Genomic DNA, 219,236 nt, shown 5'->3' on the forward strand with positions numbered 1-219,236 from the left:
CAATGTGATTCCCGAAACCGCGCTGCTGAAGCTCTCGGTACGCGCGCTCGATGCAGGCGTGCGCGCGCTGCTGCAGGAACGCATCACCGCGCTCGTCCACGCGCAGGCGCTGGCCTACGGCTGCACCGCCGAGATCGGCTATGAACTCGGCTATCCCGTGCTGGTGAATCACGCAGGCCCCACGGCCTTCGCCACCGAGGTCGCCGTGCAGATGCTCGGCGCACAGCGCGTCGAACCGGCTGCGAAGCCGTTGATGGGCAGCGAGGACTTCGCCTTCATGCTCGAAGCGTGCCCGGGCACGTATGCGTGGATCGGCAATGGCGTCGGGTCGAAGGGCGGCTGCATGGTTCACAACCCGGGCTACGACTTCAACGACGACATCCTCGCGACCGGCGCGAGCTACTGGGTGCGCCTGGCCGAAGCCTGGCTCGCCGACTGACTTTCGGTCCGACACCGCGGAACTCACGATGAATACGTCCACACTGGCCAGCGCCACTTCCTCATCCATTGCTCCGGCTTCCGCCAGCCGGGCGGCGCGCACGCGCCTCGTTGCGGCGGCGGCTGTCGGCAACGCGCTCGAGTTCTACGACTTCACGGTCTATGCGTTCTTCGCGCTCGTCATCGGCAAGCTGTTCTTTCCGGTGCACGATCCAGTCGGCCAGTTGCTGCTCGCCGTGGCGAGCTTCGGCGTGGGTTTCTTCACGCGTCCCGTCGGCGGCTTGCTGATCGGCATGTACGCGGATCGCGCCGGACGCAAGAAAGCGATGCTGCTGACACTCGGCCTGATGGCGCTCGGCACCGCGATGATCGCGGTCGCGCCGACCTTCGCGCAAGCCGGCCTCGCCGCGCCGATCATTCTCGTGCTGGCGCGGCTGATCCAGGGATTTTCGGCGGGCGGGGAAGTGGGAGCGTCCACCACGTTGCTGCTCGAACAGGCGCCCGCCAACCGTCGCGGCTTCTATGCGTCCTGGCAGTTCGCCAGCCAGGGTTTGTCGGCGCTTGCGGGCGCGTTGACCGGCGTGGCGCTTACCGCGTCGCTGACTCAGGCGCAACTCGAAAGCTGGGGTTGGCGCGTGCCGTTCATCATCGGCACGGCGATCGTGCCGGTCGGCTGGTGGCTGCGCCGCACGATGGAAGAAGCGCCCCGCGATACCCTTGAAGCCGCGCCGAAGGCGGCGAAGCTCCCGCTCGTGACGGTGTTGCGCGAACATCGCCGCGCCGTGCTCAATGGCCTGGGCCTGACGATCGGCGGCACCGCGGCGCACTTCATCATCGTGTTCTACCTGTCCATCTACGGCGTGAAGACGCTCGGGCTACCGGGCTGGACGTCGATGTTGTCAGGCTGCGTGTCGGGCGCGATCCTCTTCGTCGTGGCGCCGATCGGCGGCTATCTGTCGGACCGCATCGGCCGCAACCGGCTTGCTCAAGTTACCCGCATCGCATTGATGATCGCGATCTGGCCGGCCTTCGTGCTGCTCAACAAAGTGCCGACCACCGGCACCTTGCTCACCGTGGTGACGGTGCTGTCCATCGTGCATTCGCTCAACGTCGGCCCGACCGGCGCGATGCTCGGCGAACTCTTCCCGCGTTCCGTGCGCGCGACGGGCGCGGCCATTGTCTACAGCCTCGGCGTCGCAATCTTTGGCGGCTTTGCGCAGTTCTTCGTCACTTCGCTGATCATCATCACGAAGAACGTGATGGCGCCTGCCTGGTATGTAATGGGCTGCGGCGTGCTGTCCGTGATCGCGGTGGCCTGCATGCGCGAGCGTTCGCAGGAGACGCTCGACTGAGCCTGAATCGTCGCGCCGCAATCCGGACCGGACAGGCGAACGAGGTGTATAACTCGACCTGTCCGGCGCACGAAAGCTTCCTCGCGCTGGACCCCAGGCCAACAAGAAAAGGGGACATCCATGCGCAAGCTGCGTTCGCAAAGCTGGTTCGGCGGTAGCGACAAGGACGCGTTCATCCATCGTTCATGGATGAAGAACCAGGGCATTCCTCACGACGAATTCGACGGCCGTCCGGTGATCGGCATCTGCAACACGTGGTCGGAACTGACGCCCTGCAACGCGCATTTCCGTGAGCTGGCCGACTACGTGAAGCGCGGTGTGCGGGAGGCGGGCGGCCTGCCGCTGGAGTTTCCGGTGATGTCGCTCGGCGAATCCAATCTGCGGCCCACGGCCATGCTGTTCCGCAACCTGGCGTCGATGGATGTCGAGGAATCGATCCGCGGCAATCCCATCGATGGCGTCATTCTGCTGGTCGGCTGCGACAAGACCACGCCCGCGCTGCTGATGGGCGCTGCGTCGTGCAATCTGCCTGCGCTCGCCGTGTCGGGCGGACCGATGCTCAACGGACGCTTTCGCGGCGGCACGATCGGCTCCGGCACGGGCGTGTGGCAGATGTCGGAGGAAGTGCGCGCGGGCCGGATGACGCAGGAAGAATTCGTCGACGCCGAATCGTGCATGAACCGCTCGCGCGGCCATTGCATGACGATGGGCACGGCATCGACGATGGCCTCGATGGTCGAATCGCTCGGCATGGGCCTGCCGCACAACGCGGCGATTCCCGCCGTCGACGCTCGCCGGCAAGTGCTGGCTCACATGGCGGGGCGGTGCATCGTGGACATGGTGAGGGACGATCTCACGATGGACCGGATCCTCACGCGCGAGGCTTTCGAGAACGCCATTCGCACTAATGCGGCCATCGGCGGTTCGACGAATGCGGTCGTGCATCTGATCGCGCTGGCGAAGCGCATCGGCGTTGCATTGACGCTCGAAGACTGGGAGCTCGGCAGCGAGGTGCCATGTCTCGTGAACCTCCAGCCATCGGGCGAATTCCTGATGGAAGATTTCTACTACGCGGGCGGACTGCCGGCGGTGCTGCGTCAGATGGGTGAGCAGGGACTGCTGCATCGCGACGCGCTCACGGTGAACGGGCGCACGATCTGGGACAACGTAAGCGACGCGCCGAACTACGATGAGAAGGTCATCACCACCTTCGCAAAGCCGTTCAAGCCGCATGCGGGCATCGCGGTGCTGAAGGGCAATCTTGCACCGAACGGCGCGGTGATCAAGCCATCGGCGGCAACGCAGTCGCTGTTGAAGCATCGCGGGCGCGCGGTGGTGTTCGAGAACGTCGAGGAACTGCACGCGAAGGTGGACGACGACGCACTCGACATCGACGAGCACTGCATCATGGTGCTGAAGGGCGCGGGGCCGAAGGGCTATCCGGGCTTTGCGGAAGTCGGCAACATGCCGCTGCCGCGCAAGGTGCTGCAGAAGGGCATCACGGACATGGTCCGCATCTCGGACGGCCGCATGAGCGGCACGGCCTACGGCGCGGTGGTGTTGCACGTGTCGCCCGAGGCCGCGGCGGGCGGGCCGCTGGCGCTGGTGCAAACCGGCGACATGATCGAACTCGACGTGCCGGCGCGGCGTCTGCATCTCGATGTATCGGACGAGGAGCTGGCAAGACGCCGCGCCGCATGGCAAGCGCCCGAATTGCCGCGACGCGGCTATTACCGTCTCTACGTCGAACATGTGTTGCAGGCGGATCAGGGCGCGGACCTGGACTTTCTCGTCGGTTCGAGCGGCGCGCCGGTGCCGCGCGACTCGCATTGAGCGGAGCGCGATCCATGTCCACGCAACTTGCGCCTCCGCCCGGCATGTGGCCGGTGCTCTACGCCTATTTCGATGCATCCAACCAGCTCGACATACGTGCCACGCGCATGCAGATCGACGCGACGCTTGCCGCCGGCGCGCCGGCCATCGTGACGCTCGGACTGGCGACCGAAGTGAATCGGCTGTCGGATGAAGAGAAGCGCTTGATGATCGATGTGTGCGCTGCGCACATCGCCGGCCGCGTGCCGCTCGCGGTGACGATTTCCGGCGACAGCGTCGCTGCGCAAGCCGCGCTCGCCGATCATGCGCTCGAACGCGGCGCGTCCTGGCTGATTCTCCAGCCGCCTTCGAAGCGCGGCGAGCCCGAGTCGTTCTACTACGACTTCTTCGCGGCCGTGCTCGAACGCACGGGCGCGCAGGCGGGCATCCAGAACGCGCCGGAATACCTCGGCGTGGGTCTGTCGCCGCAAGCGCTCGCGCAACTGGCCGGCGAGCGGCCCGGCTTCCGTCTGCTCAAGGGCGAAGGGCCGGCCGTGACGATACGCGCGACCATCGAGCATCTGCATGCACTCGGCCAGACGCTGTCCGTGTTCAATGGCCGGGGCGGACAGGAACTCATCGACAATCTGCGCGCTGGTTGCGATGGCCTGATCGTGGCGCCGGATGCGTTCGATCATCAGGTCGCGGTTCACACCGCGTTTGTCGAAGGCCGCGAGCAGGAAGCCGAAGCACGCCATGCAGAAGTGCTGCCCGAGATCGTCTTCGTGATGCAGTCCCTGGAAACACTCACCTGTTACGGCAAGCGCATCGCCGCGTGGCGCATGGGCTTCGACGTGGCCTTCGATCGCGGCGCACAGCCCACGCCGTTCGGCATCGAATGCGCGCGGCGTTTCGCGCAACGTCTCGGGCCGACGTCACGCGCCGTCAGGCTTTGAATCAACTCAGCCCGGTGACGTCGGACGCCGCGTGAAGCGCTGTTCGGTCACCGTGGCGCCCCATTGTGTGCCTTCGGCCTCTTCCGCAAGCGTGAAGCCGAACGACTCGTACAGATGGCGCGCGGCGTCGAGACTCTTGAAGGTCCAGAGGAAGGTTTCGTCGTAGTGAGCATCGACGAAGGCCATCGCGCGCGCCATGAGTTCCCGGCCCATGCCGCTACCCCGCAAGCTGCCGTCGATGATGAACCAGCGCAGATGCGCGACGCGCTTCTTCGGATCGCCGTCGATGGCGAGCGAGCCGAGCGTGCGCTCGCCTTCCATCACGAGCCACAAGGCCTGGCCCGGTGCCGGCAAACCTTCGGCGAACGCGGCGAGTTCCGTGGCGACCCTGCGCTCGAAGAACACGCCGAAGCCCGCATGATGCGCATAGAAGCGCGCGTGCAGGCTCGCGATATCGCCGATGCAGCCGGGCCGATAGCCATCGACGATACGTGCGTTGCTCACAGGCGGCGCGGCGGTGCGCGTGCGCTCGTGACCTTGCGCGAGCGCGTCTGCATAGAGCGCGAGGGAGCGCACCAGCGTCTGCTGATCTTCGGGTACGAGACGCCGCAACGCATCGGAGACCTGGTCGGTGGCGAACTTGTCGATCTTGCGGCGCAGTTTCTGCCCCGCCGCGGTGAGGTAGAGCTCGGACGAGCGGGCGTCGTCGCTCGATGTCTGCCGCGTCACCAGTTCCGCCGCTTCGAGCCGCGCGATCTGGCGGCTCGCATTCGACTTGTCGAGACGGAGAATGCTGGCGATATCGCGCGCCTGGATGCCTGGTTTCGCGCCGATCTCGATGATCGCGTGTACCGCCGAAGGCGCGAGTCCGCTGTCGGCGAGCGTATGCCGCATGAAGCCCAGTTCGCGTACGAGCTTGCGTGAGAATTCGCGCAGTTCGAGAATGGTCTGGGCGCGCGGCTGAAGGGGTGTATCGATGATGTCCATGCTTGCTCCGTCAATCACGCGACTGTTTTTCCTGGCTCGATATTAGTTGCGATGTGCAACTTTCGCAAGCCATCGGTGTTTCGGCGTGGTTCCCGAAAACGCTCACCTTCAATCGTCTGTGAATTACACGCCCGGAAGAGAGCGCAAGAATCGGCGTGCGTCCCTGCCGTGCAGACGCGATGCTGGTCAGACCTGATTCAGGAGCACGTCGATGATGAAGTGCCTTACGCTGTCTCTCTGCCTGTGCGTCGCACTGCACGACGTGGCGCATGCAACGCAGGCATCGGCGCCTGTCGCGGCTTCGGCAGCCGAGCCCAGGACGCTCAAGGAACGCCTCGGCGACAAGGCCAGCGACGAGCAGCGTGTGGACAATTGCCATGTTCCGCCGGAGCGTCGGGGAACGAAGGTTCGCCCCGACACGTGCGCGCACTGAAGCGCACGCGATTGTGATACCGTTGCCGTGCGTGTACTAAATCGTACAAATAAGGAGAGCCCGCTGTGTCATCTCAATCGACTTCTTCCGTATTGCGTGTTGGCGTTCTCGGCGGCGCGAACATTGCGCGTCAGTTCACGCGCGACGTCCGTCCGAGCCAGACCGTGCGCGTCGTTGCCGTCGCGAGCCGCAGCGATGCAACTGCGCAGGCGTTCGCCGAAGCCAACCAGATCGATGCCTGGTTCGGCAGCTATGACGCCATGCTCGCCAGCCCCGACATCGACGCCATCTATCTTCCCTTGCCGAACAGCCTGCATGCCGAATGGGCGATCAAGGCCGCGAATCACGGCAAGCACATCCTGTGCGAAAAGCCGCTCGCGCTGGATCGCGATGAAGCTGCGCGCATGTTTGACGCCGCCGACCGCAACGGCGTGATGCTGCTCGAAGCGTTCCCGTTCTATTTCCAGCCGCAGACGGCCGCGATGATGTCGCTGATCGGCGGGGGCGCGGTCGGCGAGGTGCGCGCCATCCAGGCGTGCTTCGGTTTCACGGTGGGCAATCCGGGCGCGAACATCCGCATGAAGGCCGAACTCGGCGGCGGCGCGCTGCTCGACGCGGGCAGCTATCCGCTGAGCCTGATTCGACTCGTCATGGGCAGCGCGCCGAGCCGTGTCGATGCCGTGGCGACGTGGGCCGACAGCAACGTCGATATCAGTCTCATGGCGACGCTCGTCTATGAAGACGGCCGGCGTGCGCAGGTGTCGTGTTCGATGGATGCCGCGAATCATCGCTATGCAACCATCATCGGCACGCAGGGCACCATCGATACCGAGTACCTGAATCACACGAGCAACGCGGCGTCCGGCGATGCATATGGCTATCTGCCGAGCCAGTTGCGCGTGCGGCGCGGCATTCCGAACTCGGTGCCGTTCGACGCGGTGCCTGCGGCAACGGGAAGCGGCTTCCTGTTCGCCGCCGAGAGCTTCGCGCGCATGGTCGCGACGCACGACACCGCCGCCATCGACTACTACGCGCAAGTCAGTCTCGACAATGCGGCGACGCTCGCGGCGATCATCGCCAGTGCGCGCAGCGGCAAGACCGTCACGCTTTAGGCGTCACTGCTGGCAGCCCCGGTCAGACCCACCACGAGATCAAGAAACGCGCGGGTCTTGGCCGGCGGATGATGCCGCGACGGATGATACGCATAGAGCGGAAAACGCTCGTCGGGCCAGTCGGGAAACAGGTCGATCAGCTTGCCGTTCTCCATCAGGTGTTCATGCCCGAGCGCGAGAATCTGCGCGATGCCATAGCCCGACAGCAGCGTGTTCAGCATCGTGCCGGGATCGTTGACGGTCAGGCGTCCGCGCGTCTCGACCGTCAGGCGCTTCTTCTTGCGATGAAACTCCCACACGAAGGGCCGTCCCGTTTCAGGATCGCGGAACTCGATGCAGGTGTGCGCGTCATCGGCGAGTGCTTGCGGCGTCGCGGGCTTGCCGCGACGCTTCAGGTAGGACGGCGCGGCCACCGTGTGGACCGGTGTATCCAGCAGCTTGCGCCCGATCAGGCTCGAATCGCGTGGCGCGCCAAACCGGATGGCGAGGTCGAAGCCGTCCGCGATCATGTCGCCGAGCCGGTCGCTCGTGATGAGCTCCAGTTCGAGATCGGGATGCGCTTTCAGGAACGCATCGAGCTTCGGTCCTAGCAGGAGCCGCGAGAAGATCGGATCCACATTCACGCGCAGGCGTCCGCGCACCGAGGTCGCGCTGCCCGATGCCATGGCCGCGGCTTCTTCCAGACCAAGCAGATGCGGCATGACGTGTTCGAAGAAGTGCCGGCCGTCGTCGGTGAGTGCGACGCTGCGCGTGGTGCGGTCGAACAGCCGGATCTTGAGGCGCGCTTCCAGCCGCGCAATGGCACGGCTCACGCCGGGCTGCGACATGCCGAGGCGGTCGCCCGCCGCCGCGAAGGTGCCCGCATCGACGATCGCCGCGAATACGCTGATGCCGTTCAGCATGCGTTCATTGAAACTGGCCATTCATGCCTCCGCGTCATTGACCTCGTGACATTCATGTTATCGCGAAGGCGGGAGATTGCGCGCAGAATGGGTCCGGTTCAATGGTGAAGGCCAAAGCAAGGGAGCAAGCACATGGCACGCATATTCATCACAGGATCGACGGACGGACTCGGCGCCATGGCGGCGCGACTGCTGCTCGACGAAGGACATCGCGTCGTGCTGCACGCACGCAATGCGGCACGCGCCGCTGACGCACATGCCGCCATGCCGGACACCCAAGCAATCGTGACCGGCGATCTTGCGGGCATTGCCGCCATGCGCGACGTCGCCGCGCAGGTCAACGCACTCGGACACTTCGATGCGGTGATCCATAACGCGGGCATCGGCTACCGCGAACCGCGTCGCGTCGAAACCGAGGACGGCCTGCCGCAGGTCTTTGCGATCAATGTGCTCGCGCCTTACGTGCTGACGGCGCTGATCGAAAAGCCCGCGCGGCTCGTGTACCTCAGTTCGGGCATGCACCACGGGTCACGCGCGAACCTCGACGACCTCACCTGGACGCAGCGGCCCTGACGCGGCGCGCAGGCTTATGCCGAAAGCAAGTTCATGGACGTGCTGCTGGCGTGCGCGGTGGCGCGTCACTGGCCGGGCGTGTTGTCGAATGCGCTCGAACCGGGCTGGGTGCCGACGAAGATGGGCGGCGCATCCGCCCCGGACGACCTGGATCTGGCGCATCGCACGCAGGCCTGGCTCGCAGTCAGCGACGATGAAGCCGCGCGCGTGACGGGCCGCTACTTCTTCCACATGCGGGAACGGGACTGCGATCCAGCCGCGCGCAACGAAGCGTTGCAGGGTGCGCTTATCGAACAGTGCGAGCGTCTGTCCGGCGTGAAAATCGAGCGCCAAGCATAAAAAAAACGGGCCCTGCGAGGTTGCAAGGGCCCGTCCAATCACTCCAACACAATCCGCATCAGGCGTGGCGTGCCTTGGCGACCTTTTCCACGTTCATCGAGTCGGCGCGCAGGCGCTCGTACTCCTGTTCGCTCATCGGCACGGCGTCCTTCTTGCCGAGATCGTTCAGGCGGATGCGATACGTCTCACGTGCCGAGTATGCTGCAATCGCGGCGATGATCGTCACGCCGAACGCAATCGCGCCGACCGTCAGCGGGATGTTGTTCGATCCCGGCGGCGCCACCGCCGCGAACAGCGCGGGCAGCAGGGCCGTGATGGTCGTGCCGATGTTCTGTGCAATCGCCATCGCCGAAACACGCGAGCGGGTCGGGAACAGTTCCGGGTAGAAGCTCGGGAAGATCGCGTTATAGCCTTGATACACGACGCCCCACATCAGCAGCGACATCAGGAACGCGAGCGGCACGTTGTGAATGCTGATCGCGTAGAGATAGCCGAACGACAGCAGGCCCGAGACCAGGGAGCCGCCGATCATCATCGGGCGTCGGCCGATCTTGTCCGACAGGTTGCCGACGAACGGAATCACCAGTACCGCAACGATGTTGCCGACCACCGGAATCCACAGATATACGCTCTTGTGGAAGCCGATGCCATACGAAGACTGCACCGCATAGGCCGCACCGAAGATCGTCGCGACGACGGGAATCACGTTCATCAGCGCCATGCAGACCACGCGGACCATGTCGGGCGTGCTGTTGGCGAACGCTTCCTTGATCGGCGACTTGGGCAGGTCGCCGTGCGCGCCTTCGGACGTGAAGGCCGGCGTTTCATGCACTTCCTTCCGGATGATGTAGCCGGCCACCAGCACGAATGCGGACAGCAGGAACGGCACGCGCCAGCCCCACGAATTGAACATGTCTTCCGGCATGAACGTGGCGAGCGGCAGGAACACGGCGGCCGCGAGAATCTGGCCGGCCTGCACGCCCTGCAGCGTAAAGCTCGCGTAGTAACCACGGCGTCCGAACGGCGCGTGTTCGAGAATCATCGAGCTGGCGCCGGAGATCTCACCCGCCACCGCAAAACCCTGGACCAGGCGCAGGACCACAAGCAGCGCGGGCGCGAACATGCCGATCTGGTGATAGGTCGGCAGGAGGCCGACGGCCATCGTCGAGAAGCCCATCAGGAACATGCAGATCAGCAGGACGTTCTTGCGGCCGTGCGTGTCGCCGAGATGGCCGAGCACGAATGCGCCGATCGGACGCGCCACGTAGCCCACGCCGTACGTTGCCAGCGACGCGATGATCGCCACTTTCGGATTGCCCGACGGGAAGAACAACTGCGGGAAAATCAGCGCGGCCGCTTGCGCGTAGATGAAAAAGTCGTAGTACTCGAGCGCCGAACCGATCCAGCCGCTCGCCGTCGCTTTTTTCGCCTGGCGGCCGCCGTGCGCGTCTTCCATAGGGCTAGCCATAGAAATGTCTCCGAAATAGGTTTATGGAGTTGAGCCTGGGAAACTGGCCGAGCGGCGGAGAGTCGAGTCTGAAAACACGCGTCGCTCTGAAAGTGATTGGAGAATAAGAGCGCAACCCCTTTCAATCAACATTCTGTGATAGATTTTGCGCGATTATCGTACGCGTGTGTGCGTTAATCGAACGCTTTTGGGGTTAGCACTAGCCAATGCGTTGCTTTAGCGGCCGAAACAGCCGCTGTTCCATAACTAAACAAGAATGTCTGCATGACTAAACCTGCACTCGACAAGCGCGACTGGATTGCGGGCCTGGAGAAGGGCCTGGCGATCCTCGAAGCCTTCGACGATCAGCACGCGCGCATGACGCCCACGCAGGCCGCCGTGCGCACCGGCCTCACGCGCACGGCCGCGCGCCGCTATCTGCTGACGCTCGCGCATCTCGGCTATGTGCAGACGGACGGCAAGCTCTTCAGTCTCACGCCGCGCGTGTTGCGCATGGGCTGGTCCTACTTCGAGTCGGCGCGTCTGCCGCGCATCGTGCAGCCTTATCTGCAACAGCTGAGTGCGCTGATCCACGAATCGGTCTACGTGAGCGTGCTCGATGAGTGGGACCTCGTCATCATCGCGCGCAACGGCTCCACGCGCGTGATGACCACCGGCTTCGTGCTCGGCGCGCGAGTGCCGGCTGCGTTGATGTCGGGCGGCATCGCGATGCTTGCGTATCGCGATGAAGCGGCCGTGCGCCAATGGCTGGACGACACCGAGTTCAAGCCCTTCACGCCGCTCACGATCACCGACAAGGAGCAGCTCTACGAGAAGATCCGCCATTCGCGCGTCGAGGGTTATGTCGAGATTGAGCAGCAATTGCAGATGGGTGTGCGCGGCGTCGCCGTGCCGATGAAGAACCGTCATGGCGAAGTGGTTGCCGCGCTTTCGGCCAACATGCCAATCGGAAAGGAAACGCGCGAAGCGGCGCTCGCTCGCGTGCTGCAGCCGTTGCAGGAAACGGCGTTGTCGATGTTGAACGTGATCTGAGTTTCAGCCGACCGGCCAGGACGCAAAGGTGAGGGTATTCGGGATCGGGCGCCTTCGTTCGAACAAAGCCCCTTGTTTGAAGGCTTTCCGACACTCGCAAACCGGCCAAAGGTGAGCGTTTTCGGGAATAAGGCAGAGCCCTCATTCTTCGCTCATTCACCATCCCTACACTCGGTCTCATGGTTGCAACAGCGAAAGCGCGCAACTCCATCCGAACATCGAACGAGGAAAAGGGGAACCGAGATGAGCCCGAACGTCAAAGCAAAACCTGTCGCCCATACGCACCTTGGCGGGCGTACCGCATTGCTGCTCAAGCTGTCGGTCGTGAGCGTGGTCACTGCGCTTTCACTTGGCGTCGGCTCCGCGCCGGTCTATGCGCAGACTGTGCCGCTGGACAGCGACACCGCCATCCACGTGCAGCCGGTCAACATGCGCACGCTGCATGACCAGTTGAATCTCACGCCCGATCAGGAAGTGCAATGGCAAGCCGCGCTCGATGCAATGCGTGAAAGTCACGCCGCCGAGCGCATGAACGCAGACCAGATGCAGTTGCGCATGCAGGCGTTGCTGAAGCAGCCGATCCTCGATCTTTCCGCGCTGCACGCGCTCGACCAGAAGGCGGCGCAGCAGGACGCGCCGTTGTCCGGGCAATCGGCGAAGGCCTGGCTGACCTTCTACGGTTCGCTGAACAACCAGCAGAAACAGACCTTCAGCGATGCGATGCGTCCGCAGTTCGAGAACATCGCGCATCATCCGGCGCGTCCTTACGATCCGCGAACCGGCCTCTGATGCGGCGGTGCGCTGTACACGCAGCGCAAAAAAACGGGCCGGCGCGCAAGGCAGCCGGCCCGGTCGCATCGCGTCAGTGGCAGGCAGCCGCGATGTGACGCACTCTCTCATGCATGCGGCATGCCAATCATCGCGACGAGGGCGTGAGCCTTGCGTGACAAGGCTCACGTCTTGAGACAGGAGAACATGCTGTCTCATGTAGCCCAACGCACTCGCCAAGCCTGTGCGGCCTCAGCCAACAGTCGTCACTCAATGCGCGGCCGCCATCGACGGATCCGCCTGGCCTTCGCCGGTGCGGATCGCGATCACGGCAAGCAGCGCGGCCGCGAGCGGCACGGCGAGCACGAGATAGAAGCCGCCCGGACCGCCGAGGTTGAGGAACATGCCGCCGACCGCCGAGCCGACGATCGCCCCCACGCGTCCCATGCCGATGGCCCAGCCCGTGGCGGTGGCGCGCAGTGTCGTCGGATAGGCGCTGACCACCAGATAGTTCAGCGCGATCTGCTGTCCGCCGATGCCGAGCCCCGCCGCGCCCGCGAGCGTGAACACCCATCCCCACGACGTACCCGCATAGGCCAGGCCGAGCGCAATGGCAATGCCCAACGCCAGCAGCGCGATCAACAGGCGTCGCGTGCTGATTTTCGGCAGCGCGATGGACAGCGGAATCGCGCAGACGATGAACACCGCGTTCACCACGACCGTGCCGAAGGGCGCCTGTGCGGCGGGCAGGCCGGCGGCCTTCAGCACCGTGGGCAGCCACGAAAGGAACATGAACCACGCGATCCAGTTGAAGAAGTACACGGCCCAGATCGCCACAGTGTTGCGCGCATTGCCTTCGCGGAACAGCGCGCCGACGCTCGCCCGCGCGGCAGCTTCATGCACGGCGAAGCGCGCGTCCGGCGCAAGCGGTTGCGAAACGATGCGCGCCAGCACCGCGCGGACGGCGCGATGATCGTCGCGCGAACGCGTCACGAGAAAGTGCAGCGACTCGGGCAGCACGAACCAGAGCAGCGCGAGCAGCACGAGCGGCGCCGCGCCGCCCGCGACGAACACGCCTTGCCAGCCGATCACGGGCAGCATGCGCGCGGCAAGCAGGCCGCCGAGCATGGCGCCGGCGGGCAGTCCGAGCAGCACGCCGGTCATGATCGCGCCGCGATGCCGCGCGGGCCCGTATTCGGCGGCGAGCGCGAGCAGCACCGGCGTGCAGCCGCCCATGCCGAGGCCGGCGATGAAGCGCAGCGCGAGAATCTGCGTGGTATCACTCGCGAAAGCGGTCGCGAGCGAAGCAAGGCTGAACAGCGCGACGCCGCCGAGCAGCGCGGGACGCCGTCCCACGCGGTCACCGAGCAGCCCGAGCGTCATGGCGCCGAGGGTCATGCCGAGCGTGCCCGCGATGAGAATCGGCGCGAGATCGCCGGGCGCGAGTCCGAATGCCGCGACGATCGCCGGGCCCGTATAGGCGATGGCCTGGGTATCGAAGCCGTCGAACAAGGTGGTCATGAAGCACAGCAGGAAGATCGTCCACTGGAAGGGACGAACGCGTTCGCGGTCGATCAGCGACGCGATATCGAGAGGCGGTCTCATGAAGTCTCCGTTGTGATTGGCATGCCGGAGAGTAAGAGCAGGGTGCGCCGCCCGTCCAATACCGATGAGGACTGAGGTCATACCGCCGAGGTATCGCGCTCATCTTCCGCTCATTCTGCGTTCCTACGATGCGAAGCAAAGGCGGTGCGTTCTCTCCAGTCATCACGTACGGCCTTTCCTTCAGGAACTTTGATCGAGGAGTTGAGCCATGCGTCACTATCCATCGGACAGCCCGCGTGCCGCGGCGCGCATCGTCGTGATGTCGCTGATCGCGGACGGGCATATCAGCGGCAAGGAAGTCGAAGCGCTCGAACGGCGCGGTTTTTACAGACGGCTCGGCTTGCATGCGGGCGAACTGCATGAAGTCGTGCGAGAGGTATGCGAGGACCTCACGCGGTCCTCTTATCTGACGTGGGACGAAGCGTGCCGGGTCGATGCGGGCGTCGTCGAAGAGCTTGCGAAAGAAGTGCGCGACGAGCGCATCCGACGCGAGGTGCTGGCGCTGTGCCAGACAGCGGTGGTCGCGGATGGCCACATCACGTGGACCGAGGCGGTCGTGCTCGACGCCGTGAAGCGCGCGTGGCTCATGCACTGAGCCAGGTCATCGCAAGGAGGTGACATCATGCAGCAACATATCCTGGTAGCCGTGGGCCCGAGTCTCAGCCATGCCGCGCTCGCGCTCGGCATCGCGCGCGCCCGCGAAAGCAATGCACGCCTGACGGTGCTTCATGTCGTGGACCGTTTGCCGTTCTGGGCGCTCTCGTCGGTGCAGCACGACTTCGGCGCGTCGATGACCTGCATCGAGCAACAGGTGCGCGAAGTCGAGAAGCGCACGTTGCAGGCCATACTCGCATCGAGCGTAAACGGCGTGTGCGTCACGATCGACCTGCCGAACGGCGCGACGGTCGCACGCACGATCGCGCAGGCAGCGCGCGAGTTCGACACGGACCTGATCGTCATCGGCCGCAGCCGGTCCGGCGCATGGCGCTTCTGGCAAGAGCGCATGGCCGACGCGGTGAGCCGTCACAGCAATCGCCGCGTGCTGATCGCGACGAACCGCGAGCCTGCCGACGCGGAGGCTGCAACAAAAGCGACACCATTGCGCTTTACCATCACCGGTTCGACGCAGCGCACACCTGCCTAATCGTACCGATCGAGAGGAAGCTCGCCATGCCGGATCGCATCGTCAAACCGTCCCGACGCACCTTGCTGAAGGGTCTTGTCTCCGGCACCGGACTTGCGCTCAGCGGCGCCGGTCTGGCCGACGCGCTGGCGCAAGGCGTGGCGCCTGCCGTCGTCACCTCGGACAAGTTGCGTCCGCAACTACCCGGCGGGGTGATGAGCGGCGATGTCACCGCAACGAGCGGCATCGTCTGGAGCCGCACGGACCGGCCGGCGCGCATGATCGTCGAGTACTCGACGAGCGAGAACTTCAGCACCTTCCAGCGGCGCATCGGGCCCGCGGCGCTGGAGGGCAGCGACTTCACCGCGCGCGTCGACCTGACCGGCCTGCCGCCGGGCGCGGATATGTTCTATCGCGTGCGCTTCCAGGATCTCGTCGATGGCAAGACCATCAGCGAAGCGGCGACGGGCCGCCTGCGCACTGCGTCGCTGGATGCGACGAAACCGGTCTGCTTCGTTTTCTCCGGCGATGAAGCCGGGCAGGGCTGGGGCATCAACGAAGGCTTCGGCGGCTACCGCATCTACGAAGCGATGCGCCGTGAAGCGCCGGACTTCTTCATCCATCAGGGCGACCAGATCTACTCGGACAGCGTGATCGAAGCCGAAGTCAAACTGCCGGACGGCTCGCTGTGGACCAACCTCGTGACCGAAGGCAAGTCGCACGTGGCGCAGACCCTCGACGACTATCGCGCGGCGTTCGCCTACAACCAGCTCGACCGCAACAAGCGCCGTTTCGCCGCTGAAGTCCCATTCCTCGTGCAATGGGACGATCACGAAGTGCGCAATAACTGGTATCCGGGACAGCAGATCGGCGCGGCGGAAAAGCGCTATCAGACGCGCGCCATCAACCTGCTCGAAGCGCGCGCGAAGCAGGCGATGTTCGAATACAACCCGTATCGCATCAACCAGCTGGATCCTGAGCAGGTGTATCGCGGCTTCCAGTTTGGTCCGCTGCTGGACGTCTTCATGCTCGACGAGCGCTCGTATCGCGGCGCCAATTCGCCGAACCGGCAGCCGCGGCTGGATGCGGACGCCGCGTTTCTCGGCTCGCAGCAGACGGCGTGGCTGAAGGCCTCGTTGCAGGCTTCGCGCGCGACGTGGAAGGTGATTGCGAGCGACATGCCCATCTCGCTCGTCGTGCCGGATGCGAATCCGGATGTGCCGAAGGGCACCTACGAAGCATGGGCCAACGCCGACAACGGCGCACCGCTCGGACGCGAACTGGAGCTGGCGGAGATCCTGCGTTTCATCAAGCAGGAGAACATTGAGAACGTCGTCTGGATCACGGCCGATGTGCACTATGCACAGGCGACGCACTACGATCCGTCGCGCGCGAAGTTCACCGACTTCAAGCCGTTCTGGGAATTCGTCGGCGGGCCGATCAACGCGGGCACCTTCGGTCCGAACGAGCTCGACACGACCTTCGGGCCCGAACTGCGCTATGTGAGCGTGCCGAAGGACAATCCGCAGAACCGCTCACCCGCGGCGCTGCAACAGTTCTACGGCCGCGCGAAGATCGACCCGGTGAGCCGCGCGCTGACCGTCTCGCTGCACGACCTGAACGGCAAGTCGCTCTATGAGGTGAAGCTGGACGTCGAAGCCTGAAAATTGGCCTGCCGGTTCCGGCGTCGTCCATGCATGGACGACGCCGACGCGCCTTCGCGACAATGCGCACAACATTGAACGGAGACGCCCACGCCATGACCCCTCACGCCTTGTTCAGCGCGAACCTGCTGATTGCCTGGTCGGCGTATTTCGTCGGCACCGCGAGCCCCGGGCCGAGCAATCTCGCGATCATGTCGATCGCAAGCCAGTCCGGCCGCCGCGCCGCCTTTGCCTTCGCGGCAGGCGTGATGTCCGGCTCGTGCTTCTGGGCGATGCTCGCGGCGCTCGGACTGTCCGCGGCGCTCACCGCGTATTCGGGCTTTCTCACGGCTGTGAAGATCTGCGGCGGACTGTACTTGTTGTGGCTCGCGTTCAAGTCCGGACGCGCGGCGCTGCGTCCGCCGGTGCGGTCCTCCACCGCGCCCGCGCGCGACCTCGCCGCCCGTGCGCTCTACACGCGCGGCGCGCTGCTGCATCTCACCAATCCGAAGGCGATTCTCGTGTGGATGTCGGTGGCGGCGCTCGGCTCGTCGGCGGGCGAGGGGCCCGGTCACATGCTCGTGGTGGTGGCGGGCTGCCTGTGTATCGGCGCGAGCGTGTTCGGCGGCTATGCCGCGCTGTTCTCGATGCCGTCCGCACGACGCATCTATCAGCGCATGCAGCGCGGCCTCGACGGCTGCCTCGCGCTCGTGTTCGGCGCGGCTGGCATCCGTCTTCTGACCTCGCGTTCCTGACTTGCGGCGCATTGCGTACATGGCGTCGCCGATGGCGCATATGCAACGCCCGATGCAATTCTTTCGTCAATTGTTTTGCGCTCGGCTCCGCAGGCGACTACGCTCAAGCTAAACGCCAGACGGATCCCGAGCCCGATGCCGACCGACGATTCACCCCGCAGCACCCCTTCCATCGAATCCCGCAGCAAGGCACTAGGCGCCGATGTCTTGCGCACCGTGCGCGACGCCTTCGTGTCGCTGGGACGTGAACTCGCCGCCTTTCGCCCGACGTCCGCGCGCGCACTCTTCGCGACCCAGGCCATGCTCTCGGTCGCGCTGGCCGTCGCACTGGCCTACGCGTTCCATCTGACCAACATCTGGTGGGCCGCCATCAGCGGCTTCGCGGTCATGCAGTCGAAATTCTCCGCCTGCGCGCAGCGCGGCGTGCATCGCGTGGTCGGAACCGTGGCCGGGGCCATCATCGGCGCGCTTGCCGGTCCGCTGATCGGCGACGTCCCGTGGATCTTCGTGCCGCTGCTCGGCGTGATCGCGGGCGTCTCGGTGTATCGCGCGCTTGCGTCCGATGCGGGCTATGCGTGGGTGCTGGGCGCCGTGACGTCGATGATGGTGACCTTCGAGGCGCATCGGCTCGTGTCCGCGTCGGCGACGGCTTCGTTCGCGTTGTTGCGTGTCGCCGAAGTGGTGGTGGGGACGTGCGCGTGCGTGGCGGTGTCGGCGCTGTTTCACGCGGGCCTGCAACACTTCCGCCGCACGCGCGGCGCGGCGCCGGTGCCGCGTGCGCAGGCTGCGTCCACGGTGGATCGCGTCGATGGCGCGAGCACGCAGGCCATCACCGTGATGCCTTCGGACGCGGCGCAGGCGGTGCAGGCCGTGTCGGCTTCACACGTTGCGCGCGCCGCGCAGGTGGCCCGCGAGATGCGCAGAAGGCTTGCGTGGCAGAGCGCATGGGCGGTCATGATCCTGGCCGCGCTGGCTTATGCGTGGAACCTGCCGGGCTTCGCACAGGCGATGGTGACCGCCGTCGCCGTGCTGATCCTGCCGGCCTCGGCGCTCGGCAAGCCGACGCGCAAGCCCGTTGCGGAGCGCATGATCCAGCGCTTCATCGGCTGCCTGCTGGCGGGGGCCGTGAGTCTCGCACTGCTGCCCTTGCTCGGCGATTCACCTTTGTTCTGCATGATCGCGCTGTGCGCGGGCGTGTGGATCGGCTGTCACGTGCAGACCGGAGCGCAGGGCGCGAGCTATGTCGGCCGGCAGTTCAGCATCGCCTTCATCATGGTGTTCGTGCAGGATCACCACTGGTCGTCCGACCCGACGCCCGCCGCGCTGCGGCTCGCGGGCATTCTCGGCGGAATCGTGGTGCTGTCCGCCGTGATGGCGGCCAGTGCCGTCTGGTGGGAGAAACGAACCGTGCGCACGGCGATGCGGTGACAGCATGCCGTCCGCATCGCCACGTTCAGTCCATCACGCTTCTTCTGCCCAGGCCAGATTCTCGCGCGCCATCAACGCGCTGGACGCCGCCGGTCCGAACGTGCCCGCCGTATAGCCGCGCGGACGGTCGCCGAGTTCCTTCCAGCCGTTGAGGATCGGCTCGACCCACGTCCAGGCCGCTTCCAGTTCGTCGCGGCGCATGAAATGCGTGAGCCTGCCGCGAATCACGTCGATCAGCAGCCGCTCGTACGCCTCCGCGCGCCGCTGCGTCATGGCCTGCTGCAAGTCCAGATTGAGCGTCACCGGCTGCATGTGCATGCCGCTGCCGGGTTCCTTCGCCATCATCTGCAACTGGATGGATTCCTCCGGCTGCAGCGTGATGGTGAGACGGTTGCCGTAGTGACGCGGGCCGTCGGGGATGATCGAGAACGGCAGGTCGGCGAAATCGATGACGATCTCCGAGCGGCGATTCTGCATCCGCTTGCCCGTGCGCAGGAAGAACGGCACGTTGGCCCAGCGCCAGTTGTTGATATGCGCGCGAACGGCGACGAAGGTTTCGGCGCGGCTGTCGGCGGGCACGTTGGCTTCTTCCAGATAACCCTTCACCGCCTCGCCGCCCACGGCGCCGGCCGTGTACTGGCCGCGCACGGTGTCGCGCGCGATGTCGGCGACACTCATCGGCCGCAGCGACTTCAGCACCTTGAGCTTTTCGTCGCGCACGGCGTCCGGATCGAGCGAAACGGGCGGCTCCATCGCGACGATGCACAGCAGTTGCAGCAAGTGGTTCTGCACCATGTCGCGCAATGCGCCGGTATGGTCGTAGAAGCCCGCGCGGCTGCCCACGCCCACCGTCTCCGACACCGTGATCTGCACGCTCTTGATGTACGGCGCCTGCCACAGCGGGCCGAAGATCGCGTTGCCGAAGCGCAGCACCATCAGGTTCTGCACCGTCTCCTTGCCGAGATAGTGATCGATCCGGTAGATCTGCTCTTCCTTGAAGTGCTTGCCGACTGCGTCGTTGATGGCTTGCGCCGACGCCAGGTCGTGGCCGAGCGGCTTCTCCAGCACGACCCGGGCGTGGTCGTCGAGGATGCCGGCGCTGTCGAGGTTGTCGCAGATGGTCACGAACAGCTCGGGCGAGGTCGACAGGTAGAAGACCCGCTGCGAGCCCGGGCGCGCGGCCTGGCCGAGACGCTGGAAGTCGGACGGATTTTCCACGTCGACACGCACGTAGTCGAACAGCGCGAGAAATTTGTCCCACGATTGCGCGTCGAACACCTTGTCTTCGATGAACGGCCGCGCCTGCGCCTCCATGAAGTTCTTCAGATAGTCTTCGCGCGTCCAGTCCTTGCGGCCGATCGCGAGAATGCGCGTGTCGGCGGGCAGGTTGCAGTGCGAGTGCGCCATGTACAGCGCGGGCAGCAGCTTGCGCGCCGCCAGGTCTCCGCCGCCGCCGAAGATGATCATGTCGAGCGGGCGTTCGTTCGAGGGAGAAGTCGGTTGGGTCATGGTGCGTGAGCCGTGAAGGGGTCTGAGAAAGCCAAAGGCGCGGCGATCGGTCAGGATCGGACGAGACAGCTATGTTGCATGTTTTGCCGGTTTTTTGCACGGCAGCGTGCCTGACGGCCGTTCGATTCGACGCCGTCGCGCCCGCGTCCGGCCGGTCGCGCCGGGCGTTTAGCCGTTGTAGCTCAACGCGGGATCCGCGCGCAGCGTGGCGACGGCGAGATCGAGGAACGCCCGCACCTTCTGCGCGACATGGCGGCCTTCGCGATGCACGAGATGAACGGGAATGGCGGGCGGCTCGAAGTCCGGGAGCACAACGGCGAGCCGGCCTTCCTGCACATATTGCGCGACCTGATATGACAGCAGCCGCGCGATGCCGAAGTCCGCGAGCGCGGCGCCGATGGCCGAGTCGTTGGTGGTCGTGGTCAGGCGCGGATGCGCGCGCACGGGCACCTGCCGCTCACCGTCGTAGAGGCGCCATTCGGGCGGCGTCGATGCTCCGGTGGACGAGATGATGACGTGCGTGGCGAGATCGTCGGGATGACGGGGCGTACCGTGTTCCGCGAGATACGCGGGCGACGCGCACAGCACGCGCCGCACGTTGCCGACCCGGATCGCCTGCAATGACGAGTCCGGCAGTTCCGCGATGCGCACCGCGACGTCGATGCCTTCGTCCACCAGGTTCACGACGCGGTCGACGAACCAGCAGTTGGCATCGGCTTCGGGATAGCGGCGCAGATAGTCGATCACGATCGGCGTGACGTGCAGGCGGCCAAACATGACCGGCGCGGTGATCGTGAGCACGCCGCGCGGCGACGTGTGCGTGCCGGTGGCGGACAGTTCGGCGGTCTCGATTTCGCCGAGTATGCGGCGGCAGTCTTCGAAGAAGCCGCTGCCGGCGTCGGTGAGGCGCACGACGCGCGTGGTGCGCGTGAGCAGGCGCACGCCGAGGTGTTCCTCGAGTTCGGTCACGACCCGGCTCACGACCGACGGCGACACCTCGAGCTTGCGTGCCGCCGACGCGAAGCCGCCGGTTTCGACCACCGTGACGAAGGTCGACATTGCCTGGATTCGGTCCATGGGAGAAGCGTTGCATGCCGGCTGAAAGGATGCCGTGCATTCTCGGGGATATGTGCGCGGGGCACAATCCACCGTCGCTGTCTCGGGGGCCTTTCCTGCCCTCACAAGTCGAGTTCGAGCGCAGCGTCCGAATCCGCTGCCGGCACGGCGCAGCAGATCAGGGCTTCGTCGTCGCCGACGTGAAACGCCGGTTCGTTCTCGTACGTCACCGCGCCTTTCGCGATGCGCGTCCGGCACGTGCCGCAGGTGCCACCGCGGCAGTTGAATTCCGGCGCGAGGCCGCTCGCTTCCGCGAGATCCAGCAGCGAACCGCCGTCCGGCTGCCATTGCGCCGCCGTGCCGGACTTCACGAACTGCACCGTCACCGGTTCGGCGGCGGCGGGACGCAGCGGCTTCACGTCCGCACCGCGATCCGCCGTGCGCCGCAACGCCGACGGACCAAAGGCTTCTGCGTGGATGCGCGTGTCGGCGACATTGAGCGCGCGCAGGCCGTCGTAGAGCGTTTGCATGAACGCGCCCGGGCCGCACAGGTAGAAGTCGTAGTCGTTGAACGGCAGGCGGCTCGTCAGCAGATCGAGATCAATCCGCCCCGACGCGTCGTAGTCGCGCCCGAGCACGGCGTCCCGCGTGTCGCTCAGCACGCGGATCAGGTTCACCGCGCCGCCCGAGCTTTGCACGAGCGCGTCGATTTCCTGCGCGAACGCGCGGCTGGCAAGCGCATGCGCCGACACGATCATCCAGGTTGGGCGTATGCGGCGCTTGCGCAGCCCTTCGTAGACAATGTGCCGCAGCATCGCGAGCATCGGCGTGATGCCGACGCCCGCTGCCATCAACACGGCTGGCCGCTTCTCCAACGCGTCGATGGTGAAATCGCCGGCCGGCGCGCGCGCCTCGATCGTGCTGCCGGTTCGCAACGTGTCGTGCAGCCAGGTCGAGACGCGGCCGTCGCGCTTCACGCTGATGCGGTACACGCCGTCCGACGGCGCCACCGAGAGCGTGTAGGTGCGGATCGACGGTTTCGTGTCGCCCGGCAACGTGACGCGGATCGGCAGATGCTGACCCGCGCGGTGCGGCACGAGCCCCGCGCCGTCGGCCGGTTCGAGATGGAACGAGCGGATCGAATCGCTCTCGTCGACGATCCGGCTCACGCGAAACGCGCGCCATGCATTCGCGAGCGCGGCGGCCTTCAGGCGTTCCGATACCTGCGTCCAGTCGCCGGTCATCAGTGCATTGGGCGACGCGCCGTCGTCGCGCGCCGTCCCGTGCAACGGCAGCGCATCTTCGCGGTACACGATGCGGTGCGGCTTGAAGCGCCACAGCCGCTCCGCGCCCTGGAAGGCGGCGATTTCCGGTGAATCGAGCAGCACGTGAGCCTCGCCCGAGAGTTGCAGCAGCGTGCCGTGTTCGAAATCCGCGAACACGAGGCCGGCGCGGCCGTTCTCGAGAATGTTGCCGAGCGTGTTGAAGAACAGGTTGCCGGCGAAGTCGGGAATGGTGAGAAAGCCGTCGTCGGAGATGCGCACGAAGCCCGGCTTGCCGCCCCGATGCGACACGTCCACTTGCCGGTGCCCGTCATCGCGATCGAAGTACGACGCGACGTAGAACGAATCGGCGCCCGTGATCATGGCTTTGGCGCGCGGCGTCAGCGCGTCGAGTTCGACCGGCGCGACTGTGCCGGGCGTGCCCGGCTCGCGCACGAACTCGAAGTCGCGCAACTGGATGTATTGCGGGCAGTTGCCGTAGCTCTGCTCCACGGCGACGTCGAAGCGCGCCTGCGCGCCGTCGCGATGGATCACGCCGTTCATGCGGTTGCGGCGGCGCGTGTGCAGTTCGATGCCGAGCAAACCGATGGACGCGCCGTCCGCCATGCCGGTTTCGGCGGGATCGCGAGGATCGCGTGCGTGGCCGATGCGCAGCGTGTGTGCGTCGGGGGTCTGCATGAAACCGGGATGCCCGGCGATCAGCGTGGCCCACGGATCGCCGCGGCTGTCGACCGCGCCGACGACCACGAACGGCAGTTGCGCAAAGAATTGGCGATGCTGGTCCGGCATGTGGTCGCGCACGACGCGCCGGCCCATGCTGTCCATCCGCTCATGCACGCCCGCGGCCTTCTGCAGCGCGATTTCGCCGCGATGCCAGGGTGCGGGCGCGAGTTGGGGAACAGGATTGAGGACCGCTGGGCTGGACATGATGGGTTGCCTCCACACGCCGGTGAGGCGGCGTCGCCGCCTCGGATGACTTTACGCCGCGAGCCCCGCGGCTGTCTTTTTGAAGGGAACGAAACCGGGCAGCGCCTCGACGCGGCGCAACCAGGCGTTGACGTTCGCGTAACCCGACAGATCGACGTTGCCTTCGGGCGCGCTCGCGATATAGCTGTACAGCGCGACATCGGCGATGGTTGGATGCGCGCTGCCGATGTCCGCGATCCAGTCACGCGAGGCCAGTTGGGCATCGATGACGCCGAGGATCGAATGAGCGCGCGCGATGACTTCTTCCGTGTTGAATCTGGCGCCGAAGACGGTGACGAGACGCGCGGCGGCGGGCCCGAAGGCAATCTGCCCCGCTGCAACCGACAGCCAGCGCTGGACGGCGGCTTCCTTGGCGGGATCGTGCGGCAGCCAGTTCGTATCGACCGACTTGCGGGCGAGATACACGAGGATGGCGTTCGAATCGGCGATGACGTGCTTGCCGTCGACCAGAACAGGAACTTGGCCGAAGACATTCAGCTTGAGGAAGTCCGGCGTCTTGTGGGCGCCTTTGGCGAGATCGACGAATTCTTCGTCATGCTCGATCGCCAGCAGATTGAGCATGAGTTGCGCACGGTGCGCATGTCCGGACAGCGGAAAGGTGTAGAGCTTCACGGCAAGATCCCCTGGTTGATTGTCGGCCGCGTTGTGGGTGCGGCCGGTGAATCAAGTATGGGTTCTTGCCTTCAAGGGGAGAATGGGACGGAAATTCAAATCACTCTTCTCGAAACGAGAATGGTGACGGGTAAAACGCTTCAAGACTCACCGCGCGGCAATGTTAGTTCGAAGCTGGCACGTTTGCCTTGTTGCCCGCGAGCGGCGAGCCGTAGCCGCCGCTGTTGGCATTGTTCGGCAGGCCGTTGACGAGTTGCGCGCGGGGATCGGACGGATTGAGGTTGAGTTCGCCGGCCTGCGCATTGCCGTGGGATGGATATTGGCTGCCGAGCGGCGCATTCGGCATGAGCTTCGTGCTGTTCTGCGGCGCGTACATGTCGGTTTCCGGGCTCGGATGAAGCTGTGCGAGCGCGGCGGGCGCCGCCAGGATTGCGGCAAGTGCGAAGGTGAGGGACGTGCAACGCGGAATACTCACTTTCATGACAGGCTCCTGTGAGGATGGGCCATACAGATACCCAGTGTAGTCCTCCGGACGCAGGCATTTCCGCATCACCCTACCGCCGACCAGTCCAGCCTTTGTTCCTTATTTCTTCTTGTGTTTCTTGAGCTTGGCCTTGCGCTGCGGTTGCTCGTCGATGATGCGCACGCGATGCTTGTCCTTCATCTTCTTCCACTGCTTGCACTCGTCCTTCGTGCGCATGCAACCGATGCAGAAGCCGGTCTTGTCATCGAACTTGCAGATGTCGATACAGGGTGATTCGACTGCCATGATGTCCTTGTTCGTCGTTATGCAAAATGCGAGAGGCGACAGCAAGACCGTCGCATGTTCATTTGCGGGAAGCACGACGCGCTCCCGCATGTCCTCACCGTTGCAATGAATGAAGTAAAATCCGGCTCCCGCATCGTCTCACCTCAGGCGCGCGCAGGCGCGTCGAGCGGCACGCGCCTTGCTTAATGCGAAGCAGGCGGACAGCGACGTCGGCCGTGCCCCTTAGCCCTCTCCAGAAGCGAGCCGACTCCATGCCTCAAGCTCCCGGCCCGCGCCGGCCTCCCGCCAAGATCCTGCCGCCCGAGGCGCCGGGCGTGCGCGCGCTGGCCTCGCTGATTACCGGAGTCGTCGTGATCTGCGCGCTGTACTTCGGGCGCGCGGTGATGATCCCGATCATTCTCGCCATCCTGCTGAGCTTCCTGCTCGCTCCGTTCGTCGATTTCCTGCGCCGCCTGCGCTTCGGCCAGGTGCCTTCGGTGATCGTCGCGGTGGTGGTCGCGCTGTCGGTGCTGACGGCCGTGGGCGCGTTGATCGGCGCCCAGGTGGCGCAACTCGCCGGCGATCTGCCGAAATACCAGGTTGCCGTCGAGCGCAAGGTCGATGCCGTCCAGCGCGTCACGGTAGGCCGCGCCGACGAGTTCCTGGGCCGCGCGTCACGCGCCTTGAAGCGGATCTCGCCGGCCCGTGAGCAGGAGCAGAAGAACGAGGACAACCCGGCGTCGTCGCCCATCGACCAGCCGATGCCCGTCGAAGTCCACGAGCCGACGCCGACTCCGCTCGAACTCGCGCAGCGCTTTCTCTCGCCGGTCATCAGTCCGCTGGAAACCACCGGCATCGTGCTGGTGGTCGCGGTGTTCATCCTGTTGCAGCGTGAGGATCTGCGCGACCGCCTGATCCGCCTGTTCGGCTCGCGCGACCTGCATCGCGCCACCACCGCCATGGACGAGGCCGCGCGGCGCCTGTCGCGCTATTTCCTCGCGCAGCTCGGCATCAACATGGGCGTGGGCATTGTGATTTCCATCGGGCTTGCGATCATCGGCGTGCCGGGCGCGCTGCTGTTCGGCGTGATGACCGCGCTGTTGCGCTTCGTGCCGTATGTCGGGACGTGGATCGCGGCGATCGTCGCCGTGGTCTTCGCGGCGGCCGTCGGGCCCGGCTGGGCGATGCTCGTCTGGACCATCGTGCTGTTTGGCGTGACGGACATCGTCGCGGGGCAGGTGGTCGAGCCGCTGCTATACGGGCACAGCACCGGTCTGTCGCCGTTCGCGGTGATCGTCGCGGCGATTTTCTGGAGCTGGATCTGGGGGCCGATTGGCCTCGTGCTCTCGACGCCGCTCACGCTCTGTCTCGTGATTCTCGGCCGTCACGTGGACCGGCTGGAGTTCCTCGACGTGCTGTTCGGCGACCGGCCCGCGCTCACGCCCGCCGAGAACTTTTATCAGCGCCTGCTCGCGAACGATCCCGACGAAGCGCTGGTCCAGGCCGAAACGCTGCTGAAGGAGCGTTCGCTGATCGCGTATTACGACGAAGTCGCGCTCGAAGGCCTGCGCTACGCGCACAACGACGTACTGCGCGGCGTGGTGACGGCGGACCAGTTGCGGCGGATCAACGAATCGGCGCTCGACATCATCGAAGGTCTGGAAGACGCCGCCGATACAGCCGTGACCGCGATTCCGAAGGAAGACCTGCCCGCGAGCTTCGAATCCCCTGACGAGAGGCCCGCGCTCCGGCCAGAAATGCCGCCCGCGCGTTTCGATCCGGAGAAGGAAGGGCACACGGCGTCGGTGCTGTGCATCGCCGGGCGCAGCGAACTCGACGATCTCGCCGCGACCATCGCCGTGCAGCTGTTCCGCAAGCACGGCCTGTATGCCGATCTCGCCGGCTACGAGCGCTTCTCGCGCGGCCGTTTCGGCGAAGTGGACCTGTCGGGCGTGATGATCATCTGCGTCGTGTCGTTCGACGCAGCCGAATCGCCGCCATATCTGCGCAACCTGCTGCGCCGGCTGCATCAGCGCGCGCCGGTGGCGGAGCTGATTGTCGGACTGGTGTTTCCGGATCGCGAGCTGCAGGGCGAAGTGCTGGTACGGACGAGTTCGGCGGCGGTTTCTTTCCGGGAACTGGTGGAGGCGTGCGTGGCCGCCGCGCGCCGTCAGACCACCGATGGCGCGCCGTGGGCCGGCCTGCGCGGCGCCGATGGCGAAGCCGCGCTCAACGGCCCGCCCGCGCCCAGCGACGCCCGCGAGGATGTGCCCGAACTGCGCAACGCTTGATGCCGCAGCTCAGCGGTTGCCGTCGAAAAGATCGTTGAGCATGGTGTCGAAGGCGGCCTGCGCGTCCTCGAGTTCCTGAAGCGCGGCGTCGAAGGTTTGCAGCGCCATCTGTGACGGACGGCCGTCGCCTTCGGGCGGAAACTGGGTTTGCAGCGCCAAGAAGGCGGATTGCACCTGGCGCGTGGCGTTGACGATACGTTCCATCGCTCGCGCTTCTTCCGCGCGATTGTTCTCTGCGGTCATCGGAGACACTCCTCGTGGGTCCTGCTTCGGCAATGCTCCGATAGTACCAAGCCATGCGGGTTTCGCGTTCCCGCCACGGCTGCGGTCCGCTTAGACGCGCGCGACGGTGAAGAGCCGCACGGCTTCGTCGAGCACCACGGCGCGCTCCGCGAGCCGTTGCGCCGTGGCCGCCGCCTGTTCGACGAGCGCCGCGTTCTGCTGGGTCGAATCGTCGAGATGGGCGACGGCCTGATTCACCTGCGCAATGCCGTCCGCCTGCTCGCCGCTGGCCTTCGCGACTTCCATGATGATCGTCGACACGCGGTTCACGGCCTCGTCGATGGCGCGCATCTGGCTCGTCGTGCGCGTGACGAGGCTCGTGCCTTCCGCGATCTGCGCGACGCTCGTCGCCACCACGCCCTCGATTTCCTTCGCCGACGCCGCGCAGCGCTGCGCGAGATTGCGCACCTCGGTTGCGACGACCGCGAACGAGCGGCCCGCCTCGCCCGCGCGCGCTGCCTCGACGGCCGCGTTCAGCGCGAGGATATTGGTCTGGAAGGCGATGCCGTCGATCACGTCGGTGATGTCCGCGATGCGCCGCGACGCCGCCGTGATGCCTGCCATCGTCTGCTCGACCTGGCTCGCGATGCGTCCGCCGTCGTCGGCTGCGGCCTGCGCTTCGCGGACGAGTTCCAGCGCGCGCACGGTGGCGTCGGCGTTGCCCTGCACGGTCGTGGTGAGCTGGTCCATCGTCGCGGCGGTCTGTTCGAGCGAGGCCGCCTGCATCTCCGTGCGGCGCGACAGATCCGTGTTGCCGCTCGAAATTTCGTTGGCGGCGTCGAGCATGCCGCCAATCTGCCCGCGCACGTCGAACACGATGGCCGCCAGGTTTGCCTTCAACTGGCCGAGCGCGCGCTGGACGTCGCCGAGATCGTCGTGGCGGGCATCGGGCATGTCGACGGTCAGATCACCGGCGGCCATGCGCGCGGCAAAGCCGGACATCGTGCGCACGGGCGCATCCACCTGTCGCGACAAGGCGAGCCAGCCCGCCAAGCCGACCACCGCGCCCGCGCCGAGCGCGTACCAGAAGGGCAGCGGCGGCGCGCCGTGCCAGCCGGCCAGCGCGGCAAGCAGCATCGCGACGGGCATGGCCGCGAAGCCCAGTCCCAGGCGCGCGCGGACCGGCAGGTTCGCGAGCGCCGCGAGCTGTCCCGCGAAGCCTTTTCTCACGAGCGCGCCACGCACCAGCCGGTGCGACGCATCGCCGGTCTTCAGTTGCGCGTACAGCGTGGCGGCTTCGCGCACTTCGTCGCGCGTTGGCTTCACGCGCACCGACAAATAGCCGACCACCGTGCCGTGCTCCATGACCGGCGTGACGTTCGCGCGCACCCAGTAGTGATCGCCGTCCTTGCGGCGATTCTTCACCAGCGCGGTCCAGGACCGTCCGGCGCGGATGGTCGCCCAAAGATCGGCGAACGCTTCGCGCGGCATGTCGGGATGGCGGATCAGATTGTGCGGCTCGCCAATCAGCTCTTCGCGCGAAAAGCCGGAGACGGAAACGAAGGCGGGATTGCAGTACTGGATGTTGCCGGAGAGATCGGTGGCGGAGACGAGCATCTCCGAGGCGGGAAATTCGAACTCTTGCTGGGTAATGGGCTGATTGTTGCGCATGATGTCCTTGCTTCGTTCTCGATGCGCGCCGTTTGTCGGGAGCGGCGCGCCGTGACTTACAAGGACATAACGGCTATATCCCCACGATCTTGAGGGGAATCCGAGCAAAACGCTCAAGTGCAGCGGGCTTTATGCCGATAACGCGCGCCCGCCGCGACGCGCTTTTTATTGCGCGCTCCAACCGCCATCGATCTGCAGCGCCGAGCCGCGCATCTCGCTGGCGGCATCGGAACAGAGGAATACGGCCATGTCGCCGATCTGCTGTGCCGTCACGAATTGCGCCGACGGCTGCTTGTCGCCGAGCAGCTTGGTGCGGGCGGCATCGGCGGAGAGCGACTCGCGGGCGGCGAGATCGTCGATCTGTTTCTGCACCAGCGGCGTCAGCACGAAACCCGGGCAGATGGCGTTGACCGTCACGCCGCTGCGCGCGTTTTCGAGCGCGGCCACCTTGGTCAGGCCGAGAATGCCGTGCTTCGCAGCCACGTAGGCCGACTTGCCCGCCGAGCCCACCAGCCCGTGCACCGACGCAATGTTGATCACGCGGCCCCAGTTGCGCGACCGCATCTGCGGCAGCGCGACGCGCATCGTATGGAACGCCGAACTCAAATTGATCGCGATGATGGCGTCCCAGCGGTCCACCGGAAACTCGTCGATGGTCGCCACGTGCTGGATGCCCGCGTTGTTCACGAGGATGTCGAGGCCGCCGAACGTGTCGTTCGCGAAGGCGATCATCGCTTCGATCTCGTCCGGCTTGGTCATGTCCGCCGGGTGATGCACGGCTTTCGCGCCGGCTGCCTCGATCTGCTTGAGCGCGCCTTCGACATCGCCGAAGCCGTTGAGCACGAGGTTCGCGCCCGCGCGGGCCAGCGCCGTCGCGATGCCGAGACCGATGCCGCTCGTCGAGCCGGTGACCAGCGCCGTCTTGCCGGCGAGCGAAGTGTTCGATGCGGTTTGAGTCATACGCGGTGAATTTCCTTCGGTTGAATGTGGACTTCCGCGGAAGTGTGCGGCGTCGTGTGCGCGACGTGAATTGGGGTTGCCGTGGGTAAGGCGGCGGCAACCCGGCGCATCAGACGAGGCCGGTCAGGTAGTAGACCGTGATGACGAAGAACACGGCGAGCGTCTTGATGATCGTCACCGCGAAGATATCGCGATACGACTCGCGGTGCGTCAGTCCGGTCACCGCCAGCAGTGTGATGACCGCGCCGTTATGCGGCAGGGTGTCCATGCCGCCGGACGCCATCGCCACCACGCGGTGCAGCACTTCGAGCGGAATGTGCGCGGCCTGCGCGCCGGCGATGAACGTATCGGACATCGCGGCCAGCGCGATGCTCATGCCGCCCGACGCGGAACCTGTGATGCCCGCGAGCGCGCTCACCGAAATCGCTGCGTTGACGAGCGGGTTCGGGATGCTCTTGAGCGCATCGGACACGACCAGAAAGCCCGGCAACGCCGCGATCACGCCGCCGAAGCCGTATTCGGAGGCCGTGTTCATCGCGGCGAGCAGCGCGCCCGCGACCGCCGCGCGCGTGCCCACGGCGAAACGCTCTTTCACCCGACCGAACGCGGTCAGCAGCACGAGCACGATGCCGAGCAGCAGCGCGCCTTCGACGGCCCAGATCGCGACGACGGTCTTGACCGCCGTCGTGACGGGCGCGTGGATGCCGGGCAGCACCTCAGGCGCGACCGTGTAGCTTGCGCCGTACCACGTGGGAATCCACTTGGTCAGCGCGAAGTTGGCCACGCCGACGAGGATCAGCGGCGCGATGGCCAGCATCGGATTGGGCAGCGAGGTCGACTCGACGCGTTCCGGTTCATTCACGAGCGACGTGCCGTAGCCTTCGCCCTTGGCCATCGCCGAGCGACGGCGCCATTCGAGGAACGTCAGGCCCACCACGATGATGAACACCGAGCCGATCACGCCGAGCCAGGGCGCGGCCCAGCCGGTCGTCTTGAAGAAGGTGGTCGGGATGATGTTCTGGATCTGCGGCGTGCCGGGCAGCGAGTCCATTGTGAAGGAGAAGGCGCCGAGCGCGATGGCGCCGGGCATCAGGCGCTTCGGGATATTGCTCTGGCGATACATCTCCGCCGCGAACGGATAGACCGCGAACACGACGACGAACAGCGACACGCCGCCATAGGTGAGCAGCGCGCACACAGCGACGATCACCGCATTGACGCGCGACTTGCCGATATAGCGGATCGCCGCGGCGACGATCGACTCGGAGAAGCCCGACAGTTCGATCACCTTGCCGAACACGGCGCCGAGCAGGAACACGGGGAAGTAGAGCTTGACGAAGCCGACCATCTTCTCCATGAAGATGCCGGAGAACACGGGTGCGACGGCGGCGGGATCGGTGAGCAGGACGGCCGCGAGCGCGGCGATCGGGGCGAACAGGATGACGCTGTAGCCGCGATAGGCGGCGAGCATCAGGAACGCCAGGGCGGCGAGCACGATGAGGAACGACATTGAGTCTCCGTGAATGGTTTGTTCTTGAACGTCCCGTGCGCCTTTTCTGGAAGCGCCGGAGGCCGTTTCGGCGCGGGTGACGCGCCGCGCGGGCAATTGCAGCTTTCGTGCCAGATCATGCGCAGCAAGGCGGGACGCGCTTCCGGCGAGCATGCTGGCGCACTATTTCAGGACGATGTCTCCGATTCGGGACGAATCGAAAGCTGCAATTTTCCATTCGAGGCAGCTTCATTCGTTCGAAACTAGTGTCAATGCGGATTGCACGTCAGTCTCCGAATTGAGATAGTCAGTCTCGAAAACGAGATGAGGAGACATGCACGGCATGCGCAACGACTGGATCAACGTCCCTGCGGACTATAGCGCCGTGATGCGTCGCGCGATGGAATCGCTGTTCAAGACCTTCGAGAATCTGAGCGAAGGCACCTTCATCGTCGATGCGGACGCACGCGTCGTGTGGATCAACAAGCGCTATGCGGCGCGCTTCGGCTTCGAGGATCCGCTGGACGCCATCGGTCTCGACTGCGAAAGCGTGATCCCCAACAGCCTGATGCGCGAAGTCGTTGCGACCGGCAAGCCGATCCTGCTCGATGTGCTGGAAACCGATCGTGAGCCGCTCGTCGTCACCCGTCTGCCGCTCAAGGACGAGGCGGGCACGACCATCGGCGGGATTGGCTTTGCGTTGTTCGACGAAATGAAGGCGCTCACGCCGCTCTTCGCGCACTATGCACGCGTGCAGCAGGAACTGATCGCCACGCGGCAGTCGCTCGCGCAGGCGCGGCGGGCGAAGTACACGTTTTCGAGTTTCGTCGGCACGAGTCCGGCGAGCCTCGAAGTCAAGCGGCAGGCGCGGCGCGCGGCACTGGTCGATTCGCCTGTGTTGTTGCTAGGCGAAACCGGCACCGGCAAGGAACTGCTCGCACACGCGATTCACGGCGCCTCGACGCGCGCCGGCAAGCCGCTCGTCACGGTGAACGTCGCGGCGATTCCGGACACGCTGCTCGAAGTGGAGTTCTTCGGCGCGGCCGCCGGCGCCTACACGGGCGCGGAGCGGCGCGGACGCATCGGCAAGTTCGAACTGGCCGACGGCGGCACGCTCTTTCTCGACGAAATCGGCGACATGCCGCTGCCGCTCCAGGGCAAGCTCCTGCGCGTGCTGCAGGACAAGGAGTTCGAGCCGCTCGGCTCGAACCGCATCGTGCGGGCAGATGTTCGTATCATCGCGGCGACCTCGGCGGATTTGCCCGCGCTCGTCGCGGCGGGGCGCTTTCGCGCGGACCTGTTCTATCGTCTGAATGTATTGACCATCCACGCACCTCCATTGCGCGAACGGCTCGACGATATCGAGGCGCTCGCCTACGCCATTCTCGAAGACCTTTCGGCGGATACGCGTCCGGGGCATGTCGGCCACTTCGTGCTGCACAAGGACGGCTTGCGGCTGCTCGAGGCGTATCCGTGGCCTGGCAACGTGCGCGAACTCCGCAATACGCTTGAGCGCGCGCTGATGCTGTCGGAGTCGCAGCACATTGACGCGCGCACGCTGAGTACGTTCATCGATGCCAATCGCGTGGTGCTCGCGGCGCAGTCAGAACCCGCCGTGACGGACAATCCCGAACCGCCGCTGCTGTCCCACGCGGACGCGATGGCGGACTTCGAGCGCCGCTATCTGTCAGATGCGCTGCGCGCGAGCGGTGGACGCGTGGCGGATGCGGCGGAGCGGATCGGCATCGGGCGCGCAACGCTCTACAAGAAGATCGCGGCGCTGGGGATTGCTGTCTGAGGCTTGCCGCGCACAACTACAGGGGCGCGAAAGCTCCGCGTGGCATACTCGCGAAATCGAAAATAACGACCAAGAATCAAAGGGGTAAGGGATGAAGATCGGCACGGCAATCGGCCTTTCAGTCATGCTCGCAGGCAGTGCGTGGGCGCTCGCCGGATGCAGCAGCGCGCCGCCGCTGTTCTCCGCCGATGGACGTCCCACGCAGCAGATCCAGTGCCCCGGATACGGCGGCTGGCGCAACTGCACCGACAACGCGAAGGCGCTCTGTCCGAGCGGTTACGATGTCCTCGATCAATCCACCGACAACAATCAGAACACGCTGCTCGTCGCCTGCAAGGCGGGCCAGTAAGCCTTCAGGGTTCAGTCGTGCTGCGTCTCGCGCAGCATCGTGGTGTCGTAGCCGAGCGCCTGCGTCCGCGTCATCAGCAGCCGGCGCAGTTCCGCCGATGGCTTCGCATCGCGCGTGAGAATCCACAGATAGCGTCCGCTCGGCTCGCCGACGATCGACCAGGAATAGTCGTCGGCGTGATCGAGGATCCAGTAGTCGCCGACATAGAACGGCCCGAAGAACGACACCTTCAGCTTGGTGCCGTTCGAGCCCGGCACGACCTTCGCCCGTCCTTCGGCGGAACGATAGGGGCCATCAAGCCCGCCTTGTCGACAGCCGTTGATGACCGACACGAGGCCATCTTCGCGCCGCGCATAGTTCGCCGTGACCGCTTCGCAGTTACGTTCGAAGCGGTTCTCATAGCGGGCGAACTCGTGCCAATGACCCAGATAGCGATCGAGATCGACCGCTTTCGACGGCTCCGGAACGTGTCCGTTGCCCTTCTTGCGCGCGCCGTTCGATGCGCACGCGGCCAGCGCGCCTATACCGCCGATCAGCACGAGCGCCGCAGCGCCCCAAGCCAAGGCTTTCTTCATTGTCATGTCGCTTCAACGCGTTAAAAGTGTTCGAAAAACAGGGATGCAGCAAGCTTCGTTCCGAATCGCGATGCTCCCGAAGATCCTCACCTTTCACGCGATTCAAACCGCTTGATGAGGTCCCGTGCGCCTCCCGCAGAGCATGAATACGCCTGAATGTGCGGGAAAATGGCGGTTTCGGGGAGCTCGGACGATCGCGGCGGCTCACCTTTCGCGACGTCCCGAATTCCCTCACCTCAAGCCGGATGGATCGCTCGGCGCACGTCGACTCGTCCTTTTGCCCGATTGCATATCGTCACGACGAACGGCGAAGCCCGGGTCTCCGCGCTCAATTTAATGCGTTCTGAAACAGAGACTTGCATTGCGTACTTAAACATGGGAATCAGCTTGATCGAATATTTCGATATCCGTACGGATAAAGCTGGAGTGAGTCGCCTTGGCACCACGCCACTCACCGTTGCCGCACTCCCGCAACGTCTCACCTTTTTGACTCGCGGTATCCTCTCGCACCTTCCCGGACACGCTCGTCACCGCCTTGCTCACGCCGCTCTTCACCATCATCTTGCCCGTCTTCGGTCTGATCTTTGCCGGCTACGCGTGCCGCAAACTTAACAAGCTGGGGCCGTCGGCCGCTTCGGAACTCAATCGCTTCGTCGTCTATCTCGCGCTGCCCGCGCTACTCTTCGACATCATGGCAAGAACGCCATGGGCCTCGCTCGACCAGCCCGCGTTCATCGCCGCGTTCGGCATCGGCTCGGCGGTCATCTTCATCGCGACACTCGTCGTCCGCCTGCTTCAGGCGCGGCCGCTCGCGGACGCGAGCATCGACGGACTCAACGCGGCGTATCCGAACAGCGGCTTCATCGGGCTGCCGCTCTGTCTGCTTGCATTCGGCGACGCGAGTCTTGCACCTGCCGTCATCGGGATGATCATGACGGTGTGCGTGTTGTTCGCCATCGCGATCGTGCTGATAGAACTGGGGCTCCAGCGCGAAAAGCATCCATGGGCGACGCTCGTCAATGTCGCGAAGTCGCTCGCGAAGAATCCCTTGCTGATCGCGCCGCTGGCGGGCGCGGTGATGAGTGGCGCCGGCGTGCATGTGCCGCAGGGCGTCGAGGCATTGCTGAAACTGCTCGGCAATGCGGCCAGTCCGGGTGCGCTCGTGGCGCTCGGCCTGTTTCTCGGCGCGAAGACCGGCGCGCACGACAAGCGGACCATCGGCGCGCTCGTCATGCTCAAGCTGATCGCGCAGCCGTTGCTGACGTGGTGGCTGGCGTTTCATGTGTTCGAGCTGCCGCCGCTGTGGGCGAAGACCGCCGTGATCCTGAGCGCGCTGCCGACCGGCACGGGGCCGTTCATGCTGGCTGAGTTCTATCGGCGGGAGGGCGGCGTGACGTCGAACACGATTCTCGTCTCGACCGTCTGCTCGCTCGTCACCGTGACCGCCTGTCTGACGATGCTGCTTTAAGCCCATGCCGCAGCGGGGGCAAAAAAACGCCCGGCGCGGGTGCGTCGGGCGGAACCACCTTCTGTTCGATGGTGGAGGAGGGAGGGCTCAGACTGGCTTCCTCTGAATATGCGGCGCGAACGATCAGCGCGTGGTGTGGCCGTTGTCCGCATCGGCGCGCAGTTGCTGCGCATGGCGTTCCTGATACGGCCGCAGTTGCGGATAACTCAGGGCGTTGACGGCGTCCAGATCGCCGGCGCTGCGTGCGCTCGCCAGTTCCGCTTTGACTTCCGCGCGCGTCTTGCCACCGTATGCCGATTGCGCGAAGGCCGGAGCCGTCGCGAGCAGCGCAGACAACAGCACACCGCCGATCAACGTAGTTTTGGCGTTCCTCATGTCAACTCTCCTGATTCCGTTCCTGCGCCGGGTGACGCTTGAGGAAAAGTCTAGAAGGAAACCTATTGGACAAAAATACCGATTGAGCCAACACATTGTTGTCGAATGCGATTGAATGGCTGGCCCATGATTGTTGCGACATCAGTAACGATAAACCGGTCGCTTACGCATTTGTATGCAGAAGCTTCACAGATCGGGCTGAATCGGCGGTCAAAGCGCAACCTGACGCAAACTTGATTCGACCTATCAAATGATCCCGGTTTTTGTCACATTGATTGCTTCGCGGGCGGCCTTTGCAGCAGCAGACGCCACGCGAGCAACATTCTTGCAGCGCGGCTAGATCATCAGCCCGCCCCGTGCTGCGACGTCCTCTCCAGCCGAAGAGCGGTCTAATTCGCGCAATCGAATCCGCAGTTGATTCGTTTGCGCGAGGCGCTTTGTTTCGTTTGCGTATCAAAACTAAACGCGCCGTAGGCTTGCGTTCAACTTATCCACAGTTTCTGTGGATAAAGATGGGGATAGAGGGGCGCGAACCGCGTCGCAGTGCGGTCCGAACTGGATTGCTCAATTCTTCGCAAAAATAGGCGCACGACGAAATCCAGGCGTTTTCAGCTTTCATGCGATCCGCCTATCATGAGGCTCGCGCGCGTCATCTTCGACCGCGCATGCGGACCGCTGAATGGGTCCGTGCCACCTACCTTTGGATCCTTTGACGGGGAGATCTCATGGCCTTGAAGATCGCGGTGATCGTAGGAAGCCTGCGGCGCGAGTCGTTCAACAAGCAGCTCGCGCACGCACTCGTATCACTTGCACCGGACGATTTCTCATTCGAGTTTCTCGATATCGGCAGCCTGCCGCTGTACAGCCAGGACTACGACAGCGATTACCCCGAGCCCGCGCGCGCGTTCAAGCAGAGGATTGCGGAAGCCGACGGGCTGTTGATCGTCACGCCCGAATACAACCGCTCGATGCCCGGCGTGCTGAAGAATGCGCTCGACTGGGGCTCGCGGCCGTGGGGCCACAGCGTGTGGGGCGGCAAGCCGGGCGCGATCATCGGGACCTCGGTGGGGGCGATCGGCACGGCGATCGCGCAGTCGCATCTGCGCGGCGTGTGCGCCTACCTCGACATCGCGCTGATGAACCAGCCGGAGATGTACATCAAGCACGATGACAAGCGCATCGATGCCAGCGGAAAAATCCTCGCGGACGACACGCGCCAGTATCTGCAAAGCTTCGTGGACAAGTATGTCGCGTGGGTGCGCGAGCGCGCGGCGGCTTGATGGCGGACGCGCGCCGACCGTTCGGCGGATAAAAAAATCGGCCCGCTTGCGCGGGCCGATTGTCTTTTCGCAGGAACGGGATTCAAACGTGATGGTGTCCCGTCACACGATCCCAGCCATGACGCACTGCGGCCTTGAAGCGCTCCCACGTGTGGCCTTCCGGATGCCGGCTTTCCCAGTCGCGCTGCATCTCATATTCCATCTGATCGTCCCACGCGCGGCTGCGGAAACGATCGTCGTTGCCGAGCATCGCGCCATAGCGGTATGCGCCCTGATAGTCCTCGTACGGCTCGCCGGTCGCCATGTATTTCGCGTCGTAGTCCGCGCGGAAATCCTCCTCATATTCCATGTACTCGTTCGGCACGCTCGGAGGCACTGCCGATCCGCCCGGACCGACCGGGCCGGCGGCCTGCGTTCCAGCCGAGGCGATGACCGGATCCGGCGACGATCCCACCGCGCGCGCCGCGCCGGCTTGATACGGCGCGGCCGGTTCGTCGAGCGGGCTCAACGGCTCGACCGAGCGCCATTCGGATCCTGTGTCGGTGCGCACGCCAGGCAACGGCTCGCGCGAAGTTGCCGGCGGAACGGCGCCGGTCGTGCTCAGCGGATCGCGACCAGCGAGGGCATCGCGTTCGGACAGCGAGTCACTTCCCAGTCCACCGGTCGTCCCGGTCAGCGGCTCAGTGGCGCTGCGCATCGACTGGCTCTGTGTCTGCGACGACACCTGACGTCCCAGCAACGGATCGTCTGCGGGATCGCTGACGTAATCGCGTGGCGCCACTGCGGCGGCGTCGCGACGCGTCAGCGGGTCGCCCAAAGGATCCGCGAGCGGATCCAGCAGCGGTTCCGCGGCCTGATCCGAAGCATCCGTGCGCGGGTAGGCGCGCGCGCCCGACCAAGTCATGCTCGGATCATTCACCGGCTCGCGTCCCGGCACGGCGCTGCCACGTCCCAGACCGAGTTCGTCGAGCACCGAGTGATCGCGCTCGTCTTCAGCGCGTAGTGGCGCATCCGTCCCGCCGTGTTCGAGCGTAGTCCAGCTTGCGGCGCGTTCGTCGATGTCGATTGCACCCTGATCCGTCAGCGTCGCCCGCGCGATGTCGGCCTGCTCGACGCTGGGCGTATCCACTGCCACCAGCACCGCGCCGCGTCGCACGGCTTCCGAGTAATGCGCCACCTCGGGCGGCTGATCGCGGCCGCCGAACAGCATGCTGAAAAAGCGCTCGATGCTCGCAAGCATGCCGGGTTGCTCGTGGGTTTCGGCGTCGGGCAAGTCGGAGGGCGCGGCGGCGTCGTCGCGTTTCGGATTGGCCTGGAGTTCGATGTCGGCGCGCGCAAAGCCGGCGGTCATGAGGGCCGAGCGTGCATCCTCGGCTTGCGCGTAGGTGTCGAAAACTCCGATAACGGTGTGTCGCATGTGCGCCTCCTGAGGATGGGCGAAAGGTCGTACCGGCGGAAGAGTGCCGCCGCACATGGAGACGATCACGCAACTCGCGTGCCGGATGCCTGCGCATTGAGAACCGCCCGGCGAGCGCCTGGCAGCGGGCGCGGCTTTTACAATGTCGTGTGCAAAAAGTCGACTTTGGAGACGTGCTTCAACGATCGACGGACCGCACATCCCACTCGCCGGCAGAGGAAAGATCCACGCCCTGCGTGCGGGCGCGGATCGCGCGCAGCAGCGAATCCAGCAAGGCGATGTCGAAGGGCTTCGACAGCACGCGCGCGCCCACCTGCCGCGCGCGGTCCAGTTCCTCGGCGTAGCCGGTGACGAGAATCACCGGAAGCTGCGGTTCGAAACGTTGCAACCGTTCCGCCAGGTCGATGCCATTCATCTGCCCCGGCATGTGGATGTCGGACAGCACGACGTCGAAGGGAAAATCAGCGGGCGTCTGCGTGCGCGCGGCGTCGAGCACGGTCACGGCGGTATCGGCGTTGAAGACGTAGGTGACCTGGTGGCCCATCATCGTCAGCAGCGCCTCGGTGCCGGCCGCGACCTCCTCGTTGTCCTCGACCAGCAGCACGCGCAAACCCTCCGCTTCCGCCGCGACCGCCGCCTGTCCCGGAACCGGCCCGCCCTGCGCGGCCGCCGCGGCGCGCGGCAGGAACAGGCGCACGGACGTGCCCGCGCCGATCGCGCTGTCGATCGTCGCCAAACCGCCCGCGCGTTCGCAAAACGCAAAGACCTGCGGCAGCCCGAGCCCCGTGCCCATGCCCTTCGGCTTGGTGGTGAAGAGCGGCTCGAACGCGCGCCCGAGCACCTCGGCGCTCATGCCGACGCCGGTGTCGTCCAGCGCCAGCCGCGTGAAGTCGCCGGTGATCGGAAAGCCGTCTTCGTGGCGGAACTGCACGTTGTCCGCGCGCACGGTGAAGGTGCCGCCGTTCGGCATGGCATCGCGCGCATTCACCGCGACGTTGATCAGCGCCAGCTCCAGCTCGGCCGGATCGACACGGACAGGCCAGACGTCCGGCGCGACATCGACGTTCAACGCCACCTTCGCGCCGAGCGAGGCGCGCAGCAGCTCGCGCACCGACGGCACCCATTTGCCGAGCGTGATCGTCTCGCTGCGCAACGGCTGCTTGCGTGCGACGCCGAGCAACTGCCGCGTCAGCGACTGGCCGCTCTTCAGCGCCCGTTCCATGGCCGTGAGTTCGCGGTCGAGCCCGGGTGCGCCGCGCCGCCGCGCGATCTGCACATTGGTCGAGACGATCATCAGCAGATTATTGAAGTCGTGCGCCACGCTGCCGACGAGATTGCCGAGCGCTTCCATCTTGCGCGCCTGACGGTAGGCGGATTCGATCGAGCGGCGCATCGACGCTTCCGCCTGCCAGCGTTCCCACGCTTCCTCCTCGATGGCGAGTCGTCGCAGCGATTGCGCGATCACGCCCCACAGGACGATGCAGGGCGCGAAGATCGACAGCGCGAGCACGCTGAGATGGCTGTACCAGTCGGACCAGATGGTCGCGACGGGAAAGCCGCTCGACACATACAGCGGATAGTTGCCGATCCGGCGGAACGCGACGATTTTCAGCTGGTTGTCGAGTCCCGACACCATCCGCACGACGCCGCTGCGGAGTCCCGCGCGATAGGCATCGCGCAGCGGCGAGGCGGGCGCGAGCGACATGCGGTCGGGCGGACGCGGCGGATACCACGCGAGCACTTCGCCGTCCGTGCGCGCGAGGCCGAGCGACACACTCGGATTCTCGCCGATCAGCTCGCGATAAAAATCGGAGAAATAGGCCGGACGCAGCGCGATCGACACCATGCCGTCGAACTTGCCCGCCGGCGTGGTGCGCGCAACGGCCGTATTGAAGACCTGTTCGCCCGCAACGCGTCCCGTCATCACGCGGGAAATCTGCGCGAGCTGCTGCCCCGCACGCACGCCGGTGAAGTCGTCGCGGGTCGCGACGGAGATGTCGGGCGTGGGAAACGTGCGGCTGGTCGCGAGCAGGGCGCCGTCGGCCCCGAACACCGACGCCGCGGCCACTTGCGGATACGCCCCGGCGATCCCTTTCAAGCGCTGATGCAGGACGGCGCCATCGCGGCGGATGGCGCCGGCGTCGAGGTCGTCGAGCAGATCGACGATGCGCGCATTGAGCGTGACATTGAGGTCGAATACCTTGAGCGCGTGCTCCTCGGCGACGCGGGCGGTGCGGGTGACGAGTTCGGAAGCGTTGGCGACGCGCTCGTGATAGCTGGTCCACGCGATGACCGCGACATAGACGCACGGCAGCACGATGGCGGCGACCAGCAGCGCGTACAGCGTCATGCGCTGCGCGGCGAAGTTGCGCTCAGGAATCGCCGGCAGCGGCGATTCGTCCTGCCGCGTGTCGGCGGCAGGTCCGGCGTCGGACTCGTCACGTTGCAACGTCATTTTTGGCAGCGAGTTGGAAACTTTACCCGGGCAAGAGGCGCCCAGGTGTCGTGCAAGCGGGCAGAACGGCCGTCACACCGTCGTTTCGACGGCCCAACCACAAGAAGCATGCACGAAACATGCCGCGGGTGCCCCGCACTTGTACAAGTCAGAAGCCGACAGCCATGAATCGGCCGGCAACTTAGCGAGATTATGGGCAGCGCAAACGTACACAAAAGTCACAACTTCACGTCATTACGAACGTATGAGATGAATCATCTCATACAAGTTCAACTTGTACCGATATAATCCTCGCCGCGCTATCCACCGAGTTGCTTTGACATTCTGATAGTCAGACAATGCAATCCTCCGACGTATTCGCCATCAGAGCGTCTCGGAGAACAAGCAGCCTCGCGGCGCGTACGGGGGAAACAACGGGCTCGAAAGGCGGAAGCCGCCGAGCCACGCGACCAGACGAGGGACAAAAGGCCACGGTCCGTCCACCAGCCGGATCATGCAGGGGGCAGGCAACATGACGCCGTTCGAGACCCACACCGCCGCGCGCCCCATGCACATGGCCGCTGCGCCGCGCACGCCTGCCGGCTGGCGCGCTTACGCCCATATGCGGCGCGCCTGGCTCATCGCCGACGACCTCTCCCGCCGACAGCGTTCCTCCGGCCGCCGCGCCAGGGCCTGCGCATCTGTCAATCCATGAAGTGCCTTCTTAAAGATCGCTCGCTGGATGCCGTAATGAAATGCGAGTGCATGCCGTGTCGGACGACATGAATGTCCTCAGCCCGAAACCGCCTAACCACGCCGCCGCCCATGCCGTTGCCGATTGTCATTGCCGATGATTCCCTGCTCGCGCGCAAGGTGTTGACGCGCGCGCTGCCGCCGGACTGGGACGTCGAGATTTCCTACGCCACCAATGGGCGGGAGGCGCTCGAGCACTATCGGGCGGGCCGCGCCTCGGTGATGTTCCTGGACCTGACGATGCCCGACATGACCGGCTATCAGGTGCTCGACGCCCTGCAGCACGAGGATCTGAATACCTTTGTGATCGTCGTCTCCGCCGATGTGCAGCCGCTCGCCCAGGAGCGGGTTCGCGCGCTCGGCGCGATCGCATTCCTGCCGAAGCCGGTGACGCCCGAGGCATTGCGTCCCGTTTTGAAGGAGTACGGCATCCATGGTTGATACCGCCCCGAACGAAGCCCTGAGCGAAGCCCTGAACGAAGATCAGCGCGATGCGCTCCAGGAAGTCGCCAACATGGCGATGGGCCAGGCCGCGACGCGCCTCTCGAAGCTGCTCGGAACGTTCATCGAACTTTCCGTGCCGCGCGTGCGCGTGGTGAGCGTGGCCGACGCGTCCGCCGCGCTGAGCGAGATGACCGGCATCACGGATACGGTCACGGCGGTGCGCCAGGGCTTTCGTTCCGACATCAAGGGCGAGGCCATCGTGCTCTGCAAGAGCGCCAGCGTCGAGCAGCTGTGCGCGCTCGTCGACGATCCCTACACGCAGTCCACCTACGAAGCGACCACCCGCACCGAACTCGTCTTCGATGTGGCGACCGTGCTGATGGGCGCGTGCGTGTCGTGCATTCTCGACCAGCTGGGGCGTTCGCCCATCTTTTCGCCGCCGGGAATGCTCGGCGAAGACATCGGGCTCGACGAAGTGTTCCAGCCCGCGATGCTCGCGTGGAAAACGGCGCTGCTGCTCGAAGTGAATTTCGCGCTGGAAGATCAAAGCTTCCGCGCTCATCTCGTGATGCTGATGGCCGAAGACGCCATCGCGCACATGAACGAAGCGCTCGACGCGCTTCTCTCAAGTCTCTGAACGAGCCAGGATCCGGGCATGAACGAACTGAGACACGTGCTGAGTGAACTGGTGATCGAGCGCGTGGGTTTCGGCATCTTCGTGCTGGACCGCGATCTCAACGTGCTGATGTGGAACCGCTTCATGGCGGATCACAGCGGCAAGACCGCCGAGCAGGTGATCGGCAAGTCCATCTTCCTGAGCTTTCCGGAACTGCCGCGCGTGTGGTTCACGCGCAAGGTGGAAAGCGTGTTCCAGCTGGGCAGTTTCACGTTCAGTTCGTGGGAGCAGCGGCCGTATCTCTTCAAGTTCGATCACGACCGGCCCATCACGGGCGGCGTCGACTACATGCAGCAGGACTGCACCTTCATGCCGCTCACGCACGAGCGCGAGGTGCGCGCGGTCTGCGTGACGATTTCCGACGCCACGCACGCGAGCATGATGCAGCGCGCCCGCGACGAAGCCGTGGCGAAGCTGCAGGAGTTCGCCGACCGCGACGGCCTCACGGGCATCGCGAACCGGCGCTATTTCGAACTGCGCCTGGGCGATGAATTCCAGCGCTGGCAACGCTACGGCGGCGAGCTGTCGATGCTGCTGTTCGACCTCGATCACTTCAAGCGTATCAACGACGACCTGGGCCATCTGGTCGGCGATACCGTGCTGCGCGTGATGGCGGAGCGCGTCGCCCGGAGCGTGCGCGTGCAGGACGTGTTCGGGCGTTTCGGCGGCGAGGAATTCGCGCTGCTGCTGCCGTGCACGAACTTCGAGGACGCGATGATCGTTGCCGAGAAGGTGCGCCGCGCAATCGGCGAAACGCCCGTGGACGTGCAGGGCGCGTGCGTGCCGGTCACGGCGAGCGTCGGGGCGGCGCGTGCCCGCGCGGGCGTGACGTCGTCCTACGAGGCGCTGATCAACGAGGCCGACGCGGCGCTCTACACGGCCAAACGGGAAGGGCGCAATCGGGCGGTCGGGTTCGCCTGACGCCCTGCCGCGCGCGCCGCGCCGGCCGCCCGGCGCGGCCCGGGCGCAACCGTCGAAACTGTTGATATACTCTGAGCCGCTTTCCGGCGCAGTCGCAGCCGGTTCGCGCCGGCCTTCCTTTCCGATCAGCCCCCGGTATCACACAAGCGCCAGGTTGTTCCGCGCGCATCGGGCTGTTTCCGAAGCCGGCGCCCGATCCCTAAATTTGCCCGTGGGGGCGCCACAGCGGAGTCCGTCTTGGCCGTTTCCAACATCGTCGCTGAAGAACCCGCGCCCGACGCCGCCAAGGCATCGTCGGGCAGCTCGTTCTATCTGGCGATGCGCATCCTTCCCGCCCGTCAGCGGGACGCGATGTACCAGATCTACGCCTTCTGCCGCGCGGTCGACGACATCGCCGACGAAGGCACCCTGCCGCGCCGCGAGCGCGCGATTGCGCTCGACCGCTGGCGCGAAGACATCGACGCCTGCTATGCGGGCGCGCCGAAACAGTCGCTGCAGGCGCTCACGCAGCACATCCAGGCTTTCCAGCTGTCCCGCGACGACTTCCAGGCCGTCATCGACGGCATGGCGATGGACGCCGCCGGCGACATCGTCGCGCCCGACGAAGCCACGCTCGACCTCTATTGCGACCGTGTCGCGAGCGCCGTGGGGCGTCTGTCGGTGAGGATCTTCGGGATGCACGAGGACGCCGGCCGGCGCCTCGCGCACCATCTCGGGCGGGCGCTGCAACTGACCAACATCCTGCGAGACATCGACGAAGACGCGGACATCGGCCGCGTGTACCTGCCGCGCGAACTGCTCGCGCGCGAAGGCATTTCCACGAGCGACGCGGCGAGCATCGTCGCCGACGCCCGTCTGCCGCGCGTCTGCGCCGTCCTCGCCGAGCGCGCCAGGAGCCACTACGCCCAGTCCGACGCGATCATGGCCGCCTCGCCGCGCGCCCAGGTGCGCGCGCCGCGCATCATGTCGGCCGCGTATCGCACGGTGCTTGACGCCAACCTGAAACGCGGCTTCGACCTGCCGCGCAATCGCGTGCGCACGCCGCGTTCGCGCCTGCTGTGGATCGTGGCGCGCAATCTGATCTGATGTCCCGGCGGGTCCACGTCATCGGTGCGGGCGTGGCCGGTCTCGCGGCGGCGGTCCAGGCGCAGCGGCGCGGCGCACGCGTCGTGCTGCACGAGGCCGAGGCGTTTGCCGGCGGTCGTTGCCGCTCGTTCTTCGATGCCAAACTCGGTGCAACGCTCGATAACGGCAATCATCTTTTGCTATCCGGCAATCAATCGACGATGGCGTATCTGCGGGCGATCGGCGCGACGGATGCGCTGACCGGGCCGGCGCACGCGGACTATTCGTTCCGGGATACCGCAAGCGGCGACGCCTGGTCCATCCGCATGTCGCCGGGGCGGCTGCCGCGCTGGATCTTCGACGCCCACGCGCGCGTGCCCGGCACCCAGCCCGCTGATTATCTGTCGCTGCTGCCGCTGTTCTTCCTGCGTCCGGGGCGCACCGTCGAGGACGCACTGCGCAGGAAGGATCGCGCGTGGGATCTGCTGGCGCGGCCGCTGCTGCGCGCCATGATGAACGCCGATCCCTCCGAGGCCAGCGCCGAAACGGCAGCCGGCCTGCTGCGCGAGACCGTCGCGGCCGGTGGCCACGCGTGCCGCCCGCTGGTGGCGAAGAGCGGCTTGTCGCACGCGTTCGTCGACCCGGCTCTGCGGCTCCTGCAGTATGGCGGCGCCGATATCCGGCTGGGCGTGCGGGTGGCGGGCATCGGGGTAACAGGCACGGATTCGAATGAGCGTGTAAGCTCGCTGGCTTTCGAGCGTGCGCCGGGAAGCCTGAACGGCGCGGCGGAGCCGCTGGCGCTCGCGCCGGAAGACGGCGTCGTGCTCGCGGTGCCGCCCGCCGCAGCGCGCCGGCTCGTACCGGGCCTGAGCGCGCCGGACGCGTCGCGGGCCATCGTCACCGTGCATTTCGCGACTGATGCGCCACACGGCTTCGAGCCGCTGACGTGTCTGGTCAACGGCCAGTCGGACTGGCTGTTCGTCGCCGATGGCCGCGCGACGGTGACGTTCGCGAGCGCGGACCGCTGGCTCGCGACGCCGCACGAGGAACTGGCGCGGACCGCGTGGCAGGAAGCTGCCCGGGCGATGCGCCTGCCGGCCGCACTCATGCCGCCCTGGCAGGTCGTCGCGGAGGCGCACGCGACCTTTGCCGCGGTGCCCGCGCAGGAAGGCTTGCGGGCCGCGACGCGCACCCGCTGGCCCAATTTCACACTCGCGGGCGACTGGACGGCGACCGGCCTGCCCGCGACGATTGAAGGCGCGATCCGCTCCGGCCAGAAGGCCGCGGATGCGCTGCTGAACCCATCGATGGAACGCAGATGAACGACTTGTCCCTGTCGGCCGTGGGCGCGCAGGCTTCGAAATCGACACTCGATACCGCGATCAACCAGGCCACCGACGCGCTGCTCGCGGGGCAGCATCCTGACGGCTACTGGCTCTACGAACTCGAAGCGGACGCGACGATTCCCGCCGAATACGTGCTGCTCGTGCATTACCTCGGCGAGACCGCGGACCTGACGCTCGAAGCGAAGATCGGCCGCTATCTGCGCCGCATCCAGCGCGAAGACGGCGGCTGGCCGCTGTTCGACGGCGGCAGGATGGACGTCTCCGCCACGGTGAAGGCGTATTTCGCGCTGAAGATGATCGGCGATTCGCCGGACGCCGACCACATGCAGCGCGCACGCGGCGCGATCCTCGCCGCCGGCGGCGCCGAGAAGGTCAACGTGTTCACGCGCATCCTGCTGGCGCTGTTCGGCGTGGTGTCGTGGCGCGCGGTGCCGATGATGCCCGTCGAGATCATGCGCCTGCCGATGTGGTTCCCGTTCCATCTGTCGAAGGTGTCCTACTGGGCGCGCACGGTGATCGTGCCCATGCTCGTGCTCAACGCCAAGCGTCCGCGGGCGCGCAATCCGCGCGGCGTGCGCATCGACGAGGTGTTTGCGAATCCGCCGGTCAATACCGGCATGCCGGCGCGCGCGGGGCATCAGAAGCGCGGCTGGTTCGCGTTCTTCCGCGTGGTGGATTCGCTGCTGCGCGTCGCCGATCCGCTGCTGCCCAAGGGCGGGCGCGAGCGCGCCATCGATGAAGCGGTGCGTTTCGTCGATGAACGGCTGAACGGCGAGGACGGTCTCGGCGCGATTTTCCCGGCGATGGCCAACTCGGTGATGATGTACGACGTGCTCGGCTATCCGCCCGAGCATCCGAACCGCGCGATTGCCCGCAAGTCGCTGGACAAGCTGCTGATCGTCGATCCCGCCGACGACGGCGAAGCGTATTGCCAGCCGTGCCTGTCGCCGGTGTGGGATACGTCGCTGGCGGCGCACGCGCTGCTCGAAACCGGCATGCCGAAGGCGCGCGCGGCGGTGAAGCGCGGTCTCGACTGGCTGGTGCCGCTGCAGATCCTCGACGTGCGCGGCGACTGGATTTCGCGTCGCGCCCATGTGCGGCCGGGCGGCTGGGCGTTCCAGTTCGCCAATCCGCACTATCCGGATGTCGACGATACCGCGGTGGTCGCGATGGCGATGGAGCGCGCCGATCGCGAAAACGGCACGGCCATGTACGGCGAGGCGATTGCCCGGGCGCGCGAATGGGTCGTCGGCATGCAGAGCAGCGATGGCGGCTGGGGCGCGTTCGAGCCGGAGAACACCCAGTTCTACCTGAACAACATTCCGTTCTCGGATCACGGCGCGCTGCTGGATCCGCCGACCGTCGATGTCTCGGCGCGCTGTCTGTCGATGCTCGCGCAGCTCGGCGAAACCGCGCTGAACAGCGAGCCTGCGCGCCGTGCGTTCGAGTACATCGTCAATGACCAGGAACGCGACGGCAGCTGGTACGGACGCTGGGGCATGAATTACATCTACGGCACCTGGTCGGCGATGTGCGCGCTCAACGCCGCCGGCGTCGCGCCGACGGACCCGCGCATGAAGCGCGCGGCGGACTGGCTGATCGGCATCCAGAACGCGGATGGCGGCTGGGGCGAGGACGGCGAGAGCTACAAGCTCGACTATTACGCCTACGAGCCGGCGATCAGCACCGCGTCGCAGACGGCCTGGGCGCTGCTCGGGCTGATGGCGGCTGGGCTGGTGGAGCATCCGGCGGTCGCGCGCGGCGTCGACTATCTGATGCGCACGCAGCAGGCGCACGGCCTGTGGGACGAGACGCGCTTCACCGCGACCGGCTTTCCGCGCGTGTTTTATTTGCGCTACCACGGCTATCGCAAGTTCTTTCCGCTGTGGGCGCTGGCGCGCTACCGCAATCTGACGCGCGAAGGTCTCACGCGCGTCGTGGCGGCGATGTGAGCGCAGACGCGGGTCGTGCTTCTGCCGGCAAGCCCGTCGTGGCCGTGACCGGCATGGCGTTCGAGGCGAAGATCGTGCGCGGGCAGGGCGTGGACGTCGTGTTCGCGGCGCGCAGCGACTGGCTCGAACGCGCGCTGTCCGAGGCCATCGCGCGCGGCTGTTCCGGCATCATCAGCTTCGGCACCGCGGGCGGTCTGGCGCCGGATCTCGCGCCGGGCGCGTTGATCATTGCGGATAGCGTCTGCGGGCCGCTTGGTGAAGTGCCGACCGATGCCGCCTGGTCCGCGCGCATCGTCGCGGCGCTGGCGGGAACACCCGTGGAGCGTCTGACGCGGCGCGGCCCCATGGCCGGCGTTGCCGCGCCGGTGACGGGCGAAGCCGAAAAACAGGCGCTGCATCGCGCGACAGGCGCACTGGCCGTCGATATGGAATCGCACGTGGCCGGCAGCATGGCCCAGGCGCGGGGTCTGCCGTTCGCCGTGTGCCGCGCGATCGTCGATCCGGCATGGCGCAGCCTGCCGCCCGCCGCCATGGCTGGCCTGCGGGACGACGGAACCACGGCCATCGGTCCGATCCTGCGTGAATTGCTGCGCCAGCCGTCGCAACTGGGCGGCTTGCTGCGCCTCGCCGGCGACGCCCGCGATGCCCGCAACACCCTCGTTCAGGCTCGCCGTGCGCTCGTAACGGCGCGGGCGCTCGCCTGCAACTGAAGCTTCCTTTATTTCTTGCTTTCTGCGGGTTAACACCTATCTCGATATAATCAGGGAAAACCCTAATCACCCGCGCGCGTAGATTTCGGTCGAGATCGCGGCGCAAGTAGCAGAAAGTGAGGTATCAAATGAATTTTCATACTCGCAAGTGGGTCAAGCCGGAAGACCTGAACCCCAATGGCACGTTGTTCGGCGGCAGCTTGCTGCGCTGGATCGACGAAGAAGCCGCCATCTACGCGATTTCACAGCTGAACAATCAGCGCGTCGTGACCAAGTTCATGTCGGAGATCAACTTCGTCAGCTCGGCGCGGCAGGGCGACATCATCGAACTGGGTATCGCGGCGACGCATTTCGGCCGCACGTCGATCACGCTGCGCGCCGAAGTGCGCAACAAGATCACCCGCAAGAGCATCCTGACGGTCGAGAAGATGGTGTTCGTGAACCTGAACCAGCAGGGCGAGCCCGCGCCGCACGGCCGCACGAAAATCCGCTATGCCGATGAACTGTTCGAAGCCTATCGGCGCGATCAGGGCCCGGTCGAAGCGCCCGCCATGTCGGGAGATGATCTGTTCGAAGCGCAGGCCGAGGAAGCGGCACACTGAATGAAATGGGCGCCGTCGAACGGCGCCCATTTTCGTTTGGAGTGACTTACTTGGCGGGCTGTGCCGCTGGATCGTCGTACTGCGGCAGGCCTTGCCCCTTGCTCGAACTGGGCGACGGCGCGCCCTGCGGCGCATTTTCCGCAGGCGCGGGCGACTTGCCGCCGACGCCGCCCGCCGGCGCCCCGGCCGCTCCGGCCGCGCCCGGATCGTCATACGTCGGCAAGCCTTGCTCCTGGCTGCTGCCGCCGCTCTGTCCCGGCGGCGCACTGGCGCCTTCCGGCGCGCTCGCGCCTTCGTCGCCGTAGTCAGGCAGCGTCGACGCGCCGCCGCCAGTCAGCAGGTACTGGCGGCGCTGCGTGTAGGCATCGCGGACAAAAGCGTATTTGTCGAGCGCGGCCGCCGAGAGCAGGTCGGTCGCACCGATCAGATCGGCCCGCGCGCTGACGAAATTCACGCCGTACAGCGGCCAGCGGATGTCGGCATCGGTATAGCTGATCGGATTCACGCGCCAGTCGACCAGCCAGGTGGTCGAGTCGCGGAACGAACTCGGGCCGAGCAGCGGCAGCACGAGATACGGACCCGACGGCACGCCGTAGTGCCCGAGCGTCAGGCCGAAATCCTGGTGATGCTTCGGCAGGCCCGCCGGCGATGCAATATCGATCAGCCCGCCGATCCCGAACACCGAGTTCATCGCAATGCGCATCAGATCTTCCGTGGCATCGGTGATCTTCAGCTGCAGCAGGTTATTGGCGAAGTTGGAGAAGTCGCCGAGATTCGAGAAGAAGTTGCTGACGGCGGTGCGGAACGGGCTCGGCGTGTAATCCACGTAGAACTGCGCGACGGGCTTCGCCACGTAGGTGTCGAGCGTGTCGTTGAACGTGAAGATCTTGCGGTTCATCGGCTCGAGCGGATCGCGCGGATTGCGGTCCGGGCCGGTTGCGCAGCCGCTGGTGGCGAGCATGCCCGCGATTGCCAGTCCCATTCCCAGGTTGCGCACTGCGCGAGGGGTCAACGCCGTCGATCCCGACTTCATTCTTCAATTCCTCTTAGGTTGTCATGCCGTTGAGCCGCGCGCAGCCTGGCCCGGTCCGCGGCGCGTATGCGGCGCGGTTTGCCCATCAGGACCGGCTGGAAGACCACGGCGCCGACCAGCGTGCAAAACAGCGACAGCGCCAGCAGCCGCCCCATGCTGGAGGTGCCCGGATGATGCGAGAACCACAGGCTGCCGAATGCGGTTGCGGTGGTGGCCGCGCTGAACATCACGGCGTGCGTGAGACTCGATTGCAGCAGGCGCGTCTGGCCGGAGCGCCACGCCATCACGAAGTAGATCTTGAACGCGACGCCCACGCCCAGCATGAGCGGCAACGCGATGATGTTCGCAAAGTTGAGCGGCATCCTGAAGACAACGCACAGCTCCAGCGTCACGATCGCGGAAACGAGCAACGGTACCAAAGTTCTCAGAACGTCGCCAAAACGGCGAAGTGCGATCCACAGCAGCACCGTGATCGCGGCCAGCGAGTACAGCGCCGCCTGCTGGAACGACTTGATGATGGTCTCCGCCGAATGGCGCACCGAAATCGGCCCGCCGATCGCGTCCGGCTCGGCCTTCTGGACAGCATCGGCGAAGCGGGCGAGCAGCGCGTCGTCGTTCGGATCGGCGCCGGGAGGAATCTTCGGCGAGACGTCGACGAGCGCCTGTCCCTGCGGCGTCACCCAGGTCTCGACCATCTGCGGGGGCAGGCTCGCGCGAGTGATTTCGCTGGGCGTCAGCAGCGAACGCAGTTGCGCGAGCGCGATGCGCAACGGGTCGGCCAGTGCGTGGTCGGCGCGGTCGCGGGTAGCGGCATCAGCCTGGGCAAGCTGCGCGAGCGTCTGCGACAGCTGCTTCGCTTCCTTGTCGCCGGGGCCGGGATGCTCGTCGGCCGCGAGCGACAACTGGCTCGACACGCGCTTCAGCGCCGCGACCCTGATCTCGTCCGTCGCCGGGGCGGCCGTGGGCTGATCGAGCGCGGGCAACAGCTGGTCGGCGGCAGCCTTGATGAGCGCGAGCTTTTGCGGCTGGTCGCCGGGGATCAGCGACGACAGCGTGGTCGCGCGTCCGACTTCCGGCAGCTTGTCCAGCTTCGCGGCAATACGGTCGGCATCGGCAAGCGAGGGCGCCAGCACCGCGACATCGTTGACCGCGCCTTCGGGCGAATCCTTGAGCGAAAGCAGCGTTGCCATCGACTCGGTGTGCGGATCCTTCAGATGCAGCGGATTGAAGTCGAAGCGCAGGTTGAACAGCAGCGGCAGCGCGCCGATCACCACGACCAGCGTGCCGATCAGCACCGGCTTGCGATGCTTGTCGAGAAATTCATCGACGGGTGCGAGCACCGGAAAGCCCGGCGAGTGCGCCTCGCCCGGCGGCGCGAACACCTTGATCAGCGCGGGCAGCAGCGTCATGTTGGTGAGGTACGCGACGAACATGCCGACGCCCGCGATCAGGCCCAGTTCCGACACGCCGCGATAGGCGGTCGGCAGGAACGAGAAGAAGCTTGCGGCGGTCGCGGTGGCGGCGAGCGTCAGCGGCACGGCCACATGGCGTGCGGTTTCCGCGAGCGAGACGTCGAGCCGCTTGTGCTTGTAGCGCTCCTCGCGGTATTTCACGCCGAACTGGATGCCGAAATCCACGCCCAGCCCGACGAACAGCACCATGAACGCCACCGAGATCATGTTCAGCGCGTGGACCATCATGAGACCGAGCGCGGCCGTGATCGCCAGGCCGACGAACAGCGTGATGAACACCGCGAGAATCATGCGTTTCGAGCGCAGCGCGACCCACAGGATCATCAGCACGACCAGAAAGGTCAGCACGCCGTTGAGCGCGGCGCCGTCCTGCACGGATGCGAATTCCTCGTCGGCGAGCGGCTGCGCGCCGGTCAGATGCAGGCTGGCGCCATACTTTTTGTCGAGGCCAAGTTCGGCGGCTTTCGCGCGGATCTCGTCCGATGTGCCCGCCGCCGCCTTCAGCGCGTTGAAGTCCAGGTCGGGCAGGACGGTGATGAAGGCACGTCCCGGCGCATCCTTGTTCGACGAACCCGAATCCGCCAGTTGGCGCCAAGAGAACGCGGCCGGTTGATTGGCCAGCACGTGTGTCAGCACGGTGTTGGCATGGCCGAGCAGGCCGGCCATCTGGCCGAGATTGACCTGGCCAAGCGTCAGCGGCAGGTTGAGCGTGGTGTTGAGCGTCTGCGCGAGACCGGTGAGCGTCGGGTCGTGGGCAAGCGTGTTGATGAGCGGACGCGCCGAGACGAGCTGCTTCGTCACTTGCTCGACCTTGTCGACGGGCAGGTAGAGCAGGCCTTCGTGCTCGAAGAACGAGCCGCCCGAAGGCTGCGACACCGACTTGAAGCGCTCCGGTTCCTTGGCGAGGGCGGCGGCGAGCTGGTTCGCGGCGGCGTCGGCGAACTCCTGCGCGGGCGCTTCCACCACGATAAGCAAGGTGGCTCCGCGCTGCGGAAAGGCCTGGTCGATGGCCTTGCTGCGCGCCGCCCACTCGGGTTCGGTCTCGATCAGCTGGCTGACGTCGGTGCTGATCTTGAAATGATGAACGACGTAGATCGTGCTCAACACGCCGAGCAGGAGCGAAACGGCGATAATCCAGGCCGGGCGGCGGATGGCGAGGGTGACGAAACGAGTAATGTTGGACGTCAGCATGAAGACGCTACCTGTGTGTCCTGTTATTTTTGCGCATTGCTGCTACGCGCGAAGTGCATGATGCCGATCGCCGGAAAGCGCATCGCCCCGATCAAACGACGCGGTGTGCCGCGCAAGTATAGCGGGCGCTTCAGCACTGTCCGCGCTTGAACTGTCGCGGCGCTGCGGTGTCGATATACTTGCTGCACCAGCCGGCGGCAGCCTTGTGCAACGTCCAGGGCCGTAGAGCCCACGCCAACAAACCAGATCAGAGAACGGGTGCCATGAAACGCTATCTGTCCATTTGCTTCGCTTTCCTCCTTGCCTCGGTGGCCTTCACGGGCGAGGCAGCCGCACAAACGAGTCCCGATGCCGTCGTCAGGAACGCGGTGGAGGGCACGGTCGACGCGATGAAGGCCGACCCGCAGGCGCGCGGCGGCGACATGGCGAAGATCACGCAGCTCGTCCAGACCCGCTTCCTGCCCGCCACCGACTTCCAGCGCACGACGCGCATCGCGGTGGGCAAGGCCTGGGCCAGCGCCACGCCCGAGCAACAGAAGCAGCTGTATGACCAGTTCCAGACGCTGCTGGTCCACACCTACGCGGCGTCCCTGTCGCAACTGCGCGACCAGGAAGTGAAATTCAAGTTCGACTCGCCCAACATCGATGCCAATACCAAGGACACGGTGGTCGAATCGCACGTCATCTCCACGGGCGGCGACAACCCGGTGCGCTACCGTCTGCAGAAGACCCCGCAGGGCTGGAAAATCTATGACATCGACATGATGGGCGCGTGGCTCATCCAGGTCTATCAGCAACAATTCGCGGGGCAGTTGCAGAAGGGCGGCGTCGATGCCCTGATCAAGTTCCTCGCCGAGCACAACGCCCGTTCGGCGGGCTGACGCGCTAGCGTCGGCGGTGCTCTACCGCGAACTTGATCAGCTCGGCCTGGCCGTCTATATCCAGTTTGCGCTTCAAATTCAGCCGGTGCGTTTCTACCGTGCGCACCGACAGCCCGTGCTGTTGCGCGATCTGCTTGCTCGAGAGGCCTTGCGCCAGCGCGTCGAGAATCTCGAGTTCGCGCGGCGTCAGGCGTTCGAGCGGGGTTTGCATTGAACGTGCCTGGATCATGCGCGCCGCCACGCCGGCGCTGAAGAAGGTCCGGCCGGCGAGCACCGCGTCGATGGCCTGGATGATTTCCGTCGCCGGCGAATCCTTCAGCACATAGCCGCTCGCGCCCGCGCGCACTGCCTGCATGACGTACTCCACGTTGTCGTGCATCGACAACATCAGCACGCGAATGTCCGGAAAGCGCTCGTGGAAGCGCGCCGCCAGCTCGATCCCGCTCATGCCCGCCATGCCCACGTCCATCAGCACGAGATCGGGCGGATTCGCCTCGTCGGCGGCGAGGGCCAGTGCATCCGGGCCATTGCCCGCTTCGCCGATCACCCGCAGATGCGGTACGGAATCGAGGCGCGCGCGCAGGCCGTCGCGCACCAGCGGATGATCGTCGACGAGAATCAGGCGGGCGGGTTCAGCGCTCATCGGCGTGTCCTTGGAGATTGGGTGCGGCGAGCGGCAGCGGCACGCTCGCGACGATGACCGTACGGCCCAGTTGCGAGTCGATGCGCAGCGCACCGCCCAGTGTATCGAGCCGCTCGCGCATGTTGCGCAGGCCGAGGCCGCGCATGGGATCGGACAGCACGGCGGGCACGTCGAAGCCGACGCCGTTGTCCGTGATGTCGAGCGTCACCGCGTGCCTCGCGACGGCAAGCGTCAATTGCGCGCGCGACGCCTTGGCGTGCCGCGTGATGTTGTTGAGCGCTTCTTGTGCGATCCGGAACAGCACGGTGTTGACAGTGTCCGGCAGGCTTTCGCCCGTGCCGGTCGAGTCGAAAAGCACTTCGATGCCGTCCTGACCGTTCGATTCGCGCGCGAGTTGTTCGAGCGCGGCGGCGAGGCCGAGGTCGTCGAGCATCGCGGGGCGCAGCGCGTGGGAGATGCGCCGCACTTCGCGCAGCGTCCCGGCGAGCCGCCCGAGACCGGTCGAGAGCGCGGCTTCCGCGGTGGGTTCGCGCGCCGCGCTGCGTTCGAAGCGGGCCAGCGCCGATTCGAGCAGCAGCTTCACCGATACCAGCATCTGGCTGATGCCGTCGTGCAATTCGCGCGAGAGGCGCGCGCGTTCCTGTTCCTGCGATTCCACCACTTGCCGCGCGAGGCGCCTGAGCTTGGCGTCGGCGCTGCGGTGCTCGCTGATGTTGAGCACGGCGGCGCAGATCGCGATGACGGCGAGCGCGGCCAGCGCAATGACGCCGATCCACGTCAGCGTGCGCGCGATATTCGAGGCGGCGCGGTCGTCGATGCGCGCGAGCGTCGTTTCCACGTCTTCGAGATAGATGCCGGTGCCGATCATCCAGCCCCAGCGTTCGAGCGGCACGACATAGCCGAGCTTGGGCGCGAGCAATCCCGTCGATGGCCTGCGCCACAGGTAGCGCACATAGCCTCCGCCTTGCGACGCCTGGCGGACGAGTTCCTGAATGGTCAGTGCGCCGTTGGGATCGCGCATCAGCCATAGATCGCGGCCGACGAGATCGGGCTGGCGCGGATGCATCAGTGACAGGCCGTGCATCGTGTAGACGAAGAAATAGCCGTCCTGGCCGAAGTCGAGCCGTTGCAGCGCGTCGAGTGCGAGGCGGCGGCGTTCTTCGTCGCTGCGCGGGTCGCCGGGGGGCGGGTCATAGAACGGCGCGATCGTGCTCTTCGCGATCTCGACGTAATGCCGCAGCTCGATTTCCTTGCTCGAGACGTACGCGGCCTGCGTGGTGGCGTGCTGAACCTGCGCGAGCGACTGCGCCTGCTGCCGCACGCCGTAGGTGATGCCGCCGATCGCGAGCGCGAACGGCACGATGGCGAGCAGGAAGATTTTGACCTTGAGATTCATTGCAACAGGGTTTTCCGCTACGTGAAGGCACGCAGCGCGCGTACGTAGTCATGCGCTTGTAAGCGTTCCGGCGAAAGCGAATACTACCGCCCAATGCGTCATCGTGGCGCATGGCACGACCACGGAGCCTGGCTCCCAAGGTCATACAAACAAGGAGACGCCATGAATCGGGCTTCAGGATTCCTGGTCTGGATTGCGCTCGCGCTGCTGGGCGCGTTCGCATTCGGCACCATCGCGCTCGCGCACGGCGAACGCATCAGCGCACTGTGGATCGTCATCGCGGCGGTCTGTGTCTATCTCATCGCTTACCGGCTGTATTCGCGTTTCATTGCGGGCAAGGTGCTGCAACTCGACGGCCTGCGCATGACGCCCGCCGTTCGTCACAACGACGGCCTCGATTACGTTCCCACCAACAAATACGTGCTGTTCGGACATCACTTCGCGGCCATCGCGGGTGCGGGTCCGCTGGTCGGTCCGGTGCTGGCCGCGCAGATGGGCTACACGCCCGGCATGCTGTGGATTCTGGCCGGCGTCGTGTTCGCGGGCGCGGTGCAGGACTTCGTGATCCTGTTCATCTCGACGCGCCGCGACGGACGCTCGCTCGGCGATCTCATCAAGATGGAACTCGGCACCGTGCCGGGCGTGATCGCGCTGTTCGGCACGTTCCTCATCATGGTGATCATTCTCGCGGTGCTTGCGCTGATCGTCGTGAAGGCGCTGACGAATTCGCCGTGGGGCACCTTTACCGTTGCGGCGACGATTCCCATCGCGATTTTCATGGGCCTGTACACGCGCTATATCCGTCCGGGACGGATCGGCGAAGTGTCCATCGTCGGCTTCGTGCTGCTGATGCTCGCGATCACGTTCGGCGGACACGTCGCTGCTTCGCCGGCCATCGCGCCGTGGTTCACGTTCACCGGCACGCAGCTCGTGTGGATCCTGGTCGGCTATGGCTTTATCGCTTCCGTCCTGCCGGTGTGGCTGCTGCTCGCGCCGCGCGACTATCTCTCGACCTTCCTCAAGATCGGCACCATCGTGGGCCTCGCGATCGGCATCCTGATCGTCGCGCCCGAACTGAAGATGCCGGCGTTCACAAAGTTCGTCGACGGCAGCGGTCCGGTGTGGTCGGGCAATCTGTTCCCGTTCCTCTTCATCACGATCGCATGCGGCGCCGTATCGGGTTTTCATGCGCTGATCTCGTCGGGCACGACGCCCAAGATGATCGACAACGAAATCAACATGCGCTTCATCGGCTATGGCGCGATGCTGATGGAATCGTTCGTCGCCATCATGGCGCTGGTCGCCGCCTGCGTGATCGAGCCGGGCATCTACTTCGCGATGAACAGCCCGGCCGCGCTGCTGGGCAGCACGCCGGAAGCGGTCGCGCAGACGGTATCGGGATGGGGCTTCATGCTGACGCCGGACATGCTGACCTCGACGGCGAAGGCGGTGGGCGAGACCACCATCGTCGCGCGGGCCGGCGGCGCGCCGACGCTCGCGGTCGGCATGGCGCACATTCTTCACCAGGTGATCGGCGGCGAGGCGATGATGGCGTTCTGGTATCACTTCGCCATCCTGTTCGAGGCGCTGTTCATCCTGACGGCCGTCGATGCGGGCACCCGTGCCGGCCGCTTCATGCTGCAAGACCTGCTCGGCACGTTCCATCCGGCGCTGCGCCGCACGGAATCGCTGCCGGCCAACCTGATCGCGACGGCGCTGTGCGTGGCCGCCTGGGGTTACTTCCTGTATCAGGGCGTGGTCGATCCGTTCGGCGGCATCAATACGTTGTGGCCGTTGTTCGGCATCTCGAACCAGATGCTCGCGGGTATCGCGTTGATCCTCGGCACTGTTGTGCTGTTCAAGATGAAGCGCGAGCGTTATGCATGGGTGACGCTCGTGCCGGCCGCATGGCTGCTGATCTGCACGCTGACCGCGGGCTGGCAGAAGATCTTCGATGCCAATCCGAAGATCGGTTTCCTCGCTCACGCCGGCAAGCTGCGCGACGCCTACGACGCGGGTAAGGTGATGGCGCCGGCCAAGTCGCTGCCGGAGATGCAGCGGATCATCTTCAATGACTATGTCGATGCGGCGCTTGCGGGCCTGTTCATCTTCGTGGTGTTGAGCATCGCGGTGTACGGCGTGATGGCGGTGCTGCGTGCGCGTCGCGAAGCCCGTCCGACGGTGCGCGAAACGCCGTTCGAGCCGATGCCTTCGGGTGCGGGCGCGGCAGTGCGCTCGGGACATTGAGGACGCGGTGATGTTCGACGATCTTCGACAAGCGGGACGGTATCTCGGCCAGGCAATGCGCCTGATGGTCGGGATGCCGGACTACGATGCCTACGTCACGCACATGCAGGCGACGCATCCTGACCAGGCGGTGATGTCGTATGCGGAGTTTTTTCGCGAGCGGCAGGAAGCGAGGTACGGGACGGGGGCGGGGAAGTGTTGTTGAGGTGAGGGGCTGCTTCGGTGTTGAAGAGAACGCGACGGTGATGAGCCGTCGCGTTTTTGTTTTGCGTCTCTCGCACAATTTATGACGCGCTTGCCACCATAAACGACGAAACAGTTCTCTTAGACTTTGTTCGGAATGGTTCTAATCGGAGTCTTGGAGGAGCAGTTGCAAAGTCTGAGTTTGAACAGCGTAAAACCAGCGAGCCTTGGGCGAGCAAGGACTCTCTCGCCGCTTGAGGAGTTGCGGGGAAGTGTTCTGTTTCATATCGACCCATTCAAACCCGTGAGCCTCGAAGACTGGAACGCGCTCAAAACCAGAAAGCGAAAGAAACGAAAAAAGGCGGATGACTCATCGTCATCCGCCTTCCACTCTGACGAGTACGCAGCCGCCTTAATTCGCCACAGCCGCCGTTTTCGCGCCCTTGTTCTTCTGCATGCGTCCGATCTCTTCCAGCTTGATCTCCACATGCTTCGAGAACACGTATTCAGCCGGGCGCTGCTTGTCGAACGGCAGGTCCTTCGCGAACGCGCCCGTCGTACGCGGACCTCGCAGCGCGATCTTCGCCGCCTTGAGCGGATGCGCCACCGTGTCCATCACGGCCGTCGCTTCGAAGCCGCAGTGGACCATGCAGTCCGCGCACTTCTCGTACTTGCCCGTGCCGTACTTGTCCCAGTCGGTGGTTTCCATCAGCTCCTTGAAGGTCTTCACGTAGCCTTCGCCGACCAGATAGCACGGCTTCTGCCAGCCAAACACCGTGCGCGCCGGGTTGCCCCACGGCGTGCATTCATACGTCTGATTGCCCGCGAGGAAGTCGAGGAACAGCGTCGACTGGCTGAACGACCAGTTCTTGCCGTTGTTGCCGCGCTTGAAAATTTCGCGGAACAGCGTCTTGGTCCTGTCGCGGTTCAGGAAGTGCTGCTGGTCCGGCGCGCGTTCATACGCGTAGCCCGGCGACACCGTGATCCCGTCCACGCCGATCGGGCCCAGCGTGTCGAAGAACTTCGCCACACGTTCCGGCTCGGCGTCGTTGAACAGCGTGCAGTTGATGTTCACGCGGAAGCCACGGCGCTTCGCTTCCTTGATGGCCGCGACCGCCTTGTCATACGTGCCCGGCTGCGACACCGAGTGATCGTGCGCCTCGCGGTCGCCGTCCAGGTGGACGGACCAGACGAAATACGGGCTCGGCTCGTAGTCGTCCATCTTCTTTTCCATCAGCAGCGCGTTCGTGCAGAGATACACGAACTTCTTGCGCGCCATGATGCCCTTGACGATCTGCGGCATTTCCTTGTGCAGCAGCGGCTCGCCGCCTGCAATGGAAACGACCGGCGCGCCGCACTCGTCGACCGCGCCGAGACACTCTTCCAGCGACAGGCGCTGGTTCAGGATCGGATCCGGATAGTCGATCTTGCCGCAGCCGTTACAGGCGAGATTGCAGCGGAACAGCGGTTCGAGCATCAGCGCGAGCGGATAGCGCTTGTTGCGGCTCAAGTGCTGCTTGAAAATGTAGGCGCCGACACGCGCCTTCTGAAGCATGGGAATAGACAATTGCCTGCTCTCCTTATTCTTCGCGAATGGCCGTGGCCGCGACGGCGGCGAGCGGTTGCATGAGCTTCGCGGGGAGTTTGAATTCGACCTTTTCCTCGCGGCCGTTCATCGTCGTGACTTCGACGGGTCCGAACGCGCGCAGGGCATCGATCACATGTTTGACCATTTCTTCAGGCGCCGATGCGCCCGCGGTGATGCCGACTGTCTGCACGTCGGCGAACCATTCCGGCCTGATCTCCGAACCGTCCGCCACGAGGTAGCTCGGCACGCCGCTTTCGGCGCCGATTTCCCGCAGACGGTTCGAATTGGAACTATTGGTGGCGCCCACAACGAGCAACACGTCCACCTGATCCGATAGCTCGCGCACCGCGGCCTGCCGGTTTTGCGTCGCGTAACAGATATCGCGCGTATCCGGCCCGACGATATCCGTAAAACGGCGCTGCAGCGCGTCGATGATGCCGCGCGTGTCGTCCACTGACAGCGTGGTTTGCGTGACGTACGCCACCGGGGTATCGATGTCGAGCGTCAGCTTCTCGACTTCCGCCTCGCTCTGCACCAGCACCACCTTGCCCGGAATCTGGCCGATGGTGCCTTCCACTTCCGGATGTCCGGCGTGGCCGATCAGGATCAGCGTGCGGCCCTGCGAGACATATTGCCGCCCCTGCACGTGAACCTTGGTGACGAGCGGGCAGGTGGCGTCGAGCACGTCGAGACCGCGTGCGTCGGCATCTTTCTCGACGCTGCGCGCCACGCCGTGCGCGCTGAAGATGGCTACCGCGCCGTGAGGCACTTCGTCCAGTTCCTCGACGAAGCGTGCACCCTTGCTGCGCAGATTGTCGACCACATGACGATTGTGAACGATCTCATGACGCACATAGACGGGTGCGCCATGCCGTTCGAGGGCCCGATCGACGATCTCGATCGCACGGACCACGCCCGCACAAAAGCCGCGGGGTTGAGCAAGGATGATACGCATATTCGAACGAACTCCGACTGACGCGGGTTTCGGGGTTGGCCGGCGGCGAGCTCGCATGATTCCGGCGCGCTTTTCCAGCAATTCAGGTTGCGTGACGACTGTTTAACCCGACACTTGACAAACGGCGCAATAACCAAAACAGCAGACCGGAAAAAAAGACATGTTGGGGATGGGTCTGCGCGCCTAAGTTGACCGCGTATTCTAACGCGTTCCCTTTTCGGGCGCTCACTGCCTGCCATGGCCGACGGCGCGCCGCGGCGCACGCAAATACGGCGCTTTTCAGAACCCAGTAGACTGTCGGTCGCTTTCGGTCAGGCGCGGCCGTGCCGGGTGGCGTTTTAAAGCGCATCCACGCGCCGGCCTGCCCCTCGTGCCGGTCGCGCAACGCCCGCGTCGTCCCGTCAGGAGCCGGTTGAAACCGCTCCGCCTTGCTTTTCCCGTTCTTACCCCAGCTAAACACCTGAAACATGCTACTGATTGCCTGGCTGTCCCTCCTGATCTGGCTCGTGCTGCTGTTCGCGCGCGGCGGGTTCTGGCGCGCCGAGCCCGCGCCGGCGTTGTCCGGTACGACCATTCACGCCGTCGGCAGCGCGGAGATCGCGCGGCGCGGCGCGTGGCCGGCGCTCGTCGCGGTGGTGCCGGCGCGCAACGAAGCCGATGTCATCGGCCGCGCGGTCGGCTCGCTGCTCAAGCAGGACTATGCGGGCGCGTTCCACGTGATCGTCGTCGATGACCACAGCACCGACGACACCGCGGGCGTCGCCCTCGCCGCCGCCCGCGATCTCGGGCTCGAAGACCGCCTGACCGTGCTGACCGCGCAGCCGCTGCCGCCGGGCTGGTCGGGCAAGGTGTGGGCGCAGTCGCAGGGCATCGGCGCGATTGATTCGCTCGGGCTGCCCGCCGAATATCTGCTCCTCACCGACGCCGACATCCACCATCCCGCCGATGCCGCCACGCAACTCGTCGCGCGCACGATTCTCGAAGACCGCGATCTGGTGTCGCTGATGGTCCGCCTGCGCTGCGATTCGCTGTGGGAAAAGGCGCTGATTCCGGCCTTCGTGTTCTTCTTTGCGAAGCTTTATCCGTTTGCCTGGGTGAACGACGTGCGCAAGGCCACTTCCGGTGCTGCGGGCGGCTGCATGCTGGTGCGGCGTTCGGCGCTGGCCGAGGCGGGCGGGATCGAATCGATCCGTCAGGAACTGATCGACGATTGCAGTCTCGCCGAGCGCATCAAGCATCGCTTCGGCCGCAACGCCGCGCGTCCGATCCGTCTCGATCTGGCCCAGACCAGCGAATCGCTGCGTCCCTACGACAGCTGGCGCGACGTCTGGAACATGATCGCGCGCACGGCGTTCACGCAGTTGCGTTACTCGCCGTTGCTGCTGATCGGCACGGTGATTGGCATGGTGGTCATCTATCTGGCGCCGCCGCTGCTGTCCCTGGCGATGGGCGCGCGCGCCTGGCCCGCGTGCGTGGCCTGGGCGCTGATGTGCATCGCCTACGGGCCGATGTTGCGTTACTACCGCAGGTCGCTGCTGTGGGCGCCGCTGCTGCCGCTGGTCGCGCTGTTCTATGTCAGCGCGACGATCGGCTCGGCCGTGCGTTACTGGAGCGGGAAGGGCGGGCAGTGGAAGGCGCGGGTGCAGGCGCCGACGCAGGAAGGTTTGTAAATCCCGTATACCGGGCGGCTTCGCGACGAAGCCGCCTTACTTCTTCGTCAGCATGGCGTACAGCTCGACGACCATATTAGGCGAAAACGTGAACGGCACCCAGCCGTGTCCGCCGTGACGCAGGACCAGCAGGCGGTCGCCGTTGGCGTATTTCTGCGTCGCCATGACCGGGTTCTTGGTCGCGGCGAAGCGCCAGCCCGGCGCAATCCCGGCGGGCTGTTCAGGCGTCATCGAGGCGCGCACGTTCGAGAGCTCTTCGATCAGTTCCGATACCCCTTCCGGCCCCAGCTTGACCGTTTTGCCCGCAATCGTCATTTCGATGGCGTCGCGATCCGGCCGCGACACGACGAGCCTCGGCGCTTCGTTCAGCGCGGGCGGTTCAGCGGGTGCGGAGGCGTCGCGGTTCAGCGCGGGCGGTTCGGCGGGAGCGCTGTCGGCGGCTTCGCGGGGTTCGACGGCAGAAGCGGTAACTGAGGCAGAAGCAGAAGCGGAGGCGGTCTGAAGGAGCGTGTCGAGGCTCGACTCCAGCGCGCCGAGCTGGTCGTGTAGGTTCATGCGAATGGTGTCTTTGACTTGCGAGCTTGCGGCGAGGCACCGATTCTACCCGCTCGTCTTTGGCGAGGCCGATGCAGGTTGTAACCAATTGCTCCGAACGTGCGGATAACGCGACACTTTCCGCCGCCACAAAAAACAGGACCGGCGACCCTTTCGGGAGGCCGGTCCAGCGGAAGCGCATCCGCATGACGCGGATACGCCGGCACTGCCTTGATACTGCCTTACTTCGCGCTGGCCGCCTGCTCCAGCGCGGCGTTGAGCGTCTTGCTCGGACGCATGACGGCGGCAAGCTTCTGCTCGTCCGGCTGGTAGTAGCCGCCGATATCCGCTTCCTTGCCCTGCACCGCGTTCAGTTCGTCGATGATCTTCTGCTCGTTGTCAGCAAGCGTCTTCGCGAGCGGCGCAAAGCGTTGAGCCAGTTCGCGATCTTCCGACTGCGATGCCAGTTCCTGCGCCCAGTACATCGCGAGATAGAACTGGCTGCCGCGGTTATCCAACTGGCCGGTTTTCGGCGACGGGCTCTTGTTGTTGTCGAGCAGCTTGCCGGTGGCGGCATCCAGCGCCTTCGCGACGAGCTTCGCACGCGCGTTGTCGTTCTTGATGCCGAGTTCTTCGAGCGACACCGCCAGCGCCAGGAATTCGCCCAGCGAATCCCAGCGCAGGTGGTTTTCCTGCACGAGCTGCTGCACGTGCTTCGGCGCCGAGCCGCCCGCGCCCGTTTCATACAGGCCGCCGCCGGCCATCAGCGGGACGATGGACAGCATCTTCGCGCTGGTGCCGAGTTCCATGATCGGGAACAGGTCGGTGAGGTAGTCGCGCAGGATGTTGCCGGTCACCGAGATGGTGTCCATGCCGCGGATCACGCGTTCGAGCGTGTAACGCATCGCACGCACTTGCGACATGATGTGGATCTCGAGGCCCGTCAGGTCATAGTCCTTGAGGTAGGTCTCGACCTTCTTGATGAGTTCGTTCTCGTGCGGACGATACGGGTCGAGCCAGAACACGGCCGGCATGCCCGAGTTTTTCGCGCGCGTGACGGCGAGCTTGATCCAGTCGCGGATCGGCGCGTCCTTCACGAGGCACATGCGCCAGATGTCGCCCTGTTCCACTTGCTGCGTGAGCGCTTCGATGACTTCGTTCGTCGCGTTGTCGACGATGCGCGCGGTGCCGTCCTGCGGAATCTCGAAGGTCTTGTCGTGCGAGCCGTACTCTTCGGCCTTCTGCGCCATCAGGCCGACGTTCGGCACCGTGCCCATGGTCTTCGGGTCGAACGCGCCGTTGGTCTTGCAGAAGTTGATGATTTCCTGATAGATGCGGGCGAAGGTGCTTTCCGGAATCAGGCACTTCGTGTCTTGCGGACGGCCATCGGCGCCCCACATCTTGCCGCCGGCGCGGATCATCGCGGGCATCGATGCGTCGACGATCACGTCGTTCGGCGCGTGCAGGTTCGAGATGCCCTTGGCCGAATCCACCATGGCCAGCGCCGGACGATGCTCGTGGCACGCGTGCATGTCGCGGATGACTTCGTCGCGCTGCGATTCCGGCAGCGTCTCGATCTTCGAATACAGATCCACGAGACCGTTGTTGACGTTGATGCCGAGTTCCTCGAACAGCTTGGCGTGCTTGGCGAACGCGTCCTTGTAGAACACCTTCACGGCGTGACCGAAGACGATCGGGTGCGACACCTTCATCATGGTCGCCTTTACGTGCAGCGACAGCATCACGCCGGTCTTGCGCGCGTCTTCCATCTGGTCTTCATAGAACTCGACCAGCGCCTTCTTGCTCATGAACATGCTGTCGACGATCTCGCCGTCCTGCAGCTTGACCTTCGGCTTGAGGACGATGGTCTCGCCGCCCTTCGTGACGAGTTCCATGCGGACTTCGCGGGCCTTGTCGTTCGTGATCGACTTTTCGCCGTGATAGAAGTCGCCATGCTTCATGTGCGCGACGTGCGTGCGCGAAGCCATGCTCCACTCGCCCATGCTGTGCGGGTGCTTTTTCGCATAGTTCTTGACGGCGAGCGGCGCGCGGCGGTCCGAATTGCCTTCGCGCAGCACCGGGTTCACCGCCGAGCCGAGACACTTGGAATAGCGCTGGCGAATGGCCTTTTCCTCGTCGTTCTTCGGCTCTTCCGGAAAGTTGGGCAGCTTGTAGCCCTTCGACTGGAGTTCCTTGATCGCGCTCGTCAGCTGATGCTGCGAGGCGCTGATGTTCGGCAGCTTGATGATGTTGGTGTCGTCGAGCTGGGTCAGGCGGCCGAGCTCGGCGAGGTTGTCGGGGACTTTCTGCTCATCGGTCAGGAATTCGGGGAATTCGCCGAGAATGCGGGCCGCGACCGAAATGTCGCTGGTCTCGACATTGACGCCGGCCGGCGCCACGAAAGTACGGATGATCGGCAGAAAGGCGCTGGTTGCGAGCAGCGGAGCTTCGTCGGTCAGGGTATAGATGATGGTGGGTTGCTGATTACTCATCGCTTGTCTCGACATCCGAAAACGGGTTGGAAAAAACCGCCGGCCTGAATGACCCCTCCGGCAACAAACCGCTATTCTGCCTGAAATTGCGTGGCTCGCGTGTGAAAGCAGCCCCGTGAAAACCGCAAAAACAGGCGTTTTTCTTGCTTTATCAACAACTTAACATTTTTCAAGTCTTATAGAAGACCTGCAATGTTTGCCGCCAGCGCCGCGTGCCGGGCCGTTTCACGAAATGATGCGATGCTTCACACCGTGAGATATCCGTTCGTGCGAAACCAGTCGAGCGCGTCCTTCAGTCCCTCGCGGTACGGCCGCGCGCGATAGCCGAGTTCGCTTTCGGCGCGCGCCGAGGTGAAGTACATCTTGTTCTTCGACATACGTAGTGCGTCGACGGTCACCATCGGTTCCTTGCCGCTGAACTTGGCGAACAGTTCCGCGCCGATCGCGACGGGATACAGCGGCCCGCGCGGCAGTTTGATGGTTGGCGGCTTGCGGCCGACGAAACCCGCGATATCCGTGAGCATCTGCTGCAGGGGCAGGTTCTCGCCGCCCAATATGTAGCGCTCGCCGATCCGCCCGCGTTCCAGCGCCAGGAAATGGCCGTTGGCGACGTCATCGACGTGGACGAGATTGAGGCCCGTGTCGACGAAAGCCGGAATCTTGCCCGTCGCCGCTTCCACGATGATGCGCCCGGTCGGCGTGGGACGCACGTCGCGCGGTCCGATCGGCGTGGACGGATTGACGATCACGGCCGGCAACGCGTTCTGCGCGACCATGCGTTCGACCGCGCGTTCCGCCAGCACCTTGCTGCGCTTGTAGGCGCCGATGGTGCTCTGCGGGTTCGAAGGCATGGTTTCGTCGGCGATGGCGCCCGAACTCGTCACCTTGAGCGTCGCGACGCTGCTCGTATAGACGATGCGCTCCACGCCTTCCGCCAGTGCGGCGCGCATTGTGGCCTCGGTGCCTTCGAGATTGGCGCGTTCGATCTCGCTTGGGTCCGGCGCCCAGATGCGGTAATCGGCCGCGACGTGGAACAGGAAGCGCACGTCCTTGAGCGCGGCGCGCATCGAGGCCTCGTCGCGCATGTCGCCGACCACGATTTCCGCGTTCAGCGACTCGACGTTCTTGCGCGGGCTGGTCTTGCGCACGAGCACGCGCACGTCGAAGCCGCGTTCGATGGCGAGCCGCGCAACCGCGGACCCGACGAACCCCGAAGCGCCGGTGACAAGCACGCGGGAGCCGGAAAAATCAGTCATTCTTACCTCGTTGAAAATGCGCCTGCGGCGGTGTTTTGTAACATCTGCCGCGCCGGACAGCAGGCCTTTCGAGCCGCGGAGCCCGATGTGACAAGGCCTTGCGCGGCATGCTATGGTCCGTGCCTGCTACCGGCGCGAGCGTCGCGCAAAACTCGAACATAACCGGTGAACGATGCCTCAAGCCACTCGGAACCTCTCTTCCTGGATCTATTTCGCGATCGGGATCACGCTCGCCGTGGTGTTTGCCATCGACGTGCTGACGCCGATGCGCGTCGCAATCTGGGTGTTCTACATGCTGCCGGTCGTGATGTGCGTCTGGGTGGACCGGCCGTCGGTGCCGATCGTCACCGCGGTGGCTTCCTCGGCGCTGATGATCGCGGGATATGTATTTTCCGTCGCCGATCCAAGCGCCAGCCACGACGTGCTGCAACTCAACCGCGCGATGGGCATTCTCGTGCTGCTCGTGCTTGCGGCGGTGGCGCACCTGTATATCAAATCGCGGCTCGCGGTACAACGCACCGCCTGGCTGCAACAGGGCATCGTGCAGCTCGGCCTGCAATTGCGCGGCGAGCAGTCTCCCGCTTCGATCGGCGTGAGCATCCTGCGTTCGATTGTCCCGTACGTGGATGCGAAGGTCGGCGTGGTCTATGCGCTCGACGGCGACGCGCTGGTGCGGGTCGCAGGCTGGGCGCTGCCGGAAGACGATAGCGCGCCGCGCCGCATTGCGCGCGGCGAGGGGCTGGTCGGCCAGGCGATCATCGAAGGGCGTCCGCTCGAATTGCGCGACGCGTCGTCTCACTATCTGAAAGCCGGCTCGGCGCTGGGCTCGGCGGCGGCGACGCGCGTCGTGATCGCGCCGCTGTTCGCCGACGGCGAGGCGGCGGGCGCGCTGGAACTCGGTTTCGTCGGCAATGAGGGCCGTTTTGACGATGCCCGCGCGCTCCTCGATATGGCGTCGGAGCCGATCGGCATGGCGCTGCGCTCATCGCGCTATCGTGCGCGCCTGGTCGAACTGCTGGAGGAAACGCAGCGCCAGAGCGAGGAATTGCAGGTGCAGCAGGAAGAACTGCGCGTGTCGAACGAGGAACTGGAAGAACGCGGCCGTGCGTTGCAGGATTCGCAGGCGCGGCTCGAACAGCAGCAGGCCGAGCTCGAACAGACCAACGTGCAGCTCGAAGAACATACGCAACATCTGGAGCGGCAGAAGGCGGAACTGTTGCAGGCCCAGCAGGAACTGACGGCCAGCGCACTGGAAATGGAGCGCGCGAGCCAGTACAAGTCGGAATTCCTCGCCAACATGTCGCACGAATTGCGCACGCCGCTCAACAGCTCGCTGATCCTCGCCAAGCTCCTGCAGGACAACAAGCAGGGCAATCTGTCGGACGAACAGGTGCGCTACGCGGCGACCATCCACTCGTCGAACAGCGACCTGCTCGCATTGATCAACGACATTCTGGATTTGTCGAAGGTCGAAGCCGGGCAGATGGACGTGCAGTTCGCGCCCGCCGCCGTCGATTCCATCCTGGATGCGCTCAAGCAATCCTTCATGCCGGTGGCCGGCAGCAAGGGACTGGAGTTTCTCACCGAGCGTGGCGCGGGCGTGCCGGATTACTTCGTCACCGACAGCCAGCGGCTGTTGCAGGTCTTGCGCAATCTGCTGTCGAACGCGTTCAAGTTCACCGAGCGCGGCAGCGTCACGGTCGCGGTGCAGCGTTCGGGCGACAACGCGCTGCGCTTCGAGGTGCGCGACACCGGCATCGGCATTGCGCGCGACAAGCAGGACCTGATCTTCCAGGCGTTCCAGCAGGCCGACGGCACCACGAGCCGCAGATATGGCGGCAGCGGCCTGGGGTTGTCGATCTCGCGGGAGTTCTCGCGTCTGCTGGGCGGTTCCGTAGCGGTATCGAGCGAACTAAGCCGCGGCAGTGTGTTCTCCGTCACCCTGCCGATGACCGCGCGCGAAGGCACCGTCACGGCGAAGCTGGAAACGGCAGGTCCGCTGGGCGAGCCGGAAGCGGCGCTGAATGCGCCGGTTGTCCCCGCGCCCATGCCGGTGTCCATTCCGGCGCCCAATCCGGTGCAACCCGTCGCCACGTTCCCGGAAGCCGTGGGCATCGCCGACGACCGCGCGCTGCGGCGCCATCCCGACCGCGTGATCCTGGTCATCGAAGACGATCAGCCGTTCGCGCACATCCTCTACGATCTGGCGCACGAACTCGAATTCGACTGCGTGCACGCCGCCACCGCGACGCAAGGCGTGGAACTCGCGCGCTCGCTGCAGCCGAACGGCATCCTGCTCGACATCGGCTTGCCGGACCAGTCCGGCCTGACGGTGCTCGAATGGCTCAAGCACGATCCGCTCACGCGCCATATCCCGATTCACATCGTGTCCGCGACGGATCACGCCGATGTCGCGCTGCATCTCGGCGCCATCGGCTACACGCTCAAGCCGAGTGCGCGCGACGATCTCGCCAACGCCATCCGCAAGCTGGAGGCGCGTTCGTCGCAGGGTGTGCGCCGCGTGCTCGTGATCGAGGACGATCCGGCGCTGCGCCAGAGCATCCACGCGCTGCTTGCGAGCGAAACGGTGGCGATCGTCGAAGCAGGCTCGATTGCCGAGGCGCTCGATGAAATGCAGCGCGGCGTGTTCGACTGCATCGTCATGGATCTCGCGCTGCCCGACGGCTCCGGCTATGAACTGCTGGAACGCGTGTCCACGACAGGCGGGGTCGCGGCGCCGCCGGTCATCGTCTACACCGGGCGGCTGCTGTCGCAGGAAGAAGAACAGCGCCTGCGCCGCTATTCGAAATCGATCATCATCAAGGGCGCAAAGTCGCCGGAGCGTCTGCTCGACGAAGTCACGCTGTTCCTGCACAGTGTCGAGAGCGCGCTGCCGCCCGAGCAGCAACGCATGCTGCGCGCGGCGCGCCAGCGCGACGACGTGTTCGAAGGCCGTACCATCCTGCTGGCCGAAGACGACGTGCGCAACATCTTCGCGCTGTCGCGTGTGATCGAGCCGCTGGGCGCGACGCTCGAAATCGCCCGCAACGGCCGCGAGGCGCTCGAGGCGCTGGCGCGCCGCAATGACATCGACCTCGTGCTGATGGACATCATGATGCCGGAGATGGACGGCCTCACCGCGATGACCGAAATCCGCAAGCGCTCGGAGCACGCACGCCTGCCGATCATCGCGCTGACCGCGAAGGCCATGCAGAGCGATCGCCAGAAATGTCTCGAGGCGGGTGCGGACGATTACATATCGAAGCCCATCGACGTGGATAAGCTCGTGTCGTTGTGCCGCGTGTGGTTGCGCCAGCGATGACCGGACCAACCTCTGCAATGAACGACGCCAGGAACGAGGAAGAAGCGACGTTCGACATCGAACTGAAGCTGATTCTGGAAGCGATCTACTTGCGCTATCAGCACGACTTCCGGCATTACTCGGTGAGTTCGCTGAGGCGCCGGCTCGCGCAGGCCGTGCATGATTTCAACGTGCCGACGCTGTCGCATCTGCAGGAGCGCATCCTGCGCGACCCGGCGCTGTTCGCGCGGCTGTTCCAGTACCTGACGGTGCAGGTGAGCGAGATGTTCCGCGACCCGCAATACTTCCGCGCGATCCGCGAGCAGGTCGTGCCAATTTTGCAGACGTATCCGTCCATCAAGGTCTGGGTGGCGGGGTGCAGCAGCGGCGAGGAACTGTGGTCGCTCGCGGTGCTGTTCGCGGAAGAGAAGATCGCCGAGCGCACCGTGTTCTACGCCACCGACATCAACGCCGAGGCGCTGCGCCAGGCGGAAAGCGGCATCTATCCGCTGGAGCGCATGGCGGGCTTCAGCCAGAACTATCTGGCGGCGGGCGGCAAGCGGTCGCTCTCCGACTACTATCACGCGGCTTACGGCGCGGCGAAGTTCTCGCAGGCGCTCAAGTCGCGCGTGGTGTTCGCGGATCACAGTCTCGCCACCGACAGCGTGTTCCTCGAAGCGCATCTGGTGTCGTGCCGCAATGTGCTGATCTACTTCGATCGCGCGCTGCAGGACCGCGCGCTCGGCCTGTTCAGCGACTCGCTCGTGCGGCGCGGGTTTCTCGGTCTCGGCAGCAAGGAGAGCCTGCGCTTTTCGACCCATGCCGATCGTTTCGCGGACTTCAATCCGCGCGAACGGCTCTACCAGAAGGTGTGACGATGTTCGACGCGCAGCGCATCGAAGCGGTCGTGATCGGCGCCTCGGCGGGCGGCGTCGAGGCCTTGAGCCAGTTGTTGCCTGCCTTGCCGGAGACGTTCGCGGCGCCGGTGCTGGTGGTCGTGCATGTGCGTCAGGGACAGCCGAGCCTGTTGCCCGGACTGTTCGCGTCGCGCTGTGCGCTCGAGATCGCGGAGCCGTTCGACAAGGACGAGATCGCACCGGGCCGCGTGTATTTCGCGCCGCCGGGCTATCACATGCTGGTTGAGGCGGAAGGCGGCGCGGCGCCGTCGATCGCCTTGTCGGTGGATCCGCCGGTGCGCTTTTCGCGGCCGTCCGTGGACGTGCTGTTCGAATCGGCGGCGCATGCCTGGCGTGAGCGGCTGCTCGGCATCGTGCTGTCGGGCGCGAACGACGACGGCGCACGCGGTGCGCGCGCCATCCGCGCGGCGGGCGGCGTGTGCTGGGCGCAGGACCCGGTGACGGCCACCGCGCCCGCGATGCCGCAGGCGGCGATCGCCGAGGGCGATGTGAGCGACGTGCTGACGCTGGACCAGATGGCGCTGCGGCTCGCGCAGTGCACGGGCAAGGCGCCGGGAGCGCGTCAATGAGCACATTGATGAATGCGCCAACGAGCGCAGCCAACGACACAGGCAAGGCAAGGAGTCACCCGATGACGCAACCCATCCACGTGCTGATCGTCGACGACATCCGCAACAACATCACGGCGCTCGAGGCATCCCTCGCGCGGCCGGATCTTTCGGTGCTGAAGGCCGAGTCCGGCCCGGCGGCGCTCGAACTGTTGCTGAAGCACGAAGTCGCGCTCGCGATCCTCGACGTCAATATGCCCGGCATGGATGGCTTCGAGCTTGCCGAACTGATGCGCGGCAGCCCGCGCACCGCGCACGTGCCGATCATCTTCCTCACGGCCACGGCGCAGGAAGCGAACCGCACGTTCCGTGGCTACGAAGCGGGCGCGGTGGACTTCCTCTACAAGCCGTTCGACTCGCGCATCCTGAACTCGAAGGTGGATGTGTTCATCCAGATGGAACGGCAGAAGCAGCAGCTGGCGACGCAGCTCGCCACCGTGCAGCAACTGCTCGACGCCAACGAGATGCTGATGGCCGTGCTCGGTCATGACTTGCGCACGCCGCTGTCGGCGGTGATTGCCTCGGCGGAATATCTCGCGCGTTTCGTGCAGGACGAGAATGTCGCCAACATCGGCACGCGCATCAAATCGAGCGGCATGCGCATGGTGCGCATGGTCGATCAGCTGCTGAACCTCGCGCGCCTGCGCGGCGGGCGCGTGACCTTGCAGCCGCGCGCGGTCGAACTCAACACGCTGGCGAAGAACATCGTCGATGAATACGAGGCGCGCGTGGGCAAGGGGCGCATCTTCGTGCTGCGCCAGGGCGACACGCTGCTGCAGGGCGACGGCGATCTCCTCTCGCAAGTGTTCTCGAACCTGATCGGCAATGCGCTCCAGCACGGTCTCGAAGGCTCGGCCATCCAGGTGCGCCTGGACGGCTCCGCCGACAGCGTGAGCATCACCGTACAGAACGCCGGTGCGATCCCCGCCGACGTCCTGCCGACCATCTTCGCGCCGTACCGTTCGGGCCGGCGGCAGAGTGAATCGAGCGGGCTGGGACTCGGGCTCTACATCACGCGAGAGATTGCGGAGATGCACGGCGGCGAGGTGCGCGTGCGTTCGACCAATGACACCGGCACCGTGTTCGAAGTGACCTTGCCGCGCGTGCCGCGTCCGCGCACGGGCGAGAGCCCTGATGTCGCGCAGCCGTTCCGCCTGAGCTGAGCGCCGCTGGTCGGCCGGCCGCGACGCGCGCCGCCGCGCGTGTCTACAATGCGGCCTATGACCAGCAAACAAGGGACAGCGCGATGACCGTTCCAGACCTGGATACGAGAATCGAAACCTATTACGTGCATGTGCGAGGCGTCGTGCAGGGTGTCGGCTTTCGTCATCACACAGTGCGCCGCGCGCATGCGCTCGGCGTGCGCGGCTGGGTTGCCAATCTGGAGGACGGCTCGGTGGAGGCAGTGGTGCAGGGCGCGGCAAATCAGGTCGACCTGATGCTCGAGTGGCTGCGGCGCGGACCGCCGCATGCCCGCGTCACCGAATTCCACAGCGAAGAGCGTCACGTCGAGAAGCGTTACGAACGCTTCGAACAGCACTGAACGCCGCGCTTTCACGCCTCCCGACTGACGTCTCTTAACGCGCCACCAGCAAACTTTCCGCGAACTGCCATTCCTCGTCGAGCCACTGATGCGTGCATTCGAAGCCCGCGTCGGCGGCGATCGGCGCGACTTCGTCGGCCGCGTACTTGTGGCTGCTTTCCGTCCAGATCGTCTCGCCCTCGCGGAACCCGACGCGCAGATCCGCGCCGCGCACCTGCACCGTGAGCGCGCGCTTGGCACGCAGATGCATTTCGATGCTGCGTGCGTCGGGATTGAAGCGCGCGACGTGCTCGAAGGCATCGATCGGGAAATCGCCGTCCAATTCGCGATTGATGCGCGCCAGCATGTTCAGGTTGAACGCGGCGGTGACACCGATGGGATCGTCATAGGCGGAGATCAGGACCGGCAGCGGTTTGATGAGATCGGTGCCGAGCAGGAGCGCGTCGCCGGGCTGGAGCATGCCGCGGATCGAGCACAGGAAGCGCGTCGCCGCGAGCCGCGCGAAATTGCCGATCGTGCTGCCGAGGAACAGCACGAGCAGGCGCTCGCCGTCCTTGCGTTTCGCGCTGACTTCGGAGAGGCCGGCGAGGTAATCGCGCTCGTGTCCGACGATCGACACCCGTTCGATGTCGCCCAGTTCGCGCCGGCACAACTGCAGGGCGGTGCGCGAAATTTCAATCGGATGGTAAGCGGTGGGCTGTTTCTTACACAGCGCTTCGAGGATGCGGCGCGTCTTGCGGCCGCTGCCGCTGCCCAGTTCCGCGACCTGGATGTCGCCCGGCATGGCCGCGACGATGTCGGTGGCGTGGTCTTTCAGCACGCGTTCCTCGGCGCGCGTCACGCCGTATTCGGGCAAGGCGGTGATGACTTCGAAGAGCGCCGAGCCCACTTCGTCATACAGATACATCGACGGCAGTTCTTTCTGCGGCCGCTTGCTGAGACCGGTGTGGACCGCCTCGGCGAAGGCATTGGGAAAACGGGGCGACAGGGCGGGTTGAGTCATGACGTCTCCATTCATGCGGCGTTTTTGTGAGCGCCGTCGCGGGCATCGGCGACGGTGGCGCGGCGTGGGAGTGCGGACGATGCCGCGGATGCTGTGACGTGAACGGGAACGAGCCGGCAGGCTGCCGGTTCGCCAAGGATGACCGGTCGTCGTGACCGGCCGAAGACACATCGGACCGTGTGTGAACCGTCAGAGACACGGCTCGCGCGGCGAGGTTCAAGCCAATTCGAGACACCTTGAGCGTGCGGGACGAGCAACACGCGAAGCAAGAAGCGGGCACGCTGCCGCGCATTTCCGGAGAAGCGTTGGACGGGTAGCAGGTTCCGGCCCGTTTAGAATGCGCCTTTCTCGTCATTCCCGCAGCAATGGCGGGCTTACAACCTTCGGCGCACGGCGCTTCTCTCGATGAATCAGCATGACCTGGGGCGCGGCATCGCGCTCTCCGTGAGCGCGTCGGCGCTGTTCGCGCTCATGTCCGGTTATACAAAGTGGCTCACGCCGCTCGACGGACTCGATATCTTCGCCTGGCGCATCGTCTGGACGCTGCCGGGTGCGTTGGCGCTCGTTGTCCTGCGCCGGCGCTGGCCGCAATTTCGCGCGCTTGCCGCGAAGCTCGTGCGCATGCCGCGATTACTGGCCGCCTTCGTGGTGGCGGCCGCCCTGCTCGGCGTGCAACTGTGGATCTTTCTTTGGGCGCCACTGCACGGGCGCGCGCTCGAGGTGTCGCTTGGCTACTTCCTGCTTCCCCTCGCGATGGTGCTGCTCGGCCGCTTCCATTACGGCGAGCGGCTCGACGCGTTCCAGTGGGCGGGCGTCGCGGCGGCAGCGGTTGGCGTGGCGCACGAGCTTGCCATGACGCATGCGTTCGCCTGGCCGACGCTCGTGGTCATGCTGGGCTATCCGCCTTACTTCATGATCCGGCGCCGGCTCGATGTCGACCCGCTCGTCTCGTTCGCGATGGAGATTCTGTTCATCGCCCCCGTCGCGGTCGTCATGCTGTGCGTGCGTGGTTCGTTCGGCGTGGTTGCGGGCGCGCCGCACCTGTGGCTGCTGCTGCTTCCCGGACTCGGCGCGCTGAGCACGCTGGCGCTGGCTTCGTACCTGCGCGCGAGCCGGCATTTGCCGCTGGCGCTGTTCGGCATTCTTGGTTACGTGGAGCCCGTGCTGCTGGTGGGCGTCGCGGTGCTGTTGCTGGGCGAGCCGTTCTCGGCGGCGCAACTCGGCACTTATATCCCGATCTGGCTCGCGGTCGTGCTGACGGGCATCCACAGCGCGCGGCTGCTGATGCGCGAACGCACGATGCGGCGGATGCTGCCGGTGAGCGAACACCATGCGGGCGTCGAACACGAGACGGTGGCGGAGGAGATCGAGCGCACGGATTGATCAGCGCGTAACGGTGTCTGGCGTATGGATGGCGACGTACAGATCGCGTCGCAGTCCCAGTGCCGACAGCAACTCGACCAGAACGAAGAGCGGTCCGATCAGGAGGCCGACGACGTCATCGACGAAAGCGGGCTTGCGATGTTCGAAGCGCAGATGCCCGACGAACTGCAAGGCCCAGCCCGTCACGAACATGCCGACGCCGATCACCAGCCAGAGCGTCGTGCTCTGCATCGCGACCCAGTGTCCGAACCACGCGCTCGCCGCCGACACCATGCCCATGCCGAAGCCGAGCGGCAGATCGAGCCTGAGATAAAAGAGTGTGGCAAGCGCGAAGAGGATGACGGCGGGCGTCAAGGGAAAGGCGCCGGAGAAGACAGGCCATGCGGGCCGGCTCAGCAATGCGGCGATAGCCAGAACGATGAGCGGAATGCCGATGACATGCGTCGCGACATTGCGCGTGTCGCGATGATAAGCCGCGTACTGCGACAGATGCTCGGTCAGTGTGCGCATGACGGTCGTCTCCCGATGCGGTGAGTTGCCATCATGATAGGCCGCTATGGAGCAAATTTTTGAACCTGCGCTTGCCTCAAGCAAAAAAGCGAGCCCGCAGGCTCGCTTGGATTGAACGCACCGGATGCATGCTCAAGCAGTTATCCGGTGCGCGATGCGCTAATGACGCGGACCTCCCTTACTTCTTTGCCGCGTCGATCTTTGCATCGGCGGCCGCCTTGTTTGCGTCGCTTTGTGCCTCGACTTTTTGCTTGTCGGCCTTTGCCTGAGCTACATCGGCATCCTTGGCGGCGTCCTGTTTCTTCTTGTCTGCCTTGGACTGTGCGGAATGCTTCTTCTTGTTCGCCTTGGCTTGCGCCTTGGCGGCGTCGCCGCGCGCACCGGATGCCTGCTCCGGCGTGGTCGCCTGCGCTACCTTCGCGGCTTCCTTGTTGGCATCGGCTTGTGCCGATGCCTTGTCTTCATTCGCCGATGCCTGAGCCTTCGCGGCATCGTGCTGTGCGTCCGCCTTCTTCTGGTTGGCCGTTGCCTGAGCTTCGGCTTTTTGTTGGTTTGCCTTGAGTTGTGCCTTGCCTGCGTCGGTGGTGGCCGTCTGAGCGAAAACGGTGGTCACGAGCATGGCGGATGCGAGAGCAGCGACGAGTTTCTTCATGGTTTGACACTCCCTGATTCTTTTATGGTGAGCGCGTGGCGTAGTACGCCGCGCTGTCGGACATAACGCCGTGTTGATCGATGGAGTTGACTCGTTTCTCGTGACAAACGGTAACCAGTGGATAGCAAGTGAAACGGCGCCGGTAAGCGCGATTCGCGTGGTCGGCCATTGCGGCTTCGCTTTACCGGACCCATGGCAGAAACTGTTATCCAGGCGGCAAATTCAATTCCATTTGTAACTTCCGATGCTGGTTGGTGATCCATAAGAAGTTGAATGCGCCAAGCAATTTTCCAAGCAAATTTGCTGGAGAAATGCTTGCCGCCCAACTTGTAATTTTTGAAATGCGCGGTTACCAACTGCATCAGTTATTTCTTAGCTGACTGCTTAAGATGACTCCCATCAACCCGGCTAAACGGGAAATGGAGAAGCTCATGAAACGCGCAGCAATTGTGTTCCTGATGATCGGCAGTCTGACGATGGCGGGCCAGGCCTCGGCACATGGACGCGGCGGCTATGGCGGTCATCACGGCGGCGGCGGAAATGGCGGGGCGATCGTCGGTGCATTGATTGGCGGCGCGGTGCTGGGCGCGCTGGTGTCGTCAGTGGCGAACGCGCAACCGGCCTATGCACAACCGGTCTATCAACAGCCCGCGTACGCACAACCGGCCTATGCGCAACCCGTATATGCGCAACCGGCGCAGCCCGCTGGCTACTGCTATGACAACTATCGCGGCGGCTATGTGCCGTGCGGTTATTGAGGCAAGCGTCGGTGCGCCGCTCGCGGTAGTCGGGAAGCACGATTCGCTTGAGGGGAAATTCGCGTCTTCTTTTTCCGAACGATGGAGGACAGCTATCCGCCCGGCGAATTGAACTTCACTTGTGACGGCGCCCGCGCTGACGGGGGGTGGAGGCAATCGGGCTAGCTGGCGGAGTGGGCGAGACGGATCACCAGGGATGCGCGGCACGTCGCTTGCGCTAATGCGAATACGGCTGCAGAGGCAAGAACATCGTCGCAGCCGACACGCAAACTCTGGAGATCCGAAATGAATGCGACTGCGAAGAAGCTGGTGATATCGGCGTTGGTGCTGGGCCTGTCGGGCGGTGCCTATGCTCAGGGAGGCGGAGGTGGCGGCGGTGCGGGCGGCGGCGCCGGCGGAGGGGCGGGTGGCGGTGCTGCTGCGGGCGGTTCGGCGGGCGCGGGTGGCAACGGTTCGGCGGGCGCCGGCTCGGGCGCAGCGGGCAAGGGCGGCGGCGTGGGCATGGGCGGCACCGGCATGGGCGGTTCGTCCGACGGCACGACCGGCACGGGCACGGGCGCCAAGAGCGGCATGGGCAATGACGCGACCAATGGCATGGGCCAGGATCAGGGAACCGTGCAGCGCAGCGCCCCGAACAACGGCAACATGAATTCGGGCGGCATGAAGTCGAACGGCAGCGGCACGCAGAAGGCCTATTGATGGACCGATGAACACGCCCCGATGGGTGCGATCGCCGCGACGTCGACAGGACGTACTTGCGGCATCCGCCTGGCGGCGTTGCTTGAAGCAGGAAGATTGAAGAAAGCGTGAAGCGCCAATGGGGCGCTTTTTTATTTTCCGGCCGCGGATGCCGGTTCGGCCGCTGCGGCCGGCTCGAACGTCCTGGCGCGCAGGCTGACCTTTTCGGCATAGGCGCGCGATCCGCCGTAGCTCTTCAGCGCCGCATCGACATCGCCCTGTGCGGAAGTCATGTAGCCGTGCAGGATCGCCGAACCTGCCTCAATGTTGTCTTCCGGATCGGTCAGGTCGATGTTGCGCACCAGCGACTTGTGGGCCGAGGGCACCACTTGCATGAGCCCGGTTGCGTGGTTCGGTCCGCGGGCGGTTTCCTTGAAACGCGATTCGATGGAAATGATCGCGAGCAACAAGGCGGGCGGAAGCGAATACTTCGATGCCGATGTCATCACCGCCGAGGCGATGGTCTGCGCCTTCTCACGCGCCACGCCGAACTTCTGTGTCAGATATTCCGAAATCTTGTGACTTGCCTGCTCTGACTTCGGGTCCTGCTGAACGGCGGAATCGCCGGCTGCCGGGACAGTCTGCTGCGCGAAGGCAGCGGACGCGCAACTCAGCGCGATGGCGAAGGCCGCAGAGAGGACAAGTTTTCGACGCATCGGATCGGGGAAGTCATGACGGAGCCGCATTATAGCCACATAAAAATTCCTTGTGGATCATGGACTTGTCTTTAATCTGAAGTTTCGTTGCGGGAATCGGAACGATTTACGTCCGCCCGGCTCGCTTGGCGGCCGGGGCCGAGATGCCCTCGCCGGCGTCGGTGGAGAGCCGCAGGAACATCGGCAGGGACGCGAGCACCACCAGCGCGATCACGACAAAACCGCACGCCAGTTGCCAGCGTTCGGTCTGGACGCTGCCCGAAGCCAGCATGGTCGCCTGGATCGTGCCGGACGCCACCGTGACGCCGAGCGCCTTCATCAACTGCTGTGCGGTTCCCTGGAACGACGTGGCGGCGGCCAGGCGCGGTTTTGGCACGTCGGCGAAGGCGAGCGCGCCCATCGTCGCAAAACTGAGCGAGCGGCCGAGGCCGCCGAGCAGCAGGAGCAGGAAGATCGCAGCGGCGGGCCAGGCCTGCGACATCGTCGAACAGGCGAGCAGCACGGCCGCGAAACAGACGCTGCCCGCGCACAGCACCGTGCGCACCGAGAAATGCCGCAGCGCGAGCGCGGTCATCGGGCGCATGCAGAACGAGCCAAGGGCGCTCGCGAAGGTCACGAGGCCGCTGGCCGTCGCGCTGTAGCCGAAGCCGGTCTGCAAGGTCAGCGGGACGAGAAACGGCAGCGCGCCGGCGCCCGCGCGGAACAGGCTGCCGGCGACCGTCGCGGCATGGAAGGTGGGAATGGACAGCAGCGAGAAGTCGATGGCCGGATTCGCCGTCCGGCGGCAATGCAGCACCGTCACGCGAAACAGCAGCAGGCCCGCTGCCATGCAGATCCAGGGCACGCCGTCCGGCAGGACGCCGCGCCCAGCGCTTTCGATCCCGATCATGAACAGACTCAGCGATGCGCCCGACAGCAGCATGCCGCGCAGGTCGGGCGGCGTGCGGCTTTCGGGCGGCGAAGGCGGCAGCAGCTTCCACGTCAGCAACATGCCCGCGATGCCCACCGGCACGTTCACCCAGAAGATGCTGCGCCAGCTGAGGGCATCGGTGAGAAAGCCGCCGAGCGGCGGGCCGAGCAACGGGCCGACGAGCGCGGGCATCGTGAGCCAGGTGGTGGCCTGGAGCAGTTCTTCGCGCTTGACGCCGCGAAACAGGATCAGCCGCCCGACCGGCACCATCATCGCGCCGCCGAGCCCCTGCACGACGCGGGCGGCCAGCAATTGCGGCAGGTTCATCGCGGCCGCGCAGGCTATCGATGCCAGCGTGAACGTCGCGATGGCCCACATGAACACGCGCCGCGCGCCGAAGCGGTCGGCGACCCAGCCGCTGGCGGGAATGAACACCGTCAGCGCGACGAGATAGGCGGTGATGGCGCTGCTGAGATGGACGGGATCGACATGAAGGTCGCGGGCCATGGTCGGCAGCGCCGTCGCGACGATGGTGCCGTCCATGTTCTGCATGAACAGCGCGCTCGCGACCACGGCGGCGGTCAAACGGAAGTTGCGTTCGTTCACGATGCCGCATCCGGAAGAGCGCCGAAGGCGTGTTGCAAGCTTTGCTGACTGACGTCCGTTCGATTCGATAAGGAAAAGGGTCGCATGCCGCACAGTCTAGCGCGATCAGCGCACGGCCGTTTCCGGCCGCCGGGCGTCCTTAATCCGCGATACGCGCCACGCCGGCCACCATCTCCATGAAATGCGGCAAGCCGGGCGTGACGCGGGAAGCGTCCTTCGCTTCGTCGTCCCAGCGACGCAGCGCGAGCGCATCCTGCGCATAGGGTCGGGCGAGGAAGGCGTGCGCGGCTTCATCGTCGAAAACGCCGCCCTGCAATTGCAGGCTGCGTACCGAATCGGCGGAGAGCCGCGCATGATAGGACGCATCAATGGCGCACAGGCAGCGCTTCGCATCGACGTGCAGCCGGATCGGTTCGAGCACGGCATCCGGAAACAGCGGCCGCAGGAAGGGCAGCGCGTAATACTGATGCAGATCGTCGATGCCGCGTTCCGTCGGCGTCTCGCCCTGCTGATTCAGCAGATGGCCGAGGTCATGCAGCAAGGCGGCCACGATCAGTTCGCGGCTCGCGCCGGCCTGTTCGGCGAGCGTCGCGCTTTGCAGGGCGTGCTGTAGTTGCGTGACCGGTTCGCCGCTATAGGCCATGGAACCGTGTGTGTCGAAGAGATGCTGGATGTCGTCAAGCGTAAGTGCCATGGTTGAGCTGAGCGTTGCCGGATCAAACCCGACATCATCGCGTTGCTTCATGACACGACGATGGCGCGCGCTGCAATGCGACAAGGAGCCCGTCCGATGCCGCTCTCGTTTCGCCGCCGTCCCGAACTCGCCGGCCTCAACTTGCGTTCGCGGCGTGAAGTGCGGCGCATCGCGTGGCACTTCGCACAACGGCACTGGACGCTGCATGCGCCGGCCTTCGTGTGGATCCTTTTCGTGCTGATGCACGTGCGCTATCACCTCGTGCCGGAGCGCCGCGAGTATCTTGCGATCACGCTCGTGCTCTTCGTCGTGGCAGTGGTGAACATCCGCCTGCACATCGCGCATTACCTGAAGGCTGCGCGTGCGGTTTTCGACCGCATCGGCAGCGCTTTTCCTGTGAAGTGAAGCGGCGTGCTGCGCTGCCGCATCAACGGCGGGCCCGTGTTAGGATGCTCGGCGACCCGTACCCACCGAACGCACTATGGCCACGCTATACGAAACGCTCGGCGTGAACGAGCAAGCCACCGACGAAGAGATCAAACGCGCGTATCGCAAGGCCGCCATGCGCTGCCATCCGGATCGCAACGTGGGCAACGAAGTCCAAGCCCACGCGCAGTTTCACGAGATCAAGGAAGCCTACGCAATCCTGTCCGATCGCGCCCAGCGCGAGGTGTACGACCGTACGTTCGCGGAAGAGATGCGTCGCTGGGAAGAGCGTGTGCGCCAGGAAGAAGCGGAACGCGCGGCACGCGAAGCCAAGGAACGCGAGGCGCGGGAAGCGCTGTATGCGGAACGCGTGTCGCTGGCGATGCGCTTTGCATCGCTTGGACATAATCGCGATGTTGTATTCGGTGTCCTGCTCGGCGCGCAATGCGATGAACCGGCGGCGCGGCAGATCGCGGACAGTGTGATCGCCCTGCATGAGTCACGTCTGCAGAGCAACGCAGAAATGCTTGAAAAAGAAGAAGCCGGGAAGAACGAAGAGAAAGAGGCGAGTGCCGCTGGCCCGATGAACCCGCTCGGCGCAATGTGGTTCCAGTTCCTGAACAACATGCGCCTTTGAAAGTCATCGCTTATGCCGCCAGCATTTCGCCGCGCATGTTGCGTTGCCGGGGTGCGGCGGGATACACGCACCAGTGTCCGTCGTCGTGACGGAAGAAGAACAACGCTCTCGACGCCTTTCCGTTCAACGCTTCCACACACACATAACGCCGGCCGTCGGAACGGGTGCGGCTGAACTGCCTGACTCGCACCGGCATGCTTCCGGGCGCCAGCCACTTGTCCACCTGGTAACGAAGGGACTGCTCGTTCGCGCATTTCATTTCAGTCTCCAGCACGCGGCCTTCATGATCCGGATTACGGCGTGACGTACGCCGGTCTGAACCACTCGGAAACCCTTGCCGCAACGCATCACGTTCCTCACAAAGCGCTTTAACTCTACGCCCCTCGCCCTTGAGCGGAGCCGTTTTTGCGAAATAGCAACAGAGAGCTTCAAGCGCCTCGCCCCCGTTCGAGCACAAGCATCCTTACCGCCGATGGACCTATGCTCATGCAACGCGATGCCCGGATATGTACGCGAACGGTCATATGAAATGGCCGATGCGTACGCTAGCCGTCATAGGAGATGAAGCGAGCCGCATGCCCGAGCCAGGGGCCATCCGCAATCAGAGCGGACGCGCGAAGCTCAGTTCGTGACCGTCGGGATCGGTGAGATGGAAGTAGCGTTCGTGCCAGGGCGCATCGCGCGGTTCGAACTGCGGTTCGATGCCGTTTGCCTTGGCCCGCCGATAGAACGCGTCCACGTCGGACACATGGATGATGACGCGGCCCCAGAAGCGGATGGGCGCGTGGGTTTCGCTGGTGAGATTGAGGTACGAGCTGCCGAGCGCGAACGAGCTGAACGTCGCGTCGCCACCGCCGTACAGCAGGCGCAGGCCGAGCGCTTCATAGAAGCGCACGGCGCGCGCCATGTCGCCGGTGGCGAGCGTGATCGCGCTCAGGCTTTCGACGCATGCATCGTCGTCTTGATGCCGGGGTGTCGGCGAGTGCGAGTCAGTCATGCGTGATGGTTCATCCCGAGTGTGGATGGTGCGAGACGAGCGGCAGCACCGAAAGATCCGGATGCGTGCCGTCGATGATGCTCTTGCCGATGTGCCGCGCTTCATCGACGGCATCGGGCGCGCTGCGGTAGGCATCGTCGCCGTCGGCATGAAAATGGACCGCTTCTCCAGGCACCTCGGCATGCGCGCCGGGCCGGCACACATGGCCAATATAAACGAAGCGGTCCGCTGCAAGAGGCGGCGCATGTTCGGGCGTCGGCTTCAGTTGAGCCAGCACGTGGATCTCGAAGCCCTCGTACTGGAACACCTGCCATTGAGCGGGATCGTCAGGCATGATCGCCTCCTTGGTGTGGTTCGCTCGTCGATCCACGTTACTCCTGTTGTTGCGGCGAATCCATCGGGCATTGCCATCGCGAAGGCGTCATCCGCCTCGCGCGTTTTTCAGCGGGATGCGGATCGGCCCGCCGATGCTGTTGAACAGCAGGTCGCCATCGGGAAGATATTCGACCACGCCATACGCGCCGTTGCCGAGGTTGCCTTGCCCGAGCGAGACGCGATGCACCGTCTCACCCGTTTTCCAGTCCATGCCGGTGATCTCCCAGCCGCGCTGCGGGTAATAGCCGTTCACGAAGACCATGCCGGATCCCGTGCTGATGCTCGGCACCATGCTGACGGAGACGACATCGCCACGCGCCCAGACGCTGCGCCAGCGATGCGCCCGCGGATCCCACTCGAAGCGTTCGACGCCTGACGCCGGCGGCAGGACCGGACCGAGCGCGAGCACGTCGACGAGCCTGTCCTTGTCGCGCTTCCGTGCGGCATTGTTTGCGACGAACGCGCCGTAGCCGCTCACCGCCACCGAGCGTCTCGACTGGATGACATCGGGAAGCTTCGCGAGTCCCGCCGTGACCGGAATCTGACCGGCAATGCGCGCGGAGGGCGTGCCGGGAATCTGCTTCCATCCGGTGGGAATCGCGTCGCGCCAGAAGGCGACGAGGTTCATGCGGGCGGCGCCGTCGGTGATGACGACCAGCCGGTCCGCATCCTGACCGTTGCCCATCAGGGTGGGCGTCGAGCCGGTTCCCTGGCTGTTTTCGTAGGGCGCTTTCCAGGCGCCGTCGGCTTCGTCTTCGGACAGCTTCGAGCCGGTCCACACGAGCTTGTGCAGCATGCGGCTGGAGGCAACATAGATGCCGCCGTGCGCGTCGATGCAGAACGAGTTGCTCACGACCTCGTCCGGTGCGAAGCGCACGGTGTACGCCTGGCCTTCGAGCGAACGGTCCAGCACGCTGAGCGTGTTGGCCGACGCCACGACGAACTTGCCGTCGTACGTCATGCCCATGCCGACGAGAAACGACCGGCCGATCATCGGCGTCATGTCGATGGTCTTGAGCAGCCTGATGCCTGCTTCGGGATGCTTGTCGTCGAGCAGCCCGAACTTGCTGATCTTGCCGTTCGTGCTGTTGAAGTAGACGTGGTTGTCGCGATCGACGAGCGAGTACGCGCCGTTCACCGCACGCGTCCAGTCGACGCCATAGGCCTCGGACACCGCCTTGCGAATCTGCTCGACCGAAGTGAACGGCTGGTCGAGTACTTTGGCGTGCGTGGCGGCGGAGATGAGCCGGGTGTGCTGCGCCGGCATGCGCGCCACTTCACGCAGGCGTCCGCCGGAGATGTCGATATAACTGACGCCTTCGCTCGATACGCCCCACATATATCCCGGCGATGTCGAGGCGAGCGTCATCACGTTCACCGGACCCGCCACGACGCGCGGGAACTTGCGCGGATCGACGCTGAACAAGCCGCGCCTGACCGGCCAGGGAAACGCGTCGCTCTGGGCGGAATCGAAATGCGTGATGGCGAGGCGGGGCGCCGCGAGATACGGATTGACGGGCGGCTGCCCCGCGGACTGAGCGGCGGCGAACCCGGCGACGCACAGCAGCGACGCCGCCAGCGCGCGGCTGGACTTGCTGAACAGGATTGACTTCATCGTTGAAGAGTGAGGCGGCGCGGGGGGCCGTGACTGAAGGTGGTGCGGCGTGAGACCTGCGTGACTGTCCGCTGGCCGGTGGCGGAAAACAATCGGCCGGTTCCTATAAAGCAGGTGTTTCCGTTCAAAAAGCTGAAGCAGGTGCGATCGTCGTCAAATTGACACTGTGCGCGTGCCTGACGGATACTTTTTTCGCTCCGGGTCTGCACGATTTTTCACGGTCGGTTCAAGCGGACCGGGGCGCTTCGGGCGCAGGAAGCGACGCATCCGTTCCCCATTCGTCAGCCGTTTCGTTGCCCATCCTCGGGAGGGCGTCTTGAAGCCAGGCACGACCGGATCCAACGTACGCATGCACGCCATGCCGCGCCTCACCGCCCTCGCCGGCGACGTGACCGCGGGCACCGTCTCCACGCTCGTCATGCTGTGCTACGCGATGAGTCTCGGCACGCTGATCTTCAGCGCCGATCTCGCGCGTTACGCCGAACTCGGCGTTCCCACCGCGCTGGTCAGCTGCATCGTCACGGCGTTCGTCATCGCGCTCACCAGTTCGATGCGCATGAACATCGGCGGGCCGGACAGCAATGCCACCGCGTTTCTCGTCGGCGTGGCGGCGGGCGTCGCGAGCAGCGTGCGCGCGAACGGCGGCTCGCCCACGGTGATCCTGCTGACCGTGCTGGTCGCCATCGCGCTGTGCTCGCTCGTCACGGGCCTGATCCTCTTCGCCATCGGCTCCTCCAAGAAAAGCCGCTCGCTGCAATTCCTGCCCTATCCGGTGATGGGCGGCTTTCTCGCTGGCACCGGTTATCTGCTGATCGCGGGCGCGTTTCGCGTGCTGACCGGACTCACGCTCGACTGGCATACGCTGCCCATGCTCGCCCGCCTGTCATGGCTCGCGTGGGTCCCGGCGCTGTTCGTCGGCGCGCTTGCCACGCTGCTCGCGCGTCGCTGGCGCCATGCGGCCGCGATGCCGATCACGCTCGCCATCGGCATCGCGCTTTTTTACGGGCTGCTGCACGTCGCGGGCATCTCGCCCGAGGAGGCGCGCGGCATGGGCCTGCTGCTTCAACATGTGCCGGTGCATGCGCTGCACATACCGGAACTGCATCTGCCGTCGACGCTCGCGCACGGCGAGATCGACTGGCATGCGATCGTCGCGCATCTGCCGGAGACGCTGATCGTTACGTCGGTATCGGCGATCACGATCATCATGAACTCCACTGCGATGGGCGCAGCGACCGGACAGGACATCGACCTCAACCGCGAGATGCGCGCCGCCGGACTCGCGAACATCGCGAGCGGTCTGTTCGGCGGCATGGTCGGTTATCAGTCGTACAACCGCTCCATGCTCAACGCGCGCGCCGGCGCGACGAGCCGCGTCGCCGGCGTGTTCGCGGCGCTCGCCTGCCTGTTCGTGCTGATTGCATCGCCCGATCTCGTGTCGCTGTTTCCAGTGCCGGTGCTCGTCGGCATGCAGCTGTACATGGGACTGCGCCTGATGATGGACTGGCTCGTCGGCGCGTATCGCAGACTCACCTGGCACGAGTATCTGCTCGTGCCGCTGATCCTCGGCGTGATCGCGTTCTATGGCGTGATCGCGGGCGTCGTGGCGGGCGTGGTGGTCGCGTGCGTGACCTTCGCGCTGCTCTATGGGCGGGCCGGCTGCGTGCGCATGGAGTTCGACGGCCGCACGCGGACTTCCAACGTCGAACGCAGCATCGAGGAAACGCGGCTGCTGATGGACCGCGGCGACGAAATCTGCGGTGTCTGCCTGCAAGGCTTTCTTTTCTTCGGCTCGGCGCATTCGATGTTGCAGCGCATCCGCGAGCGAATCCGCGGGCATAAGCCGCGGCCGGTCCGCTATGTCGTGCTCGACTTCGCGTGGACCAACGGCATGGACGCATCGGTATCGCTGGCGTTCGTGAAGCTGCGCCAGGCGTGTGTCGCGATCGGCGCAGACCTCGTGCTCACGGCGTTGCCGGACGGCTCGCGCGCGCTGCTGGCGCGCACCGGGGCGCTGGCGCTCGGCATCCGCGAATTCGCGTCGCTCGACGCGGGGCTCGAATGGATCGAGGCGCAACAGCTCGCCGCCTCGACGCAGCGCGCGGCGGCTGGCGCGGCATCGTCCGACTTCCGCACGCTGCTCGCGCCGCACTTCACCGAACGCGCTTTGGCGCAACTGGCCGCGCGGTTGGACCTGCGCGAGATCGACGCGGGCGAGGCGCTGTTCCGGCGCGGCGACGCGGGCGATGCGCTCTATATCGTCGAGGCGGGACGCGTGACGGTATCGCTTCCGCTGGCGGGCGGACGGTCGGTACGGCTGCGCTCGTTCGGGCCGGGGACCATCATCGGCGAAATGGCGGTGTACACGCATGCGCCGCGCAGCGCGGACGTGGTCGCCGACGAACCCGCCCGCTTGAGGCGCATGACGCTCGCGGCGCTGAGTGCGCTGGAGCAGGACGACGCGCTGACGGCACAGGAGTGGCATCGCTTCGTCGTGAAGATGATGGCGCTGCGGCTGGCGGTGGCGGACGAGGCGCTGCGGGCGGCGTCGTGAATGTGCGGCGGGCTTGATCGGCGCGCTTGCTCGACCGGCGGATGACCGGTATGTTGAACGCGGCCGCTCAACCTCGAGACCCCGACCATGATCCGCAGATTCCGCGCACCGCTGGCGCTGCTGCTGGCGCTCTCCGCTACGGGGCTGCATGCGCAGACGGCGCGGCAGACCATCGCGATTCCTGACTGCACGCTGATCGACGACAACGCCGCCTACAACGATGCCGCCACCAACCGCGATCAGGCCGCGCGCCTCGCGATGGTCAGCAGCGCATTGCGCGACGACCTGAATCAGCGCGGCCTGTTCCAGGTTGCCGACAACGCCGGCGCGCGCGACCTGATTGCGTCGCTGCAAGGCGCGCAGGACATGAGCGCCTGCAATGGCTGCGAACTGCGCGTGGCGAAGCAGCTCGGCACCACGCGCGCGGGCGTGTGCTGGGTGCAGAAGATCAGCAATCTGATCCTCAACATCAACTTGCGTGTTGAAGACGCCGCCAGCGGCAAGACGGTGTTCCAGCGGTCGGTGGACATGCGCGGCAACACGGACCTTTCATGGCAACGCGCAGCAAAGGCGCTCGCCGATCTGGTCGCCGCCGATCCCGCCGCCACGCGCTGACGCCGCACCCGACACACTCATACCGCCGGGCGTGCGGAATTCGGGAGTTTCTCCCGGCCCCGGGCGTTGCCAGTGCTGCGTCGATTGGGCTAAGTTGGCCTGAGCAGCCCGACCACACATCGTGCCGGCCAGAATTGCAACCGCTGGAGACAAACATGCAAGTCAGAATCAAGGCGGCGCGTCTTGCCTGCGCGTCGGTGCTCGCGCCGTCGCTGGCCCTCGTGGCCGGCTTCGCGCAGGCCGCCGCGCCGACCGCCTACGTGACGACCGAAAACGCCGGTGTAGGCGTCATCGATCTGGACAAGCTTTCGCTCGACAAGACCTGGGACGTGGGCAAGGACGGGCCGCGCGGCCTGTCGCTGAACAAGGACGGCACGCGTCTCTACGTGGCCAACAAGGCGACCAGCGATCTCTCGGAGATCGATACTTCGACCGGCAAGGTCGTGCGCCGCGTGAAGATCGGCAAGAATCCGGAGTTCGTGCGCGTGTTCGGCGGCCATGCCTACGTCACCTACGAGCCCGGCGAAAACGGCGGCCCGCCGAAGCCCGGCGAGCCCGAGAAAGACGATGACGACGCCAACTCGCCGCCGGCCGAGATCGCTATCGTCGATCTGAAGAGCATGAAGGTCACGCACTCGGTGAAGAGCGGGCATGAGACGGAAGGCGTCGAATTCTCTCCGGACGGCAAGCTGATCCTCGTCACCAACGAAGGCGACGATACGGTGTCGGTGTATCGCGTCGGCACGGGCAAGCCGGTGCGCACCGTCAAGCTTCCGAAAGGCTCGCGCCCGCGCGGCATCAAGGCGACGCCGGACGGCAAGGGCTATGTCGTCACGCTGGAGAACGCGAACAAGTTCGTCGTGCTCGATGGCGGCAGCCTGAAGGTCATGAAGACCGTCGACACGAAGACGGGCCCGTATGGCGTGTCGTTCGATCCGTCGGGCAAGCGCTTGCTCGTTGCCGCGTCACGCGACAAGACCTTGCAGGTGTTCGACGGCGCCACCTACGAGCACGTGCAGGACGTGCCGGTCGGCCAGCGCTGCTGGCACTTCAGCTTCACCCCGGACGGCTCGAAGCTGCTGCTCGCCTGCGGACGCTCGAACGCGGTCTATGTGCTCGACGGCGCCGACTACAAGGAGATCAAGCAGATCGGCGACTTGCCGCTGGCGTGGGGCATCGTCACGTATCCGCCGAGCGCGGGATCGATCGTCGGACGCTGAACGCCTCGCACGCAAGCAAGACGAAAACGGCCGCGTTCGAGCGGCCGTGGCCATTATTTCCACGCGTAGCGCATCCCCACCCAGACGCCGCGCGGCGCACCGACACCCAGGAACTGCTCGTTCACGGTGTCGCCGCCGTTGAAGGTGTGATTCGGCCCGTTGAAGAAGTTCTCGCCAAGAATCGCGAAGTTCGCGTAACGCTTGTTCAGCAGGTTCTTGACGGTCGCATACACCTGCAACTGCTTGGTGACGTTGTAGGTGGTGTCGAGATCGATCAGGAAATAGCCCGCCACGCTGCCGTTCGTATCCTGGTTGTTCTCGTCGCCACGCGCGAAGATGTTGCTGCGATAAGTAAGATTCGTGCCGATGTTCCAGCGCGCGAACGGGTTGTAGTCGACGCGCATCTTCACGGTGTTGGCGGGAATGCCCGGGATGCGGTCGCCGGAATGCACGGTGATGTTGCCGTCGTCGTCGGCGCTCGAATTGGACGCGCTGCTTTCCGTCCAGGTCGAGCGATAGGTCGCGTTCACATAGGCGTAGCTCGCCGCCACGCCGACCGGCCCCCATTGCGTGCGGCCCGCGAGTTCGAAGCCCTGGCGGCGCGTCTTGCCCACGTTCTGGAAGTAGCCGAGCGTGCTGGCCGCACCCTGGCTGCTGACGAACTGGATGTCGTCGGACAGCGTCGTGCTGTAGGCCGCCGCGCTCCACGTCGTGTGGTTGCCGAGCCGGCCGCGCGCGCCGATCTCGAAGGTGCGCGAGATGACCGGTTTCAAATCCGGGTCGGCGATGAAATCGTTGGGCAGCGAGCAGGGAGCGGCCGGGTCCGCGCACGCGAGTTCGATGGCGGTCGGCGAGCGCATGCCTTCGTTGTACGTGGCATAGGCGGTGAAGGCCGGCGTCGGATTCCAGTTGAAGCCCACGGCCGGGTTGAAGCGCGAGAACGTGTGGCGGCCGTCGAGCAGCGGCTGCACGCCGCTTTCATCGCCGATGGTCGCCTTCGACCAGTTATAGCGGCCCGCGAGCGTCATCGACCATTGCTCGGTGAAGGAGAAGGTGTTCTCGAAGTAGATGCCCCAGTTCTCGTTGCGCGTCTTGGCGTCGGTGGTCGGCACGAAGGAGCCGGTGCCGATGGTCGCGCGGTTGTCGGTGAACTCGGCCGCCTGTTCGGCCTGCGAGAAGTGCGAATTGGCGAAGTCGCCCGCCGCGCCGAGAATCAACTGGTTGTCATGGCCGAACAGCTTGTTCAGCAGCGTGAGTTGCAGGCTCGCGCCATAGCTGTCCGTCACGATCACGGACTGGTCGTTGAAGGCCTGGGTGAGTTCGTCGGCGTCGTCGCCGTCCGGGTCGAAGTCGTCGTTGACGTTCGAGCTCACGTTCTTGTTGCGATAGTGCCGGTAGTACACGTTGCCGCTGATCTGGATATTCGGCGTGATGTAGTGTTCGGCGTTGATCGTGATATAGCCGACCTGGTTCTCGTTGGTGTCCGGGAACGTGTAGGCCTGGCGGAAGTTGTCCATGAACGAACGCGGGATGGTCTGCGAGCCGTTCAGCGTGTTGTCGGCGCCGCCCATCGAGACGGAGATCGTGGTATCCGCGTCCGTATAGCGGATCTTGCCGAAAGCCTGGCGCAGCTTGCTCGAATTGTGATCGGCCCAGCCGTTGTCGTTCGTGATGTTGGCGGTGAAGTAGTAGTCGAGATGATCGCCGATCACGCCGCCCTGCTCGATCTGCGCATACTTGCGCCCGAACGAGCCAAAGCCGGCATCCACGTTGCCGCCCGGATTGCTGCGGCCGTTCTTGGTCTGCACCGCAATGGCGCCGCCCAGCGTGTTGAGGCCGAAGGTCGGGTTCGAACCGGGGATGATCTGCATCGTCTGGATGGCGGCCTGCGGAATCAGGTCCCAGTTGACGACATCGCCGAACGGTTCGTTGATGCGCACGCCGTCCATGAAGACGGACAATCCCTGCGGCGTCCCGAGCAATGGCGAAGCGGTGAAGCCGCGGTAGTTGATGTCGGACTGGGAGGGATTGCCTTGCGCATCGTTGATATCGACGCTCACGACGTTCTTCTGCAGATAGTCCGTGGTGGTTTGCGAGTGCTGCGCTTCGATTTCCGAGCCGCGGATGGTCTGGACGTTCGCGGGCACTTTTTCGAGCGGCGTGCCGACGCCGACGAGCGGCGTCGTGCCGACCACCACCACGTTGGGCAACTGCACGGTCGGCGGCGCGCTTGCAGCCTCGACGGGCGCTTCGGCCGTGTCGGGGGCGGGCGGCGTCTGCGCCCATGCGGCCACCGTGATGCTGGCGAATGCGCTGCCGAACACGAGCCGCAGTCCTGCTCGGGGTTTGAACGGATGCGCGGGCGCGCGTCTGCGCGGCATGCTCTTCATCGTCATCTCCACTTGTCGTTATCGGATCTACGCGAAACCACGCGATGTCACGCGAAAGGAAGCTTCCCTTAATGAAAGCGTCGCATAAGAACACGCGCGTGGACCGGGAGCTTTTCCCGATCGCGCAGGGAAGGGTTCCCAATCGCGTCGCGCAGGACCCGACCCACTCGGCCGCCGTGCGTAGAATGGATTCCGTGATGCCGACCGAATCCCTTCCTTCGCCCGCAACAGACGCCGACCAGCGTGCGCTGCCTTCGTCGCGCTCCTCCGTACGGCGCGATCTCGCGCTGGTGCTCGCGCTGACCTTCATGGCCGGCGCGCTGTTCGCCCACTTCGACTTCAGCGAATACGCCTACCGCCTGACGCGCGGCGCCGAGCGCTTCCAGCTCGACGAACTCCCGTCGACGCTCGTCGTGCTGGCCATCGGGTGTGCGTGGTTCGCGTGGCGGCGTTATCGCGAGGCGCAGTCGGAAGTGCGGCTGCGGCGCGCGCTGGAGGAAGAGGCGGAACATCTGCTGGCCGAGAACCGCCGGCTGGCGAATCAGGCGCTCGCCGCGCAGGAAACCGAGCGCCGTCACCTTGCGCGTGAACTGCATGACGAGCTGGGCCAGTACCTCAATGCCATGTCGCTCGATGCGGGGCGCATCCGCGATCTCTCGGCCGGACGTGAAGTGGAGATACACCGGCTGGCGCAGTCGCTGATGCAGAACGCGACGCACGTGTATCGCGAAATCGGCGGGATGATTCGCAAGCTGCGGCCCATCGGGCTCGATGAATTCGGCTTGCCCACGGCGCTCGAACATTGCGTCGATGGCTGGCGCGAGCGTCTGCCGGAAGCCCGCTTCACGCTGGCCGTGGACGGCGATTTCGACAACCTGAGCGATGCGCTCAACATCACGCTGTACCGGCTGGTACAGGAAGGCTTGACGAACGTGTCGAAGTTCGCGCGTGGCGCGCGGGTCGAGATCTACCTGGCGCGCGCGCCGGAAGAGATCGTCGTGACGATGGCCGACGACGGCCCCGGCGTCGATCTCGCGAAGCCGCGCAAGGGGCTGGGCCTGATCGGCATGCGCGAGCGCGTCGAGGCGCTCGGCGGCGCGTTTCAGATCGCGAGCGAGCCCGGCTCAGGCTTTCTGTTCTGCGCGCGCGTGCCGGCTCAGGCGGGGCTGCCGTTGCCCGTGACCGGCGCGAACGAAGCGAGCGAAGCCAGCGACGCTTCCGCCGACGAAGCGAAATCGGCGAAGTGAAGCCCCAGCCGGTTGGCGATCTGCGCGAGCTGCACGCCGTTGTCCACGCCGAACTTCTGCCGGATCACCGATTGATGATTCGCCACCGTCTTCTGGCTCAGCCCGAGCTTCTCCGCGATGCTCGTCAGCGTATAGCCCTGCACGAGCAGACGCAGCACCTCGAATTCGCGCGCCGATAACTGGCGTCCCGGCGGCCCTTCCTGGATCGTGGCGCGCAAGGCCAGCGCCTGCGAGATGTCCGGGCTGAGATAGCATACGCGCCGCGCCACCGAGCGCACCGCTTCGACGAGCACGTCGGGCGCGCTGGCCTTGGTCACATAGCCGCGCGCGCCGGCATCGAGTGCGCGGCGCACGAAGATCGCTTCCTCGTGCACGCTGAAGATCAGCACATGCGCGTGCGGTTCGCGCGCCAGCATGCGGCGCATCGCCTCGATGCCGCTCGCGCCGGGCAGCGCGAGATCCATCACGACGACATCCGGCTGCAACGCGCAGAACTTCTGGTAAGCCTCGGCGGCGTTCGCGGCCTCGCCCGCGACGTTCACATCGGGGCTCAGTTCGAGCAGACGCTTGTAACCTTCGCGGACGACGGCATGGTCGTCCACCAGCAGCACGGAGATATCGGCAGTCATGGCGTGTCTTCTCCTTCTTCTGAACCACTTGCGCGGGCTTGCGCCGCGATGCGCCGGGAATTCGCATCGTTGCGGAAGACGATGGGTTGCTCCTGCGGTTCCTGCCTGTTTGATGCTGCGCGCACGACTTCGATGACGCGCTCGTGATGCGGAGACTTGTCGCAGACCGGGTCCGCGTTCGCGGGGTCTTGCGTGAGCAGGTAGGCCTGACAGCGGCAGCCGCCCATGTCGATGGACTTCTCGTCGCAACTGCGGCACGGCTCCTTCATCCAGCCGAAGCCGCGAAAACGGTTGAAGGCGTCGCTCTCGTACCAGATGTCCTTGAGCGGCGTCTCGGTCACGTTCGGGAACGTGAGGCCCGGCAGCGAGCGCGCCGTGTGGCACGGCAGCGCCGCGCCGTCGGGCGCAATGCCAAGGAACACCGAGCCCCAGCCGTTCATGCAGCGTTTCGGGCGGCGCTCGTAGTAATCGGGCACGACGAAGAAGATCTTGCATCGGTCGCCGATCTCCCGCCGATAACGCTCCACCACTGCTTCGGCTTCGTCGAGTTGTTCCTTGGTCGGCATGAGTTGCGCGCGGTTCGCGTGCGCCCAGCCGTAGTACTGCGTGTTCGCCAGTTCGAGATATTCGGCGCCCATGGCAAGCGCCATGTCGATGATGCGGCCGATGTGCGGCAGGTTATAGCGATGCAGCACGCAGTTGAGCACCATCGGAAAGCCATGCGCCTTGATGAGGGTCGCGACGCGCTTCTTGTAGTCGAAGGTCTTGGTGCTGGAGAGAAAGTCGTTAAGTTCCTGCGACGAGTCCTGGAACGACAGCTGGATGTGATCGAGCCCGGCCTCCTGCAACGCGCCGATGCGCTTCTCCGTCAGCCCGATGCCCGACGTGATGAGGTTCGTATAGAACCCCAGCTTGCGCGCCTCGGCGACGAGTGTTTCGAGATCGTCGCGCAGCAGCGGCTCGCCGCCGGAGAAGCCGAGTTGCGCCGCGCCCAGCGCGCGCGCCTGGCGCAGCACGTCGAGCCATTGGGCGGTGTCGAGTTCGCGCGTGTGGTCGGCGTAGTTCACCGGGTTGTAGCAAAACACGCAATGGAGCGGACAGCGATAGGTCAGCTCGGCGAGCAGCCACAAGGGCGGCGCGATGGGCGTGCCTTCGTGCTCGGGCCGGGCGATCGGTTCGGACAGGTCGGTCATGACGCTACTCCAGCCAGCCTCGCGCGCGCGCGCCGGCGATGAACGCACGCACGTCGTCGCCGAGGTTGCTGGCGTTGAACGCTGCCTCCAGGTCCGCGACGAGCGCGGGAATGTCGCGCGTGCCGTCGCAGCGCAGAAGGATCTGCGCCGCGCTTTGATTGAGCTTCACCATGCCTTCGGGATAAAGCAGCACGTGCGCGTCCTGCGCCGGTTCCCACTGCAGGCGGAACAGGCGTTTTAGTTGCGGACGCAATGAATCGTCCGGCGCTTCGACGGCTTCCTGCCTGCGTTGCGTTGGGCTGTCGCTCATTGCGGAAAGGCCTTTTCGATGGAATCGAGCATGGTCCAAAGGATGTCGAGCTTGAACTGCAGGATGTCGAGCGCGCGCTGCTGTTCGCGGCGCGTCGTGAAATGCGCGAGCGTGACTTCGAGCCCGTGCTCGACGTCGCGCTGCGCAAGCGACACGCGCGAACGGAAGTACGCGAGCCCGTCGGGTTCGATCCAGGTGTAATGCGCGGGCCAGGTCGCGAGGCGGTCCTTGTGGATCTGCGGCGCGAACATCTCGGTCAGCGACGAGCACGCGGATTCCTGCCACGGCGCACGCCGCGCAAAGCTCACATAGGCATCGACGGCGAAGCGCACGCCCGGCGTCACGAGTTTGAGCGACCATAAATCGTCGCGCGAGAGGCCGACCGCATCGCCAAGCCGCGCCCACGCCTCGATGCCGCCGGGCTGGTCTTCGTAACCGTCGTGATCGAGAATGCGCAGCACCCAGCGGCGCCGCGTGTCGCGGTCGGGGCAATTCGACATCACTGCCGCATCCTTCAGCGGAATGTTGATCTGATAGTAGAAGCGGTTCGCGACCCAGCCGCGTATCTGTTCCTTCGAACAGCCGCCGCCGTTCATCTTTACGTTGAACGGATGATGGATGTGATATGCCGTGCCCTTCGCGCGGAGTTGCGCCTCGAACTCCTCGCGCGTCCACGCGGGTCCGTCTTCGGTCACTTTCGTGAAGACGGGGCCGGTGGTCGGGTTCAGCATCGGATCGAACATCAGGCGGTCTCCAGTGCGTGCAGAGGTCATAACTCGAAGCTCATGCCGTCGTGCGCGACTTCGATGCCGTGCTCCGACAACATGCGCCGTTCAGGCCCGTCCTCGATGAGGATCGGGTTCGTGTTGTTGATGTGGATCAGCACCTTGCGCACGCCGGGGCGGTCGATCGAATCGAGCACCTCGATCATGCCGCCCGCGTCGCTCTGCGACAGATGGCCCATGTCGCGGCCGGTCTTCTTCGTGAGGCCGAGGCGGATCATCTCGTCGTCGGTCCAGACGGTGCCGTCCACGAGCAGCAGGTCGGCCGTGCGCATTGCATCGAGCACGTGCGGCTCCAGCGCGCCCAGTCCCGGTGCATAGAAAGCGCGCTTGCCGGTGGCGTTGTTCGTGAACATCAGGCCGATGTTGTCGCCGGTTTCAGGTGCATCGCGATGCGGCGAATAGGGCGGCGCCTTGCTGGAAAGCGGCAATGCGTCGATGCTCACGCGCGGCAGTTCGGGCACCGCGAGCGCAGCGCCGTCGAGCGCGATACGCCGGTGCTCGACGCCGCAGTAGTGCGAGAGGATCGAGGTCACCGGAAAGCCTGTCGAGAGGTCTTGCCACACGGCGTCGGTGGTGTAGAGCGGCAGCGGCGTGCCGCGTTCGCGCAGCATCAGCAGGCCGGTGACGTGATCGATCTGCGCGTCCATCGTGATGACCGCCGCGATGCCCGTATCGCGCACGCGCCGAGCCGGTTGCAGTTCCGGATTCGCGGCGATCTGAGCCAGGATGTCCGGAGAAGCGTTGACGAGCAGCCAGTCTTCGCCGTTGTCCGTCACGGCAATCGAGGACTGCGTGCGCGCGCGGGCGGCGATCGTGCCGCGCCGGACGCCGTCGCAATTGCGGCAATTGCAGTTCCATTGCGGGAACCCGCCTCCCGCCGATGAGCCGAGCACGCGGATTTTCACGGCCACATCCTCCGCAGGAGTCCGTCGCGGTCAATCAACTGATGTTTCATCGCGCCGAGAAAATGCAGGATGACCAGTGCGGCCATGATCCACGCGAGATAGCCATGAATGCCGAAGAAGATCTCGCGCATGTGTTTGTCGTCGGAACCCCATTGCGGCAGGGCGAGACCCCAGAACTTCGTGCCGAACTTGTTGAACGACGAGCCGAGGTAACCGGAGAGCGGCATTGCCACCATGCCAACATATAAAAGAGCCTGCGTAATGCTCGCGGCGGCGCGTTGCCACGTTCGCATCGGCGGCAGAGGCGGCCGGCCGTAGGCCAGGCGTACCAGGATGCGGATCAGCACCAGCAGGAAAACCGTGATTCCGAGCGATTTGTGGAAGTTGACGAGGTCCGACTTGAACGGCAGCCCGCGAGGCAGGCCCACCATATAGAAGCCGATGCAAAGCATGGCGATGATCGCGATGGCGATCAGCCAATGCAGCGCGATGATCGGGCGTGCGTAACGCTCGCTGGCTGCGTCGAGGCGGCCGTTGCGCGTTGCGGAGGTCCGCGCGGTGCTCATGAAGTCTCTCCCGTGAAATTGGATTTCGTTCTACAGGATACAAGTTTCATTTTTTCCCGCTGGCCAAGAATTGGCGATCAGCAATTCCCCCCGGCCATCCACGGCAAGGTCGCCCGCGTAGCGTCGCGGCAACACATGACCGGAACATGTCGAAAAGGGTGCCTTTGCGGGAGTCGCTTCCCGGGCGAGCATGCGGGTGAAGAGTCGCCAGAAGACCTCGAAGCCATGGCCGCCTTCGGTAAAGGTCGGTGGAATGACAGCGGGCGCGTGCGCGAGAAGCACCGTGCCGCGCCGCATGCCGTAGCACGGATGCGCGCCGAACTTCCCGCCGATGCATACCGTCCCCGCGATCAGGCGCGAGGCGGCGAAGTCGCCGGCATCGCCGCTGACGAGCACGGTGCCGCGTCGCATGCGGTCGGCGAGACGCGCGCCTGCGTTGCCGTGGATCACAAGCGTGCCGCCCGTCATGCCTTCCATGTCGCCGGGCAGCGCGGCAGCGGCGCAATCGCCGGCGTTGCCCTGCACGGTCAAGCGTCCGCCTTGCATTTCGCACCCGGTAAAGAGGCCGGCATCGCCGGCAATCTGCAAAGTGCCGCCCGACATCTTCAGGCCCGCGTAATCGCCGGCATGGCCGTGTATTGTGAGCGCGCCCTCGCTCATGTTTGCACCGAGACGGTCCAGCCAGGGCGCGTCGCCTTCTATCAGCAGAGAAGGCAGGTCGGCATGCTCGTGCCGGATGTCGAACAGATCGCCGAGCGCGCAGCGTTCGCCTGCGCCCTGCAACACGATGCGGGGCAAGTCAGCAGGTGCGGTGGCGGCGAGCGTCGCGGGCAGTAAATTCGACGCATCCACGCGAAAGCCCGGCGCAGTTTTGACGCGCAGCGTGATGGCGCTCATGCCCGGCTCCCGTCGATGCCGCGCGCCAGCTCGTGCAGCTTGAAGTGATATGGCCCGAGCTTGCCGCCGTAGTTGCCCGCGGAGACGCGCAGTACGCCGCCCGCGCGGCCGATGCGCGTCGCGGCCGCGATGCCCGCGGTCATGGCGGCGCCGACGTCCGCATCGGTGAAGCCGTCGATCACGATCTCCAGCACGCAGCCGACATCGGGCGTCAGTTCGCTCTTGGCCGAGAGGCCGACGAGCGTCGGACAAAAGGCATCGTTGGTGGACGCCGTGGCGCCCGCATATCTCGATCCGATCTTCGAACCCGAGCGCACGACGCCGCCCGGAAACGGCGTGATGATGTTCGGCAGCGCGTGCATGGCGGCGACGGCGGCTTCCGCGGCATGCAGCGCGCTGTCCATGTCGCGGGCGAGAAACAGCAGGTTGCCGCCGCCGACCGCCTTGACGGTCGCGGTGAATTCCTCGCAGACGAATTCGCCGTCCATCACCGGCACGCGCCAGTAGCGTGTGCCGTCGAGCACCTTGGAGATCTGCCAGCCGTCGCCGAAGAAGCGCAGCGCGGCGCCGAGCGGCGCGTTGTCGGAGAGCGGCGCGCGGCTCGTTGCGGGATCGATGCCGCCATACACCGCCGTGGTCGGACACGTCAGCACGCATTGGCCGACGCGCCGCGCAATCTGCTTCGCCAGTTCCTTCGTTGAGATCGCGAAGATCAGCACGGCCACGCCGGGTCGGCCGTCGGGCGTTTCGTCGCCTGACAGATCACGCTCGATGCCCGCCTCGCAGCCGCAGTCGATCACGGAAGTCGCAAAGCCTGTCAACGAGTTCGCCGCGTGGCGGGCCCAGACGGGCGTATGGGCAGTGATGACGAGGCGTGTGGCCTTCATCGGGAAGGCTTCGGCGAAGGTGTCGTCGATCTGCGTGTCGTTGATCTGCATGCGCTAGCCTCCGCCCGCCGAGAGGCACGCGACCGGCAGCAGCCGGCCGCCGTTGCAGCATGCGCAGATTTCGTCGTCGCCGATGGCGATGTTCTCGAAGCGCGTGGCGAGATGCGCCTGCGCATAGGCGCGCACGCGCTTTTCGATCGAGCGGTCGTAGTGGGGGCTGACGTAGTGAATGCCGCCGGTGGGTGTCGCGAGCAGCGTGCCGTCGCGCGCGATCAGTTCGCCGTCCTTGAACACGTACGCGGGCGAGGTGAACATGCGCTCGCGGTCGGCGTCGTCGCGATACACGGCGATGTCCGCCGCCGCGCCCGCGCCGAGATGCCCGCGATCCGTCAGGCCGAGCAGCTTCGCGGGGCCCGCGCGCGTGATGATCGCGATGTCGTACAGCGAGAACTCGCGCGTGATGTCGGCGAGGGCGCTGGCTGTTTTGGCATCGGCGTGCAATGTGTCGAGCTGGGCATCGCGGAAGGACTTGTCCATCAGCAGGCGAATCAGGTGCGGATAGCTCGTGAACGGGCCGCCGTTCGGATGATCGGTGGTCATCGAGACGCGCCAGGGATCGTCCACGAGCAGGAAGATTTCCAGTCCGATGATCCATTGCAGTGCGTTCACGAAGCTTTGCTCGCGATACTTGAACGGCACGATGCCGCAACCTGCGTCGCATTCGATATCGCCGAGGATCCATTTGCGCGGCCGGGCCATCGGCGTGTTCTTGAACTGCATCATCGTGTCGCCGGACGCGGTGACGGTCTGGCCGAAGATGACCTGACCGACGTCGATGGTCACATTGGGTCGTGCATTGACGGCTTCGGCAATGGCCCGCGCGCCCGACGAGAACTTGCGCGGCCCTTCGGCGCCGTAGCTGTGGAACTGGATGTGAGTCAGGTGGATGGGCAGGCCTTCGGCGGCGTCCATCGTCTTGATGGTCGATTCCACGTTGCCGGGCACGCCGAGATTGCTCGTGTGGACATGCAGCGGATGCGGCACGCGCAGCTCGTTCAGCGCGCGGGTCAGCGTGCGCAGCACGTCGCGGGGCGTGATGCCGTAGTGCACGTGCTTTTCGTCGACATCGAGCGAGCGCTGATTGAACTTGAACGCCGAGATGCCGCCCGGATTGACGACTTTCACGCCGAGCGCCTTGTTCGCATGCAGCGTCCAGCCGACGTAATCGCGCAGATGTTCGAAGTCGTCCTGCGCGGCGAGCATCTGGAGGAAGAGTTCGTCGTTGCCCATCATCACGTAGGCGCCGTGATCGATGATGGGGGTGTCGCCCATTTCCAGATGCGCGTGGCGGGCGTTCGACGCGATCATGGCCGGCTCGAAGGCGGCGGTGTAGCCCATTTCCGCATAGCGATAGCCGGTGGCGAGCGTGCCGGGCGTGCAGGTGCCGCATGAGGGCAGGCGCAGATAGCGGCCTTCGTCGGGACGTTCGGGGACGGCGCGCGGGTCGTCGCGATGATCTTCGGGCAGGAGCAGACGCGAGAGATTGGTCTTGCCGCCGCCGATATGCGAATGCAGGTCGATGCCGCCGGCCATGACGATCATGCCGCGCGCGTCGAAGTCGCGTTCCCGGGCGATGGTTTCTCCGTTTGCTTCGCTGACGATGCGGCCGTTGCGGATGAGGATGTCGCGTGTCTGGCCGTCGATGCCGTTGACGGGATCGTAGAGCGTGCCGCCGCGGAGTCGTGTGAGGCTCATGGGTGGGTCCTCGCCTGCGTGAGGCGTGCGGCGATGGCAGCGACGCTGGGCAGTTCGCTATCGCGCGCGGCGGTGAGGCGGGCAACCACGGAGGTATCGATGCGGAACAGATGTCCGCCGCTGTCGATGCCTGGCGTCGCGACGGGGATGAACACCGTAGCCCCTTTGCGTGGCGGCAGCCGGGTCGCGGGATGACCGAGCACGATGACGGGCAGATTGTCGTCGAGGGCGGCGGGAAGCGGTTCGGGGGTGAAGCTGGAGACCCAGAGCACGGCGTCGATTTCGCCTCGGCTCAGCAGGGTGTGTGTGCGATAGCGGTATGGATCGTGATCGAGCGGCATGCCGTAGGCGACGCGGGTGCGCAGCGGAAAGCCCGAGAGCCAGGTGGTGGTTTGATTGACGGAGAGGGCGCCGTCGTCGCCGGAGAGGGCGAGTGCGCCGGCGCGGGTGGTGCGGTTGAAGGCCTTGACGATGCGTTGCAGCGCTTCGATGGCGAGCGCGGCGTGCGGTGCGGGCAGCGCGGCGGGTTCGAAGATGAAGGCCGTGTAGTGCGCGGCGTGGATGCGTTCGGTCAGCGTGGCGAGTTCGGCGTGTGGGATGGGCCGACTGGATTCGAGGTGTGCGGACCAGAGCGCGAGGAGATCGAAGGGATCGTGGCCTGGGAGGATCGACTCGGTGTGCGGGGTGTGGGCGGCTTGATCGGCGTTGCATCCGATGAATACGATGGGGACGTCGCGATTGGGCTCGGCGATGCGGTCGTAGAAGCGTGGATAGCGTTGCGATGGCTGGCAGGCGAACACGACGATCAGATCGGCGCGCGAGCGAATTTCGGAGAGCGTGGTGAAGAAGGCGCCGCGATCCTGGAGTGCGCGGGTGGTGTCGGCGAGGGTATCGCCGTGGAGATGATCGAGGATGGCGCCGCAACGGGCGGCTAGTTCATAGAGGGCGCGGGTGCCGGCGATATCCGTTGTGAGTCCGCCGAATAGCGGACGATGGGCTTTCGACAGGATCTCGGTGGCTTGCTTGAGCGCTGCTTCGGGATCGGTGGGTTGACCGTTGATCTCGGAGGAGCGGGGTGGATCCTGCGGAGCGATATGGGCAAGCGCTTTTTCGAGTCGCGGGCAATGGACGGCGAGGGACTCGGGGGTGAGGTCGTCGCATAGCAATGGGCAGAACGGACACGTCCAAAGGGGCTCTTCGCCGATGGCCTCGGCGGGTCGGCTTTCGGGTTCGGGTGTTGGAGGCATGGTTGAGCCCTTGAGCAAGCTCTATGCCGGTTTGACGGCTTGTTCCCGCTCTTGTGCTCCTATGGACTTCCCGCATCACGTCGGTCTATTGGCACTGCCCCTACCCGGGGCGGGGGTCTTCGCTCTCGTCCTTCGCGTGGGTTGCTTTTGTTTGCCAGCGCTTCTATGGACTTCCTGTGTTCGCGTCGGTCTGCTAGCACTGCCCCTCCCCGGGGCGGGGGTAACTTTCTTTGCCGCTGCAAAGAAAGTCACCAAAGAAAGCAGCTTTCTTACCGCCCAAGGAACACCAGCGGCACGACACAGAATTGCCTCACTGGCCCGGCAGTAGAGAGTGCCCTCATAGGCCACACCGGGCGTGGATCGCGGACCCACTGTGACAAACTGCCGTTCAACGAACTGGTGCAGCACCTGAAAGCGCCGGCCCAGCGCTACGCGCTGCCGAAGGATATGCAAGGGAAACCAACGTTGGGCTGATGCAGTGAGATGGATGCGTCAGCAAGCCGGCACGCGCAGACCCGATTAACCCGTCGGCGGCGCGTAGCGCTGCGCCGGAGCATGCAGGCGCTGCACCAGTTTGTCCTGTGGTGCGATGTCACAGTGGGTCCGCGATCCACGCCCGGTGTGGCCTATGAGGGCACTCTCTACTGCCGGGCCAGAAACGTGGTTCTGTGTCGTGCCGTTAAATGACGCTGGGCGGGAAGAAAAGCTGCTTTCTTTGGTGACTTTCTTTGCAGCAGCAAAGAAAGTTACCCCTGCCCCGGGGAGGGGCAGTGCTAATAGACCGACGCGAAAGCGGGAAGTCCATGTAAGCGCAGGCGAACGACAAACCAGCCTAGGCGCCCCAAAACCTACGGGTATTCCATGAGAGCAAGGCGAACGCCACGAACAGCGAAACGAAAAATCCCTGCTCCAGGAAGCAACACACTGTCACGAACAAGACCAGCGCTGGGACAGCGCTTTCCAAACGATTACATCGAAACCGAAGCCCACCATCAACTGGCACAAAAATTGAGACACGACTCCGACCAAGCCCTCCGTCCCATATCGATCCGCTAAAACGAAAGCGACCCATCATGGAGCGAAGACGCCACGAGCCACCCTGAAGCCCCGCATTGCGCGGCGAGCGCAAGATCGTCCCGCTGGCGAACCCCGCCAGCACCGATCACAACACGCTCCCCGGCAAGCGCGCGCACGGCGCTGAACGTATCGAGATCCACCCCGGCCTCCGCGCCCACGTGATCGAGCGTCATCACGATTACCCGCCCCGGCCACCACGTGCTCTCGACACCCTCAGCACCGAGCGCCCCAAGCGCTCGCCCACCGCGATAGTCGAGCGACAGGACCGGCTCAAACCCGTACGCCGACGCTTCAGCGATCGCGCCCACGTCGAGCAGCGTCTCCGTGCCGAACACCGGCACGAGCGCCGCCCGCGAGGACGCCCGCGAAAGCCTCGCGATCCGCTCGACGCTCGCACGCATCGGCGCACACGCCGTGAAGCCGGCATCGAGCCAGATCTCGACTTCGCCGCCCAGCGCGTCGCAAAGTGCGGCCAGCACCGCTTCATGCGCGCCGCGCTGCATGATCGCGCCGAGATCGGCGACATACAGCGTCGCAGCGCCCGTAACCGCTAGCAACGCACGAGCAATCGCCACCGGTTCGCTCGTCGCGCACAAGGAGGACTGAATCGGCCGGTAACGCGAACGCTCGCCGCGCACCGCACGCACCACCTGACCGTCGAGCAGATCGAGAACGGGTATCACCTGCATGGATGGCTTTCCTTTGATCAAGATCTTCGTGTTCGAGTATCTCACCGGCGGCGGCATCGATCCGGACGCGGCATGCGCCGCCAGCCTCGCCGATCTCTCCGCACTCATCGTCGAAGGCCGCGTCATGCGCGATGCCCTCGCCGCCGATCTCCACGCGCTCCCTGGCATCGCGGTGACCGTCGCAGGCTCACGGTTCGAATCCGGCGCCGACGCCGCCCGCCACGTCCGCGCCCAGCCCGGCGAGCCGCTCACGCAATTCGTCGCCCGCATGGCCCGCGAGCACGACTATGCCTGCATCGTCGCGCCCGAATGCGACGGCCTGCTGCTCAAGCTCCATGACGCAGTCGGACAGGCCCGCTGGCTCGGCTGCGCCAAGGAAGCCATCCGCACCGCCTCCAGCAAGAGCGCCACCGCCGCCTGGCTCGCCGCGCGCGGCATGCCCGTCACGCCCGCGCTCGAAGCCGACGCCGCCGAGTCCGCCTCCGGACGCCGCTGGGTCGTCAAGCCCGACGACGGCGCCGGCGGCCTCGACACCCGCGTCTACGACGATCTCGCCGCCGCCCGCGCCGAATACGAAGCCCGCGCCGCAGCAGGGCGCAATCCTGTGTTGCAGGAATGGATCGACGGCGAGCCGCTCAGCCTCTCCATGATCTGCCGCGACCGGCTCGCGCGGCTCGTCAGCATCAACCGGCAACGCATCGGCCTGTCCGAACCGGCAAGCCCCGAACGGCGCGAAGGCATCGTGCAGTTCGACGGCGTCGATGTCGATCGCATCGACCGCCACGGTCCCCAGGGACGCGCGCTCGAACGGCTCGCGCTGCGCGTGGCCGAAGCGCTTCCCGGCCTGCGCGGCTTCGTCGGCATCGACGTGGTGTGGCATCCGGAACGCGGTCCGGTTGTCATCGAGGTCAATCCGCGGCCGACCGTCGCCTACGCGGAACTGAGCCGGCGCGGCGGCAGGAATCTCGCGGCGGAACTGCTGGCCGCGCATCGCGTGCCCGGCTTCGATGGCGAAGCCCACGCACTGCGTGCAGTCGGAGCCGCGTCATGAGGGCATCGGCATCCGGCGACGCACTCGTATTCGGCTGGGACGTGGGCGGCGCGCACGTCAAGGTGTCGCTGGCCAACCGCAAAGGCGAACTCGTCGATGTCGCCCAATGGGCCTGCCCGCTGTGGCAGGGCCTCGCGCACCTGGAACGCGTCATCGACGGCGTGTTCGAACGCTGGCCCGCCGCCGGCGAAGCCTCCGCCCGCCACGCAGTCACGATGACCGGCGAAATGGTCGATCTGTTCGCCGACCGCGCCGAAGGCGTGCGCACGCTCAGCCGCACCCTGGCGCAACGGCTCGGACCGCGCACGCTGTTCTTCGCGGGCGGCGCCGAGCACGACGGATGGCTCGCGCGTTCGGCCTGTGCGGAAGGCTGGCGCAAGGTGGCATCGGCGAACTGGCTCGCGACCGCGCGCTGGGCCGCCACCCGCATGCGCGATGCCGTGCTGATCGATATCGGCAGCACGACCACCGACATCATTCCGATCATCGGCGGCGAAGTGCGGGCGCGCGGCACGAACGACGCCGCGCGCCTCGTCAGCGGCGAACTGGTGTATCAGGGCGTGGTGCGCACGCCCTTGTGCGGGGTGGCGCAGCGCATCGCGTTTCGCGGCGAGACGAGCGGCGTGATGAACGAATGGTTCGCGACGACCGCCGACGTCTATCGCCTCACCGGCGAACTCTGGGCCGCGCACGACCAGCATCCGAGCGCCGACAACGGACCGAAGACCGAGGCGGCCAGCCGCGCGCGCATCGCACGGATGATCGGCCGCGATGCCTCGGAAGCATCCGATGCCGAATGGAAACGCTTCGCGCAGACCTGGCGGCACGAGCAATTGCGCACGCTGGCCGCCGGTCTCGCGCAGGTCGTGGCACGCGATGCGTCACTGTCGACGGCGCCCGTCATCGGCGCGGGTTGCGGGCGCTTTCTCGCGGCGGCGCTGGCGCGGCAGGAAGCACGCGGCTACGTGGATTTTGCGCGGCTCGCGGGCGTCGACGATGACGACGCAACGCGCGCCGAATGGGTCGCGACCTGTGCGCCGAGCGTGGCGGTGGCGTTGCTCGCCGCGCTGGCGACGACGCCCATCGAAAGCGCCCGGAACAACCAAACACAGCCGTCGCACGATGCGTCGTCGCGTGCGGCGTGATAGTTTGCGAAACATAGCGGGTTGAAGAAGCGGTATCGAACCGGGTGCGTGGCCCGGCGGCATCATCGAATGAGGACAGAAACCTATGTGGGTGGTGAAGATCGGGGGAAGCCTCAGTCACGACCCGGCGCTGCGCGAATGGCTGACGCGGCTATGGGAAGTGGGCGGCGGGCGCGTCGTGATCGTGCCGGGCGGCGGCGATTTCGCGGACGCGGTGCGGCAATATCAGAGCGAATGGCAGTTCGACGATCTCGCCGCCCACAACATGAGCCTGCTGGCGATGGCGCAGTACGCGATCCTGATGCAGGGCGTCGTGCCTGAACTCGTGCTGGCGTCGAACGAAAACCGCATCCGGCGCGCGCTGCGCGATGGACGCGTGGCCGTCTGGGTGCCCACCGACCTGATGCGCACGACGCCCGACAAGATGACCAACTGGGACGTGACGTCCGACAGTCTCGCCGCGTGGCTCTCCACTTCGCTGAACGCGGAGCGCCTGATGATCGTCAAGTCGTGCGAGGTGGAGGCGAACGCATCGCTGGAGGCGCTCGCCGCCGATGGCATCGTGGACCGGCGCTTTCCCGCTTATGTGCGCGATGCGAATTATGTGGTCGAGATTATGGGAAAAGATGATCTCGCCGTCATGCGCGACCGCTTGCTGAACGTGACGGTGTAAGTAGCGGACGCCGAAACGTTGTCAAACGGAAGCGGCCACGGTTTCGCCGTGCAGCGCGCGCGCCCAGCGCTCGACCCTGCGCGGATCGAGCTTGCCGGACCGTCCGTCGCGCTCGTCGCACAGCGCGCCGCGAAAGCCCGCGATATCCGGCGCAAGCAGGCGAATGGTGTGCAGGTCGCGCCAGCCGAGCGAACCCGCCACGGCGCTCATCGTGCCGCGCGCACGGGCATCGGCGATACAGGCGGCAAGCGTCTGCACATCGACGCAATCGAACAGCGTGCGGCCATTCTTGCCCGCCGTGTCGAAGACGATGCCGACAAACCCAAGCTGCGCCGCGAGCGCCGCCAGTGCGCGATCCACCCCTTCATCCGACAGCAGCACCGGCACCACCGCCGCCGGCAGGCTCGCGAGATGCCGCAGGCAGCGCTCCGCGCCCGCGCCAGGGGAGATGCCCACCTTCACGTAATCGACGCCCGCCGCCGCGACCTCGAGCACGCGTCCGGTGATGTCGTCGAGCGCGTGATTGGGCCAGTCGCCGATGGTCGCGCTGATCGGCCGCACCGGATACCGCGCCCGCAACGCAATGACGATCCGCGCGATATCGCCCGTCGCGACGCCGCCCAGCGCGCCCGCATGCGGTTCCTTCAGGTCGATCAGTTCGGCGCCGGCCTGCGCGGCATCGAAGGCTTCATCCGCCGAGCGGACGCTCGCGAGCAATGCGGTCATCGTTTGAACACTCCAGTGGGAAGACAGATCAGTCCGGCGTCTTCGCGCGATGCGCATCGACGGCGAGCAACAGCCAGTGCCATGCTTCGCGCTCGGCGTCGCCAGCCGTCTTGTCGATGGCAATGCGCAGATACGCAAGCTCGCTGTTCACCTTGTCGGCCGGCAGCATGAACAGCCGGCTCACCAGTATCGCGCCCTCGACGACCGCAGCCTGTGCACGATTGAAGCCCGGAAACGGTGCATGCGTCACGCGATGCACGCACGCCATGCGCAGCGTTGGACGCGTGTCGTCGTCATCGATCGCGGCGAGGCGCAACTCGGTATGGGCAAGCGTCGTCGCGAGCCGTACGCTCGGCACCGTGTCCGCGGGCACTGTCGGCCAGTCGCGCTTGCGGCCCGTCACGCAGCCGGCAAACACGCGCACGTCGTTCGTCAGGTTGAGCACCGCGCTCTGCGTCGCGATGACGTTGTCGAGCGTAGTGGAAGGACGAAACGGCGCGAGGATCGCAAAGCCTTCTTCGAAGCGCACGCCCATCGGCGCAATGTGGGGCCGGCCATCGCGGTCTGCGGTCGTGACGACGGTTTCGTAAATCATGACGGGCGGCGCGGAGAGTCGGGACCGCACGAAGGAACCGCATCGCTTCGACGCGGCCTCGTGCGGATGCTTCCACCTTTAGCGGGTGGCGATGTACATCGTAATTTCAAAGCCAAAACGCATATCGGTGAAGCTGGGCGTAGTCCATTGCATGAGCGTTCCTCCAGTTGGGTGAGTGAATGCCTCGGATACCGCTTCAATGAAGTGCCAGTGCGGACGAATCCGCCCGACGGCCGGGAGGTGGCCGGCTTTGGCACGTTGCAAGCGTCATGCCAGTGAGTCGACGCGGGCGCACGGTCGATCCATTCGGCGAACGCGCACATCGACTGTGACAGAACCAGAACAAAGTGTTCCATCGCCCGTTCAGGAGCGCATCAGGGCTAACACCCAATAAGGCATCGCTTAAGGTCCTGCAAGCAAATCGTGAATTCCTTTCGCTGCGGCCAATGCTTACTCTGCATTCACAGCAGGGCAGTCATCAGGCGCACGTCCCTCTCATCTCACTGTCGAGGAAACGGAATGAACGACTTCAGCAAGGCCGCCGTCGAGGCGGCGCGCAATCCGTCCGATCCGCGCTCGCGCTATGCGGCCGGCGTCATGAAGTATCGCGAGATGGGCTACTGGCAGCCCGACTACATGCCGAAGGACACCGACGTGATCGCGCTGTTCCGCATCACACCGCAAGCGGGCGTCGAACCGGAGGAAGCGGCGGCGGCGGTGGCGGGGGAATCGTCGACGGCGACCTGGACCGTCGTCTGGACCGACCGCCTCACCGCGTGCGACATGTACCGCGCCAAGGCCTATCGCGTCGAACCCGTGCCCAGCATGCGCGCCGATGAACCGCAGTACTTCGCGTACATCGCCTATGACCTCGATCTGTTCGAGGAAGGCTCGGTGGCGAACCTGACCGCATCGATCATCGGCAACGTGTTCGGCTTCAAGCCCCTCAAGGCGCTGCGTCTCGAAGACATGCGCATCCCGGTGGCGTATCTGAAGACCTTCCAGGGTCCGCCGACAGGCATCGTCGTGGAGCGCGAACGGCTCGACAAGTATGGCCGCCCGCTGCTCGGCGCGACCGTCAAGCCGAAGCTCGGGCTGTCGGGCAAGAACTATGGCCGCGTCGTCTATGAAGGGCTGAAGGGCGGTCTCGATTTTCTGAAGGACGACGAGAACATCAATTCACAGGCATTCATGCACTGGCGCGACCGCTACCTGTTCGCGATGGAAGCCGTGAACCGCGCGCAGGCCGAAACCGGCGAGATGAAAGGCCACTATCTGAACGTGACAGCGGGCACGATGGAAGACATGTACGAGCGCGCCGAATTCGCGAAGGAACTGGGCTCGTGCATCGTGATGATCGATCTCGTGATCGGCTGGACTGCCATCCAGTCGATGTCGAAGTGGGCGCGCCGCAACGACATGATCCTGCATCTGCATCGCGCCGGACATGGCACCTACACGCGGCAGCGCAATCACGGCATCTCGTTCCGCGTGATCGCGAAATGGCTGCGCATGGCAGGCGTGGATCACGCGCATGCGGGCACGGCGGTCGGCAAGCTCGAAGGCGATCCCTTGTCCGTGCAGGGCTACTACAACGTGTGCCGCGATGCGCGCAACGAGCCGGACCTCGCGCGCGGCGTGTTCTTCGACCAGCCCTGGGCAGGCTTGCGCAAGGTCATGCCGGTGGCGTCGGGCGGCATTCACGCCGGACAAATGCATCAACTGCTCGACCTGTTCGGTGACGACTGCATCCTGCAGTTCGGCGGCGGCACGATCGGGCATCCGCAGGGCATCCAGGCCGGCGCGACGGCAAACCGCGTCGCGCTCGAAGCGATGGTCAAGGCCCGCAACGAAGGACGCGACATCGCTCACGAAGGGCCGGACATTCTCGAAGCCGCCGCGCGGTCCTGCACGCCGCTTCAGCAGGCGCTCGATACCTGGCGCGACGTGACCTTCAACTATGCATCGACGGATACGCCGGACTTCGCCGTGACGGCGACCGCCGCGGCCTGAGTCTGCCCACACGCATGGAGGAACCGACATGAAGATCACACAAGGCACGTTTTCATTCCTGCCGCCGCTGACCGACGAGGAGATCGTCGCGCAAATCGGCTATGCGCTGGATCAGGGCTGGGCCTGCTCGGTGGAGTACACCGACGATCCGCATCCGCGCAACACCTACTGGGAAATGTGGGGCCTGCCGATGTTCGACCTGCACGATGCCGCCGGCGTGATGATGGAAGTGAACGAATGCCGCAAGACGTATCCGCGTCACTACATCAAGGTGAATGCGTTCGATTCGGTGCGCGGCTTCGAGACGATGCGGCTTTCGTTCATGGTGAACCGTCCTGAAGAGGAACATGGCTTCCGCCTCGAACGTCAGGACGACAGGAGCCGCGTGCAGCGCTACGCGCTCCGCACCTACGCCACCGACCGCCCCGCCGGCGAACGTTACTGATGAGGAGGCGAGAATGAGCGCCGAAGCCACGCTCGACGAAACCCAGGCGACGCATGCCGACCTGATGGCGTTGTACCGCGAGTCGCGCATCGGCGAGGTGCTGGCGGAACTGGACCGCGACCTGATCGGGCTGGCGCCGGTCAAGACGCGCATCCGCGAGATCGCCGCGCACCTGCTGGTGGAACGCGCGCGCGCGACGCTCGGCATCGCGTCGGGTGCGCCCACGCTGCACATGTGCTTCTCCGGCAATCCCGGTACCGGCAAGACCACGGTTGCGCTGCGCATGGCGCAGGTGCTGCACCGGCTCGGCTATATCCGGCGCAATCATCTCGTGTCGGTGACGCGCGACGATCTGGTCGGCCAGTACATCGGGCATACCGCACCCAAAACGCGCGAAGTGCTCAAGCGTGCGATGGGCGGCGTGCTGTTCATCGACGAGGCCTACTACCTGTACCGGCCGGAGAACGAACGCGACTACGGGCAGGAGGCCATTGAGATCCTGCTCCAGACGATGGAAAACCAGCGCGACGACCTCGTCGTGATTCTCGCCGGATACGAAGCGCGCATGGAAACCTTCTTTCACAGCAATCCTGGTTTCCGATCGCGTATCGCGCATCACCTCGTGTTCCCCGACTACGCGCCGGGCGAGTTGCTGCAGATCGCGGAGCACATGCTCGCCGACATGCACTACCGCTTCGACGACGACGCGCGCCGCGCCTTCGACGACTATCTCGCGCGCCGCATCCGCCAGCCAAACTTCGCCAATGCGCGATCGGTGCGCAATGCACTGGATCGCGCGCGGCTGCGCCAGGCGAACCGTCTGTTCGCGGCGGCAGAGCGGGGGGCGTGCCACGCCGATGCCAGCGCGTTGATGCAGCTCGACGCCAGCGACATTCGAGCGAGCCGCGTGTTCGCTGATTCGTGACCTTCATGGAGACTGCGCGATGCTCGATGGACGCACCACCTTATCGAAGTTCCTGATCGACACGTTGGATCGCCGGCCTGGCCCCGATGCGGCGAGCGGTCTGTCGGCGTTGCTGATCGATGTCGCGGCCTCGATCAAGACCATCGCTGCGGCGCTGACACGCGGCGCCTTGGGCGGGCAGCACGGCTCGGCGCAGTCGGTCAACACGCACGGCGAGGAACAGAAGAAGCTCGACCTCGCGACCAACGAGATCTTCCTCCAGCATTGCGAATGGGATGGCCTGCTGGCCGGCATGGTGTCCGAGGAAATGGACGAGGTGTACGCCATTCCGGAGACTTATCCGCGCGGCGACTATCTGCTGGCGTTCGATCCGCTCGATGGCTCGTCGAACATCGACATCAACGGCGTGGTCGGTTCCATCTTCTCGGTGCTGCGGCGCGAAGGCGAAGGTGAGCGCGACGCGCGCGCCGCCGCCGACGCAGCCGCGTTCATGCGCCCGGGCCGCGAGCAGGTTGCGGCGGGCTATGCGATCTACGGACCATCGACGATGCTGGTGCTGTCCGTGGGCAACGGCACGCACGGCTTCACGCTGGAACGCGACGTCGGCAACTTCGTGCTCACGCATTCCGACATCCGCATTCCGGAAGACTCGTGCGAGTTCGCGATCAACGCGTCGAACGAGCGCTTCTGGGAGCCGCCCGTGCGCCGCTACGTGCAGGAATGCAAGGACGGCCGCACCGGCTGCCGCGCGCAGGACTTCAACATGCGCTGGATTGCATCGATGGTTGCGGAAGTGCATCGCATCCTGATGCGCGGCGGCGTGTTCATGTATCCGCGCGACTTCAGGACGCCCGAGATGGAAGGCCGTCTGCGGCTGCTGTACGAGGCCAGCCCGATGAGCTTCCTGGTCGAGCAGGCGGGCGGCCTGTCGATCACGGGACGCGAGCGCATTCTCGACGTTCAGCCCGGCGCGTTGCATCAGCGCGTGCCGGTGATTCTGGGGTCGCGTCACGAAGTGGAGCGGATCCAGCGGTATCACGGCGAATACGATCGCGGCGAGGACAAGCCGTTCACCTCGCCGCTGTTCAACGAACGCTCGCTGTTCCTGCCGGAGACAGAAGCCTGAAGCAGCGCCCGATACGACATCAACAGCCAGGGAGGCAGCGCATGTCAGTCAAGCATCCGATCGTCGCGGTGACGGGCTCGAGCGGCGCCGGCACGACCACCGTCATGAAGAGTTTCACGCACATCTTCCGCCGCGAAAAAATCAACGCGCAGATTGTGGAGGGTGATGCATTTCATCGCTATGACCGTCTTGGCATGCGCGAGGCCATGAAGCAGAGCGAGCGCGACGGGCAACTCAACTTCAGCCACTTCGGGCCGGAAGCGAATCTGCTGCGGGAACTCGAAAGCCTGTTTGAAACCTACGGCAAGAGCGGCGGCGGCCAGTTCCGCCATTACGTGCACGACGAGGCCGAGGCCACGCGCTTCAAGCAGGATGCGGGCACGTTCACGCCCTGGGAAGACGTCGCGCCCGATACCGACCTGATGTTCTACGAAGGCCTGCACGGCGCGGCCGTCACCGACGAAGTGGACATCGCGCGTCATGCGGATCTGCTGGTCGGCGTGGTGCCGATCATCAATCTCGAATGGATCCAGAAGCTGCATCGCGACCAGACAATGCGCGGCTATTCGCACGAAGCGGTGGTCGATACCATCCTGCGCCGCATGCCTGATTACGTGAACTACATCTGCCCGCAGTTCTCGCACACGCATGTGAACTTCCAGCGCGTGCCGACCGTGGACACATCGAATCCGTTCACCGCGCGCGAGATTCCGCAGCCCGACGAGAGCTTTGTCGTGATCCGCTTCGCGAAGCCGCGCGGCATCGACTTTCCTTATCTGCTGACCATGCTGCACGACTCGTTCATGTCGCGGCCGAATGTGATCGTCGTGCCGGGCGGCAAGATGGGACTCGCGATGCAGCTGATCTTCACGCCGATGATCCTGCAGTTGCGCGACCGTCGCGCGCGCGCCTGAGCAGCCCGTTTTCCCATTGCATCAAGGAGGCATCCATGAATGCCGTTGCTGAAGCTTTGCCTGTTCGCCAGCGCTCGCCCGAGATCCGCCAGATGGCCAACGCGCTGCGCATGCTCGCCGTCGATGCGGTACAGCAGGCGAACTCGGGTCATCCCGGCATGCCGATGGGCATGGCCGAGATCGCGGTCGCGCTGTGGACGCGTCATCTGAAACACAATCCGCTGGACCCTGACTGGCCCGACCGCGACCGCTTCGTGCTCTCGAACGGACATGGCTCGATGCTGCTCTACGGCCTGCTGCATCTGAGCGGCTATGACGTGTCCATCGATGACATCCGGCGCTTCCGGCAACTGGGCAGCAAGACGCCCGGTCACCCGGAAACGGGCGTGACGCCCGGTGTGGAAACGACGACCGGGCCGCTCGGGCAGGGACTGGCGAATGCGGTCGGCATGGCGCTCGCCGAAACCTTGCTCGCGCGCGAGTTCAACCGGCCGGGGCATGAGATCGTCGATCATCGTACGTATGTGTTCGTCGGCGATGGCTGCCTGATGGAAGGCGTGTCGCACGAGGCGGCGTCGCTGGCGGGCACGCTGCGGCTCGCGAAGCTCACCGTGCTGTATGACGACAACGGCATTTCCATCGACGGTAATGTGGAAGGCTGGTTCGCCGACGACACGCCGAAGCGCTTCGAGGCGTATGGCTGGAACGTCGTGAGGGGAGTGGACGGGCACGATGCCGATGCGGTCGCGCAGGCGTTGCAGGACGCGCGCGAGTCGGACCGGCCGACGCTGATCTGCTGCAAGACCGTGATCGGCTGGGGCGCGCCGACGATGGCGGGCACGCATGAGGTACATGGCGCGCCGCTTGGCGCTGAAGAGGCCGAAGCCACGCGCCGCGCGCTGGGCTGGGCGCATGGGCCGTTCGAGATTCCGTCGCCGGTGCGCGCGCTGTGGGACGCACGCGAGGCGGGCGCGGCGGCGCAGGACGACTGGAAGCGGCGCTTCGAGGCTTATCGCCGGGCGTTTCCGGACGAAGCCGCGGAGTTCGAGCGGCGGGCGCGCGGCGCGCTGCCCGCGAACTGGCGCGATACGGCGCATGCGCTGGTGCGCGAGGCGGACCGCGCGCGCGAGACCGTGGCGACCCGCAAGGCATCGCAACTGGCCATCGACGGTCTGGCGTGCGCCTTGCCGGAGCTGCTCGGCGGCTCGGCCGACCTGACCGGCTCGAATCTCACGCGCTGGAAGGGCGCGGTCGACATGACGCCGGCGTCCGGCCAGGCCAACTACATTCACTTCGGCGTGCGCGAGTTCGGCATGAGCGCGATGTTGAACGGCGTGGCGTTGCATCGCGGCTATCTGCCATTCGGCGGCACGTTCCTGACGTTTTCGGATTACTCACGCAATGCGCTGCGCATGGCGGCGTTGATGAAGACGCGCACGGTGTTCGTCTTCACGCACGATTCGATCGGGCTTGGCGAGGATGGTCCGACCCATCAGCCGGTGGAGCATGCGGCGACGCTGCGCATGATTCCGGGACTCGACGTGTGGCGTCCGTGCGATACCGTCGAGACGATGCAGGCGTGGATCAGCGCAATCGAGCGCGACCGGCCGTCGTGCCTGCTGCTGTCGCGGCAAAACCTGCCGTTCGTGCCGCGCGACGAGGCGCAGATAGACGGCATCGAACGCGGCGGCTACGTGCTGGCCGACTGGCCGGCGACGAGTGAGCGCGATGCGCGTCGCGTCGTGCTCATCGCGACCGGTTCTGAAGTGACGCTGGCGCTGGAGGCGGTGGAGCCGCTCAGGAATGAGGGCGTTCTTGCGCGCGTCGTGTCGATGCCGTCGACCACCGTCTTCGACCGCCAGTGCAACGCGTGGCGCGAGCGCGTGTTGCCGGAAGGCGTGCCGCGCGTCGCGATCGAGGCCGGGGTGACCGCATTCTGGCGGCAGTACGTGGGATTGCACGGCGGTGTGGTCGGCATCGACCGGTTCGGGGAATCCGCGCCGGCAAACGAACTGTTCGCGCACTTTGGCGTGACCACGAAGGCGCTCGTCGAGGAAGCGCGCCGCGTGGCGGCCTGACGCGTCATCAGCACGATCATCGAGAGGGAGTTCGACATGGCCTTCATTGCATTGAGACAGTTGCTGGATCACGCTGCCGAGCACGACTACGGCGTGCCCGCGTTCAACGTCAACAACATGGAGCAGGTGCAGGCGATCATGGCCGCGGCCGACGCAACCGGAAGCCCGGTGATCCTGCAGGCGTCAGCGGGGGCGCGCAAATATGCGGGCGAGCCGTATCTGCGGCATCTGGTGCTCGCGGCCGTCGAAGCGCATCCGGACATTCCGGTGGTGCTGCATCAGGATCATGGCGCGAGTCCCTCGGTGTGCCAGCAGGCGATCCGTTCCGGCTTCACGTCGGTGATGATGGACGGTTCGCTGATGCCGGACCAGAAGACGCCGGCGGAGTATGGCTATAACGTCGAGGTGAGCCGGCGCGTCGTGGAAGCCGCGCATTCGGTGGGCGTCTCGGTGGAGGGCGAGCTCGGCTGTCTCGGCTCGCTGGAGACGGGGCTCGCGGGCGAAGAGGATGGCGTGGGCGCGGAAGGCGCGTTGAGCCGCGATCGTCTGCTGACCGACCCGGATAAGGCGCGCGCATTCGTCGAGGCAACCGGCATCGATGCACTGGCGATAGCCATCGGCACCTCGCACGGCGCGTACAAGTTCAGCCGGCAGCCCACCGGCGACATTCTCGCGATTGACCGTATCGCTGAGATTCATGCGCGCATTCCCGATACGCATCTCGTGATGCATGGTTCGTCATCGGTGCCGCAGGAATGGCTGGCGATCATTCGCGAGCACGGCGGCGAGATGCCCGCGACCTTCGGCGTGCCGGTCGAGGAAATTCGGCGCGGCATTGCGAATGGCGTGCGCAAGGTGAACATCGACACCGATATCCGGCTCGCGATGACCGGCGCCATGCGTCGGGCGATGGCGGCGGCGAAGTCGGAGTTCGATCCGAGGCATGCGCTGAAAGCCGCGACGGCGGCGGCGCGGGATTTGTGCATCGAACGCTTCGAGGCGTTCGGGTGCGCCGGGCATGGGCAAAGGATCAGGCCTGTTGGGTTGGAGGTCATGGCGAGGAAGTATCACTGAAGCCGAAGCGAGGTCATTCGACGATTTACCGGCTGCCGTCCGGCGGGGAGGGCTTCGTTGAGGTAGCTGGCGAGTTCGGTGTCTGCGGTCAGGAAATCAAGTTCTTCGGTGATGGCCTGCGCCAACAGCACGCGGTCAAACGGATCGCGATGAACGAGGCGCAGGTAACGCACGACGCGCGCAAGCACGAGTCGCACCGGCAGCACGATGAACGGATGCTGCTCGAGCACGTCTATGGCGCGTTCAGCATCCGGTTCCAGTTTGCCTCGCGCGGCCTTGATGGACATCTCCCAGATGCTGGCCGTGCTGACGCAGACCTGTTGCGCTTCTTCTATCGCCTGGCGAAAGCGCGCGGACAGACGGCGGTCACGCGACACACGCCAGATATAGATGTGAGTGTCAAGCAGCACGCGCATCATCGACTCTTGGCTGGTCCGGTTCGTCCGGAAAGATGGGGCCGTAAAACGATTCGATGATGTCGTCAGGCAGTGGTTTCACCAATTCGTCTTCCAGCACCTCCTTGTCGACGTCCATGATGATGATTGACCCGCCCGCCTCGTTGCCGTGTTTGTCCACGATATTGCCGACGTTGCGTACTTTGAGGAGCAACGCTGGACGTTCGCCGCCAATAGCGACATCCTTTCCCTGAGCAACCATATCAAGGATGCGTGGCAGATCATTTTGTGCTTCTTCGACGCTGAAAATGTACATGAATGCTCCGGATGACTGATGGAAATCCCATGCTATCCGACCGCCTTCAACCCGCCAATACACCATTCGGCCAACCGATATCAAATAGGAGCTATCTCAATGCCCACCGCATCCCCGGCTATCGATCCCGGCACACAGGCAGCAGCTTTCACCTTGCCGGCAACCGACGGGAGCAACCATACGCTCGATTCGTTCAAAGGCGCGAACGGCCTCGTGATCGTCTTCATGTGCAACCACTGCCCCTACGTCAAAGCCGTGCTGCCGAACCTGATACGCGACGCGCACGAACTGCAATCGCACGGCGTGAACCTCGCGGGTATCAATTCGAACGATGCCAGCGTCTACACCGACGACGCCTTCGAGCGCATGATCGCGTTGACGCACGAATGGCGGCTGCCGTTTCCCTATCTGCACGATGAAACCCAGCAGGTCGCGCGCGACTATGGCGCGGTGTGTACGCCGGAAGCGTTCGGCTTCGACCGCGAACTCAGGTTGAGATATCGCGGACGCATCGATGCGTCGCGCAAGGAAGCATTGCCGCTGGCACGGCGCGACCTCTTCGAGGCCATGCTCGCCGTCGCGCACGATGCCGAACCTGACGACCCGCAATATCCCGCGCTGGGTTGCTCGATCAAATGGAAACGCTAGCCTTTGCGTCGCGTGCTTCCCGGCGCATGCCACGCGCTTAGATCCTCTTCCGGCCGGTCCACTTCGCATCCCCAGTCGAGCGGCTGGTCCTGATCGAAACGCTTGCCCAGTTGCCACGCAATCTCCGCGCGCGCCAGTTGCACGCCGAGATAGAACGCATGGCCGCCGTCGCTTTCCACCTTGAGTTCGGGAAAGAGCGCGAACGGATCGACGGCCACATGATGACCGTCGCGGTTATAGACATGAATGCCCTGCGACGACACCTGCACGCGAAAATTCGGATCGCGCACGGCGGCGGCGATCACGTCGATCTCGCCGGCGTCGTACGGAAACGGCCGCTTCGCATGCAGCGCTGAGAGGTCGCTGGAAATGCCTTTGGGCAAGGTCTGCGTTTCGCGTGCGGCATGCATCACGCGGCGCGCGACGTCGGCTTCGCGCACGGCACGCCGCGCATGCAGGCTCACCGAGGTCGTCAGCACGGCTGCAACGCGCAGCTCCGCCGCCATGCCGAACAGCACTGCATTGATGCCGCTCGTGTCCGCTTCGGTCAGCTCGGTGACATTGCCGACGCCCATCATGATCGGCACATCGGGATAGCGCTCGCGCAAGGCCACATAGCGCGCGATGGACGCCGCCAGGCCAAAGGGAATCGGGTCGAGAATCGGATCGGCGAGAAAGGCGCGGCCGCGTTTCGTCATGGCATCGATGGCGCGGTCCAGCGAAGCGACATCCGCAGGCTCGCGCGGCACCAGAACCGGCGTGGACGCAATCTCGTCGGCAATCCACGCCGTATCGACGTTCAGACTCATCACATAGTCCGCGCCCGCACGTCCGCCGCGCAGGAGTTCTTCTTCGCGCATCGAATCGACGCTGACACGGAAGCCCTGCTGCTTCAGCATCGCAACCGTCTCTTCGAGATGCGGAAACGGCGTCTCGGGCAGGCAGCCGATGTCGATCACATCCGCGCCCTGCCGCCGGTATTCGTGTGCGCGGGCCGCGATGCCGTCGAGGCCGAGGCGCGGCGCATCGACGATTTCCGCGAAGATCTCGGTCTCGTAGCGGGACAGGTCCACGTGCCGCGCCTCGCGTCCGAAGAACTGCGGCAGATCCTTGACCTCTTCCGGCCCGCGTTCCACCTTCACGCCATAGTGGGCGGCGAGGGCGTCGAGATCGCCGCGGCACCGGCCCGGCACGATCATGCGCTTCGTCCCTTCGGTCAACGGCACGGCGACGCGTCGTCGAATCATGTCGGCGGTCATCAGCCCCGCGACCTGCAGCCCGATCTCCCGCACTTCCCAGGTGAAAGGCGTGCGCTGCGCCGCCGGGGCGATGCTTTCGAGCACCTGCTGAAGGCTGAGTTGCGCGAGCCGGCCGGTCAGGAAGACGATGTGTTCCATGCAAGCTTCAGGGCCGACAGGCGTTGATCGAGCGCGGCTTCGAGTTCGTCGAGCGAGCGCGGCACGGTGGTATGCGCAAAACGCGCGAGCCGCTCGACATTCTCGAACTCGATCGCGCGCGGCCGCACTTCGACCCATTCCTTCGGCGCCTGGGTGATGACGGAAGCCTCGGTGTCGCAGGCAAACACGATGCCCGGCACGCATTGCTTGCCGGCCTGCGCGTAGAGATTGGTGGGCAGCGTGTCGGAGATGCCGAACGCGCATTTGGCGACCGTGTTGCTGGTCGCGGGCGCGATCACCACCGTGTGATAGTCGCCGTTATAGAGCATCCCGACGGGCACGCTGCTCGCGCTGTTGTCGCGGAACACCTTGAAGCGTTCGCGCAGCTTCGCGATGGGCCAGCCATACAGCGGCAACACTTCCTCTCCCGCCGACGACAGGAACAGATCGACGCCCGGCAGGCGCAGCGCGAGCGCGATCGATTCTTCGATCATGTGACCGGAACCGGTCACGCACCACGCGAAGCGCGCGTCGGGCTTGAACTCGTCGAGCCGGCGGGCGGGCGTGGGTGGCGTCATGCGTCGGCGGCGGCGTTGTCGGCGGGCGAATCGTGCGAAAGGCGAATATGCAACCGATGCATCTTCCGATACAGCGTGTTGCGGCTGATGCCGAGCACCTTCGCGACATTGCTCACGTTCCAGCGGTGCTCGTCGAGCAGTTGCAGCACGGTCTCGCGCTCCTTCGCCTGGATCGCATTGAGCGACGAGACATCAGCGTCCTCCGCGAGATGCGCGGGAGGCGCACTCGCTGCCGGAGCGGGCGCACGCACGGAGACGGCCGGGCTCGCGCCGTTGGCGATCTCGGCGGGCAGATGCGCGCACAGGATCTCGGGACCGTCGCACAGGGCGATCGCCATTTGCAGCACATGGCGCAACTGGCGAATGTTGCCGGGCCAGGGGTACTTCAGCAGCGCGTGGCGTGCTTCCGCCGAGAGCCTGGGCGGATCGTCGGATTCGGTGTCGAGAATGTGGCCGATCAACGCGAGCGCATCGGCGCGTTCGCGCAGCGGCGGCAGATTGATCTCGATGCCGTTCAACCGGTAATACAGATCCTCGCGGAACAGGCCGTTCTGCACCAGTTCGATCAGGTTACGGTGGCTCGCGCTGATCAGCTGGAAATCCACCTTGACCGTGGTCTCCGCGCCGAGCGGCGTGACTTCGTGTTCTTCGAGCACGCGCAGCAGGCGGGCTTGCAGCGCGAGCGGCATGTCGCCGATCTCGTCGAGGAACAGCGTGCCGCCGTTCGCCTGCACGATCTTGCCGCGGCGCCCCTCGCGTTGCGCGCCGGTGAAGGCGCCCGCGCGATAGCCGAACAACTCGCTCTCGATCAGGTTCTCCGGCAACGACGCGCAGTTCACCGCGACGAACGGACCCGTGCCGTTCGGACTGATGCTGTGCAGCGCATTGGCGAACACTTCCTTGCCGGTGCCGGTCTGGCCGCGCAGGATGATCGGGATCTTGCGCTGGATCACGCGCGCCGCGAGCTGGATCTGCGAGGCCATGCGCGGATCGCCGAATTCCAGGTGCGAGAGCTTGTCGAGCCGGCCCGCGACCGTCGGCTCGCGGCCGGCGTCCTTCTTCGGCGGACGGGCGCGCGCGGGCGTCGCGGCGGGCTCGCTTATCAGGATGCGGGTGCTTCCCGCGGCGCCGTCGCGCGGCGTCTGCGCCGTCAAGAAAAAGCGCGTGTTGGTCTTCGCGCTGTACACCGTCACCGGATGGAACGAGCCGCGAATGCTGCGCGCGATCATGTCCTCCAGCGTCGCGTTGAACGCTTCCTCGATGCGCTTGCCGCACAGTTCGCCGGGCGACCGCAGATCGAGCTGGAATAGCGCGCTGCGGCTCGCCGCGAGCACGACGCCGTCGCCGCTCACGGCGAGCTTGCCCGCGTGCAGCGTGCCGACGAATTCCGGCCGGCTATGAAAGTGGATCAGGTTGGCGTGCTGGTAACGGGCATCGATCAGACGATTCTCGATCATCTGCCGCGACATGCCCACCAGCACCAGCGAATGCTGTTGCAGCAGCTTGGAGCGACTGGTCACGTCGAGCACGCCGGCGATCTCGCCGCGTTCGTCGAAGATCGGCGCGGCGGAGCAGGTGAGCGACGTATAGCGCGGATAGAAATGTTCGTGCTGGCACACGGCGATGCAATCGCGTTCGATCAAACACGTGCCCATGCCGTTGGTGCCGGCTTCGCGCTCGCTCCACAGGGCGCCGACGCGCAGTCCGTCGGCCGCGACGGCCTCGCCGAACGGCACCGACGAGACCTGATGCACGATGACGCCATCGGCATCGACGAGCACGACGGCCAGTTCCGGATCGGCGAGCTGCTGATACAGCGTGGTCATTTCGAGCTTCGACGACGCGATCAGGTCGCTTGCGGCTTCGCGGCGGTCGTTGAGTTCGTGCTGCGTGAGCACGGGCGGCATGACGAAGCGGCCGGGATCGAGCTGGAACTCGGTGAGGCAGCGCAGCCACGACTGCGCGACGGAATCGCTGGCGCGGCGGGCGGCCAGCGGGTTATGGACGATGTTCAGTACTTCCCGGACATGCGTGTCTACGTCAGCAAGCGACGACATGGGGGCAAGTCTCCGTTACGCCGGTTTCGGTGCGTGCCATGCACGCGGTCCGCCCGGCGCCGAATCTGTTGTGTACTCGGCTGGCGCTGCGGCGCTCTCAATTGCGCTGATTCGTTCTTGCTCTGCTTCTTGTGCTTTGGCATTCCGCACGCAGACGCGCCTCGTGGCCGGGCTGGAGAGCGTGATGGCTGCTGTCATGTCGCTGGTTTTGCGGCTATTCGGCAAGCCGTCCCGCCCGGTTCGCAAAAACTTTACCTCCGATGACGTATTGATTCAATAAGTAGTCGCATCGAAGGGGATAAACGCGCCCGCTTTTTGCTTTCACGTTACCTGTACTTTCGGCGGTGGGCGCCGGAAGCGCTCGATACAAGCGCGTGCGCGGCGAGGACTCCATGGGACGAAGCGAACCGATCAGCGATCCGAATTTCGTGGCGCCGCATGCTTCGGGCGAAGCGCGCGACGTGATGGATATCGTCTACATCGAAGGATTGACGGGGCAGACGGTGATCGGCATCGATTCGAGCGAGCTGCACGAGCCGCAGACGGTGCGCATGAATCTCGCCATCGGCGTGCCTTGCGTACGGGCCTGCCAGACGGACCGCATCGAGGATACGGTGAACTATGCGGCGGTGCGCGAGGCGATCCACGGCCTGCTCGCCTCGCATGGCGTGCAGTTGCTGGAAGCGCTGGCGGAACGCATCGCGCAGATGGTCATCCGGGATTTCGGGGCGCACTGGGTGCGCATATCGCTCGCCAAGCCGGCCAAGTTCGACGATGTCGACGCCGTGGGCGTCGTAATCGAACGCAGGCGCCCGGCCGGCGCGGCGGTGTCGCTGGCGTGGATCGGACGGGGCTACGTGCCGCAATGACGCGAGAGGCTCTTACTTCGCCGCGGCCGCTTGCTTGCCGATGCCGCACGCCTTGAACGCGTCCTTCTGGAGATCGCGGAATTTCCTGGTCTGCGCCTTGGCGCGGTCCACGCGGAATTCGGCGCCGCCTTCGCCGCCCAAGGTGGCGTACTTCGAGAAGGTGGACTGCTCGACGAAGTCGTCGTAGGTGAGCACCTTGGCGATCCTGTCGATGGCGCACGAACACTTGTACACGTTGACGAAGTCGTGGCCGTTGTCATCCATGCAGCCGAGCACGTATTCCACGCGCCCTTCCGTCGGATAGTTGTGACTCTTCACGGGCGCCGCCGCCGCGTCGCCGCCTGAGGCGCTTGCGGCGAATGACAGCGGTGAGATCAGCGAGAGGCAGGCGAACACCGTCAGCGCGCAGCAACGTGGGGTCATGCGAAGAGCCTCGTAGTCGTCGTGATGGGGCTTCGGCCGGTGCGCGCCGGAGCGCTGCCCGCACCAGCCGAAGATTGGATCAGCTCGGCGAGAACGGATGCGACATCGTTCCCTTCTTCGATACTACCTCCTTCGCCGACGGCTCGCCCGCCACCGCGCGCGCAAGCGCTTCCTTGGTCGCCTGATAGTTGAAGTCGTGGATCTTCTGGTCGTTGTCGGCTTCCCAGTGGATGAAGACGCCGACGCAGATGAACAGGTCGTCGGCTTCGTCGGCGGGAATCACGCCGCCTTCCACGCTGTCGGCGACCGCCATGGCCACCGCGCGCTGCGCCGGGCCGAACATCTGCACGGCCTGCTTCGCACCCTTGATCGTCACCTTGTTGAAGAGAATCGTGTTCGGCTTGGTCAGCAGATTCGGCGCGACCACGGCGAGCAGCGACGTGAAGCCATCCTTGTTGTTCGTGAGCGCGTGGCAGAACGCGGTCTCGGCAGCGGAGCCTCGCGGTCCGATGATCAAGTCGATGTGTGCGACCTCGTTGCCATCGCCGACGAGCGATTCGCCTACCATGACGCGGTTGATTTTGGCCATGCTGTTCCTCCAGTGAGTGTGGTTCTTGGGACTAGCGACATGCACTCGACTCGCGACGGCGTTCCCCAGCCGTCCGAGGCTCGCGGTTCGACCGGACTTTCGACGCGACCGCACAACCGGGAGTCTCCTAACAGGTTCCGTGCCAATTTTTTGTCCCGCGCAGCCATTGCTCGCGAGCGAGATCACGACGCGGACTGGATCGTCAGCGCGACGAACAGCGTCGCCACCGCGAGGTCCGCGCTCGTGCCGGGATTGATGCCGCGCGACTTCAGTTCTTCATCCCAGACATCGAGTGCGGCGGACTGCGCGGGGCATCCCGCGTCGCGCCAGCGGGCGCGCTGCAAAGCGGCATCGCGGGTGACACTTTGCGCCGGCGCCGCGCCGTGCTTGCGCACAATGTGCGAATCGGGCCAGCGCGAGAGAAACATCAGGAATGCGTCGAGCATCGCGCGTTGCTGTGCGTCCGGCGTTATCGCTCCTGCCGCATCGGTACTGGCGGCGAAGACATCCGCGAAGCCTTCCGCGTATTGACGCGCGATGCTGTCGCGATCGCCGGCGAGCGCCATGGCCGCGCGCAGCGTGACCGTGGGCGGCGCGTGCACCGATTGTTCAGACGCTTCGCCCAGCCCGCCCGGATTCGCGAGCGCGATGGCCCGATAGGCGAGGCGCGCATCGTCGATGTCCAGTGCGTCGAGCACGCGGCCGGTGGCGTCATGCCAGCGTGCGGCGGTCACGGGTTCGTCGGATGGCAGAAGCTCGAGCGCCGCGCTGAGCGGCGCCGCCAGCAGCACGATGCCGAGATTGGTATTGCAGCCGACACTATCGACGCTGCGTTGCACGGCTTCGAGAATGCGCGCGCCCACGGACGCGCGCGCGATGAACAGCCCCGCGGCCGCGGCCTGCGCGCTCTCGATGAACTGCGTCGCGGTCATCCCGTGCCCCGCGCTGGCGACGCTCACATTGCCGGGCTTGCGCGTCTCGACATCGAGCTCGCACGCGCGCAGGAACGCGACGCGCGGCGGCTCAACGCGGTCCATCGCCGCTGGCGAGCAGGAGTGCGCCGCGCGACTCGGGCAGCTTGCGCGCGAGGAGATCGTCGACGAGCAGTGCGGCGATATCCACCGGCGTCACGCTCTGCAAGCCGCGCCATGCCGCCACGCCGTTCACTTCGAGCACGACGGGGGATCCGTCGCGCGACGGCATCAGATCGACACCGGCGTAATCCAGCCCGAGCGCCTGCGTGGCGCGCACGGCGATCTGCGCGAGCTGCGGCGTCAATTCGGCGGGCTCGCAGTGCGCGCCGCGCGCGAAGTTATGGATCCATCCCGCGCCGCCGAAGCGCTTCATCGCCGCGACGGCCTGCTTGCCGATCACCAGCACGCGCCAGTCGAAGCCCGGCTCGCCCGCATCGACAAAGCGTTGCAGATAGGCGACCTGGCTGAACCGCCTGAGCGACGGCAGCCGCACGCCGGGCTTCTTCAGTCCCTTGCCCTGCGAACCGAACAGCGGCTTCATGACCACTTGCCGGCCCGCCGCCGTCTCGCGCATCAGCACGCGCTGCGCGTGCGCGGCCGATTCGCCGGCCCAGGTCGCGGGCGTCGGCACGCCGTAGCGATGCAGCAGGAAGCTTGTCATCGACTTGTCGACGCTACGCTCGATCGCGCGCGCATCGTTATAGACCGGCACGCCGCTTTCCCGCAGCGCGTGCAGGATGCCGAGCCGCAAAGTCACCTGCTCGAAGGTGCCCCCCGCGATGCCGCGCACGAACACGGCGTCGGGCAGCGTGCGGCCGAAGCCGGGAATCGCCAGGCCGTGCGGCGTCCAGGTCGTGTCGATACGGCATTCGGCCAGATCCACGCAACGCGCCTCCACGCCGCGCGCACGGAACGCCTTTTTGAGCCGGCCGGTGTGCCAGCCGGTTTCGTCAGTCATGATGGCTACGCGCGGCGTCGCCGGATTCACGACGCGTCTCCGAGCCATTGGGCGTCGAGAAGCGCCTTGTCCACCTTGCCGCCGTGCCAGGTCTTGCCGCTTTCGAGGCTCGACACCCACACCTCGGCGGGAGCGAACAGCGCGGCATCGATCTGATAGAAGTCGTAGTTGAAGGCCGTGAAGATGTCCGCGAACGGCCGCCCGTAATCGCGCGCATTCGACGACGGCAGTTCGGCGGCCAGGCGCTTCGCCGCCGCATCGCTTTTCACGGTCAGATGCACGCGGCCGCCATACAGGATGGCGTCGTTGGTGCGGCCCATCGCCTGAATGCCGTCGGGCGCGGGCGGCGGCAACGGCGCGCTGCCGCTGCCTTCCACGATCTCGCCGAGATCCACGCCCAGCACGTGCGTCTTGTGCAGCGCGACTTCCACGACTCGCGCGACGACCTGCACCGTGCCCGCTATGGACTGCGTCGGCGTGACGGCGATCACCAGCGCTTCCGGGGCGAGCCCGCAGTCGCCCAGCACCTTGTCGATGACGACCTGCGGCGGCACGCGGTCCACTTCCATCACCAGCGCGCCGCGCGCGTGCCGGTCGCGATAGCCGAGCTCGTCGAACAGCGCTTCCTTGCCGGCGAGCGCGCGCGCCGGTCCCGAGCCCAGCGAGAAAAATTTCTTGCCGCCGGTCTGCTCCTTGGTCGCGGAGAGGCTCCAGCCCGCGTATTGGCTCGCAAGACACGCGAGCACCGGCTGGCTCGTGTGTACTTCGATGAAGGCAGGCCAGAGCGGCGCGCCATCGAACGCGGCGCGCCGCGCGACCTGCCCGAGGCCGCCCATGCAGATGCGCGCGATCAGCAGGCCCGCCTCCGCGCTGCCCGGCGCTGCGACGCCCGCATCGACGATGACCGTGCCGCCTTCGGTGCGCGCGACGTGGACGCCGAGGCGCGCGGCGTCATCGACGAGCTGCGCGACGAGCCGCTCGCTCGATGCATTGACGCTCAGTGCGGGCGGCGTGAAGGAAGATGAGCTCATGAACGGGAGAGGGTATCGATACGTTGCAGGAGGCGCGCGTGTTCGCGCTCCATCGCGTCGCGCAGCGCGGCGAACGCGGGCGCGGTAAAGGTCATCGTGCAGACCGGCATGCCCGCTTCGATGCGCGCACCAGGCGAGGGCACGTCGTGGCAGGCGGGGTCGGCGAAGCAGGCGTCGCTGAATTCGCGCGACACAGTAAAGCCTGTGGGCGCGAACACCACGCGTTGCCCGGCGAACAGCGGCGACGGATGCGTCATCGCTGCACAGCCCTGTGCGACCTGCGGCAATTCGCCGTGCAGGCAGGCATCCAGATGCGCGCCGACCAGGCCGCGCGGCCAGGCGTCGGGCCAGACGGTTTCGTAGAGCGCCATCGTCGATGACGGCCGCGCGTTGATTTCGAGCACGCTGAAGTCGTCGCCGTCGAGCAGGAAGTCGATGCTGTTCAGCCCCGTCAGGTCCGTCTTCCACACGATCGCCTCGATCGCCGCGATGACGCGCGCCGCCGTATCGGCGGGCAGCTGCGCGGGTCCGAGCGAACCCGCATGCACGAACGGCAGCCGTCCCGCCGCGACGGTCAACTGCTCGGCAAAGCCGATCACCACGGCTTCGCGATGCGCCGCGACGAACAGCGCGGACATCGGGCGGCCCTGCGCGAGCCGCTGGAAATAGGCGCGCGGCACGGTGCGATCGACGTCGCCCGCCCATTCGACATGCGTGCCGCCGCAGCCGTCCGGCCGCTTGACGAGCCAGCCTTCAGGTCCGGCAGGCGCGGCGAAGCTGACTTCCGGATGCGGGATGCCGGCTTCGTCGAGCAGGGCGAAGAAGCGCCGCGGGTCGCGCACCGCCAGCGCCTGCGCCCCGTTGCCGATGAAACGCGGCACGCCCGGCGCGCGGCTCAGCTCGTTGGCGAGCGGCTCCAGCCCGCTCGTCACGATGAGCCCGAGCATGCGCGGCAGGCGCGCGGCGTGTTCGAGCGCATCGTAGAGCCGCGCACGGTCGATCGACAGGCCGTTGCCGTCCGGCTTGCCGATGTCGAACCACAGGCCCGCATGTTCGCGCGTATCGCGGTCGCCGAAGATGTCGAGCGCCACGACATTGAGCCCGGCCCGCGCGGCCGATTGCGCGAGCAGCCGCGCCGACAGGCCTGCCACGGCCACGCGCGGCGCGCGGGCGCTTACGTGCGCCATCATGAACCCTGTCCGCCAACGATCGCGCGGGCTTCGTCGAATGCTTCGGGAAAGCCGAGATAGACCGGCTTGCCGCCGGTGCGCATGCGCAGGAAAAGCCGGTGCTCGGCCTGATACTTGACGTTGCCGATCGCCAGCGCGCCGATGCCCACCGCGTCCTGACGCGCCGCGCCCGCGAGCGGCTTGCCGTCGTCCATGACGTTGACGCCCGCGATGCCTTCGGGCGGCACCGCGTTGACGTCGGCGGCGATCAGCAGGTTCTTCGCGTGTACGAGATCGGCGGCGCTCATCACCTGCACGCCCGCGACGGCCGTCGCGAACACCACTTCGGCGCGCGCCAGCTCGCGGTGCAACTGCTCCGGCGAACCGGTCGCGACGCCCGTCGTGGCGATATCGAAACGCCGGTTGACTTCGTCGCTGACCTGCGTGGCGCGCGACTGGCTCGAATGGCTCGCGACGACGACATCGGCGCCGAGCGAGGCCGCCATCGCCGCCGCCACGCGTCCGACCGCGCCGGTGCCGCCGAGAATGAGGACGCGCTTGCCGCCGAGATCGACGGAATGCGCGGCCTTCAGGTGCTTCTCAGCGAGCGCGACCAGCGCGGCGGCGGTCGTGTAGGCGCCGCTCGGGTCCGCGAAGACCGAGACCTCGAAGGGCGGCACCATCGCGTGGCGGGCTTTTTCGAGCATGTCGGCGGCGAGCATCACGTCGCGTCCGCCGATGAAGATGCCGGTGCGCGATACGCCTTTCGGCCCGCGCGAAAAGATCGCGTCCTGCGTGAGCTGCACGACGCTGCCCTCGTCCACGTTGCAGTACGGCACGAGGATCTGATAGCCGGCGTCGGCGGCCATGTTCACGTCGAACGGGCTCATTTGCGGCGTGCTCGTGAACATGTGCAGCACGTAAGGTCGTTCGGTGGCTTCGGGCATGGCGGTGGACTCGTGTGGGTATTGCTTTGAATCGCTTGAAATCGATTGAAGCTGTTGTGTGCCGAAACGCCCTTCAGGCCGCATCCGCGCCGCGCTGTCCCGGCGCCGCCGCGCGCCATGTCGCGCCGCGGTTGCGCGCGGCGGCGATGGTGTAGTTCAGCGATGCGCCCGGCGCGGCGCGTCGGGCGGCCGCGAGCGCGCGCTCCGCATCCTGCGCGCTCTCGACGAACGCGAAGCCCACCGGTCCCCACGAGGTCTGACCGATGCCGGCTTTCTGCTCGGCCGCGACGGCCTCGATCGCGCGCGCGACAGCCGGGCTCGCGAAGACGCCGCCCTGCACCGGCGCGAAGTACTCGCCGATGGTCTGCTGCAGGTCGCACAACGCGTCCGCGAAGGGCGCGAAATCGCGCTCGGCGACGGCGGGCAGGATCCGCATCAGCACCAGATGACTGAGGTGTGCAGCGAGGTACGCAGGGAACGGCGCGAGCGAGGCGAGCCCGCGCTTCTCGTCATCGCCATGGAGTCCTTCGCGCGAGGTGTCGTCGATGAGCAGCACGCGCCAGGCTTCGGGAAAATCCTGACGCGCGATCAGCGGCGGCAGGAGCGTGCCGGCGGCGCGGCCGCCATCGACGATCAGTCCGCCATGATCGAAACCATGAATGCCGATACCTGAACGCAGGCCGCGCGAGAGCACCCGGGCGATGTCGGCGGAGCTCGCGTCGAGGCCGCGCACGCGGGCGAATGCCGTGCCCAGCGCGAGCGCCAGCTGCGTGCCGGAGCCCAGGCCGGTGTGGGCGCGCGGAGTGTCATGCAGTTCGATGTCGAGTGCCGGACCCGCGCCGAAGGCTGCGTGCAGCGCCGCGAGATGCTGCTCGATGCGCTCGCGCTGCGCGACGCTCGCCGCGCCGTCGATGCCGCCATCGATGCGTCCATCAATGCGTCCATGATGTGCCGCTGCCGGAGCGTGCCGCACGGTAAGGCAGGTACTGTGTGCATCGATGGCCAGGCCCACGCTGCCGAACGCGCGTCCGAGCGAGGCGTTCGGATCGATGAAGCCGAGATGCAGCCGCGCGGGAGATTCGACTGTGATCGCCGAGGGAGGGGATAACCGTCCGGGAGAAGTGGGCATCACGGTCTGTGGTCGAGGCCAGGGGAACCGCGAACATGCAAATGCTGTACCAGAATGAGGAAGCGCGCCGGGCGCGTTCATGGCTGATGTACGAGGACGATCACGCGAAGCGAGGGCTTTCGAAACACCGCCCTCGCTTCGCCTTTGCCGCTAGTCGTACTTGATATAGCGGAAGCGCTGATCGTCGGATGGCGTGCCATCGAGCGGGCCGTCTTCCTTGCCGGGTTGCCAGTGCACCACGTCTTCGATCTTCCGGGCGAGCGTCAGGTCCTTGTCCGTGATGCCCTTCGCCGAATGCGTCTTCAGCTTGACGATGACGAACGCATACGAAACCGTGAGATCGGGATGGTGCCACGCGGCTTCCGCGAGATGGCCCACGGTATTGACCACCATCAGCGTCCCTTTCCAGCCCTCGGTCTTGTACTTGCGCCGCAGCCACCCGTCTTCGAGATACCAGTGTGCGAGCGGACCCTTGAGTTGCTGCTTTACTTCCTCGTCGGAATACACCTTTTCGCTTTGAGCCATGACAAGGCCTCCATGAGATGAACATGCTGGTCGAGTATGCGCCGCGCCGGGCGCGCCCATCATTGCATCCTATAGAAAACCCTCAAGGCAGGCGCGATGCACCCTTGCTGCGCAGCGTCATGTCACGCACGCGTCCGCCATGTCCCGTCACGCCTGATGTTTCGCGTATTTGACACAGTATGTGTCGCCATCCGACATCGATCTCACCGCACGCGACAGCAAGCTGCGCCAAATTCCCGATTTCAGGCGGCCATTTAAAACCGGCATGGAATATGCAATTCGCCTCTCTACGCAAACGCCCGGCAATGAACCGGACGACGCGCAACCCGTTACCTGCATTTGAAGGCGCGCACGATGCAACCCGGTAGCGTGTTCATCCTGGGTCGGAAGCATCACCATTCTGGAGGAGACATGAACTTACGCACCCTGGTTCTTGGACTGGCGGTGGTCGCGACGGCAGGCCTGAATTCCTATGTCGCTCAGGCCGACTCGCAACTGGACAGCCTGATCAAGAATCCCTCGAACTGGGCGGCGCAGGCGGGCGATTATTCGAATCACCGCTATAGCACGCTCAAGCAGATCAACGAAAACAACGTCGGCAAGCTACAGGTGGCCTGGACCATGTCGACCGGTGTGCTGCGCGGCCACGAAGGATCGCCGCTCGTCATCGGCGATACGATGTACATCCACTCGCCGTTCCCCAACAAGGTCATTGCCATCAACCTGAAGGACCAGACCTTCATCTGGCAATACCAGCCCAAGCAGGACAATCAGGTCATTTCGGTGATGTGCTGCGATACGGTCAACCGTGGCCTGGCTTATGGCGACGGCAAGATCTTCCTCCAGCAAGCCGATACCAAGCTCGTCGCGCTCGACGCCAAGACCGGCGACGTCGTCTGGACCGCGCAGAACGGCGATCCGAAGAAGGGCGAGACCAATACCAATGCGCCGCACGTCTTCGGCGACAAGGTGCTGACCGGCATCTCCGGCGGCGAATTCGGCGTGCGCGGACGGCTCGTCGCGTACAACATCAAGGACGGCAAGGAAGCGTGGAAGGCCTACAGCGTCGGCCCCGACAACGAAATGCTGATGGACCCGCAGACCACCATGACGTGGACCGACGGCAAGATGGTGCCGGTGGGCGCGGACTCGTCGCTGAAGAGCTGGCAGGGCGACCAGTGGAAGTACGGCGGCGGCACCACGTGGGGCTGGTACGCATGGGATCCGAAGCTGAATCTTGTCTACTATGGCTCGGGCAATCCGGGCACATGGAACCCGACGCAGCGTCCCGGCGACAACAAGTGGTCGATGACCATCTTCGCCCGCGACCTGAACACGGGACAGGCCAAGTGGGTCTACCAGATGACGCCGCATGACGAATGGGACTACGACGGCGTCAACGAGATGATCCTCTCCGACCTGAACATGGGCGGCAAGAAGGTGCCGGCCATCGTTCACTTCGACCGCAACGGCTTCGGCTATACGCTGAATCGTCAAACGGGCGAACTGCTGGTCGCGCAGAAGTACGACCCGGCGGTCAACTGGGCCGACAGCGTTGACCTGAAGAGCGGCCTGCCGATCCGCAACGCAAGCTACTCGACGCAGAAGGCCGGTCCCGATCACAACGTGAAGAACATCTGCCCCGCGGCGCTCGGCTCGAAGGACCAGCAGCCGGCCGCTTTCGATCCGGGTTCGAGCCTGTTCCTCGTGCCGACGAATCATGTCTGCATGGACTACGAGCCGTTCCAGGTCGACTACGTGTCGGGTCAGCCGTTCGTCGGCGCCACCTTGTCGATGTTCCCGGGCCCGAACGAGAAGGGCGCGATGGGCAACTTCATCGCGTGGGACGCGGCCAAGGGCAAGATCGTGTGGTCGAAGCCGGAGAAGTTCTCGGTGTGGTCGGGCGCGCTCGCCACGGCCGGCGGCGTCGTGTTCTACGGCACGCTCGAAGGCTACATCAAGGCGGTGCGCATCAAGGACGGCAAGGAGCTGTGGAAGTTCAAGACGCCGTCCGGGATCATCGGCAACGTCTTCACGTATCAGTACCAGGGCAAGCAGTTCATCGGCGTGTATTCGGGCATCGGCGGCTGGGCCGGCATCGGCATGGCGGCGGGTCTCGAGAAGTCGACGGAAGGCCTGGGCGCGGTCGGTGGCTACAAGGACCTCGCGAAGTACACGGCCCTCGGCGGCACGCTGTTCATCTTCGCCATCCCGAGCTGATGCGCGTTCTCTGACCTGAGTGAAGGGCGCGGCGGCTGCAAGGGCCGCCGCGCCGCGCTTCCCCCCATTACAAAGACATGTTCAAGGAGTCAGACGTATGAAAGGCCGATCACTCTTGATGCTGGCGATGACGCTCGCTGCGTCTTCCGCTTCGTTCGCGCAAACGCCTCCTCCGATGCCTGCGCAAGTGAAGCCGGTCGCGTACAAGGTCGTCGAGGGCAACAAGGTCGACAGCGACACGCTGCAGGGCTGGAAGACCTGGCGTGCACTCGCATGCGAACGCTGTCACGGGGCGAAGCAGGAAGGCATGGTCGGCCCTTCGTTGATCGACGCTTTCAAGACGCTGGACAAGACCGAATTCCACCGCACCGTGTTCGGCGGACGCGTGGACAAGGGCATGCCGGACTTCAGCACCAGCCAGATGATGCAGAAGAACTGGGAAAACCTGTACGCGTATCTGAAGGGACGCTCCGACGGCAAGATCAATCCGGGCGACTTGCAGGCGATCGATGCAAAATAAGGACGCGCGCCGCACGCGAATGCGGCCGACATCCGATGATTGCTTTCAACCCGGAGGTGCTTCGATGTCCAGTCGTCATGCAAGCCGCGCCGCTTCGTTTCGATTCCTCGCCGTGCTCTGCGCGGCGTGCGCGACGTTCCCGGCGCAATCCGCTTTTGCGCAGGGCGCGGGCGGGCCGCCGCCCAATCTGCCGGACAACGACGGCGCGGACGGCGTGCTGCGCGTGTGCGCCGATCCCAACAACATGCCGCTCTCGAACAAGAAGGGCGAGGGCTATGAGAACAAGATCGCGAGCCAGATGGCGAGCGACTTCGGCTACAAGCTCGAATACACCTATTGGCCGCAGCGCATGGGCTTCGTGCGCAATACGCTGCGCGAGAAGGTGCCGCAGAGCGAGCGCTTCAAGTGCGACCTGATCATCGGCGTGCCGAAGGGCTATGAACTCACGGCAACCACGCGGCCCTGGCTGCATTCCACCTATGCGATGGTGTTTCCGAACAAGCCTGAATACGCGAGCATCAAGTCGCCGACGGATCTCATGAACCTGCCGCCGGACCAGTTGAAGAAGATGAAGCTCGGCATCTTCGTGAAGAGCCCCGCGACCGACTGGCTCCTGACCCACAACCTGCTCAATCAGGCGGTGTCGTATCAGGGGCAGAGCGGCGATCCGGAAGCCTTTCCGGGCGAGATGATCGAGCGCGACCTGGCCAAGGGCGACGTCGATGCGGCGTTCGTCTGGGGGCCGATCGCGGGTTACTTCGTCAACCGCTCGGACAACAAGGTGCGGCTGGTGGCGTTCCCCGCCGGCCAGCCGATCCGTTTCGACTACGAGATCTCGATGGGGGTGCGCTATGGCGAAAAGGCGTGGCGCGACAAGGTGGACAACTGGATCGCATCGAATCAGCCGAAGATCGACGAGATCCTGACCAGCTATCAGGTGCCCTTGCTGCCGTTGCAACCGGCCTCCGCGCAATGAAGCGGGCACTGGGCGTTTGTGTTCTCGCGTGCGCCGCGCAGATGCTGACCACGGCGAGGGCGGCGGATGCGCCCGCCGCGTCCGCGCCGGCCGTGCAGATTGCGCCGGCGGAGCGCTTGCTCTTCATGCAGCCGCATCTGAGCGGCGTGGAGCCGCAGACGGAACTGGATTACGCGGTGGATTACTCCGGGCCGCCCGCGAAGGTGAACGACACGGTGCGCGTGCTCGTCATGAGTCCCGGCAACAGCCACAACGACGCGCGCGTGACCGACCGCACGGGCAACGTCAACGTGCCGGGCGGGCTGCCTTGCAATCCGATGATCATCTACTTTCTCGAACATGACATCGCAGAGATGGAGCAGCTGACGGGCGGACAGCGGCGTTACTTCCAGCAGCGCGTGCGGATGGCGCTGGCGGCGGGTCCGGCCATCACGCCGGTGTCGAGCGAGTCGCTCGGGCTCGGCAAGCATGCGAAGGCACAGCAGATCGTCATCCAGCCTTACCTGAACGATCCCAACGCGGACCGCTTCAAGAAGTACCTCGCCAAGCGCTACACGTTCGTGATGGCCGATGACGTGCCCGGACACCTGCTGATGATCCGCACGGAAATCCCCGGCGACGGCGGCGACTTCGCGCATCCGCTCGCGAAGGAAACGCTTGCGTATCAAGGCTCGCTCAAGAACATGAGCACGCCGGGCGGAGGACCGGTCAAGCCGTCCAACGCGCCTCGCGCCAGCAATTGAGTTGAACGGTTGAGCGGGATGTCTCGCGCTTCTCTTCCGACCTTCCTGCGCCATCCCTGGCCCGACCGGATCCCGAACTGCGGGACGAACCAGCTGTCATCGGCGTGCCATATGCCGATCCCCGCAGCAAACCACGCGCGCGCTAAGCAACGGCAATAAGCCGGTTACCACGGCGCCCGCGTTACCTTCATCCCGTGGAATTCGTCGATGACCTGTCGGGCGCCCGGCTGCGCAAGGTCATCTGGACGCCCATTCGTATAGCTGAACAAACGCGTGAAGCGGGGTGATCGGACGATCAACGTTCGGTCCCGTGGACGTTCGTGTTCCCGACTTTCGAACGAACGCCCATCGCGCACGATGGCGGCAACGTCAAACGGTGCTGCCGGGCCTGAGCAAGTACATTGCGCTTGGCTATCTGCCGGACGATGCGGGCATCGTCATTGATTCCAGCCATAGCAACGGCACGTCTTCGACGACCCTGGAATATGCGAACGATTTCGCCGTCTCGCAGTTCGCGCAGGCCATGGGCGATTCGACGAACGCCACGAAGCTGCTCGCGCGCTCGCACAACTGGGCCAACGTGATGAAGTCCAACGCGACCAAGCTGAACGGCGTGTCGGTCACGCAGCTCCAGCCACGCAACCAGAACGGCACGTGGCCGGCTTACACGACCACCGACCCCGTGGAAGGCACCGCCGAGGAATACACGACGTGGCAGCCGCTCGCCATGCTGAAGACCGAGCGCGCCGTCGCCGGCCTGGGGCGCGTATTCGTCCGCGACGCCGCAGCCGCCTTCACCGGGGGGAAGCGAGTTCTGAGGTTTGCCGTGCGCGGGTAGGAGCAGGACCGTGCTTGTACCGGGTTTTTCGGGCCGATTCGCTGGAGTAGAATCGGCCCGGCAGGAACCGACCTCAAGCAACGGACCTCGGCACGGAGAAGCACGATGGCGAAGTCGATCACCATGCGCAAGGCTTCTCCGATCACGACGCCACTGGCGCTCCGGCCAGAGGGCGCGCGTTCGTGAACTTCATCCGCTCCCTCACCCTCCGGCAGTTGCAGATCTTCGTCATCGCGGCGCGTTGCCCCAGCTTCGCGCGCGCGGCCGAGGAACTGCACCTGACGCAGCCCGCCGTATCCATGCAGATTCGCCAGCTCGAAGACGCCATTGGCCTGCCGCTTTTTGAACGCGTGGCGCGGCGCCTCGCACTGACCGAAGCCGGCGAGCGCCTGTCGCATCATGCGAGCCGCATCCTCGGTGAAATAAAGGACGCCGAAGACGCGATGATGTCGCTCACGCAGGCGGACAGCGGCTCGATTGCGGTGAGCATCGTCAGTTCCGCCACCTACTTCGCGCCCAAGCTGCTGGCGCTGTATTCGCAGCAGTATCCGAAGGTCGATGTGCACTTCTCGGTCGGCAATCGTGAAACGCTGCTGCGTCTGCTGCAGGACAACGCCACCGATCTCGCCATCATGGGCCGTCCGCCGCCCGAACTCGGCACCACCGCCGAACCGCTCGCCTATCATCCGCATGTGATCGTCGCGCCGCTGTCGCATCCGTTGCGGCACGCACGCGGCTTCGACCTGCAGGAACTCGCGCACGACACCTTCCTGCTGCGCGAGCCCGGCTCGGGCACGCGCGCGGTCGCGGAACACGTGTTTCGCCAGAACCTCTTCGTGCCCGCGCGCAGCGTCACGCTGGGCAGCAACGAAACCATCAAGCAGGCCGTGATGGCCGGCATGGGCGTGAGCCTCATTTCCTTGCACACGCTGTCGCTCGAACTGCGCACCGGCGAAATCTGCATCCTCGACGTGAACGGCACGCCGGTCGAGCGCACCTGGCAACTCGTGCATTCGCGGTCCAAGCAGCTTTCGCCGACCTGTCTCGCGTTTCGCCGCTTCCTGCTCGAACACGCCGAGCCGTTCCTCGAACAGGAATATGCGCCGTTCGGCGTGCGCCGCCCGAAGCGCCTCGCGCAAGCGGGCGGCGCGTGATGGGGACGGCATCGCGCGGTGCGTTGTTCATGTGGCTCGCATTCGCAACCATGGCGCGCGCACAGACGCCTTTGCCGGTCACGCAGATCGCACCGGGCAATTACGCGCACCGCGGCCATGATGCGCTCGCGACGCCCGCGAACGGCGGCGACATCGCGAACGTGGGCTTTGTCGTCGGGACGCGCTGTGTCGCCGTGATCGACACCGGCGGCACGCTCGCGGAAGGCCACGCTTTGCGCGCCGCCATCCGCCGGGTCACGCCGCTGCCGGTCTGCTATGTGATCAACACGCACATGCATCCGGATCACATCTTCGGCAATGCGGCGTTCAAGGACGATCATCCGCAGTTCGTCGGCAACGCGAGGCTGGCGCAGGCCGAAGCCGCACGCGCCGACAACTATCTGCGCGCGCTGCATCGAGAGCTCGGCGCGGCGGCGGAGGGCAGCGAGATCGTCCCGCCGACGCAGAGCATCCACGGCGAAGGGACGCTCGATCTGGGCGGCCGCACGTTGACCTTGCGCAGCTGGAAAACCGCGCATACCAACAACGACTTGACGGTATACGATGAGAAGAGCGGCACGCTGTGGACCGGCGACCTGCTGTTCGCCGGATGCATTCCGGTGGTGGACGGCAGCGTGATGGGCTGGCTGGACGACATCTCGCGCATTCGGCAGATGAAACCGCGTCATGTCGTGCCGGGTCACGGTCCGCTGGACCCACCCTGGCCGCAGGCGCTGGATGCCGAAGCGGACTATCTCGCCAGCCTGGCGCGCGATGTGCGTGCAGCCATCAAGCAAGGCGAGACGTTGCAGCAGGCGGTGGACAGTGTCGGTGTGGACGAACGCGGCAAGTGGCTCCTGTACGACGAATACCATCGCCGCAATGTGACAGCTGCTTATGCGGAACTGGAGTGGGAACAGTAGCGCTGCGGCGCACTGGAGGGACATCATGAAGACCGCAGGGTTTGGCGCTCGCTTCGTTTCGGCAGCGAGCTTCGCTTCCGCCGTGCTTGTTCCAATGCTTGTTTCAATATCGACACAGGCTGCGCAGCCCGACGACAACCCCGACAAGAACGCGCGCTGGCAGGACTTCAGGCAAGGCACCTTCAAGGACCGGACGATCGACCCTCACGGCGACGCGGTCATCAAGCTCGATGCACCCGCGCGCGCCGCCGATGCGTCGGTCGTGCCCATCGCGATCAACGCGCAGTTTCCGCAGACGCCGACGCATTACATCAAGGCGGTGTATCTCTTCATCGACGAAAATCCGGAGCCGTATGCGGGTTCGTTCGAGTTCACGCCGGAATCGGGCATCGCGACCATCGAGACGCGCGTGCGGGTCGAGGACTATACGTTCATGCGCGTCGTCGCCGAGACCAACGACGGCAAGCTCTACAGCGCGGTGCGTTTCGTGAAGGCATCGGGTGGCTGTTCCGCGCCCGCCGACAAGGACGACGACGCCGCCGAGCGCGCCGCCGGCGACGTCAGGCTGCGTACCGAAGGTGCGCCGGTGAGCGGCAAGCCCGAACTCGCGCAGGTGATGGTGCGTCATCCGAACCGCACCGGCATGGCGATGAACCAGATCACGCGCAACTACGCGTCGGCGTACTTCGTCCGCAAGGTGGCCGTCACGTATGCCGGCAAGCCCGTGATGACCGCCAACGTCAACTTCTCGATCAGCGAGAACCCCAACTTCCGCTTCTACTTCGTGCCGAGCGGCACGGGCGAGTTGCAGGCGCATATCGAAGACACGAAGAGCAAGTCATGGGATGGCGCCGTGGCGGTCAATGCCCAGCCCGGCAGCACACAGACCTCGGCGATGAAATGACGCGGCGCGGCTGGCATGCGCGTCTTCGTGCGTGGTTCGTCGGGTACTGGCTGCTCGCAGCGAGCGCGCTCGCGCAGGCGGCGCTGAGCGGCATGCCCGCGCCGGTTGCCATTGCGCCGGGCGTGTATGCATTCATCGGCGACAACGGCGCCGTGGCGCCCGCGAATCACGGCATCGTCGCGAACAATGGCTTCATTGTCGGGACGGATGGCGTGACGGTGATCGACACCGGACCGTCCTACCGCTATGGCCGCGCGATGCTCGAGGCGATCCGCAAGGTCACGCCGCTGCCGGTCAGGCGCGTCATCATCACGCACCAGGCGCCGGAGTTCGTGTTCGGCGCGGCAGCGTTTCGCGACCAGGGCGTGCCGATTCTCGCGCATGCCCGCGCGGCGCAGCTGATTCGCGAGCGCTGTTCGATCTGTCTGGCGAACCTGCGCAAGACACTCGGCGAAGACGAGATGGCCGGTTCGCGCGTGACCGTGCCCGATGAAACCGTCAACGGCACCACGGAGCTCGAAAGCGGCGGGCGCAAGCTGCAACTGCTGCATTTCGGGCCGGCCAGCACGCCCGGCGACCTCGCTGTACTCGATACCGAGACCGGCGTGCTCTTCGCGGGCGGGCTCGTATCGAACGGACGCATTCCCGAACTGCGCAACGAGCAGATTCCCGGCTGGCTCGCGGCGCTCGAAAACCTCCATGCGCTCGATCTGCATACCGTGGTTCCCGGCTTCGGGCCGCCCATGCCCGACGACGACATCCTGCAAACCGGCGTCTATCTGCGCGAACTCGATGCGGCGGTGAGGCAGGCCTACAAGAACGGCGTCGGCCTGACGGAGGCGATGCATACCGTGCAGGTCCCGGCGTTCCGCACCTGCAAGCTTTACGCGATCGCACAGCCGCAGAACGTGCAGCGCATCTATCTGCAACTCGAAAAGCAGTAGCACCTTCCGCCTGCTTTCCCGGCCGTACCAACCACAGGAGACATGACGATGGCCCAGCTCGTAGCGCTTTACAAGAAACCGTCCGACACGAAGGCATTCGATGATTACTATGTTTCGACCCACGCGCCGCTCGCGAAGACGCTACCGGGCCTGCGCAAGTATGAGGTGAGCACGGGGCCGGTGGCGGTGGCGTCGGGGGAATCGCCTTATCATCTCGTGGCGCTGCTGGAATTCGATTCGCTCGAAGCGATTCAAGGTGCGCTGGGTTCGGAGCAAGGGCAGAAGACGGCCGGCGATCTCGCCAACTTCGCGCAGGCGGGCGTCGATCTGCTGATGTTCGACACGAAGCCCGCCTGAGCCCGTCGAAGCTAATCGATGCGGCCGGAGGACGAATCGCCCGATTCGGCCTCCGGGTCCGCAAGGGTCAGATCCTCGCGGCGATGATTGATCGCCAGGAACACGCCCATGAGAACGAGAAAGGCAGCGACCAGCATCGTGGCGTTGACGAGCACGCGTTCGTAGCCCAGTTCCGAGACGTTGATGAACGGGTACGGATAGAAGTCTGAGAGACTGCCGCGCCATAGCGTAATGACGAGATAGCTGAGCGGATAGACGAGCCACAGCGCACAACGCCTGAGCGACAGGTGAAAGCGCGGCACGAACAGGAACCAGTACAACGCGGCGAGCGCCGGCACCACGGTGTGCAGCGATTCGTTGACAAGCGCGCGATAACCCGACGGTGTCCACAGATAGCGCAGCAGCGCGTTATACGCGATCCCCACGAAGACGATATACACGACGACCGCCGTCACGACAGTCGGCCGTCTGAAGAAACGCGCGACCGGAAAACGCGCTCGCGTGGCGACGCAGGTGAAGCAGAACGCCGTCAGCAGCACGGTCAGGTTCGTCAGGTAGCTGCTCATGCGCGCGACGCCATCCAGGACGGAGAAGCCGCGCCCGGCGAACCGCGCGATGGTGATGTCCGTCTGCGCCGCGAAGGCGAGCCACGCGATCATCGCGATGGTCGCGGCCACCGCAAGCGATGCCGTGCTGGGCGTGTTGAGCGGCAGATCGGGCTGGCGGGACTGAGGGGTGTCGGGGGGCATCGGCATGAAGTCATTCTACGTGCGCGCCGATGCCCTCGCAGCCGCGACCCTTACGCCAGCTTGAGCGCGGCGTCGCGCAGCGCGGTGCGCAGACCTTCCTCGACCACCGGATGGTAGAACGGCATGCGCAACATGTCGGCGACGGTGAGCTTCATTTGCAGCGCCCACGCCAGCAGATGCGCGATATGCTCCGCATCCGGCCCGATCCATTCGGCGCCGATGAATCGGCCGGTCGCACGCTCGGCATAGACATGCATGAGCCCGCGATTTCTCAGCATGACGCGGCTGCGTCCCTGATCCTCGAAGCTCACTTCGCCGGTGACGAACGATCCGGGCGCAAGGTCGGCATGACGTGCGCCGACCATCGCGATGCCGGGATCGGTGAAGGCGATCGCCAGCGGCGCGCGCCGTTCGAGGGGCTCGGCCTGCTCGTCCCGTGCAACACGCGCGGCATTGGCACCCGCCGCGCGGCCTTCGTCGGCGGCTTCGTGCAGCAAGGGCAGCACGCCGTTGGCATCGCCGGCGACGAACACCGGATGCGTACCTGCCTGCAAGGTCTGTGCATCGTAGACGGGCATGCCGTCGGCATCGAGTTCCAGCGATGTATCGCGAAGCCCGAGTCCGCCGATGTTCGGCTTGTGGCCGGCTGCAACCAGCACGTAATCGAACGTGTCTTCCAGCACTTCGCCCGTGTCCGATACATAACGCAGCCGAACTTCATCGCCTTCGCGCACCGCCGCCTGCACGTTCGCGCGCGGCTCGAAGCGGAAGGCCTCGCTGAAAGTCCGTTCCGCATAGGCGCGGATCGCGGGATCGGTCAGCGGACCCACACGTCCGCGCGCGCCGAGCACCGTCACCCGCACGCCGAGCCGTGCCAGCGCCTGCCCGAGTTCCAGCCCGATGACGCCCGCGCCGACCACGGCAACGCGCTTCGGCAGGTCATCCCAGGAGAAAACGTCGTCGTTGATGACGGCGCGGTCGCCGAGCGCGCGATACGTCGCGGGCATGACTGGGCTCGATCCGGTCGCGATGACGACGGCCTTCGCGTGAACCTTCGTATGCTCGCCGACCATCAGCCAGCGATCGTCGATGAAGCGCGCATAACCGGTCAGCTTGTCTTCGGCGGGGAGGGCATCGACGCCCTCGACCACGAAGCCGACGAAGCGATCCCGCTCACGCTTCACGCGTGCCATCACCGCATGGCCGTCGATGCGCACCGCGCCGTCCACATGCACGCCGAACGCGTCGCCGTGACGCGCATGATGCGCGGCATCGGCGGCTGCGATCAGCAGCTTCGACGGCATACAGCCGACGCGCGCACAGGTCGTCCCATGCGCGCCGCCTTCGATGAGAAGCGCCGTTGCACCCGCTGCCTTCGCCGCGCGGTACGCGGAAAGTCCCGCGCTGCCCGCGCCGATGATGGCGACATCCGTATGGATCGTGTTCATGATGGTGTCCCGAGAAATGTGTCCTGCTTCCATGGGTTCCATCATGGCGCGCACGCGTTGAAAGGTGAATGCTCGTTCGGATCGCATAGCGACTCGATCGTCTCAACACGATGTCCGCCCAAGTCATGTATTCATCTAGACGTCTCATGCGCGTCACCGGGACGTCACATCGGCTTCCTAGAATCTCCCGAACGTTTCAGCGTGCCCGTCCGGCGCGCGCCATCGAGGGAAGCTATGGACGCAATTCGCATCGAGCGTCTCACCAAGACGTTCAGGAGTGGCCGCAAGGCGCTGGATTCCGTGGATCTGCGCGTGCAGGAGGGCGAGATGGTCGCGCTGATCGGCGCGTCGGGATCGGGAAAATCCACGCTGCTGCGGCATATCGCCGGTTTTACGGCATCCGACCCCGCGCCGTCGCACGTCACCTTGCTCGGCCGGCCGATCCAGCAGAACGGCAAGATCGTGCGCGAAGTGCGTTCGATTCGCCGCGACGTCGCTTTCGTATTCCAGCAGTTCAATCTGGTCGGACGCCTCACGGTGCTGACCAACGTGCTGATCGGCGCGCTGTCCCGCGTGTCGTTGTGGCGCCGGCTTACGGGCCGCTTTCCGCGCGGCGAGCGCAGCTTCGCACTGGAATCGCTGACCGCGATGGGCATCGGCGAGCACGCGCTGGAACGCGCCAGCAATCTTTCCGGCGGTCAGCAGCAGCGTGCCGCGCTGGCCCGCGCGCTGGTGCAGCGTGCGCGCATCGTGCTCGCGGACGAGCCGATCGCGTCGCTCGATCCCGAATCGGCGCGCCGCGTGATGGACCTGATGCAGTCGCTCAATCGCGAGCATGGCCTGACGGTCGTGGTGTCGCTGCATCAGATCGATGTCGCCATGAAGTACTGCCCGCGCACCATCGCGCTGCGCGACGGCCGCGTGGTGTTTGACGGCGCCTCCGAGCGCCTGACGCCGCCGGTGCTGCGCGAGCTGTACGGCGCGTCGGCGGATGAACTGCTGACGACGCAGCGCGCCTCACAGGAACGCACAGAGGCACAGCCGTCTGAAGCGACCGATCAACGCGCACATGCCTCGCCGGTGTTCGCATCGGCGGCCGGCTCCTGAAGTTCGAACTAACCTCTTCTCTGGATCGCACCATGAAAGCAGCCCGTTTCATCCTGGCTGGCGCCGCGCTTGCCTGTCTCCTGACGCAGCCCGTTATGGCCGATACGATCAACTTCGGCATCATCTCGACAGACTCGTCCGCCGCGCTCAAGCAACGCTGGCAGCCGCTCATCGACGATCTCAACAAGCAGACCGGCCTCGACGTGAAGGCCTACTTCGCGACCGACTACGCCGGCATCATCGAAGCCATGCGTTTCAACAAGGTGCAGATCGGCTTTTTCGGCAATGCTTCGGCGATCGAAGCCGTGGATCGGTCGAACGGCGAAGTCTTCGCGAAGGTGAAGTACAAGAACGGCGAGGCGGGCTACTACTCACTGCTCATCACGAACGCCAACAGCAAGTGGAAGTCGCTCGACCAGGTGCTGAAGAACACGAAGGACATCAACCTCGGTTTCGGCGATCCCAACTCGACGTCGGGCACGCTGGTGCCGTCGTACTATCTGTTCGCGAAGAACGGCATCAACGCGAAGACGGCCTTCAAGAGTGTGCTGCCGTCGAGCCACGAGGCAAACATGCTTGCGGTGGTCAACGACAAGGTGGACGTCGCGACCAACAACACCGACATGCTCGATACCATCAAGACCCAGCATCCCGAGCTGTATCCGAAGGTGCGGGTGCTGTGGAAGTCGCCGCTGATTCCGTCGGATCCGCTGGTGTGGCGCCGTGATCTGCCGCAGGCCACGAAGGACAAGCTGCGTACCTTCTTCGATCACTACGCGCAGAAGGATCCGCACGAGCAGCAGGTCATCAACGCAATCTCCGGCTATGCGGGCTTCGCCGATTCTTCGGACGCGCAGCTCGTGCCGATCCGCCAGATGGCGCTGTTCCAGAAGAAGCAGCAGATCCAGAACAACGCCAATCTCGACGACGCCGACAAGAAGGCCCAGGTTGCCGCGCTCGACCAGAAGATCGCCGCGCTCGACAACCCGGCGGCGAAGTAAATGAAGCCGCTCGACGTCACCACGTTCGAGGCCGGCATCGCGCGTCCCGCGCATACGGCGGCGGGAAAGCGCAGCTGGATGTCGATGTTCGGCTGGATCGCCGTCGTGGCCGTGCTCGGCCTGTCCTGGCACAGCGCTGACATGCGTCCGCTGGATCTGCTCGGCGCATCGGGCAACATGAGCCAGTTCGCGCGCGACTTCTTCCCGCCCGACTTCACCGAATGGCGCACGTATGTGCAGGAGATGATCGTGACGCTCGCGGTCGCGGTGTGGGGCACGGCGCTCGCGCTGGTCTGCGCCGTGCCGTGCGGGCTGCTGTCGGCGCAAAACATCGCGCCCGTCTGGATCTCGCAACCCGTGCGCCGCCTGATGGACGCGTGCCGCGCGATCAACGAGATGGTTTTCGCGATGCTGTTCATCGTCGCGGTGGGGCTCGGGCCGTTCGCGGGCGTGCTCGCGCTGTGGGTGCACACGACGGGTGTGCTCGCCAAGCTGTTCGCGGAAGCGGTCGAAGCTGTCGATGCACGCCCCGCCGAAGGCGTGCGCGCCACCGGTGCGAGCAGTCTCGATGAAATCATCTACGGCGTGCTGCCGCAGGTCTTGCCGTTGTGGATCTCGTTTGCGCTGTATCGCTTCGAGTCGAACGTGCGCTCGGCGATGGTCGTCGGCATGGTCGGCGCGGGCGGGATCGGCGTCGTGCTGTACGAAGCGATCCGCTCGTTCAATTATGCGCAGACGGCGGCGGTGATGCTGATCGTGATCGTCATCGTGTCGCTGATCGATCTCGTGTCGGGCTGGGTGCGGGAGCGGGTGATCTGAGGCGCTTCTGCTGAACGCGCAATCGACTCATGGTTTGAGTCGATTGCGCGTCCAATCGCTTCATGAGCCTTACTGATTCGACTCAAGATTCGAGTCGAATAGTGAGGCTAATCGCCTCAAAGCCCATCCAGCGCCATGTCATCGCCTTCATCGCTCATCTCGCAAGCCCCCACGTGGCCTGGCATGCATTACGACGCCGTTCGCACAGGCGGCGAGCTGGCCCGCGCGCACCGGATTCAAGGCATCGTTGAAGGCAAGCTGGCGGGTCTGCGCTTCGACCAGCGCCTCGAACTCACCGCCGAAGCCTGGAGCCAGGATGCTGTCGCGACGGCCGCCATCGAGGGCGAGCGCATCGATCTCGCCGCCGTGCGCTCGTCCGTGGCACGGCGCCTGGGCGTCGGGAAGCAGGATGGCCCCAACGCGCCTCGAAACATCGAAGGCCTGCTCGACATCATGGATGATGCCGTGCTGAAAAGAAACGCTCCGCTTACGCATGATCGTTTATGTGCGTGGCAGGCGGCGCTTTTTCCGACCGGTTACTCGGGCATGGTCAAGTTTCGGGTCGGGGCATACCGCGAACATGCCGAGCCGATGCAGATCGTCAGCGGGCAAGTCGGACGCGAACGGGTCCACTATGAAGCACCTTCATCGGCCCGCGTTCCAGCGGAAATGCAAACGTTCCTGGAGTGGTTCAACGCAAAGACCGAGCACGACACGCTGGTCAAGGCTGCGCTCGCTCACCTGTGGTTCGAAACGATTCATCCCTTTGAGGACGGGAATGGCCGCATTGGCCGCGTACTCATCGACCTTGTACTGGCGCGGGACAGCGGCGAGGTCAGCCGCCTGATCCGGACCTCACAGCGCTTGCTCGACAAGCGACGCGACTACTACGAGCAACTCGAACGCGCGCAGCACGGCGATCTCGACGTCACCGAATGGGTCCTGTGGTTCGTGGAACAAGTGCGGGTGTCCTGCGAGGAAGCGTCGACTGCCGTGGATGCCGCGCTTCAGAAAGCCATTTTCTGGATGAATCATCAGGACAAGGTACTCACGACCCGGCAGCGCACAGTCGTCAACCTGTTGTTCGATGCCGGTCCTGAGGGTTTCGAGGGAGGCATGAGCACCAGGAAGTACGAGAGCATCGGCGGCACCTCGCGGGCCACGGCCTCGCGTGAACTCATCGAACTCGAGGAGATGGCGCTACTGCGAAAGGTCGGCGCAGGTCGTTCGACGCGCTACTACCTGAACATTCCGGGGTGGGGCCCGGAAGACACGGCCCTCGCATAGACGCCCTCTCACCCTTGGCCGCCCGATGGTTCAAACGTGACTGCCAAGCGTGAGCACGTCGAGAAACTGCGCGCCGGCATCCGCGAGCATGCCCGAGTTGTCGATCGTGACGAGGTTCGCCTGCGGGGGAAGGGCGAACGCAGGACGCCGCGCAAGACGCGCCTCGATCTGCCGTGCGTCTTCACGGCCGCGCCGTGCGAGGCGGGCGGCCAGCACGGCGGGCGTGGCATCGATATGCACGAACTGCGCGTGCGGATAGCGTTCGAGAGCAAGCCCCGCGTGCTGGCGCGAGCCGTTCACCACCACCGGCATGCCGCGCGCGAGCCACGCATCGAGTTCGATGCCGATGCCGTAGCGCAGTCCGAGGCTCTCCCAATGCATCGCGAACAAGCCATACGAAAGCCGCGAGGTGAATTCGTCATGCGTGAGCGCGATGTGATTCTCGCCGTCCGCGACGGCGCGCGTGATATAGCGATGCGCGAACATCACCCGCGTCCCGACGCGTTCGCGCGCAAAGCCGAGCAGCGAGTCCTTGCCCGCGCCCGACGGTCCCATCACGTAGATCAGTTTCGTGCTGTCCACTCCGCTCATGCTCCATCCTGTACGTTGTTGAACGGCAGGCGCTGCCACAGCATGAACGGCGCGCCCGGCTCCGGTTCGACGAAGAGCGCCGCGCCATGGACCGGCAGTGCGCCCAGCGTATCGATGCGCCGCGTCCAGTCCGACACGACCGCGTCACGCCGGCCGGCATCATCGAGCGAATCGGAGAGCGTCATGTGAAAGCGATATTCGTCGAACACGTACGGGTAGCCCCATTCACGCAGCAGTTCGATCTGCCGGGCGCTCATGCCTTCCGTGATGCGCCGCTCGATGTTCTCGTGCGAAGGCCGCTTGCGCAGCGGCGCCAGCGCGATGAGCGCGTCGCCGGCGAGTGCGCGCAGCGTGGCGTCGTCGTGCGGGGTGGCGGGACGCAGCGCGGCGAAGCGGCCGAGCGCTTCGGCGCGCACCGCCATCTCGAAGCGCGGCACCGTGCCGGCCCAGGCCCGCGCCGAGGCAAGCACATCCGCGAGTTCGACACCGGGCGCCATGTGAAAGGGCGCGACGAGCGTGGCGTGCCAGCCGTAGCGGCGCGGCGCGTGCGTGACGTCGTGCGCGGGAGTCGCGCTCTCGCGGCCGCTTTCGGGATCGCGCCCGAGCCATTCGCAACCTTCGCGCCACCATGCGGACGATGCAGGCGGCGCGTAATACAGCGCCACGCGGGGGTGGCGGGCATGCACCTGCGCGACGATCATGAGCCGTGCTCGACCATCAGTTGCACGCGGTCTGCCGCGAAGTGCGTGAAGCCGTACTTGATCGGCACGCCTCCCTCGTCGACATCGACGTTCTCGACCCACAGCACCGGCTGCTGGCGGTTGATCTGCAAACGCCGCGCTACTTCCGACGAAGGCAGCACGCTGCCGATACGGCTCCACTTGCGCATGTAATCCTTCACGCCAAACTGTTCGAGCGCGGCGCTCACGCCGCCCGCGGCATCGATGGCGTCCGGCAAGCCGTTGAAGCGCGCCGCCGGATACCAGTTGCGCGCGTAGGTCATCGGGATGCCATCGGAATCGTGGCGCGTTTCGATCTGATAGACCAGCGTGCCGGCGCGCACGCAGAGCGCCTTGGCCACGGTCGGATCCGCCTTCACGCGGTCCGAAGTCAGCACGACGCCGGCGGAGGTGTGCTTCTGGCTGCGCAGGTTTTCGGTGAAGCGCGTGCGCCGGCCAATCTGGTAGTCGATGGCGCCCGGCTGCACGAAGGTGCCGCGCCCCTGTTCGACGCTGACGAGGCCAGTGGCCGCCAGCCTGAGCATGGCGCGGCGCACGGTATGACGATTCACGTCGAAACGCCGCGCGAGTTCGGCCTCGCTCGGCAGGCGGCCTTCCTCGCCGAAGCTCTTGGCCGCGATCTCCGCGGCGAGGATCTGCTCGATCTGCCGCCACACCGAGACCCCCGCGCCGCGTTCGACCGCATGCCCGGGAGCGTTGCTGTCGTGGATTGCGTTCGATGTCATGTCGCTGTCATTCCGGTACGTTTGAATATCGTTCTCTGGATTGTAGTGCGCAACTCGTGATGGAAATGTGAAATCCCCTCCACACGACCAAACGTCTAGACGACTAGATCAGACAACGAGTAGCATGCGACGGCCGAATCCTTCCCGACATGAGGAACGCAATGAGTACTTCAATGGAGCCGCACGACGCCGGCAACCGCCGCGCCTGGATGGCGGTGCTGGCGCGCACGTCGCGCGATGCGCTGAAGCAGGCGCTGGAAGCGGCGCTCGACGGTGCGCCGCTGCCTGACTATGAATGGCTGCGCGCGCCGGACATCGGCCTGGCGATGGTGCGCGGGCGCATCGGCGGCACGGGCGACGCGTTCAATCTCGGCGAAGCCACCGTCACGCGCGCCACGCTGCGTCTGCGCACCGCCGGCGGCCATGCGCCGGTGGGCGTCGCAGTCCACATGGGCCGCGACAAGGAGCGGGCGACGCTCGCCGCGCTCGCCGATGCGCTGTTGCAGACGCCTTCCCACGGGGCGCGCCTGCAGACGCGTTTGATCGAGCCGCTGGCCGCGCGTATTGCCGACGAACGGCGCCGCAAGGAAGCGGAAGCGGCGGCGACCAAGGTCGAATTCTTCACGATGGTGAGAGGCGAATGATGCAGATCGACATGACCACGCTCGTGCCCGGTTTCAACGATCCCGTACACGATGCGCAACGTGTGTTCCGCGCGTTGCTGGATGCACTGTCGCGTCCCGGCAGTGTGCTCGCGATCGATGCCGCGCTGCCGGACAATCACGCGATGCGCGACGCGCTTGCCGGGCGCGTGCCGCTGGCGGCGTTCGCCGCGTTGCTGGCGCTGGCGGATTATTCGACGCCGGTGTTCGTCGAGCGCGAAGATTCGGTGCTCGGCGACGCGCTGCGCTTCCATGCGAGCGCGCCGCTCACACGCGACCGCCGCGCGGCTGCGTTCGCCTATATCGACGACGCGCGCAACATGCCATCGCTCGATGCGTTCTCGCACGGCGACCCCGAGACGCCCGAAACGTCGGCGACGCTGTTCATCCGCGTGCCGTCGCTGACGGAAGGCGAGCCGCTCGTATGGAGCGGTCCGGGCATCGCGCAGACGCGTACGGTCGGCATCGCGGGTCTGCCGCCTGGGTTCTGGCGCGAACGTGCGGCGCTCGCCGCGCTGTTTCCCTGCGGCATCGACTGTTGCTTTGTCGCGGGCGGCTCGCTGATCGGGCTGCCGCGCACGACTCACGTGGAGGTGAACTGATGTACGTCGCGGTCAAGGGTGGCGAACGCGCCATCGAACGTTCATGGGACGTACTCGCGAAGCAGCGCCGCGGCGATCTCGCCGTGCCCGAGTTGTCCGTCGCGCAGATACGCGAGCAGATGCGGCTGGCCGTGGCGCGCGTGATGACCGAAGGCTCGGTCTACGACGAGGACCTCGCGGCGCTCGCCATCAAGCAGGCAGCCGGCGATCTGGTGGAGGCGATTTTCCTGCTGCGCGCCTATCGCACGACGCTGCCGCGCTTCGGCTACACGCTGCCAGTGAATACCGAGGCAATGTGCGTCGAGCGCCGCATCTCGGCGGCGTTCAAGGATATTCCGGGCGGGCAGATGCTCGGCGGCACCTACGATTACACGCAACGTCTGCTCGACTTCACCTTGCTCGCCGAAGGCGAACCGGTTAGCGATGCAACTATTCCCGCGAAGACGGCATCGGTGGACGCCATGCCGCGCGTGCTGTCGATGCTCGACAAGGAAGGGCTGATCGAACAGGAACGCGTGCGGGAGAACGCGCCGGAACCGGGCGACCTGTCGCGCGAGCCGCTGTCGTTTCCCGCCGATCGCCCGACGCGTCTGCAAAATCTGGCACGCGGCGACGAAGGCTTCCTGCTGGCGGTCGGCTACGCGACGCAGCGCGGCTACGCGCACAGCCATCCGTTCGCGGGCGAGATCCGGCATGGCGAAGTCGCGGTGGAAATGCACATCGACGAACTGGGCTTTGCAGTGGAGATCGGCGACATCGACATCACCGAGTGCCAGATGATCAACCAGTTCGCGGGCAGCGGCGAGGTGCCGCCGGCCTTCACGCAAGGCTATGGACTCGCGTTCGGCCACTCGGAGCGCAAGGCGATGGCCATGGCGCTGGTGGACCGCGCCCTGCGCGCGCAGGAGCTGGGTGAAACGGTCGGCTCGCCGACCCAGGATCCCGAGTTCGTGCTGTATCACAGCGACAACGTCGAGGCGTCCGGCTTCGTGCAGCATCTGAAGCTGCCGCATTACGTCGACTTCCAGTCCGAGCTCGAACTGCTGCGCCGCCTGCGCGCGGCGCATGGCAAGGACGACCATCAGGAGCATGCGGCATGAACGCGCTGACCGAAGGCTATAACTTCGCCTATCTCGACGAGCAGACCAAGCGCATGATCCGCCGCGCGCTGCTCAAGGCCGTGGCGGTGCCGGGTTACCAGGTGCCGTTCGCGTCACGCGAAATGCCGCTGCCGTACGGCTGGGGTACGGGCGGCCTGCAGGTGACCTCGGCGATCATCGGCGCGCGCGATACGCTCAAGGTGATCGACCAGGGCTCCGACGAAACCACCAACGCCGTGAACATCCGCCGCTTCTTCGCGCGCACGGCGGGCGTGGCGACCACGACGCGCACCGCCGACGCCAGCATCGTGCAGACGCGTCACCGCATTCCCGAGACGCCGCTGACGGAGCAGCAGATCCTGGTCTATCAGGTGCCGATGCCCGAGCCGCTGTACCGGCTGGAACCGCGTGTGACCGAGTGCAGGAAGCTGCACGCGCTCGCGGACTACGGCCTCATCAACGTGAAATACTACGAGGACATCGTGCAGCATGGCAGCATCGCGACGACCTACGACTATCCGGTGATGGTGAACGATCGCTATCTGACGTCGCCCTCGCCGATCCCGAAGTTCGACAACCCGAAGATGCACATGAACCCCGCGCTGCAACTGTTTGGCGCGGGCCGCGAACGGCGCATCTATGCCATTCCGCCTTATACGAAGGTGAAGAGCCTCGACTTCGAAGACCATCCGTTCAGCGTGCAGAAGTGGGAGCATGCCTGCGCATTGTGCGGTTCGCGCGAAAGCTTCCTCGACGAGATGATCGTCGACGATCAGGGCGCGCGCATGTTCGTCTGTTCCGACAGTGACTTCTGCCACAGCCGGCGCGATGAGTCGGACAACGCGTCCGGCAACGAGGAGGCGCCCCAGTGAACGCATTGCTGAAAGCCACGCGCCTCACGAAGCGCTATGACGGACGCGGCGGCTGCGTCGACGTCGATCTCGAAGTCCGTGCGGGTGAAGTGCTGTGCATCGTCGGCGAATCGGGTTCGGGCAAGTCCACCTTGCTGAACGCGCTCGCGTTGCGCAGCGGCATCGATGGCGGCGCGCTCGCCTACACCACGCGCGAAGGCGAAACGCTCGACCTGCTCACGCTCGCCGAACCGCGCCGCCGCCTGCTGTCGCGCACCGAATGGGGCTTCGTGCACCAGAACGCACGCGATGGACTGCGGCGCAACGTGTCGGCGGGGGCCAACATCGGCGAGCCGCTGATGGCCATCGGCGCACGGCATTACGGGCGCCTGCGCGAGACCTCGGCTGACTGGATGCAGCGCGTCGAACTCGATGCCGCGCGCATCGACGAACTGCCTTCGGCGTTTTCCGGCGGCATGCAGCAACGCCTGCAGATCGCGCGTAATCTGGTGACGGGCCCGCGTCTCGTGTTCATGGACGAACCCACCGCCGGCCTCGACGTCTCCGTGCAGGCGCGCCTGCTCGACCTGCTGCGCACGCTCACCAGCAAGCTGCATCTGGCGGCCGTGATCGTCACGCATGATATCGGCGTGGCACGGTTGCTCGCGCATCGCCTGATGGTGATGAAGGACGGGCGCGTGGTGGAGAGCGGCCTGACCGACCAGGTGCTCGACGATCCGCAACATCCCTATACTCAGACGCTTGTCGCGTCCGTGCTGCCCGTTTGAGGTACGACAGATGACCACGAATGACTTCGTCACTCACGACCGGCTGATGCTCCAGGCACGCGGCATCGAGAAGACTTTCACGCTGCATCAACAGGGCGGGGCGCGCATTGCCGCGCTGGCGGGCGTGTCGCTGGATGTCGCGCGCGGCGAGTGCGTCGTGCTCGCGGGCGCGTCCGGCGCGGGCAAGAGCACCTTCCTGCGCTGCATGTATGGCAACTATCTCGCGACGCGCGGCACCATCGCCATTCGCGACGACAGTCAGCCGTCGCGTCACGTGATGCTGACGAGCGCCGAGCCGCACGAGATCCTGCGTCTGCGCAACACGACCCTGGGCTATGTGAGTCAGTTCCTGCGCGCAATCCCGCGTGTGAGCGCACTCGATCTCGTCGCGGAGCCGCTGGTGTCGCGCGGCATCGAGGAGGAGGCGGCGCGCGTGCGTGCGCGCGGCCTGCTCGAACGGCTCAACGTGCCGCGCCGGCTGTGGAACCTCGCGCCCGCGACGTTTTCGGGCGGCGAGCAGCAGCGCGTGAACATCGCGCGCGGCTTGATCGCAGCGCATCCGCTGCTGTTGCTCGACGAACCCACCGCGTCGCTCGATGCCGAAAACCGCGACGTGGTCGCGGACCTGATCGTCGAGGCGCGCGAGCAGGGCGCCGCGATCGTCGGCATCTTTCATGACGAGGACACGCGTGCGCGCGTCGCGACCCGCATCGTGCGGCTCGAGAGCGCTGCCGCCGCATCCGTTCAAACCGATTCCGGAGTGTTGCAGACATGCTGATCAAGAATGCGCGCATCGTGACGCGCGACGAGGACTTCACGGGCACCGTGCGGATCGAGGACGGGCTGATCGCGGAGATCGCGCCGGGCAACACGGCCGCGCGCGACGCCGAGGACTGGGACGGCGACTATCTGCTGCCGGGTTTCGTCGAACTGCACACGGACAACATCGAGAAGCATCTGGCGCCGCGTCCGGGCGTGCTGTGGAATCCCGAAGCCGCGATCATCGTGCATGACGCGCAAGTGGCGTCGGCAGGCATCACGACCGTGTTCGACGCGCTGGGCGTCGGCTCGCGTCCGGAAGACGGCGTGCGCGGCCGCGAATTGCAGGTGCAGTGCGCGCAGTCGATCGGCAAGTTCGTCGAGCGCGGCGTGCTGCGCGCCGATCATTTCCTGCATCTGCGCTGCGAAGTGGGCACGACGGACGTTGTCGAGGTCTTCGATTCGCTGAGCGCGCATCCGCTCTTCCGGCTCGCCTCGGTGATGGATCACACGCCCGGGCAGCGGCAATGGCAGGACCACGAGAAGTGGCGCAAGTATCAGGAACGCCACGGCAAGTGGAGCGACGAGCACGCGAACAAGATCCTCGCCGAATTGGCCGAGCATCAGGCGCGCTATGCGGCGAAGCATCGCGGGGAGATTGTCGAGCGCTGCAAGACGCTCGGCATCTCGCTCGCGAGCCACGACGACACGCTCGTGGAGCATGTCGAGGAAGCCGCACGTGATGGCATCGCGCTCGCTGAATTCCCGACCACGCTGGACGCCGCGCGCGCGGCTCGCGAGCACGGCATCGCGACGATCATGGGCGCGCCGAACGTGGTGCGCGGCGGATCGCACTCGGGCAATGTCTCCGCGCTCGATCTGGCGCGCGAGGGGCTGCTGGACATCCTGTCGTCGGACTATGTACCGTCGAGCCTGCTGATCGCCGTGTTCGATCTGGTCGCGAAGGCGGGCTGGTCGCTGCCGCGTGCGGTCGCGACGGTTTCCTGGGCGCCCGCGCATGCGGCGGGGCTGACGGACCGCGGCGCCATCGCCCTCGGAGCGCGCGCCGATCTCGTGCGCGTAGCTTCGGTGGACGGCGTGCAAGTGCCGCGCGAAACCTGGCGCGCCGGACGACGCGTGGCCTGAGCCCGGCGCTTCATTCCTGACAGCCTCACGTCAGCACGCCGTCATACGCGGGTAAGCCCGCGTTGACGGCGTGCGCTCTTCTTCAGTACCCTCGCTGGCGAGTTCGCTGTGAGAATCGGTGTTCGCGTAACGAACATTCTTGGTTATTCGCTAGCAGAAGCGCAATCGGTGCCGGGCCATGAATCGCGAGCCGCCCGCGCCCAATCTGACAAAGGGAATGAAGTGAGCAGAAGTCCTGCCGTGAACGTCCAGACGTTCATCAACGACCATCCGTTCTCGCCGTTTCAGTGGCTCATCTTCGGGATGTGCTTCGTGATCGTGCTGCTGGACGGTTTCGATACCGCGGCGATCGGTTTCATTGCGCCCTCGCTGGTGGCCGAATGGCATATCAGCCGTCCGGCGCTGGCGCCGGTCCTGAGCGCGGCGCTGTTCGGCCTCGCAGCGGGTGCGCTCCTGTCGGGGCCGCTCTCCGACAAGCTGGGCCGCCGCGCGATGCTGCTTTCGTCCGTGCTGATCTTCGGCGTCGCGTGCCTGGCTTCGTCGTTCGCGGCGGACCTGACGCAACTCACTGCGTTGCGCTTCGTCACCGGCCTGGGTCTGGGCGCGGCCATGCCGAACGCCGTCACGATGATGAGCGAGTTCTGCCCCGACAACCGCCGCGCCACGCTGATCAACCTGATGTTCTGCGGCTTTCCGCTGGGTGCGGCGTTCGGCGGGTTTCTCGCGGCGTGGATGATCCCGCACTTCGGCTGGCGCAGCGTGCTGCTGCTTGGCGGCATCGCGCCGCTGGTGCTCTCGGTGCTGTTGATCGCGACGCTGCCGGAGTCGGTGCGCTACATGGTGGCGAAGGCTCGGCCGGTCGAGAAGATTCGCGCCACGCTTGCGCGCATCTCGGTGGACGCGATGCAGGCCGGTTCGTTCTTCATGACCGAGAAGGCGCCCGCCGCCGCCGGGCAGAGCGGCATGAGCGTGGTGCTGTCGCGCTCGTACATCGTCGGCTCGGTGATGCTGTGGGTCACGTATTTCATGGGCCTCGTGATCTTCTACGCGTCCATCAACTGGATGCCGATCCTGCTCAAGGAATCGGGCCTCGCGCCGCAGACCGCGACGCTGATCTCCGCGCTGTTCCCGCTCGGCGGCGTCGGCGCCGTGCTGTGCGGCGTGCTGATGGACAAGTTCAACGCGAACCGCATCATCGCCGTGTGCTATGTGCTGACCGCTGTAAGCGTGTATCTGATCGGTCAGGCAGTGGGCAACGTGGGACTGCTCGTGCTGGTCGTGTTCGTCGCGGGCGTGCTGATGAACACCGCGCAATCGTCGATGCCCGCGCTCGCCGCCGCCTTCTATCCCACTCAGGGACGCGGCACCGGCGTGGCATGGATGCTGGGCATCGGGCGCTTTGGCGGGATCGCGGGATCGTTTCTCGTTGCCGAGCTGACGCGCCTGCATTTCAGCTTCGGCGGCATTTTCGCGACCATCGCCGTGGCGGGTCTGATTTCCGCTGTCGCGTTGTTCATCAAGCAGGCCGCGCATCCGCAGACGGCCATGGCAAATGAACTGGACTCCACGGAGCCCGCCGGACATTGACGGATGTGAGTTCTGCATGAGTGAACGCCCCGCGTGATGCGAGTCACGCGGGGCGTTTTGTTTGGGTAGCGCGCGTTGCAATCCGCCTTCTGTTTGCCGCTGCCGTGAGCGAAACGTCAGACCGTGGCATAGCGTGTGCTGACTCCTGAGATGCGACCGGCCGTCGGGTGCAGCGTTCCGACGGCCAGCAGGCATGACACGCCGCAAGAATCGCATTCCGACAATCGTCATCAGGAGCTTTCGATATGAAACGTTTTGCCCTTACCACTGCTGCCGGTGCCTTCGCTCTCGTGTGCGCATCCGCTTTCGCGCAGGACAATCCGCCGAGCTCGAGCACGGGCCTGCAAGCCGGCGACAACGCCCAGACCACCACGCAGCCGGCTCATTCGATGTCGCATTCGCACAAGTCCTCATCGCATTCGAAGAAGATGCAAAAGAGCCCGATGGCAGCGGGCCCGTCCACCGAGCCGGGCGGCACCGCCACGCCGAGCGGTCCGGGTGCGCCGGTCACTGCGAGCGGCTCGGGCAAGTAACCTGCGCCGAAAAGCACAACGGGACGCCGCGCGGCGTCCCGTTGCGTTTGATGGCGTCCGACACTCAACGGATGAACGTGCCCAGTCCGTCCGCATCGTAGTATTCGAGCGTCACGCGATCGCTCGAAAACGAAGCCTTCGAGATGGAACCTGGATTGGCATTCTCGTTGACGAGCGTGAACGTGAAGACGTCGCCGTCCCAGTGCGAGAGCGTGAGCGTCAACGGACGCGGCCCGATGACGATGACAAGCGCGCCATTCTGCTCGCTGACCTGGATCGGCCCGAAGTAGTCGTTCTGGTAAGTGCCGGTATAGGTGGACAACGCTCGCGCCGGCAGCGGTGCCGCGGGCGGCGTCGCGCCCACGAGCGAGCCGCTCGGCTTGGCGAGGGACGCCAGCGCATCGTTGTAGAGCTTGAACCAGTCGCGCTGGATCGAGCCGGTCTGCACGATGTCGAAGAACTGCTGGTTGAGCGCTTCCGCGACGCCGATCGGAAACGCATTCGTCAACGTGACAATGGCCAGATTCGTCGATGGCACGACCATGAAGTTGGTCGCCGCCCCCAGCGCGAATGCGCCCGAGTGACTGTACGACGGCCGTCCCGCGCTCGTCGTTCCCACGTTGAGACCATAACCGTAGTAGCCAGCCGGATCGCCGCCGCCGGGCGGAGAACTCTGCACCTGCGCGGTGGTGGCGGCCGCGAGCGCTGCGGCATCGACGATGCGCTTGCCGTTGAAGACGCCCGCGCCGAGCATCATCGCGAGCCACTTCGCCATGTCGTTGACCGACGAACTCACGCCGCCCGCCGGCGATTGCGGATCGGGCATCGTGCCCGTGCCCTGCACCCACGCATTGCCCACCTTGACGTGCCCGAGAGCGCGGTTCGGGCGCGCGATGAAATCGGCGTATCGGGAACTGGTGCTGCTCATGCCGAGCGGTTGATACAGCACGTTGTCGGACAGCGTTTCCCAGTCGATGCCCGCCGCCGTCGCAACGGCCTGCGCCGCCGCCGTGAGCCCGAAGTTGGTATAGAAGTACGAATGACGGAACGGATGCAGCGGCAAATAGCGCAGCCGTTGCAACACGTCCATGCGCCCATAGCCCATGTCTTCCAGCGTGTCGCCCGCGTGATCGGGCAGGCCGGACTGGTGCGAGTAAAGATCGCCGATGGTCACGGCCGCGCTGACCTCTTCATCCGACAACGTGAACCACGGCAATTGCGCGCGCACCGGCGTATTCCATGCAATCGAGCCGGTGCCGACCTGACGCGCGACCACCGCCGCGCCCACCGACTTCGAGACCGACGCGAGCTGGAACACGGTGTCCGCATCGACCGCCTGGCCCGAACCCACGAGCCGCGTGCCGAAGCCCTTGGCGTAGACCGTCTGCGTGCCGCGCACGACCGCGACCGCCATGCCGGGAATGCCGGTGGCGGTCATCAGGTTGTTGGCGAGGGTATCGAGTTGGGCGAGCGCGGCGTTGACCTGCGCATCCGGCACGGGGCCGGTCGGGTTACTGCCGGAAGAAGTGGCTGCGCCGGAATCGTCGGAATCCGAACCGCCGCATGCCGCGATCGTGCTGCACAGCGCCGCGCCGAGAAAGCGTCGGCGTCCTTGCAAAGGTTCCATACACGCGTCTCCTCGTTATCGTTACCACTGTCGCGCTCAGTGCGCCCGGCGGATTCTATATTGGAAACAATCCGTCAGACACACGAAGCATGTTTGAAAGCGGCAAGACGCGGCGCCCGCTCGGGAAGCCTTACTTCGCGAACAGCGAGGACATGTCGGCGAAGGCCTTGATCTCGACTGCGTTGCCCGACGGATCGAGGAAGAACATCGTCGCCTGCTCGCCGACTTCGCCCTTGAAGCGCACATGCGGCTCGATGATGAAGCGCGTCTGCGCGGCGCGCAGTTTGTCCGCAAGTTCTTCCCATTGGGGAATCGAGAGCACGACGCCGAAGTGGCGCACCGGCACGGCGTCGCCGTCGACGGCGCTGGTCGAGCGATGGCCGATCTCCTCCGGCGCCAGATGCGCGACGATCTGATGACCGTAGAAATCGAAGTCGACCCATGCTTCGGAACTGCGTCCCTCGGGGCAGCCGAGCAAGTCGCCGTAGAAGGCGCGGGCGGCGGCGAGGCTATGAACCGGGAAGGCCAGATGGAACGGCGGCATGGCGTGCTGGGTGGTGTTCATGATGAAGATTCCTTTTCCATACGGATACGGCGGGGACGAGCCGACAGTGTATTCATGAATATTTCTGTTTGAAAACGATATATTGCTGGACTGAGCCCCACTTATTTCGATGAATCGAACATGTTGCGCGAACTCCAGACCTTTATCGCCGTGGCGCGTCACGGCAATTTTGCGGGCGCGGGAGCGCGCATCGGGCTCACGCAGTCGGCCGTCAGCGCGCAAATGCAGCGCCTGGAAGCGCACCTGGGCTTCGCGCTCTTCGACCGCACCGGGCGCTCGGCGACGCTCAACAAGGCGGGCAAGCGCACCCTCGAACTCGCCGACGAACTCATATCGCTCTATGCGCGTCTCGCGGAACCCGAAGGCGAGGGCGGGCGGGGCGGCTCGCTGTCGGTGGGCGCGATCGCTTCAGCGCATGCGGCGCTGCTGCCGGATGCCATTGCCGCATTCGGGCGGACGCTGCCGGCGTGGCGCATCCGTCTGGTGCCGGGCGTGTCGCTGAATCTGCTCGCCCAGGTCGATGCCGGGGAAATGGACATGGCCGTCATCATCCGTCCGCCGTTCTCGCTGCCGGCGGAACTGCAATGGCGCACCTTGAGCGCGGAGCCTTACGTGTTGCTGGCGTCCGGCGCGCGGCGTGGGGCGCACTGGCGCGACCTGCTCGAAACCGAGCCGTTCATCCGTTATGACCGGCGTTCGTTCGGCGGGCGGCAGGTGGATCTGTTCCTGCGCGAGCGGCGCATCGCGGTGCGCGAATCGATCGAGGCGGACGAACTGCCGGGTATCGTCGAGCTCGTCGCGCGCGGACTGGGCGTGGCGCTGCTGCCGGATTCGCGCGCGCTGCGGCCATGGCCGCGCGGCGTCATCGCGCTTTCACTGGGCGAGGATACGTTTCATCGCGAGATTGGTCTCGCCGAACGGGCGCGGCGCGCGCGTGCCGCCGAGCCCGACGCGGCCGCGCGACTCGCGGACTGCATCGTGACAGCAGCACACGCGCCGAAGCGCGTTTCCATGCGCAAGCGCGGCGGCGTCGCCTAGAATGCGTGGCAGGCGCGGCTGCCGGCCGTGTCATTTCGCGGGGTTTCCAATGGACGACGAACAGCCTGCCGCCGGTCCGGACACATCGAACACGCGTCCCGCCAATACCGCCAATACCGCGCGCTCCGTCATGCGCTACGCCACACTGCGCGCCCAGGCGGCGCTCGACTGGCTGGACCGCGTCGATCCCGGCACGCACCGGCGCATCAAGGGCTTGCGGCTCGTGACCGCCTACGGTATCGCGGCGGCGCTCGGCGCCTTGCAGGACGTCACGCAAGGCATTCCTGGCGGCACGTTGGTGGGAGCGCTCGCGGGCGGCTTCGCGCTGTGGGCGAGCGTCTCCGAAGCCCGCACGACGCGTGGGGAATCGAGCCGCGATCTCGTCATCCTGTGTCTCGCCGCCGCATTCGGCGCGCTGCTGTTCGCGTGGTTCGGGCCGCTGTTCCGTCATCTCGGGCGGGGCGGCGCGGAACTGATTCTCGTGAGCGGCGCGTTCTTCGCGGGCTATCTGAAGCGCTTCGGGAGCACCGGCGCGGGCATGGGCTCGCAGTTGTACATCGGCCAGGTGCTTGCCTATGGACTGAATCTCACCCCCGGCGACACCGGCGCGATCCTGCTCGCGCTCATGATCGGCATGCTGGCGGCGCTCGTGCCGCGCGTGCTGTCAGGGCCGGCGGAACATCCGGTCGTGCTGCCGGCGCTGCGCTCGGAACCCGCCTACGGACGGGAGGCCGTTTCGCCCGCGCTCGCGATGGGCTTGCAGGCCGCCTGCGCATCGCTGGTCGTGGTGCTGCTCAATCGCGCGTTCTCGCTGCGGGAATCGGCCTGGGCGATCACGGCCTGCGTCTATGTGGTCGCGACGTCCGCGGTGGGCACGACGGAGCGCGTTCGCCGGCGCATCTATGGAACGCTCGTCGGCGTGCCGCTCGGCATCGTATGCCTGCCGCTTGCCGAGCACTGGCCGGTGGTGATCTGGGCGCTGGCCGCGCTGGCGATGATCGCGTATGCGATGTCCCTGCCGGAACGCTACGACATTGCCTGCGGCGCGTTCGGCTTCGTGCTGATCGTCACGCTTGCCGTCAACGGCATTCATTCGATCCCGCTGCTCGCCGCCCGCGCCTGGGAGACGCTGTTGGGCGGCGCGCTCGGATGGGCGGCGTCGCGGCTCATCTTTCCGTTGCGGCTGCTGCGCAACTGACGGCCACGGCGCCGCGCCTCAATGGCGCTGCGCCAGCGCGTCCAGTAGCGTATCGAGCTCCGCGAAATTGACCGGCTTGACGAGATGCCCCTCGAAGCCCGCCTGTGCCGAGCGTTCCTTGTCGCTCTCCTGTCCGAAGCCCGTCATCGCGACGACCATCGCGCCGCTGAGCAGCCGCAACGAACGCAGTGAACGCAGGACCGCGAAGCCGTCGATGTCCGGCAGCGCGAGATCGAGCAGGATCAGGTCGGGTGGAAAATGCCGCACCACGTCGATGCCTTCCTTGCCGTGATAGGCAATGCGCACGTCGTGCCCTTTCAGTTGCAGCAACATGGCGAGGCTGTCGGCGGAATCGCGGTTGTCGTCGATGACCACCACGCGCAGGCCGGTGCCGCTTGTCGCGTCCTGCGCGAGCACGCGATGCGGGCGCGGTGCGTCGTCGACGGATGCGTAAGGCAGGCGCACCGTGAACGTGCTGCCCTGGTGCGCGCCGGCGCTCGCCGCGCTGATGGAGCCGCCGTGCAGCTCGACGATCGAGCGGCACAGCGTCAGCCCGATGCCGAGCCCCGCTTCGCCCGGATCGAGGTAATGATCTTCCTGCACGAACAGGTCGAAGATGGAGGTCAGCCCTTTCTGCGAGATGCCGCGCCCGGTGTCGATCACGCGGATCAGCATGGCGCTGGGCTCGCACTCGACCGTCACCGTGATGGTGCTGCCGTGCGGCGAAAATTTCGAAGCGTTGTTGAGCAGGTTCTGCACGACCTGCACGAGCCGGGTGCTGTCGCCCATCAGGATGACCGGCTGGTCCGGCAGCCGGGTGGCGATCTGCTGCGTGCGTTCGTCGGTGAACGGCCGCACGAGTTCGATGCCGCGCGCGACGATGTCGCTGATGTCGGCGCGCGCGAGGCGCAGGTCGATCTTGCCGGTGGTGATGCGGCCCATGTCGAGCAGGTCGTCGACGAGCCGCCCGAGATGCGAGGTCTGCCGGTCGATGATGTCGCGGCACGCGGCCACGCGCGGGTTGAGGTCCGCTTCCATCTGCATCACGCCGACGGCATTGCGAACCGGCGCGAGCGGATTGCGCAGTTCGTGCGCGAGGGTCGCGAGAAATTCGCTGATGCGCCGCGATGACGCTTCGAGCTGCTCCAGACGCTTGCGTTCGCTCATGTCGCGCGTGACCTTGGCGAAGCCGCGCAGGACGCGATGTTCGTCGTACACCGCGGTGATCACCACGTTGGCCCAGAACAGCGAGCCGTCCTTGCGCACGCGCCAGCCTTCGGTTTCGACGCGTCCGGTGCGGATGGCCGTCTGCAACTGGGTTTCGGGGACGTTCGCGACGAGGTCCTCGGGGCAATAGAACGCGGAGAAATGCTTGCCGAGGATCTCCTGCGGCCGATACCCCTTGATGCGCATCGCGCCCGTGTTCCAGCTCGCGATGCAGCCGTCGGGATCGAGCATGAAGATGGCGTAGTCGCTGACGCTTTCGACGAGCAACCGGAAGCGTTCTTCCGACAGGCGCAGCTTTTCTTCCTCGGCGCGCTTGGCGGTGAGATCGCGCGTGTATTTGGCGTAGCCGATGATCTGGCCTTGCGTGTTGCGCGCCGCCGTGATGACGACGTTGGCCCAGAACAGCGAGCCGTCCTTGCGCACGCGCCAGCCTTCGTCCTCGAAGCGGCCGGTGGTATAGGCCTGCTTCAACTCGTACTCGGGCCAGCCGCGCGCCACGGATTCCGCGGTATAGAAGCGCGACAGAGGCTCGCCGATGATCTCGTGCGCCTCATAGCCCTTGATCTTGCGCGCGCCGGTGTTCCAGCTCGTGATGCGGCCGTTCAGGTCGAGCATGAAGATCGCGCAATCCTCGATGGCGTTGACGAGCGCGTGATAGTGCGCGTCGCTCATCGCATGGCCGGGAAGGGCGAGTTCCGGGGCAGGGTGGGGGACGGCGGCTGCTTTCGATCGGGTCATGATTCTGTGTTTCAGTACGGCGTTGGCCTGCTTTGCGGGTTCGAACGATCGGTCTCGGAGAGACGGATGCTCGACGGACAGGGCCTATTGATAACACAGTTTGATCGGTTGCCGATGGCGCAGCCGGAGAAGCTCTGGATCTCAACGCCCTAGTAAACACCGGTTTTCATCAACAGTCACCTGGCTCATGTCCAGTGCGGGGGAACATGGATTGCAGATGGGCAGCAAGCGTCGGGCCATGCACGACGAGTCTGTCGATATGGCCGACCGGGACAGCTTCGCGCACGTGAACTTCTGCTTCCGGACCGGTGGGCTGGCGGGGCAGCTCCCCGTCACGCAAACGCCGCTTGACACTCCCCACCACCCTTCATAGCGTGTAAGGGTTCGGTTTCGAAAACGAGCCGCGCTCATCCGTCGGCAGGCCCGACGCATCCAGCGATCTCCCGCTCCTTGCGCATCGCCCTGAAGTCCGCTCACGGAGGCTCTCATGGACCGTCGACGTTTCCTATCCCTGTCCGCGTTCTACACGGTGGCGGCTGCGTCCGGCACGCTCGCGGCCTGTCACTCCAGTCACGACGACGACAGCAACCCCGGCGGCGGCACCGCCCCGCCGCCCGCAGCCGGCGCCTTCGCTTTTCCGCAGGGCGTCGCGAGCGGCGACCCGCGCGATGTATCAACGGTGTTCTGGACGCGCTGTGTCGCGAACGGGAGTGCTTCACAAACGCCGGTCACGCTGACCTTGCAGGTCTCCACGCAACAGGACTTCGCGCAGCTCGTCGCCAGCGTGCCCTTGAGCGCGGTGCCCGACTACGATTTCACCGTCCGCGCAAAAGTCACCGGGCTGGCCGCGCAGACCACGTATTACTACCGCTTCATCGCAGGCAGCGATGCCAGCGCGACAGGCACGACCCGCACCGCCGCCGCATCGACGGATGCCGTTCCGCAAGTGCGCTTCGCGTGGTTCGTGTGCCAGAACTGGAGCGCGAACCACTGGCAAGCCCTCAACCTGCTGGCCGCCGAAACCGATCTCGATTTCGTCGTGCATCTGGGTGATTACATCTACGAAGCGGGCTTCGCCGCGCCGTCCGGCACGGTGGAACCGGCGCATCCCACGATCACCCTGCCAAGCGGCGGCGTGTATGCCAACACGCTCGACGACTACCGCACGTTGTATCGCACTTACCGTGGCGACGCGCGCTTGCAGAACGTGCATGCGCGTTTTCCGGTCATCGCGATCTGGGACGATCACGAGTTCTCCGACGACTGCTGGCAGGACCACCAGACCTATACCAACGCCAACCTGCAGCAGACCGCGCGGCGCCGCAACGCTAACCAGGCATGGGCGGAATACCTTCCGGTCGACTGGGGCGACGTGTCGTTCGATCTGAACAATCCGGCCTATGACAACATCCGCATCTACCGCGACTTCCACTTCGGCTCGCTGATCCATCTCGTCATGACGGACGAGCGGCTCTATCGCGACGATCACGTGGTGCCCGAAGCGGCGATCGCGCAGGCGCTCGGGCACGATCCGGTGAACGGCAACGACCTCGTCGGTTCGCGCTACTTCGTGCAGCAGCAGGTGCTCGCGCAGTTCGAGGCAGCCGACACGCAGCGCCTCGGCCGCGTGCCGTCCATTCTCGGTCCCAGGCAGACGCAATGGTGGAAGGACACGCTGAAGGCATCGACGGCGATCTGGAAGGTGTGGGGCAACGAAGTGATGATGAACCGCCTGTGGCTCGACCTGAGCGCGCTCGCGCCGGCGCCCGACAACGTCGTGTTCGTGCTCGACTGCGACGCATGGGACGGCTATCCGTCGCACAAGGCGGATCTGCTGGCGTTCGTGAAGGCGCAGGGCATCAGCAATCTTGTCGCCATCACGGGCGACCTGCATGCGTTCCAGGCGGGCATCGTGCGCGACGTGCCGGACCCCGCGAACGGCACGCCGGTCATGATCGACCTGATGTCGGCGGGCATCAGCAGCCAGCCGTTCTTCGAGGACGTGAAGACCTATTCGGCGGGCATGCCGCTGGCCTCGCTGATCAGCGCGCCCGCGCTGTTCGACGCGTTCATCCGTCAGAACAATCCGGACATGCAGTACGCCGATCACGACGGCATCGGCTATGCGACCGCGACCGTCACGCCGACGCAGTTCATCGCAATCTTCAACAAGATGAAGTTCCTGAACGCCGACGGCAGCGCGCCCGCCGCGCCGCTGCAAAAGCGCACGCAACTGACGATCAACGCGGGCGCGGTGGCCGTGACGGTTCAGGACGACGTGTGACGGGCGCCACCGCTTCGGAGTCATGCTTCCGGGGGGATTTCATCACGCGGGTGCAAACGTACACTGCGTGCACATTTCGGGAGATCGAGCCTGTGGCAGGCAGTGCGACGAGGCCCATGAAGTGAACCTTGAAACCCTCAGGAGCACGATCATGATCGGAAAACTCATCGGCGTTGTCCTGGCCGTGGCGCTGGCCGCCGGCTGCTACGCCCTCATCCGCGGCCACGACCCGCAGAACCTGTACATGGACGACAACGCGCTGCTGTCGCGTTACCTCTCCGATTCGCGCGCACTGGCCGCCGACAGCGAACCCGCCAGCACGAGCCTCGCCACCGTCAAGCACGCCAGCCCGCTGCTGGAGTCGCAGGACTGAGGGGCGTTCAGTCTTCGCCGTCGGTGTTGTCGAAGAGCGTGCGCAGCATGCGTTCCGGGTTGGCCAGAAACGCGCGCGTCACCTTGAAGTGCTCGGTGTCTTCGTACGCGACCCGTTCGATGCCGTCCGCCGTGAACTGGTAGATCCACGCTTCGGGGTAAGCCATCAGGATTGGCGAATGGGTGGCGATGATGAACTGCGAGGCGTCGGCGGTCAGGTCGTGGATGCGCGCCAGCGCGGCAAGCTGGCGCTGCGGGGACAGCGCTGCCTCGGGTTCGTCGAGCAGATAGAGTCCTTGCCCGCCGAAACGCTCCATCAGCAGCGTCAGGAACGACTCGCCGTGCGACTGCTCGTGCAGCGACCGGCCGCCGTACGACGAGATCACCGGCGCGCCGAGACCCGGTTCGGCGTCGAGTTCCTCGATCTGCGTGGCCACGTTGAAGAAGCTCTCGGCGCGCAAGAAGAAACCGTCGCGCGGCCGCTTCACGCCCTTTGCGATGCGCAGGTATTCATGCAACGGCGAGTGCGAAACCCGCGTGCCGAAGCGAAAGTTCTTCGAGCCGCCTTCGGGATTGAAGCCCATCGAAACGGCAATGGCTTCCAGCAGGGTAGACTTGCCCGAGCCGTTCTCGCCGACCAGGAACGTGACCTTCGGATGCGGCTCCAGCGTGTCCAGCCCGCGCACGGCGGGCAGCGAGAACGGATAGGCATCGAACGACGGCGCCTTGTCGCGCAACAGCGTGATGCGGCTGATGAAGCGGGTCGAGATGACCATCGGCGGCGGCGCGTCAGTGGAACGCCTGGTTCGCCGCGTTCTTTGCCGCATTCGCCGCATCGGTCGCGCCCACGGCCCCGACCGACTCGCGCTTCCGGCTCAAATCGATCTTCGGCATGAACAGCATCGACACCACGGCGCCCAGCGCGATCACGAACATCGCCGTGAAGGTCAGGTGCAGCGAATGATGCAGCACCAGGCGAATGTCCTCGTTGGCGGCGAAGTCGCCGGTCACGGACGTCAGCAGCGCCTTGAGCTGATCGGCATGGACGGGAGGCAGGCCGTCCGTGTGCGTGAGCCCGAAGTTCTGCACCGCGCCGAACACGGCCGCGCCGAGCGTGTTGCCGAGATTGCGCGAGAACAGGTTCGACGCGGTCGCGCTGCCGCGTTCGAGCGGCTGCACGATCTCCTGGATCAGGATCAGGCACGACACGCTCGTAATGCCCATGCCGAAGCCGACGATCGCCGAGCCCACGCCCGCCCACACCGGGCTCGACTCGGGTCCCAACAGCACGAACGGCACCGAGCCGAGCGGAATGAACACCGGCCCGATCATCAGCAGACGGCGCAGCCCGATGCGCGTGAAGGTGCGCGACGTGAAGGTCGCGCCGCTCGGCCAGCCGATCATCATCATCGTGAGCGCGAGGCCCGCTTCGACCGGCGTGCGGTGCATCACGCCCTGCACGTACATCGGCAGGAAGGTGGTGAGGCCCATCATCGCCATGCCGGCGAGCAAGGTCGCCGCGTTGCTGGCCGCGATCGGACGGTGCGACCACAGGCTGAAGGAGATCATCGGGTCGGCGGCGCGGCGTTCCTGCCAGACAAACAGCACGCAACTCAGCAGCAGCACGGCCAGTTCCACGCCGACGCGCACATTGCTCGCACGGCCCGCGTCGGTGAGCGCCATCATCAGCGAGGCGACGGCGGCGGTGAACAGGAACGCGCCGCCCAGGTCGATCGCCGGACGGTCATGGCGCTTTTCCTCGTGCAGGAAGAACACGAACAGCGCGGCGGCCAGGATGCCGATCGGCACGTTGATCCAGAAGATCCACGCCCACGAGAACTGGCGGATCAGGAGGCCGCCGACCATCGGCCCGAGCACCGCCGACACCGCCCACACGCTCGCCAGATAGCCCTGCACCTTGCCGCGTTCGCGCGCCGGATAGAGATCGCCGACCACGGTCAGCGCCACTGGCAGGATCGCGCCCGCGCCGACGCCCTGGATCAGCCGGAACACGATCATCGCGGGCATCGACCACGCAAAGCCTGCCAGCACCGAGCCGATCAGAAAGATCACGATGCCCGTGAGCACGGCTGGCTTGCGCCCGAAGATGTCGGAGAGCTTGCCGAACACCACGGTGAGCGCGGTCTGCGTGAGCAGGAACGACGAGAACACCCAGCTGTAGAGATTCAGGCCGCCGAGCTGCGTGGCGATTTGCGGCATGGCGGTCGAGACGATGGTGGCCTCGATCGCGACCATGGCCATCGAAGCCATGACGGCGGCAATGACGAGAGGACGAACGGTTTGACGGGACTGTGACATGCGGTGGTCGAAAGACGCGCCACCCGCCGCGCAACCGATGCAGCTGCGCACTTGCGGGTCCTGCACGTGAATGGAAGAGACAGCGGCGATGCCCCGGCCTGTGATTATTCTTGCAATTGGCTTTCGTCCGGAGCGGCGTTGCCGGTGAACTGGCGACCCGTGCAATGTTATCCCGTGCCGGCCGATGCTGCTTGCGCCGGCCGCGAGGATCAAACGCGCGGTTCGACCAGGTTCAACCCTGTGAGACCGAAGTCGCGCTCCTCATTAATCGCTAATTCTTCGCCGCTACGCTGGATTACGTGGATGGACGGTGCTCCCCCAAGTACTTCCCCAGTCCGTTCACATCTCGACTCTCCTCAGCCTTGGCGCCGGCCCCGACGGGCTGGCGCACTTTTTACCGCGGCGCCTGGCGCCCTCGTGTTCTACATGTTGCCTTTCCTACCGGAATCCCCGCGAATGTCGCCTAAAATCGAACCGGCAGAACCCGCGCCCGCAGGCGCGCCCCGTTCCTTCCGGAGACGGCAGACTCGCATGATCAAATCGCTGAAAAACCAGCTGGTGATCGCGCTCGGCATTCTTGTGACCGTGATCGGCGTGATTCAGGGCGTGAGTTCCTACAAGCTGAGCCAGGCCGGCACGAACGCACTGCTCGACACGCGTCTCGTGCAGGTGGCGACGCGCATGCGCGACGGTTTCGCCGAGGGCATTCCCGCCAATCCGTCGCGCGGCAGTCAGGATGACCGCGACGTGGTGGTGGTCGTGTGGAAGCCGGGCGAGGCGGTGCCGTTCCGCACCACTGAGCCGTCGCTGCGCTTTCCGCGCGATGCAGCTCCGGGCTTCTCCAACGTGGTCGCCAACAGCGAGCATTGGCGCATCTACACGCGCCGCGAGCCGACCATGACGATCCAGGTGGCCCAGCGCGCTTCGGTGCGCCACGACCTGACCGAGGAAACCGCCACCCTGGCGCTGTGGCCCACGGTCGTGCTGCTGCCGCTCGTGTGGATCCTGGTCGCGCTGGTCGTGCGCCGCTCGTTGCGGCAACTGACCGAGCTGGGCCGCGAGGTGCAGGGCATCGACACGAGCCATCTCCAGCCGCTGTCGCTGGTCGGCGTGCCGACCGAGATCAAGCCCTTCATCGAGTCGATCAACACGATGATCGAACGTCTCGCGGGCGCCATCGACAAGGAGCGCAAGTTCATCGCCGATGCCGCGCACGAGCTGCGTACGCCGCTCACCGCGCTGCAGTTGCAGGCGGACAATCTGGCGCCGCATATCGCTCCGGGCAATCAAGAACGCTTCCAGGAACTGCGCAAGGGCATCGCGCGCAGCGGCAAGCTGATCGCGCAACTGCTGCGTCTGGCGCGCGCCGATGCGCCCGTGAACGGCGCCGCGCCGCTCGCGCGCGTGGATCTGTCGGAAGTCGTGACGGGCGCGGTCGCCGATGTCCTGCCGATCGCCATCGCCCGTGGCCTCGATATCGGCGCCGAGGAGATGGTAAGCGCGCACGTCCGGGCCATCGAGACGGACTTGGGCATGGCGGTGAAGAACCTGGTGTCGAACGCGGTGCGCTATACGCCCGATGGCGGCACCATCGACCTGCGCATGCGGCGCGATGGCGAACGGGTGTGGATCGACGTGATCGATACCGGGCCGGGCATCGACGAGGCCTTGCTGCCGCGCGTCTTCGACCGCTTCTTTCGGGCCTGTCCGGATATCGAGGGCAGCGGGCTCGGGCTGTCGATCGTCAAGGCGATCGCCGCGCGCTACGGCGGCGACGTCATGCTGCGCAACCGCGATGACGGGCAATCGGGGATCGTCGCGTCGATCGGCTTCGTGACCGAGGCCGTCACGGAAAACCTGACCGCCCCCGATCCCGTCTGCGCCTGAACGAGACGGCGCGAGACGGCGCAACTTGCGCCGATTACAATGCATTCGCTGCGGGACACGCGGGGTGCATCGTCCCGTTGCAATGCCGGCGCGCGAGGCGCGTCATTCCTGTCCGCATGGCGGCGCCGTGCGGTCCGTTGGATTTCACGGGGCGGGGTAGAGCATGCGCATTCTTCTCATCGAAGACGACATCCAGATCGGCACGAGCCTCATGCGGGCCTTGAAGGACGCGGACTATGCCGTCGACTGGGTGCGTGACGGCCAGGCGGGCCGCGAGGCGCTGGGCGCCGCCGACTACACCGTGGTGCTGCTCGATCTCGGCCTGCCGGGCATGAGCGGTATCGAACTGCTGCGGCAGGCGCGCTCGGCCGGCAACGCGACGCCGGTACTGATCCTCACCGCACGCGACGACCTCGATACGCGCGTCCAGGGCCTCGATCTCGGCGCCGACGACTATCTGCTCAAACCCTTCGACATGCCGGAACTGCTCGCGCGCATCCGCGCCGTGCTGCGTCGCAAGGCGGGCTACGCGGTGTCCCGTCTCGGGGACGATTCCATCAACCTCAATCTCGACCAGCGCACGCTCACTTGTGGCGAAACGTCGGGCGTGCTGTCGGCGCGGGAATTCGCGCTGATGCATGCGCTGCTCGAACGTCCCGGCACCATCTTCTCGCGCGACCAGCTGGAAGACCGGCTGTACGGCTGGGGCAAGGAAGTGGAGAGCAACGCCGTGGACGTGCTCATCCATTCCGTGCGCAAGAAATTCGGCGCGAGCGTGATTCGCAACGTGCGCGGGCTCGGCTGGACCGTGATGCTCGGACAGGCCGGCCACGAGGACACCAGGTAACGCACTGGGCCACGCGCAGGTTTCAGCGCCGGTCGCCGTGATGCCCGATCTCGCCGCAAAAATGCATGCTGTACGAATGATCCTGTTCCTCGACCTGCCGCATGCGGCGTTCGAGGTCGGCGAGATCGGTGGAGGAGGACAGATAGTCTTCCTGCGCGTCGTGGCTGGAAAAGAAGCTGCCGAGTGACTTCGAGAAGCGTTCGAACATGATGGACTCCCGTCGTGATTAATGGCCTGTACCGCGGGCCGACAGGAGCAGATTAGGCCGCGTCCATTAGCGAAGAATGAGCGCGCGCGGGCATGCGCAATGCGCTTCCCATGGCATGCATCAGCGTTCGCCAGCGCACTGTCGGCGGGGCCGTGCAGCGTGAACGCACTGCCGCGCCGCACCATCCCGTGATATCGTCTTTCATACGGTTTCAAAGCGGGTTTTCAAGCGGAACGCTGCGCGTTTCGCGCATTCATCGATCGTCTTCGTGAAGGCCGCCATGAACGATGTGCCCCGTACCCTCAGTGCCCGCGATCGCATCGAGTTGCTCTGCTGGCTCACGTGCGGCAGCCTCGGCGCGTTCTACCTGAACGGTGTCTGGCCGGCCGCCACCTTCCACGTGCAGGCGGCGCACAAGTGGCTGGACCGGCATCAGCGGCTGGCCGACTGGCTGACCATCGCCAAGCTCGCGGCCATCGCGCGGGACATCGCCACGCAGCATTGCGCGCTGCTCGAAGCGGACTGGGCGCGGGATGCCGTCGAAGAGATTCTCGACAGCGAAGACCTCAACTATCAATCGGATGTCGTGCGGCAGGTGTTCGACGATTGCCGCCGGGCGCTCGCGGAGAAGCGGACGCCGGAGTGAGGCACGCTCCTGGCCCGGGCGCTCAGCGGCGATGGTCCTGACCGCGCGCAAGCGTGCAACGGGAGCCGTGCCCGCCCCGCGACGGCGTAGCGGGCGGCGTCTGGAACGCCAGCTTTTCGATTCTCATATCCATAACGTACCTCGCCGCCGAGGTTGCGCCTGGCGGGTTTCATCATCAGCCCATCACCAGCCGGGAGGTTTGTCTTCCTTTGGATGCTGTGTCACGGGCATTTTCAGTAAGCGATCCTGCTGCCGTTTGACAGCCTCCCTAGCGCAAATCACTGTATGAATGTACAGTAGCGCCATCCCTCGTTTTCGCAGCGCCGCGCAACGCGCACTCCCATGTTCCATGCGTTGAAACCTGTCGTTTGCGCATCGGACGCGGCGCACCGGCCGCGCCGATGAACCCGCAAGCTCCGCATCCGGCGCCGCGCCGCATCGCGCATCTCGACATGGATGCGTTCTTCGCATCGGTGGAGCTGCTGCGCTATCCCGAACTGCGGGGCATGGCGGTGGTCGTGGGCGGCGGCCGCAGCGCCACGCCGGAAACGCTGCCCGACGGCACGCGCCGCTTTCGCCGGCTGCGCGACTACGCGGGGCGGGGCGTCGTCACCACATCAACTTACGAAGCGCGCAAGTTCGGCGTGTTTTCCGCGATGGGCATGATGAAGGCCGCGCAACTCGCGCCGGACGCCATCCTGCTGCCCACCGATTTCGAGTCGTACCGCCATTACTCGCGGCTTTTCAAGGCGGCCGTCGCCACTTTTACGTCGCAGATCGAGAATCGCGGCATCGATGAAATCTATATCGATGTCGGCGACCTGCCCGGCGAGCCCGCCGAGATCGGCCGCCGCATGAAGGATGCCGTGCACGAGGCCACCGGGCTGACGTGTTCCATCTGCATCGCGCCGAACAAGCTGCTCGCGAAGATCGGCTCCGAACTCGACAAGCCCGACGGCCTCACCATCCTGACGATGGACGACCTGCCCACCCGCATCTGGCCGCTCGCCGCGCGCAAGGTGAACGGCATCGGGCCGAAGGCGAACGAGCGGCTGGCGGCGCTCGGCATCCATACGGTGGGCGACATCGCCGCCGCCGATCCCGGCTTGCTGCAGACGCACTTCGGCCGCACTTACGCGGCGTGGCTGGCCCGCATCGCGCAAGGCGAGGACGACCGGCCCGTGGTCACCAGCTCCACGCCGAAGTCGATGAGCCGCGAAACCACCTTCGAGCGCGATTTCCATCCGAAGCAGGACCGTGCGACGCTGTCCGCCGAGTTCACCGCGCTCTGCACGCGCGTTGCCGACGATCTCCAGCGCAAGGGTTATGTCGGCCGCACGGTGGGCATCAAGCTGCGTTTCGACGACTTCCGCACCGTCACGCGCGACCTGACCGTGCCGGTCGCGACGGCCGATCCCGTCGAGATTCGCCGCGCCGCGACCGAATGCCTGAAGCGCATCGTGCTCGAACGGCGCATTCGTCTGCTCGGCGTGCGCGTCAGCGCGCTGGCGGGCCACGACGAGAGCGCGCCCGTCGAACCGATGCAGGTGGAACTGCCGTTCGACGCCCCCGGCGAGTGAGCCGGCGCGACAGGCTTATGACGCGCGCAGATAAGCACATGTCAGATGCTTCGTTGTAGGCTGCTGTGCCGCACGCTAGATTGTTCGCTTCCCCGAAGTGACCGATTCGAACCATTCGACCGTGACGACCCTGACCGCTTCTCAAGACGCCGACATTCAGGCATCCGCCGCCGATCAACCCATCGAGATCCGTCCATTCGATGCCCCGCTCGGCGCCGAAGTGCTCGGGCTCGATCTGTGGCGGCCATTGTCGGCAGCTGATTTCGCGCGCATCCATCGCGCGCACCTGGACTACCACGTGCTCGTGTTCCGCGACCAGCGCATCACGCCAGACGAGCAGGTGGCGTTCAGCAAGCGCTTCGGGCCGCTGCAGATCCACGTGCTGCATCAGTTCGGGCTCGCGGGCCATCCGGAAGTGCTGATCGTCTCGAACATCACCGAGAACGGCAAGCCGATCGGCCTGGGCGATGCCGGCCATTTCTGGCATTCGGACCTGTCGTACAAGGACAAGCCGAGCCTCGGCTCGCTGCTGCATGCGCAGGAACTGCCGGCGGTCGGCGGCGACACGCTGTTCGCCAACCAGCATCTCGCGTGGGACAGCTTGCCCCCGCATCTGCAAAAAGCGGTGGACGGGCGCGTGGCCGAGCATACCTATCTGGCCAAGTACGCCGAATTGCAGAAGCGCAGCCCGTGGCGGCCGAATCTTTCGGCGGAACAGATTGCCCAGGTCAAGCCGGTGACGCACCCCGTCGTGCGGACGCATCCGGAAACGCAGCGCCGCGCGCTGTTCGTGAGCGAGCACTTCACCACGCGCGTGATCGGCTTGCCTGAAGACGAAAGCCAGTCCCTGCTCGCCGAACTCTTCGCGCACAGCACGCGGCCGGAATTTATCTATCGCCATCAATGGCAGGCGCGCGACATGGTGTTCTGGGACAACCGCTCGGTGATGCATCTCGCGGCCGGCACGCCCGACGATCAGCGCCGCAAGCTGTATCGCACGACCATCGAAGGCGACGCGCCTTTCTGACCGGTCCACATCAAACACTATTCATTGAATCACGGGGTTTTATCGATGCAGTCTCGCAAAGGGAAGGGCGCTGCGCGCGCACTTGGCGCAGCGCTCGCGCTCGCGCTGGGCGTGACGTCGGCGGGCGCGCGGGCCGAGGGCACGCTGCGGGTGGCCGAGCAGTTCGGCGTCGTGTATCTGTTGCTCAACGTCGCGCGCGACCAGAAGTTCATCGAGCAGGAAGGCAAGAAGGAAGGGCTCGACATCAAGGTCGAATGGGCGAAGCTCTCGGGCGGCGCAAGCGTCAATGACGCGTTGCTGTCTGGTTCTGTCGATATCGCGGCGGCCGGCGTCGGTCCGCTGCTGACCATCTGGGACCGCACGCATGGCCGCCAGAATGTGAAGGGCGTGGCGTCGCTGGGCAATTTCCCTTACTACCTCGTGTCGAACGATCCGCGCGTGAAGACCATAGCCGACTTCACCGACAAGGACCGCATCGCGGTGCCGGCGGTGGGCGTGTCGGTGCAATCGCGCGTGCTGCAATATGCCGCCGCGAAGACCTGGGGCGACAAGGCCTACGACCGTCTCGACAAGTACACGCAAGCGGTGCCGCATCCCGACGCCACCGCGGCGCTCATCGCGGGCGGCACGGAGATCAACGCGCACTTCGGCAATCCGCCGTTCCAGCAGCAGGAACTCGCGGGCAATCCGAAGGCGCACATCGTGCTCAATTCCTACGATGTGCTCGGGGGCCCGAGTTCCGCGACCGTGCTCTACGCCACCGAGAAGTTCCGCAACGAGAACCCGAAGACGTATCGCGCGTTCGTCGCGGGTCTTGCCGATGCGGCGAACTTCATCACGCAGCATCCGGAAAAGGCCGCCGATATCTATCTGCGCGTGAACCAGGCCCGGCTCGACCGCGACCTGCTGATCAAGGTCATCAAGGATCCGGCGGTGCAGTTCAAGGTGGCGCCGCAGAACACCTTCGGGCTTGCGCAGTTCATGCACCGGGTGGGCGTCATCAAGAACGAGCCGAAGTCGTGGCAGGACTACTTCTTCACGGATCCGGCGACGAAGAACGGCAGCTGAGACGAGCCGCGCGTTTATCGGCGGAGGTGGATTGGTTATGCGCAATGATTGGTTCGCGCGGGGCGCGTGCGCCGCTATCGTAAGCGTTTGCCTCTCCAGCCTCTCCGCACAATAAACATGGCCGCCAATCCTCAAGCGCTGTATGCGCCGCCACCCGAAGCGCATGCTTCGACGAGCGGCAAGCTGCTCAGCGTGGAGCACGTCTCGCTTGAATACCGCACACGCGAACAGATCGTGCGGGCCACGCACGATGTCAGTTTCGATGTCTACGGCGCGGACCGCTTCGTGCTGCTCGGCCCGTCGGGCTGCGGCAAATCCACCTTGCTGAAGGCGGTTGCGGGTTTCATCGAGCCGGTGGCGGGCAGGATCGAAATCGGCGGGGAACGCGTGCGCGGGCCGGGTGCGGACCGTATCGTCGTGTTCCAGGAATTCGACCAGTTGCCGCCGTGGAAGACCGTCGTGCAGAACGTGGCCTTTCCGCTGCGCGCCGCGCGCAAGCTGGGACGCGCCGAAGCGCGTGAACGCGCGCTGCATTATCTCGACAAGGTCGGTCTCGCCCCTTTCGCCGACGCTTATCCGCATACGCTCTCGGGCGGCATGAAGCAGCGTGTCGCCATCGCGCGCGCGCTCGCGATGCAGCCGCGCGTCCTCCTGATGGACGAGCCGTTCGCCGCGCTCGATGCCCTCACGCGCCGCCGCATGCAGGAAGAACTGCTGCGCCTGTGGAGCGACGAGCGCTTCACGCTGTTGTTCGTCACGCATTCGATCGAGGAAGCGCTGATCGTCGGCAATCGCATCTTGTTGCTGAGCCCGCATCCCGGACGCGTGCGCGCCGAACTCAACAGTCATCAATACACCCAGGAAAGCATGGGGCGCGGCGAGTTCCAGCAGAGCGTCGCCCGCATTCATCGCTTGCTGTTCGAAGAGGAGGCCGCGCAATGAGCACGCCGCATCTGATCGTGCCGCCGGTGCGGCCGGAATATGAAGTCGAGCCGGTCGCGCCCGAAGGCATCGGCCACGAGGCGCCGCTGCCGCTCTCGAAGCGTCTGCTGGATCAGGCCTGGCTGCGCAAGACCTTCATCGCGCTGGTGTTGATCGGCTTGTGGGAGATCGCGGCGCGCAGCGTCGACAACGACCTGCTGCTGCCCACCTTCAGCGCGACCTTTATCGCGTTCGTGCAGGGCATTGCGTCGGGCGAGCTGATCGAGAAGATCGGCATCTCGATGTCAGTGCTGCTGCGCGGCTATGCGCTCGGCGCGCTGCTCGCGTTCGTGCTGACCTCCCTGGCCGTGTCGACGCGCATCGGCCGCGACATCCTCTCGATGCTCACCGCAATGTTCAACCCGCTGCCGTCCATCGCGCTATTGCCGCTTGCGCTGCTGTGGTTCGGCCTCGGCACCGGCAGCCTGCTGTTCGTGCTGGTGCATTCGGTGCTGTGGCCGCTCGCGCTCAACACGTATGCGGGATTCCAGGCGGTGCCCGCGACCCTGCGCATGACGGGCCGCAACTATGGCCTGACTGGTCTGCGCCACGTGCTGCTGATTCTCGTGCCGGCCGCGCTGCCTTCCATCCTGGCGGGCCTGCGCGTGGGCTGGGCGTTCGCGTGGCGCACGCTGATTGCCGCGGAACTCGTGTTCGGCGCGAGTTCGGGCAAGGGCGGCCTTGGCTGGTACATCTTCCAGAACCGCAACGAGCTCTATACGGATCGCGTGTTCGCGGGGCTGGCGGCGGTCATCGTGATCGGTCTGGCGGTCGAGCATCTCGTCTTCGATACCATCGAACGCGTCACGGTGCGCCGCTGGGGCGTGCAGCAGTAAGCGGTGTTCTAGGCGCGTTCAGGACGTCGCGCCGTCTTCGGCGCGAATGAAGTCGATGAACGCGCGCAACGGCCCTGGCATATGCGCGCGGCTCGGATAGTAGAGGCGCGGACCGGTGAAGCTTTGCCACCACGGCTTGAGCACCGGCACGAGCGCGCCGCTTTCGATGCCGCCGCGTACGAATTCATCGAAGGTATAGACGAGCCCCAGGCCTGCCGTGACCGCGGCGCGCGCCACTTCCACCGACGACGTCACGAGCGGCCCTTGCGGCGCGATCCGTAACGTTTCCTTGCCGCGCACGAATTCCCATGCGGCGAGGACTCCGCTGTCGAACCGATGCCCGATGCAGGCGTGATTCACGAGATCGCGCGGATGCTTAGGCTCGCCGTGCGCGGCGAGATACGCGGGCGCGGCCACCGCGACGAAGCGCTGGATGCGCGGCCCGATGGGCACCGCGATCATGTCGCGCTCGATGCTTTCGTCGTAGCGGATGCCGGCGTCGAAGCCGGCGGCGAGGACGTCGATGAAGCGGTCCGTCGCGCTGATCTCCAGCTTGATGCCTGGATGCGCGGTCAGAAAGCGCGCGACGATGGGCGGCAGGATCTCGCGCGAGACGATGCGCGGCACGTTCAGGCGCAGCGTGCCGGTGGGGCTGTCGCGAAAGCCGTTCACGGCATCCAGCGCGCTGGCGATCTCCGTGAACGCGGGCGCGAGCCGTTCGATCAGCCGTTCGCCGGCTTCGGTCGGCGTGACGCTGCGCGTGGTGCGATTGAGCAGCCGCACGCCGAGCCGCGCTTCCAGCCGGCGCACCGCCTCGCTCAGCGAAGACGCCGATACGCCCCGCAACAGCGCCGCCTGCCTGAAGCCGCGCGAGCGCGCGACCGCCAGGAACGCGTGGAGATCGGACAGATCGGGTTCGTTCATTGTTCGCCTCTGCGCACACCCCATTCGGATTGAGGTGGATTATCGCACGCGACCTTTGCTCCCATAATGGTCTCCATCGCCGCCGTCCGCGCGGCGCCAGTCCACAGGAGAGAACCAGCATGGAATCACGCAGACTTGGCGGGACCGGACCGCAAACCGGCGCCATCGGTCTTGGATGCATGGGCATGTCGGGGGTGTACGGGCCGTCGGATCGCGCGGCGGGCATTGCCACGATCCACGCCGCGCTCGAAGCCGGCGTCACGCTGCTCGACACCGGCGACTTCTACGGCATGGGCCACAACGAACTGTTGATCAGCGAGGCGCTCAAAAGCGCGCCGCCGTCGCGCCGGGATGCGGCGATCCTGAGCGTGAAGTTCGGTGGCATGCGCGACCCGGCGGGCAACTTCATCGCGTTCGACGGTCGTCCCGTTGCAGTGAAGAACTCGCTCGCCTATACGCTGCAACGGCTGGGCGTCGAAACGATCGATATCTATCGCCCGGCGCGGCTGGATGCGAACGTGCCGATCGAGGACACCGTCGGCGCGATCGGCGACATGATCCAGGCGGGCTACGTGCGTCATGTGGGGCTGTCGGAGGTCGGTGCGCAGACCATTCGCCGCGCGGCCGCCGTGCATCCGGTGGTGGACGTGCAGATCGAGTATTCGCTGATCTCGCGCGGCATCGAGGAAACGATCCTGCCCGCGTGCCGCGAACTCGGCATCGGCATCACGGCGTATGGGGTGCTGTCGCGCGGACTGATCAGCGGGCACTGGGGCGCGTCGGCGCCGCAAGCCAACGACTGGCGCGCCAACAGTCCGCGGTTCCAGCAGGGCAACGTCGAACGCAATCTGGCGCTGGTCGACGCCTTGCGCAAGATTGCGGAGGCCAAGGGCGTGAGCGTGGCGCAGCTTGCCATCGCCTGGGTGCTGGCGCAGGGCAAGGACATCGTGCCGGTGATCGGCGCGCGGCGTCCTGAGCGCTTGACGGAATCGCTCGCCGCGCTCGATGTGACGCTTATGCCGGAAGAACTCGCCGCCATTGAAGCGGCAGTGCCGAAGGGCGCGGCGGCCGGCGATCGTTATGAAGCCGTGCAGATGGCGCATCTCGATAGCGAGAAGGGTTGAGGGCTGTTCGGCTTCATTCATCAGGCCACTGACGACTGGAGGTTTTCTCTCGACTTGCTGGTTGCCGCGAGCGTGGCCGTCGCGGTTTTCGCCTTTCTCGCGGGGCGTGCGCGGACGATGGTTTGATGGGCGCAGCGGGTGGGTTGGCGAGAGCGTATCGATGCGCGCTCAGGGCGTGCGTGGTTTGCGCAGAAACACCCACGCATTGAACGCTGCGCCGGCGAACATCAGCACACTGGTCATGACGAAGACCGAGCGCATGCCCGCGTGCGCCGCGATGAAGCCGCCCGCGAGCGGCCCCGTAACCTGGCCGATGTACTGCGCGGACGTCGCGTAGCCGAGGATATAGCCGACCGTGTGATCCGGCACGTTGTGACGCACGACGCTCGTGATGGCGGGCAGCAGTCCGCCGAGCGCGAGTCCCATCAGGAAGCGCAGCACGACGAGCTGGGTGCCGTTGGTGACGAAGGTCTGCGGAATCAGCAACACGCCGCACAGCGCGAGACAGCAGACGATGACCTTGGTTGCGCCGATGCGATCCGCGAGCCGTCCGATGCGCGGCGCGGCGAGCACGCTGCCGAGGGCGGCGGCGGACATCACGATGCCGGCGACCAGCGTGACCTGCTTCGGGTCCTGGACGAGCTGCGCCACGTAGATGGTGATGATCGGCTCGATCGACATGTTCGCGAACATCAGCAGCATGGCGCTCGCGAGCATGGCGAAGACGGGCGTGAGCAGCGGAATGTCGCGCCAGCCGCCGCCGCGCCGGGATGTCGAGGGATCCGGTGCGCGCCGCTCTTCCTTCACGAAGAGTGTCGTCATGATGAACGAGCAGAAGATCAGGCCGCCAGCGAGAAAGAAGGTCGAGCGGATGCCGATCAGACCCGGCAACAGTCCGCCGATCAGCGGTCCGACCAGGTTGCCCGCCATCATGCCGGCGGCGTGCGTGCCGAGCGCCCACGCGGTGCGATGCCTGGGCGTCTGGGTGGCGATCATGACGATGGCGCCGCTCGCGTAGCCGCCGACGAGCCCGGCGAGGAAGCGTATCGCCACGAGTTGCCAGACTGTCTGTACGACGCCGAGCAGGGACATCGTGATGGCCATGCCGAGGCTGGCGCGGATCAGGATGGGTTTGCGGCCGTAGCGGTCGGCGAGCCGGCCCCAGAGCGGTGCGACGAGTCCTGCGCCGAGAAAGGTTGCGCCGAACGCGACGCCGGACCACTGCACCGCCGCCGCCTCCGACGACGCTCCCAGCTGCTGCACGTAGAGCGGCAGGAAGGGGAGCAGGAGGGTCATCGCGACGACGGTGGTGAAGGAGCCGAAGAGGCAGATGTAGAGATTGCGTTGCCAGTGAGCGGAGACGTCGGATGGTGACTGGGACGGCGAGGCGGACATGGGAAAAGGGGGGAGTGGAGCGGTTTTGCCGTGACTGTGGCAGATTTTTAATTGTTCTGCTGGCCGCCGAAAAGCCGGCGCCTTCTTGAGGCACGCAAACTGCGTGCGCCTGACGGCCCGATTCCGATCGTTCGATGGAGAGATTCCGAGTGAAGATCGCGACATTCAATATCAATGGCATTCGTCCGCGGCTCGCTGCCCTGCTGAGCTGGCTCGAACGCGAAGCGCCCGACATCGTTTGCCTGCAGGAGTTGAAGGCCACGGATGCGCAGTTTCCCGCGGAGGCCATTGCCCATGCGGGATATGGCGCGGTGTGGCATGGGCAGCCGTCGTGGAACGGTGTGGCGATCCTTGCGAAGGGCGCGGAGCCGGTGCTGAGCCGCAAGGGCGTGCCGGGTTTCGAGGACGATACGCATAGCCGTTATATCGAGGCGGCGGTGGGCGGATTGCTGATCGGCTGCCTGTATCTGCCGAACGGTAATCCGCAGCCGGGCCCGAAGTTCGACTACAAGCTCGCGTGGTTCGAGCGGTTCAACGCGCATGCGCGGGCGTTGCTGGACAGCGGCCATCCGGTGGTGCTTGCGGGCGACTACAACGTCGTGCCGACTGACGAGGACATCTACAACACGCGTTCGTGGAAGAAGGATGCGTTGCTGCAACCGGAGAGCCGCGCGGCCTATGCGGACCTTCTAGGGCAGGGCTGGACGGATGCATTGCGCAAGACTTTTCCGGACGAGCGCATTTATACCTTCTGGGATTACTTCCGCAATCACTGGCAGACCAATTCGGGTTTGCGCATCGATCATCTTCTGCTCAGCAAGGATCTTGCGAAGAAGCTGACGGGCGCGGGCGTCGATACATGGGTGCGCGGCGAGCCGCATGCCAGCGATCATGCGCCGACGTGGATCACGCTCAAGACCTCGCGTAAGCGTGGTGGCTAGACGCGCTCGGCGCGCGTGGCGGGCAGCGATGCGAGGAATTGCATGACGTGGTCGCGGCCGCCCTGGGTCCACACGTTGAGGTGATCGGCGCCTTCTATCAGCGCGATGCGCTTCTCGCTGCGCGCTGCGTCGTAGAGGCGCTGGAACTGGTCGGGCGGGATGACGCCGTCGGCGGTGCCACCGTAGATCAGGAGCGGTACACGGACGGAGGCGATTTTTGCGAGACTGTCGTAACGGTCGCGGGCGAGCGTGCGGACGGGGAAGAGCGGGAAGCGTCGGGCGGCGACGTCGACGATACTGGTGAAGGGCGCTTCCAGGATCAGCGCGGTCAGGGGTTGAGTTTGTTCGCTTGCAAGCTGGACCGCTACGCCGGAGCCCAAGGAGTATCCGTGCAGGACGATGTTCTTCGAACGTGCTGAGACGAATGAGTACGCTGCGCGGGCATCGGCGTAGAGGCCGGGTTCGCTCGGTTTGCCTGGGTTGCCGCCGTAGCCGCGGTATTCGGCGAGCAATACGCCGTAGCCGGCGTTGATCAGCTCTAGCGCGATGTGGGCTCGCTGGAAGAGGTCTTCGCCGTTGCCGTGGAACAGGATAACCGTCGGCAGGGACGAGTCAGGCGCGGATGCATAGCGAAGCGTCAAGTTGAGGCCATCTTCCGTCTTCAGTTGCATGGGTTCCGTGCGGGCTTCCAATTGTTCACTCGTGAACGTCTGTATCCGTTCGAGCGGATAGACGAGGCGCCCCTGCAGCCAGTAAAGACCGCCCAGCGCGATGGCGTACAGCGCGGCGAGTACAGCAAGAAGCGTCCAGAAGGCTGCAATCATGGGCGTTTGCGATGGCCTGACACGCGTCAGATTTTAAAGTCTCTTCATGCTGATCGGAACTTTATCGATTGCTGCTTAAAACGGCAATCACCGTCAAATGGTTGCTGACTATTTGTAGATTAGTGTCAGGGTGAAAATCAGGCAGTGATCACGCTGTTAGGATGAGCGGCATAGTCAGACGATCGATCGACGCGGTCGCTACACAAGAGCTACTCAAATGCGGTGCACCGGTCGCACATCTCCTGCCCTCTTCCCTACCTTTGCGGTTCAGGTTCTGATGCGTCGGCATGCCCCGCATGTTCCGCCGGATTCCTGATCGCAATCATGCATTCGGAACGTTTTTCACTCGTCACGCATTCAATACCGTGCACCTGCCAGCAATGTCCCAGGGGCGCCGTATGCGTTCGCCGGCGGGATACGCATACGCGCTGCACCGATTGATTGCCATACATGCCCATAATGGTGATCTGATATGCCAGTTTCGCTGAGCTTCGATCCTCAATTGCCATCAAATTCGAGCCATGTCGGAGCGAGACGAGGCGCTCGCGCGGAATCCTCCGCGTATCCGTCCAGTCTTCGAACTGGTCCGATTGATGACGAGGCGGCGGATGCGTCGCCGGGAACTGGCAGAGGCATCGGGCTGGCCGACGTGGTGAAGCCAATCGCGGGCACCCTTGTGCTCGAAATCGTGCAGGCCATATTCAGGCCATATCGCGAAATCGAGACGTCCTACCGCGACTTGAAGAGGTTGTTTCTCGGGTTTGAACAATTCGATGTGCCGCAATGGGAAAGCGCCCTCAAGGACGTGTACGCGCTTGTCTGCAAGCATCTATTGCTGCTTCCGGATGATATGCAGGTGCGGTTGAGTTCCTCGATGTCGCCGCTGCAAAGCGTGCTGCAACTCTGGAGAACCTACCGGTCGCTCCGGGACGTTGTCGCGGATGCGACGCTGCCGGGATCGGACAAGCCGGGACTGCTATGGTCCATCATTGAAAAAAATGAGTCGATTGCCCAACTGATTCCCGACTCGATCAAGGCAACGATCGAGCACACTCTGGATTGGCAAAAAAGGTTCAACCTTTACTACCTTGAGCTGCAAAGGTTTCAGGCTGGCATCACGGACGTTGATGCTTCTGCAGGTGGAGAACTGATCCTGCGCAAGGCCAACGCCAACGTGGCATTCAGCAATTGCGTGTCCAAACTGCCAGGCCCGCTGCAAAACTACCTGGCCGTTCCGCCCGCATTGGGTCAGTCCGAGCAGGCTTACATCCAAAAGCTCCAGGGCCTGCGAACGCGCTTCGACAACATTGCAGCTGTTTCCGGAATCCACGATGTGCTGACCCGGATCGAAACCTTGGCATCGGAAGGTCTGTTCGAAGCAGACGTCCGCGAGGCTGCCTCCTTTACGGCATCTACGAGCCAGATCTTCTCCGAGATGGATCAATGGCTCGTCGACTTTGATGACGTCCTCAAAGCGCTTGCCGGTCTGTTCACGGCCAAGTCCAAGTCGGAAGCGCTGCAAGGCGTGCAAGCGATCATCAGCAAGCCCTGCATGACCACATTTCTCGGCGCGCGCTTGACCGAATCTCTGAACGTCTGCATGTCGGTGCTTTGTAACATTGGCGACTTGCTCGATGACGGGCGCAGCCTTTACGCACGTCTCGAATCAATCTGCCGCAAAGACGAGCCGCTCCTCAAGAAGCTCGGGGCGATAAAAACCCTCATCGACTGCGAGACGCAGCTCCCCCGCGATTTCAAGGAATCGATCGTGGACGTCGTGCCGACGCTCGGGAAGGTGTCGAGCAGCCTCGCGGCGGTCAGCCTGAATCCGGATGCTCACGTGATCGGCAATCTGAACGAAGCGTTCATCGCGCTGCTCAACTTGGTACAGAGTGAGCCGATGGGGTACGTGCTCGGCCCTGAAACGATACAGAAAATAGTGCTTCTGATCGATCCGGTTCGGCGTGGTCTGCTGACGGCCGGGCAGTTCATTCACATTGTCGAGACGGGACAAGGCTTCGAGGATTACCTGAAGGGTATTCTGAAGATGCTCGGATCCGAGAGTGTGCTTGAACAGGTGATGGGGCCTGTATTCAAGTCTGTCTCCGGCCTCTCATATCTGACAACGTTGGCGCCGTGGGCGGGCAAGCTGGCTTCGGCGGAGTCCATGGCCGAGCGGCTCAGTATCCTCGCGGCGCTGCTGGCTGATCCAGACGTTGCGGCCCGGGTTGCGCAAGACTTGCCTGCTCAATACAGCGAGCCGCTACGTGCCGCGAGCAGACTTTTCAGAAGTATGTCGGTCTTGCCGGCCTCGGATTCGGAGCAGAACCGCCTGGCCGCGTTGCGTCAACATATTCTCAACGCGGATGCCTGGAGAACGCTGATTGATTCAACGATCATGGATCAATGGAGCAAGCTCGTATTCCCCAATGATGCCGTGCTGGAGCGACTCAGGCTCTTCCTGCCGTTGATCAACTCACCGTGCTTCAGTGTGAACGACATCTACTCGGTCGTGTCTGCCCGCGGGGTCGTGCAAGCCGCGCAACATGGCTTGTCCGGCTTGCTTTATCACGTTTCGGACGAGCGGCTGCATGGTGTTGGAGCGGTCGCGAGCGCGACGTTGGGTTGCGTGGCGGATCTCATGTCGGATGATCCAGCGACGTGTCAGCGCGTGAGGGAAATGCTGACTCGTGCGTTGGAGAGCACGCTCAGAGAGGTCGGGGTGCGCTACATCCGCGTGGCCAATCCCACGGCGGCGCTGGTCACGGATGCTTTCTACAACATCCTTTTGAAGCCGGCTGTTGAGAAATGCATCGAGGGCGGCGCAGCGAGTTTGGCGAGCGGTGACGCTGAAACGAAGCGCGTGATCGCCGAAGTCATTCTTGATACGCTCAGGAGCGCCTGCCCCAGCAAGGCAGAATTCCTGGCACGCGTCAAAGAATACTTTCGGTCATCGCCCGCCATGGCTGCCTACGTAAAGTTCGGCGCGTACATCGTCGACGAACTGAGTTCGCATGTATGGACCGTGCATCTGACTTTCGATTTGTTTCTGCTGATGCACGCCGAATCGGCGGATCAGGCGCAGCGGGCAAAGAGTCTCGCGCAGACCCTCATGGAGATGGACAGGCTGGGTCACGCATGGGTCCGGCCATATATGCAATTGATTCCATTCATCCCGGATCTGCTCGCGGCGCGCATGCATATCGGGAGAAACCTGCCGGACGCCGAATCGTGGCTGGAATGGGGCGCCGAACTCAGTGCCATTCTGGCGGACAACAATGATCCTTCGGTTATTCGCTTGCGGCGAAGCGTTGCCGATTATGTGGCGTCACTGCTGACCGATGGTTTCAGGCGGCTCAGCGGCCAGGAGGAGTCCGATGGCCATCCGAAGGACGCTCCTCCCAAGCGCGTTCCATTGGGTCCTCCACGTTCGAAATTGCGATCTCTCGTTGATTTGACAGAAAAAGCCGCCGACGTCGCGGCGATCAGCATCAAGACGTATGCCCCTTCGGCATTGCAGATGAGGAACCTTCTAAAAGGGCGTAACCCTGCGCCACCGGTGGTCCAGAAAGACGTTCTTTTGAGCGAGTGGGACTCTGATGGAAGTTTCGCGCACATCGGGATCAAACTCTTGGACGACGAGAAGCGTGTCATCGTCGGCACCTCGAATAATGATATTGAAGTCTTCGAAAAGCCGTCCGGGCGTTTCATTCTCGTGGCGAGCCGCGCTTACAAGATCTGCCGGGATACGGCACAAGATGTCTATCGTCTTCTGAAACCCGGCAGTAGCAGCGCCGTGTACATTGCTGCGAATCCAGCGGTTGTCCATCGCGATGGGCAATGGTTTGTCTCCTTGGCGCCGCCTGGCGGCGCCGGAGCGGGCGGCGACGAGGAGTTCATCACGGATGAGATAAGCGCTGAATCCGCAAAGAGGTTCAGCACGGTTGATACGGATGACGCGGAAGACGAGCAGGACGCCTCCATTCAGGACCTTTGGTCATTGCTGGGTCGTATCAGATCGGGCACGGAGCCGGAGAAGGACGTCGACTGCCCGCGGGATCTGGAAAATTTTCAGATGACTGCCGACATGTACCAGATGTTTCTGCAACGCGCGGGAGGCGGTCAGACAGCTTCGTTTGGCGGGGTATCGATATTCACCGTCGCTGGGGTATTGGGCGCGCTGGGCGTTGCGGGTCTGCTTTTTTATGGTGTGACCGGACAGACGCCATATTCGCGTGTGCCGACACGCGAGACGGTGACGGGGAGCGCGGACTCTACGGCTGAAACGGATGACATCAGCACCGAGCCGGACGTCGAGCAGGGCCTCGCAGCTGGCACCCCGCGGATAAAAATTCGGCGCCGTCGATTGCAAACAGTGTCGCGCGTGTCGCTGTGGATGGGCGTGAGTCTGATCGCCGGCGGCGCGCTTATCGCGTTCGTCCCTTGGCTTCGATCCAGACTGCAACAGCCTCGCAATGAGCCGTCGAATGAAGACGAGAACGAAGCACTCAATCTCTCTTCCAGCGCGGATGCTCCGCATGTCATCGAATCCCGCGCAGTGACCAACGTGGGTGAGAAAACAAAGGGCAGGTCGAAGTTGGAGGAGAGATTGAGAAACGAGACGGCCTATGCGGTGGTCGGGCCGAGCGTCGCGTTGCCACTGAATATCGATACTCAACTCGGCCGCTACAGCAATGGCGCGCATTACGTCGATATTGCCGGCCGGCAATGGAAGATCGATCAACTGCGCGGCCATGCGCCGGCGGATCCCCTCGTCGGCGATCCGCTTATTCGATTCCGCGGAACATTGCAGTTGGTGAGCGGCGGAGGAATCGCGGTGGTCTACCAGGAAAAGCTGGGATGGCAGTACCTGCAACAATGGAAAAACAAAGTCTACGCGGAAGCCACGCCGGAGACTCCTTCTGATTACGTCGAGCATGATGTCGCGGCGGCCAAAGGCAAGCATCGGAGTCATTTGTTCCTCGAGTTGCTTGTCAATGCCCATCCCGGGTCTGAGCCGATTCCGAGTGACTTGTTTCGCCGGAAGTCCGGCGCATTGCCTCAACGGCTGTTTCAGTCCAGGGAGGGATCGGGCGAAAAGTATTTCATCTGGGTCAGGGAGAGCACCTATCTGCCAATCGTTTGGTGGCGCGTCGATGGCCACAAACCAAAGCCGAAGATGAGAAAAATCCAGGCCGCCGGGATCGTGCGCTATTGGCAGGATGACGGGGAGAGTGAGCATTCGATGCTTTTGGTCTACGACAACACTCGAGATTGGACGCCGGCGTATTTCCTGGGAGGAGAAGTCAATATCTTCGGCTCCTCCGTGAGCTTCCGTCGCATGTCGTCCCGATATGACGCAACGGTTCGACCGGATGCTTTACCTGCAAAGCACGGAATGGTTGACCGGATCGCGAGATTCAAATTCGCCGCGGAGCAAGCACATAAGCCCTCTTCCGCCACGGGCATGACCGCGACAGCGCAGACGGATGTTTACAGCGACGCTACGGGGGCCTTCTACTACAAATGTGAGTCAGGCTATTGGCAGCTTGATTGGAATGAAGTCAGTCGTCCACCCTCTGTTTTCGCGGCGCCGGACGTCACGCACCATGGTTACATCCGCTATCAGCAAAGCGGTGCGGAAGCACGGCTGCACGTGCTTTACAGTGACAAGCTCGGTCTCGTGCCCTCGATGCTCGACTGCGATGGCAAGGTGACGTCCATGACGGAAGAAACCGGTACCGCGCACTGGGCGCCCACGGAGTCGTTGATGAAGCTGGTTCGCTCATTCGAGAAAGCCGGGGCGCTTAACTACGCCGAACGAGCCGACGGTCAGCCAGGCAGGCTGTACTACGACTATCTCGAATCCTCCGAGAAGCTCTATATGTATCTTGACCACTCCTTTTGGGCGTTCGAGTGGATAGGAGTCGGCAGGGGCCTGCTGCATGCGGCGTGGGCCGATGGCACACCTTGCGATGTCGTGATAGCCGTGTACCACGACACCTGGTCGTTGGGATGGGACGCGGAGTCGGCGCCGCGTTGGTTCGAAGCCTATATGAAACTCGTCCTGACGAAGGGCGAGTTGGGCCTGTTACTTTCGCAAACCACGGAATCAAGTCTCGCCCATCATCCGCTGGACAACGCCAAGGCGATCGTCAAACGGATGGCGAGCGCGTTGAGCGTCTGTGAAAAGCAATATCGTCAAGAGAAGAAAAACGAGGAATGGATTTCCGTGATCGTGCTGAGCGCGCAGTTGATCGCGTTTTTTTCGGCGCGATCGAGCGCCGACGGCATACTGGATCTCGGATTGTCTGACGAGATCTACAAAATCCTCGGCCGAATCTATCCCTCACGTTTGATCGAGGACCAGATCGACGTGTCGATCATAAACGAGATCATGGAAGGCGATACCGTTCCGGAAAACAGTCTCGAGCGGATCAAGAAAGAACTCAATCTGGTCGATGTGGAAATGGCCTATCTGACTGCCGAGACGGCGAAGACGCAAGCCCTCCAAAAACAAGCGAAAGACATGTTGGACCATCGCCAGGGTAGCGTCAGCCCCGACTACGAAAGCAAATCGCCAGCGGAGAAATTTGTAGAAGATATCGGCGTCGGCTTCCAGCGGCTATTGGACGCGTTCAGCCGGACGGCCGATGCAATGCACATCGTTGAATGGGCGGGCCGCTATGTAACGTGGCTTACTAAAAGGCACAAAGAGTTGGATGACAGACGGAATGCACTGACTGAGCGCCGCGAGTTGATCAGAATGCCTGAGCGATACGTCGAGACTTTCAAAGCCTACGTTGCAGGACTGGAGACGGGGAAGAAATATGAGGAGAAGTATCGAGTCGTACTCTCGAATATTCGCGCGGCAAGGGAGTCGAAAATGGAGTCCGCATTGCTTCATGCCATCTACGCGGGCGCCTTGGCGGAACTTGCAACCCGACGTGGATCGCTTCCGGGCTTTTCAATGTCCGGCGGCGAGCTCGCGGCGGCGCAGTACTATCTCCTGAATCAGCTGCGGGCCCAGTCTCGGCTCTATCTCCTGATTGATAAATTGGGAAACAAGCTGAAAAAAACTCAATATACCGTCACGCGCACTTATTGTGATATTTTGCGATGCCTGGAATCAGCCATCGCCATCGAGCGGGCAACGGATAATGCGGACCTGGATTTTGTCAATGCCGATACAGCTATTCTCGCCGCCATCATTTTCCAGATCAATACAAATGGAAAATCAATCACTGAAGTAGAGCAGCTGTCCTATGCACAACTCCTGCGCGAATTCAAGGAAAAGGCTCGCTTGTTCCACCCCTATGCAGTCTTTCCGAAGAAGCCTGAGAATTACAAGTTCATGTTTGAGCTGTTGCCGTCTTCCCTGATGGGAGAAGACAATAGTCGCTATACAAAAAACGATGAGCAGTTCGAGAATTATAAAAAAACAAGTCTTCCGTACGATTGCGGTACCGTAATCCGAAACGCGCTGGAATCCGCACAGATCGATTTCGATAATTTTTATAACATTCGGGAGATCATCGGACTGGATTTTCCAGAGCTGAGTGTACGCATACATTATATCAAACTGGCGGATAATTCCTGGCTTTACTTTGCATTCGTGAGGGGCAGCACGAGCGAGAAAGTGGAGGCACTTCAAACGGAAGACAACGCGGCAACCATACTCCGGGGGCTAAGCACGAAGATGATATGGATCAAGGGCGATCCCGGCGCCTGCGGCAAAGAAACAGAGAATTCGAAAAAGGTGGAGAATTCGGAGGACGTAGAAAATTCCAAAGACACGTCGTGCGACCAGATTCTGACTTTCCTGAGCCATTTCTTCAATCTTGCGGCGAAAAGAACGAAAACAAGCGAGTCAGATCCCAAGTGCTTCTTCGGGAAGGTGACTACTTATCTGGGGATCGGAAAGGATAAAGAACATCAATGGCTATGGAATTTGGAGGCGGACAACGATGCAGCCTCCCGAAATAAGGTCCCGGAAACTGAACTCTTGCGCTATTTATTCAATGAAACGCGCCGCGATATGAATGAGTTGATTGATCAGTTCAAGACTTCAATGTTCGAATTACACTTGACGGACAAGGTGATCGGATTTTTTGTTCCGTTCTATTCCGAAATCCGAAAACAGCAACTGGATGAGAACTACAGCATCGATCCCATGTCCATCATGCTTGATTCAGTTTCCCTGGCTCTCACAGTCATACCATCCGCGCATTCAATGAGCTTGACTGTGAAAGCAATCGCTTCGAAGCCATTATGGCAGTTTGGCAAGAACAGCGGATGGCGCGGACGATTCGTAGTGTCTCACGCTGTGTCACAGAGCGGAAAAAAAGCGCTCTGGAGTCTTGGAAGGAATTTTTCAACCTGACCTATCACATCTTCAATCCGCTCTCATTTCCTTTCAATCCACTGACCTTGGATTTTGCTCGCCTGACAAAGAAAGGACTGGTTCCGGTGGCGACGAGGAGTCTGGCTGACATCTTTTCGGACGTACACCTGGTGAAAGGCTTCCTGGACAAGATGTTCCTTCCGATCAACTTGAATACAATGCAGCCCAGTTCGCCGCTCAATCACCTGCCTCTCGACCAGGTAGGCCCCGGCCTATTTTGCCAGACGACATCAACCAGTTTGCAACCGAAGACGCGCACTTTCTACATCAAGTCAGGAAACGCGGTGCAGCGGGTCGTACTGAATCAGGAGTACAACTATTTCGCGCTTCAGCAAAGCAATGATGGTCTTCTGCAGGCGCTTCGCAGGCGTTATTCCGATTGGGTAGGAGACACCGTGCCGGTGCCGGTGGGCAGTGTCGTCGAGCCGGACAGGGTAGGCACGGAACTTTGGAACAAGCCCGAGCGAGTGCAGCGGCTTCTGCGCAACTTGCGTGCAGCGGAGAGCGAGGCAACGGTGGTTCTGAAGCTCGCGCTGCGCGTGATAAAGAAAGAGTCTTATGCTGAAAAGACGAAGCAATCCTTCGATTTGGCATGGGGTGAATCGACCGAGTCGGCCCTGAAGAGCTTCGAGTTGAATGCCCAGAACATGCTTGATTATCTGGAATCTGTCAGCCTCATCACGGACATAGCGTATCTGGGCGAGTCGCAGGGGAACCTCCTGTCCGCCATGCCCGGATCAGCGTTTGACATCAGGCGAGTATCCGACATCCAGTCGACCGTCTGGAGGGAGGACATAGAGGAGGGTTACAGTCAGTATGCTGAGACGATCACGGGTCCTGGCTTCCTGCTTGAGGGGAATACCTGGAAAGAGGGAAAATACATGGCTCGGCAGACGATCATTCCGCTGGTCATGCGAGATGATGATTTCGACCCCATGGAGTATGAACGTTTCGGCACGGCGTATCTGGTTCGGTTGAATCACATTACGCGGTGTCTGATTCGTGAAGCTTTTGTAGCAACCACGAGCAGCAAACGCGTGGAGAGGACCTGGGAAACGCTGATGAAGACGTTTCGGGCGCAGCTTGAGCGTGAAAAGTTGGCTGACAAAAGGACTTTCTTTAGCCGCCTTTCCCGGACCTACGGCATTTTTCTGCACGAGGACAAGCCGGTATTTGCCAAAACAACGAAGACCTTCATGGACAAATTGGCAGATTCCCTCAATCCTTCGGGCCACGAGATCGGAATCGACGTTTCGCCCCTGCTGGAGCCTGTTCACAGACCGGCTTCGGCTTCTTTGGAGGGTTTCATGCCTCCCGTCAGCGCGCCGTCAAGCGAGGCCGTGCGGGACGCGGTGGCCAATCCCGACAACTTCTCCCTGCTGGTCTATCTGTTGAGCGACATCCACGCTGACCCGGACAGATTCAGTGCTTTCACGTACAGCTTCAAGGTATGGAAGTCGCTGCCTCAGACGCGGAAACTTTATTGGAGATGGTTCGAGTGAAGGCCTTACTCATTCCCAAGACGCAGGTTCACCATCGCCTTTCCGCAAGCTGAGCGGCATCTCCGCCGCCAGCGCCTGTTCGATGTTGCCCGTCTCGCCCCCGCGATTAAACAACGCGTTAAGCAAGATAGCGAACACAGCGGCAAGCGTAATCCCGCTATGCGTAAGCGGGCCCGCCCATGCGGGCATATGAGCAAAAAACGAAGGCGCGACGAGCGGTATAACCCCCACCCCAAGACTGATAGCAATAACGAGCAAATTGTTCTTGCTCTCGAAATCCACCTTGGAAAGGATCTTGACCCCTGTAGCCGCGACCATCCCGAACATGGCGATCCCGGCGCCGCCCAACACCACAACAGGAATCGAAGCAATCAGATTGGACAGCTTGGGCAGCAACCCAAGCAGAATGAGGATGCCCCCAGAAACCGCAACCACCCAGCGGCTCTTCACGCCAGTGATCCCCACAAGCCCGATATTCTGCGAAAACGACGAATGCGGAAACGTATTGAAGACACCGCCAATCACCGTCCCCAGCCCATCAGTACGCAACCCCCGCGTGGCGTCATTCCGCGATACCGGCCGCATCGTCAGATCGCCCAACGCGAGGAACATCCCGAGCGACTCCACCATGATGACGAGCATTACCAGACACAGCGACGCAATCGCCGCCAGATCGAAACTCGGCATGCCGAACGCGAAGGGCCGTACCGGCGCGAACCACGCCGCCTGACCAATTCCCGAGAAATCAACGAATCCAAACGGCAACGCCAGCACGAAGCCAATTGCCATCCCAAGCAGCACCGAGATATTGGCGATGAAACCTTTCAAGTACTTGTTGATCAGCAAGATCGCCAGCAGCACGGTCACCGCGACCAACAGGTTGCGCGGCTCGCCGAAGTTCGCCGCGCCGCGTCCGCCACCGGCCCAGTTGATCGCCACTGGAAACAACGTAATGCCAATGGTCAGGATGATCGTGCCGGTGACAATCGGCGGAAAGAAGCGCATCAACCGCCCAAAAAACGGCGCGATCAATATGGCGAACACGCCCGCCGCAATGGTCGCGCCGAAGATCGTCGTAATGCCCGCGCCAGAGGACGCCATCGCGACCATCGGCCCGACCGGCGCGAAGCTCACGCCCATGATGACCGGCAAGCGAATGCCGAACTTCCACACGCCCAGACACTGCACCAGCGTGACAATGCCGCAAGCAAACAGGTCCGAACTGATGAGAAACGCCACCTGCTCCTTCGGCAGCTTCAGCGCCGCGCCAATGATGAGCGGCACCGCAATCGCGCCCGCGTACATCACCAGCACATGCTGGATGCCGACCGCGAGCAGCTGGCCGAAGGGCAGCACTTCGTCGACGGGATGAGGAGTGTGGGCCATGTGCGCTCCAGCGGGATCGGAGGGATAGTGCGCCCGAGTATTGCACCGCACCCCGCCCGGAAAAATAATCGCGCCGCTATACACGGCATCGCGGATGCGAAGGTTGCCAGCGCATCGCGGACAAAGCCTCGCGCGCCGCCGCCGTAAAGTCGCGTGCGCCCGGCACGATGCACTACACTGTGCTCCACGCCGCCCAAGGCGCACTCGTTTCATCCGCAGAAACGGAGCCAGTCACGATGAACCTGCTCTTCGTCGACGACAACCGCGCTTGCATCGAGACCCTCGTCGATATCGCAACCGGGCTGGGCCACACCGCGGCTGTCGCGCATGACGGCGCCGCCGGTCTCGCGCTCGCCTCACGCGAACGCTTCGACCGCATCTTCCTCGACATCTCCCTCCCTGACGCCGACGGCCGCGAAATCTGCAGCGCCATCCGCGCCGCCGGCCCGAGCAGCGACGCCCGCATCATCGCCATGACCGGCCACACGGACGTCATCGAAGGCAGCGGCGTCACCGACTTCGACGGCTTCCTCCTCAAACCGATCAGCCTGCCCGCCCTCGAACTCTTCCTGCTGTCCGACTAAGCTTTCGTCGACTGGATATTTGACCGCTTTTTGTCCACGCCTTGACGAACGGCCGGAAGCATTTGCCGATTTCCGCCGCGAGCATGGATCGCCGCACAGAAAATCCGCGAATCCCTTATCCGTAAAGGGTTCCCGGACTGTCGATTTTCAGGATGGCGTGCTACATTCCCAGCGCCTTTGCCTTGCTTCGACGCGTCTCGCGGCGCGTGCAGCAGTGCAATACCCAATAACGAAAGCGGGCCACGTTGCCCAAACGAACCAACACGCACAAGGATCTCGGCATGGAAATGGTCGGCGGAATGCGGCTTGCCCAACTGTTCAACAGCAACCCGGAAGCGCTCTTCGCGGAGTGGTTCGCGCAGCAACACGCGATCGCATCGCGGCGCGGACTGGTCGGCGAAGCGGAACTGCGCAATCAGTTCGCGCAATTCGTTGCCCTGCTGACGGACGCGCTCGGCACGGCCGAACGCGTCGATTTCAAGGCGCCCGCCTGGCAGGAAGTCCGCGCGTTCCTAGCGGACATGTCGGCGCAGCGCGCGCGCCAGGGTTTCACGCCGGTCGAAACCGCCATGTTCGTGTTCTCGCTCAAGCAGCCGCTCTTCGTGCGCCTGCGCGAATCGCTCGACAACGACCCCGCCACGCTCGCCGATCTCACCTGGATGATCAGCACGCTGTTCGACGAACTCGGCCTGTACACCACGGAAGTGTTCCAGGCGAGCCGTGAGCAAGTGATCGTGCGCCAGCAGCAGGAACTGCTCGAACTGTCCACCCCTGTCGTGCAACTGTGGGACGGCATTCTCGCGCTGCCGCTGATCGGCACGCTCGACTCCGCACGCACGCAGGTCGTGATGGAAAACCTGCTGCAGAAGATCGTCGAGACCGGCGCGGCCATCTCGATCATCGACATCACCGGCGTGCCCACCGTCGATACGCTCGTCGCGCAGCACCTGCTCAAGACCGTCGCGGCCGCGCGCCTGATGGGCGCGGACTGCATCATCAGCGGCATTCGTCCGCAGATCGCGCAGACCATCGTGCATCTCGGCGTGAACCTCTCGAACGTCACGACCAAGGCCACGCTCGCAGCGGCTTTCGTGGTCGCGCTCCAGCGCACCGGCAAGTCTGTCGCGGGCAACAGCGCGCCGGACGCCTCGCGCGCGAGCGCTGCTCACGACTCGCTGCAACCGGAATGACGCGTCTCAACGCCATTCACAGCACACACGACACGTCAAGCGACTGAACGGGACCGAAGCGATGGAACGCATTCCGATTCTCACGATGGGCAAGCTCCTGCTCGTCACCATCCAGGTGGACATGCACGACCGGCTCGCGCTCACGCTGCAGGACGACCTGACAAGCCGCATCGTGAAGGACGGCGCCAAGGGCGTGCTGATCGACATTTCTTCACTCGACGTGGTCGATTCCTTCATCGGCCGCATGATCGGCAACACCGCCGCGATGGCGCGCGTGCTTGATGCCGACACCGTCGTGGTGGGCATGCAGCCCTCCGTCGCGATCACGCTGGTCGAGCTGGGTCTCACGCTGTCCGGCGTGCGCACGGCGCTCAACGTGGAGAAGGGCATGGCCTTGCTGACCGGCAGCAGCCCGTTCTGACGGCGGCGTGCGAACGATTCCATGACCACCTTCCATTCCACTGCCGCGCCGGCTTCTTCGTCGCCGCCTGAAACGCTGCCGATCCGCAATGACGAGCAGATCGTCCGTCTGCGCCAGTTCCTGCGGCAGAAAGCGGTCGCGCAAGGCCTTTCGCTCATCGATCAGACCAAGTTCGTGACGGCGGCCAGCGAGCTGGCACGCAATACGCTGATCTACGGAGGCGGCGGCGACGCGCATTGCTATGTCGTCGAGCGCAATGGCCGCCGCGGACTCAAGCTCGAGTTCGTCGACAACGGTCCCGGCATTCCGGACATCGAGCGAGCGCTCTCGGACGGCTTCACGTCGGGCGGCGGTCTGGGCCTCGGTCTGGGCGGCGCGAAGCGCCTGTGCGACGAGTTCGAGATTCGCTCGGCGCCGGGCGAGGGCACGCACATTTCGATTACCAAATGGAAACCCTTTTGAAGGAATCGATGGCCGCGCAGCAGCGCTACGAGATCGCCGAGGCCACCCAGATCGCCTATGCACGGCGTTCCATCGGCGAGCTTGCGCGCGGTCTCGGCTTCAACGAGACGACCGCGGGCGAACTGGCTATCGTCGTCACGGAATGCGGCACGAACCTGCTCAAGCACGCCCAGCGCGGCGAATTGCTGGTGCGGCCGCTCGTCGACCGCGGCGCGATTGCCGCACCGCGCCATGGCATCGAGGTGCTGTGCATCGACGGCGGTCCGGGCATCCAGGATCTCTACCGCTGCTTCCAGGACGGCTACACCACGGCCGGCAGCCCCGGCACCGGCATGGGCGCGATCAAACGTCTCTCCCGCGAACTCGACATCTGGAGTGCGCCGGGCCAGGGCACGCTGTTGCGCACCGTGTTCTGGAATTCACCGGCTCCGTCGGGCACGCCCGCCGCGCCGTTGAGTTACGGCGTCGTCAATCTGCCGCTGCAAACAGAAACCGTATCCGGCGATGCCTGGTCCTGCCACGCGCACGACGGCGAATTCACCGTGATGGTCGCCGACGGTCTCGGCCACGGGCCGCTCGCGAACGTCGCGGCGGTCGAGGCGGCCAAGGTGCTCGGCACGCAAGGCGAACAGCCGCTCGACCGCATCATGGACCTCGCCAACGACGCGCTGCGCGCCACGCGCGGCGCGGCGGTCGGGATCGCGCGCATGCCGGCGTCCGCGGCGAAGGCCGGCATGCCGGTCACGTTCGCGGGCATCGGCAATATTTCGGCGAGCGTGTGGGCGGAGGCCTCGCACCGCCATCTGGTGTCGCATAGCGGCATCGTCGGGCATGGATCGCGGCGCGCGCAGATCTTCGACGTGCCTTATCCGCCGAACGCGCTCGTCGTGCTGCATTCGGACGGGCTCGCCACGCGCTGGGACCTGGCGCGCTATCCGGGCATCGCCCTGCGCCATCCGGCGCTCATCGCGGCGCTGCTGTATCGCGATTTCGCGCGCGGCCGCGACGATATCACCGTTTTCGTCGCCCGCACGACGGGAGGCGCGTAAGCATGCGGCCGCTCTATGCGATGCCGCTGGAAGGCGAGCACGACGTCGTCGCGGCCCGCGTGAAAGCCCGCGAGGCGAGCGCCGCGCTCGGCTTCACGCCGCGCGAACAGACGCGCATTGCGACCTCGGTGCTCGAAGTGGCGCGCACCGTGATGCTCGCGGGCCGCGCGCCGCATGCCGATTTCTTCATGGACGCCGCCGCGCGTCCGCCGCGCCTCGTCGTGCGCTTCGAGTGCGGCACGGGCGCGGGCGAACGTCTGCGCGCCCTGCACCCGGACGATTCACAGGCCACGCTGGGCCTGCTCGCGGCGCAGCGCCTGATGGACGAATGCACGATCGCCGATAAGGCGGACGGCGGCACGTCGGTCACACTCGCGAAGGCGCTGCCCGAATCCGCGCACGTTGACGACGCGACGTTGCAACGCGTTGCGCAGACGCTTGCGCGTCAGTCGGGCGAAAACACCATCGATGAATTGCAGCGCCAGAACCGCGAACTGATCGCCGCGCTCGCCGACCTGCGCGAGCGGCAGGAAGAGCTGACGCGTCTGACGCGCGAACTCGAGGACACCAATCGCGGCGTGGTCGCGCTCTATGCGGAACTTGACGCCCGCGCCGATCATCTGCGCCGCGCCGACGAATCGAAGTCGCGCTTCCTGTCCAACATGAGCCACGAGTTCCGCACGCCGCTGTCGTCCATCCGGGCGCTGTCGAAGCTGCTGCTGGAGCGCATCGACGGCGATCTGACGGGCGAACAGGAAAAGCAGGTGCGCTTCATTCGCAAGGCGGCGGAGGATCTCTCGGAAACGGTGGACGACCTGCTCGATCTCGCGAAGATCGAAGCGGGCAAGATCGAAGTGCGTCCGGTGGATTTCGAAGTCGACGTGCTCTTCTCGGCGCTGCGCGGCATGCTGCGGCCGCTGTCGCCCGGCGGTGCGGTGGAGCTGATCTTCGAGGCCTGCGACGGCCTGCCGCCCATCCACACCGACGAAGCCAAGGTCGCACAGGTGCTGCGCAATTTCGTGTCGAATGCGCTCAAGTTCACGGAACGGGGCGAGGTGCGCGTGGCCGCGAGCTACGACGAGGCGCGCCGGCTGATCACGTTCTCGGTCAGCGATACCGGGATCGGCATCGCGCCGGAACATCAGCAGGTGGTCTTCGAGGAGTTCGGCCAGGTCGAGAACCGGCTGCAACAGTATGTAAAGGGCACCGGCCTCGGTCTGCCGCTGTGCCGCAAGCTGTGCAAGCTGCTCGGCGGCGATGTGTCGCTGACGAGCGAAGCGGGGCGCGGCTCCGTCTTCAGCGCGACGATTCCCGCGCACTATGGCGCGGACGTCGGCGCTGCCTGTCACGCCGCCGGCGATACGCGGCCGGCCGTGCTGATCGTCGCGAGCAGTCCGGTCGAACGGCTCGACTGCGAGGCGGCGCTGCGTGCGTCGCCGTATCGGACGATGACGGCCGCGACGCTCGATGAAGCCGGCCGGCTGCTGGCACGGACCCAGCTTGCCGCGCTGTTGCTTGCGGCGCGTCCAGCGCCCGCCGAAGCCTGGATCTGGCTGGCGGCGTTGCGCGCGCAGGCCGCCACCCGTGATGTCCCGATCGTCGTGCTCGGACAGGCGGATGATCGCGGCGAGGCGCAGGCGCTCGGCGCCGCGGCCTTTGTTGAAGAACCTGTCGGCGGCAGCGGCTTGCCGGACGCGTTGAGTGCCGTGACGCGCTTGCATCGCGACGGGAGCCAGGCCATATGAGAAGCGACTGGAACGACGTGCTGATTCTCAACGTCGACGACAACGACGGCGCCCGCTATGCCAAGACGCGCATCCTGTCGCGCGCGGGTTTCAACGTGATCGAGGCCGCCACCGGCAACGGCGCGCTGGAGCGCGTGCGCGCCGAAGCGCCGGATCTCGTCCTGCTCGACGTGAAGCTGCCCGACATCAACGGGCTCGAAGTGTGCCGGCAGATCAAGGCAGCGCCGGAGACGGCAAGCACGCTGGTGCTGCAAACCTCGGCGGCGGCCGTGCACAGCCTCGACCGGATCCGCGGTCTCGAAGGCGGCGCCGACAGTTATCTGACCGAGCCCGTCGAGCCCGCCGAACTGATTGCGCACGTGCGCGCGCTGCTGCGTGCGCGGCTCGCCGAGAATGCGCTGCGCGAGAGCGAAGAGCGCTTTCGCCAGCTTGCCGAAAATATCGACGATGTCTTCTGGATGCTCGATCCCGCGTCCGACGCATTGCTCTATGTGAGCCCGGCGTACGGGCATCTGTTCGACACCGGCAGCGGCGCGCCCGCGCCTGCGCCCGGCCCGGATCACTGGTCCGGCGACATCCTGCCGCTCGACCGCGAGCACGTGGCCGCCGCGTATCGTCAACTGCTCGCGAACGGCACGCCGTACGAAGTGGAGTACCGCATCACGCGCGCGAGCGGCGGGCCGCGCTGGGTCGCCGAGCGCGCGTTCCAGGTGCCGGGCGCGGCGGGGCATCCGGCGCGGCCTTATCGGATTGCGGGGATCGTCAACGACATTTCGGAACGCAAGGCCGCCGAACTGCTGCTGCGCGAGGCGGATCGCCGCAAGGACGAGTTCCTCGCGATGCTCGCGCACGAGTTGCGCAACCCGCTCGCGCCCATCCGCAACGCGGTGGACCTGCTCGATCCCGACCGCGCGCCGTCCGCGCAGCACTTCTCGACGGTGCGCGCGATCATCGACCGGCAGGTGCGGCATCTGAGCCGTCTCGTCGACGATCTGCTCGACGTCGCGCGCATCACGCAAGGCAAGATCACGCTGCGCCAGGAAACGGTGGATCTCTCGGCGGCGATCGCGGCAGCCATAGAAACCGTGCAGCCCGCGCTTGAACGCAAGCGCCACAAGTTGCACGTCGCATGGCCCGAGACGCCGCTCTACGTCACCGGCGACAACGTGCGGCTCGCGCAGGTGTTCGGCAACCTGCTGTCGAACGCATCGAAGTACAGCCTCGAGGAAGGCGAGATCGCCGTCGAATTCGAGCAGTTCGGCGACGAGGTGCGCATTGCCGTGCGTGACAAGGGCATCGGCGTCGCCGCCGACATGCTGCCGCATATCTTCGATCTGTTCGTGCAGTCGGAGACGTCGCTCGAACGCTCGGAAGGCGGCCTGGGCATCGGTCTGCCGCTCGCGCGGACGCTCGTCGAACTGCAGGGCGGGCGCATCGAGGCGTTCTCGGCCGGGCCGCAGCAAGGCAGCGAGTTCGTCGTGTGGCTGCCGCTGGCGAAAGACGTGGCAATGGTTCCGCGTGACGTCGGCGCCGCGCCTGCGAGCGCGAGCGGCGGCAGGCGCGTGCTGCTCGTCGACGACAGCGTGGACGCCGCCACCGCCATGTCGCTGCTGCTCGAAGCAGATGGCTACGACGTGCGCACGGCTCATGATGCGCACGCGGCACTCGCGTTGTCGGACGCGTTCGAACCGCACATCGTGCTGCTCGACATCGGTCTCCCTGGCATGGACGGTTATCAACTCGCTGCCGAAATGCGCGCCCGCAAGGCTACAGCGGATGCGTTGCTCATCGCGGTGACGGGCTACGGTCAGGCGCACGACCGGCAACGCTCGAAGGAAGCCGGCTTCGATCATCACTTCGTGAAGCCAGTGGCGTTCGCGGAGATCCAGCGCGCGGTACAGGCCCGGTTCGAGTAAGCCGAACGCAGACTTCCCCGTCCGCGTTTTCACCTAGCAATCGACGGTTGACGCGCAAGGCGTATCGGTCGGACACTCTCATCATCTTGGGATGTGATCACAGGTCACATGAAACGCACGACATCCCGGCAGCCGGACGCAAGAACGGAGGCGATGGTGGCGACACGCTCGACAACCGAGTTACCCGCACTCGAACTGGTGGCGCGCGAGACGATGGCGAGCCGCGTCTACGCGCAGTTGCGGCAGGCGATCATGACGGGCCGCTTCGCGCCCGGACAATTGCTGAGTCTGCGCAGCGTCGCGGAGGCGGTCGGTTCATCCACCATGCCGGTGCGCGCCGCGCTGACGCGTCTGCAGGCGGAAGGCGCGTTGATCGACGGTCCGGGCCGTGCGCTGATGGTCCCGCCGATGACACTCGATCTCCTCGACGAACTGCGCGACGTGCGCATTGCGCTGGAAGGGGCGGTGGCGAGGCGGGCGGCGTCGCGCATGACGCGCGAATCGCTCGAGGCCTTGCAGGCCATCTTCGACACGATGGATGCACACGTCGAAGCCGGCGATGCACCCGCCTACCTGCGCAGCAACTTCGAATTTCACATTGCCATCTACACGCACGGCGCCAGCGATCTCACGCTGGCGACGATCCAGAACCTCTGGATGCGCATCGGGCCGTTCCTGAATCTCGTCGCACCGGACATTCCGCATATGCGCGGGTCCATGACCGCGCACCGCCACATCGTCGAAGCACTCTGGCGCGGCGATGGCGATGGCGCGCGCGCCGGCATCGAGGAAGACATCGGCGCGGCGGCCGCCGATCTTCAGGAACGCCTGCAAGGCGGCGAACTCGGCCTGACGGGCGAAGACACGAACACGAAGGACGACGCGCAGGCGAGCGCCTGACGAACGTCTGAACGCAGCCAAACACAACGGAGACAGCGAATGACGGTTCTGCAGATGCTGAAGCCGCACGCAGGCTTGCGCGTGCTCGTGACGGGCGGCGCATCGGGCATCGGCCTGGTGATCGCGCGCGCCTTCATCGACGCCGGCGCGCGCGTGCATGTCTGCGACGCAAGTCCGGACGCCATCGCGGCGCTGAACGAAGCGGAAGCGCGCACCGAATGCAACGCGATCACTTCGACACTCGCCGATGTCGCCGACCAGGAAGCGGTGGAACGCGTGTTCGCCGATGTGCAGCGAGAGCTCGGCGGGCTCGATGTGCTGGTGAACAACGCGGGCATCGCGGGTCCAACGGGCGGTATCGAAGAGATAGGCGTGGAGGACTGGGAGCAGACCGTCGACGTCAATCTCAACGCGCAGTTCTTCTTTGCGCGCCGTGCGGTGCCGCTGCTGCGCGACGCACAGGGCGGCGGCACGATCATCGCGCTGTCCTCGGTGGCGGGGCGCCTCGGCTATGCGTTCCGCACGCCGTATGCGGCGACGAAGTGGGCCATCGTCGGACTGACGAAGAGTCTCGCGATCGAACTCGGACCCGCGAACATCCGTGTCAATGCCATCCAGCCGGGCATCGTGAAAGGGCCGCGCATCGAACGCGTGATCGCCGCGCGCGCGAAGCAGCTGAACCTGCCCTACGAAGAGATGGAGCAGCAGTATCTCGCGAAGATCTCGCTGCGCCGGATGACGACGCCCGAAGAGATCGCGGCGACCGCGCTGTTCCTGTGCTCGCCCGCGGGCAGCGGCATCTCGGGACAGGCAATCTCGGTCTGCGGCAACGTCGAAGTGCTCTGAACGGTTCGAACGACAGCGAGGACAGCATGGCAACGAAACGCAAGGTCATCATCACCTGCGCGCCGACCGGCGCGATCCACACGCCTTCCATGTCGCCGTATCTGCCGCTCACGCCGCAGCAGATCGGCGACGCCGCGCTCGCCGCCGCGCGCGAAGGCGCCGCGATCCTGCACCTGCACGCCCGCGATCCCGACGACGGTCATCCGACCCAGGACCCGGCCGTGTTCCAGCAGTTCCTGCCGCGCATCAAGGCCGAGACCGATGCGGTCATCAACATCACGACGGGCGGCAGTCCGCACATGACGGTGGCCGAACGCCTGAAGCCCGCGCATCACTTCAAGCCGGAAGTGGCGTCGCTCAACATGGGCTCGATGAACTTCGGCCTGTATCCGATGCTCGAGCGCTTCAAGGATCTCAAGTACGAGTGGGAGCGCAAGCATCTGGAGAACAGTCGCGACCTCGTCTTCAAGAACACGTTCGCGGACATCGAGTACATCCTGACCTCGTGCAGCGCGAACGGCACGCGCTTCGAGTACGAGTGCTACGACATCTCGCATCTCTACAACCTCGCGCATTTCGTGGACCGCAAGCTGGCGAAGCCGCCGTTCTTCGTGCAGAGCGTGTTCGGTCTGCTGGGCGGCATCGGCGCGCATCCGGAAGACCTCGCGCACATGCGCCGCACAGCGGACCGCCTGTTTGGCAACGACTATGTCTGGTCGATCCTCGGCGCAGGCCGCAACCAGCTGCCGCTCGGCTCGATCGGCGTGGCGCAGGGTTCGAACGTGCGCGTGGGCCTGGAGGATTCGCTGTGGCTCGAACCGGGCAAGCTCGCGGATTCGAGCGCCGCGCAGGTGCGCAAGATCCGCCAGGTGATCGAAGGCCTGTCGCTCGAGATCGCGACGCCCGCCGAAGCACGCGCGATGCTCGCGCTCAAGGGCGGCGGCGACACCAACTTCTGACCGCGGAGGGCAGCGTGAACGCCATGCTCAAAGTAGTCGCGATGCCGACCGGCTGGCTTACCGTCGATCGCTCGTCGCAGGTGTATGGCCGCTACTTCGGCCAGCAGATGAAGGTGCCGGTGTGGTCCACGGCGATCGTCGGCGCGGCGAAGAAGATCGTCGTGGATACCGGCATCCACGATCCGGGCTGGGTCTCGAACTTCGTCTGTCCGTGCGATCAGGCGCCGGAGGAAAAGCTCGAACGCGCGCTGAAGGAGTACGTGGGCTGGAGCGCGGACGAAGTCGATATCGTCATCAACACGCATCTGCATTACGACCATTCAGGCGGCAACACACTGTTCAGGAACGCGCGCTTCGTCGTGCAGGCGAAGGAGTGGGAATACGCGGGCCATCCGCTGCCCACGCAAGCCACGTACTACCAGGAGTTCCTGATCGGCCGCGAGCCGCTCGCGTATTTTCGCTGGCAGTTCGTCCACGGCGTGACCGACATCGTGCCCGGCGTGCGCGTCGTGCCGACGCCAGGACACACGCCGGGGCATCAGTCGGTGGCGGTGGATACGGCGGAAGGCGTCGTGCTGATCGCGGGCGATTGCGCGAACTGCATGGAGAACATCGTCGATCTCGTGCCGGTGGGCATCGTGCACGAGACTTTCGCGGAGATGGCTTCGCTCACGCGCATTCGCCAGATCGCGGACTTGGTCATACCCGGACACGACCCGAATGTCGTGCCCGGTAGCGCGGGTATCGCGTTGCCCGCCAGCGCGCGCTTGCCTCACGTCGCGAAATAACGCACGGCAAAACCAATAACGAAGCACCGGAGGATGACATGAAAGCATGGACGCAATCGATTCGTCATGCGGGCCGGGTAGCGCTCGGCCTGATGTTTGCCGCAAGCCTCGCGGTTCCGATGCAGGCGCATGCGGCGGGCAAGTACAAGATCTTCCTGTCGATGAGCTATGTCGGCAACGACTGGCAGACGGAAGCGGCCAACATGGTCAAGGCCATGGCCAACACGCCCGCGCTCAAGGACAAGGTGGACCTCGAAGTGCAGGTCGCGGGCACGGACGCGCAGAAGCAGATCCAGCAGATCAACTCGATGGTGCAGGCAGGCGCGAAGGCCATCGTCATCTATCCGATCTCGCCGACCGCGCTCAACCGCGCGATCAAGAACGCCTGCTCGAAGGGCGTCGTGGTCGCGGCCTATGACGGCGAAGTTACCGAGCCGTGCGCGCACAACGTGACCATCGACCAGCATCAGGCCGGCACCGTCACCGCCGAATGGCTCGCGAAGACCTTGAACGGCAAGGGCAACATCGTGCTCATCAATGGCGTGCCGGGCACCTCGGTGGACCGTGCCCGCACGGAATCGGCCAAGGTCGTGTTCGCGAAGTTCCCGGGCATCAAGATCGTCGCGGAGGGCACCGGCATGTGGAGCCAGGCCACCGCGAAGACCGAACTCTCGAAGATCCTCGCGACCAACAGCTGGGACAAGATCGACGGGCTGTGGATGCAGGTGGGCTGCTTCACGGCGGCGTCGATGCAGCTGGAAGCGGGCATCGCCGACGACAAGATCAAGCCGTGCGCGGGCGAATCGTCGAACGGGCATCGCGTGCAGATGCTGCCGCCGGGCGAAGTCAAGGGACAGGGCGCGTACCGTTCCATTGGCTATCGGTCGATCTCGTATGGCGCGCCGCCGTACTCCGGCGCGATGGCGCTCAAGATGGCCGTGAAGAAGCTCGACGGCGGGGACTTTCCGGCGCGCGTGACGCTCAAGCTGCCGCTGGTGCTGACGGCCGAATCGAAGCTGTGCAAGACCGGCAGCATCGACGAACTGAAGGCCGGTTGCACCGCATTCCCGCCTGACAAGGTGCCGCCGGGCTGGTTCGCCGACATCTATTCGGAAGACACGAAGGAAGTCGGCTTCAACGCGGCGCTCACCGGCAATCAGGACTGAGGCGATCATGAACGATGCGGCGCTGGCCATCGATCTCGCGAACGTGACGAAGCGCTTCGGCGCGACCGTCGCGCTCGACGGCGCGTCGTTCCGCGTGAAGCGCGGCGCGGTGCATGCGCTGCTCGGCGAGAACGGCGCGGGCAAGTCGACCACGGTCAAGCTGCTGTCGGGGCTGATCGCGCCGGACGCGGGCAGCATGCGCGTGATGGGCCGCGACGTGACGATGAAAAGCCCGCAGGACGCGCATCGCGCCGGCGTGCAGACGGCCTTCCAGGAAATGACGCTGGTGCGCGATCTGACGGTCGCGCAGAACCTGCTGCTGGCGCATGAGCCGACGGGTCTCTTCGGGCGCATCCGGGCGCGCGAGGCGCAACGCAGGACGGCGGAATGGCTCGAACGTCTCGAACTCGACGACGTGCGGCCCGGCGCCTATATCCGCGATCTGTCCTTGCCGGTGCGGCAGAAGATCGAGATCGCGAAGGCCATCGCGCGCGAGCCGGACGTGCTGCTGCTCGACGAGCCGACCTCGGCGCTCTCGGGCCGCGATGTCGCATGGCTGGCGCGACGCATCGAGGAACTGAAGGCGAAGGGCGTGACCTTCGTGTTCATCTCGCATCGGATGCAGGAAGTGCGCGAGTTCTGCGACAGCCTTACGGTGTATCGCAATGGCCGCGATGTAGGTGCGTTCGATACCGCCGCGATCTCGGACGATGAAGTCATCCGGCTCGTGATCGGCCGCTCGCTGGAGGCGAAATATCCGCCGAAGGTCGCGCCGCCTGCTTCGGCTGTGGCGGAGGCAGCGCCTGCGCTGGAAGCGCGCGGCGTGCGCATCGACGGCGTGGTGAGCGACTTCGATCTGACGCTGCGCGCGGGCGAGGTCCACGGCATCGCGGCATTGCAGGGCATGGGCCAGCGCGAATTGTTCGAGGCGCTGTTCGGCGCGGCGTATCTGGATCAAGGCGAACTGCGCATCGACGGCAAACCGGTCACGCTGACCTCCACGGCGGACTCGCTGAAGGCCGGCGTATCGACGAGCTTCCTGCCCGAGGACCGCAAGACCGAAGGACTGTTCCTGCGGCTGCCCGGCGGAGAGAACGTTTCGCTGCCGGTGATTGGCCGCTATGCGCGTTTCGGGCTGATCGACCGCAAGCGCGAACAGGCCGCGATCCGGCGCTCGCTCGCGCAGATGGAAGTGAATCCGCGTGCGCTCTACAAGCCGTGCCTGTCGTTCTCGGGCGGCAACCAGCAGAAGATCGCGATGGCCAAGTGGCTGCTCACGCAAAGCCGCGTCTGGTTGATGTTCGATCCGACGCGCGGCATCGACGTCGGCACCAAGCATCAGATCTTCATGCTGATGCGCGCCTTCGCCGCCGCCGGCGGCGCCGTGCTGTTCTATTCGACCGACGTGCCCGAACTCGTCAACGTGTGCGATTGCGTGTCGGTGATGTATCGCGGCCGCAATGCGGGCGAGTTGTCGGGCGAGGCGCTCACCGAAGAGAACGTGATGCGCAAGATGCTTTCCAGCTGAGAGGTGCTTCATGAAGACTGCCGTTGCCGCTCCCGACAGCAAGATCGTGCGCCCGGGCGCGCGCGTGGGATGGGGCGCGCGCATCGATCATCATCGCGGGCTCATCATCGCCGTGTGTGCGCTGCTCGCGATGCTCGGCGCATGGATCGCGCTGTCCGCGACGCCCGTGGGCCTGTATGACATCGGCTCCGTCATATCGAGCGCGACCACGCTCGCGCTCGCGGCCATCGGACAGACCATCGTCGTGCTGTCGGGCGGCTTCGATCTGTCGGCGTCCGCGGTGGTGTCGCTCGCCAACGTGCTCGCCGTGCGCTTCGTGCAGGGCTCGCCCGTCGAGCAATGGGCGGGCGTCGCGCTGATCCTTGCGATCGGCGGCGGCATCGGGCTGGTCAACGGCGCGCTCATCGCGTGGTTCAGGTTGCAGTCGATCGTCGTCACGCTCGCGACCATGTTCATGGTGCAGGGCGTCACGCTGCTGATCCAGAACAAGCCGGGCGGAAGCGTCGGCGAACAGTTCGGCGGCGTGCTCACGTCCGATCTCATTCCCGACAAGCTGCCGATGTCCGCCGCCTTGCTGATTCTCGCGCTGCTGGTCTGGTCGTTCGTGCGGCGCACGCGCTTCGGCGTGGGCCTGTATGCGCTCGGCAGCGACCCGGACGGCGCCTACGCGAACGGCATGCCGGTCACGCGCTACCGGGTCGCGACCTATGCGCTCGCGGGCATGTTCTACGCGGCGGCGGGGCTGTATGTGTCGGCGCAGACGGGTTCGGCCGATCCGCTCGTCGGCCGTCCGCTGCTGCTTTCGATGTTCACCGCCGTGGTGCTCGGCGGCACCTTGCTGGGCGGCGGACGAGGCGGTTGCGTCGGCACCGTGTTCGCCGCGATGACGCTGATGATCACCGTGAACATCCTGCTCGTGCTGAACGTCTCCGCATTCTTCACGACGATCGCAGAAGCCGTGATCCTGATTCTCGCGGTGCTGGGCTCGTCGATCGGCAAGCAATCGGCGGCGCACGAATGCGCCCGGCATGCGGCACAGTGGCTGAAGGCGGTACGCACCGGCACGCGTGCGCGCGACGATCGCAATGCGCGCCGCGTGAAGTTTGAGGTCAACGACTTTCGCGCGCTGGAGAACGCGGAGCTGAAGGGACGGCCGATTGCGGACTGGATCGAGCGCAATCGCGAATGGGTCAAGTATGTCGTGCCGGCGTATGTGCTGTTCTTCGGCGTGGTCGTCATCACGGCGATCGTCTACGGCCCCGGCGTGCTGGCGAGCGCGAACTTCTACAGCAGCTTGCTTACGCTGACGCTGTTCCTCGCGATCCTCGGTCTCGGGCAGGGCGCCGTCATCCTGACCGGCGGTCTCGACCTGTCGACGCCCTGGCTCATCACGCTGTCCGGCGTGCTGCTTACCGGGCTGACGCACGGCATGAACGGCGCGGCCGTGTGGGCCGTGCCGGTGGTGCTGGTTGTCGGCTTGCTGGTGGGCGTGTTCAACGGCGTCGGCGTGGTGATGCTGGGCTTGCCGCCCATCGTCGTCACGCTCGCCGCGAACGGTCTGCTGCAAGGCCTCACGCTGATCTATTGCAACGGCTCGCCGCAAGGCTGGTCGCCGCCCGGCATCAGCGAGTTCACCAACGGCCGCATCGGGCCCCTGTCTCTTGCCGCGTGGAGCGTGCCGGTGTTTCTCGTCGTCGCGTTGCTGCTGCTGCATCGCACGCCGTTCGGGCGGCGCGTGTATGCGGTCGGTAATTCGCCCGCGGCCGCGCGGCTCTCGGGCGTGCGCGTCGGCGTCACGCTGATCGCGGTGTATTGCCTGTCCGGGCTGTGCTCGGCTCTGGTCGGCCTGCTGCTCGCCGGTTTCAGTTCGCAGGCTTTCCTCGGCATGGGCGATCCTTATCTGCTGCCCTCGATTGCGGTGGTCGTGGTCGGCGGTGCGCTCATCACCGGCGGGCGCGGTCACTATCTCGGCGTGTTTGGCGGCGCCCTGCTGCTGACCGCGCTCGGCACGCTGCTCGCGGGCACGACCGTGCCGCCGGCCGTGCGCGACATCATCAACGGGCTCGTCGTGCTCGCGGCCGTCATCACGCTGCGGGACAAGAAGGGCTGACCCAACCTCGAAAGGAGCAGAGCGGATGCAAGCGCACAGGATTGCGGTGATCGGTTCGGGACGCATCGGCCGCGCGTGGTCGATCGTGTTTGCCAGGAGCGGCTTCGACGTGAAGCTTCATGACGCGGCGCCCGAGATGCTGTCCGGCGCGCTGCCCGCGATCCGCGAGAGCGTCGAGGATCTCGCCTCGTTCAAGCTGATCGACGAACCGGTCGATGCGGTCGTCGCGCGTATCACGACTTGCGAACAGCTTGCGGACGCCGTCGCCGATGCCGATCTCGTGCAGGAGAACATCGCCGAAGTGGTCGAAGCGAAGCGCGCGCTGTTCAGCGAACTGGACCGCCTGACGAAGCCCGACGCGCTGCTCGCCAGTTCGACGTCGGGTCTGCCGGCATCGAGCTTCACGGAGGGCTTGCAAGGCCGCGCGCGATGCTTCGTCGCGCATCCGGTGAATCCGCCGTCGCTCGTGCCACTGGTGGAGTTGTGCGGCGCGCCGTGGACCGCGCCGGACGCGCTGCAACGCGCCCGCGTGCTCTACGAGGCGGCGGGGCAGCAGCCCGTGACGGTGAATCGCGAGATATCGGGCTTCCTGTTGAACCGCCTGCAAGGCGCGTTGCTGGAGGAAGCCTTGAGTCTCTACGAGCAAGGTTATGCGAGCGCGGCGGATCTCGATACCGTGATGCGCGACGGTCTGGCGATGCGCTGGTCGTTCATGGGTCCGTTCGAGACCATCGATCTCAACGCGCCCGGCGGCGTGGCCGATTACGCGGCGCGCTATGGCGGCACGTATCGCAGCATTGCGGCGGGACGCAAGGCGTTCGACTGGCCGCAAGCGACGCTCGACAGACTGGACGCCGAGCGTCGTGCGGTGTTGCCGCGCGAGCGTATCGAGGAACGCAGCCGCTGGCGCGACCGGCGCCTGATGGCGCTGCTGGCGCACCGCCGCGATCTGAAGGACGGCGATAGTTGACCCAGGGAGACGACGATGCCCGAAGTACGCTTGCTGGTCGATGCAAACAATCACCTCGGAGAAGGCCCGCTGTGGGACGTGAAGGAGGAGCGGCTGTACTGGATCGACAGCACGGCCGCCGAGATCTATAGCTGCCGCGCGGACGGCAGCGACGTGCAGCGTTATTTCGTGCCGCGTCATATCGGTTCGATGGCGTTGCGCGAGCAGGGCGGCGCGGTCGTGGCGCTGGCGAACGGCCTGCATTTCTATGACTTCGACGCGCAGACAGTGCAGTTCATCGCCGACCCGGAAAGCGACGATCCCGAGACGCGCTTCAACGACGGCAAGGTGGACCGGCGCGGGCGTTTCATCGCGGGCACGATGGCTTATGACTTCGATCGCTACGATGCCGATCGCGGCCAGCGCTCGACGCGCAGCGGCGGTCTTTACAGGCTCGATCCGGATGGCCGCGTGACGCGCCTGGACAGCGGCATCACGTGCTCGAACGGACCGTGCTGGAGCCCTGACAACCAGACTTTCTATTTCACCGACACCTACAGCCGCGAGATGTACGCGTACGACTACGACATCGAAACCGGGGCGGCGACGAAGCGGCGTCTGTTTGCATCGGCGCGTGATATGGCGGGCACCTTCGACGGCGCGACCGTCGACGAAGAAGGTTATGTGTGGTCCGCGCTCGTGTTCGGCGGGCGCATTCTGCGATATGCGCCGGACGGCACGCTCGACCGCGTCGTGCCGTTTCCAGTGCGCAATCTGACTAGCGTGATGTTCGGCGGTCCTGGTCTCGATACGCTCTATGTCTCGACGATGGGCCGCCCAATGTGGGGCATTCCGCAGAAAGAGCGCGACAAGGGCGGCTTGTTTGCGGTGACCGGACTCGGTGTGCGTGGTTTGCCTGAGCCGCGCTTTGCGGGGTGATTGCAGGATCACGATGCTTCCGTCTGGTCCGTTTGATCGAGCGCCTGATCAAGAAAATAAAGTGAATATCAAATCAGGCCGTGGCGAACGCTCAATAAGAAAACTTGATGTCGAAAGCGTGTTATATCTCCCGATAACATTCTGAGTTGGTCTCGAATAATCAAGACGAAAAAGCGTTTGGTGAGCCCAGACATGATTGGAGAGTCTTGACATCCAACGTCGTCCCGAAAGGTCTCTCGGGCAATCACACGATCGAGATTTCGCTCGACGATCGTTCATAGCCGGGTATGAAGAAGCCGCGCGGCGCGCACGCTTGGCCAGGTGTGCGTCCGCGCTATCATGCGAGCCCTGGATCACGAACAGTCACCTGACATGAGCATCGACACTGAACGGCTTATTGCGTCGCTGCCCGAGCGCATCGATGCGATCGTCACGCGCGCCGCGCGCACTCAGCCTCAACGCATTGCGTTGCGCGAGGACGCGCGCGAGCTGAGCTACGGCGAACTGGATCGCGCTGTCGATGCCCTGGCCGCGCGGCTTGCGTCAGCGGGCGTGCGGGCCGGCGATCGCGTGATGTTGATCGGCGAGAACAGCGTGGCGTTCGTCGTTGCGCTGTTCGCCGTCAGCCGGCTCGAAGCGTGGGCGCTGCTGACGAACGCGCGCCTGACCGCCATCGAGATCGATGGGATCAAGGCGCATGCGCGACCGCGTCTGTCGTTCTTCACCGTCGATGCATCCGCCGATGCCGAGCGTCACGCGCAGCGCGCGTGTGCGCGCGTCGAAGCACTCGACACGGTGCCGATAGGCGCGTTCGCGCTCGGTGCCGTCGATGCCGGCGCCGCACAGGAAGCGCATGGACTGCCCGCAGACCGGCAATGCGCCGCGCTCATCTACACGACAGGCACCACGGGCGCACCGAAGGGCGTGATGCTGTCGCATCGCAATCTGCTGTTTGTCGCGGCGATGTCGAGCACCTTGCGCCGCGTGAGCCCCGAGGACCGCGTGTATGCGGTGTTGCCGGTGTCGCACGTGTTCGGGCTGGCTTCGGTGTGCCTTGGTTCGCTGTATGCCGGCGCCACGCTGAGGCTCGCGCCGCGCTTCGATGTGCAACACACGGGCCAGGTGCTGCGTGACGAGCACATCACGATCTTCCAGGGCGTGCCCGCGATGCACGCGAAGCTCATCGATTTCTTCAGCACGCGCGGCGGTCTGAATGCGCCTGCATTGCGCTTCGTGTACAGCGGCGGTTCGCCCCTCGACATGCCGCTCAAGAGCGCCGCCGAACGGTTCTATGGTCTGCCCCTGCACAACGGGTACGGCATGACCGAGAGCAGCCCGACTGTCTCCAACACGATGCTCGATGCGCCGGCGCGCGATGCATCGGTAGGACCGCCTATTCCCGGCGTGGAGACGCGCATCGTGCCGCTCGAAGAACAGGCCGATGGCACAGTGGATGACGTCGGTGAACTCTGGGTGCGCGGACCGAACGTGATGCTCGGCTATTACCGCGATCCGGCGCAGACGGCAGCGACCGTGACGCTCGATGGCTGGCTCCGGACCGGCGATCTGGCGCGCATCGAGCAGGGCAATCTGTATATCGTCGGGCGTGGCAAGGAGTTGATCATTCGCTCGGGCTTCAACGTTTATCCGGCGGAAGTCGAACAGGTATTGAATGGGCATCCGGCCGTGCTGCATTCGGCGGTGATCGGACGCAGTGTCGAGGGCAATGAGGAGGTGCTCGCGTTCGTCGAACTGCGGCCCGGCGCGCAATGCGCGGAGCATGAACTGGCGGACTGGACCAGCGCACGCCTTGCACCGTACAAGCGGCCCGCCACGATCACCATCCTCGACGCGCTGCCCGCGGCCGCGAGCGGCAAGATACTCAAGCATCGGCTGGGCACGACGTCCCCAAGGTCAGGCCCCCGATGATTTTGAAGGAATTTGACTCAATGAAAAGTGGCGCTGCGTAGTCATGCCGTACCCTGAAACGATCGGATTCAGGGGATCACATGAATGGTTGCGCTGTCTCGCTTTTTGCAGTCTTACTCTTCGTTGCGTTGCAGGCTGCGTGCGACGGCAGGACCTTTCCGGGCCCCAGCGCCGGAACCTTGCATCGGGTGGCGGCTGCCGCCACGTTGCAGGCGGCGCCGCAGGTCAATGTGGCGGCCGAAGCGAACGGAACAAGCCCGGCAGCATACGCCTCGCCTTCTTTCGAGATTCCGGCGTCCGATGCCACCTCGTGGCAAACCCTTGCGAGCCCGACCATTCCCGGCCCGCTGCAATACTCCAACGATCACACGGTCATTCAAGGTGAAGACGGCAACTGGCATGTCATCGGCATAAACGGAGGCGGCAACGGCCAGGAACATGCGCTGTATCGCACCGTGCTGTCGAGCCTCTATCCGCCGGTTCCTGTCAGTCCTTCAGCCGCTTACCCGACTGTCCAGCCGGACGGGCAGGATGCGCCGCTCGCGCAATTTCATGACCGAAGCGGCGCGGCATGCACGGCGTGGGCGTCGTCGTCGATCAAGGCGCGCGGAACAGCTTATCTGCTCTTCACCAGCGGGCGCGACAACAACGGCAACTGCCCCGGACAGGTGAAGAGACTCGAAATCCTGAGATCCACGGAGCCGAAGCTCGAAGCATGGACGTCGGTGAACAGCTATCCCGACGCCACGGCGCCGAATGCGCCGGTGGCCATCGGCGTGACGGTGACGGGCGTGCCTGCGAGTCAGCGTTATGCCGGATCGAACGCGGCGGTATTCGATACCGGATGGCCTCTGAACTTTCGTGACCCCGGCATCTTTCAGGACGGCGATGGCACGTTTCATCTCTACTCGCCGTCTTTCGACCGGGCGTTGGGGCATTCGATCGTGGCGGTCTACCGGTCAACCGATCTGCTGAACTGGACCTGTGTGCGCGCGGCATTGACGCTGGTTCCCGGTGCGCTGGATGTCAACTGGGCGGCGACGGAATCGCCTTTCGAGTTCAAGCGCGGAGACTGGTATTACATGGACGCATGTCACCGTGAAGCGCCAGGCCGGCACGGTCACCGTCTACGTCAACGGTGTCGCGTCGGGCTCGGGAGGCTGGGCCGCTCCCTTCTGGATCACGGGCGTGGGCCAGCCGCAGGGCGGCAACATCATGGGGCGTCTTGCGCACGTCGTCATGACCAATCAGGCTTTGACGGCGAGCCAGATTCAGGCGCAAGCCGGGATGCCCGCATCCGGTTTGGCGCAGTGGATGCCATAGGCGATGCGCAACCCAGGATGTCTTATACCGATCCCCCGTCCGCCGCTTCATGCGGAATCATCCAGCCGAAGAAGACTTCCGCCTCGATCAGCTTGCCGTCACGAATGGTGAGGATCTCCGTGTTGCGGAAGGCGCTGCCTTCCCGCGTGCGCAGATCGTAGGTCACGAACACACGCGCTCCGTCCTGTATGAGATGCACGAAATCGAAGCGATCGACCGTGTGTGCATTCGGCCAGCAGCGCGCAAGGTACGTGGCGCGGTTCAGTCGGTTGTCACGCGGACTGGTGAAATGGAAGTCATCGGCAATCAAATGTTCGATGGCCTCGCGGTCCTTGTTCACATACGCCTCATACACCTGTCGCGCGGTGGCGGCTGGTTCAGGATAGATGTCGTTCATGCGCAATCTCCCGGTTTCCGTTGACGACGATTGGCGCTCTCTCGCCTCGACAAAGACTCCGTAAAGCCTCTCACGCCGATGTATCGAAATGTAACCCTTCATGCGGACCCTTGCGCATGCATTACATTGCGAAATCACTGCAGCTCTGACCAACACATAAGAACGGAGACGCTCGCATGAAGGCAAGCAAGAGACAACGGATGACGGGCCTGATCGTCGGTACGCTGATGATCGGATCAACGGCCATGCAGGCAGTCCGTGCGGACATCGCCACCGGAGATGAAACCATCGCTGTCGCAGGGCTTGCACAGCCCGCCGACATTCTTGTCGACCGTTGGGGTGTGCCGCATATCTTCGCGGCCAACGACAGCGACGCGTTCTTCGTGCAAGGCTTCAACGCGGCACGCGACCGGCTCTTCCAGATCGATCTCTGGCGCAGGCGCGGTCTCGGCGCGTTGTCGGAGGTGTTCGGTCCCGCGTACATCGAGCAGGACAAGGCGACGCGGCTCTTTCTTTATCGCGGCGACATGAAGACCGAATGGCAACGCTACGGGCCCGATGCCAGACCGGCGGCCACGCGCTACGCGGCGGGCGTGAATGCGTATATCGACTGGCTGGCGGCGCATCCGGACCGCATGCCCTACGAGTTTCGCGAGATCGGCTACTGGCCGGCGAAGTGGAATCCGGACGATGTCGTGCGCATCCGCAGCCATGGTCTGACGCGCAATCTGACGAGCGAAGTCGCGCGTGCACGCGTGACCTGCAAGAGTTCGCTCGATGCGGATTCCGTGCGTTTCGGATTTCAGCCGCCGTGGAAACCCGAGATGCCCGCGGGCCTCGATCCCTGTCTGCCCGACGATGTCCTCAAGGTCTTCACGCTGGCCACACAGGGCGTGCATGTGACCCGGGAGTCCATGAAAAGCGCTGATGTGGCGACCACTGTCATCGCAGCCGCCGAGAACCCCGAGGAGGTCACCGAGGGCAGCAACAACTGGGTGATCGCGCCATCAAAGTCGGCCACTGGCCGCGCGATCATGGCGAACGATCCGCATCGCGCCTATGCCGCGCCGAGCCTGCGCTACATCCAGCAGATCAGCACGCCGACGCTCGACATCATCGGCGCGGGCGAGCCTTCGGCGCCGGGCATCTCGATCGGACATAACGGCTCGATCGCCTACGGCCTCACGATCTTCAACATCGATCAGGAAGATCTCTATGTGTACGAGCTGAACCCGGCCAATCCGCGGGAGTATCGCTACAAGGGCAAGTGGGAACCGATGCGCGTCGTCCGCGAGCAGGTCGCGGTTCGCGATGGCGCGCCGGTGAACGTGGAACTGCTGTTCACGCGCCATGGGCCGGTGATCTACACGGAAGAGAGCAAGCATCGCGCGTTTGCGGTGCGCACTGCGTGGCTGTCGCCGGGCATGTCGCCTTACTTCGATTCGATGCGCTACATGCGCGCAAAGAACTATGCGCAGTTCAAGGCCGCGCTGGCCACGTGGGGCGCGCCGACCGTGAATCAGGTCTATGCGGACACGGAGGGCAACATCGGCTGGGTGCCGAGCGGACTTGCGCCCGTCCGCCCCAACTGGGACGGACTCATGCCGGTGCCCGGCGATGGCCGCTACGAGTGGGCCGGCTTCTGGCCGCGCGATGCGATGCCATCGGCTTATAACCCCGCGCAAGGCTATTTCACGACCTCGAATGAAATGAATCTTCCGGCAGGCTATCCGTATGCCGAGCACAAGCTCGGCTTCGAATGGACCAACGGGTCGCGGCATCAGCGCATCGACGAGGTGTTGAAGTCGCAGCCCAAGGTGTCGATCGAAGATTCGGAGCGCCTGCAGAACGACGACGTGTCGATTCCGGCGCGACGGCTCGTTGCGTTGCTCGCGCCGCTGTCGAGCGACGATGAAGACACGCGGGCCGCGCTCGCGCTGTTGAAGGGCTGGGACGCGCACATGGGCGCAGGTTCTCCGCAGGCCGCGCTGGAAGAGGTGTGGTTGTCGCGGCATCTCGGCCGCACATTCAAGCAAGCGGTGTTGCCGAAGGACGCGGCGGCTTCGTTCGGCCCACCCGATACGGCTGTCATGCTCGACACGCTCGAACATCCAGAAACACGCTTTGGCGACGATGCTCAAGGGAAGCGCAACGGGGTCCTGCTGTCGAGTCTGCATGACGCGTATGTCGAGATGCGGCATCTGCAGGGCGCGGATGCAAGTCAATGGAAATGGGGCAAGCTGCAGACCAACTTGAACGCGCATCCGCTGGCTGATGTCGTCGACCAGGACATGCGCGCGAAGCTCAACGTCGGACCCATCGGCAAGGGTGGCAGCGCCTATACGCCGAATCAGTCCACGTATCGCGCGAGCGATTTCCGTGAGACCAACGGGCCTTCGTTCCGCGTGGTCGTCGATGTCGGTAACTGGGACAACTCGCGTGCGGTCAATCTTCCGGGCGAGTCCGGCGATCCGGACAACCCGCACTATCGCGATCTTGCGCAGATGTGGCTCGACGGACAGTACTTCCCGTTGCTGTACACGCGTGCGGCTGTCGAAGCCGCAACCGAGAAGCGGGTGCACCTGGTGCCCGATTCGCGCTGAGTTGATTGTTGCGGGTTCGGCAAGGCAGCTTCAACGCAGGCGGCGATGATCTTTCAGCCGCTCTGCGTCACAATTCTCTCGCGGTGGACGGGTGCTGGCTGGCGCCTTGCCGGACTCCTCATCCGGTTCGTCCCCGCGCTTTCCTCTCTTCTCTCCCTGACGCGCTCGTCACTTCTATTTCCTGCCGAAGGGAATAGAACGTGTCATGCCTGGGTTAACCAATCGAAGCCTCTCAGCTTGAATCCTGGGTCGAGTGAGTCGAAGCCGCGCAAGGGCCCTGTGCGTTCGATGAGGTTCCGTGGATCGCCTGCGATCCGGTCAACCTTTTCTGTCGGAGTCTGAAGATCATGAAGGCCATTGCTACCTTTGTCGTGTCGCTTGCCGTCGCAGTATCGTCGTCGCTCGTGTTTGCGCAGGATCACAACGCACCGCTCACGCGTGCCCAGGTCAAAGCCGAACTGGCTCAACTCGAGCAAGCAGGCTACTCGCCCGCGACCGGCGAGGAACCCAACTACCCGAACGACATCCAGGCCGCGGAAGCGAAGGTCGCGGCACAGCGCGCCGCTGCCGGCGACGCCCATGAATCCTACGGCGGCTCGCAGGCCGGCGCGGCGGCGGCGGGTTCCGGCCCGAAGCACATGCCGATGCAGCATGGATCGATGACGGATATGGATTGCGTCGGTCCGTCAGGATTTTGCAAGCCGTTTTTCGGGAGTTGATTCGGCGTATTGGCCGGGGAGACTCTGTTCGACACTCGGGTGGGGTTAATCGGGTTTCGAACGCACAAAACGAGTGCGGAAAAATAATTTGCGAAAGGGGTTGACCAGGCGTTCATCCGCCGGTCATAATTCGCCTCCCGTTGAATGACGGCGCGAAAGAAACGAAGCGAAATGCTTCAGAAATTCTCCGCGATGCTCTTTAAAAACTAACAGCCGATAAGTGTGGGCGCTTGATGCGGGTGCGGCCGGTTCCTTGAATCGGTAATGGCAAAAGTATCAAGAGTCTCACACGAAGTATCAGAGGAAGGTTTATCTGTCTTAGGACGGATTAATCATCGTCAGTACGTTGAGTGAGCGACCGGTTTC

Annotated in this window: 201 protein-coding genes (1 of these 201 running past the window's edge); 117 read left to right on the forward strand and 84 right to left on the reverse strand. The window is 64.9% G+C overall.

Translation table 11 applies throughout. The annotated features are described in order from the left end of the window. From QCE69_RS28220 to QCE69_RS28235, 4 genes are all read left to right on the forward strand, one after another. Nucleotides 1–439, forward strand: partial view of a M20 aminoacylase family protein gene (locus QCE69_RS28220; protein WP_309934279.1) — the 3' portion only. 743 nt of this gene lie to the left of the window's left edge; only the last 439 of its 1,182 coding nucleotides appear in the window; its start codon lies off the left edge, out of view; it ends in the stop codon at nt 437–439. A 28-nt stretch (nt 440–467) separates the two neighbouring features. Continuing rightward, entirely contained in the window at nt 468–1,790 is a 1,323-nt protein-coding gene (locus QCE69_RS28225) for an MFS transporter (protein WP_309934280.1), read from the forward strand. 120 nt (nt 1,791–1,910) lie between these two features. Continuing rightward, nucleotides 1,911–3,623 carry an IlvD/Edd family dehydratase gene (locus QCE69_RS28230; RefSeq protein WP_309934282.1) on the forward strand — a complete coding sequence of 571 codons (1,713 nt, stop codon included), beginning with the start codon at nt 1,911–1,913 and terminating at the stop codon, nt 3,621–3,623. Between the two features lie 14 nt (nt 3,624–3,637). Further along, on the forward strand, nt 3,638–4,558 hold the full coding sequence (locus QCE69_RS28235) for a dihydrodipicolinate synthase family protein (protein ID WP_309934283.1): 921 nt from the start codon (nt 3,638–3,640) through the stop codon (nt 4,556–4,558). A gap of 6 nt (nt 4,559–4,564) precedes the next feature. Here QCE69_RS28235 and QCE69_RS28240 read toward each other — a convergent pair whose 3' ends face one another. Next, entirely contained in the window at nt 4,565–5,545 is a 981-nt protein-coding gene (locus QCE69_RS28240) for a helix-turn-helix domain-containing GNAT family N-acetyltransferase (protein WP_309934285.1), read from the reverse strand. Between the two features lie 211 nt (nt 5,546–5,756). Here QCE69_RS28240 and QCE69_RS28245 point away from each other — a divergent pair, with 211 nt between their 5' ends. Both QCE69_RS28245 and QCE69_RS28250 read left to right on the forward strand, forming a co-directional pair. Further along, complete coding sequence (locus QCE69_RS28245) at nt 5,757–5,978, forward strand: hypothetical protein (protein ID WP_309925417.1); 222 nt, start codon at nt 5,757–5,759, stop codon at nt 5,976–5,978. 65 nt (nt 5,979–6,043) lie between these two features. Beyond that, nucleotides 6,044–7,090, forward strand: coding sequence for a Gfo/Idh/MocA family oxidoreductase (locus tag QCE69_RS28250; RefSeq protein ID WP_309934286.1), 1,047 nt, complete (start codon nt 6,044–6,046; stop codon nt 7,088–7,090). On the opposite strand, the gene QCE69_RS28255 is transcribed toward QCE69_RS28250, so the two are convergent. After that, nucleotides 7,087–8,013 carry a LysR family transcriptional regulator gene (locus QCE69_RS28255; RefSeq protein ID WP_309934288.1) on the reverse strand — a complete coding sequence of 309 codons (927 nt, stop codon included), beginning with the start codon at nt 8,011–8,013 and terminating at the stop codon, nt 7,087–7,089. The genes QCE69_RS28250 and QCE69_RS28255 overlap by 4 nt on opposite strands. Before the next feature lie 111 nt (nt 8,014–8,124). Here QCE69_RS28255 and QCE69_RS28260 point away from each other — a divergent pair, with 111 nt between their 5' ends. Both QCE69_RS28260 and QCE69_RS28265 read left to right on the forward strand, forming a co-directional pair. Then, a complete protein-coding gene (locus QCE69_RS28260) occupies nt 8,125–8,565 on the forward strand; it encodes an SDR family NAD(P)-dependent oxidoreductase (RefSeq protein WP_309934289.1) in 441 nt (146 codons plus the stop codon). A gap of 33 nt (nt 8,566–8,598) precedes the next feature. Further along, nucleotides 8,599–8,904, forward strand: a complete 306-nt coding sequence (locus tag QCE69_RS28265) for a hypothetical protein (protein ID WP_309934291.1) — start codon at nt 8,599–8,601, stop codon at nt 8,902–8,904. Between the two features lie 58 nt (nt 8,905–8,962). Here the strand turns inward: QCE69_RS28265 and QCE69_RS28270 are convergent, their stop codons facing one another. Further along, the gene (locus QCE69_RS28270; protein ID WP_309925427.1) at nt 8,963–10,372 is read right to left on the reverse strand and encodes an MFS transporter; all 1,410 of its coding nucleotides are present in this window, start codon (nt 10,370–10,372) and stop codon (nt 8,963–8,965) included. Nucleotides 10,373–10,636: 264 nt separating this feature from the next. Between QCE69_RS28270 and QCE69_RS28275 the strand changes: the two genes are divergently transcribed. Next, the gene (locus QCE69_RS28275) at nt 10,637–11,404 is read left to right on the forward strand and encodes an IclR family transcriptional regulator C-terminal domain-containing protein (RefSeq protein ID WP_309925428.1); all 768 of its coding nucleotides are present in this window, start codon (nt 10,637–10,639) and stop codon (nt 11,402–11,404) included. A 243-nt stretch (nt 11,405–11,647) separates the two neighbouring features. After that, nucleotides 11,648–12,193, forward strand: a complete 546-nt coding sequence (locus tag QCE69_RS28280) for a Spy/CpxP family protein refolding chaperone (RefSeq protein ID WP_309925429.1) — start codon at nt 11,648–11,650, stop codon at nt 12,191–12,193. A 249-nt stretch (nt 12,194–12,442) separates the two neighbouring features. Here QCE69_RS28280 and QCE69_RS28285 read toward each other — a convergent pair whose 3' ends face one another. Beyond that, entirely contained in the window at nt 12,443–13,777 is a 1,335-nt protein-coding gene (locus QCE69_RS28285) for an MFS transporter (RefSeq protein WP_309934293.1), read from the reverse strand. A 208-nt stretch (nt 13,778–13,985) separates the two neighbouring features. Between QCE69_RS28285 and QCE69_RS28290 the strand changes: the two genes are divergently transcribed. From QCE69_RS28290 to QCE69_RS28310, 5 genes are all read left to right on the forward strand, one after another. Next, nucleotides 13,986–14,372 (forward strand): TerB family tellurite resistance protein, encoded by a 387-nt coding sequence (locus tag QCE69_RS28290; protein WP_309934294.1) that lies wholly within the window; start codon nt 13,986–13,988, stop codon nt 14,370–14,372. Nucleotides 14,373–14,399: 27 nt separating this feature from the next. Continuing rightward, nucleotides 14,400–14,921 (forward strand): universal stress protein, encoded by a 522-nt coding sequence (locus tag QCE69_RS28295; protein ID WP_309934296.1) that lies wholly within the window; start codon nt 14,400–14,402, stop codon nt 14,919–14,921. Nucleotides 14,922–14,947: 26 nt separating this feature from the next. Beyond that, nucleotides 14,948–16,564, forward strand: a complete 1,617-nt coding sequence (locus QCE69_RS28300; protein WP_309934297.1) for an alkaline phosphatase D family protein — start codon at nt 14,948–14,950, stop codon at nt 16,562–16,564. A gap of 95 nt (nt 16,565–16,659) precedes the next feature. Beyond that, nucleotides 16,660–17,298 carry a LysE family translocator gene (locus tag QCE69_RS28305; protein WP_309925442.1) on the forward strand — a complete coding sequence of 213 codons (639 nt, stop codon included), beginning with the start codon at nt 16,660–16,662 and terminating at the stop codon, nt 17,296–17,298. Nucleotides 17,299–17,433: 135 nt separating this feature from the next. Further along, on the forward strand, nt 17,434–18,726 hold the full coding sequence (locus QCE69_RS28310) for an FUSC family protein (protein ID WP_309925444.1): 1,293 nt from the start codon (nt 17,434–17,436) through the stop codon (nt 18,724–18,726). A 33-nt stretch (nt 18,727–18,759) separates the two neighbouring features. Here the strand turns inward: QCE69_RS28310 and zwf are convergent, their stop codons facing one another. The 6 genes from zwf to QCE69_RS28340 form a co-directional block, all read right to left on the reverse strand. Further along, nucleotides 18,760–20,235 carry a glucose-6-phosphate dehydrogenase gene (zwf, locus tag QCE69_RS28315; protein WP_309925447.1) on the reverse strand — a complete coding sequence of 492 codons (1,476 nt, stop codon included), beginning with the start codon at nt 20,233–20,235 and terminating at the stop codon, nt 18,760–18,762. A 168-nt stretch (nt 20,236–20,403) separates the two neighbouring features. Continuing rightward, nucleotides 20,404–21,312, reverse strand: coding sequence for a LysR family transcriptional regulator (locus QCE69_RS28320; protein ID WP_309934299.1), 909 nt, complete (start codon nt 21,310–21,312; stop codon nt 20,404–20,406). 101 nt (nt 21,313–21,413) lie between these two features. Continuing rightward, nucleotides 21,414–23,501 (reverse strand): pyridoxamine 5'-phosphate oxidase family protein, encoded by a 2,088-nt coding sequence (locus tag QCE69_RS28325; RefSeq protein ID WP_309925451.1) that lies wholly within the window; start codon nt 23,499–23,501, stop codon nt 21,414–21,416. A gap of 51 nt (nt 23,502–23,552) precedes the next feature. Next, a complete protein-coding gene (locus QCE69_RS28330) occupies nt 23,553–24,173 on the reverse strand; it encodes a glutathione S-transferase (protein ID WP_309925452.1) in 621 nt (206 codons plus the stop codon). A 163-nt stretch (nt 24,174–24,336) separates the two neighbouring features. Next, nucleotides 24,337–24,654 (reverse strand): hypothetical protein, encoded by a 318-nt coding sequence (locus QCE69_RS28335; RefSeq protein WP_309925454.1) that lies wholly within the window; start codon nt 24,652–24,654, stop codon nt 24,337–24,339. A 102-nt stretch (nt 24,655–24,756) separates the two neighbouring features. Further along, nucleotides 24,757–24,942 carry a DUF1289 domain-containing protein gene (locus tag QCE69_RS28340; protein WP_309934301.1) on the reverse strand — a complete coding sequence of 62 codons (186 nt, stop codon included), beginning with the start codon at nt 24,940–24,942 and terminating at the stop codon, nt 24,757–24,759. A gap of 251 nt (nt 24,943–25,193) precedes the next feature. Here QCE69_RS28340 and QCE69_RS28345 point away from each other — a divergent pair, with 251 nt between their 5' ends. Beyond that, nucleotides 25,194–27,212, forward strand: a complete 2,019-nt coding sequence (locus QCE69_RS28345) for an AI-2E family transporter (protein ID WP_309925458.1) — start codon at nt 25,194–25,196, stop codon at nt 27,210–27,212. Between the two features lie 9 nt (nt 27,213–27,221). On the opposite strand, the gene QCE69_RS28350 is transcribed toward QCE69_RS28345, so the two are convergent. From QCE69_RS28350 to QCE69_RS28365, 4 genes are all read right to left on the reverse strand, one after another. Then, on the reverse strand, nt 27,222–27,455 hold the full coding sequence (locus QCE69_RS28350) for a hypothetical protein (RefSeq protein ID WP_061120011.1): 234 nt from the start codon (nt 27,453–27,455) through the stop codon (nt 27,222–27,224). 90 nt (nt 27,456–27,545) lie between these two features. Beyond that, nucleotides 27,546–29,105, reverse strand: a complete 1,560-nt coding sequence (locus tag QCE69_RS28355; RefSeq protein ID WP_309934303.1) for a methyl-accepting chemotaxis protein — start codon at nt 29,103–29,105, stop codon at nt 27,546–27,548. Between the two features lie 165 nt (nt 29,106–29,270). Then, nucleotides 29,271–30,065, reverse strand: a complete 795-nt coding sequence (locus QCE69_RS28360; RefSeq protein ID WP_309934304.1) for a 3-hydroxybutyrate dehydrogenase — start codon at nt 30,063–30,065, stop codon at nt 29,271–29,273. A gap of 109 nt (nt 30,066–30,174) precedes the next feature. Then, entirely contained in the window at nt 30,175–31,575 is a 1,401-nt protein-coding gene (locus QCE69_RS28365) for a GntP family permease (RefSeq protein WP_309925466.1), read from the reverse strand. Between the two features lie 322 nt (nt 31,576–31,897). Between QCE69_RS28365 and QCE69_RS28370 the strand changes: the two genes are divergently transcribed. Beyond that, entirely contained in the window at nt 31,898–33,352 is a 1,455-nt protein-coding gene (locus QCE69_RS28370; protein ID WP_309927468.1) for a sigma 54-interacting transcriptional regulator, read from the forward strand. 91 nt (nt 33,353–33,443) lie between these two features. Then, a complete protein-coding gene (locus tag QCE69_RS28375) occupies nt 33,444–33,701 on the forward strand; it encodes a hypothetical protein (protein ID WP_404985754.1) in 258 nt (85 codons plus the stop codon). An 11-nt stretch (nt 33,702–33,712) separates the two neighbouring features. On the opposite strand, the gene QCE69_RS28380 is transcribed toward QCE69_RS28375, so the two are convergent. After that, nucleotides 33,713–34,276 (reverse strand): lipocalin family protein, encoded by a 564-nt coding sequence (locus QCE69_RS28380; protein ID WP_409021243.1) that lies wholly within the window; start codon nt 34,274–34,276, stop codon nt 33,713–33,715. Nucleotides 34,277–34,811: 535 nt separating this feature from the next. Here QCE69_RS28380 and QCE69_RS28385 point away from each other — a divergent pair. Next, a complete protein-coding gene (locus QCE69_RS28385) occupies nt 34,812–35,744 on the forward strand; it encodes an AEC family transporter (protein WP_309934307.1) in 933 nt (310 codons plus the stop codon). Between the two features lie 123 nt (nt 35,745–35,867). On the opposite strand, the gene QCE69_RS28390 is transcribed toward QCE69_RS28385, so the two are convergent. Then, complete coding sequence (locus tag QCE69_RS28390; protein WP_309925472.1) at nt 35,868–36,119, reverse strand: DUF4148 domain-containing protein; 252 nt, start codon at nt 36,117–36,119, stop codon at nt 35,868–35,870. Between the two features lie 725 nt (nt 36,120–36,844). On the opposite strand from QCE69_RS28390, the gene QCE69_RS28395 reads away from it, so the two are divergent. Continuing rightward, entirely contained in the window at nt 36,845–37,399 is a 555-nt protein-coding gene (locus QCE69_RS28395; protein ID WP_309925474.1) for an NADPH-dependent FMN reductase, read from the forward strand. A gap of 82 nt (nt 37,400–37,481) precedes the next feature. Here QCE69_RS28395 and QCE69_RS28400 read toward each other — a convergent pair whose 3' ends face one another. Further along, nucleotides 37,482–38,816, reverse strand: coding sequence for a hypothetical protein (locus QCE69_RS28400; protein WP_309934309.1), 1,335 nt, complete (start codon nt 38,814–38,816; stop codon nt 37,482–37,484). Nucleotides 38,817–38,994: 178 nt separating this feature from the next. Beyond that, the gene (locus QCE69_RS28405) at nt 38,995–41,271 is read right to left on the reverse strand and encodes a response regulator (protein ID WP_309925478.1); all 2,277 of its coding nucleotides are present in this window, start codon (nt 41,269–41,271) and stop codon (nt 38,995–38,997) included. An 804-nt stretch (nt 41,272–42,075) separates the two neighbouring features. On the opposite strand from QCE69_RS28405, the gene QCE69_RS28410 reads away from it, so the two are divergent. The 8 genes from QCE69_RS28410 (at nt 42,076) to QCE69_RS28445 (ending at nt 49,719) form a co-directional block, all read left to right on the forward strand. After that, nucleotides 42,076–42,444 (forward strand): response regulator, encoded by a 369-nt coding sequence (locus QCE69_RS28410; protein ID WP_309819094.1) that lies wholly within the window; start codon nt 42,076–42,078, stop codon nt 42,442–42,444. 19 nt (nt 42,445–42,463) lie between these two features. Beyond that, nucleotides 42,464–43,084, forward strand: coding sequence for a chemotaxis protein CheC (locus tag QCE69_RS28415; protein ID WP_309935398.1), 621 nt, complete (start codon nt 42,464–42,466; stop codon nt 43,082–43,084). 18 nt (nt 43,085–43,102) lie between these two features. Continuing rightward, the gene (locus tag QCE69_RS28420; RefSeq protein WP_309819098.1) at nt 43,103–44,044 is read left to right on the forward strand and encodes a diguanylate cyclase; all 942 of its coding nucleotides are present in this window, start codon (nt 43,103–43,105) and stop codon (nt 44,042–44,044) included. Between the two features lie 237 nt (nt 44,045–44,281). Continuing rightward, nucleotides 44,282–45,130 carry a presqualene diphosphate synthase HpnD gene (hpnD, locus tag QCE69_RS28425; protein WP_309925480.1) on the forward strand — a complete coding sequence of 283 codons (849 nt, stop codon included), beginning with the start codon at nt 44,282–44,284 and terminating at the stop codon, nt 45,128–45,130. Next, nucleotides 45,130–46,431 (forward strand): hydroxysqualene dehydroxylase HpnE, encoded by a 1,302-nt coding sequence (gene hpnE, locus QCE69_RS28430; RefSeq protein ID WP_309934310.1) that lies wholly within the window; start codon nt 45,130–45,132, stop codon nt 46,429–46,431. Before hpnD ends, hpnE begins: the two co-directional genes overlap by 1 nt. Continuing rightward, nucleotides 46,428–48,407 carry a squalene--hopene cyclase gene (gene shc, locus QCE69_RS28435; RefSeq protein ID WP_309934311.1) on the forward strand — a complete coding sequence of 660 codons (1,980 nt, stop codon included), beginning with the start codon at nt 46,428–46,430 and terminating at the stop codon, nt 48,405–48,407. The genes hpnE and shc overlap by 4 nt, the downstream gene beginning before the upstream one ends. A 53-nt stretch (nt 48,408–48,460) precedes the next feature. Beyond that, nucleotides 48,461–49,117, forward strand: coding sequence for a phosphorylase (locus QCE69_RS28440; protein ID WP_309927474.1), 657 nt, complete (start codon nt 48,461–48,463; stop codon nt 49,115–49,117). A gap of 128 nt (nt 49,118–49,245) precedes the next feature. Beyond that, nucleotides 49,246–49,719 (forward strand): hotdog domain-containing protein, encoded by a 474-nt coding sequence (locus QCE69_RS28445; RefSeq protein WP_309819108.1) that lies wholly within the window; start codon nt 49,246–49,248, stop codon nt 49,717–49,719. A gap of 46 nt (nt 49,720–49,765) precedes the next feature. Here QCE69_RS28445 and QCE69_RS28450 read toward each other — a convergent pair whose 3' ends face one another. Further along, the gene (locus QCE69_RS28450) at nt 49,766–50,701 is read right to left on the reverse strand and encodes a VacJ family lipoprotein (RefSeq protein ID WP_309934313.1); all 936 of its coding nucleotides are present in this window, start codon (nt 50,699–50,701) and stop codon (nt 49,766–49,768) included. A 47-nt stretch (nt 50,702–50,748) separates the two neighbouring features. After that, a complete protein-coding gene (locus tag QCE69_RS28455; protein WP_309934314.1) occupies nt 50,749–53,415 on the reverse strand; it encodes an MMPL family transporter in 2,667 nt (888 codons plus the stop codon). 263 nt (nt 53,416–53,678) lie between these two features. On the opposite strand from QCE69_RS28455, the gene QCE69_RS28460 reads away from it, so the two are divergent. Continuing rightward, complete coding sequence (locus tag QCE69_RS28460; protein WP_309934316.1) at nt 53,679–54,296, forward strand: ABC transporter substrate-binding protein; 618 nt, start codon at nt 53,679–53,681, stop codon at nt 54,294–54,296. Between the two features lie 4 nt (nt 54,297–54,300). On the opposite strand, the gene QCE69_RS28465 is transcribed toward QCE69_RS28460, so the two are convergent. Both QCE69_RS28465 and QCE69_RS28470 read right to left on the reverse strand, forming a co-directional pair. Continuing rightward, entirely contained in the window at nt 54,301–54,939 is a 639-nt protein-coding gene (locus QCE69_RS28465; RefSeq protein ID WP_309819115.1) for a response regulator transcription factor, read from the reverse strand. Next, nucleotides 54,929–56,335, reverse strand: coding sequence for a cache domain-containing protein (locus tag QCE69_RS28470; RefSeq protein WP_309934317.1), 1,407 nt, complete (start codon nt 56,333–56,335; stop codon nt 54,929–54,931). The genes QCE69_RS28465 and QCE69_RS28470 overlap by 11 nt, the downstream gene beginning before the upstream one ends. A gap of 162 nt (nt 56,336–56,497) precedes the next feature. Between QCE69_RS28470 and QCE69_RS28475 the strand changes: the two genes are divergently transcribed. Further along, nucleotides 56,498–58,582 carry a carbon starvation CstA family protein gene (locus tag QCE69_RS28475; RefSeq protein ID WP_309934318.1) on the forward strand — a complete coding sequence of 695 codons (2,085 nt, stop codon included), beginning with the start codon at nt 56,498–56,500 and terminating at the stop codon, nt 58,580–58,582. 10 nt (nt 58,583–58,592) lie between these two features. Further along, on the forward strand, nt 58,593–58,787 hold the full coding sequence (locus QCE69_RS28480; RefSeq protein ID WP_309925499.1) for a YbdD/YjiX family protein: 195 nt from the start codon (nt 58,593–58,595) through the stop codon (nt 58,785–58,787). Between the two features lie 390 nt (nt 58,788–59,177). On the opposite strand, the gene hpnH is transcribed toward QCE69_RS28480, so the two are convergent. From hpnH to QCE69_RS28495, 3 genes are all read right to left on the reverse strand, one after another. Then, nucleotides 59,178–60,332: an adenosyl-hopene transferase HpnH gene (gene hpnH, locus QCE69_RS28485; RefSeq protein ID WP_309934320.1), complete on the reverse strand. Its 1,155-nt coding sequence runs from the start codon at nt 60,330–60,332 to the stop codon at nt 59,178–59,180. Between the two features lie 13 nt (nt 60,333–60,345). Continuing rightward, nucleotides 60,346–61,308, reverse strand: coding sequence for a 4-hydroxy-3-methylbut-2-enyl diphosphate reductase (ispH, locus tag QCE69_RS28490; protein WP_309925502.1), 963 nt, complete (start codon nt 61,306–61,308; stop codon nt 60,346–60,348). 82 nt (nt 61,309–61,390) lie between these two features. Further along, nucleotides 61,391–61,777 carry a hypothetical protein gene (locus QCE69_RS28495; protein ID WP_309934321.1) on the reverse strand — a complete coding sequence of 129 codons (387 nt, stop codon included), beginning with the start codon at nt 61,775–61,777 and terminating at the stop codon, nt 61,391–61,393. Between QCE69_RS28495 and QCE69_RS28500 the strand changes: the two genes are divergently transcribed. Further along, on the forward strand, nt 61,776–62,978 hold the full coding sequence (locus QCE69_RS28500; protein ID WP_309934322.1) for a glycosyltransferase: 1,203 nt from the start codon (nt 61,776–61,778) through the stop codon (nt 62,976–62,978). The genes QCE69_RS28495 and QCE69_RS28500 overlap by 2 nt on opposite strands. A 36-nt stretch (nt 62,979–63,014) precedes the next feature. On the opposite strand, the gene QCE69_RS28505 is transcribed toward QCE69_RS28500, so the two are convergent. The 3 genes from QCE69_RS28505 to hpnA all read right to left on the reverse strand — a co-directional run bounded on the left by QCE69_RS28505 (nt 63,015) and on the right by hpnA (nt 67,260). Beyond that, entirely contained in the window at nt 63,015–63,533 is a 519-nt protein-coding gene (locus QCE69_RS28505; RefSeq protein ID WP_309934323.1) for a hypothetical protein, read from the reverse strand. A 221-nt stretch (nt 63,534–63,754) separates the two neighbouring features. Further along, the gene (locus QCE69_RS28510) at nt 63,755–66,004 is read right to left on the reverse strand and encodes an NADP-dependent isocitrate dehydrogenase (RefSeq protein WP_309925511.1); all 2,250 of its coding nucleotides are present in this window, start codon (nt 66,002–66,004) and stop codon (nt 63,755–63,757) included. Nucleotides 66,005–66,249: 245 nt separating this feature from the next. After that, on the reverse strand, nt 66,250–67,260 hold the full coding sequence (gene hpnA, locus QCE69_RS28515) for a hopanoid-associated sugar epimerase (protein ID WP_309934324.1): 1,011 nt from the start codon (nt 67,258–67,260) through the stop codon (nt 66,250–66,252). Between the two features lie 172 nt (nt 67,261–67,432). Between hpnA and QCE69_RS28520 the strand changes: the two genes are divergently transcribed. The 5 genes from QCE69_RS28520 to QCE69_RS28540 all read left to right on the forward strand — a co-directional run bounded on the left by QCE69_RS28520 (nt 67,433) and on the right by QCE69_RS28540 (nt 73,629). Continuing rightward, nucleotides 67,433–70,582, forward strand: coding sequence for a response regulator (locus tag QCE69_RS28520; RefSeq protein WP_309934327.1), 3,150 nt, complete (start codon nt 67,433–67,435; stop codon nt 70,580–70,582). Nucleotides 70,583–70,599: 17 nt separating this feature from the next. Next, nucleotides 70,600–71,436, forward strand: coding sequence for a CheR family methyltransferase (locus QCE69_RS28525; protein WP_309925516.1), 837 nt, complete (start codon nt 70,600–70,602; stop codon nt 71,434–71,436). Between the two features lie 2 nt (nt 71,437–71,438). Next, a complete protein-coding gene (locus tag QCE69_RS28530; protein ID WP_309925517.1) occupies nt 71,439–72,047 on the forward strand; it encodes a chemotaxis protein CheB in 609 nt (202 codons plus the stop codon). A 62-nt stretch (nt 72,048–72,109) separates the two neighbouring features. Beyond that, nucleotides 72,110–73,249, forward strand: a complete 1,140-nt coding sequence (locus tag QCE69_RS28535) for a hybrid sensor histidine kinase/response regulator (RefSeq protein ID WP_309925518.1) — start codon at nt 72,110–72,112, stop codon at nt 73,247–73,249. 83 nt (nt 73,250–73,332) lie between these two features. Further along, a complete protein-coding gene (locus QCE69_RS28540) occupies nt 73,333–73,629 on the forward strand; it encodes an acylphosphatase (protein ID WP_309819147.1) in 297 nt (98 codons plus the stop codon). 34 nt (nt 73,630–73,663) lie between these two features. Here the strand turns inward: QCE69_RS28540 and egtD are convergent, their stop codons facing one another. Beyond that, nucleotides 73,664–74,632: an L-histidine N(alpha)-methyltransferase gene (gene egtD, locus QCE69_RS28545; protein ID WP_309934328.1), complete on the reverse strand. Its 969-nt coding sequence runs from the start codon at nt 74,630–74,632 to the stop codon at nt 73,664–73,666. A gap of 405 nt (nt 74,633–75,037) precedes the next feature. Between egtD and rarD the strand changes: the two genes are divergently transcribed. Beyond that, nucleotides 75,038–76,015 carry an EamA family transporter RarD gene (rarD, locus tag QCE69_RS28550; RefSeq protein ID WP_309925522.1) on the forward strand — a complete coding sequence of 326 codons (978 nt, stop codon included), beginning with the start codon at nt 75,038–75,040 and terminating at the stop codon, nt 76,013–76,015. On the opposite strand, the gene QCE69_RS28555 is transcribed toward rarD, so the two are convergent. The 3 genes from QCE69_RS28555 to QCE69_RS28565 form a co-directional block, all read right to left on the reverse strand. Further along, the gene (locus tag QCE69_RS28555; RefSeq protein ID WP_309925523.1) at nt 76,016–76,525 is read right to left on the reverse strand and encodes an Mpo1-like protein; all 510 of its coding nucleotides are present in this window, start codon (nt 76,523–76,525) and stop codon (nt 76,016–76,018) included. 178 nt (nt 76,526–76,703) lie between these two features. Then, entirely contained in the window at nt 76,704–77,177 is a 474-nt protein-coding gene (locus QCE69_RS28560; RefSeq protein WP_309934329.1) for a hypothetical protein, read from the reverse strand. Further along, nucleotides 77,174–77,539: a hypothetical protein gene (locus QCE69_RS28565; protein WP_309934331.1), complete on the reverse strand. Its 366-nt coding sequence runs from the start codon at nt 77,537–77,539 to the stop codon at nt 77,174–77,176. The genes QCE69_RS28560 and QCE69_RS28565 overlap by 4 nt, the downstream gene beginning before the upstream one ends. A 69-nt stretch (nt 77,540–77,608) precedes the next feature. Here QCE69_RS28565 and QCE69_RS28570 point away from each other — a divergent pair, with 69 nt between their 5' ends. Together QCE69_RS28570 and QCE69_RS28575 are read left to right on the forward strand one after the other, a co-directional pair. Further along, nucleotides 77,609–77,935 carry a hypothetical protein gene (locus QCE69_RS28570; protein WP_309934333.1) on the forward strand — a complete coding sequence of 109 codons (327 nt, stop codon included), beginning with the start codon at nt 77,609–77,611 and terminating at the stop codon, nt 77,933–77,935. Nucleotides 77,936–78,220: 285 nt separating this feature from the next. Further along, nucleotides 78,221–78,634, forward strand: coding sequence for a hypothetical protein (locus tag QCE69_RS28575; protein WP_309934335.1), 414 nt, complete (start codon nt 78,221–78,223; stop codon nt 78,632–78,634). A gap of 131 nt (nt 78,635–78,765) precedes the next feature. Here the strand turns inward: QCE69_RS28575 and QCE69_RS28580 are convergent, their stop codons facing one another. From QCE69_RS28580 to QCE69_RS28590, 3 genes are all read right to left on the reverse strand, one after another. Beyond that, the gene (locus tag QCE69_RS28580) at nt 78,766–79,329 is read right to left on the reverse strand and encodes a transglycosylase SLT domain-containing protein (RefSeq protein ID WP_309934337.1); all 564 of its coding nucleotides are present in this window, start codon (nt 79,327–79,329) and stop codon (nt 78,766–78,768) included. Nucleotides 79,330–79,435: 106 nt separating this feature from the next. Continuing rightward, on the reverse strand, nt 79,436–80,845 hold the full coding sequence (locus QCE69_RS28585; RefSeq protein ID WP_309934339.1) for a DHA2 family efflux MFS transporter permease subunit: 1,410 nt from the start codon (nt 80,843–80,845) through the stop codon (nt 79,436–79,438). Nucleotides 80,846–80,984: 139 nt separating this feature from the next. Further along, the gene (locus tag QCE69_RS28590) at nt 80,985–81,539 is read right to left on the reverse strand and encodes a phosphonate degradation HD-domain oxygenase (RefSeq protein ID WP_309925535.1); all 555 of its coding nucleotides are present in this window, start codon (nt 81,537–81,539) and stop codon (nt 80,985–80,987) included. A 96-nt stretch (nt 81,540–81,635) separates the two neighbouring features. Here QCE69_RS28590 and QCE69_RS28595 point away from each other — a divergent pair, with 96 nt between their 5' ends. Both QCE69_RS28595 and QCE69_RS28600 read left to right on the forward strand, forming a co-directional pair. Then, nucleotides 81,636–81,944, forward strand: coding sequence for a hypothetical protein (locus tag QCE69_RS28595; RefSeq protein WP_309925537.1), 309 nt, complete (start codon nt 81,636–81,638; stop codon nt 81,942–81,944). Between the two features lie 76 nt (nt 81,945–82,020). After that, on the forward strand, nt 82,021–82,602 hold the full coding sequence (locus QCE69_RS28600) for a J domain-containing protein (RefSeq protein ID WP_309934340.1): 582 nt from the start codon (nt 82,021–82,023) through the stop codon (nt 82,600–82,602). A gap of 10 nt (nt 82,603–82,612) precedes the next feature. Here QCE69_RS28600 and QCE69_RS28605 read toward each other — a convergent pair whose 3' ends face one another. From QCE69_RS28605 to QCE69_RS28620, 4 genes are all read right to left on the reverse strand, one after another. Then, nucleotides 82,613–82,861 (reverse strand): hypothetical protein, encoded by a 249-nt coding sequence (locus QCE69_RS28605; protein WP_309925540.1) that lies wholly within the window; start codon nt 82,859–82,861, stop codon nt 82,613–82,615. Nucleotides 82,862–83,203: 342 nt separating this feature from the next. Beyond that, nucleotides 83,204–83,599 (reverse strand): VOC family protein, encoded by a 396-nt coding sequence (locus QCE69_RS28610; protein WP_309819177.1) that lies wholly within the window; start codon nt 83,597–83,599, stop codon nt 83,204–83,206. 10 nt (nt 83,600–83,609) lie between these two features. Then, on the reverse strand, nt 83,610–83,933 hold the full coding sequence (locus QCE69_RS28615) for a hypothetical protein (RefSeq protein ID WP_309934341.1): 324 nt from the start codon (nt 83,931–83,933) through the stop codon (nt 83,610–83,612). A gap of 87 nt (nt 83,934–84,020) precedes the next feature. Then, nucleotides 84,021–85,589 (reverse strand): hypothetical protein, encoded by a 1,569-nt coding sequence (locus tag QCE69_RS28620; protein WP_309934343.1) that lies wholly within the window; start codon nt 85,587–85,589, stop codon nt 84,021–84,023. Nucleotides 85,590–85,947: 358 nt separating this feature from the next. Here QCE69_RS28620 and QCE69_RS28625 point away from each other — a divergent pair, with 358 nt between their 5' ends. The 3 genes from QCE69_RS28625 to QCE69_RS28635 all read left to right on the forward strand — a co-directional run bounded on the left by QCE69_RS28625 (nt 85,948) and on the right by QCE69_RS28635 (nt 89,978). Beyond that, a complete protein-coding gene (locus QCE69_RS28625; RefSeq protein WP_309927476.1) occupies nt 85,948–88,143 on the forward strand; it encodes a SulP family inorganic anion transporter in 2,196 nt (731 codons plus the stop codon). An 87-nt stretch (nt 88,144–88,230) separates the two neighbouring features. Beyond that, nucleotides 88,231–88,758 (forward strand): DUF3280 domain-containing protein, encoded by a 528-nt coding sequence (locus tag QCE69_RS28630; protein WP_309925547.1) that lies wholly within the window; start codon nt 88,231–88,233, stop codon nt 88,756–88,758. A gap of 155 nt (nt 88,759–88,913) precedes the next feature. Continuing rightward, complete coding sequence (locus QCE69_RS28635; RefSeq protein WP_309925549.1) at nt 88,914–89,978, forward strand: beta-propeller fold lactonase family protein; 1,065 nt, start codon at nt 88,914–88,916, stop codon at nt 89,976–89,978. Between the two features lie 53 nt (nt 89,979–90,031). On the opposite strand, the gene QCE69_RS28640 is transcribed toward QCE69_RS28635, so the two are convergent. After that, a complete protein-coding gene (locus QCE69_RS28640) occupies nt 90,032–92,374 on the reverse strand; it encodes a TonB-dependent receptor (RefSeq protein ID WP_404987503.1) in 2,343 nt (780 codons plus the stop codon). A gap of 191 nt (nt 92,375–92,565) precedes the next feature. On the opposite strand from QCE69_RS28640, the gene QCE69_RS28645 reads away from it, so the two are divergent. Continuing rightward, the gene (locus QCE69_RS28645) at nt 92,566–93,615 is read left to right on the forward strand and encodes a histidine kinase (RefSeq protein ID WP_309935400.1); all 1,050 of its coding nucleotides are present in this window, start codon (nt 92,566–92,568) and stop codon (nt 93,613–93,615) included. On the opposite strand, the gene QCE69_RS28650 is transcribed toward QCE69_RS28645, so the two are convergent. The 11 genes from QCE69_RS28650 to QCE69_RS28700 all read right to left on the reverse strand — a co-directional run bounded on the left by QCE69_RS28650 (nt 93,525) and on the right by QCE69_RS28700 (nt 104,555). Next, the gene (locus QCE69_RS28650; protein WP_309819190.1) at nt 93,525–94,244 is read right to left on the reverse strand and encodes a response regulator transcription factor; all 720 of its coding nucleotides are present in this window, start codon (nt 94,242–94,244) and stop codon (nt 93,525–93,527) included. The two genes, QCE69_RS28645 and QCE69_RS28650, sit on opposite strands and share 91 nt — an antisense overlap. After that, entirely contained in the window at nt 94,241–95,437 is a 1,197-nt protein-coding gene (gene pqqE / locus QCE69_RS28655; RefSeq protein WP_309925553.1) for a pyrroloquinoline quinone biosynthesis protein PqqE, read from the reverse strand. Before pqqE ends, QCE69_RS28650 begins: the two co-directional genes overlap by 4 nt. A gap of 4 nt (nt 95,438–95,441) precedes the next feature. Continuing rightward, the gene (pqqD, locus tag QCE69_RS28660) at nt 95,442–95,747 is read right to left on the reverse strand and encodes a pyrroloquinoline quinone biosynthesis peptide chaperone PqqD (protein WP_309819195.1); all 306 of its coding nucleotides are present in this window, start codon (nt 95,745–95,747) and stop codon (nt 95,442–95,444) included. Beyond that, nucleotides 95,744–96,478 (reverse strand): pyrroloquinoline-quinone synthase PqqC, encoded by a 735-nt coding sequence (gene pqqC, locus QCE69_RS28665; protein WP_309935402.1) that lies wholly within the window; start codon nt 96,476–96,478, stop codon nt 95,744–95,746. The genes pqqD and pqqC overlap by 4 nt, the downstream gene beginning before the upstream one ends. Nucleotides 96,479–96,516: 38 nt before the next feature. Continuing rightward, on the reverse strand, nt 96,517–97,437 hold the full coding sequence (gene pqqB / locus QCE69_RS28670) for a pyrroloquinoline quinone biosynthesis protein PqqB (RefSeq protein WP_309925554.1): 921 nt from the start codon (nt 97,435–97,437) through the stop codon (nt 96,517–96,519). Continuing rightward, nucleotides 97,434–98,003, reverse strand: coding sequence for a cytochrome b (locus QCE69_RS28675; protein WP_309925556.1), 570 nt, complete (start codon nt 98,001–98,003; stop codon nt 97,434–97,436). Before QCE69_RS28675 ends, pqqB begins: the two co-directional genes overlap by 4 nt. 30 nt (nt 98,004–98,033) lie before the next feature. Next, complete coding sequence (locus QCE69_RS28680; RefSeq protein ID WP_309934344.1) at nt 98,034–98,900, reverse strand: formylmethanofuran dehydrogenase subunit C; 867 nt, start codon at nt 98,898–98,900, stop codon at nt 98,034–98,036. Beyond that, entirely contained in the window at nt 98,897–99,838 is a 942-nt protein-coding gene (gene fhcD / locus QCE69_RS28685; protein WP_309934345.1) for a formylmethanofuran--tetrahydromethanopterin N-formyltransferase, read from the reverse strand. Before fhcD ends, QCE69_RS28680 begins: the two co-directional genes overlap by 4 nt. Nucleotides 99,839–99,841: 3 nt before the next feature. Further along, nucleotides 99,842–101,542, reverse strand: coding sequence for a formylmethanofuran dehydrogenase subunit A (locus QCE69_RS28690; protein WP_309934347.1), 1,701 nt, complete (start codon nt 101,540–101,542; stop codon nt 99,842–99,844). Then, nucleotides 101,539–102,789 (reverse strand): formylmethanofuran dehydrogenase, encoded by a 1,251-nt coding sequence (locus QCE69_RS28695; RefSeq protein ID WP_309934349.1) that lies wholly within the window; start codon nt 102,787–102,789, stop codon nt 101,539–101,541. Before QCE69_RS28695 ends, QCE69_RS28690 begins: the two co-directional genes overlap by 4 nt. Nucleotides 102,790–103,841: 1,052 nt before the next feature. Then, nucleotides 103,842–104,555 (reverse strand): HisA/HisF-related TIM barrel protein, encoded by a 714-nt coding sequence (locus tag QCE69_RS28700; RefSeq protein ID WP_309925565.1) that lies wholly within the window; start codon nt 104,553–104,555, stop codon nt 103,842–103,844. Between the two features lie 13 nt (nt 104,556–104,568). Here QCE69_RS28700 and QCE69_RS28705 point away from each other — a divergent pair, with 13 nt between their 5' ends. The 3 genes from QCE69_RS28705 to QCE69_RS28715 all read left to right on the forward strand — a co-directional run bounded on the left by QCE69_RS28705 (nt 104,569) and on the right by QCE69_RS28715 (nt 107,424). Then, entirely contained in the window at nt 104,569–105,606 is a 1,038-nt protein-coding gene (locus QCE69_RS28705; RefSeq protein ID WP_309925567.1) for an ATP-grasp domain-containing protein, read from the forward strand. After that, the gene (locus QCE69_RS28710; RefSeq protein WP_309934351.1) at nt 105,603–106,751 is read left to right on the forward strand and encodes a hydantoinase/oxoprolinase family protein; all 1,149 of its coding nucleotides are present in this window, start codon (nt 105,603–105,605) and stop codon (nt 106,749–106,751) included. Before QCE69_RS28705 ends, QCE69_RS28710 begins: the two co-directional genes overlap by 4 nt. A gap of 85 nt (nt 106,752–106,836) precedes the next feature. Further along, nucleotides 106,837–107,424 (forward strand): aspartate kinase, encoded by a 588-nt coding sequence (locus tag QCE69_RS28715; protein WP_309925571.1) that lies wholly within the window; start codon nt 106,837–106,839, stop codon nt 107,422–107,424. A 21-nt stretch (nt 107,425–107,445) separates the two neighbouring features. Here the strand turns inward: QCE69_RS28715 and QCE69_RS28720 are convergent, their stop codons facing one another. From QCE69_RS28720 to pqqA, 3 genes are all read right to left on the reverse strand, one after another. Beyond that, nucleotides 107,446–108,150, reverse strand: coding sequence for a (5-formylfuran-3-yl)methyl phosphate synthase (locus QCE69_RS28720; RefSeq protein ID WP_309925572.1), 705 nt, complete (start codon nt 108,148–108,150; stop codon nt 107,446–107,448). A 28-nt stretch (nt 108,151–108,178) separates the two neighbouring features. After that, nucleotides 108,179–108,745: a DUF447 domain-containing protein gene (locus QCE69_RS28725; RefSeq protein ID WP_309925573.1), complete on the reverse strand. Its 567-nt coding sequence runs from the start codon at nt 108,743–108,745 to the stop codon at nt 108,179–108,181. 78 nt (nt 108,746–108,823) lie between these two features. Continuing rightward, nucleotides 108,824–108,898, reverse strand: a complete 75-nt coding sequence (gene pqqA, locus QCE69_RS28730) for a pyrroloquinoline quinone precursor peptide PqqA (RefSeq protein ID WP_008354335.1) — start codon at nt 108,896–108,898, stop codon at nt 108,824–108,826. A gap of 366 nt (nt 108,899–109,264) precedes the next feature. Between pqqA and QCE69_RS28735 the strand changes: the two genes are divergently transcribed. The 7 genes from QCE69_RS28735 to fba are packed head-to-tail and all read left to right on the forward strand — an operon-like array spanning nt 109,265 to nt 117,320. Next, on the forward strand, nt 109,265–110,758 hold the full coding sequence (locus QCE69_RS28735) for a form I ribulose bisphosphate carboxylase large subunit (protein WP_309925574.1): 1,494 nt from the start codon (nt 109,265–109,267) through the stop codon (nt 110,756–110,758). A 28-nt stretch (nt 110,759–110,786) separates the two neighbouring features. After that, nucleotides 110,787–111,203: a ribulose bisphosphate carboxylase small subunit gene (locus QCE69_RS28740; RefSeq protein ID WP_309925575.1), complete on the forward strand. Its 417-nt coding sequence runs from the start codon at nt 110,787–110,789 to the stop codon at nt 111,201–111,203. 13 nt (nt 111,204–111,216) lie between these two features. Continuing rightward, on the forward strand, nt 111,217–112,128 hold the full coding sequence (cbbX, locus tag QCE69_RS28745) for a CbbX protein (RefSeq protein WP_309934352.1): 912 nt from the start codon (nt 111,217–111,219) through the stop codon (nt 112,126–112,128). Nucleotides 112,129–112,147: 19 nt separating this feature from the next. Continuing rightward, nucleotides 112,148–113,254: a class 1 fructose-bisphosphatase gene (locus QCE69_RS28750; RefSeq protein ID WP_309925579.1), complete on the forward strand. Its 1,107-nt coding sequence runs from the start codon at nt 112,148–112,150 to the stop codon at nt 113,252–113,254. 41 nt (nt 113,255–113,295) lie between these two features. Beyond that, complete coding sequence (locus QCE69_RS28755) at nt 113,296–114,168, forward strand: phosphoribulokinase (protein WP_309925580.1); 873 nt, start codon at nt 113,296–113,298, stop codon at nt 114,166–114,168. Between the two features lie 35 nt (nt 114,169–114,203). Beyond that, entirely contained in the window at nt 114,204–116,246 is a 2,043-nt protein-coding gene (gene tkt / locus QCE69_RS28760) for a transketolase (protein WP_309934354.1), read from the forward strand. A gap of 36 nt (nt 116,247–116,282) precedes the next feature. Further along, nucleotides 116,283–117,320 (forward strand): class II fructose-bisphosphate aldolase, encoded by a 1,038-nt coding sequence (gene fba / locus QCE69_RS28765; RefSeq protein WP_309934357.1) that lies wholly within the window; start codon nt 116,283–116,285, stop codon nt 117,318–117,320. On the opposite strand, the gene QCE69_RS28770 is transcribed toward fba, so the two are convergent. Continuing rightward, entirely contained in the window at nt 117,314–117,739 is a 426-nt protein-coding gene (locus QCE69_RS28770) for a type II toxin-antitoxin system VapC family toxin (protein WP_309934358.1), read from the reverse strand. The genes fba and QCE69_RS28770 overlap by 7 nt on opposite strands. Then, nucleotides 117,720–118,031, reverse strand: coding sequence for a hypothetical protein (locus QCE69_RS28775; RefSeq protein WP_309934361.1), 312 nt, complete (start codon nt 118,029–118,031; stop codon nt 117,720–117,722). Before QCE69_RS28775 ends, QCE69_RS28770 begins: the two co-directional genes overlap by 20 nt. Before the next feature lie 99 nt (nt 118,032–118,130). Here QCE69_RS28775 and QCE69_RS28780 point away from each other — a divergent pair, with 99 nt between their 5' ends. Further along, nucleotides 118,131–118,679, forward strand: a complete 549-nt coding sequence (locus QCE69_RS28780; RefSeq protein ID WP_309934363.1) for a thioredoxin family protein — start codon at nt 118,131–118,133, stop codon at nt 118,677–118,679. On the opposite strand, the gene QCE69_RS28785 is transcribed toward QCE69_RS28780, so the two are convergent. Genes QCE69_RS28785 through QCE69_RS28795 form a run of 3 tightly spaced genes read right to left on the reverse strand, consistent with a single transcriptional unit; the run spans nt 118,676 to nt 122,711 of the window. Further along, nucleotides 118,676–120,076, reverse strand: coding sequence for a DUF6513 domain-containing protein (locus QCE69_RS28785; RefSeq protein ID WP_309934365.1), 1,401 nt, complete (start codon nt 120,074–120,076; stop codon nt 118,676–118,678). The genes QCE69_RS28780 and QCE69_RS28785 overlap by 4 nt on opposite strands. Further along, nucleotides 120,055–120,654: a flavoprotein gene (locus tag QCE69_RS28790; RefSeq protein WP_309819242.1), complete on the reverse strand. Its 600-nt coding sequence runs from the start codon at nt 120,652–120,654 to the stop codon at nt 120,055–120,057. The genes QCE69_RS28785 and QCE69_RS28790 overlap by 22 nt, the downstream gene beginning before the upstream one ends. After that, nucleotides 120,651–122,711: a sigma-54-dependent Fis family transcriptional regulator gene (locus tag QCE69_RS28795; RefSeq protein ID WP_309934366.1), complete on the reverse strand. Its 2,061-nt coding sequence runs from the start codon at nt 122,709–122,711 to the stop codon at nt 120,651–120,653. Before QCE69_RS28795 ends, QCE69_RS28790 begins: the two co-directional genes overlap by 4 nt. Nucleotides 122,712–123,103: 392 nt before the next feature. Here QCE69_RS28795 and QCE69_RS28800 point away from each other — a divergent pair, with 392 nt between their 5' ends. Beyond that, nucleotides 123,104–123,580 (forward strand): dihydroneopterin aldolase, encoded by a 477-nt coding sequence (locus QCE69_RS28800; protein ID WP_309925594.1) that lies wholly within the window; start codon nt 123,104–123,106, stop codon nt 123,578–123,580. A 12-nt stretch (nt 123,581–123,592) separates the two neighbouring features. Here QCE69_RS28800 and QCE69_RS28805 read toward each other — a convergent pair whose 3' ends face one another. The 9 genes from QCE69_RS28805 to QCE69_RS28845 all read right to left on the reverse strand — a co-directional run bounded on the left by QCE69_RS28805 (nt 123,593) and on the right by QCE69_RS28845 (nt 131,325). After that, nucleotides 123,593–124,003 carry a hypothetical protein gene (locus tag QCE69_RS28805; RefSeq protein WP_309925595.1) on the reverse strand — a complete coding sequence of 137 codons (411 nt, stop codon included), beginning with the start codon at nt 124,001–124,003 and terminating at the stop codon, nt 123,593–123,595. 79 nt (nt 124,004–124,082) lie between these two features. Further along, on the reverse strand, nt 124,083–124,592 hold the full coding sequence (fae, locus tag QCE69_RS28810; RefSeq protein ID WP_309925597.1) for a formaldehyde-activating enzyme: 510 nt from the start codon (nt 124,590–124,592) through the stop codon (nt 124,083–124,085). A 182-nt stretch (nt 124,593–124,774) separates the two neighbouring features. Further along, entirely contained in the window at nt 124,775–125,629 is an 855-nt protein-coding gene (locus QCE69_RS28815; protein ID WP_309934368.1) for a triphosphoribosyl-dephospho-CoA synthase, read from the reverse strand. Continuing rightward, nucleotides 125,616–126,572: a RimK family alpha-L-glutamate ligase gene (locus tag QCE69_RS28820; RefSeq protein WP_309934369.1), complete on the reverse strand. Its 957-nt coding sequence runs from the start codon at nt 126,570–126,572 to the stop codon at nt 125,616–125,618. Before QCE69_RS28820 ends, QCE69_RS28815 begins: the two co-directional genes overlap by 14 nt. Next, entirely contained in the window at nt 126,551–127,555 is a 1,005-nt protein-coding gene (gene mch / locus QCE69_RS28825) for a methenyltetrahydromethanopterin cyclohydrolase (RefSeq protein WP_309934372.1), read from the reverse strand. Before mch ends, QCE69_RS28820 begins: the two co-directional genes overlap by 22 nt. Further along, nucleotides 127,552–128,745, reverse strand: a complete 1,194-nt coding sequence (locus QCE69_RS28830) for an ATP-grasp domain-containing protein (protein ID WP_309934373.1) — start codon at nt 128,743–128,745, stop codon at nt 127,552–127,554. The genes mch and QCE69_RS28830 overlap by 4 nt, the downstream gene beginning before the upstream one ends. Continuing rightward, the gene (locus QCE69_RS28835) at nt 128,742–129,671 is read right to left on the reverse strand and encodes a methylenetetrahydromethanopterin dehydrogenase (protein ID WP_309925606.1); all 930 of its coding nucleotides are present in this window, start codon (nt 129,669–129,671) and stop codon (nt 128,742–128,744) included. The genes QCE69_RS28830 and QCE69_RS28835 overlap by 4 nt, the downstream gene beginning before the upstream one ends. Nucleotides 129,672–129,744: 73 nt before the next feature. Then, complete coding sequence (locus tag QCE69_RS28840) at nt 129,745–130,800, reverse strand: beta-ribofuranosylaminobenzene 5'-phosphate synthase family protein (RefSeq protein WP_309934376.1); 1,056 nt, start codon at nt 130,798–130,800, stop codon at nt 129,745–129,747. A 150-nt stretch (nt 130,801–130,950) separates the two neighbouring features. Beyond that, nucleotides 130,951–131,325, reverse strand: coding sequence for a 4a-hydroxytetrahydrobiopterin dehydratase (locus QCE69_RS28845; RefSeq protein WP_309925609.1), 375 nt, complete (start codon nt 131,323–131,325; stop codon nt 130,951–130,953). A gap of 411 nt (nt 131,326–131,736) precedes the next feature. On the opposite strand from QCE69_RS28845, the gene QCE69_RS28850 reads away from it, so the two are divergent. The 10 genes from QCE69_RS28850 (at nt 131,737) to QCE69_RS28895 (ending at nt 140,904) form a co-directional block, all read left to right on the forward strand. Continuing rightward, entirely contained in the window at nt 131,737–133,545 is a 1,809-nt protein-coding gene (locus QCE69_RS28850) for a methanol/ethanol family PQQ-dependent dehydrogenase (RefSeq protein WP_309925611.1), read from the forward strand. A 97-nt stretch (nt 133,546–133,642) separates the two neighbouring features. Continuing rightward, nucleotides 133,643–134,065 carry a c-type cytochrome gene (locus tag QCE69_RS28855; protein ID WP_309819264.1) on the forward strand — a complete coding sequence of 141 codons (423 nt, stop codon included), beginning with the start codon at nt 133,643–133,645 and terminating at the stop codon, nt 134,063–134,065. 64 nt (nt 134,066–134,129) lie between these two features. Then, nucleotides 134,130–135,041, forward strand: a complete 912-nt coding sequence (locus QCE69_RS28860; RefSeq protein WP_309934378.1) for a substrate-binding domain-containing protein — start codon at nt 134,130–134,132, stop codon at nt 135,039–135,041. Then, on the forward strand, nt 135,038–135,784 hold the full coding sequence (locus QCE69_RS28865) for a hypothetical protein (protein ID WP_309925615.1): 747 nt from the start codon (nt 135,038–135,040) through the stop codon (nt 135,782–135,784). Before QCE69_RS28860 ends, QCE69_RS28865 begins: the two co-directional genes overlap by 4 nt. A 376-nt stretch (nt 135,785–136,160) precedes the next feature. Beyond that, complete coding sequence (locus QCE69_RS28870; protein ID WP_409021244.1) at nt 136,161–136,622, forward strand: glycoside hydrolase domain-containing protein; 462 nt, start codon at nt 136,161–136,163, stop codon at nt 136,620–136,622. A 182-nt stretch (nt 136,623–136,804) separates the two neighbouring features. After that, nucleotides 136,805–137,776, forward strand: a complete 972-nt coding sequence (locus QCE69_RS28875) for a LysR substrate-binding domain-containing protein (protein WP_309819274.1) — start codon at nt 136,805–136,807, stop codon at nt 137,774–137,776. 29 nt (nt 137,777–137,805) lie between these two features. Further along, on the forward strand, nt 137,806–138,699 hold the full coding sequence (locus QCE69_RS28880; RefSeq protein ID WP_309934380.1) for a quinoprotein relay system zinc metallohydrolase 2: 894 nt from the start codon (nt 137,806–137,808) through the stop codon (nt 138,697–138,699). 25 nt (nt 138,700–138,724) lie between these two features. Beyond that, the gene (locus tag QCE69_RS28885; protein WP_309934382.1) at nt 138,725–139,603 is read left to right on the forward strand and encodes a quinoprotein dehydrogenase-associated SoxYZ-like carrier; all 879 of its coding nucleotides are present in this window, start codon (nt 138,725–138,727) and stop codon (nt 139,601–139,603) included. Further along, a complete protein-coding gene (locus tag QCE69_RS28890) occupies nt 139,600–140,547 on the forward strand; it encodes an MBL fold metallo-hydrolase (protein ID WP_309925622.1) in 948 nt (315 codons plus the stop codon). Before QCE69_RS28885 ends, QCE69_RS28890 begins: the two co-directional genes overlap by 4 nt. Nucleotides 140,548–140,595: 48 nt before the next feature. After that, entirely contained in the window at nt 140,596–140,904 is a 309-nt protein-coding gene (locus QCE69_RS28895) for an EthD family reductase (protein WP_309925625.1), read from the forward strand. A gap of 11 nt (nt 140,905–140,915) precedes the next feature. On the opposite strand, the gene QCE69_RS28900 is transcribed toward QCE69_RS28895, so the two are convergent. Both QCE69_RS28900 and QCE69_RS28905 read right to left on the reverse strand, forming a co-directional pair. Next, nucleotides 140,916–141,653, reverse strand: a complete 738-nt coding sequence (locus tag QCE69_RS28900; RefSeq protein WP_404987782.1) for a Pr6Pr family membrane protein — start codon at nt 141,651–141,653, stop codon at nt 140,916–140,918. Between the two features lie 50 nt (nt 141,654–141,703). Next, a complete protein-coding gene (locus tag QCE69_RS28905; protein WP_309934385.1) occupies nt 141,704–143,101 on the reverse strand; it encodes a dihydrolipoyl dehydrogenase in 1,398 nt (465 codons plus the stop codon). Nucleotides 143,102–143,335: 234 nt separating this feature from the next. Between QCE69_RS28905 and phnC the strand changes: the two genes are divergently transcribed. The 4 genes from phnC (at nt 143,336) to QCE69_RS28925 (ending at nt 147,315) form a co-directional block, all read left to right on the forward strand. Beyond that, on the forward strand, nt 143,336–144,208 hold the full coding sequence (phnC, locus tag QCE69_RS28910) for a phosphonate ABC transporter ATP-binding protein (protein ID WP_309934387.1): 873 nt from the start codon (nt 143,336–143,338) through the stop codon (nt 144,206–144,208). 32 nt (nt 144,209–144,240) lie between these two features. Further along, nucleotides 144,241–145,209 carry a phosphonate ABC transporter substrate-binding protein gene (phnD, locus tag QCE69_RS28915; protein ID WP_309925632.1) on the forward strand — a complete coding sequence of 323 codons (969 nt, stop codon included), beginning with the start codon at nt 144,241–144,243 and terminating at the stop codon, nt 145,207–145,209. Between the two features lie 78 nt (nt 145,210–145,287). Next, on the forward strand, nt 145,288–146,028 hold the full coding sequence (phnE, locus tag QCE69_RS28920) for a phosphonate ABC transporter, permease protein PhnE (protein WP_309821162.1): 741 nt from the start codon (nt 145,288–145,290) through the stop codon (nt 146,026–146,028). Nucleotides 146,029–146,163: 135 nt separating this feature from the next. Continuing rightward, nucleotides 146,164–147,315 carry a Fic family protein gene (locus QCE69_RS28925; RefSeq protein ID WP_309934390.1) on the forward strand — a complete coding sequence of 384 codons (1,152 nt, stop codon included), beginning with the start codon at nt 146,164–146,166 and terminating at the stop codon, nt 147,313–147,315. A 30-nt stretch (nt 147,316–147,345) separates the two neighbouring features. Here QCE69_RS28925 and phnN read toward each other — a convergent pair whose 3' ends face one another. The 3 genes from phnN to phnF are packed head-to-tail and all read right to left on the reverse strand — an operon-like array spanning nt 147,346 to nt 149,371. Beyond that, nucleotides 147,346–147,906: a phosphonate metabolism protein/1,5-bisphosphokinase (PRPP-forming) PhnN gene (gene phnN / locus QCE69_RS28930; RefSeq protein WP_309934392.1), complete on the reverse strand. Its 561-nt coding sequence runs from the start codon at nt 147,904–147,906 to the stop codon at nt 147,346–147,348. Further along, on the reverse strand, nt 147,903–148,607 hold the full coding sequence (locus tag QCE69_RS28935; protein WP_309934394.1) for a DUF1045 domain-containing protein: 705 nt from the start codon (nt 148,605–148,607) through the stop codon (nt 147,903–147,905). The genes phnN and QCE69_RS28935 overlap by 4 nt, the downstream gene beginning before the upstream one ends. Next, nucleotides 148,604–149,371, reverse strand: coding sequence for a phosphonate metabolism transcriptional regulator PhnF (gene phnF / locus QCE69_RS28940; RefSeq protein WP_309925640.1), 768 nt, complete (start codon nt 149,369–149,371; stop codon nt 148,604–148,606). The genes QCE69_RS28935 and phnF overlap by 4 nt, the downstream gene beginning before the upstream one ends. 161 nt (nt 149,372–149,532) lie before the next feature. Here phnF and phnG point away from each other — a divergent pair, with 161 nt between their 5' ends. The 9 genes from phnG to QCE69_RS28985 all read left to right on the forward strand — a co-directional run bounded on the left by phnG (nt 149,533) and on the right by QCE69_RS28985 (nt 157,399). Further along, complete coding sequence (gene phnG / locus QCE69_RS28945) at nt 149,533–150,015, forward strand: phosphonate C-P lyase system protein PhnG (protein WP_309925641.1); 483 nt, start codon at nt 149,533–149,535, stop codon at nt 150,013–150,015. Continuing rightward, nucleotides 150,012–150,635 (forward strand): phosphonate C-P lyase system protein PhnH, encoded by a 624-nt coding sequence (phnH, locus tag QCE69_RS28950; protein WP_309819299.1) that lies wholly within the window; start codon nt 150,012–150,014, stop codon nt 150,633–150,635. The genes phnG and phnH overlap by 4 nt, the downstream gene beginning before the upstream one ends. Then, a complete protein-coding gene (locus QCE69_RS28955; RefSeq protein ID WP_309934396.1) occupies nt 150,635–151,735 on the forward strand; it encodes a carbon-phosphorus lyase complex subunit PhnI in 1,101 nt (366 codons plus the stop codon). The genes phnH and QCE69_RS28955 overlap by 1 nt, the downstream gene beginning before the upstream one ends. Then, complete coding sequence (locus QCE69_RS28960; protein WP_309934398.1) at nt 151,732–152,607, forward strand: alpha-D-ribose 1-methylphosphonate 5-phosphate C-P-lyase PhnJ; 876 nt, start codon at nt 151,732–151,734, stop codon at nt 152,605–152,607. Before QCE69_RS28955 ends, QCE69_RS28960 begins: the two co-directional genes overlap by 4 nt. After that, nucleotides 152,604–153,374 carry a phosphonate C-P lyase system protein PhnK gene (phnK, locus tag QCE69_RS28965; protein ID WP_309819302.1) on the forward strand — a complete coding sequence of 257 codons (771 nt, stop codon included), beginning with the start codon at nt 152,604–152,606 and terminating at the stop codon, nt 153,372–153,374. Before QCE69_RS28960 ends, phnK begins: the two co-directional genes overlap by 4 nt. Before the next feature lie 10 nt (nt 153,375–153,384). Then, a complete protein-coding gene (gene phnL, locus QCE69_RS28970; RefSeq protein WP_309934400.1) occupies nt 153,385–154,152 on the forward strand; it encodes a phosphonate C-P lyase system protein PhnL in 768 nt (255 codons plus the stop codon). After that, on the forward strand, nt 154,146–155,279 hold the full coding sequence (locus QCE69_RS28975) for an alpha-D-ribose 1-methylphosphonate 5-triphosphate diphosphatase (RefSeq protein WP_309934402.1): 1,134 nt from the start codon (nt 154,146–154,148) through the stop codon (nt 155,277–155,279). The genes phnL and QCE69_RS28975 overlap by 7 nt, the downstream gene beginning before the upstream one ends. Before the next feature lie 222 nt (nt 155,280–155,501). After that, on the forward strand, nt 155,502–156,866 hold the full coding sequence (locus tag QCE69_RS28980) for an MFS transporter (RefSeq protein ID WP_309934403.1): 1,365 nt from the start codon (nt 155,502–155,504) through the stop codon (nt 156,864–156,866). Between the two features lie 245 nt (nt 156,867–157,111). Next, nucleotides 157,112–157,399 (forward strand): hypothetical protein, encoded by a 288-nt coding sequence (locus QCE69_RS28985; protein WP_309925654.1) that lies wholly within the window; start codon nt 157,112–157,114, stop codon nt 157,397–157,399. 64 nt (nt 157,400–157,463) lie between these two features. Here the strand turns inward: QCE69_RS28985 and QCE69_RS28990 are convergent, their stop codons facing one another. Next, nucleotides 157,464–159,026, reverse strand: coding sequence for a serine hydrolase (locus QCE69_RS28990; RefSeq protein ID WP_309934404.1), 1,563 nt, complete (start codon nt 159,024–159,026; stop codon nt 157,464–157,466). 130 nt (nt 159,027–159,156) lie between these two features. Beyond that, nucleotides 159,157–159,591, reverse strand: a complete 435-nt coding sequence (locus tag QCE69_RS28995; protein WP_309934405.1) for a VOC family protein — start codon at nt 159,589–159,591, stop codon at nt 159,157–159,159. 120 nt (nt 159,592–159,711) lie between these two features. On the opposite strand from QCE69_RS28995, the gene QCE69_RS29000 reads away from it, so the two are divergent. Continuing rightward, the gene (locus tag QCE69_RS29000; protein ID WP_309934407.1) at nt 159,712–160,629 is read left to right on the forward strand and encodes a LysR family transcriptional regulator; all 918 of its coding nucleotides are present in this window, start codon (nt 159,712–159,714) and stop codon (nt 160,627–160,629) included. Nucleotides 160,630–160,759: 130 nt separating this feature from the next. Further along, nucleotides 160,760–161,827 carry an FUSC family protein gene (locus tag QCE69_RS29005; protein WP_309935404.1) on the forward strand — a complete coding sequence of 356 codons (1,068 nt, stop codon included), beginning with the start codon at nt 160,760–160,762 and terminating at the stop codon, nt 161,825–161,827. Between the two features lie 18 nt (nt 161,828–161,845). Here QCE69_RS29005 and QCE69_RS29010 read toward each other — a convergent pair whose 3' ends face one another. Further along, nucleotides 161,846–163,726: a PAS domain S-box protein gene (locus tag QCE69_RS29010; RefSeq protein WP_409021258.1), complete on the reverse strand. Its 1,881-nt coding sequence runs from the start codon at nt 163,724–163,726 to the stop codon at nt 161,846–161,848. 553 nt (nt 163,727–164,279) lie between these two features. Here QCE69_RS29010 and QCE69_RS29015 point away from each other — a divergent pair. Next, nucleotides 164,280–166,076, forward strand: coding sequence for an alkaline phosphatase D family protein (locus QCE69_RS29015; protein WP_309934410.1), 1,797 nt, complete (start codon nt 164,280–164,282; stop codon nt 166,074–166,076). Between the two features lie 151 nt (nt 166,077–166,227). Then, nucleotides 166,228–166,449 (forward strand): hypothetical protein, encoded by a 222-nt coding sequence (locus tag QCE69_RS29020; RefSeq protein WP_309819313.1) that lies wholly within the window; start codon nt 166,228–166,230, stop codon nt 166,447–166,449. 7 nt (nt 166,450–166,456) lie between these two features. Here QCE69_RS29020 and QCE69_RS29025 read toward each other — a convergent pair whose 3' ends face one another. Next, nucleotides 166,457–167,224 (reverse strand): AAA family ATPase, encoded by a 768-nt coding sequence (locus tag QCE69_RS29025; protein ID WP_309934412.1) that lies wholly within the window; start codon nt 167,222–167,224, stop codon nt 166,457–166,459. A gap of 13 nt (nt 167,225–167,237) precedes the next feature. Further along, on the reverse strand, nt 167,238–168,767 hold the full coding sequence (locus QCE69_RS29030; protein WP_309934414.1) for an MDR family MFS transporter: 1,530 nt from the start codon (nt 168,765–168,767) through the stop codon (nt 167,238–167,240). A 531-nt stretch (nt 168,768–169,298) separates the two neighbouring features. On the opposite strand from QCE69_RS29030, the gene QCE69_RS29035 reads away from it, so the two are divergent. After that, a complete protein-coding gene (locus QCE69_RS29035; RefSeq protein WP_309925669.1) occupies nt 169,299–170,654 on the forward strand; it encodes an ATP-binding protein in 1,356 nt (451 codons plus the stop codon). Between the two features lie 163 nt (nt 170,655–170,817). Continuing rightward, the gene (locus QCE69_RS29040; RefSeq protein ID WP_309925670.1) at nt 170,818–171,501 is read left to right on the forward strand and encodes a response regulator transcription factor; all 684 of its coding nucleotides are present in this window, start codon (nt 170,818–170,820) and stop codon (nt 171,499–171,501) included. Nucleotides 171,502–171,523: 22 nt separating this feature from the next. Here QCE69_RS29040 and QCE69_RS29045 read toward each other — a convergent pair whose 3' ends face one another. Next, a complete protein-coding gene (locus tag QCE69_RS29045) occupies nt 171,524–171,709 on the reverse strand; it encodes a DUF3563 family protein (protein WP_309925671.1) in 186 nt (61 codons plus the stop codon). A gap of 280 nt (nt 171,710–171,989) precedes the next feature. Here QCE69_RS29045 and QCE69_RS29050 point away from each other — a divergent pair, with 280 nt between their 5' ends. From QCE69_RS29050 to QCE69_RS29075, 6 genes are all read left to right on the forward strand, one after another. Next, complete coding sequence (locus QCE69_RS29050) at nt 171,990–172,355, forward strand: hypothetical protein (protein WP_309925672.1); 366 nt, start codon at nt 171,990–171,992, stop codon at nt 172,353–172,355. Between the two features lie 401 nt (nt 172,356–172,756). After that, entirely contained in the window at nt 172,757–173,935 is a 1,179-nt protein-coding gene (dinB, locus tag QCE69_RS29055; protein WP_309934416.1) for a DNA polymerase IV, read from the forward strand. A 130-nt stretch (nt 173,936–174,065) separates the two neighbouring features. Further along, nucleotides 174,066–174,962, forward strand: a complete 897-nt coding sequence (locus QCE69_RS29060; RefSeq protein ID WP_309935405.1) for a TauD/TfdA family dioxygenase — start codon at nt 174,066–174,068, stop codon at nt 174,960–174,962. A gap of 45 nt (nt 174,963–175,007) precedes the next feature. After that, nucleotides 175,008–176,030, forward strand: a complete 1,023-nt coding sequence (locus QCE69_RS29065; RefSeq protein ID WP_309934418.1) for an ABC transporter substrate-binding protein — start codon at nt 175,008–175,010, stop codon at nt 176,028–176,030. Between the two features lie 117 nt (nt 176,031–176,147). Next, entirely contained in the window at nt 176,148–176,972 is an 825-nt protein-coding gene (locus QCE69_RS29070) for an ABC transporter ATP-binding protein (protein WP_309934420.1), read from the forward strand. Further along, the gene (locus QCE69_RS29075; RefSeq protein ID WP_309925681.1) at nt 176,969–177,847 is read left to right on the forward strand and encodes an ABC transporter permease; all 879 of its coding nucleotides are present in this window, start codon (nt 176,969–176,971) and stop codon (nt 177,845–177,847) included. The genes QCE69_RS29070 and QCE69_RS29075 overlap by 4 nt, the downstream gene beginning before the upstream one ends. Nucleotides 177,848–177,865: 18 nt before the next feature. Here QCE69_RS29075 and QCE69_RS29080 read toward each other — a convergent pair whose 3' ends face one another. Next, entirely contained in the window at nt 177,866–178,771 is a 906-nt protein-coding gene (locus tag QCE69_RS29080) for a LysR family transcriptional regulator (RefSeq protein ID WP_309925683.1), read from the reverse strand. 119 nt (nt 178,772–178,890) lie between these two features. Between QCE69_RS29080 and QCE69_RS29085 the strand changes: the two genes are divergently transcribed. Further along, a complete protein-coding gene (locus QCE69_RS29085) occupies nt 178,891–179,895 on the forward strand; it encodes an aldo/keto reductase (RefSeq protein WP_309934422.1) in 1,005 nt (334 codons plus the stop codon). 168 nt (nt 179,896–180,063) lie between these two features. Here QCE69_RS29085 and QCE69_RS29090 read toward each other — a convergent pair whose 3' ends face one another. Next, entirely contained in the window at nt 180,064–181,290 is a 1,227-nt protein-coding gene (locus QCE69_RS29090) for an MFS transporter (RefSeq protein ID WP_309925689.1), read from the reverse strand. A gap of 134 nt (nt 181,291–181,424) precedes the next feature. On the opposite strand from QCE69_RS29090, the gene QCE69_RS29095 reads away from it, so the two are divergent. After that, entirely contained in the window at nt 181,425–182,231 is an 807-nt protein-coding gene (locus QCE69_RS29095; RefSeq protein WP_309934424.1) for an exodeoxyribonuclease III, read from the forward strand. Here QCE69_RS29095 and QCE69_RS29100 read toward each other — a convergent pair. Beyond that, nucleotides 182,228–183,055, reverse strand: coding sequence for an alpha/beta fold hydrolase (locus QCE69_RS29100; protein WP_309925691.1), 828 nt, complete (start codon nt 183,053–183,055; stop codon nt 182,228–182,230). The two genes, QCE69_RS29095 and QCE69_RS29100, sit on opposite strands and share 4 nt — an antisense overlap. A gap of 472 nt (nt 183,056–183,527) precedes the next feature. Here QCE69_RS29100 and QCE69_RS29105 point away from each other — a divergent pair, with 472 nt between their 5' ends. Beyond that, nucleotides 183,528–191,438 carry a hypothetical protein gene (locus tag QCE69_RS29105; protein ID WP_309934425.1) on the forward strand — a complete coding sequence of 2,637 codons (7,911 nt, stop codon included), beginning with the start codon at nt 183,528–183,530 and terminating at the stop codon, nt 191,436–191,438. Continuing rightward, nucleotides 191,351–192,961 carry a hypothetical protein gene (locus QCE69_RS29110; protein WP_309934427.1) on the forward strand — a complete coding sequence of 537 codons (1,611 nt, stop codon included), beginning with the start codon at nt 191,351–191,353 and terminating at the stop codon, nt 192,959–192,961. Before QCE69_RS29105 ends, QCE69_RS29110 begins: the two co-directional genes overlap by 88 nt. A 9-nt stretch (nt 192,962–192,970) precedes the next feature. On the opposite strand, the gene QCE69_RS29115 is transcribed toward QCE69_RS29110, so the two are convergent. Further along, nucleotides 192,971–194,347 carry a nucleobase:cation symporter-2 family protein gene (locus QCE69_RS29115; RefSeq protein ID WP_309934428.1) on the reverse strand — a complete coding sequence of 459 codons (1,377 nt, stop codon included), beginning with the start codon at nt 194,345–194,347 and terminating at the stop codon, nt 192,971–192,973. 236 nt (nt 194,348–194,583) lie between these two features. Between QCE69_RS29115 and QCE69_RS29120 the strand changes: the two genes are divergently transcribed. From QCE69_RS29120 to QCE69_RS39590, 18 genes are all read left to right on the forward strand, one after another. Then, complete coding sequence (locus QCE69_RS29120; protein ID WP_309934429.1) at nt 194,584–194,931, forward strand: response regulator; 348 nt, start codon at nt 194,584–194,586, stop codon at nt 194,929–194,931. A 281-nt stretch (nt 194,932–195,212) separates the two neighbouring features. Continuing rightward, nucleotides 195,213–196,121 carry an STAS domain-containing protein gene (locus tag QCE69_RS29125; protein WP_309927484.1) on the forward strand — a complete coding sequence of 303 codons (909 nt, stop codon included), beginning with the start codon at nt 195,213–195,215 and terminating at the stop codon, nt 196,119–196,121. Between the two features lie 61 nt (nt 196,122–196,182). Further along, a complete protein-coding gene (locus tag QCE69_RS29130) occupies nt 196,183–196,542 on the forward strand; it encodes an STAS domain-containing protein (RefSeq protein ID WP_309821055.1) in 360 nt (119 codons plus the stop codon). A 21-nt stretch (nt 196,543–196,563) separates the two neighbouring features. Beyond that, on the forward strand, nt 196,564–197,004 hold the full coding sequence (locus QCE69_RS29135; RefSeq protein ID WP_309925699.1) for an anti-sigma regulatory factor: 441 nt from the start codon (nt 196,564–196,566) through the stop codon (nt 197,002–197,004). Further along, complete coding sequence (locus QCE69_RS29140; RefSeq protein WP_309934430.1) at nt 196,989–198,053, forward strand: ATP-binding protein/SpoIIE family protein phosphatase; 1,065 nt, start codon at nt 196,989–196,991, stop codon at nt 198,051–198,053. The genes QCE69_RS29135 and QCE69_RS29140 overlap by 16 nt, the downstream gene beginning before the upstream one ends. Nucleotides 198,054–198,055: 2 nt before the next feature. Continuing rightward, entirely contained in the window at nt 198,056–199,798 is a 1,743-nt protein-coding gene (locus tag QCE69_RS29145; protein ID WP_309934431.1) for an ATP-binding protein, read from the forward strand. After that, on the forward strand, nt 199,795–201,714 hold the full coding sequence (locus QCE69_RS29150) for a response regulator (RefSeq protein ID WP_309934432.1): 1,920 nt from the start codon (nt 199,795–199,797) through the stop codon (nt 201,712–201,714). Before QCE69_RS29145 ends, QCE69_RS29150 begins: the two co-directional genes overlap by 4 nt. A gap of 153 nt (nt 201,715–201,867) precedes the next feature. Further along, nucleotides 201,868–202,614, forward strand: coding sequence for a GntR family transcriptional regulator (locus QCE69_RS29155; RefSeq protein ID WP_309925708.1), 747 nt, complete (start codon nt 201,868–201,870; stop codon nt 202,612–202,614). Nucleotides 202,615–202,653: 39 nt separating this feature from the next. Next, nucleotides 202,654–203,460, forward strand: a complete 807-nt coding sequence (locus QCE69_RS29160) for an SDR family oxidoreductase (RefSeq protein ID WP_309934434.1) — start codon at nt 202,654–202,656, stop codon at nt 203,458–203,460. 26 nt (nt 203,461–203,486) lie between these two features. After that, the gene (locus QCE69_RS29165) at nt 203,487–204,419 is read left to right on the forward strand and encodes a 3-keto-5-aminohexanoate cleavage protein (protein WP_309934435.1); all 933 of its coding nucleotides are present in this window, start codon (nt 203,487–203,489) and stop codon (nt 204,417–204,419) included. 14 nt (nt 204,420–204,433) lie between these two features. Next, nucleotides 204,434–205,207, forward strand: coding sequence for an N-acyl homoserine lactonase family protein (locus QCE69_RS29170; RefSeq protein WP_309934436.1), 774 nt, complete (start codon nt 204,434–204,436; stop codon nt 205,205–205,207). Nucleotides 205,208–205,245: 38 nt separating this feature from the next. Beyond that, nucleotides 205,246–206,373, forward strand: coding sequence for a sugar ABC transporter substrate-binding protein (locus QCE69_RS29175; RefSeq protein ID WP_309934437.1), 1,128 nt, complete (start codon nt 205,246–205,248; stop codon nt 206,371–206,373). 7 nt (nt 206,374–206,380) lie between these two features. Then, entirely contained in the window at nt 206,381–207,901 is a 1,521-nt protein-coding gene (locus QCE69_RS29180; protein ID WP_309934438.1) for a sugar ABC transporter ATP-binding protein, read from the forward strand. 10 nt (nt 207,902–207,911) lie between these two features. Beyond that, nucleotides 207,912–210,011, forward strand: a complete 2,100-nt coding sequence (locus QCE69_RS29185; protein WP_309934439.1) for an ABC transporter permease — start codon at nt 207,912–207,914, stop codon at nt 210,009–210,011. Between the two features lie 25 nt (nt 210,012–210,036). Then, nucleotides 210,037–210,981 (forward strand): 3-hydroxyacyl-CoA dehydrogenase, encoded by a 945-nt coding sequence (locus QCE69_RS29190; RefSeq protein ID WP_309934440.1) that lies wholly within the window; start codon nt 210,037–210,039, stop codon nt 210,979–210,981. 15 nt (nt 210,982–210,996) lie between these two features. Further along, nucleotides 210,997–211,899: an SMP-30/gluconolactonase/LRE family protein gene (locus tag QCE69_RS29195; protein WP_309934441.1), complete on the forward strand. Its 903-nt coding sequence runs from the start codon at nt 210,997–210,999 to the stop codon at nt 211,897–211,899. Nucleotides 211,900–212,271: 372 nt separating this feature from the next. Next, the gene (locus tag QCE69_RS29200) at nt 212,272–213,828 is read left to right on the forward strand and encodes an AMP-binding protein (RefSeq protein ID WP_309934442.1); all 1,557 of its coding nucleotides are present in this window, start codon (nt 212,272–212,274) and stop codon (nt 213,826–213,828) included. Nucleotides 213,829–214,851: 1,023 nt separating this feature from the next. Further along, nucleotides 214,852–215,151 carry a LamG-like jellyroll fold domain-containing protein gene (locus tag QCE69_RS39590; protein WP_409021245.1) on the forward strand — a complete coding sequence of 100 codons (300 nt, stop codon included), beginning with the start codon at nt 214,852–214,854 and terminating at the stop codon, nt 215,149–215,151. Between the two features lie 22 nt (nt 215,152–215,173). Here the strand turns inward: QCE69_RS39590 and QCE69_RS29205 are convergent, their stop codons facing one another. Next, on the reverse strand, nt 215,174–215,539 hold the full coding sequence (locus QCE69_RS29205) for a nuclear transport factor 2 family protein (RefSeq protein ID WP_409021259.1): 366 nt from the start codon (nt 215,537–215,539) through the stop codon (nt 215,174–215,176). A 209-nt stretch (nt 215,540–215,748) separates the two neighbouring features. On the opposite strand from QCE69_RS29205, the gene QCE69_RS29210 reads away from it, so the two are divergent. Then, a complete protein-coding gene (locus QCE69_RS29210; protein ID WP_409021260.1) occupies nt 215,749–218,151 on the forward strand; it encodes a penicillin acylase family protein in 2,403 nt (800 codons plus the stop codon). Between the two features lie 347 nt (nt 218,152–218,498). After that, nucleotides 218,499–218,870, forward strand: a complete 372-nt coding sequence (locus QCE69_RS29215; RefSeq protein WP_309934445.1) for a DUF4148 domain-containing protein — start codon at nt 218,499–218,501, stop codon at nt 218,868–218,870. The last annotated feature ends 366 nt before the right edge of the window (nt 218,871–219,236 follow it).

Origin of the sequence: Caballeronia sp. LZ032 (genome assembly GCF_031451315.1) — a bacterium.
Classification (GTDB): domain Bacteria; phylum Pseudomonadota; class Gammaproteobacteria; order Burkholderiales; family Burkholderiaceae; genus Caballeronia.

Coding starts and splice junctions, on each gene's coding strand:
- QCE69_RS28225 (WP_309934280.1), top strand. CDS start 468: ATGAATACGTCCACACTGGCCAGCGCCACTTCCTCATCCATTGCTCCG.
- QCE69_RS28230 (WP_309934282.1), top strand. CDS start 1,911: ATGCGCAAGCTGCGTTCGCAAAGCTGGTTCGGCGGTAGCGACAAGGAC.
- QCE69_RS28235 (WP_309934283.1), top strand. CDS start 3,638: ATGTCCACGCAACTTGCGCCTCCGCCCGGCATGTGGCCGGTGCTCTAC.
- QCE69_RS28240 (WP_309934285.1), bottom strand. CDS start 5,545: ATGGACATCATCGATACACCCCTTCAGCCGCGCGCCCAGACCATTCTC.
- QCE69_RS28245 (WP_309925417.1), top strand. CDS start 5,757: ATGATGAAGTGCCTTACGCTGTCTCTCTGCCTGTGCGTCGCACTGCAC.
- QCE69_RS28255 (WP_309934288.1), bottom strand. CDS start 8,013: ATGGCCAGTTTCAATGAACGCATGCTGAACGGCATCAGCGTATTCGCG.
- QCE69_RS28260 (WP_309934289.1), top strand. CDS start 8,125: ATGGCACGCATATTCATCACAGGATCGACGGACGGACTCGGCGCCATG.
- QCE69_RS28265 (WP_309934291.1), top strand. CDS start 8,599: ATGGACGTGCTGCTGGCGTGCGCGGTGGCGCGTCACTGGCCGGGCGTG.
- QCE69_RS28270 (WP_309925427.1), bottom strand. CDS start 10,372: ATGGCTAGCCCTATGGAAGACGCGCACGGCGGCCGCCAGGCGAAAAAA.
- QCE69_RS28275 (WP_309925428.1), top strand. CDS start 10,637: ATGACTAAACCTGCACTCGACAAGCGCGACTGGATTGCGGGCCTGGAG.
- QCE69_RS28280 (WP_309925429.1), top strand. CDS start 11,648: ATGAGCCCGAACGTCAAAGCAAAACCTGTCGCCCATACGCACCTTGGC.
- QCE69_RS28285 (WP_309934293.1), bottom strand. CDS start 13,777: ATGAGACCGCCTCTCGATATCGCGTCGCTGATCGACCGCGAACGCGTT.
- QCE69_RS28290 (WP_309934294.1), top strand. CDS start 13,986: ATGCGTCACTATCCATCGGACAGCCCGCGTGCCGCGGCGCGCATCGTC.
- QCE69_RS28295 (WP_309934296.1), top strand. CDS start 14,400: ATGCAGCAACATATCCTGGTAGCCGTGGGCCCGAGTCTCAGCCATGCC.
- QCE69_RS28300 (WP_309934297.1), top strand. CDS start 14,948: ATGCCGGATCGCATCGTCAAACCGTCCCGACGCACCTTGCTGAAGGGT.
- QCE69_RS28305 (WP_309925442.1), top strand. CDS start 16,660: ATGACCCCTCACGCCTTGTTCAGCGCGAACCTGCTGATTGCCTGGTCG.
- QCE69_RS28310 (WP_309925444.1), top strand. CDS start 17,434: ATGCCGACCGACGATTCACCCCGCAGCACCCCTTCCATCGAATCCCGC.
- zwf (WP_309925447.1), bottom strand. CDS start 20,235: ATGACCCAACCGACTTCTCCCTCGAACGAACGCCCGCTCGACATGATC.
- QCE69_RS28320 (WP_309934299.1), bottom strand. CDS start 21,312: ATGGACCGAATCCAGGCAATGTCGACCTTCGTCACGGTGGTCGAAACC.
- QCE69_RS28325 (WP_309925451.1), bottom strand. CDS start 23,501: ATGTCCAGCCCAGCGGTCCTCAATCCTGTTCCCCAACTCGCGCCCGCA.
- QCE69_RS28335 (WP_309925454.1), bottom strand. CDS start 24,654: ATGAAAGTGAGTATTCCGCGTTGCACGTCCCTCACCTTCGCACTTGCC.
- QCE69_RS28340 (WP_309934301.1), bottom strand. CDS start 24,942: ATGGCAGTCGAATCACCCTGTATCGACATCTGCAAGTTCGATGACAAG.
- QCE69_RS28345 (WP_309925458.1), top strand. CDS start 25,194: ATGCCTCAAGCTCCCGGCCCGCGCCGGCCTCCCGCCAAGATCCTGCCG.
- QCE69_RS28350 (WP_061120011.1), bottom strand. CDS start 27,455: ATGACCGCAGAGAACAATCGCGCGGAAGAAGCGCGAGCGATGGAACGT.
- QCE69_RS28355 (WP_309934303.1), bottom strand. CDS start 29,105: ATGCGCAACAATCAGCCCATTACCCAGCAAGAGTTCGAATTTCCCGCC.
- QCE69_RS28360 (WP_309934304.1), bottom strand. CDS start 30,065: ATGACTCAAACCGCATCGAACACTTCGCTCGCCGGCAAGACGGCGCTG.
- QCE69_RS28365 (WP_309925466.1), bottom strand. CDS start 31,575: ATGTCGTTCCTCATCGTGCTCGCCGCCCTGGCGTTCCTGATGCTCGCC.
- QCE69_RS28370 (WP_309927468.1), top strand. CDS start 31,898: ATGCGCAACGACTGGATCAACGTCCCTGCGGACTATAGCGCCGTGATG.
- QCE69_RS28375 (WP_404985754.1), top strand. CDS start 33,444: ATGAAGATCGGCACGGCAATCGGCCTTTCAGTCATGCTCGCAGGCAGT.
- QCE69_RS28380 (WP_409021243.1), bottom strand. CDS start 34,276: ATGAAGAAAGCCTTGGCTTGGGGCGCTGCGGCGCTCGTGCTGATCGGC.
- QCE69_RS28390 (WP_309925472.1), bottom strand. CDS start 36,119: ATGAGGAACGCCAAAACTACGTTGATCGGCGGTGTGCTGTTGTCTGCG.
- QCE69_RS28395 (WP_309925474.1), top strand. CDS start 36,845: ATGGCCTTGAAGATCGCGGTGATCGTAGGAAGCCTGCGGCGCGAGTCG.
- QCE69_RS28400 (WP_309934309.1), bottom strand. CDS start 38,816: ATGCGACACACCGTTATCGGAGTTTTCGACACCTACGCGCAAGCCGAG.
- QCE69_RS28405 (WP_309925478.1), bottom strand. CDS start 41,271: ATGACGTTGCAACGTGACGAGTCCGACGCCGGACCTGCCGCCGACACG.
- QCE69_RS28410 (WP_309819094.1), top strand. CDS start 42,076: ATGCCGTTGCCGATTGTCATTGCCGATGATTCCCTGCTCGCGCGCAAG.
- QCE69_RS28420 (WP_309819098.1), top strand. CDS start 43,103: ATGAACGAACTGAGACACGTGCTGAGTGAACTGGTGATCGAGCGCGTG.
- hpnE (WP_309934310.1), top strand. CDS start 45,130: ATGTCCCGGCGGGTCCACGTCATCGGTGCGGGCGTGGCCGGTCTCGCG.
- shc (WP_309934311.1), top strand. CDS start 46,428: ATGAACGACTTGTCCCTGTCGGCCGTGGGCGCGCAGGCTTCGAAATCG.
- QCE69_RS28440 (WP_309927474.1), top strand. CDS start 48,461: ATGGCGTTCGAGGCGAAGATCGTGCGCGGGCAGGGCGTGGACGTCGTG.
- QCE69_RS28445 (WP_309819108.1), top strand. CDS start 49,246: ATGAATTTTCATACTCGCAAGTGGGTCAAGCCGGAAGACCTGAACCCC.
- QCE69_RS28450 (WP_309934313.1), bottom strand. CDS start 50,701: ATGGGACTGGCAATCGCGGGCATGCTCGCCACCAGCGGCTGCGCAACC.
- QCE69_RS28455 (WP_309934314.1), bottom strand. CDS start 53,415: ATGCTGACGTCCAACATTACTCGTTTCGTCACCCTCGCCATCCGCCGC.
- QCE69_RS28460 (WP_309934316.1), top strand. CDS start 53,679: ATGAAACGCTATCTGTCCATTTGCTTCGCTTTCCTCCTTGCCTCGGTG.
- QCE69_RS28465 (WP_309819115.1), bottom strand. CDS start 54,939: ATGAGCGCTGAACCCGCCCGCCTGATTCTCGTCGACGATCATCCGCTG.
- QCE69_RS28470 (WP_309934317.1), bottom strand. CDS start 56,335: ATGAATCTCAAGGTCAAAATCTTCCTGCTCGCCATCGTGCCGTTCGCG.
- QCE69_RS28475 (WP_309934318.1), top strand. CDS start 56,498: ATGAATCGGGCTTCAGGATTCCTGGTCTGGATTGCGCTCGCGCTGCTG.
- QCE69_RS28480 (WP_309925499.1), top strand. CDS start 58,593: ATGTTCGACGATCTTCGACAAGCGGGACGGTATCTCGGCCAGGCAATG.
- ispH (WP_309925502.1), bottom strand. CDS start 61,308: ATGCGTATCATCCTTGCTCAACCCCGCGGCTTTTGTGCGGGCGTGGTC.
- QCE69_RS28500 (WP_309934322.1), top strand. CDS start 61,776: ATGCTACTGATTGCCTGGCTGTCCCTCCTGATCTGGCTCGTGCTGCTG.
- QCE69_RS28495 (WP_309934321.1), bottom strand. CDS start 61,777: ATGTTTCAGGTGTTTAGCTGGGGTAAGAACGGGAAAAGCAAGGCGGAG.
- QCE69_RS28505 (WP_309934323.1), bottom strand. CDS start 63,533: ATGAACCTACACGACCAGCTCGGCGCGCTGGAGTCGAGCCTCGACACG.
- QCE69_RS28510 (WP_309925511.1), bottom strand. CDS start 66,004: ATGAGTAATCAGCAACCCACCATCATCTATACCCTGACCGACGAAGCT.
- hpnA (WP_309934324.1), bottom strand. CDS start 67,260: ATGACTGATTTTTCCGGCTCCCGCGTGCTTGTCACCGGCGCTTCGGGG.
- QCE69_RS28520 (WP_309934327.1), top strand. CDS start 67,433: ATGCCTCAAGCCACTCGGAACCTCTCTTCCTGGATCTATTTCGCGATC.
- QCE69_RS28525 (WP_309925516.1), top strand. CDS start 70,600: ATGAACGACGCCAGGAACGAGGAAGAAGCGACGTTCGACATCGAACTG.
- QCE69_RS28530 (WP_309925517.1), top strand. CDS start 71,439: ATGTTCGACGCGCAGCGCATCGAAGCGGTCGTGATCGGCGCCTCGGCG.
- QCE69_RS28535 (WP_309925518.1), top strand. CDS start 72,110: ATGACGCAACCCATCCACGTGCTGATCGTCGACGACATCCGCAACAAC.
- QCE69_RS28540 (WP_309819147.1), top strand. CDS start 73,333: ATGACCGTTCCAGACCTGGATACGAGAATCGAAACCTATTACGTGCAT.
- egtD (WP_309934328.1), bottom strand. CDS start 74,632: ATGACTCAACCCGCCCTGTCGCCCCGTTTTCCCAATGCCTTCGCCGAG.
- rarD (WP_309925522.1), top strand. CDS start 75,038: ATGAATCAGCATGACCTGGGGCGCGGCATCGCGCTCTCCGTGAGCGCG.
- QCE69_RS28555 (WP_309925523.1), bottom strand. CDS start 76,525: ATGCGCACACTGACCGAGCATCTGTCGCAGTACGCGGCTTATCATCGC.
- QCE69_RS28560 (WP_309934329.1), bottom strand. CDS start 77,177: ATGAAGAAACTCGTCGCTGCTCTCGCATCCGCCATGCTCGTGACCACC.
- QCE69_RS28565 (WP_309934331.1), bottom strand. CDS start 77,539: ATGCAGTTGGTAACCGCGCATTTCAAAAATTACAAGTTGGGCGGCAAG.
- QCE69_RS28570 (WP_309934333.1), top strand. CDS start 77,609: ATGAAACGCGCAGCAATTGTGTTCCTGATGATCGGCAGTCTGACGATG.
- QCE69_RS28575 (WP_309934335.1), top strand. CDS start 78,221: ATGAATGCGACTGCGAAGAAGCTGGTGATATCGGCGTTGGTGCTGGGC.
- QCE69_RS28580 (WP_309934337.1), bottom strand. CDS start 79,329: ATGCGTCGAAAACTTGTCCTCTCTGCGGCCTTCGCCATCGCGCTGAGT.
- QCE69_RS28590 (WP_309925535.1), bottom strand. CDS start 81,539: ATGGCACTTACGCTTGACGACATCCAGCATCTCTTCGACACACACGGT.
- QCE69_RS28595 (WP_309925537.1), top strand. CDS start 81,636: ATGCCGCTCTCGTTTCGCCGCCGTCCCGAACTCGCCGGCCTCAACTTG.
- QCE69_RS28600 (WP_309934340.1), top strand. CDS start 82,021: ATGGCCACGCTATACGAAACGCTCGGCGTGAACGAGCAAGCCACCGAC.
- QCE69_RS28605 (WP_309925540.1), bottom strand. CDS start 82,861: ATGAAATGCGCGAACGAGCAGTCCCTTCGTTACCAGGTGGACAAGTGG.
- QCE69_RS28610 (WP_309819177.1), bottom strand. CDS start 83,599: ATGACTGACTCGCACTCGCCGACACCCCGGCATCAAGACGACGATGCA.
- QCE69_RS28615 (WP_309934341.1), bottom strand. CDS start 83,933: ATGCCTGACGATCCCGCTCAATGGCAGGTGTTCCAGTACGAGGGCTTC.
- QCE69_RS28620 (WP_309934343.1), bottom strand. CDS start 85,589: ATGAAGTCAATCCTGTTCAGCAAGTCCAGCCGCGCGCTGGCGGCGTCG.
- QCE69_RS28625 (WP_309927476.1), top strand. CDS start 85,948: ATGCCGCGCCTCACCGCCCTCGCCGGCGACGTGACCGCGGGCACCGTC.
- QCE69_RS28630 (WP_309925547.1), top strand. CDS start 88,231: ATGATCCGCAGATTCCGCGCACCGCTGGCGCTGCTGCTGGCGCTCTCC.
- QCE69_RS28635 (WP_309925549.1), top strand. CDS start 88,914: ATGCAAGTCAGAATCAAGGCGGCGCGTCTTGCCTGCGCGTCGGTGCTC.
- QCE69_RS28640 (WP_404987503.1), bottom strand. CDS start 92,374: ATGACGATGAAGAGCATGCCGCGCAGACGCGCGCCCGCGCATCCGTTC.
- QCE69_RS28645 (WP_309935400.1), top strand. CDS start 92,566: ATGCCGACCGAATCCCTTCCTTCGCCCGCAACAGACGCCGACCAGCGT.
- QCE69_RS28650 (WP_309819190.1), bottom strand. CDS start 94,244: ATGACTGCCGATATCTCCGTGCTGCTGGTGGACGACCATGCCGTCGTC.
- pqqE (WP_309925553.1), bottom strand. CDS start 95,437: ATGACCGACCTGTCCGAACCGATCGCCCGGCCCGAGCACGAAGGCACG.
- pqqD (WP_309819195.1), bottom strand. CDS start 95,747: ATGAGCGACAGCCCAACGCAACGCAGGCAGGAAGCCGTCGAAGCGCCG.
- pqqC (WP_309935402.1), bottom strand. CDS start 96,478: ATGCTGAACCCGACCACCGGCCCCGTCTTCACGAAAGTGACCGAAGAC.
- QCE69_RS28675 (WP_309925556.1), bottom strand. CDS start 98,003: ATGAGCACCGCGCGGACCTCCGCAACGCGCAACGGCCGCCTCGACGCA.
- QCE69_RS28680 (WP_309934344.1), bottom strand. CDS start 98,900: ATGAGCGCCATCACGCTGCGCGTCAAAACTGCGCCGGGCTTTCGCGTG.
- fhcD (WP_309934345.1), bottom strand. CDS start 99,838: ATGCAGATCAACGACACGCAGATCGACGACACCTTCGCCGAAGCCTTC.
- QCE69_RS28690 (WP_309934347.1), bottom strand. CDS start 101,542: ATGAGCCTCACACGACTCCGCGGCGGCACGCTCTACGATCCCGTCAAC.
- QCE69_RS28695 (WP_309934349.1), bottom strand. CDS start 102,789: ATGCCTCCAACACCCGAACCCGAAAGCCGACCCGCCGAGGCCATCGGC.
- QCE69_RS28700 (WP_309925565.1), bottom strand. CDS start 104,555: ATGCAGGTGATACCCGTTCTCGATCTGCTCGACGGTCAGGTGGTGCGT.
- QCE69_RS28710 (WP_309934351.1), top strand. CDS start 105,603: ATGAGGGCATCGGCATCCGGCGACGCACTCGTATTCGGCTGGGACGTG.
- QCE69_RS28715 (WP_309925571.1), top strand. CDS start 106,837: ATGTGGGTGGTGAAGATCGGGGGAAGCCTCAGTCACGACCCGGCGCTG.
- QCE69_RS28720 (WP_309925572.1), bottom strand. CDS start 108,150: ATGACCGCATTGCTCGCGAGCGTCCGCTCGGCGGATGAAGCCTTCGAT.
- QCE69_RS28725 (WP_309925573.1), bottom strand. CDS start 108,745: ATGATTTACGAAACCGTCGTCACGACCGCAGACCGCGATGGCCGGCCC.
- QCE69_RS28735 (WP_309925574.1), top strand. CDS start 109,265: ATGAACGACTTCAGCAAGGCCGCCGTCGAGGCGGCGCGCAATCCGTCC.
- QCE69_RS28740 (WP_309925575.1), top strand. CDS start 110,787: ATGAAGATCACACAAGGCACGTTTTCATTCCTGCCGCCGCTGACCGAC.
- cbbX (WP_309934352.1), top strand. CDS start 111,217: ATGAGCGCCGAAGCCACGCTCGACGAAACCCAGGCGACGCATGCCGAC.
- QCE69_RS28750 (WP_309925579.1), top strand. CDS start 112,148: ATGCTCGATGGACGCACCACCTTATCGAAGTTCCTGATCGACACGTTG.
- QCE69_RS28755 (WP_309925580.1), top strand. CDS start 113,296: ATGTCAGTCAAGCATCCGATCGTCGCGGTGACGGGCTCGAGCGGCGCC.
- tkt (WP_309934354.1), top strand. CDS start 114,204: ATGAATGCCGTTGCTGAAGCTTTGCCTGTTCGCCAGCGCTCGCCCGAG.
- fba (WP_309934357.1), top strand. CDS start 116,283: ATGGCCTTCATTGCATTGAGACAGTTGCTGGATCACGCTGCCGAGCAC.
- QCE69_RS28770 (WP_309934358.1), bottom strand. CDS start 117,739: ATGATGCGCGTGCTGCTTGACACTCACATCTATATCTGGCGTGTGTCG.
- QCE69_RS28775 (WP_309934361.1), bottom strand. CDS start 118,031: ATGTACATTTTCAGCGTCGAAGAAGCACAAAATGATCTGCCACGCATC.
- QCE69_RS28780 (WP_309934363.1), top strand. CDS start 118,131: ATGCCCACCGCATCCCCGGCTATCGATCCCGGCACACAGGCAGCAGCT.
- QCE69_RS28785 (WP_309934365.1), bottom strand. CDS start 120,076: ATGGAACACATCGTCTTCCTGACCGGCCGGCTCGCGCAACTCAGCCTT.
- QCE69_RS28790 (WP_309819242.1), bottom strand. CDS start 120,654: ATGACGCCACCCACGCCCGCCCGCCGGCTCGACGAGTTCAAGCCCGAC.
- QCE69_RS28795 (WP_309934366.1), bottom strand. CDS start 122,711: ATGTCGTCGCTTGCTGACGTAGACACGCATGTCCGGGAAGTACTGAAC.
- QCE69_RS28800 (WP_309925594.1), top strand. CDS start 123,104: ATGGGACGAAGCGAACCGATCAGCGATCCGAATTTCGTGGCGCCGCAT.
- QCE69_RS28805 (WP_309925595.1), bottom strand. CDS start 124,003: ATGACCCCACGTTGCTGCGCGCTGACGGTGTTCGCCTGCCTCTCGCTG.
- fae (WP_309925597.1), bottom strand. CDS start 124,592: ATGGCCAAAATCAACCGCGTCATGGTAGGCGAATCGCTCGTCGGCGAT.
- QCE69_RS28815 (WP_309934368.1), bottom strand. CDS start 125,629: ATGGACCGCGTTGAGCCGCCGCGCGTCGCGTTCCTGCGCGCGTGCGAG.
- QCE69_RS28820 (WP_309934369.1), bottom strand. CDS start 126,572: ATGGCTCGGAGACGCGTCGTGAATCCGGCGACGCCGCGCGTAGCCATC.
- mch (WP_309934372.1), bottom strand. CDS start 127,555: ATGAGCTCATCTTCCTTCACGCCGCCCGCACTGAGCGTCAATGCATCG.
- QCE69_RS28830 (WP_309934373.1), bottom strand. CDS start 128,745: ATGATGGCGCACGTAAGCGCCCGCGCGCCGCGCGTGGCCGTGGCAGGC.
- QCE69_RS28835 (WP_309925606.1), bottom strand. CDS start 129,671: ATGCCCGAAGCCACCGAACGACCTTACGTGCTGCACATGTTCACGAGC.
- QCE69_RS28840 (WP_309934376.1), bottom strand. CDS start 130,800: ATGCCCACTTCTCCCGGACGGTTATCCCCTCCCTCGGCGATCACAGTC.
- QCE69_RS28845 (WP_309925609.1), bottom strand. CDS start 131,325: ATGGCTCAAAGCGAAAAGGTGTATTCCGACGAGGAAGTAAAGCAGCAA.
- QCE69_RS28850 (WP_309925611.1), top strand. CDS start 131,737: ATGAACTTACGCACCCTGGTTCTTGGACTGGCGGTGGTCGCGACGGCA.
- QCE69_RS28855 (WP_309819264.1), top strand. CDS start 133,643: ATGAAAGGCCGATCACTCTTGATGCTGGCGATGACGCTCGCTGCGTCT.
- QCE69_RS28860 (WP_309934378.1), top strand. CDS start 134,130: ATGTCCAGTCGTCATGCAAGCCGCGCCGCTTCGTTTCGATTCCTCGCC.
- QCE69_RS28865 (WP_309925615.1), top strand. CDS start 135,038: ATGAAGCGGGCACTGGGCGTTTGTGTTCTCGCGTGCGCCGCGCAGATG.
- QCE69_RS28880 (WP_309934380.1), top strand. CDS start 137,806: ATGTGGCTCGCATTCGCAACCATGGCGCGCGCACAGACGCCTTTGCCG.
- QCE69_RS28885 (WP_309934382.1), top strand. CDS start 138,725: ATGAAGACCGCAGGGTTTGGCGCTCGCTTCGTTTCGGCAGCGAGCTTC.
- QCE69_RS28890 (WP_309925622.1), top strand. CDS start 139,600: ATGACGCGGCGCGGCTGGCATGCGCGTCTTCGTGCGTGGTTCGTCGGG.
- QCE69_RS28895 (WP_309925625.1), top strand. CDS start 140,596: ATGGCCCAGCTCGTAGCGCTTTACAAGAAACCGTCCGACACGAAGGCA.
- QCE69_RS28900 (WP_404987782.1), bottom strand. CDS start 141,653: ATGCCCCCCGACACCCCTCAGTCCCGCCAGCCCGATCTGCCGCTCAAC.
- QCE69_RS28905 (WP_309934385.1), bottom strand. CDS start 143,101: ATGAACACGATCCATACGGATGTCGCCATCATCGGCGCGGGCAGCGCG.
- phnC (WP_309934387.1), top strand. CDS start 143,336: ATGGACGCAATTCGCATCGAGCGTCTCACCAAGACGTTCAGGAGTGGC.
- phnD (WP_309925632.1), top strand. CDS start 144,241: ATGAAAGCAGCCCGTTTCATCCTGGCTGGCGCCGCGCTTGCCTGTCTC.
- phnE (WP_309821162.1), top strand. CDS start 145,288: ATGTCGATGTTCGGCTGGATCGCCGTCGTGGCCGTGCTCGGCCTGTCC.
- QCE69_RS28925 (WP_309934390.1), top strand. CDS start 146,164: ATGTCATCGCCTTCATCGCTCATCTCGCAAGCCCCCACGTGGCCTGGC.
- phnN (WP_309934392.1), bottom strand. CDS start 147,906: ATGAGCGGAGTGGACAGCACGAAACTGATCTACGTGATGGGACCGTCG.
- QCE69_RS28935 (WP_309934394.1), bottom strand. CDS start 148,607: ATGATCGTCGCGCAGGTGCATGCCCGCCACCCCCGCGTGGCGCTGTAT.
- phnF (WP_309925640.1), bottom strand. CDS start 149,371: ATGACATCGAACGCAATCCACGACAGCAACGCTCCCGGGCATGCGGTC.
- phnG (WP_309925641.1), top strand. CDS start 149,533: ATGAGTACTTCAATGGAGCCGCACGACGCCGGCAACCGCCGCGCCTGG.
- phnH (WP_309819299.1), top strand. CDS start 150,012: ATGATGCAGATCGACATGACCACGCTCGTGCCCGGTTTCAACGATCCC.
- QCE69_RS28955 (WP_309934396.1), top strand. CDS start 150,635: ATGTACGTCGCGGTCAAGGGTGGCGAACGCGCCATCGAACGTTCATGG.
- QCE69_RS28960 (WP_309934398.1), top strand. CDS start 151,732: ATGAACGCGCTGACCGAAGGCTATAACTTCGCCTATCTCGACGAGCAG.
- phnL (WP_309934400.1), top strand. CDS start 153,385: ATGACCACGAATGACTTCGTCACTCACGACCGGCTGATGCTCCAGGCA.
- QCE69_RS28975 (WP_309934402.1), top strand. CDS start 154,146: ATGCTGATCAAGAATGCGCGCATCGTGACGCGCGACGAGGACTTCACG.
- QCE69_RS28985 (WP_309925654.1), top strand. CDS start 157,112: ATGAAACGTTTTGCCCTTACCACTGCTGCCGGTGCCTTCGCTCTCGTG.
- QCE69_RS28990 (WP_309934404.1), bottom strand. CDS start 159,026: ATGGAACCTTTGCAAGGACGCCGACGCTTTCTCGGCGCGGCGCTGTGC.
- QCE69_RS28995 (WP_309934405.1), bottom strand. CDS start 159,591: ATGAACACCACCCAGCACGCCATGCCGCCGTTCCATCTGGCCTTCCCG.
- QCE69_RS29000 (WP_309934407.1), top strand. CDS start 159,712: ATGTTGCGCGAACTCCAGACCTTTATCGCCGTGGCGCGTCACGGCAAT.
- QCE69_RS29005 (WP_309935404.1), top strand. CDS start 160,760: ATGCGCTACGCCACACTGCGCGCCCAGGCGGCGCTCGACTGGCTGGAC.
- QCE69_RS29010 (WP_409021258.1), bottom strand. CDS start 163,726: ATGAGCGACGCGCACTATCACGCGCTCGTCAACGCCATCGAGGATTGC.
- QCE69_RS29015 (WP_309934410.1), top strand. CDS start 164,280: ATGGACCGTCGACGTTTCCTATCCCTGTCCGCGTTCTACACGGTGGCG.
- QCE69_RS29020 (WP_309819313.1), top strand. CDS start 166,228: ATGATCGGAAAACTCATCGGCGTTGTCCTGGCCGTGGCGCTGGCCGCC.
- QCE69_RS29025 (WP_309934412.1), bottom strand. CDS start 167,224: ATGGTCATCTCGACCCGCTTCATCAGCCGCATCACGCTGTTGCGCGAC.
- QCE69_RS29030 (WP_309934414.1), bottom strand. CDS start 168,767: ATGTCACAGTCCCGTCAAACCGTTCGTCCTCTCGTCATTGCCGCCGTC.
- QCE69_RS29035 (WP_309925669.1), top strand. CDS start 169,299: ATGATCAAATCGCTGAAAAACCAGCTGGTGATCGCGCTCGGCATTCTT.
- QCE69_RS29040 (WP_309925670.1), top strand. CDS start 170,818: ATGCGCATTCTTCTCATCGAAGACGACATCCAGATCGGCACGAGCCTC.
- QCE69_RS29045 (WP_309925671.1), bottom strand. CDS start 171,709: ATGTTCGAACGCTTCTCGAAGTCACTCGGCAGCTTCTTTTCCAGCCAC.
- QCE69_RS29050 (WP_309925672.1), top strand. CDS start 171,990: ATGAACGATGTGCCCCGTACCCTCAGTGCCCGCGATCGCATCGAGTTG.
- dinB (WP_309934416.1), top strand. CDS start 172,757: ATGAACCCGCAAGCTCCGCATCCGGCGCCGCGCCGCATCGCGCATCTC.
- QCE69_RS29065 (WP_309934418.1), top strand. CDS start 175,008: ATGCAGTCTCGCAAAGGGAAGGGCGCTGCGCGCGCACTTGGCGCAGCG.
- QCE69_RS29070 (WP_309934420.1), top strand. CDS start 176,148: ATGGCCGCCAATCCTCAAGCGCTGTATGCGCCGCCACCCGAAGCGCAT.
- QCE69_RS29075 (WP_309925681.1), top strand. CDS start 176,969: ATGAGCACGCCGCATCTGATCGTGCCGCCGGTGCGGCCGGAATATGAA.
- QCE69_RS29080 (WP_309925683.1), bottom strand. CDS start 178,771: ATGAACGAACCCGATCTGTCCGATCTCCACGCGTTCCTGGCGGTCGCG.
- QCE69_RS29085 (WP_309934422.1), top strand. CDS start 178,891: ATGGAATCACGCAGACTTGGCGGGACCGGACCGCAAACCGGCGCCATC.
- QCE69_RS29090 (WP_309925689.1), bottom strand. CDS start 181,290: ATGTCCGCCTCGCCGTCCCAGTCACCATCCGACGTCTCCGCTCACTGG.
- QCE69_RS29095 (WP_309934424.1), top strand. CDS start 181,425: ATGGAGAGATTCCGAGTGAAGATCGCGACATTCAATATCAATGGCATT.
- QCE69_RS29100 (WP_309925691.1), bottom strand. CDS start 183,055: ATGATTGCAGCCTTCTGGACGCTTCTTGCTGTACTCGCCGCGCTGTAC.
- QCE69_RS29105 (WP_309934425.1), top strand. CDS start 183,528: ATGCCAGTTTCGCTGAGCTTCGATCCTCAATTGCCATCAAATTCGAGC.
- QCE69_RS29110 (WP_309934427.1), top strand. CDS start 191,351: ATGGCGCGGACGATTCGTAGTGTCTCACGCTGTGTCACAGAGCGGAAA.
- QCE69_RS29115 (WP_309934428.1), bottom strand. CDS start 194,347: ATGGCCCACACTCCTCATCCCGTCGACGAAGTGCTGCCCTTCGGCCAG.
- QCE69_RS29120 (WP_309934429.1), top strand. CDS start 194,584: ATGAACCTGCTCTTCGTCGACGACAACCGCGCTTGCATCGAGACCCTC.
- QCE69_RS29125 (WP_309927484.1), top strand. CDS start 195,213: ATGGAAATGGTCGGCGGAATGCGGCTTGCCCAACTGTTCAACAGCAAC.
- QCE69_RS29130 (WP_309821055.1), top strand. CDS start 196,183: ATGGAACGCATTCCGATTCTCACGATGGGCAAGCTCCTGCTCGTCACC.
- QCE69_RS29135 (WP_309925699.1), top strand. CDS start 196,564: ATGACCACCTTCCATTCCACTGCCGCGCCGGCTTCTTCGTCGCCGCCT.
- QCE69_RS29140 (WP_309934430.1), top strand. CDS start 196,989: ATGGAAACCCTTTTGAAGGAATCGATGGCCGCGCAGCAGCGCTACGAG.
- QCE69_RS29145 (WP_309934431.1), top strand. CDS start 198,056: ATGCGGCCGCTCTATGCGATGCCGCTGGAAGGCGAGCACGACGTCGTC.
- QCE69_RS29150 (WP_309934432.1), top strand. CDS start 199,795: ATGAGAAGCGACTGGAACGACGTGCTGATTCTCAACGTCGACGACAAC.
- QCE69_RS29155 (WP_309925708.1), top strand. CDS start 201,868: ATGGTGGCGACACGCTCGACAACCGAGTTACCCGCACTCGAACTGGTG.
- QCE69_RS29160 (WP_309934434.1), top strand. CDS start 202,654: ATGACGGTTCTGCAGATGCTGAAGCCGCACGCAGGCTTGCGCGTGCTC.
- QCE69_RS29165 (WP_309934435.1), top strand. CDS start 203,487: ATGGCAACGAAACGCAAGGTCATCATCACCTGCGCGCCGACCGGCGCG.
- QCE69_RS29175 (WP_309934437.1), top strand. CDS start 205,246: ATGAAAGCATGGACGCAATCGATTCGTCATGCGGGCCGGGTAGCGCTC.
- QCE69_RS29180 (WP_309934438.1), top strand. CDS start 206,381: ATGAACGATGCGGCGCTGGCCATCGATCTCGCGAACGTGACGAAGCGC.
- QCE69_RS29185 (WP_309934439.1), top strand. CDS start 207,912: ATGAAGACTGCCGTTGCCGCTCCCGACAGCAAGATCGTGCGCCCGGGC.
- QCE69_RS29190 (WP_309934440.1), top strand. CDS start 210,037: ATGCAAGCGCACAGGATTGCGGTGATCGGTTCGGGACGCATCGGCCGC.
- QCE69_RS29195 (WP_309934441.1), top strand. CDS start 210,997: ATGCCCGAAGTACGCTTGCTGGTCGATGCAAACAATCACCTCGGAGAA.
- QCE69_RS29200 (WP_309934442.1), top strand. CDS start 212,272: ATGAGCATCGACACTGAACGGCTTATTGCGTCGCTGCCCGAGCGCATC.
- QCE69_RS39590 (WP_409021245.1), top strand. CDS start 214,852: ATGTCAACTGGGCGGCGACGGAATCGCCTTTCGAGTTCAAGCGCGGAG.
- QCE69_RS29210 (WP_409021260.1), top strand. CDS start 215,749: ATGACGGGCCTGATCGTCGGTACGCTGATGATCGGATCAACGGCCATG.
- QCE69_RS29215 (WP_309934445.1), top strand. CDS start 218,499: ATGAAGGCCATTGCTACCTTTGTCGTGTCGCTTGCCGTCGCAGTATCG.